The organism is Vibrio sp. Vb0937 (assembly GCF_033338855.1).
In genome coordinates this window covers 120,223-316,364 of record NZ_JAWOTK010000004.1, presented here as the reverse complement: position 1 = coordinate 316,364, position 196,142 = coordinate 120,223, and the positions used below count along the sequence as shown (strand labels likewise).

At 44.8% G+C, this 196,142-nt stretch carries 187 protein-coding genes and 1 riboswitch (1 of these 188 running past the window's edge); of the genes, 77 read left to right on the top strand and 110 right to left on the bottom strand.

Features of this window, described 5'->3' with window-relative positions; genetic code table 11:
- Window positions 1-264: 264 nt before the first annotated feature.
- From R7P67_RS09770 to R7P67_RS09760, 3 genes are all read right to left on the bottom strand, one after another.
- Window positions 265-1,404: a flagellin gene (locus R7P67_RS09770; protein WP_005380443.1), complete on the bottom strand. Its 1,140-nt coding sequence runs from the start codon at window positions 1,402-1,404 to the stop codon at window positions 265-267.
- A gap of 146 nt (window positions 1,405-1,550) precedes the next feature.
- Window positions 1,551-2,453: a Dyp-type peroxidase gene (locus R7P67_RS09765; protein WP_262653484.1), complete on the bottom strand. Its 903-nt coding sequence runs from the start codon at window positions 2,451-2,453 to the stop codon at window positions 1,551-1,553.
- Between the two features lie 46 nt (window positions 2,454-2,499).
- Window positions 2,500-2,985: a DUF2919 domain-containing protein gene (locus R7P67_RS09760; protein WP_025768263.1), complete on the bottom strand. Its 486-nt coding sequence runs from the start codon at window positions 2,983-2,985 to the stop codon at window positions 2,500-2,502.
- 144 nt (window positions 2,986-3,129) lie between these two features.
- On the opposite strand from R7P67_RS09760, the gene R7P67_RS09755 reads away from it, so the two are divergent.
- The gene (locus R7P67_RS09755) at window positions 3,130-3,483 is read left to right on the top strand and encodes a DUF2956 domain-containing protein (protein ID WP_005380437.1); all 354 of its coding nucleotides are present in this window, start codon (window positions 3,130-3,132) and stop codon (window positions 3,481-3,483) included.
- Window positions 3,484-3,486: 3 nt separating this feature from the next.
- On the top strand, window positions 3,487-3,819 hold the full coding sequence (locus R7P67_RS09750) for a DUF4156 domain-containing protein (protein WP_005380435.1): 333 nt from the start codon (window positions 3,487-3,489) through the stop codon (window positions 3,817-3,819).
- 34 nt (window positions 3,820-3,853) lie between these two features.
- Here R7P67_RS09750 and R7P67_RS09745 read toward each other — a convergent pair whose 3' ends face one another.
- Window positions 3,854-4,141, bottom strand: coding sequence for a helix-turn-helix domain-containing protein (locus R7P67_RS09745; RefSeq protein ID WP_005380433.1), 288 nt, complete (start codon window positions 4,139-4,141; stop codon window positions 3,854-3,856).
- 291 nt (window positions 4,142-4,432) lie between these two features.
- On the opposite strand from R7P67_RS09745, the gene R7P67_RS09740 reads away from it, so the two are divergent.
- The 4 genes from R7P67_RS09740 to R7P67_RS09725 are packed head-to-tail and all read left to right on the top strand — an operon-like array spanning window position 4,433 to window position 6,851.
- On the top strand, window positions 4,433-4,783 hold the full coding sequence (locus R7P67_RS09740; RefSeq protein ID WP_005380431.1) for an ArsC family reductase: 351 nt from the start codon (window positions 4,433-4,435) through the stop codon (window positions 4,781-4,783).
- A gap of 18 nt (window positions 4,784-4,801) precedes the next feature.
- Window positions 4,802-5,938, top strand: coding sequence for a succinyl-diaminopimelate desuccinylase (dapE, locus tag R7P67_RS09735; protein ID WP_005380429.1), 1,137 nt, complete (start codon window positions 4,802-4,804; stop codon window positions 5,936-5,938).
- Window positions 5,939-5,952: 14 nt separating this feature from the next.
- A complete protein-coding gene (locus R7P67_RS09730) occupies window positions 5,953-6,651 on the top strand; it encodes a M15 family metallopeptidase (RefSeq protein WP_149191546.1) in 699 nt (232 codons plus the stop codon).
- The gene (locus R7P67_RS09725; protein ID WP_005380425.1) at window positions 6,648-6,851 is read left to right on the top strand and encodes a DUF2897 family protein; all 204 of its coding nucleotides are present in this window, start codon (window positions 6,648-6,650) and stop codon (window positions 6,849-6,851) included. Before R7P67_RS09730 ends, R7P67_RS09725 begins: the two co-directional genes overlap by 4 nt.
- Window positions 6,852-6,957: 106 nt before the next feature.
- Here R7P67_RS09725 and bamC read toward each other — a convergent pair whose 3' ends face one another.
- Together bamC and dapA are read right to left on the bottom strand one after the other, a co-directional pair.
- Complete coding sequence (gene bamC, locus R7P67_RS09720) at window positions 6,958-7,977, bottom strand: outer membrane protein assembly factor BamC (RefSeq protein WP_213912260.1); 1,020 nt, start codon at window positions 7,975-7,977, stop codon at window positions 6,958-6,960.
- Window positions 7,978-8,057: 80 nt separating this feature from the next.
- Entirely contained in the window at window positions 8,058-8,936 is an 879-nt protein-coding gene (gene dapA, locus R7P67_RS09715; protein WP_005380422.1) for a 4-hydroxy-tetrahydrodipicolinate synthase, read from the bottom strand.
- Window positions 8,937-9,412: 476 nt separating this feature from the next.
- On the opposite strand from dapA, the gene R7P67_RS09710 reads away from it, so the two are divergent.
- Together R7P67_RS09710 and bcp are read left to right on the top strand one after the other, a co-directional pair.
- A complete protein-coding gene (locus R7P67_RS09710; protein WP_005380420.1) occupies window positions 9,413-9,955 on the top strand; it encodes a glycine cleavage system protein R in 543 nt (180 codons plus the stop codon).
- 16 nt (window positions 9,956-9,971) lie between these two features.
- Entirely contained in the window at window positions 9,972-10,442 is a 471-nt protein-coding gene (gene bcp, locus R7P67_RS09705) for a thioredoxin-dependent thiol peroxidase (protein ID WP_005380418.1), read from the top strand.
- 77 nt (window positions 10,443-10,519) lie between these two features.
- On the opposite strand, the gene R7P67_RS09700 is transcribed toward bcp, so the two are convergent.
- The gene (locus tag R7P67_RS09700) at window positions 10,520-11,593 is read right to left on the bottom strand and encodes an AI-2E family transporter (RefSeq protein WP_005389843.1); all 1,074 of its coding nucleotides are present in this window, start codon (window positions 11,591-11,593) and stop codon (window positions 10,520-10,522) included.
- A gap of 1 nt (window position 11,594) precedes the next feature.
- Entirely contained in the window at window positions 11,595-11,831 is a 237-nt protein-coding gene (locus R7P67_RS09695) for a sulfurtransferase TusA family protein (RefSeq protein WP_005380414.1), read from the bottom strand.
- A 257-nt stretch (window positions 11,832-12,088) separates the two neighbouring features.
- Between R7P67_RS09695 and R7P67_RS09690 the strand changes: the two genes are divergently transcribed.
- From R7P67_RS09690 to R7P67_RS09675, 4 genes are read left to right on the top strand one after another with little or no spacing between them, the layout of a single operon-like run.
- A complete protein-coding gene (locus tag R7P67_RS09690; protein ID WP_005394337.1) occupies window positions 12,089-13,540 on the top strand; it encodes a tetratricopeptide repeat protein in 1,452 nt (483 codons plus the stop codon).
- A 16-nt stretch (window positions 13,541-13,556) separates the two neighbouring features.
- A complete protein-coding gene (gene arsC / locus R7P67_RS09685; protein ID WP_005380410.1) occupies window positions 13,557-13,907 on the top strand; it encodes an arsenate reductase (glutaredoxin) in 351 nt (116 codons plus the stop codon).
- Entirely contained in the window at window positions 13,908-14,477 is a 570-nt protein-coding gene (gene wrbA / locus R7P67_RS09680; RefSeq protein ID WP_005380409.1) for an NAD(P)H:quinone oxidoreductase, read from the top strand.
- Window positions 14,478-14,499: 22 nt separating this feature from the next.
- On the top strand, window positions 14,500-14,940 hold the full coding sequence (locus R7P67_RS09675; RefSeq protein WP_005380407.1) for a DUF2069 domain-containing protein: 441 nt from the start codon (window positions 14,500-14,502) through the stop codon (window positions 14,938-14,940).
- Between the two features lie 140 nt (window positions 14,941-15,080).
- On the opposite strand, the gene R7P67_RS09670 is transcribed toward R7P67_RS09675, so the two are convergent.
- Window positions 15,081-16,289 (bottom strand): DUF2066 domain-containing protein, encoded by a 1,209-nt coding sequence (locus tag R7P67_RS09670; protein WP_136976117.1) that lies wholly within the window; start codon window positions 16,287-16,289, stop codon window positions 15,081-15,083.
- A 365-nt stretch (window positions 16,290-16,654) separates the two neighbouring features.
- On the opposite strand from R7P67_RS09670, the gene R7P67_RS09665 reads away from it, so the two are divergent.
- The gene (locus R7P67_RS09665; RefSeq protein ID WP_005389855.1) at window positions 16,655-17,908 is read left to right on the top strand and encodes a uracil-xanthine permease family protein; all 1,254 of its coding nucleotides are present in this window, start codon (window positions 16,655-16,657) and stop codon (window positions 17,906-17,908) included.
- Between the two features lie 116 nt (window positions 17,909-18,024).
- Here the strand turns inward: R7P67_RS09665 and upp are convergent, their stop codons facing one another.
- A complete protein-coding gene (gene upp / locus R7P67_RS09660) occupies window positions 18,025-18,651 on the bottom strand; it encodes a uracil phosphoribosyltransferase (RefSeq protein WP_005380401.1) in 627 nt (208 codons plus the stop codon).
- 179 nt (window positions 18,652-18,830) lie between these two features.
- Here upp and purM point away from each other — a divergent pair, with 179 nt between their 5' ends.
- Window positions 18,831-19,871 (top strand): phosphoribosylformylglycinamidine cyclo-ligase, encoded by a 1,041-nt coding sequence (gene purM / locus R7P67_RS09655; protein ID WP_005389861.1) that lies wholly within the window; start codon window positions 18,831-18,833, stop codon window positions 19,869-19,871.
- A 151-nt stretch (window positions 19,872-20,022) separates the two neighbouring features.
- Window positions 20,023-20,679: a phosphoribosylglycinamide formyltransferase gene (gene purN, locus R7P67_RS09650; protein ID WP_025768256.1), complete on the top strand. Its 657-nt coding sequence runs from the start codon at window positions 20,023-20,025 to the stop codon at window positions 20,677-20,679.
- Window positions 20,680-21,068: 389 nt separating this feature from the next.
- Here the strand turns inward: purN and R7P67_RS09645 are convergent, their stop codons facing one another.
- Window positions 21,069-21,914 carry a class II glutamine amidotransferase gene (locus tag R7P67_RS09645; protein ID WP_262653488.1) on the bottom strand — a complete coding sequence of 282 codons (846 nt, stop codon included), beginning with the start codon at window positions 21,912-21,914 and terminating at the stop codon, window positions 21,069-21,071.
- Between the two features lie 50 nt (window positions 21,915-21,964).
- Window positions 21,965-22,540: a D-sedoheptulose 7-phosphate isomerase gene (lpcA, locus tag R7P67_RS09640; protein ID WP_005380392.1), complete on the bottom strand. Its 576-nt coding sequence runs from the start codon at window positions 22,538-22,540 to the stop codon at window positions 21,965-21,967.
- 376 nt (window positions 22,541-22,916) lie between these two features.
- Between lpcA and fadE the strand changes: the two genes are divergently transcribed.
- The gene (gene fadE, locus R7P67_RS09635) at window positions 22,917-25,361 is read left to right on the top strand and encodes an acyl-CoA dehydrogenase FadE (protein ID WP_005385392.1); all 2,445 of its coding nucleotides are present in this window, start codon (window positions 22,917-22,919) and stop codon (window positions 25,359-25,361) included.
- A 199-nt stretch (window positions 25,362-25,560) separates the two neighbouring features.
- Window positions 25,561-27,336 carry a SulP family inorganic anion transporter gene (locus tag R7P67_RS09630; protein ID WP_017820741.1) on the top strand — a complete coding sequence of 592 codons (1,776 nt, stop codon included), beginning with the start codon at window positions 25,561-25,563 and terminating at the stop codon, window positions 27,334-27,336.
- Between the two features lie 73 nt (window positions 27,337-27,409).
- Here the strand turns inward: R7P67_RS09630 and R7P67_RS09625 are convergent, their stop codons facing one another.
- The 5 genes from R7P67_RS09625 to dnaQ all read right to left on the bottom strand — a co-directional run bounded on the left by R7P67_RS09625 (window position 27,410) and on the right by dnaQ (window position 31,223).
- The gene (locus R7P67_RS09625) at window positions 27,410-27,820 is read right to left on the bottom strand and encodes a GNAT family N-acetyltransferase (RefSeq protein WP_005391824.1); all 411 of its coding nucleotides are present in this window, start codon (window positions 27,818-27,820) and stop codon (window positions 27,410-27,412) included.
- An 84-nt stretch (window positions 27,821-27,904) separates the two neighbouring features.
- On the bottom strand, window positions 27,905-28,297 hold the full coding sequence (locus tag R7P67_RS09620; protein WP_262653491.1) for a DUF1353 domain-containing protein: 393 nt from the start codon (window positions 28,295-28,297) through the stop codon (window positions 27,905-27,907).
- Window positions 28,298-28,488: 191 nt separating this feature from the next.
- Complete coding sequence (locus tag R7P67_RS09615) at window positions 28,489-29,061, bottom strand: hypothetical protein (RefSeq protein ID WP_137282305.1); 573 nt, start codon at window positions 29,059-29,061, stop codon at window positions 28,489-28,491.
- A gap of 180 nt (window positions 29,062-29,241) precedes the next feature.
- The gene (locus R7P67_RS09610; protein WP_031779044.1) at window positions 29,242-30,492 is read right to left on the bottom strand and encodes a TIGR03503 family protein; all 1,251 of its coding nucleotides are present in this window, start codon (window positions 30,490-30,492) and stop codon (window positions 29,242-29,244) included.
- Between the two features lie 8 nt (window positions 30,493-30,500).
- Window positions 30,501-31,223 carry a DNA polymerase III subunit epsilon gene (gene dnaQ / locus R7P67_RS09605; RefSeq protein WP_005380385.1) on the bottom strand — a complete coding sequence of 241 codons (723 nt, stop codon included), beginning with the start codon at window positions 31,221-31,223 and terminating at the stop codon, window positions 30,501-30,503.
- 59 nt (window positions 31,224-31,282) lie between these two features.
- On the opposite strand from dnaQ, the gene rnhA reads away from it, so the two are divergent.
- Window positions 31,283-31,747 (top strand): ribonuclease HI, encoded by a 465-nt coding sequence (gene rnhA / locus R7P67_RS09600; protein ID WP_005380384.1) that lies wholly within the window; start codon window positions 31,283-31,285, stop codon window positions 31,745-31,747.
- Here rnhA and R7P67_RS09595 read toward each other — a convergent pair.
- On the bottom strand, window positions 31,744-32,490 hold the full coding sequence (locus R7P67_RS09595) for a class I SAM-dependent methyltransferase (RefSeq protein WP_017636046.1): 747 nt from the start codon (window positions 32,488-32,490) through the stop codon (window positions 31,744-31,746). The genes rnhA and R7P67_RS09595 overlap by 4 nt on opposite strands.
- Before the next feature lie 37 nt (window positions 32,491-32,527).
- On the opposite strand from R7P67_RS09595, the gene gloB reads away from it, so the two are divergent.
- The 3 genes from gloB (at window position 32,528) to R7P67_RS09580 (ending at window position 35,807) form a co-directional block, all read left to right on the top strand.
- Window positions 32,528-33,286 carry a hydroxyacylglutathione hydrolase gene (gene gloB / locus R7P67_RS09590; protein WP_005380380.1) on the top strand — a complete coding sequence of 253 codons (759 nt, stop codon included), beginning with the start codon at window positions 32,528-32,530 and terminating at the stop codon, window positions 33,284-33,286.
- A gap of 254 nt (window positions 33,287-33,540) precedes the next feature.
- A complete protein-coding gene (locus tag R7P67_RS09585) occupies window positions 33,541-35,124 on the top strand; it encodes a LysM peptidoglycan-binding domain-containing protein (protein WP_262653494.1) in 1,584 nt (527 codons plus the stop codon).
- Entirely contained in the window at window positions 35,121-35,807 is a 687-nt protein-coding gene (locus tag R7P67_RS09580; protein ID WP_005380375.1) for a YIP1 family protein, read from the top strand. Before R7P67_RS09585 ends, R7P67_RS09580 begins: the two co-directional genes overlap by 4 nt.
- Window position 35,808: 1 nt before the next feature.
- On the opposite strand, the gene R7P67_RS09575 is transcribed toward R7P67_RS09580, so the two are convergent.
- From R7P67_RS09575 to rpsB, 21 genes are all read right to left on the bottom strand, one after another.
- Entirely contained in the window at window positions 35,809-36,654 is an 846-nt protein-coding gene (locus R7P67_RS09575) for an endonuclease/exonuclease/phosphatase family protein (protein WP_025768251.1), read from the bottom strand.
- Between the two features lie 140 nt (window positions 36,655-36,794).
- Window positions 36,795-37,133, bottom strand: a complete 339-nt coding sequence (gene glnB / locus R7P67_RS09570) for a nitrogen regulatory protein P-II (RefSeq protein WP_005380372.1) — start codon at window positions 37,131-37,133, stop codon at window positions 36,795-36,797.
- 187 nt (window positions 37,134-37,320) lie between these two features.
- The gene (locus R7P67_RS09565; RefSeq protein WP_017636043.1) at window positions 37,321-37,635 is read right to left on the bottom strand and encodes a c-type cytochrome; all 315 of its coding nucleotides are present in this window, start codon (window positions 37,633-37,635) and stop codon (window positions 37,321-37,323) included.
- A 70-nt stretch (window positions 37,636-37,705) separates the two neighbouring features.
- Window positions 37,706-39,016, bottom strand: coding sequence for a tRNA lysidine(34) synthetase TilS (tilS, locus tag R7P67_RS09560; RefSeq protein ID WP_213901515.1), 1,311 nt, complete (start codon window positions 39,014-39,016; stop codon window positions 37,706-37,708).
- A gap of 106 nt (window positions 39,017-39,122) precedes the next feature.
- The gene (accA, locus tag R7P67_RS09555) at window positions 39,123-40,082 is read right to left on the bottom strand and encodes an acetyl-CoA carboxylase carboxyl transferase subunit alpha (RefSeq protein WP_005380365.1); all 960 of its coding nucleotides are present in this window, start codon (window positions 40,080-40,082) and stop codon (window positions 39,123-39,125) included.
- 46 nt (window positions 40,083-40,128) lie between these two features.
- On the bottom strand, window positions 40,129-43,608 hold the full coding sequence (dnaE, locus tag R7P67_RS09550) for a DNA polymerase III subunit alpha (RefSeq protein ID WP_134647184.1): 3,480 nt from the start codon (window positions 43,606-43,608) through the stop codon (window positions 40,129-40,131).
- Window positions 43,609-43,689: 81 nt separating this feature from the next.
- Window positions 43,690-44,325: a ribonuclease HII gene (gene rnhB / locus R7P67_RS09545; protein ID WP_025768249.1), complete on the bottom strand. Its 636-nt coding sequence runs from the start codon at window positions 44,323-44,325 to the stop codon at window positions 43,690-43,692.
- A gap of 9 nt (window positions 44,326-44,334) precedes the next feature.
- Window positions 44,335-45,474 (bottom strand): lipid-A-disaccharide synthase, encoded by a 1,140-nt coding sequence (lpxB, locus tag R7P67_RS09540; protein WP_017636041.1) that lies wholly within the window; start codon window positions 45,472-45,474, stop codon window positions 44,335-44,337.
- Window positions 45,475-45,593: 119 nt separating this feature from the next.
- Window positions 45,594-46,382 carry an acyl-ACP--UDP-N-acetylglucosamine O-acyltransferase gene (lpxA, locus tag R7P67_RS09535; RefSeq protein WP_005380357.1) on the bottom strand — a complete coding sequence of 263 codons (789 nt, stop codon included), beginning with the start codon at window positions 46,380-46,382 and terminating at the stop codon, window positions 45,594-45,596.
- A 1-nt stretch (window position 46,383) separates the two neighbouring features.
- Window positions 46,384-46,836 (bottom strand): 3-hydroxyacyl-ACP dehydratase FabZ, encoded by a 453-nt coding sequence (fabZ, locus tag R7P67_RS09530; RefSeq protein WP_005380349.1) that lies wholly within the window; start codon window positions 46,834-46,836, stop codon window positions 46,384-46,386.
- A gap of 232 nt (window positions 46,837-47,068) precedes the next feature.
- Complete coding sequence (gene lpxD / locus R7P67_RS09525) at window positions 47,069-48,100, bottom strand: UDP-3-O-(3-hydroxymyristoyl)glucosamine N-acyltransferase (protein ID WP_262653497.1); 1,032 nt, start codon at window positions 48,098-48,100, stop codon at window positions 47,069-47,071.
- 6 nt (window positions 48,101-48,106) lie between these two features.
- A complete protein-coding gene (locus tag R7P67_RS09520; protein ID WP_005391804.1) occupies window positions 48,107-48,616 on the bottom strand; it encodes an OmpH family outer membrane protein in 510 nt (169 codons plus the stop codon).
- A gap of 13 nt (window positions 48,617-48,629) precedes the next feature.
- Window positions 48,630-51,044 (bottom strand): outer membrane protein assembly factor BamA, encoded by a 2,415-nt coding sequence (gene bamA, locus R7P67_RS09515; protein ID WP_005391802.1) that lies wholly within the window; start codon window positions 51,042-51,044, stop codon window positions 48,630-48,632.
- Between the two features lie 44 nt (window positions 51,045-51,088).
- Complete coding sequence (gene rseP / locus R7P67_RS09510; protein WP_005380334.1) at window positions 51,089-52,447, bottom strand: sigma E protease regulator RseP; 1,359 nt, start codon at window positions 52,445-52,447, stop codon at window positions 51,089-51,091.
- Window positions 52,447-53,652 (bottom strand): 1-deoxy-D-xylulose-5-phosphate reductoisomerase, encoded by a 1,206-nt coding sequence (gene ispC / locus R7P67_RS09505; RefSeq protein ID WP_005391796.1) that lies wholly within the window; start codon window positions 53,650-53,652, stop codon window positions 52,447-52,449. Before ispC ends, rseP begins: the two co-directional genes overlap by 1 nt.
- Window positions 53,653-53,702: 50 nt before the next feature.
- Window positions 53,703-54,545: a phosphatidate cytidylyltransferase gene (locus tag R7P67_RS09500; protein ID WP_005385351.1), complete on the bottom strand. Its 843-nt coding sequence runs from the start codon at window positions 54,543-54,545 to the stop codon at window positions 53,703-53,705.
- Between the two features lie 12 nt (window positions 54,546-54,557).
- Entirely contained in the window at window positions 54,558-55,313 is a 756-nt protein-coding gene (locus R7P67_RS09495) for an isoprenyl transferase (RefSeq protein ID WP_005380331.1), read from the bottom strand.
- 96 nt (window positions 55,314-55,409) lie between these two features.
- Complete coding sequence (gene frr / locus R7P67_RS09490; protein ID WP_005380330.1) at window positions 55,410-55,967, bottom strand: ribosome recycling factor; 558 nt, start codon at window positions 55,965-55,967, stop codon at window positions 55,410-55,412.
- Window positions 55,968-56,067: 100 nt separating this feature from the next.
- Entirely contained in the window at window positions 56,068-56,793 is a 726-nt protein-coding gene (gene pyrH / locus R7P67_RS09485; protein WP_005380329.1) for a UMP kinase, read from the bottom strand.
- A 147-nt stretch (window positions 56,794-56,940) separates the two neighbouring features.
- Complete coding sequence (gene tsf, locus R7P67_RS09480; protein WP_005380328.1) at window positions 56,941-57,786, bottom strand: translation elongation factor Ts; 846 nt, start codon at window positions 57,784-57,786, stop codon at window positions 56,941-56,943.
- A gap of 132 nt (window positions 57,787-57,918) precedes the next feature.
- Window positions 57,919-58,647: a 30S ribosomal protein S2 gene (rpsB, locus tag R7P67_RS09475; protein ID WP_005380327.1), complete on the bottom strand. Its 729-nt coding sequence runs from the start codon at window positions 58,645-58,647 to the stop codon at window positions 57,919-57,921.
- 384 nt (window positions 58,648-59,031) lie between these two features.
- Here rpsB and map point away from each other — a divergent pair, with 384 nt between their 5' ends.
- The 3 genes from map (at window position 59,032) to R7P67_RS09460 (ending at window position 63,169) form a co-directional block, all read left to right on the top strand.
- Entirely contained in the window at window positions 59,032-59,910 is an 879-nt protein-coding gene (gene map, locus R7P67_RS09470; RefSeq protein ID WP_005380326.1) for a type I methionyl aminopeptidase, read from the top strand.
- Between the two features lie 108 nt (window positions 59,911-60,018).
- Window positions 60,019-62,643 (top strand): bifunctional uridylyltransferase/uridylyl-removing protein GlnD, encoded by a 2,625-nt coding sequence (gene glnD / locus R7P67_RS09465; protein ID WP_262653500.1) that lies wholly within the window; start codon window positions 60,019-60,021, stop codon window positions 62,641-62,643.
- A 142-nt stretch (window positions 62,644-62,785) separates the two neighbouring features.
- The gene (locus R7P67_RS09460) at window positions 62,786-63,169 is read left to right on the top strand and encodes a DUF3461 family protein (protein WP_005380322.1); all 384 of its coding nucleotides are present in this window, start codon (window positions 62,786-62,788) and stop codon (window positions 63,167-63,169) included.
- A 90-nt stretch (window positions 63,170-63,259) separates the two neighbouring features.
- On the opposite strand, the gene truC is transcribed toward R7P67_RS09460, so the two are convergent.
- Complete coding sequence (truC, locus tag R7P67_RS09455; protein WP_132936888.1) at window positions 63,260-64,030, bottom strand: tRNA pseudouridine(65) synthase TruC; 771 nt, start codon at window positions 64,028-64,030, stop codon at window positions 63,260-63,262.
- A gap of 4 nt (window positions 64,031-64,034) precedes the next feature.
- A complete protein-coding gene (locus tag R7P67_RS09450) occupies window positions 64,035-64,349 on the bottom strand; it encodes a YqcC family protein (protein ID WP_042521408.1) in 315 nt (104 codons plus the stop codon).
- Between the two features lie 76 nt (window positions 64,350-64,425).
- Here R7P67_RS09450 and R7P67_RS09445 point away from each other — a divergent pair, with 76 nt between their 5' ends.
- A complete protein-coding gene (locus tag R7P67_RS09445) occupies window positions 64,426-65,463 on the top strand; it encodes a DUF3549 family protein (protein WP_262653502.1) in 1,038 nt (345 codons plus the stop codon).
- Between the two features lie 13 nt (window positions 65,464-65,476).
- On the top strand, window positions 65,477-65,776 hold the full coding sequence (locus R7P67_RS09440) for a DUF3301 domain-containing protein (RefSeq protein WP_005380315.1): 300 nt from the start codon (window positions 65,477-65,479) through the stop codon (window positions 65,774-65,776).
- Here the strand turns inward: R7P67_RS09440 and R7P67_RS09435 are convergent.
- On the bottom strand, window positions 65,736-66,221 hold the full coding sequence (locus R7P67_RS09435) for a GNAT family N-acetyltransferase (RefSeq protein ID WP_005385338.1): 486 nt from the start codon (window positions 66,219-66,221) through the stop codon (window positions 65,736-65,738). The two genes, R7P67_RS09440 and R7P67_RS09435, sit on opposite strands and share 41 nt — an antisense overlap.
- Before the next feature lie 931 nt (window positions 66,222-67,152).
- Here R7P67_RS09435 and R7P67_RS09430 point away from each other — a divergent pair.
- From R7P67_RS09430 to R7P67_RS09395, 8 genes are all read left to right on the top strand, one after another.
- Complete coding sequence (locus R7P67_RS09430; RefSeq protein WP_262653504.1) at window positions 67,153-67,446, top strand: hypothetical protein; 294 nt, start codon at window positions 67,153-67,155, stop codon at window positions 67,444-67,446.
- Window positions 67,443-67,892 (top strand): YaiI/YqxD family protein, encoded by a 450-nt coding sequence (locus tag R7P67_RS09425; RefSeq protein ID WP_005380310.1) that lies wholly within the window; start codon window positions 67,443-67,445, stop codon window positions 67,890-67,892. The genes R7P67_RS09430 and R7P67_RS09425 overlap by 4 nt, the downstream gene beginning before the upstream one ends.
- 194 nt (window positions 67,893-68,086) lie before the next feature.
- Entirely contained in the window at window positions 68,087-69,076 is a 990-nt protein-coding gene (locus R7P67_RS09420) for a ketoacyl-ACP synthase III (RefSeq protein WP_195723076.1), read from the top strand.
- Window positions 69,073-70,059: an NAD-dependent epimerase/dehydratase family protein gene (locus tag R7P67_RS09415; RefSeq protein WP_115386248.1), complete on the top strand. Its 987-nt coding sequence runs from the start codon at window positions 69,073-69,075 to the stop codon at window positions 70,057-70,059. The genes R7P67_RS09420 and R7P67_RS09415 overlap by 4 nt, the downstream gene beginning before the upstream one ends.
- Window positions 70,028-70,891, top strand: coding sequence for an MBL fold metallo-hydrolase (locus tag R7P67_RS09410; RefSeq protein ID WP_115386249.1), 864 nt, complete (start codon window positions 70,028-70,030; stop codon window positions 70,889-70,891). The genes R7P67_RS09415 and R7P67_RS09410 overlap by 32 nt, the downstream gene beginning before the upstream one ends.
- Window positions 70,879-72,147 (top strand): F390 synthetase-related protein, encoded by a 1,269-nt coding sequence (locus tag R7P67_RS09405; protein ID WP_262653507.1) that lies wholly within the window; start codon window positions 70,879-70,881, stop codon window positions 72,145-72,147. Before R7P67_RS09410 ends, R7P67_RS09405 begins: the two co-directional genes overlap by 13 nt.
- Window positions 72,135-73,247, top strand: coding sequence for an ATP-grasp domain-containing protein (locus R7P67_RS09400; RefSeq protein ID WP_262653509.1), 1,113 nt, complete (start codon window positions 72,135-72,137; stop codon window positions 73,245-73,247). Before R7P67_RS09405 ends, R7P67_RS09400 begins: the two co-directional genes overlap by 13 nt.
- Window positions 73,244-74,317, top strand: coding sequence for a hypothetical protein (locus R7P67_RS09395; RefSeq protein WP_318085941.1), 1,074 nt, complete (start codon window positions 73,244-73,246; stop codon window positions 74,315-74,317). Before R7P67_RS09400 ends, R7P67_RS09395 begins: the two co-directional genes overlap by 4 nt.
- Window positions 74,318-74,423: 106 nt before the next feature.
- Here R7P67_RS09395 and R7P67_RS09390 read toward each other — a convergent pair whose 3' ends face one another.
- The 3 genes from R7P67_RS09390 to R7P67_RS09380 form a co-directional block, all read right to left on the bottom strand.
- The gene (locus R7P67_RS09390) at window positions 74,424-76,010 is read right to left on the bottom strand and encodes an AbgT family transporter (protein ID WP_005380301.1); all 1,587 of its coding nucleotides are present in this window, start codon (window positions 76,008-76,010) and stop codon (window positions 74,424-74,426) included.
- Window positions 76,011-76,239: 229 nt separating this feature from the next.
- Complete coding sequence (ykgO, locus tag R7P67_RS09385) at window positions 76,240-76,365, bottom strand: type B 50S ribosomal protein L36 (protein ID WP_005380299.1); 126 nt, start codon at window positions 76,363-76,365, stop codon at window positions 76,240-76,242.
- A gap of 3 nt (window positions 76,366-76,368) precedes the next feature.
- Entirely contained in the window at window positions 76,369-76,629 is a 261-nt protein-coding gene (locus R7P67_RS09380) for a type B 50S ribosomal protein L31 (RefSeq protein ID WP_005380295.1), read from the bottom strand.
- Window positions 76,630-76,752: 123 nt separating this feature from the next.
- On the opposite strand from R7P67_RS09380, the gene tsaA reads away from it, so the two are divergent.
- The 5 genes from tsaA (at window position 76,753) to R7P67_RS09355 (ending at window position 80,632) form a co-directional block, all read left to right on the top strand.
- Entirely contained in the window at window positions 76,753-77,448 is a 696-nt protein-coding gene (tsaA, locus tag R7P67_RS09375) for a tRNA (N6-threonylcarbamoyladenosine(37)-N6)-methyltransferase TrmO (protein ID WP_262653561.1), read from the top strand.
- 111 nt (window positions 77,449-77,559) lie between these two features.
- A complete protein-coding gene (locus tag R7P67_RS09370; RefSeq protein WP_017820763.1) occupies window positions 77,560-79,275 on the top strand; it encodes a proline--tRNA ligase in 1,716 nt (571 codons plus the stop codon).
- Window positions 79,276-79,454: 179 nt separating this feature from the next.
- Window positions 79,455-80,123 (top strand): tellurite resistance TerB family protein, encoded by a 669-nt coding sequence (locus R7P67_RS09365; RefSeq protein ID WP_017820764.1) that lies wholly within the window; start codon window positions 79,455-79,457, stop codon window positions 80,121-80,123.
- A gap of 111 nt (window positions 80,124-80,234) precedes the next feature.
- Window positions 80,235-80,441: a YaeP family protein gene (locus R7P67_RS09360; RefSeq protein WP_005391765.1), complete on the top strand. Its 207-nt coding sequence runs from the start codon at window positions 80,235-80,237 to the stop codon at window positions 80,439-80,441.
- The gene (locus tag R7P67_RS09355; RefSeq protein ID WP_005380289.1) at window positions 80,441-80,632 is read left to right on the top strand and encodes a DUF4250 domain-containing protein; all 192 of its coding nucleotides are present in this window, start codon (window positions 80,441-80,443) and stop codon (window positions 80,630-80,632) included. The genes R7P67_RS09360 and R7P67_RS09355 overlap by 1 nt, the downstream gene beginning before the upstream one ends.
- 104 nt (window positions 80,633-80,736) lie before the next feature.
- Here R7P67_RS09355 and R7P67_RS09350 read toward each other — a convergent pair whose 3' ends face one another.
- The gene (locus R7P67_RS09350) at window positions 80,737-82,101 is read right to left on the bottom strand and encodes a sodium-dependent transporter (protein ID WP_262592478.1); all 1,365 of its coding nucleotides are present in this window, start codon (window positions 82,099-82,101) and stop codon (window positions 80,737-80,739) included.
- A 379-nt stretch (window positions 82,102-82,480) separates the two neighbouring features.
- On the opposite strand from R7P67_RS09350, the gene R7P67_RS09345 reads away from it, so the two are divergent.
- Window positions 82,481-85,027: an Ig-like domain-containing protein gene (locus R7P67_RS09345; protein WP_318085940.1), complete on the top strand. Its 2,547-nt coding sequence runs from the start codon at window positions 82,481-82,483 to the stop codon at window positions 85,025-85,027.
- 90 nt (window positions 85,028-85,117) lie between these two features.
- On the opposite strand, the gene R7P67_RS09340 is transcribed toward R7P67_RS09345, so the two are convergent.
- Window positions 85,118-85,861: a YggN family protein gene (locus R7P67_RS09340; protein WP_005380283.1), complete on the bottom strand. Its 744-nt coding sequence runs from the start codon at window positions 85,859-85,861 to the stop codon at window positions 85,118-85,120.
- 61 nt (window positions 85,862-85,922) lie between these two features.
- Window positions 85,923-86,402, bottom strand: coding sequence for a GreA/GreB family elongation factor (locus R7P67_RS09335; protein WP_005380280.1), 480 nt, complete (start codon window positions 86,400-86,402; stop codon window positions 85,923-85,925).
- Between the two features lie 76 nt (window positions 86,403-86,478).
- Here R7P67_RS09335 and R7P67_RS09330 point away from each other — a divergent pair, with 76 nt between their 5' ends.
- A complete protein-coding gene (locus tag R7P67_RS09330) occupies window positions 86,479-88,404 on the top strand; it encodes an ATP-dependent DNA helicase RecQ (RefSeq protein ID WP_005380279.1) in 1,926 nt (641 codons plus the stop codon).
- On the opposite strand, the gene dinB is transcribed toward R7P67_RS09330, so the two are convergent.
- Window positions 88,401-89,465: a DNA polymerase IV gene (gene dinB, locus R7P67_RS09325; RefSeq protein ID WP_395229712.1), complete on the bottom strand. Its 1,065-nt coding sequence runs from the start codon at window positions 89,463-89,465 to the stop codon at window positions 88,401-88,403. The genes R7P67_RS09330 and dinB overlap by 4 nt on opposite strands.
- A 76-nt stretch (window positions 89,466-89,541) precedes the next feature.
- On the bottom strand, window positions 89,542-89,775 hold the full coding sequence (locus tag R7P67_RS09320; RefSeq protein WP_005380277.1) for a DUF2789 domain-containing protein: 234 nt from the start codon (window positions 89,773-89,775) through the stop codon (window positions 89,542-89,544).
- Between the two features lie 187 nt (window positions 89,776-89,962).
- Here R7P67_RS09320 and R7P67_RS09315 point away from each other — a divergent pair, with 187 nt between their 5' ends.
- Window positions 89,963-91,180, top strand: a complete 1,218-nt coding sequence (locus R7P67_RS09315) for a response regulator (RefSeq protein WP_226083485.1) — start codon at window positions 89,963-89,965, stop codon at window positions 91,178-91,180.
- A 158-nt stretch (window positions 91,181-91,338) separates the two neighbouring features.
- On the opposite strand, the gene nqrM is transcribed toward R7P67_RS09315, so the two are convergent.
- From nqrM to bolA, 9 genes are all read right to left on the bottom strand, one after another.
- Window positions 91,339-91,572, bottom strand: a complete 234-nt coding sequence (nqrM, locus tag R7P67_RS09310) for a (Na+)-NQR maturation NqrM (RefSeq protein WP_005380273.1) — start codon at window positions 91,570-91,572, stop codon at window positions 91,339-91,341.
- Between the two features lie 22 nt (window positions 91,573-91,594).
- Window positions 91,595-92,599, bottom strand: coding sequence for an FAD:protein FMN transferase (locus R7P67_RS09305; protein WP_005380272.1), 1,005 nt, complete (start codon window positions 92,597-92,599; stop codon window positions 91,595-91,597).
- 157 nt (window positions 92,600-92,756) lie between these two features.
- Window positions 92,757-93,980 carry an NADH:ubiquinone reductase (Na(+)-transporting) subunit F gene (gene nqrF, locus R7P67_RS09300; protein WP_005380271.1) on the bottom strand — a complete coding sequence of 408 codons (1,224 nt, stop codon included), beginning with the start codon at window positions 93,978-93,980 and terminating at the stop codon, window positions 92,757-92,759.
- Between the two features lie 33 nt (window positions 93,981-94,013).
- Window positions 94,014-94,610, bottom strand: a complete 597-nt coding sequence (gene nqrE, locus R7P67_RS09295; protein WP_005380270.1) for an NADH:ubiquinone reductase (Na(+)-transporting) subunit E — start codon at window positions 94,608-94,610, stop codon at window positions 94,014-94,016.
- A 7-nt stretch (window positions 94,611-94,617) separates the two neighbouring features.
- Window positions 94,618-95,250 carry an NADH:ubiquinone reductase (Na(+)-transporting) subunit D gene (locus R7P67_RS09290; protein WP_005380269.1) on the bottom strand — a complete coding sequence of 211 codons (633 nt, stop codon included), beginning with the start codon at window positions 95,248-95,250 and terminating at the stop codon, window positions 94,618-94,620.
- Window positions 95,250-96,020 carry a Na(+)-translocating NADH-quinone reductase subunit C gene (locus tag R7P67_RS09285; protein WP_005380267.1) on the bottom strand — a complete coding sequence of 257 codons (771 nt, stop codon included), beginning with the start codon at window positions 96,018-96,020 and terminating at the stop codon, window positions 95,250-95,252. The genes R7P67_RS09290 and R7P67_RS09285 overlap by 1 nt, the downstream gene beginning before the upstream one ends.
- Window positions 96,010-97,254, bottom strand: a complete 1,245-nt coding sequence (locus R7P67_RS09280; RefSeq protein ID WP_005380265.1) for an NADH:ubiquinone reductase (Na(+)-transporting) subunit B — start codon at window positions 97,252-97,254, stop codon at window positions 96,010-96,012. Before R7P67_RS09280 ends, R7P67_RS09285 begins: the two co-directional genes overlap by 11 nt.
- A 5-nt stretch (window positions 97,255-97,259) precedes the next feature.
- Complete coding sequence (locus R7P67_RS09275) at window positions 97,260-98,600, bottom strand: Na(+)-translocating NADH-quinone reductase subunit A (protein ID WP_005380264.1); 1,341 nt, start codon at window positions 98,598-98,600, stop codon at window positions 97,260-97,262.
- A 473-nt stretch (window positions 98,601-99,073) separates the two neighbouring features.
- Window positions 99,074-99,382 (bottom strand): transcriptional regulator BolA, encoded by a 309-nt coding sequence (gene bolA, locus R7P67_RS09270; RefSeq protein ID WP_025768234.1) that lies wholly within the window; start codon window positions 99,380-99,382, stop codon window positions 99,074-99,076.
- Between the two features lie 243 nt (window positions 99,383-99,625).
- On the opposite strand from bolA, the gene R7P67_RS09265 reads away from it, so the two are divergent.
- The 4 genes from R7P67_RS09265 (at window position 99,626) to R7P67_RS09250 (ending at window position 103,351) form a co-directional block, all read left to right on the top strand.
- Complete coding sequence (locus tag R7P67_RS09265) at window positions 99,626-100,780, top strand: methyltransferase (RefSeq protein ID WP_213973331.1); 1,155 nt, start codon at window positions 99,626-99,628, stop codon at window positions 100,778-100,780.
- 32 nt (window positions 100,781-100,812) lie between these two features.
- Window positions 100,813-101,382 carry a YajG family lipoprotein gene (locus R7P67_RS09260; protein WP_005380259.1) on the top strand — a complete coding sequence of 190 codons (570 nt, stop codon included), beginning with the start codon at window positions 100,813-100,815 and terminating at the stop codon, window positions 101,380-101,382.
- Window positions 101,382-101,927: a peptidylprolyl isomerase gene (locus R7P67_RS09255; protein WP_005380258.1), complete on the top strand. Its 546-nt coding sequence runs from the start codon at window positions 101,382-101,384 to the stop codon at window positions 101,925-101,927. The genes R7P67_RS09260 and R7P67_RS09255 overlap by 1 nt, the downstream gene beginning before the upstream one ends.
- Before the next feature lie 71 nt (window positions 101,928-101,998).
- Window positions 101,999-103,351 carry an AmpG family muropeptide MFS transporter gene (locus tag R7P67_RS09250; protein ID WP_005380257.1) on the top strand — a complete coding sequence of 451 codons (1,353 nt, stop codon included), beginning with the start codon at window positions 101,999-102,001 and terminating at the stop codon, window positions 103,349-103,351.
- A gap of 63 nt (window positions 103,352-103,414) precedes the next feature.
- Here the strand turns inward: R7P67_RS09250 and R7P67_RS09245 are convergent, their stop codons facing one another.
- The 4 genes from R7P67_RS09245 to R7P67_RS09230 are packed head-to-tail and all read right to left on the bottom strand — an operon-like array spanning window position 103,415 to window position 106,651.
- Complete coding sequence (locus R7P67_RS09245; protein WP_005380256.1) at window positions 103,415-104,074, bottom strand: ChrR family anti-sigma-E factor; 660 nt, start codon at window positions 104,072-104,074, stop codon at window positions 103,415-103,417.
- On the bottom strand, window positions 104,071-104,655 hold the full coding sequence (locus R7P67_RS09240) for an RNA polymerase sigma factor (protein ID WP_005380255.1): 585 nt from the start codon (window positions 104,653-104,655) through the stop codon (window positions 104,071-104,073). The genes R7P67_RS09245 and R7P67_RS09240 overlap by 4 nt, the downstream gene beginning before the upstream one ends.
- A gap of 44 nt (window positions 104,656-104,699) precedes the next feature.
- Window positions 104,700-106,058 carry a DUF4397 domain-containing protein gene (locus R7P67_RS09235; protein WP_086047003.1) on the bottom strand — a complete coding sequence of 453 codons (1,359 nt, stop codon included), beginning with the start codon at window positions 106,056-106,058 and terminating at the stop codon, window positions 104,700-104,702.
- Window positions 106,055-106,651 carry an LON peptidase substrate-binding domain-containing protein gene (locus tag R7P67_RS09230; protein ID WP_005380253.1) on the bottom strand — a complete coding sequence of 199 codons (597 nt, stop codon included), beginning with the start codon at window positions 106,649-106,651 and terminating at the stop codon, window positions 106,055-106,057. Before R7P67_RS09230 ends, R7P67_RS09235 begins: the two co-directional genes overlap by 4 nt.
- Window positions 106,652-106,974: 323 nt before the next feature.
- Here R7P67_RS09230 and R7P67_RS09225 point away from each other — a divergent pair, with 323 nt between their 5' ends.
- The 4 genes from R7P67_RS09225 (at window position 106,975) to csdA (ending at window position 110,578) form a co-directional block, all read left to right on the top strand.
- Window positions 106,975-107,772 carry an outer membrane protein OmpK gene (locus R7P67_RS09225; protein ID WP_005385292.1) on the top strand — a complete coding sequence of 266 codons (798 nt, stop codon included), beginning with the start codon at window positions 106,975-106,977 and terminating at the stop codon, window positions 107,770-107,772.
- Between the two features lie 108 nt (window positions 107,773-107,880).
- Window positions 107,881-108,771: a 2-dehydropantoate 2-reductase gene (gene panE / locus R7P67_RS09220; protein WP_262653515.1), complete on the top strand. Its 891-nt coding sequence runs from the start codon at window positions 107,881-107,883 to the stop codon at window positions 108,769-108,771.
- Window positions 108,768-109,367, top strand: a complete 600-nt coding sequence (locus tag R7P67_RS09215) for a DJ-1 family glyoxalase III (RefSeq protein ID WP_006742560.1) — start codon at window positions 108,768-108,770, stop codon at window positions 109,365-109,367. The genes panE and R7P67_RS09215 overlap by 4 nt, the downstream gene beginning before the upstream one ends.
- Window positions 109,367-110,578: a cysteine desulfurase CsdA gene (gene csdA, locus R7P67_RS09210; RefSeq protein ID WP_318085939.1), complete on the top strand. Its 1,212-nt coding sequence runs from the start codon at window positions 109,367-109,369 to the stop codon at window positions 110,576-110,578. Before R7P67_RS09215 ends, csdA begins: the two co-directional genes overlap by 1 nt.
- Window positions 110,579-110,611: 33 nt before the next feature.
- On the opposite strand, the gene R7P67_RS09205 is transcribed toward csdA, so the two are convergent.
- The 5 genes from R7P67_RS09205 to R7P67_RS09185 all read right to left on the bottom strand — a co-directional run bounded on the left by R7P67_RS09205 (window position 110,612) and on the right by R7P67_RS09185 (window position 115,031).
- Window positions 110,612-111,532: a sensor domain-containing diguanylate cyclase gene (locus tag R7P67_RS09205; protein WP_054577576.1), complete on the bottom strand. Its 921-nt coding sequence runs from the start codon at window positions 111,530-111,532 to the stop codon at window positions 110,612-110,614.
- A 309-nt stretch (window positions 111,533-111,841) separates the two neighbouring features.
- Window positions 111,842-112,270 carry a cysteine desulfurase sulfur acceptor subunit CsdE gene (csdE, locus tag R7P67_RS09200; protein WP_017636016.1) on the bottom strand — a complete coding sequence of 143 codons (429 nt, stop codon included), beginning with the start codon at window positions 112,268-112,270 and terminating at the stop codon, window positions 111,842-111,844.
- Between the two features lie 19 nt (window positions 112,271-112,289).
- Window positions 112,290-113,099 carry a tRNA cyclic N6-threonylcarbamoyladenosine(37) synthase TcdA gene (tcdA, locus tag R7P67_RS09195; protein WP_005380241.1) on the bottom strand — a complete coding sequence of 270 codons (810 nt, stop codon included), beginning with the start codon at window positions 113,097-113,099 and terminating at the stop codon, window positions 112,290-112,292.
- A gap of 99 nt (window positions 113,100-113,198) precedes the next feature.
- Window positions 113,199-114,302, bottom strand: a complete 1,104-nt coding sequence (mltA, locus tag R7P67_RS09190) for a murein transglycosylase A (protein WP_054577574.1) — start codon at window positions 114,300-114,302, stop codon at window positions 113,199-113,201.
- A gap of 273 nt (window positions 114,303-114,575) precedes the next feature.
- Window positions 114,576-115,031, bottom strand: a complete 456-nt coding sequence (locus tag R7P67_RS09185; protein WP_005380234.1) for a DUF2850 domain-containing protein — start codon at window positions 115,029-115,031, stop codon at window positions 114,576-114,578.
- Between the two features lie 162 nt (window positions 115,032-115,193).
- Between R7P67_RS09185 and argA the strand changes: the two genes are divergently transcribed.
- Together argA and R7P67_RS09175 are read left to right on the top strand one after the other, a co-directional pair.
- A complete protein-coding gene (gene argA / locus R7P67_RS09180; RefSeq protein WP_012841478.1) occupies window positions 115,194-116,531 on the top strand; it encodes an amino-acid N-acetyltransferase in 1,338 nt (445 codons plus the stop codon).
- 417 nt (window positions 116,532-116,948) lie between these two features.
- Window positions 116,949-117,137 carry a hypothetical protein gene (locus tag R7P67_RS09175; protein ID WP_005380230.1) on the top strand — a complete coding sequence of 63 codons (189 nt, stop codon included), beginning with the start codon at window positions 116,949-116,951 and terminating at the stop codon, window positions 117,135-117,137.
- A gap of 34 nt (window positions 117,138-117,171) precedes the next feature.
- On the opposite strand, the gene recD is transcribed toward R7P67_RS09175, so the two are convergent.
- The 3 genes from recD to recC form a co-directional block, all read right to left on the bottom strand.
- The gene (gene recD, locus R7P67_RS09170; RefSeq protein WP_318085938.1) at window positions 117,172-119,319 is read right to left on the bottom strand and encodes an exodeoxyribonuclease V subunit alpha; all 2,148 of its coding nucleotides are present in this window, start codon (window positions 119,317-119,319) and stop codon (window positions 117,172-117,174) included.
- Window positions 119,319-122,993: an exodeoxyribonuclease V subunit beta gene (gene recB, locus R7P67_RS09165; protein WP_318085942.1), complete on the bottom strand. Its 3,675-nt coding sequence runs from the start codon at window positions 122,991-122,993 to the stop codon at window positions 119,319-119,321. Before recB ends, recD begins: the two co-directional genes overlap by 1 nt.
- A 327-nt stretch (window positions 122,994-123,320) precedes the next feature.
- Window positions 123,321-126,812: an exodeoxyribonuclease V subunit gamma gene (recC, locus tag R7P67_RS09160; protein ID WP_318085937.1), complete on the bottom strand. Its 3,492-nt coding sequence runs from the start codon at window positions 126,810-126,812 to the stop codon at window positions 123,321-123,323.
- 252 nt (window positions 126,813-127,064) lie between these two features.
- Here recC and R7P67_RS09155 point away from each other — a divergent pair, with 252 nt between their 5' ends.
- The gene (locus R7P67_RS09155) at window positions 127,065-128,888 is read left to right on the top strand and encodes a DUF3413 domain-containing protein (RefSeq protein ID WP_047102631.1); all 1,824 of its coding nucleotides are present in this window, start codon (window positions 127,065-127,067) and stop codon (window positions 128,886-128,888) included.
- Window positions 128,889-128,963: 75 nt separating this feature from the next.
- Here the strand turns inward: R7P67_RS09155 and R7P67_RS09150 are convergent, their stop codons facing one another.
- Window positions 128,964-129,938, bottom strand: coding sequence for a TDT family transporter (locus R7P67_RS09150; RefSeq protein ID WP_085569832.1), 975 nt, complete (start codon window positions 129,936-129,938; stop codon window positions 128,964-128,966).
- A 109-nt stretch (window positions 129,939-130,047) separates the two neighbouring features.
- On the opposite strand from R7P67_RS09150, the gene R7P67_RS09145 reads away from it, so the two are divergent.
- The 5 genes from R7P67_RS09145 (at window position 130,048) to dapD (ending at window position 134,947) form a co-directional block, all read left to right on the top strand.
- Window positions 130,048-130,974, top strand: coding sequence for a LysR substrate-binding domain-containing protein (locus R7P67_RS09145; protein ID WP_213901505.1), 927 nt, complete (start codon window positions 130,048-130,050; stop codon window positions 130,972-130,974).
- A gap of 128 nt (window positions 130,975-131,102) precedes the next feature.
- Window positions 131,103-131,402 carry a YebG family protein gene (locus R7P67_RS09140; protein WP_005386503.1) on the top strand — a complete coding sequence of 100 codons (300 nt, stop codon included), beginning with the start codon at window positions 131,103-131,105 and terminating at the stop codon, window positions 131,400-131,402.
- Between the two features lie 156 nt (window positions 131,403-131,558).
- A riboswitch (Fluoride riboswitch) is annotated at window positions 131,559-131,633 on the top strand.
- Between the two features lie 259 nt (window positions 131,634-131,892).
- Window positions 131,893-132,585 carry an iron-sulfur cluster assembly scaffold protein gene (locus R7P67_RS09135; protein WP_318085936.1) on the top strand — a complete coding sequence of 231 codons (693 nt, stop codon included), beginning with the start codon at window positions 131,893-131,895 and terminating at the stop codon, window positions 132,583-132,585.
- Window positions 132,586-132,608: 23 nt separating this feature from the next.
- The gene (locus tag R7P67_RS09130; protein ID WP_262653528.1) at window positions 132,609-133,592 is read left to right on the top strand and encodes a GGGtGRT protein; all 984 of its coding nucleotides are present in this window, start codon (window positions 132,609-132,611) and stop codon (window positions 133,590-133,592) included.
- Window positions 133,593-133,915: 323 nt separating this feature from the next.
- Window positions 133,916-134,947 carry a 2,3,4,5-tetrahydropyridine-2,6-dicarboxylate N-succinyltransferase gene (gene dapD, locus R7P67_RS09125; RefSeq protein ID WP_025768219.1) on the top strand — a complete coding sequence of 344 codons (1,032 nt, stop codon included), beginning with the start codon at window positions 133,916-133,918 and terminating at the stop codon, window positions 134,945-134,947.
- 77 nt (window positions 134,948-135,024) lie between these two features.
- Here dapD and glpQ read toward each other — a convergent pair whose 3' ends face one another.
- Together glpQ and glpT are read right to left on the bottom strand one after the other, a co-directional pair.
- Window positions 135,025-136,080 (bottom strand): glycerophosphodiester phosphodiesterase, encoded by a 1,056-nt coding sequence (gene glpQ / locus R7P67_RS09120; protein ID WP_017820787.1) that lies wholly within the window; start codon window positions 136,078-136,080, stop codon window positions 135,025-135,027.
- Window positions 136,081-136,136: 56 nt separating this feature from the next.
- Complete coding sequence (gene glpT / locus R7P67_RS09115) at window positions 136,137-137,501, bottom strand: glycerol-3-phosphate transporter (RefSeq protein WP_005380199.1); 1,365 nt, start codon at window positions 137,499-137,501, stop codon at window positions 136,137-136,139.
- A gap of 896 nt (window positions 137,502-138,397) precedes the next feature.
- Between glpT and R7P67_RS09110 the strand changes: the two genes are divergently transcribed.
- The 5 genes from R7P67_RS09110 (at window position 138,398) to R7P67_RS09090 (ending at window position 144,745) form a co-directional block, all read left to right on the top strand.
- Window positions 138,398-139,252, top strand: a complete 855-nt coding sequence (locus R7P67_RS09110) for an MIP/aquaporin family protein (protein WP_253657448.1) — start codon at window positions 138,398-138,400, stop codon at window positions 139,250-139,252.
- A 59-nt stretch (window positions 139,253-139,311) separates the two neighbouring features.
- The gene (gene glpK, locus R7P67_RS09105) at window positions 139,312-140,829 is read left to right on the top strand and encodes a glycerol kinase GlpK (protein ID WP_262653531.1); all 1,518 of its coding nucleotides are present in this window, start codon (window positions 139,312-139,314) and stop codon (window positions 140,827-140,829) included.
- Between the two features lie 159 nt (window positions 140,830-140,988).
- A complete protein-coding gene (locus tag R7P67_RS09100; RefSeq protein WP_005380192.1) occupies window positions 140,989-141,780 on the top strand; it encodes a DeoR/GlpR family transcriptional regulator in 792 nt (263 codons plus the stop codon).
- Between the two features lie 176 nt (window positions 141,781-141,956).
- Window positions 141,957-143,516 (top strand): glycerol-3-phosphate dehydrogenase, encoded by a 1,560-nt coding sequence (glpD, locus tag R7P67_RS09095; RefSeq protein WP_017636005.1) that lies wholly within the window; start codon window positions 141,957-141,959, stop codon window positions 143,514-143,516.
- A gap of 275 nt (window positions 143,517-143,791) precedes the next feature.
- Window positions 143,792-144,745, top strand: coding sequence for a CorA family divalent cation transporter (locus tag R7P67_RS09090; protein WP_005380188.1), 954 nt, complete (start codon window positions 143,792-143,794; stop codon window positions 144,743-144,745).
- Between the two features lie 73 nt (window positions 144,746-144,818).
- Here the strand turns inward: R7P67_RS09090 and R7P67_RS09085 are convergent, their stop codons facing one another.
- Window positions 144,819-146,003: an NnrS family protein gene (locus R7P67_RS09085; protein WP_253657447.1), complete on the bottom strand. Its 1,185-nt coding sequence runs from the start codon at window positions 146,001-146,003 to the stop codon at window positions 144,819-144,821.
- A gap of 182 nt (window positions 146,004-146,185) precedes the next feature.
- Here R7P67_RS09085 and R7P67_RS09080 point away from each other — a divergent pair, with 182 nt between their 5' ends.
- Window positions 146,186-146,737 carry a gamma-glutamylcyclotransferase family protein gene (locus R7P67_RS09080; protein WP_005391700.1) on the top strand — a complete coding sequence of 184 codons (552 nt, stop codon included), beginning with the start codon at window positions 146,186-146,188 and terminating at the stop codon, window positions 146,735-146,737.
- 39 nt (window positions 146,738-146,776) lie between these two features.
- Here the strand turns inward: R7P67_RS09080 and R7P67_RS09075 are convergent, their stop codons facing one another.
- Entirely contained in the window at window positions 146,777-147,364 is a 588-nt protein-coding gene (locus tag R7P67_RS09075; RefSeq protein WP_005391699.1) for an outer membrane beta-barrel protein, read from the bottom strand.
- A 427-nt stretch (window positions 147,365-147,791) separates the two neighbouring features.
- On the opposite strand from R7P67_RS09075, the gene ebgR reads away from it, so the two are divergent.
- A complete protein-coding gene (ebgR, locus tag R7P67_RS09070; RefSeq protein ID WP_262653534.1) occupies window positions 147,792-148,778 on the top strand; it encodes a transcriptional regulator EbgR in 987 nt (328 codons plus the stop codon).
- Window positions 148,779-148,951: 173 nt separating this feature from the next.
- Here ebgR and R7P67_RS09065 read toward each other — a convergent pair whose 3' ends face one another.
- Entirely contained in the window at window positions 148,952-149,869 is a 918-nt protein-coding gene (locus R7P67_RS09065; RefSeq protein WP_394630758.1) for a LysR family transcriptional regulator, read from the bottom strand.
- Window positions 149,870-149,981: 112 nt separating this feature from the next.
- Here R7P67_RS09065 and chrA point away from each other — a divergent pair, with 112 nt between their 5' ends.
- Window positions 149,982-151,121, top strand: coding sequence for a chromate efflux transporter (chrA, locus tag R7P67_RS09060; RefSeq protein ID WP_154205075.1), 1,140 nt, complete (start codon window positions 149,982-149,984; stop codon window positions 151,119-151,121).
- Between the two features lie 113 nt (window positions 151,122-151,234).
- Entirely contained in the window at window positions 151,235-152,350 is a 1,116-nt protein-coding gene (locus tag R7P67_RS09055; RefSeq protein ID WP_154205074.1) for a phosphatase PAP2 family protein, read from the top strand.
- 99 nt (window positions 152,351-152,449) lie between these two features.
- Here R7P67_RS09055 and R7P67_RS09050 read toward each other — a convergent pair whose 3' ends face one another.
- From R7P67_RS09050 to R7P67_RS08985, 14 genes are all read right to left on the bottom strand, one after another.
- Window positions 152,450-153,463: a tetratricopeptide repeat protein gene (locus R7P67_RS09050; RefSeq protein WP_005386465.1), complete on the bottom strand. Its 1,014-nt coding sequence runs from the start codon at window positions 153,461-153,463 to the stop codon at window positions 152,450-152,452.
- A gap of 20 nt (window positions 153,464-153,483) precedes the next feature.
- Window positions 153,484-154,425: a type II secretion system F family protein gene (locus tag R7P67_RS09045; RefSeq protein WP_005386462.1), complete on the bottom strand. Its 942-nt coding sequence runs from the start codon at window positions 154,423-154,425 to the stop codon at window positions 153,484-153,486.
- A gap of 2 nt (window positions 154,426-154,427) precedes the next feature.
- Window positions 154,428-155,396 (bottom strand): type II secretion system F family protein, encoded by a 969-nt coding sequence (locus R7P67_RS09040; protein ID WP_046875024.1) that lies wholly within the window; start codon window positions 155,394-155,396, stop codon window positions 154,428-154,430.
- Window positions 155,397-155,405: 9 nt separating this feature from the next.
- Entirely contained in the window at window positions 155,406-156,851 is a 1,446-nt protein-coding gene (locus R7P67_RS09035; protein WP_046875025.1) for a CpaF family protein, read from the bottom strand.
- A 12-nt stretch (window positions 156,852-156,863) separates the two neighbouring features.
- Window positions 156,864-158,072 (bottom strand): AAA family ATPase, encoded by a 1,209-nt coding sequence (locus R7P67_RS09030; protein ID WP_005386455.1) that lies wholly within the window; start codon window positions 158,070-158,072, stop codon window positions 156,864-156,866.
- 4 nt (window positions 158,073-158,076) lie between these two features.
- Window positions 158,077-158,610, bottom strand: a complete 534-nt coding sequence (locus tag R7P67_RS09025; RefSeq protein WP_005386454.1) for a TadE/TadG family type IV pilus assembly protein — start codon at window positions 158,608-158,610, stop codon at window positions 158,077-158,079.
- Window positions 158,607-159,071 (bottom strand): TadE/TadG family type IV pilus assembly protein, encoded by a 465-nt coding sequence (locus R7P67_RS09020; protein ID WP_031781046.1) that lies wholly within the window; start codon window positions 159,069-159,071, stop codon window positions 158,607-158,609. Before R7P67_RS09020 ends, R7P67_RS09025 begins: the two co-directional genes overlap by 4 nt.
- Before the next feature lies 1 nt (window position 159,072).
- The gene (locus R7P67_RS09015) at window positions 159,073-160,392 is read right to left on the bottom strand and encodes a pilus assembly protein TadG-related protein (RefSeq protein ID WP_137282334.1); all 1,320 of its coding nucleotides are present in this window, start codon (window positions 160,390-160,392) and stop codon (window positions 159,073-159,075) included.
- Between the two features lie 25 nt (window positions 160,393-160,417).
- On the bottom strand, window positions 160,418-160,642 hold the full coding sequence (locus R7P67_RS09010; protein WP_031781045.1) for a hypothetical protein: 225 nt from the start codon (window positions 160,640-160,642) through the stop codon (window positions 160,418-160,420).
- 13 nt (window positions 160,643-160,655) lie between these two features.
- Window positions 160,656-162,119 carry a type II and III secretion system protein family protein gene (locus R7P67_RS09005; protein WP_005386449.1) on the bottom strand — a complete coding sequence of 488 codons (1,464 nt, stop codon included), beginning with the start codon at window positions 162,117-162,119 and terminating at the stop codon, window positions 160,656-160,658.
- Window positions 162,120-162,126: 7 nt separating this feature from the next.
- Window positions 162,127-162,882: a Flp pilus assembly protein CpaB gene (gene cpaB / locus R7P67_RS09000; RefSeq protein ID WP_005386448.1), complete on the bottom strand. Its 756-nt coding sequence runs from the start codon at window positions 162,880-162,882 to the stop codon at window positions 162,127-162,129.
- Between the two features lie 13 nt (window positions 162,883-162,895).
- Complete coding sequence (locus R7P67_RS08995; protein ID WP_165401630.1) at window positions 162,896-164,209, bottom strand: AAA family ATPase; 1,314 nt, start codon at window positions 164,207-164,209, stop codon at window positions 162,896-162,898.
- 62 nt (window positions 164,210-164,271) lie between these two features.
- The gene (locus tag R7P67_RS08990) at window positions 164,272-164,760 is read right to left on the bottom strand and encodes a prepilin peptidase (RefSeq protein WP_031781044.1); all 489 of its coding nucleotides are present in this window, start codon (window positions 164,758-164,760) and stop codon (window positions 164,272-164,274) included.
- On the bottom strand, window positions 164,760-164,933 hold the full coding sequence (locus tag R7P67_RS08985; protein ID WP_031781043.1) for a Flp family type IVb pilin: 174 nt from the start codon (window positions 164,931-164,933) through the stop codon (window positions 164,760-164,762). The genes R7P67_RS08990 and R7P67_RS08985 overlap by 1 nt, the downstream gene beginning before the upstream one ends.
- Window positions 164,934-165,269: 336 nt before the next feature.
- Here R7P67_RS08985 and R7P67_RS08980 point away from each other — a divergent pair, with 336 nt between their 5' ends.
- The gene (locus tag R7P67_RS08980) at window positions 165,270-165,995 is read left to right on the top strand and encodes a helix-turn-helix domain-containing protein (protein WP_130545037.1); all 726 of its coding nucleotides are present in this window, start codon (window positions 165,270-165,272) and stop codon (window positions 165,993-165,995) included.
- A gap of 148 nt (window positions 165,996-166,143) precedes the next feature.
- Window positions 166,144-167,835 (top strand): AMP-binding protein, encoded by a 1,692-nt coding sequence (locus R7P67_RS08975; protein WP_031779037.1) that lies wholly within the window; start codon window positions 166,144-166,146, stop codon window positions 167,833-167,835.
- 68 nt (window positions 167,836-167,903) lie between these two features.
- Here R7P67_RS08975 and R7P67_RS08970 read toward each other — a convergent pair whose 3' ends face one another.
- Window positions 167,904-168,104, bottom strand: a complete 201-nt coding sequence (locus tag R7P67_RS08970) for a DUF1127 domain-containing protein (RefSeq protein ID WP_224721253.1) — start codon at window positions 168,102-168,104, stop codon at window positions 167,904-167,906.
- A 106-nt stretch (window positions 168,105-168,210) separates the two neighbouring features.
- Between R7P67_RS08970 and R7P67_RS08965 the strand changes: the two genes are divergently transcribed.
- The gene (locus tag R7P67_RS08965) at window positions 168,211-169,158 is read left to right on the top strand and encodes a LysR substrate-binding domain-containing protein (RefSeq protein WP_213871655.1); all 948 of its coding nucleotides are present in this window, start codon (window positions 168,211-168,213) and stop codon (window positions 169,156-169,158) included.
- 96 nt (window positions 169,159-169,254) lie between these two features.
- Here R7P67_RS08965 and fusA read toward each other — a convergent pair whose 3' ends face one another.
- Complete coding sequence (gene fusA, locus R7P67_RS08960; RefSeq protein ID WP_005386444.1) at window positions 169,255-171,345, bottom strand: elongation factor G; 2,091 nt, start codon at window positions 171,343-171,345, stop codon at window positions 169,255-169,257.
- A gap of 215 nt (window positions 171,346-171,560) precedes the next feature.
- Window positions 171,561-172,940 carry a DNA repair protein RadA gene (gene radA / locus R7P67_RS08955; RefSeq protein ID WP_005386443.1) on the bottom strand — a complete coding sequence of 460 codons (1,380 nt, stop codon included), beginning with the start codon at window positions 172,938-172,940 and terminating at the stop codon, window positions 171,561-171,563.
- Between the two features lie 136 nt (window positions 172,941-173,076).
- Here radA and R7P67_RS08950 point away from each other — a divergent pair, with 136 nt between their 5' ends.
- Complete coding sequence (locus R7P67_RS08950) at window positions 173,077-175,425, top strand: PilZ domain-containing protein (RefSeq protein ID WP_238970088.1); 2,349 nt, start codon at window positions 173,077-173,079, stop codon at window positions 175,423-175,425.
- Between the two features lie 63 nt (window positions 175,426-175,488).
- Here R7P67_RS08950 and serB read toward each other — a convergent pair whose 3' ends face one another.
- Entirely contained in the window at window positions 175,489-176,469 is a 981-nt protein-coding gene (gene serB, locus R7P67_RS08945) for a phosphoserine phosphatase (RefSeq protein ID WP_005391681.1), read from the bottom strand.
- A gap of 91 nt (window positions 176,470-176,560) precedes the next feature.
- Here serB and R7P67_RS08940 point away from each other — a divergent pair, with 91 nt between their 5' ends.
- Complete coding sequence (locus R7P67_RS08940; RefSeq protein WP_005391677.1) at window positions 176,561-177,166, top strand: YtjB family periplasmic protein; 606 nt, start codon at window positions 176,561-176,563, stop codon at window positions 177,164-177,166.
- A 95-nt stretch (window positions 177,167-177,261) separates the two neighbouring features.
- Here the strand turns inward: R7P67_RS08940 and deoD are convergent, their stop codons facing one another.
- From deoD to deoC, 4 genes are all read right to left on the bottom strand, one after another.
- Entirely contained in the window at window positions 177,262-177,981 is a 720-nt protein-coding gene (gene deoD / locus R7P67_RS08935; protein WP_005380140.1) for a purine-nucleoside phosphorylase, read from the bottom strand.
- A gap of 143 nt (window positions 177,982-178,124) precedes the next feature.
- Window positions 178,125-179,345: a phosphopentomutase gene (locus tag R7P67_RS08930; protein ID WP_017820430.1), complete on the bottom strand. Its 1,221-nt coding sequence runs from the start codon at window positions 179,343-179,345 to the stop codon at window positions 178,125-178,127.
- 68 nt (window positions 179,346-179,413) lie between these two features.
- Window positions 179,414-180,742, bottom strand: a complete 1,329-nt coding sequence (gene deoA, locus R7P67_RS08925; RefSeq protein ID WP_005380134.1) for a thymidine phosphorylase — start codon at window positions 180,740-180,742, stop codon at window positions 179,414-179,416.
- A gap of 97 nt (window positions 180,743-180,839) precedes the next feature.
- Window positions 180,840-181,616 (bottom strand): deoxyribose-phosphate aldolase, encoded by a 777-nt coding sequence (deoC, locus tag R7P67_RS08920; RefSeq protein WP_005380133.1) that lies wholly within the window; start codon window positions 181,614-181,616, stop codon window positions 180,840-180,842.
- Between the two features lie 90 nt (window positions 181,617-181,706).
- On the opposite strand from deoC, the gene R7P67_RS08915 reads away from it, so the two are divergent.
- Window positions 181,707-181,841 (top strand): hypothetical protein, encoded by a 135-nt coding sequence (locus R7P67_RS08915; protein WP_005391675.1) that lies wholly within the window; start codon window positions 181,707-181,709, stop codon window positions 181,839-181,841.
- A gap of 358 nt (window positions 181,842-182,199) precedes the next feature.
- Here the strand turns inward: R7P67_RS08915 and R7P67_RS08910 are convergent, their stop codons facing one another.
- From R7P67_RS08910 to R7P67_RS08885, 6 genes are all read right to left on the bottom strand, one after another.
- Window positions 182,200-183,483 (bottom strand): NupC/NupG family nucleoside CNT transporter, encoded by a 1,284-nt coding sequence (locus R7P67_RS08910; protein ID WP_005380131.1) that lies wholly within the window; start codon window positions 183,481-183,483, stop codon window positions 182,200-182,202.
- Window positions 183,484-183,687: 204 nt separating this feature from the next.
- Window positions 183,688-184,461 (bottom strand): TatD family hydrolase, encoded by a 774-nt coding sequence (locus R7P67_RS08905; protein ID WP_031781042.1) that lies wholly within the window; start codon window positions 184,459-184,461, stop codon window positions 183,688-183,690.
- Window positions 184,448-184,645, bottom strand: a complete 198-nt coding sequence (locus R7P67_RS08900; protein WP_031781041.1) for a DUF5363 family protein — start codon at window positions 184,643-184,645, stop codon at window positions 184,448-184,450. The genes R7P67_RS08905 and R7P67_RS08900 overlap by 14 nt, the downstream gene beginning before the upstream one ends.
- Window positions 184,646-184,739: 94 nt before the next feature.
- A complete protein-coding gene (prfC, locus tag R7P67_RS08895; protein WP_005380123.1) occupies window positions 184,740-186,329 on the bottom strand; it encodes a peptide chain release factor 3 in 1,590 nt (529 codons plus the stop codon).
- 285 nt (window positions 186,330-186,614) lie between these two features.
- Window positions 186,615-187,070 (bottom strand): ribosomal protein S18-alanine N-acetyltransferase, encoded by a 456-nt coding sequence (gene rimI / locus R7P67_RS08890; protein ID WP_005386430.1) that lies wholly within the window; start codon window positions 187,068-187,070, stop codon window positions 186,615-186,617.
- A 12-nt stretch (window positions 187,071-187,082) separates the two neighbouring features.
- A complete protein-coding gene (locus tag R7P67_RS08885; RefSeq protein ID WP_005386429.1) occupies window positions 187,083-187,481 on the bottom strand; it encodes a DNA polymerase III subunit psi in 399 nt (132 codons plus the stop codon).
- A gap of 159 nt (window positions 187,482-187,640) precedes the next feature.
- On the opposite strand from R7P67_RS08885, the gene R7P67_RS08880 reads away from it, so the two are divergent.
- Window positions 187,641-188,087 carry a hypothetical protein gene (locus R7P67_RS08880; protein ID WP_031781040.1) on the top strand — a complete coding sequence of 149 codons (447 nt, stop codon included), beginning with the start codon at window positions 187,641-187,643 and terminating at the stop codon, window positions 188,085-188,087.
- A 62-nt stretch (window positions 188,088-188,149) separates the two neighbouring features.
- Here R7P67_RS08880 and R7P67_RS08875 read toward each other — a convergent pair whose 3' ends face one another.
- Together R7P67_RS08875 and R7P67_RS08870 are read right to left on the bottom strand one after the other, a co-directional pair.
- Window positions 188,150-188,653 (bottom strand): GNAT family N-acetyltransferase, encoded by a 504-nt coding sequence (locus R7P67_RS08875; RefSeq protein ID WP_005380119.1) that lies wholly within the window; start codon window positions 188,651-188,653, stop codon window positions 188,150-188,152.
- A complete protein-coding gene (locus tag R7P67_RS08870) occupies window positions 188,637-189,164 on the bottom strand; it encodes an SCP2 domain-containing protein (protein ID WP_005394645.1) in 528 nt (175 codons plus the stop codon). The genes R7P67_RS08875 and R7P67_RS08870 overlap by 17 nt, the downstream gene beginning before the upstream one ends.
- Window positions 189,165-189,527: 363 nt before the next feature.
- Here R7P67_RS08870 and R7P67_RS08865 point away from each other — a divergent pair, with 363 nt between their 5' ends.
- The 3 genes from R7P67_RS08865 to R7P67_RS08855 all read left to right on the top strand — a co-directional run bounded on the left by R7P67_RS08865 (window position 189,528) and on the right by R7P67_RS08855 (window position 193,613).
- Window positions 189,528-191,567, top strand: coding sequence for a bifunctional diguanylate cyclase/phosphodiesterase (locus R7P67_RS08865; RefSeq protein WP_005380112.1), 2,040 nt, complete (start codon window positions 189,528-189,530; stop codon window positions 191,565-191,567).
- Window positions 191,568-191,700: 133 nt separating this feature from the next.
- The gene (locus tag R7P67_RS08860) at window positions 191,701-192,714 is read left to right on the top strand and encodes a peptidase U32 family protein (protein WP_005386427.1); all 1,014 of its coding nucleotides are present in this window, start codon (window positions 191,701-191,703) and stop codon (window positions 192,712-192,714) included.
- Between the two features lie 20 nt (window positions 192,715-192,734).
- Window positions 192,735-193,613 carry a U32 family peptidase gene (locus tag R7P67_RS08855; RefSeq protein ID WP_031781039.1) on the top strand — a complete coding sequence of 293 codons (879 nt, stop codon included), beginning with the start codon at window positions 192,735-192,737 and terminating at the stop codon, window positions 193,611-193,613.
- A 51-nt stretch (window positions 193,614-193,664) separates the two neighbouring features.
- On the opposite strand, the gene R7P67_RS08850 is transcribed toward R7P67_RS08855, so the two are convergent.
- From R7P67_RS08850 to nlpI, 3 genes are all read right to left on the bottom strand, one after another.
- Window positions 193,665-195,011 (bottom strand): MATE family efflux transporter, encoded by a 1,347-nt coding sequence (locus tag R7P67_RS08850; RefSeq protein WP_017635889.1) that lies wholly within the window; start codon window positions 195,009-195,011, stop codon window positions 193,665-193,667.
- Window positions 195,012-195,135: 124 nt separating this feature from the next.
- Window positions 195,136-195,558: a MarR family winged helix-turn-helix transcriptional regulator gene (locus R7P67_RS08845; RefSeq protein WP_005394653.1), complete on the bottom strand. Its 423-nt coding sequence runs from the start codon at window positions 195,556-195,558 to the stop codon at window positions 195,136-195,138.
- Window positions 195,559-195,657: 99 nt separating this feature from the next.
- Window positions 195,658-196,142: the 3' portion of a lipoprotein NlpI gene (nlpI, locus tag R7P67_RS08840; RefSeq protein ID WP_005380101.1), read on the bottom strand. 436 nt of this gene lie beyond the right edge of the window; the window shows 485 of its 921 coding nt (coding positions 437-921); the start codon falls outside the window, past its right edge — the gene reads right to left on this strand; it ends in the stop codon at window positions 195,658-195,660.

Genomic DNA, 196,142 nt, shown 5'->3' with positions numbered 1-196,142 from the left:
TGGTGATTTCTCCAATTGATTTTCCGGTGTAGCGGTTTCCGACGTCTCGGAAAACCAAGTAGTTCTCTCAAAGTTACTTTTATTAACGGCGCATGCCCTGTTTTCTTTAGAGAAAATTTTGGATTTTTTTGAAAATAATTCGTTTGGAGGGGTAATCGTGACAAAGCGGATAAAAAAGCAAAAAAACTTTCATTTTTCGCTAAAGCTTCTTTTCGAATTGTCGATACAGGCAGGTTTTACGTTAAATTCGGGCAAGGCCGTTCATCAGCCAAGTAAAGTTAATGCTAGGTTGGGCGCTTGTTTTGCTTGTGCAAGAATAGAAGTACTGACCTGCTGCAAAATCTGCTGCTTCACCATTTGCGTGGTTTCTTTCGCGTAGTCAGTGTCTTGGATACGACTGTTGGAAGCAGCTAAGTTTTCGTGGATGTTATCGAGATTATTGATCGCGTGATTAAAGCGGTTTTGATACGCGCCTAACTCCGCACGACTGCCATCTACCGTTTTCAAAGCATCATCTAAAATGCCGACCGCCATCTGAGCGCCACCGACTGTGCTAATATCAATACTATCTACCGTTCTATTTACGGTGACATACTTGCCAAGTTCTAACTCATCAGCCAGGCCACCACTGAAGGTTGGTCCAGGGTATTTTATGGCGTCCTTGTGGGACATGAGTAACTGCAGTTGCCCCTCCTCATTAACAGACGCTTTCACTTTATCGGTTTGCCCATTAATGTAAGTCGCGAGTTCTTCTATATCGTCGCCAGCTTTAGCTTCAATACGGATCTCCTGCTCTTCAAAATTGTTATCACGGTAGCTGATAACAATTTCATTATTTCCGTTTTGAACCGTCCAATCTGAACTGACTCTTTGATATGAGCTCATTGAAAAGCTACCTAAAGATTCCGGCTGCATGGTCCGCAGGCCAATTTGTACCGCTTCACCAGCCGTTGCTCCGATTTGAAAAGACGATGTACCGAATGTGCCATTCAGCAATTTACGTCCGCCAAAGGAGGTCGTTTCTGCAATACGACTTAACTCATCATTTAAAGCAGAAACTTCTTCTTGCAGTGCAGTGCGCTCCGCTTTGCTGTTTGAACCATTGGCTGACTGTAGCGACAAATCACGCATACGTTGCATGATATTGGTCACCTCATTCATCGCGCCTTCCGCAGTTTGCATGATGGAAATGCCGTCATTCGCGTTACGTACCGCGACATCCAAACCACGCATTTGTGATTGCAAGCGGTTGGATATTTGCAGACCCGCAGCGTCATCCTTTGCGCTATTAATACGCTTCCCTGAAGACAAACGCTCCATGGATTGATTCAGCATATCCGTTGCACTGGTCAAATGACGCTGTGCGACGAGTGCTGCCACATTGGTATTAACGGTGATAGCCACGAGACACAGACTCCAAATAAATTAAGGCTTTGAGTACTTATCGACCAAGTAACAGAAAAGTTTAGTGTTTTTTTGAAAAGAGATTGGAATAGAAATAGAAAACAAAAGCCCTCCATTGGAGGGCTTAAGAAATGAAGTCTGAGAACTTACTTGATGGCTAGCTCCGCGAGCATTTCTTGCGAAGGAGCGAAGAAGTACGCACCAGTTACCGCTGTTGTGAAACGAAGCATTTGGTCTGTTTTACCATCTGTCACGCCGTACATACTTTCTAGCATCACTTTAATGTTATGAAGTGTATTGCAGTAAGAAATAAACAGCAGGCCATGAGGCCCTGTCACCGTCCCGTATGGTAAGCTGTGGCGAACAATCTTCAAACCTTTACCTTCTTCTTTGATATCAACGCGACCAACGTGTGATGCAGCAGGAACGTCTTCTAGCTCGATAGAGTCTGGCTTGGTACGACCAATCACTTTTTCTTGCGCTTTGACATTCAATCGATTCCAAGCGGCAAGGTTATGTTCAAAGCGCTGAGCCATAACATAACTGCCTCCAGCAAATGGGCCCTCTTTTACTAGAGCCACATCAGCGCGAGCCTCCCCTTTCGGGTTTTCTGTGCCATCAATGAAGTCTGTCATATCACGAGCATCAAGGTAACGGTACCCATATGTTTCGTCCACAATGGTGACATCTTGTGCCGTCTCTTCTAGGAACTTACGCAACACGTAAAAATGCAAGTCGTGACGAGTCGAGTGACAGTGAATCAGTACATCTACGTCTGTTGCTGGAGCAACGATGTCACCTTCGCCAAGTTGAGTAAAATCAATAAGCTCTTCTGGCGCGTCTACATTAAGGTGTTCCCAAAACGATTTTGTGAATGCGATAGAAAGCGTCAGCGCTGCACCCGGCTGGGTAATGTTTAACTCTTCCACCAACTTTGGCAGTGCTTTCAGTTTTTCTAATACGCTTTCACGGTTTTGGTTCACTTTGAGTTGAGTGTACAGTGCAAATGGCCCGGCTTCTGGCACGATCGCCGTTTGAGCTTGTGACATTGAGGTTTCCTCTATTACTTTGCCCCAGAGTGGGAAGTTATTGTTTTTAATTCTTTGAATGCTGCTGTTCATCGTGCGCCAATTGTGGCACATGAAAACAGTCTTTTACCCATCTTCCATTTAGAAGATAGATCATAAACCAAGCTAATAAGGTAATGGTAAGGGCGTTTGCCCAATTAAACACTCCATGTTCTAGGTACACATGATACATGGTCTGAGCAAGTTGAATACCGCACAAGATCAAAGTGATCTCGCGACCATAGCGAGTAATTCTGTTTACCCATCCTCTGTCGGGATGACGAAGCCCCATTAACCACATAAGAAGCAAACTTGGAATGCCCATCGCCAAACCTAAATACAACGTACTTGAATCTGGGTAAACAATAGCGAGTAGCTTACTGCCACTATCACGACTTACACCAGCCATGGCAAACACCACCCATGAACGCACAAGAAACATCCATCCCACCCATAAAATGATCGGCGCCTTTAAAAATCCATGGGCGTCATATTGGTCAAACGAATAGCGCACAACATCTTCTTCTTTATGTGATAAAAACGTCACTTTAACCTATCGTTTCAGAGTTGCAAGCCAACAAAGATGAGAACTGAAGTTCATTTCAGCACCTTACACAGGTAAACTAAACAAAGATTTACAGCGACGTTGATGAGAAACATGAAAAAAAGAACTCCTGCCACCCCTGTGCCTTCTCAAGAAACTCAAGCCGAAGCGATGAGAATTGCCAAATCCACGCAGAAACCGGGGCAAACCAAAGAGCAAACCAAGCTCATCGCTCAAGGTATCGAAAAAGGCATCGCGCAATATAAGAAACAACAAAAAGAGCGCAACCGCCAAGCCGATAAAGCGAAGAAAAAACAGCAACGTGAAAAACAACGTCAGCATGAAGAGATTATCGAACAAGACAATATCACCGACGATGCGCCAAACCATTCATCAAGCAAACTGCCTTGGACACTACTTGTCCTGAGCTGGATTGGCTTTGCTGCTTACATAGTATTGGGGAAATAGCTAATGAAACGCCTGTTACTTGGACTTTTTGTCGTGCTTCTAACGGGTTGCACGATGCCTTCTCACCTTACTCATGCTCAAAGTCAAGATGTTCATATTCGCATTGACGCGCAATTCGACCCTGAGCGATGCGAATACAAAGGCGAAGTCACCGGAAGTGAAGGCCATTGGTATAACTACATTTTCATGACTAATGACGCGATGATGCAAGGCGCGATGAACGATTTAAAAAACAATGCAGCGGCTATCGATGCGGACACCGTTTTTATGGTTTCCCCACAAGATTTTATCACTTCATTTAGCGTGCTGGGTTCCGCCTACCGCTGCAATGGATGAGGCCTGAATATGAAAAAAGCCAGCAATTGCTGGCTTATGCACGAAATCCAAGACTGCTAGCGATATCTCTCTCCCGCTCTAGAACCCATTGGCTATCAAAAGGCCCCCAATCTGAAAGTTGATAATAGCCGTCATTATGACGTCGGCCATCTTGAACGAATATGAGTTCAATGCCGATCCCAGGTAACGCCTTGAGTACATCTTGAATAGTACGACGAGGCCACCCCGTTTTTTCGATCAACTTTGGCACATTCGGCCTTTCTAGGTTTTCCACCAACAAGGCCAAATATAGCCGCCTTGCAAAAACAGGACTCAATTCCATTGACACCTCCTAAAATTGTGCTGATTCATTATTTCGTTTTTGCTCAGCGAGGTGTTGCGTTTGATCAATAACTCGACTTTTCCATTTGATTTAGACGAATTTTTATTCGATTTATAGCGCATTCATCGTAAATAAGTTATGTGACATTAGTTATCTCAATCTATCTGAAAATATTTTCCACCGCATTTTGTCAGTTTGATTGCTTCTTGATAGGATGCTTTAACAGCCCAAATCACTTAAGTGCGTCTTAACCGCGCCAGTGAAAAATAGAACAAAGAAAAAGGAAACACTATGTCGATTACCATGTTTGGTATTCCCAACTGCGATACGATCAAAAAAGCCAAGAAATGGTTAGAAGCCGAGGATATTGCTTACGACTTCCATGACTACCGTAAGCAAGGCATTGATGCAGAAATGGTAAGTGAATTTTGTCGCGCTTTAGGTTGGGAACAGGTGCTCAATAAACGTGGCACAACCTACCGCCAATTAGCGCAAGAGCAGAAAGACACACTTAACGAGGAAAACGCCATCGCTCTTTTGGTAGAAAACCCTGCGATGATTAAACGCCCAATTTTAAAAGTGAATGATCAACTTCATATCGGTTTTAAAGCTGATCAATACGCTAGCATTTTCAACTCTTAAATAAAGGAATACTCAAGGATGACAGACAGTCCAGTATTGGCACTTGCTAAAGATCTGATCAGTAGACAGTCCGTAACGCCGGAAGACGCAGGTTGTCAGGATTTGATGATCGAGCGCTTAAAAGCACTCGGGTTTGAAATTGAAGTGATGGTATTTGAAGACACCACGAACTTCTGGGCTCGACGTGGTTCAGAAGCGCCGCTATTTGCGTTTGCTGGCCACACCGATGTGGTACCAGCTGGCAAATTGGAACACTGGAATACACATCCGTTTGAACCGACCATTATTGATGGTTACTTGCATGGCCGCGGCGCAGCTGACATGAAAGGGTCGCTAGCTGCTATGGTCGTTGCTGTCGAACGCTTCATTGAAGAAAACCCAGACCACAAAGGCTCAATTGGCTTTTTGATTACGTCAGATGAAGAAGGGCCATTTATCAATGGTACCGTTCGCGTTGTAGAAACGTTGATGGAACGTGGTGAGAACATCGATATGTGTATTGTTGGTGAACCATCCAGCACCGACGTGGTTGGCGATGTAGTGAAAAATGGACGCCGTGGATCCATCACTGGTGATTTAACGGTAAAAGGAACACAAGGTCACGTGGCCTACCCTCACCTAGCCAGCAATCCAGTGCACGAGTCTCTACTCGCGATTCATGAACTCGCGACGACAGAATGGGACAAAGGGAATGATTACTTCCCACCGACTAGTTTCCAGATCCCGAATGTATCGGCTGGCACTGGTGCGTCTAACGTTATTCCTGGCGAGTTCCATGTTCAGTTCAACCTACGTTTTAGTACCGAGCTTAACAATGACGCAATTGTTCAGCGTGTTACCGAAACATTGGACAAGCATGAGCTGGACTACGACCTAAAATGGACATTCAACGGAGACCCATTCCTGACCGATACGGGCGCACTGCTAGACGCGGTTGTAGCTGCTGTGGCCGAAGTCAATGATACGAAGCCAGCGCTACTTACAACTGGCGGTACGTCTGATGGTCGTTTTATTGCTCGAATGGGAGGTCAAGTCGTAGAGTTAGGCCCTGTTAACGCTACGATTCATAAAGTGAACGAGTGTGTGAAAGTCGACGATCTTGAAAAGTTGACGGACATGTACGAAAACACGTTGAAACACCTATTGGCGAAGTAATCAGCGAGAACACAATGACACCAGAGCAACTCACCGGAATCACTGATTCCCATCTTCAATCCACACTAGTGGGGCAAAAGGCATTTATGCTTCACCCTAAAGTAGTCAATGACTTATTGAAGATGATTAATGCCGCAACCGAAGCAGGTTTCAAAATGGAAATCGCCAGTGGTTTTCGTGACTTTAATCGCCAAAAAGCCATCTGGAACGGGAAGTTTTCTGGTGAGTTGCCAATTCTCGACGTCAACTCCCGCCCTTTGAATAAAGCAGAGTTAAATGACGAAGAGAAATTGATGGCCATTTTGCGCTGGTCGGCATTGCCCGGAGGAAGTCGTCATCATTGGGGTTGTGATTTTGATGTCTATGCGCGCAATTCATTGCCTGCTGACACAAAACTCAAGTTGGAACCTTGGGAGTATCTTGAAGGCCACCAGCAGGCGTTCTACCAATGGTTAAAAGCCAACCTTGGTCGGTTCGGTTTCTTCTTTCCTTATCAGCATGATTTAGGTGGCGTTTCGATTGAGCCTTGGCACATTAGTCACCGCGCTGTCGGGCAGCAATGCCTCGAGCAGTTGACGCTTGATGTACTCAGAAGCCAGTTGATTAAACAAAATCAGACCGACAACATTGCAGGGATTGACGTCATACTGAATAATTTGGATAACGTCGTCGCCAAATTTATTCACAATATCACGCCGCCGGAGGCTCTATGATAGAAATACTAACCAATCCTTGGGTCATTATTATTGTAGTGTTGAGCGTGGTCATTGGTAATATTGCCGCACTCAAATATACCGCAAAAATGAAGTTTGGTCAGATGGATAAAAGCCGTAAGAACGATTTAGATAAGCTGAACACATTGGATAAACAGCGCTACGCTGAAGAAGATAAAAACAAAAACGAGCCTCGTTAGTTACTCACCAGCTTCATCTCGACACATTTAATCTAAACATCAAAAAAGGGACCACTAGGTCCCTTTTCTATCATTAAGTAAACACGCCGCGTTAAGCTCGCTTTGTTTACTGCTTCACTGTTGCAGCCAATACAGGCGCTAGTGATTTCAAAAACTCTTCTTCTACTGGCTTGCCAGAGGAGTCGGTGATATTGATAGACGTACGGTTGCCTAAATCACCAAGTAAGAATGTGTACTTACCAGCGGCTAACTCCACTGGTTTAACGCCGATATCGTTCCAGAATTCATCATCCGGAGATGCATATTTCGCAGTGATTGTGCCCTGAGACTGGCTACGCTCTTCAATCTTAAAGCCCATCTTAGGTAGAATATTAGGCAGACGTTGCCAAAGCATGTTGTATTGCGCACGCGCGATAATCACAGGAAGTCCGCTGCGGTCTTTACCCATTGTGATTGGGATCTGTTTAACCAACTCTTGCGCTTTACGCTGTGCTTCTTCACGCACTTCTTGATCGTAGCGAGCGGTGACCAAGTTCGTCATGAACACATTGTAGCGCTCACGGTTGGTCGCCGTTACTTCTTTCACTTGATTGCCTTCACGCCAGTCAATAAGGCTCACCTTAAAGCCGTGTCGACCATTTGCTTCAGCGCGTACGATTTCATATCGGCTGCCAATTTCTAGCTCTTCATCTGGCGAATCCCAAGTCACCCATCCTGTCTCGATGCGAGAGTCTGTTTGTCTTTCAACTGGAATCTCGTTAGCCGCGACCATGTTTTGTACCGTTTGCCAAACTTTATCTAATTCATCTTTACGAAGTAGCCAAAGTGTCACTTCACCATCACTACTGCGGTCTAGACGTGCACCGGGAATAAGCTCTAGGACTTGTTGAGGTGGACGAATGTCGACATCTTTACCGACACCACCAGCGTAGTTACCCTGAGGGATCTCGTAGTTAGGGTAAAACTGAGGCTGTGCACCCTGTGGGACATTCCACTCACCCAAATTGGGGGAGTTCAAATACTCGAAGTCATCTTTTGCTTGACGACGTTGATTGGCACCACCTGAACAGGCAGTCAATACGAATACAGCTAATGAACTTAACACTAACTGGCTTGAAAGCTTCATCTATACTCCTAAAACACCGAGGGCGCCTTGGCCCCCAGTATGAACTTCAATCCTAGTAACTCAATCTTAATAGCTCAATCTTAATAAATATGGGCGTCTGTTAGCGCCTGCTCGACGATCGGCTGCGATTTTTCAGAAAGCGTAGTTAAAGGAAGACGCAAACCACCTTCTTCAATCAAACCAAGCTTTTGCGCTGCCCATTTTACTGGGATAGGGCTTGCTTCGATGAAAAGGTTTTTGTGTAGAGTCATCAAGCGTTGGTTAATCGCTTCTGCTTCTTCGTACTTACCTTCACTTGCCAAATGGAACATGTCTGCCATGTCTTTAGCCGCAATATTGTTCGTTACCGAGATAACACCATTGCCGCCAAGTTTCACAAAATCCAGCCCTGTCGCATCATCGCCACTTAGTAAGATAAAATCTTCGCCACAAAGTTCACGATGAATTGCAATTCGTTCCAAATCGCCCGTTGCATCTTTTAGAGCCACGATATTATCAAGCTTTGACAAGCGTGCCACTGTTTCTGGCTGCATATCAACAGCAGTACGGCCTGGTACGTTGTACAAAATTAGAGGCACATCACTCGCTTCGGCAATTGCCTTGTAATGTAAAAACAAACCCTCTTGAGTTGGTTTGTTGTAATACGGTGTCACACTCAGGAAGCCAGCAATACCAGAATCAGCCAGTAATTTGCTAAATGTTACTGCCTCATGGGTTGCATTTGCACCCGTGCCAGCAATCACAGGGATGCGACCGTCGGCAAACTCAACAGTTTTATTAACGACCTTTACATGCTCTTCAATGGTCAGTGTCGCTGACTCACCTGTTGTGCCTACTGCCACAATACCGTCTGTACCCGCTTCAACGTGGTACTCTACTAGCTTTTGCAGACCGTCAAAGTCTACTTCGCCATCTGCTTTGAATGGCGTAATCAGCGCTACGATACTTCCTGAAAACATGTTTATCTCCCTCATTTAACTCTTTCTGCATGGTACTGTAATGCGATTGAAAAACACAAGAGCGTAAACTCGCTTACAAAGTACAAATGAATGAATAATTACCAGTTGTTAGAGGTCTAGCAACTTAATTGCTCTATTTGGTTTGATTAACGGCAATATTGATAATCGTGTTGGGCTTTCGAGTGACTTTAGAATCTATCAGTGATTTGGAAAATACTGAAGAGCACAAGCAAGGAAAATATACTCTTTGGTCTTGTTAGCCAAGTCAGATCTAAGTGAATAAAACGGCCAGACAATAGGCAAGCACATCATGCAAACGTTTTGTTTATCCTATAGCCTGCATTTACTGTTTATTTCCCACCACTCCCCTCAAGCTCCGACTGCTTTTTTATGGACTAAAAAAGAACTGGCTCGATATTTCTTCGCAATATCTGTGCTAACATCTCTCTATTGAAGAAAGGACAAGAAGCTCATTTATGAAGCAACATCTGGTACTTACAGCAGTTGGAACGGACCGTCCAGGCATTTGTAACCAAGTCGTACAGCTCGTTACTCAAGCTGGTTGTAACATAGTCGATAGCCGTATCGCTATCTTTGGCAGCGAATTTACGCTGATCATGCTCCTGACTGGGAACGCCAGCAGCGTGACTCGAGTTGAAACACAATTGCCCCTGCTTGGCCAAGAACATGACCTTATTACGATCATGAAACGCACAGCGGCGCACGAACTGCTCGATAACAGCTACACCATGGAAGTGTTTATTGAGTCTGAAGACCGCCCTGGGTTAACTGAAAAATTTACTAAGTTCTTCGCTGATCAGCAGATTGGTTTAGACTCTCTTAGCGCGCAAACCATCAGCAAGTCGAAAATTCAACTCGATTCTGACCAGTTTCACATTGCGATTACTGCATCTGTAAGCGCGGATTTTAATTTGATGCAGTTACAAGAAGACTTCGATGAACTTTGTAAGTCGCTCAACGTACAAGGTTCTCTGAATTTCATTAAAAACACACTATAAAGTAAAGGAAATCAAAATGAATACGCTGACAGCAGGCTCGCCAGCGCCAGCCTTCTCTTTGCTCGACCAAGACGGAAATACCGTTTCTCTTGAAGACTTTAAAGGCAAGAAAGTACTTTTCTACTTTTACCCTAAGGCGATGACGCCGGGTTGTACTACACAAGCAAAAGGCCTTCGTGACATCAAAGCTGAACTCGATGCACATAACGTGGTGGTACTCGGCGTAAGCATCGACCCTGTAAAGCGTCTAGGCAAGTTCATCGAGCGCGATGATTTAAACTTCACTCTGCTTTCTGATGAAGACCATGCCGTTGCTGACCAGTTCGGCGTTTGGGGCGAAAAGAAATTCATGGGCAAAGTATACGACGGTCTTCACCGCATTAGCTTTCTGATCAATGAAGAAGGCGTGATCGAACATGTGTTCAACAAGTTCAAAACCAAAGATCACCACGAAGTCGTATTAAACTACTTAAACGAAAACGCTTAAACATTATTGTTTTTCTACAAACAAAAAGCCCAGCAAACTGCTGGGCTTTCTTTTAACCATTGTACCTTTGGTAACAACTACTCTTGTTCGACAGGTTCGTTTTCTTCCGTGCTTGGTAATGCATGCCATACGGCTTTGACTAATGTCGCTAAAGGAATGGCGAAGAACACCCCCCAAAAACCCCATAGCCCACCAAAGACTAATACAGCCACAATGATAGCAACTGGGTGTAAGTTTACTGCCTCGGAAAAAAGAACAGGAACCAACACATTACCATCCAACGCCTGGATAATACCGTAAGCAAGCAACAACCAATAAAACGGAGGCGTTAAACCCCATTGGAACAAACCAACGATAGCAACAGGTACAGTAACAGCCGCCGCACCGATATAAGGAATCAAAACCGACAGACCAACGGCTACGGCAAGCAACGCCGAGTAACGAAGATCTAAAAGGGCAAAAGTCACGTAGCTCACACCGCCCACGATTAAAATCTCTAACACTTTACCGCGAATGTAATTTGATATCTGCTCGTTCATTTCATGCCAAACTTTATTCGCCAATTTACGGTTTTTCGGCAGAATACCGCTTGCGATTCGCAGCATTTCTTCTTTGTCTTTAAGCAAAAAGAAGATAAGGAGTGGCACTAAGATCAAATATACCGCTAGCGTTGCAATGCTAACTAATGAAGCAAGCGACCCTTTGACGACACTTTCACCCAGCCCCAGTGCTTGGTTTTTGGCGTTCGTCACCACGGTTTCTACTATTTCTAAATTGGCTAGTTCAGGATGGCGCTCTGGCAATGTGACAATAAACTTTTGTAGCCCGTTGTACATGTTCGGAATATCGTTAATTAGATTACCGACCTGAGTCCAAATCGTCGGAACCAAGCCAAACAACGCAATTAACATTAACCCGACAAAGACCAAGATCACGATAATAACCGACAAAGTGCGCGGCACGCCCATACGACACATTTTGACAACTGGCCATTCAAGTAGATAAGCCAAAACGATCGCGACAAGTAATGGCGCAATCAAGTGTCCAAAGAAGTAAATGGTGATAAAGCCAAACAGCAAGATCGCGACGAGACTTACTGCGTGAGGGTCAGAGAAACGTCGTTTATACCAACGACTAACCATTTCAAACATCTTATGCGGATTCCTTATTGAAGACAGTCAATGTGTAGTGCTCTGATGTAGATTGGCAATCAACCGAGTACCCTTGGGCACTAAGATAGTTCACAATGTCTCGTTTAGAGCTGTTGTCCACCACTTGAATGACAAGTTGATGATACTGCTTTGCTTCTCCTTGAAAGACCTCAGCAGCATGACGCTTTGCAAGTAACAGTGCCATAGGACAACGTTGCTCACGCAAATCAAGTAACATGGATTCCATTGTATTGCTCTGCACTTATGATAGGGTTGTATTGTAACGGCTTTTTGAGCTGGTGCTAGCACTTCTGACATGATTTAACCACATGCTGAAATAGCTCGGATGTAAAATAATTTACGAAACCAATTCATTTATTTCCGGTCTTACTGTTAGCTTATATCCTCACGGATAACCAAAACGTATGTGGCGCTGTTAATAGGCTCTCGACCTGTAACCACATGCTTATGTATTTTGGAGAACCTTTTAAACGTATGTTAAAACGCACTCGCTCGCTAGTTTGCTTATGTCTTGCTGCTGCCATCAGTTCGCCGACAACTTATGCCAATAGCATTGACTTGCCAGACATTGGCACAGCTGCTGGTGGCACGCTTTCAATAGACCAAGAGTTGATTTATGGCGACGCCTATATGCGTATGCTCAGAGCCAGTAAACCTATCGTTAATGACCCTGTCATCAATGAATATATTGACTCTCTTGGGCACAAATTAGTGGCCAATGCGAATGATGTAAAAACGCCGTTCCACTTCTTTATGATTCGCGACCGTAATATCAACGCGTTCGCGTTTTTTGGTGGCTATGTAGCGCTGCATTCTGGGTTGTTTCTTCATGCTCGTTCAGAAAGTGAGCTGGCCTCTGTTGTCGCTCACGAGATAGCGCACGTCACACAACGTCATCTTGCTCGGAGTATGGAAGAACAAGCACGCCGCTCTCCGGCCACATTAGCCGCACTTGCGGGGGCACTACTGCTTTCAATTGCCTCACCCGAAGCGGGGATGGCTGCAATTACAGCAGCAACCGCGGGCAACATGCAAAGTCAAATCAACTACACTCGTGCAAACGAAAAAGAAGCGGATCGCTTTGGTATTTCGACACTAGCAAAAGCCGGTTTTGATGTTCAAGCAATGCCAAGGTTTTTTGGCCGTCTTGCTGATGAGTATCGTTATGCGAGTAAACCGCCACCAATGCTCCTGACTCACCCTCTGCCTGAAGATCGAATTACCGATAGCCGTGCGCGAGCAAGAACCTATCCTCCAATGCGTGTTGTGCCTTCAATAGACTATCATCTAGCTCGCGCGCGCATTGTGGCTCGTTACGCTGGCATTGATGGACAAGCCGCCCTGAGCTGGTTTGAGAGAACCCAAAAGAAAGCCTCTGCGGACATTACACCTGCTTTTGATTATGGTCGAGCACTCGTGCATTTAGACAATAAACGCTTATCTCAAGCGGAACCAATTTTGAAAAAGTTACTGGAACAAGACCCAAGTAACCCGTTTTACTTGGACGCTATGACGGATTTATACATCGAGAAGAAGCAGCCAGAAAAAGCAACCGAGATGCTCCGCAAAGCGTTATCTCGTAACCCTCAAAATAAAGTATTGACCATTAACTACGCCAATGCGCTACTTGAGGACAATAAAAACGATCAAGCCACGCGAGTTCTTCAAAGATACACTCATGACTATCCTGAAGATACAAATGGCTGGCACCTAATATCGAAGAGCTACCACGCGCTGGGGCGTAGCGATGAAGAGTTGGCTGCTCGAGCAGAAATTTTGGCATTGCGAGCAAATTGGAATAAAGCGATTCAATATTATAGTGAAGCAAGTAAAATGGCCAAGTTGGGCAGCTTAGAGCAAGCACGATACGATGCCCGTATCGACCAACTCATGATCCAAAGAGATCGATTCATGGCATTACAATAACGAAATGGAGAAAACCATGTCAGTCGTGATTTATCACAACCCTCGTTGCTCAAAGAGCCGTCAAACACTTGAACTGCTTGAGCAAAATGGTGTTACACCGGAAGTCGTCAAATACCTAGACACACCACTTAACGTGGATGAACTAAAAGCGCTGTACGCCCAGCTTGGCTTTTCATCTGTACGTGAAATGATGCGCACTAAAGAAAGTGAATATAAAGAGCTTGGCTTAGGCGAAGACTCCGTCAGCGATGAGCAATTATTCGAAGCAATGGCGAAAAATCCAAAGTTGTTTGAACGTCCGGTAGTCGTTGCTAACGGCAAAGCAAAAATTGGTCGCCCACCAGAGCAAGTGTTGGATATTTTATAAATGGATTGCCAGATCCTTATTTTGTATTTCAGCCGTCATGGCTCGACAAAACAACTGGCAAGACAAATAGCAAGAGGAGTCGAATCGACTCCTCAATGCCAAGCAATTTTGCGTACAGTTGAAGAATTGTCACCTCACTCACACTCCCCTTCTGATCCAATTGTTACTCTAGAGGAACTGAAAACGTGCGACGGTCTAGCGTTTGGCAGTCCCGTCTGGTTTGGCAACATGGCTGCGCCTTTAAAGCACTTCTGGGATCAGACTACATCTTTATGGGTCAGTGGTGACTTAATCGATAAGCCTGCTTGTGTCTTTACCTCTTCGTCCTCGATGCATGGTGGTCAAGAAACAACGTTACAAAGCATGATGACCCCTTTATTGCATCACGGGATGATGGTTTTGGGCATTCCTTATTCCGAGCCAGAGTTACACACTACGCAGTCCGGAGGCACTCCGTATGGCGCCAGCAGTGTAGGCCATGAGGCAACCCTAAGCAGTGAAGAGATTCGCCTGGCACAACAATTAGGCAAAAGGCTGGCAACTGCAGCGTTAAAACTAAAAGTCTGTTAGTAAAATCAAGGATAGTTAATCGATGTCTGACTCTTTAGACCAAACACCACTCGGTACACAGGCTAAAACCTATCGTTACCTGGCTTTATTTGGCAACTTAGCCTTATTAGCCTGGGTCGCTATTTGGCAGCTTGCGTTATCCCCTCACCCTCACCTCAGCAGCACAACACTTGCTATTGCTTGGTGTATTCCGCTACTACTTCCGTTGCCTGGTATTTTAGCTGGTAAGCCTTACACTCATGCTTGGGCTAACTTTGTTCTTATGCTGTATTTCTTGCATGCGCTGACCATCCTTTATGTGGATGGGGGTGAACGCTGGCTTGCGGCAGTGGAACTGATACTGACTTCACTCGGTTTCGCTGGCAATATTTTGTTTGCTAGAGCGAGAGGCAAAGAGCTAGGTCTTAAGTTGAAACGCCTCTCTCAAGTAGAAAAAGAAGAAAAAGCGAAATTCAATAAATAACGCCAATTGCAGTCAATCACTGATCATTGGTTCGAATACGAATTTAGAAAACAAAAAGAGTCGCTATTGCGACTCTTTTTTATGCTTACCACATTGGTCTTTGATCCTTGCGTTTCACGCCTGGAACGCTAACAAGGTGATTACGATGCCGAGCGCCACTCGTAGATCAAGTCATACTGTTCTCGGACAGGCTCCACAATCATCGGCTGAGTTGGCTGTGTTTCGTCACTTGCTTCTGCCACAACATTTACTGGTACTTCAGGCTGCGCTTCTTTTGGCGTCGCGGCGTCTTTTGCTTCATTACTCTGAACCAATGGCTCTTCTTCTTGAGTTGAAGCTGGGGCATCAACTTCACCTAAAGGATCTTCAAAAACCATTAATTGAGAAATAGAAGAAGCTTCTTTCTCAAAAGCTTGTTGTGATGCCAAAAGGTGGATGTTGAGCGTTAACTCGTCCCCTTGAACACGCTTAATCTCTGTACCCGCAACCGAATTAAGTTGTTTTAGCGCATTCTCTAAACGGAAGAAGTCCGTGGCAGAGGTTACATTAAGGACTTTCACTGCTAGCGCTTTTGAAGACTTTCCTGAAACCACAACTGCACTCTTACTTGCATAGTAGTCTGCGATGCCATCCACCATTTCTGCAATAGCATTAGCACCTGATGCAGACCCGCTACGCGGAGAACGTTGCGCCTCTACAATTCTCGTTGGCGACTGGTCGTAGAGTGTCCAACGAATTTGTTCACCTTGAGCGCGTACAACCAAAACGGCGTCAGCTGGGTAACGCTGGCTGGCTTGACCAATTGGCTCAATAAAGCCGCCCCAAAGATCAGAGACATTAACACCGGTCACATCATCAAAATCCCCAACCGGGATAGTGATTGGTAGGCCTCTTAATTTCGCTGCGCTACGAAGTGCTGCAACATTTGAAGATTCAGAATGCTCCCACGCGATGTTACGATCGTAACCCTGTTCTTCAACCATCCAAACTAAAATATTGGCACGATTTGGCGACCAAGATGGCAATTGTGCTTGTGTTAAAAGAGAGCTGATTTGGTCGTTGTTAAACAACATTTTTAGGCTCGCTTTTCCATCAACCTGCCCATAGCTCAGTTGAGAAATGTAACGCGCACTTGAGCTGAGTGCCTTTTTAATCACTGGATTGCTTAAAGAGGATTGAGAACCGGTCGCTCGAACAATCACATCCTGCATACCTTGTTGACGAGCCAAAGACTCACCGTCGTTCTGCTCACTGTCGATAACCACTTCGGCACGATAGATATCCACCTGAGTTAATGCATGTACTGGTAGGGACAACCAACCTATCAGTAAGAGAGCTAAATAGCGCATAGTTTTTATAATCCTCTGAACAAGAACCCGAATAATAAGCAACTATCAAATCTTGAGCAAGGTAAGTACTGAGTAAATTGTCTGTATTATGACCAGCTTTGTTAACTCGGGCCTCAACCAGCGCTTCAGTGCTATTTTTTATAATAAACTCATTGCTTATTAAGCTATCTCAACAAGTTAGGCTGTCTATTTTTCATCTTCACGCAAGACACGTAAAAGAGGAGAATTTGCAAGCAAGCAACTCTCAAAAGTGCTATTTATGAGAAAAATTCAATCGAAAGTTTGATCTATGCAACATTGCAAACGATTGCAGGATGATAGTATTCGCCGGATTTGTCTGCGTATCTTGAAAATAGGGAATTATTATGAAAAACGCGTTACAAGGCGCTCAAATGCTCTTTGTCGCTTTTGGTGCTTTGGTGCTTGTGCCGCTCCTAACTGGCCTTGATCCAAACGTAGCCCTCTTTGGTGCCGGTGTCGGTACTCTCCTCTTCCAATTAATGACTAAACGTTCTGTTCCCATCTTCCTTGCCTCTTCTTTTGCGTTTATTGCTCCTATTATGTTCGGTATCCAAACTTGGGGTATCGGTGCAACGATGGGCGGCTTGATGGCAGCGGGCTTAGTTTATGTGGCTCTAGGGGCGATGATCAAAGTGCGCGGTGTTGGATTTATCCATAAAATTCTCCCGCCTGTTGTCGTTGGCCCTGTGATCATGGTTATCGGCCTTGGCCTTGCCCCAACGGCAGTGAACATGGCGGTAGGTAAAACTGGTGATGGAGCTGCACAGCTAGTTAATGGTGATGCTGCGATCATTATCTCGGCGGTCTCACTGCTCACAACCATTGTACTCAGCGTTTTTGCAAAAGGCTTTTTGAAGCTCGTTCCTATTGTTGGTGGTATTCTTGCTGGTTACTCTGTTTCTCTATTCTACGGTGTGGTTGATTTCACTCCCGTAGAACAAGCGGCTTGGCTAGCCATGCCAAACTTCACCGCGCCAGAGTTCAATATCAACGCAATTTTGTTCATGATTCCTGTCGCTATCGCACCTGCGGTTGAGCACGTAGGTGACATGCTTGCTATCTCAAACGTTACAGGTAAAAACTACCTGAAAAAACCAGGCCTTCACCGCACAATCGCAGGTGACGGGGTGGCAACTATCGCAGCTTCGATGGTGGGTGCTCCACCAAACACCACTTACAGTGAAGTAACAGGAGCGGTAATGCTAACCAAAGCATTTAACCCTGTGATCATGACTTGGGCAGCAATCACCGCAATCGTACTTGCATTGGTAGGTAAGCTAGGTGCGGTTCTTCAAACGATTCCAGTTCCTGTCATGGGCGGCATCATGATTCTGCTGTTCGGCTCCATCGCAACGGTAGGCCTCAACACACTGATCAAGAATAACGTTGATTTACATAAGTCTCGTAACCTAGTGATTGTTGCCGTAACACTTGTGTTTGGCATTGGTGGTATGGCTTTCGGTATTGGTGAGTTCAGTCTACAGGGTGTGAGCCTATGCGGTATCGTGGCAATTATTCTTAACCTTGTGCTACCAAACGATTTAGGTGAAAACCACGTTGTGGATAACGCACAAATGGAAGAAGAAAGCGCGAAATAGTTCGTTTGCGCCGCTTTATTAGGTGGCGCGCCTTACTCTTCTCCTCTTGTAGATACAAAAAAGGCTTGGTTTTCACCAAGCCTTTTTCTGTTCAGTCATAGTAATACATCAAAGAATTACTTAGTACCGAAGATCTTATCACCTGCATCGCCTAGACCCGGAACGATGTAGCCTTTGTCATTAAGCTTCTCATCGATTGCCGCAGTGTATAGCTCAACATCTGGGTGTGCTTTTTCTAGCGCTTCAATACCTTCTGGTGCAGCAACAAGTACCAGCACTTTGATTTGGTTACAACCTTTCTCTTTTAGGAGATCGATCGTAGCAATCATAGAACCACCTGTTGCAAGCATTGGGTCAACAACAAGCGCAATACGCTCCTCGATGTTTGAAGCAAGCTTGTTGAAGTAAGGAACTGGCTCAAGCGTTTCTTCATCACGGTAAATACCCACAACACTGATACGTGCGCTTGGCATGTGCTCAAGAACTCCATCCATCATGCCTAGACCTGCACGTAGGATTGGCACTACGGTTACTTTTTTACCTTTAATCTGGTCTACTTCTACCGGACCGTTCCAACCATCAATGGTCACTTTTTCTGTTTCAAAGTCTGACGTTGCTTCGTAAGTAAGTAGGCTACCGACCTCAGTCGCTAACTCACGAAAACGTTTTGTGCTGATGTCACCTTCTCTCATTAGACCAATTTTATGTTTTACTAGAGGGTGCTTTACTTCAACAACTTTCATGTCCATCTCCGGCTATAGTTGGCAATATTTAAACAAACCTTCAGATTATACATGATTTTCACAGGGATATCAGGATAAATCACTAAAGAAAAAAACAGGCGCAAACGTTTGCTATCTATGTTTAAGCACTGTTAGAATAGCGCCGTTTTCATATCCAACTTAATACCGAGGACTTCCCTGTGAGTGGTAACAACTCTTCTCTTAGCTATAAAGACGCTGGTGTAGATATTGATGCAGGCAACGCGCTTGTGGATCGTATTAAGGGTGCGGTAAAACGTACTCGTCGCCCTGAAGTTATGGGTGGTATCGGTGGTTTTGGCGCGCTATGCGAATTGCCAACTAAATACAAACAACCTGTACTGGTTTCTGGTACTGATGGCGTTGGCACAAAACTTCGCCTAGCACTGGATATGAATAAGCACGACACGATTGGCATCGACCTAGTGGCAATGTGTGTAAATGATCTTATCGTGCAAGGCGCAGAGCCACTGTTTTTCCTAGATTACTACGCAACAGGCAAACTAGACGTTGATACCGCAGCGGATGTTGTTTCAGGTATCGCAGAAGGGTGTGTTCAAGCAGGTTGTGCCCTAATTGGTGGCGAAACTGCGGAGATGCCTGGCATGTATGAAGGCGAAGACTACGACGTAGCTGGTTTCTGTGTTGGCGTAGTAGAAAAAGAAGACGTGATTGACGGCACGAAAGTCGCTGCTGGTGATGCACTTATCGCTGTTGGCTCAAGCGGCCCACACTCAAACGGTTACTCCCTTATCCGTAAGATCCTAGAAGTATCTGGTGCAGATAAGAGCGAAGAGCTAGCAGGCCGCACTATTGGTGAGCACCTACTAGAACCAACAAAAATTTACATCAAGTCAGCACTTAAGATGATTGAGAAACACGACATCCATGCGATTTCTCATATCACTGGTGGTGGTTTCTGGGAAAACATCCCACGCGTACTGCCTGAAGGCACGAAAGCAGTTATCGATGGTAACAGTTGGGAATGGCCAGTTATCTTCAAGTGGCTACAAGAGAAAGGCAACGTCGACACACACGAAATGTACCGCACATTCAACTGTGGTGTAGGTCTAATCGTCGCACTACCGAAAGACCAGGCAGACGCAGCAGTTGCTCTTCTTAAAGAAGAAGGCGAAAACGCGTGGGTGATTGGTCAAATCGCACAAGCAGACGCGAACGAAGAGCAAGTTGAAATCCAATAATTTGCAAATCGAGCTCAAAAGATAAGAAGAATGAGGACACTAGATGACTAGGTCCTCATTTTGCTATCTAGAACACTACAAACCATTCTATTAGTAGGTAGTTTAGAAGCTACATAACTCCAACCTACAATACCAAGGCGCTCTCGACATCATGAAAAACCATACCCTAAAAAACTTTGTGGTCCTCATCTCGGGTAACGGAAGTAACCTGCAAGCTATCTTGGAAGCTTGCGAAGACAGCATGCCAAACGCACGAGTGGCAGCCGTGTTCTCTAACAAAGCAGATGCTTTTGGTTTAGAACGTGCAAAAAAGTTTGATGTAGACGGTCACTTTGTCGACCCTAAAGCATTCAGCTCGCGTGAAAGCTTTGATGCAGAGCTAATGAGTCAAATAGATGAATACCAACCAGACGTGATTATTCTTGCTGGTTACATGCGCATTCTGAGCAGCGCATTTGTTTCTCATTACATGGGTAAGATGATCAATATCCACCCTTCTCTTCTACCAAAATATCCTGGGCTACACACACACCAGAGAGCAATTGATGCTGGCGATAAAGAACATGGTACGAGTGTGCACTTTGTAACGGAAGAGCTTGATGGTGGCCCTGTCATACTGCAAGCAAAAGTTCCTGTGTTCGAAGACGATGATGCTAGTGTACTTGCGGCACGTGTTCAGGCGCAGGAGCACCGAATCTACCCTATGGTGGCTAAGTGGCTGGTAGACGAGCGGTTGATCATGAAGGATGGTAAAGCCTATTTAGATGGCGCAGAGCTTGGCGTACATGGGTACGCCTCAGATGAGTAGCCCTGAATAATAAACTCCAAGCACAAAAGAGCAGCCTGAGGGCTGCTCTTGGTTGTTTTAATACTTATAAACTTGATTCAAGAAAACCATGGTGAGACTAGAAACCTAAAACCCAACATTCTAAAAAATCCCATAACCACTTGAGTAACATAACACTCGGAAAGTAGATTCTGAATCTGGTTCGTTCTTCACCGTTCAGACTGACGAGGTGTTTTATGAGAAATTTCTATCAGTTACGTCTTTACAGCAAGCCTTAGCGAGACTAGGACTCTACTACCAGCACTCTAGAAAGTAAGAATGCTCATCCGTATCCGCCCTCGGTTTAAAACGCATAAAAATAAAGCTCGCGATTAAGCGAGCTTTATTTTTATATTCAGAGTAAGAGACCATCACTCTAACGGTTCGGTTGGCGCTTGATTGCCCGGCTTAGCCGCCGCAAACGGCACATTTACCAGTTCAGAGGCATTATTTTTGACTAGTTCACCTAGGTGAAACAAGCCGTATTCGCCAGGTTTCATACGCTGCCAAGCTTCGTTGCCCGTCAAAGGTTGAGTTGCGATCACAGAAACGATGTCATGTGGCGTGGTTTCTTCTTGGAAGTTAATTTCCACATCTTCATCAAGCAAAGCAGCTTTTCCAAACGGTGCGCGTCTTGTGATCCAATACAAATGATTGGTGCAATACGTCATTACATACTCACCATCACTCAGAAGCATGTTAAATACACCCTTCTCTCTTAGCTCATCACAACATTTAGCAACATATAAGAATACCGACTCCATATCCTTTGGTGGCTCAGGATATCGATCTTCCATTTGCTTCAATAACCAGCAAAATGCCAGTTCACTATCTGTTTCACCGACAGGTCGATGTCGACCTGTATGCAAGTCTTGATAGCCAGAGAGCTGACCGTTATGCGCAAACGTCCAATACCAACCCCACAGCTCACGTGTAAAGGGATGAGTATTTTCTAAATTAACACCACCACGATTCGCCTGTCGGATATGACTAACGACCGCACGACTTTTGATGGGATAATTTTGTACCAACTCTGCTATTTTAGACTCACAACTTGGCTTGGGATCTTTGAAGGTTCTAAAGCCCTTCCCTTCGTAGAAGGTGATCCCCCATCCGTCACGGTGTGGGCCGGTTCGACCTCCACGCTGCATGAGCCCAGTAAAACTGAAACAAATATCCGTTGGAACATTAGCGCTCATACCGAGCAATTCACACATGGTTTAAAAAACTCCCTAACAACACAGCTCGAAACGGTGGCCGTAAACGATTATTCCATCTCTTTTTCGATCAACTGAATGATGATATGAATAATCTTAATATGAATTTCCTGAATGCGGTCTGCATAACCAAAGTGTGGCACGCGGATTTCAATATCTGCAAGGCCTGCCATTTTGCCGCCATCTTTACCTGTTAGCGCAATCGTCTTCATGCCTTTCGCTTGTGCTGCTTCAATCGCTTTCAGGATGTTACCTGAGTTACCTGAAGTCGACAGACCAAACAGTACGTCACCTTTTCGACCAACCGCTTCTACATAACGTGAAAACACGAAGTCATAACCAAAGTCATTACTCACACAAGAAAGGTGGCTTGGATCTGAAATAGCAATACCAGCATAGCCAGGACGATTTTCTCGGTAACGGCCTGTTAGCTCTTCGGCAAAGTGCATTGAATCACAGTGAGAACCACCGTTACCACATGACAATACTTTACCATCTTGCTTGAATGAGTCAGCAATCATTTTCGCCGCTGCTTCGATTTGCGCAATGTTATGGTCATCGCTTAAAAATTTGTTGAGCACTTCAGCAGCTTCGTTTAATTCACTTCTAATCAGATCATGGTACATAAGACGTTCTCTTTATTATTTCGGCTTCAGTCAGCTCTTGACTCACTGAGCAAATTGTTCTGATACCAATTTGGTATCGGACATTTCATAAACCTGAACTCGGGTTTGATTACTCTGAGTTTACCCACAAACGAGAATTAGTGTCGATAGTGAACCAACAGATTTAGATTAGTGATGGTAATAAACTTGTCAACTTGCTCATGAAACCATCACTCAAATCTCAACTTTAGAATTTTAACTCTACTTAGATCACTTTTTATCCAATCTTATGTTTTACATTTCCTTAATATTTTGATTACACTTAAACCAACTGGTTAGACCTCTTACCTAACATACAGACGTACAAAACTTATAAAGTCTGAAAAGGAAAATACATATGGACATCTTGCTCTCAATCATCACGATGGCGATCGTGCTAGGCATTACGCTCTACCACCGCATGTCTCTCGTGAAATCTATTAGCTTACTCACCGCAGCCATGCTGGCTCTTACAGTAGCTGGTACTGTCGGCGTTATTGGTTGGGCTATTTACGTTCTCGCCGCAGCTGTGCTCGCGGTTCCTGGCGTACGTCAGTCTTTAATTAGCCGCAAAGCGTTAGTGCTTTTCAAGAAAGTGCTGCCAGCTATGTCTCAAACCGAAAAAGAAGCGTTAGACGCAGGTACCGTCTGGTGGGAAGCCGAACTATTTAAAGGCAAACCAGAGTGGCAAAAGCTACACGCAATTCAAGCACCTAAGTTAAGTGCGGAAGAACAAGCCTTTTTAGACGGCCCTGTGAATGAAGTGTGCGCCATGGTGAGTGATTTCCAAGTGACCCATGAACTCGCGGACTTACCGCCAGAAGTTTGGCAATACCTGAAAGATCATAAGTTCTTCGCCATGATCATTAAGAAAAAGTACGGTGGTCTGGAATTCTCAGCATACGCGCAATCTTTGGTGCTACAAAAATTAACGGGTGTTTCTGGCGTTCTATCGTCTACCGTTGGTGTTCCTAACTCTTTGGGCCCAGGTGAGCTACTGCAACACTACGGTACTGAAGATCAAAAAAATCATTACTTACCGCGTCTAGCTGAAGGTAAGGAAATCCCTTGTTTCGCCCTAACAAGTCCAGAAGCGGGTTCTGACGCTGGATCTATTCCAGATTACGGTGTGGTCTGTAAAGGCGAATGGGAAGGAAAAGAAGTACTGGGTATGCGCCTGACTTGGAACAAGCGCTACATCACCCTAGCGCCAGTCGCAACGGTACTAGGCTTAGCATTTAAACTTCGCGATCCTGAAGGTTTGCTAGGCGACAAAGAAGATCTTGGCATCACTTGTGCGCTTATCCCAACTGATGTCAAAGGTGTTGAGATTGGTAACCGACACTTCCCACTCAATGTACCATTCCAAAATGGTCCAACGCGCGGTAAAGACATCTTTGTTCCTATCGATTTCATTATCGGTGGCGAAAAAATGGCGGGCCAAGGTTGGCGTATGCTGGTTGAGTGTCTGTCGGTTGGACGTGGTATCACGCTACCTTCAAACTCAACAGGTGGCATCAAAACTGCGGCAATGGCAACCGGTGCTTACTCACGTATTCGTCGTCAGTTCAAACAGCCTATCGGCCATATGGAAGGGGTTGAAGAACCATTAGCACGCTTGGGTGGTAATGCTTACGTGATGGATGCAGCAAGCAACTTAACCGTTGCGGGTATCGACTTAGGTGAAAAGCCTTCAGTAATCTCAGCTATCGTGAAGTATCACTGTACGCACCGCGGCCAGCAAAGCATCATCGATGCAATGGACATCGTAGGCGGTAAAGGTATCTGTATGGGACCTTCTAACTTCCTAGCTCGTGGTTACCAAGGTGCGCCAATCGCAGTAACGGTTGAGGGTGCTAACATTCTAACACGCTCAATGATCATCTTTGGCCAAGGCGCAATCCGTTGCCATCCGTACGTTCTTGAAGAAATGAACGCGGCGTATTCTGAAGCAAGTAATGCTGTCGAGAAGTTTGATAAAGCGCTTGCTGGTCACGTGAGCTTTACAATGAGTAACCTAGTGCGCAGTATCTGGTTTGGTTTGAGCGACGGTCTGGGCTCTTCATCACCAACCAAAGATGCAACCAAGCGTTACTACCAACAATTGAACCGTTACAGTGCAAACCTTGCTCTGCTATCGGATATCTCAATGGCAGTGCTAGGTGGCTCTTTGAAGCGTAAAGAGCGTCTATCAGCACGTCTTGGTGACATTCTAAGCCAGCTATATTTGAGCTCTGCGACGTTGAAACGTTTTGAGCAAGATGGCCGTCCAGTCGAAGATTTACCATTAGTACACTGGGGTCTACAAGACAGTTTGAAACAAGCGGAAGTGGCAGTAGATGAATTCTTAGCAAACTTCCCGAACAAAGTAATTGGCCGTGCGCTACGCGTATTAATCATGCCATTTGGTCGCGTACGCAAAGCACCAAGCGATAAACTAGACAGTAAAGTGGCGCGCATTCTACAAACACCAAGTGCAACGCGCTCACGCATTGGTCGCGGTCAATACCTTGAACCAACCGAGCACAACGCAGCAGGTAAGATTGAGCTTGCACTATCAGTCATTCTTCAAGCTGAGCCTGTGTTTGACAAAGTATGTAAAGCGCAAGGTAAGCGTCGCCCATTCTTACGTTTGGATATGATTGCTCAGGAAGGGTTAGAGCAAGGCTTTATCACGCAAGAAGAAGCCGATCTACTCAGAGAAGCGGAACAGCATCGTCTAGATACAATCAACGTTGATGATTTTGAGCCGGAACTGCTTGCCGCAAAGCCGCTATACCCTCAGATGGATAGTGTCGCGTAACTCTAGAATCTGAGACCACAAACGGGAGTATCAGCTCCCGTTTTTTATTGCTTCCAGAATCGCATTCATAACACCACGAAGCCCCTGCGCAATCGCAATAAAAGCCACGCACTCCAATCTTTCCCCCGATTTCCAGTGATAACTAACTCACAGACGTTCCAACTAAGCGGTGTATACTTTAAGTAACTCACTCACATATATGGTAAATCCGTTGGCTAAAATATTACTCGCACAGTGGTTCCCAGGGCTTGTTCAGCTTAAGCATTATCAAAAAGAATGGTTTGTTAACGACTTTAGAGCCGCCTTTTCTGTTGTCGCGGTTGCACTGCCAGTTGCCATAGCTTATGCACAGTTAACTGGTGTATCCGCAATTGTCGGTCTGTATTCGTGTGTACTGCCAATGTTGGTTTACGCCATGATGGGCACATCTCGGCAACTCATTGTCGGACCCGATGCAGCAACCTGTGCAGTGATCGCTGCTGTTGTGACACCACTTGCCGCAGGTGACCCCACAAAACATTGGCAGTTGGTTATGACCATGACAGCGATGACGGGGATTTGGTGTGTACTGGCAAGTCGTTTCAAGCTAGGGGTGTTTGCAGATTTCCTTTCTCGTCCGATTCTTTTGGGTCTACTCAACGGTGTTGCTCTCACAATTATCGTTGGTCAGTTTGCGAAAGTAGTCGGTTTGAAATACGAGCAACGTTATTTACTGGAACGTTTATGGGAAGCTCCACAACGACTAACCGAGCTTCATTGGCCTACTGTAACTCTGAGTATCGTGACGGTTGTCGTTTATTTGCTCACCAAACGCTACCGACCAACTTGGCCTGCTGCCATGCTGGCGATCCTCGTAACTACTGCGTCAGTTTGGTTTTTCCATTTACAAGAGATGGGCGTATCGGTTGTCGGACTCACTCAAGGTGGCTTCCCTCAGTTTCAAACACCGGAGTTTGAGCTAGGTGAAGTTCGTGAACTAGTGGTCCCGGCTCTCAACCTTGCGATTGTCAGTTTTGTTAGCATGATGCTCACCGCCCGCAGTTTCGCTGCTAAAAACGGTTATGATATTGATGCTAATAAAGAGTTTCAGGCGTTGGGTTTTGCCAACATTGCCTCAGCGTTTTCGCAAGGTTTCGCGATAAGCGGCGCTGACTCACGCACAGCCGTCAATGATGCAAATGGCGGTAAATCTCAATTAGTTTCGATTGTCGCTGCAATCACTATTGCCATTATTGCGGTATTTATTTACGAGCCTTTGCAGTTCATCCCTATCGCTTCACTTGGTGTTGTATTGATCATTGCGTCCCTATCGCTGCTCGATCTTAAAGCAATTTGGAAATTAAAATCTCGTGACAAAGATGCATTTTATCTGGCCATCATTACTTTTATTTCTGTGTTGATCGTGGGTGTAATACCGGGGATCACTTTGGCGGTACTGCTAGGGCTGTTTCAATTTTTACGTATTGTCATGCGGCCGAGTGATCAGCTACTTGGCCTGGATGAAAAAGGTACCATTCGGACCATCGACGACTCAGGAAAAGCATCGCCTATTCCTGGAATGGTGATTTACCGCTTTAACTCACCGCTAACTTACTTCAACGCTCCTTACTTTAAACGTAGAGTGTTAGAGCAGGCAGAGCATCACAAAGACGCAAGTTGCGTTGTCATCGACGCCGTGTCGAGCTTTACTCACTTGGATCTCAGTGTGATGGCAACACTGGCAGATATTCACAATACTTTGAAAAAGAGAGGCGTACGCTTAATCCTAGCAGGAAGGAAACGACGTCTTCGTCAATGGTGTGAGCTTACTGGTATCAGCACCAGTGAAGGAGGCATCTTACTGCGAGCTGATATGTACCTTGCCATTAAACTTAGTGGCTGTTACATCAGTGCTGTGGGTGAGGGACAAATTCCTACTGTTCAAAAAGAGCCTGATTTAGAGCAGCCACCCAAACCAATTCCAGAAGTGGCTTAAATACAAATTTAATATAGAAAACAGGAAATTAAACTCCTGTTTTCTAGTGCTTATCTTCACAGCTGAATACGTGTTATGCCTTTGGCTTAAACTTTTTTGTCATCCCTTGGCTTTTAGGAGCCACCAGCCTATAACCAAGCTTTTCGTAAAAGACCGGTTCATCAGCAATCATAGAAACGTAAGAGCCTTCAAGTGCAACAGAAGAAAGATAACCGTCGATGTATTCCATGACTTTTCTACCTAAACCGTTACCTTGATAATCAGAATCAACGGCAACGTCGACAATTTCGAAGTTACACGCCCCGTCACCAACAACCCGACCCATTGCAATGAGCTTTCCTTCATCCCGAACAGATACGCCATATAACGAATTGGGTAGGCCAATTTCAGCAGCTTTCAACGATTTAGGTGATAGCCCGGCTTTTATACGCATATCACAGTATTCTTTCGGGCTTGGCACATGCTCTTCATATCTTATTGTCATTATGTACTACTCCTTTGTATCACCTTGGAGCTTACATAACTAAACTGTATAAATAAACAGTTATACGTTGGAAAGATGTTCCCATTAAGCACACAAAGTATCGGGTCTAGAAAAGAACCCGCCGACAACTCTGACGCCATAATAGATATAAGTTGCTCTGAAGCTAGACATTCCTTTTTCTAAACATGTTTCTCCCAACAACGTATCCGCATGCTTTCGAGCACTTTGAGGCAACACCTCTTCCCTCATGAGTTGGTAAAGAGCATCATGCACTAAAGAAGCTTTCATAATGTTTTTTGTGTCTAACGCTGGCCCACTCGCTCCATCCCATGCATAGCCCTTTTTAATCGTTAACACGCCTTGTTTGGACAAACTAAGAAAAGGGCTGTCATACGCCTGACTCACTGAAATGTGAGTCTCAATCTTTTCTTCAGAATGGAGAGTGTATTTATACTTCTGACGCTTTTTGTATTTCATCAGAGACCTCGCGTTTACTTATTCTTATTTATCACGCACAGCTGAATATTTATCCAGAAACCCTACAAGATCGGCTCTTGTTATTATGGCGTACTACCTATTACAAAGCCCAAATCAATATGAATAGAACTCCATGCAATCAATAAAGCCAGAACCCCTGACTTTATTGATCAAAATTCAACCAGAAACCCTTATTCTGAAGGAAGTCTACTCAATTTTTTATGGATATCTTCTACAAAATTGGCTTGTTCACTTGGAGAAACCTCTAGAACATAATGAAAAAACGGACTTGTATGCTCAGTAATTTTATACTCTTCACTTAACAGCTTAATTACTTGTTCATGATTAAATCGTGCGGAGACTAAGCCACTCTCGGTTTCTTGAGTTATAACTATATAGTGAGCGGTTGGAAAAACCGTAAACCTTCCTTCGACAGGAAACCAGGGAGCAAAAGAAATAATCTCGTCATCAATTATGTATGCTTGAGGTTTACTGACATAAGTGTAAGGGTACTTTTCATCTAAATAGGGTCTTGCTGTATCAAACAAGCCATCATAATAAGTTGGTATTTCTACTTTTTGGATTTTACTTAAGGGATCGAAAGTGAAGGTATCAAGTGATTTTAAATTATTACTTCCCGAATCTGGATTATTAACACCATTATCAATAGAAGAACAACCTACAATTATCACTGCACAAAAAAAAGCTAAAATTTTATTCATTATTTCTTTTATCTTTAATTGATTGTTTTGAAAGTTAGTCACATTAAAAATGCAACCAATTTAGAAAGTAAAAATGATATATTATTTATATAAAATCCCAAACATATATTTGAATACAGTAAACTTAAATATTCATAATTTATCCATTTTTCTTCTTCCAACTTGGTAACTTGATAAAAAAACGGAGCCGATTGGCTCCGTTTCTCGCTTTATGTGTTACTACTATTTCTTTGGTACTTCTAATTGCATCTCTGGCATGGCATCGCGCTTCGCTTTAATTTTGCGCCAGACTATCCATGCAATGATCACAATCAGCAGCATTATCAAATTACCCACCGCGATAATAATCATGCTGCGCTTACGCTCAGCCTCTCGCTCAGCGATAATTTGCTTTTCCATTTCAATACGGCGCTGTTCGGCTAATTCAGCTTCTTTTGCAATTCGAGCAGCTTCTAGATCAACTTCATCAACAACACTGAAGGTTTGCTCTGGGATAGGAAACACCAACGAGCGCTGGGTTGCAAAATCAGTGGCAAAGATCTCGCCGCGCCATGCGTACTTACCAAGCTCAGCATCGTTATTGAGGTTCAACGTAACTCTCATTCCATCTTTAGAGACCTGTCCTTGGCTGTAACTAATGAAACCATCGGGTGCGTCCTTTTTCACTGTGACTGCTATAGAGCCTGGTGCAATCATACCTTGCTCGCCACTCACCACTAATTGGTGTGGCTTATCGGAATTACGAGCCTGAATAAAAGTACGAGAGATTGGGTTCGGATAAACCAAGATGACTTGTTCTTGCGCTCGTAAGAATACGCCATTGCCAGACGTGATGCGCGCGCGGTACTTACCAGGCTCAACGTCTATCGGGAGCTGAACCGTAAACACACCATCCCCTGCTTTTTCATCCAAGCCGCGGCCGTCATCAGAAAACTCACCCACAACCATCGGCACTGGACGAGCTTCTTTGATCAGCTCATCTTCATTTTCGACAAACTTGGTAAATGTCACGCGCAGATTCACGCGATCAAGGAAGTCGCGCAATACAAGAGGTTTGCCGTCGGAGGTCAGGCGAGCTGTAAACTTAAGCGCTTCCCCATTATATAATCGGTTTGGGAACAGATCCGTACTGAGCTTTAGGTGAGAAATTAAGCGGATGTTATTTTTAGGCGTAACTTTCCCCACAGCCTGCCATGGACCTGGCATAGGGTTATCAACGGAAATAATATCGAGAGAGGCTTCTTGATACCAACGTACATTGTCGTAAGAGCCCCAAGCATAGTATTTTTTACCGTCAGGACGGACTAAAACAACTGGCTGAGAACTTTGCTCACGATAAACCAAAAACGTGATCTGCTCGATGGTTGGATCAACTCGAAAGCGATTGTCTAACAAAGACATTGTAGATTCACTCGCAGCACTCGAGAGACTACTCCATATCGCTAAAAACGCGACCAACAAAGCCCTCAACATAGCTTCTCCTATTGATGCCAAATACAGTCGTTCACCAACTCTAATCTTTTTTGGTGAGCTTCTAGTTCATCGGCACTTGCGCGCAAAACCTTTAGCGCTTTTCTTCCTTCAATACGACGAATGGTTTCTACTCCACCCTCTTGTTTATTCGCGTTAAATTCTAGACTCGTTTGACCACCCGTCATAAAGAGGTAAACGTCGGCTAGAATCTCCGCATCGAGCAAAGCTCCGTGGAGAGTACGGTGCGAGTTATCAATACCGTAACGTTCACATAAGATATCAAGGTTGTTTCGCTTACCAGGGAAGATTTTCTTCGCCATAGCAAGGGTGTCGGTCACCTTGCAGTAGTCGTCCGTTTTGCCGATGTTAGGATCGAGCATGCCAAACTCGTAATCCATAAAGCCGGTATCGAAGGGCGCGTTGTGGGCAACAAGTTCTGCGCCTTTAATAAACTCAAGAAACTCTTGGTGCACGCTCGCGTATTCCGGTTTATCAACCAAGAATTCATCCGTAATACCGTGAACTTCCACCGCTTCTGGTTGGATTTCACGATCGGGTTTTAAATAAACGTGGAAGTGACGACCAGTCAGCTTACGGTTGATGATCTCCACGGCACCGATTTCAATAATGCGGTGTCCCATGTAGTGAGGACCACCCTCTCGGTTCATACCTGTGGTTTCGGTATCGAGAACGACAATGCGGTTATATTCAGAATTGCTGCTGGTATTCATAAGGTTATGTATGTCAGACTATGCTTTATTAAATGTTTCGGCTAATAGTACCAAAAAATATGACCAAACACGTTGAGATTTTCACTGACGGTTCTTGTTTAGGTAACCCAGGACCAGGTGGTTACGGCATAGTATTGCGTTACAAAGACGTAGAAAAGACACTTTCCAAAGGCTATACGTTAACTACCAACAACCGCATGGAAATGTTGGCGGCTGTCGTCGCGCTGCAGACGTTAAAACAACCTTGCAAAGTCACTTTAACGACTGACAGCCAATATGTGCGCCAAGGTATTACTCAGTGGATCCATAACTGGAAGAAGCGTGGTTGGAAAACAGCGGATAAAAAACCCGTGAAGAATGCCGATTTATGGCAAGCTCTAGACAAAGAAACCGCACGCCACCAAGTTGAATGGCATTGGGTAAAAGGCCACGCAGGCCATCGTGAGAACGAAATGTGTGATGAGCTAGCCCGGACTGCTGCAGAAAACCCAACTGAGGAAGATACAGGTTACCAACCCTCTTAGCGAGATTCTTTCCTCATAGTGTTACCCTCTCGATTCATCACCCCAAGTGGTGTGAGCTTTTTCTTCAAGCGCCAATGCGGTTTGATAGGCTTGAGAGGGTATGTCCGTTTCCGCGCGACTATGTAATACAAACTCCCAGCGGGTGATGCCCAATCACCAAGACTATTTTCCAACCATGTCCACATCGTACGGTAACGTTTCATCGGAAACAGCGCATAACGATCACAATGAATCACTTGATAATTAAGTAACCCTAACCAATCTTTGATGCGGTTCGACGTAAACATTCGTCCACTCCAAGGCAAATTATGTTTACGCCATGGAAGCAAACTCGCTAATCCAGTCAAGCTTAATGGGTTGAATCCAGTAATAATTACATAGCCATCATCCATCATCACTCTATCGACTTCACGCAACAAACGGTGTGGATCGCTTGCATAGTCGAGCTGATGAGCGAGTATCACAACATCAAAGCTTTTTTCCAAAAAGGGTAATTCGTAACCATCTGCAATCACATTATGCAACGGGTTCTGGATATCTACGTTGACTTGGTGTTGAATGTTACAATTACAGCTGGTTAGCTCACAGCTCAACCCGCCCAGTTTGAGCATATGGTAGCCGAAGAGTTTCGGGCACCATTCATCAAGTCGGGTCTGGATTGACTCAAGCACCCACGGACCGTTGTTCATTGCTGACCAAGTCGACGGGTGTGGTATAGTTTTGTTGCTGAGTGCTGGTTTCATTAACCACCTGACTAAAATTGGTGACGGAGAACGAATCGTGTTAGAGATCAAAAGCATACCCGCATTTAATGATAATTACATCTGGCTGATACAAAATAGCGATAAGCGCTGCGCAGTCGTTGATCCGGGCGATGCGAAGCCAGTATTAGAATTTCTGCAGGCTAACGAATTAACTTTAGAAGCGATTTTAATTACGCACCACCACAACGATCACATTGGTGGCGTTCCAGACTTAGTGCGTGCATTTCCTAACGTCGCCGTTGTGGGCCCAAAATCAGAGCCAATTCCAACCCTAACGACACCAATGGAAGAAGGCGACAAGCTAGAGTTGTTTGGTGAGATTTTCTTAGTACTTGGGTTACCCGGTCATACTTTGGGCCATATCGGTTACGTTGGGGACGGAAAACTGTTTTGCGGTGATGTGCTCTTTTCTGCTGGCTGCGGTCGTATTTTTGAAGGTACGCCTGAGCAAATGTTTGAATCACTGAGCAAACTAACGTCTCTACCAGAAGAAACTCAAGTCTTCTGCGCACATGAATACACGGCGAGTAACGTGGCGTTTGCTCTAGCGGTTGAACCTGACAATGAGCAACTTCGCCAATATCGCGACGATGTAAACCGACTGCGAGCACTCAACATTCCGACACTTCCAACAACAATACGCAAAGAAAAGTGGATTAATCCGTTCTTGCGAACCTCTAACCCTGACGTGGTTCAATCTGTTGCTAGTCGCATTAAAAATAGCGATCCATGCTCGGTTTTTACTGCTTTACGCGAGTGGAAGAACGAATTTTAACCATTTTCTGCTTGTAAGTTTGCAAGACCCCAGTATTATCAGGGACTGATTTTTCGAGAAGCGCCACTGGCGCTTCTCTTACGTTTGGGGTTGATATAAATCTATTTGAATTTCTCCCCATTGCATAATTAGAAGCTCTTTGCCTCTATAAATTAGTTAGTGTTTAAAAGATGTCTATTATCTTGCGACTGCCACGCACATTACGTTGCGCGACAGGCAGGTGAAGATAAACAGGCCCTAAATAGGCTGAATCCATGCGTTTGAAGTATACTTGGGCGTTGGCGTTGTTATTATCTGGCTGTCAATTGACTCAGTCAGATTCAACGTCTTCTACACCAGAAACCAATAAATCTGAGCAGACTGCAAAGCAAAATGCAGTAAAAGCTCAACCGGGCAATAAATCGTCACTAGCAAAAAAATCCGCTAACGACGCGCCTAAAGTTCTCTCCCCCCAAGAACAAGAAGATGTGTGGCAACGTATCGCCATGCAGCTGGACATGGATATCCCAAACCACAAGAAAGTGGACTACTACCGTACGTGGTATTTAAAGCACCCAAATCACCTTTACACGGTATCTAAGCGTGCTACCCCTTTTCTATACATGATCACAAAACGTATCGAAGAGCGCGGACTCCCAATGGAGCTTGCATTACTTCCTGTAGTGGAAAGTTCATTCGATGCCTTTGCCTACTCACATGGTAGCGCGGCTGGGTTGTGGCAATTTGTCCCTGGCACCGGAAAAATGATGGGACTAGAGCAAAACTACTGGTATGACGGTCGCAGAGATGTGGCAGCAGCAACGGATGCAGCGCTGGACTACCTAGTACAACTAAACGAGCGTTTTGATGGTAACTGGGAGCATGCAATTGCTGCTTACAACAGTGGTGGTGGCCGTGTTTCTAGCGCAATTCGTAAAAATAAAAAGCTCGGTAAACCTATCGATTTCTTCTCATTAGACTTACCAAAAGAGACCAGTAGTTACGTTCCTAAGCTATTGGCCTTGGCTGACGTTATCGCAAACCAAGACAAGTACGGACTTAATATTCCTGCAATTCCAAACAAGCCTGTTCTAACGCTTGTTGATCCAGAAGAGCAGTTAGATCTGGCTATTGCCGCAGATTATGCCGGCATTGGCGTAAAAGAGTTGCAGAGTTACAACCCTGCATACAACCAGTGGTCGACAGCGCCTGAGGGGCCGCACCAACTTTTGATTCCCGTAGAGAAAAAAGAGACTTTTCTCACCAAGGTGGAGAAAAATCGCGGTAAAGGGATGAAGGTCGCTCGCTACAAGGTGAAATCTGGTGACTCTTTAAGCGTGCTAGCTAATAAATACGGCACAACCACGAAAGTCATTCGACGTGCCAACGGCCTATCGAATAACAACATTCGTATTGGTCAATACCTATTGATTCCGACATCAACAAAAGACGATGCAAAATATGCATTAACGGCACAAAACCGATTAAACAAGACTCAATCTCGTGCTCGTGGTCAACTCAAGCTCACCCATGTCGTTCAGTCTGGAGAAAGTTTGTGGTCAATCGCACGTAACAATAAAGTGTCGTATAAATCGTTAGCTAAATGGAATGGTATGGGCCCTAAAGATCCATTGCGTGTGGGTCAAAAGCTAGTGATTTGGAAGGACTCAGACAAAGGTTCTGTGATCCGTACCGTTTTCTACAACGTTCGCTCTGGCGACACCATTAGCGGCATTGCAAGCAAGTTCAAAGTAAAAACGAACGACATCGTGAAATGGAACTCGCTACACAAGAAAAAATACTTACAACCAGGTCAAAAGCTTAAGTTGTACGTTGACGTAACGAAGGTAAGTGTATGAACCCATCAAGCAATCCACTTGTGATGCTGTTGGACATTTTTCGTTCTCCAACATCTTGTTTTCTTGCGCTTTATCAACGCGGTGGATGGGGATGGCAACCGTTCATCTTCCTGATGCTTAGTCCGTTTTTATTCTGGGGTGCTTACTTTTCGAATGTCGATTTCACGTGGCTCAGTGACCAACTTGCTGCGCAATTTCAGCAAATCGACCCGAAGCAGATTGAGCTATTAGAACCAAACACGCTAATGGCAAGCGCGATCATCAATGATGTATTCAACCGCTTTGCCACCTTACTATTGCTCGCGCTTTGGTTCTTTCTTGCAACAAAGGCAAGCAAACAACAATACGGTTACTGGAAATGGTTTGCCGCATCGTGTGCTATCTTATTCCCAGCAGTATTGGGCGATGTAGCAAGCTACGCGAGCTTGCTACTCAAGCATGGTCAGGTAATGACTTACGCTGCCGATTTAAATAGCCTCAATGGTCTATTAAAGCTGCCTCTTACTAACGAATGGTCTCATTTCGCTAGCTCGTTACCTTTGCTTCTGCCTTGGTACATTGTGCTCGGCTACGGCGTTGTACTGACGTGGACGGAGTTTGAACGTGGCCAAGCTTTGGTGATAGCAAGCCTGCCATGGGTATTCTTCTACGTTATTTGGGCACTTTATATTGTGGTAACCTAAGCTAGTTATTTAACGTAAATGACAATAACAATGGGTTATGATCGGAAGCGTCGCTCTGCGGCGCTTTTGCGTACTTAAGCGTCAGACCTCGGTAAAACACATGGTCCAGTGGTAACCCTGTTATAAATTGGACTCGATGATCCGGCAAGAACGTCACCTCTTGTAAGTCCGCAGCCTTTAAGGCCTGCCTCATCGCATTAACGCGAGATTCACTCCAGCTATTGAAGTCTCCAGCAAATAGAATTGGCCCCACATGATGCTTTAAAAGCATTTCAAGCGCCGTTAACTGCGATACATACTCTTTTGTACCTACGGTGAAGTTAATCGCATGTACATTCACCACTGCGAGTTTCTCGCCATTACTCAAGTGATACTGGCTATATAATGCAGACTTAGGTAAGCGAAGCCACGGCTCTTTAGAGGTGTAAGCGCAGGCTTTTTCTGGTTGCCCTTGAGCAATACTAATTACACCGGCACCGCTACCCAGCGCCTTAAAAGCACTCACTTGATTACTAACCCAGCGACCATCCACCAACCACTGTTTAAATGATGGTGTCATGCTGGCTTCTTGCAATAACAGTAACTGCTTATCAGCAGAAAACTCATCGAGTGCACGTTGCCAATTAGCCCGGTTCTGTTTGTAGATATTCCAGACAAGCACATTGATTTTGCCGTCATGATCGAGAGCTTTTGAATCGCTAAATTCGATGCACCTGATATCTTGTGTCAGCTCGGTACCTGTTTGAGTAATAATTTGCGGCTGATCTGGTACGGTGAAAATAACCTGGAAGCCAACCAATACCGCCATTACGAGAAAAGCTAACGCCAGAAAAAAACGCTTAAACATACGACAAACCTGAATGTAGGCACCCGAAATCTAGAACAACAAATCTCGGGTTAAATGATTTCACTAATAAGCAAACAACAAAAAAGGAGCCACTTGGCTCCCTTTTAGCATAATAAATACGAAACAGGTGACAAGAAACCTTAGATCGCGTCTTCGTCTTCTTCACCAGTACGAATACGAACCACACGCTCAATATCAGTGACGAATATTTTACCATCACCAATCTTACCAGTTTGCGCGGTTTCAATGATTGTCTCTACACATTTATCAGCCACATCTTCCGTTACAACGATTTCGAGCTTCACTTTAGGTAGAAAGTCCACCATGTACTCTGCACCACGGTAAAGCTCGGTGTGACCTTTTTGGCGACCAAAGCCTTTCACTTCAGAGACGGTCATCCCTGTAATGCCAACTTCAGCTAGCGCTTCTCGAACATCATCCAGTTTAAATGGCTTGATAATCGCTTCAATTTTTTTCATGTTCATCCCTTAAGCTTCAATCGATTGCGCTTATTATCGTTTAGCGTTTCGCAACATTCAATGTTTGTCTCTGATCCACCAGCGAAAATCCAGATTGAGCAAATTAACATAGCGAATATCGTGAGTTGATAAAACCCCAGTGAGGACTGCTCAATGCCCAATCGTCCAAGCTTTTTCAGACTCACGTTTACTTCAAACTTGCGTAGTAAGCCGCTAGGTTAGCGATATCTTCATCAGACAACAATGAAGCTTGAGCTTGCATCACAGCAGCAAGCCCACCTGTTCGCTCTTTATTTTTATAAGCTTTAATTGAACTGATAATATATTGCTCATTTTGCCCTTTCAGATTTGGGTAACCCGGAATGACAGCAATACCATCAGCGCCATGACACGCCGCGCATACTCCCGACTTTGCTTGACCTGCTGCAGCATCTCCCGCAGCTAGAGCTTGCCCACTGAACATGGTTAACGCCACCATTGCACCCATGATTGTTTTCTTCATTGCTTCACCTAATCAATTATTATTTAAGGATTTTTATATTTTATAATCGACATTGTGGCATGAATTTTCATTACCTGCGCCAAATAAGTTCACAATCTTGACCATTAAACGCCTGATCAACGAACAGATCTGCCACAGCAACGACTCGGTCTTGATACATCAAAATCGGAATTTGACGACGCAGCCAGCTTGGCACATTGTATTCTTGGAACAACTTCTTCAGTTTTCGACTGTGATTACGCGTGGTTGGATGCGCTGATAAGCCTTCCGGATTAAAGGTCACGCGAAGCAATTCTGGCTGACTCGGAAGCGCAATCGTTGCGTTGCTAGAACTCGTCGTTAAGGTCAGCTCCCCTAGCCGCTCTGGAAGCGATAAAACGGTATCGACTTGAATCGTACTTTGCCACTCAGTGACTTCAGCGATTTCCGTTACCCAATAGAGACGATTTCGAAAACGGCGCACTTCACCTTGTTTAAGTTGTAGTTTGGGGTTGGCATCTTGCTGAGCTAATGCGACTTCATTCCAGATAAGATTGAGTTGTACCTGAGTCGGCATACTAGTATTAAGCTTAGCCAGCCACATACGAATCAAGCGCGCACGCGCTAATCCACTGTGCTTAGCCAGTTCTTCAATACTCAAACTTAGATCCGTTTGTAAAGCGCGTTCAAACACCGCGCTCAATAGTTCATCCAATAGCGCTTCTTGTTGAGCACATAAACTTGCACTGCGCTGAACCGCTTGATGGATACTCGGCCAGCGACCAGACAATTCAGGAATAACACAATGACGAAGAAAGTTACGATCATAACGGGTATCTTGATTGCTTTCGTCTTCCACCCACTCCAAGCCTAATTTAGTAGCGGCGTCTTCGATGGTCTTCCGCTTGATAGTAAGCAATGGTCGAACTAGAGATCCGCAAGAAAACGGCATACTCTCCGCCATCGAAGATAACCCTTTAGGCCCGCTGCCGCGCTTAAGCGCAAGGAGAAAAGTCTCTATTTGATCGTCGGCATGTTGACCAGTCAACAGTATATCGCCTTCTTGAATGTACTTAGTTAAGGCTTGGTAGCGAGCTTCACGAGCAAGAAGTTCAATACTTTCACCATTGCTGATGTCTAAGCTCACTCGCTCGATCGAGCACGATATCCCCACTTGTTGTGCCCAAAGTAAGCATTTATCGGCCCAATTATCGGCATTCGAGCTTAAACCATGGTGCACATACACAGCGTGACACTCTATCGAATGCGCTTGTTGGTAGCGACTGAGTAATTCGAGTAAAAGACGTGAATCCACTCCTCCGCTAAACGCCAAGACAACCTTAGTGCCTAATTGATAGTAGCGGCCGAGAACTTGAGCAAAATGCAGGTAAAGCGATTCCATAAACGATCCGATAGATGCAAAAAAGGGCTAGACTCTCATCCAACCCTTTCTATTTTAACTGTTATCAATTGAGATATCAGCTAACGCTTAACAGCAATCACCGAAATTAACAGTAACCGTAGCTCATTAGGCGCTGGTAACGACGTTCACGTAGCGTCTCTTCATCCAGTTGTTCTAGATCTTCTAGCTGACGAAGTAGTGTCGCTTTCATATTCGCTGCCATTTGAACATGATCGCGATGAGCGCCGCCTAGTGGCTCTTCAATGATTTCGTCGATCAGTTCAAGCTCTTTAAGACGCGGAGCAGTTAGACCCATTGCCTCTGCCGCTTGTGGCGCTTTGTCTGAATCACGCCATAAGATTGAAGCACAACCCTCAGGAGAAATTACTGAGTACGTAGAGTACTGAAGCATGTTCACATAGTCGCCCACACCGATTGCTAGTGCACCACCAGAACCGCCTTCACCAACAACGTTACAGATTACTGGCACTTTAAGACCAGACATCACTTTTAGGTTCTTCGCGATCGCTTCAGATTGACCACGCTCTTCTGCGCCCACACCTGGATACGCGCCAGCCGTGTCGATAAATGTGATGATCGGCATGTTGAAACGCTCAGCCATTTCCATCAAACGTAGCGCTTTACGGTAACCTTCTGGTTTTGGCATACCAAAGTTACGTTTCACTTTCTCTTTGGTTTCACGACCTTTTTGATGACCGATGATCATCACTGGACGGCCTTCAAGTCGAGCCATGCCACCCACAATCGCTTTGTCGTCTGCAAACGCGCGGTCACCCGCTAATTCATCAAACTCCTCAAAAGCGTGTTGGATGTAATCCAGCGTGTAAGGACGTAGTGGGTGACGAGCCAGTTGAGCTGTTTCCCATGCGCCTAGGTCGCTGAAGGTTTTTTTCTTCAGCTCTAAGCTTTTCTTCTCAAGCTGTTCGATTTCTTTATCCAGGTCAATCGCAGAATCACCACCGTGACGAGAGACATCACGTAGTGCTTCAATTTTCGCTTCTAGTTCTGCAATTGGCTTTTCAAATTCAAGAAAGTTTAGGCTCATCTATGAATCCTTGTTTACTCAGCGTCTAACATATTGCGCTGAATTTTTAGTTAAATTCGAGTTCTACCTGGCTTTTGCCAAGTAACTGTTTTAAATCGTCGAGTAATGTATCACTTGGCGTTACTCGCCACTCGGTGCCCAATGTTAACCGCGCTCTGGCGTCGGCACGCTGGTAGTATACATTGACGGGTACGGTTCCGGCTTTGTGCGGTTCTAAAATACGGCTGAACTGCTCAAAAAACTGATCGTTGATCTGAGTTGCATCTATCGATACCGACAAACCACGAGCGTATTTCTCGCGCGCACTGCCGAGATCCATAACTTCACGCGCCGACATTTTAAGGCCACCGTTGAAGTCATCAAAGCTGACCTGTCCAGAAACGACCAAAATTCTGTCTTTTTCGAGAAGTTCAGCGTATCGATCCAGTGCATCTGAGAACAACATCACTTCCATGCGACCACTTCGGTCATCCAGTGTCATAATGCCAATTCGTGTACCACGCTTAGTCGTCATTACACGAGCTGCAATAACCAGACCTGCCACCGTGACAGATTGGTCGCGGCGAGTGGGCGTTGCGTCTTTTAGTCGACAACTGGTGTATTTGTTTAGTTCCTTTACGTAGGCGTTAATTGGGTGCCCTGTCAAATATAGGCCTAGGGTATCACGCTCGCCCTCTAACCACACTTTTTCTGGCCAAGGCGGAACCTGCGTATACTTATGCTCTACTTCTTCAGGCGCATCCGTTAGCACACCAAACATATCCGTTTGACCAAACGCCTCAGCTTGGTGATGTTGACTTGCTGCTTTTACCGCATCATTGAGTGACGCCATCATCGCCGCGCGGTGTGGGCCTAGTCGATCCAACGCGCCCGCGTAAATCAGCTTCTCTATCACTCGTTTATTGACACGTTTTAGATCAACTCGAGCACAGAAATCAAATAGGTCTTTAAAGTGACCACCTTTATGTCTCGCCTCAAGAATCGCATCGATAGGGCCCTCACCAACCCCTTTTATCGCACCAATACCGTAAACAATTGCGCCATTTTCATCAACATTAAAGCGATATAGGCCAGAGTTGATGTCTGGTGGCAGCACGGTAAGCTTCATACGGAAACACTCATCGACCAAGCCAACGACTTTTTCCGTGTTATCCATATCGGCTGTCATTACCGCAGCCATAAATTCGGCAGGATAATGTGTTTTCAGCCAAAGAGTTTGATAAGAAACCAATGCATAAGCAGCAGAGTGCGATTTGTTAAAACCATAACCGGCGAACTTTTCTACCAAGTCGAAGATTTTCATCGCCAACTCGCCATCGATACCGTTCTTTATCGCACCTTCTTCAAAGATAGCACGTTGTTTTGCCATCTCTTCTGGCTTTTTCTTACCCATTGCACGACGAAGCATGTCCGCACCACCTAGCGTATAACCCGCTAAGATCTGCGCAATCTGCATTACCTGCTCTTGGTACAGGATGATGCCGTAGGTTGGATCAAGCGTCTCTTTTAGCGACTCGTGTTGCCACTTTTCATCTGGATAAGAGATCGCCTCTCGGCCATGTTTACGGTCGATAAAGTTATCTACCATGCCCGATTGCAAAGGACCCGGACGGAAGAGTGCTACCAATGCGATAATGTCTTCGAAACAGTCTGGCTGAAGTCGTTTGATCAGCTCTTTCATGCCTCGAGATTCAAGCTGGAATACTGCTGTCGTTTCAGAGTTTTGCAACAAACGGAAAGAGGCAGGGTCTTCTAACGGTATGGATTCAATTTGAACCGGTTCTTTCCCTTCTCGCTCTAGGCGTGGGTTAATCAGTCCTAACGCCCAGTCAATAATGGTTAAGGTACGTAAACCCAAGAAGTCAAACTTAACTAGGCCAGCGGTCTCAACATCATTTTTATCAAATTGAGTAACCGGAAAGTGACCTTCAGCGTCTGCATAAATTGGCGCAAAATCGGTAATTGTTGTAGGTGAAATTACAACACCACCAGCGTGTTTACCGGCGTTTCGCGTACAGCCTTCCAAAATATGACACATGTCGATGAGTTCTTTAACTTCCTCATCGGCCTCATACAATTCAGGTAGTGCAGGTTCAGCTTTAAACGCTTTATCTAGCGTCATACCTGGATCGGGCGGGATCAGCTTTGAAATACGATCAACAAAACCAAATGGGTGGCCCAATACGCGGCCAACGTCACGGATTACCGCTTTTGCCGCCATGGTACCAAACGTGATGATCTGAGACACCGCGTCACGACCGTACATTTCCGCAACGTGGTCAATAACCTGGTCACGTTTATCCATACAGAAATCGACGTCGAAATCGGGCATCGAAACACGTTCTGGGTTCAAGAAACGTTCGAACAGCAAGTCGTATTCTAGTGGATCCAGATCGGTGATTTTTAGTGCGTAAGCCACCAAAGAACCAGCACCGGAACCACGTCCAGGACCGACAGGAATTCCATTATCTTTTGACCACTGGATGAACTCCATTACGATCAAGAAGTAACCAGGAAATCCCATTTGGTTGATAACATCTAGCTCTATCTGAAGACGTTCATCATATTCAGGGCGGCGACGTTTTCTCTCTTCCTCATCTGGAAATAGGAACTCTAAACGCTCTTCCAACCCCTCTCGGGATTTCATGACTAGGAACTCAGTCTCTTTCATCCCTTCGGTTGGGAAAGCTGGTAGGAAGTACTCCCCTAAGCGCACAGTCACGTTACAACGCTTCGCTATCTCGACACTGTTTTCTAACGCTTCAGGAATATCAGCAAACAGCTCGCACATTTCTTCTTCTGTACGAAGATATTGCTGCGGACTGTAGTTTTTTGGCCTACGCGGATCTTCTAATGTGTAACCATCGTGAATCGCTACGCGTATTTCATGAGCATCAAATAGGTCTGGACTCAGGAATACAACTTCATTGGTCGCCACTACTGGCAAGTCTTGCTGCTCTGCCAATTCAACCGCAAAGTGAAGATAAGTTTCTTCATCTGGACGACCGGTACGAAGTAGCTCAAGATAAAAGCGATCTGGAAAATGCTGTTTATAGAAATCAACACACCCTTGCACTATTTGACGGTTGCCTTTCAAAAGGCCGCGACCAATTTCTCCGCTTTTACCGCCGGATAATACAATCAGGCCTTCAGACATTTCAGCCAACCAGGCTTTGTCAATCACTGGGTGGTGTTGAACATGTCCACGTAAGTACGCTTTTGATATCAATAACGTCAGGTTCTTATAACCTACATTATCCGCCGCAAGCAAAGTCACTTGTGTCAGCTCTTCACCAAACTCGTCCGACTGCATTTTAAAGTCAGCACCAATGATCGGTTTAACACCACTGCCATGCGCCGTACCGTAAAACTTCACCAAACCACATAGGTTGGTAAAGTCGGTCAACGCCATTGCGGGCATACCGAGCTCAGCAACTTTCTTTACGATTGGCGGAACTTTGTTGAGGCCATCCACCATCGAGAAGTCACTATGAACACGCAGGTGGATGAATTTGGGATCTGACATTAACAGGTACCGTGTAACTCTATTTTGTTGGGGATTCTAACCTAAAGAGGTTGGGTTTATAACACCAATTAGATCGTTTGATTATTCTATGCTTAACGCTTTTTTTACTGGCTTGAAACTCTTGCGGTGTTCACTGATCACTCCGTGTTGCTCAATCGCTTCAAAGTGCGCTTTAGTTGGGTAACCTTTGTGCTTCGCGAAGCCAAATTGTGGATGAAGTTTATCCAACTCTTCCATCTCTTGGTCACGCACGACTTTGGCAATAATGGAAGCCGCACTGATTTCGGCAACACGTAGATCGCCTTTTACTACAGCTTGAGCATCCATTGGCAGCTCCGGACAACGGTTACCATCAATCAACACCAAATCAGGTTGAACCTGTAACCCCGCCACTGCACGCTGCATCGCAACCATAGTCGCCTGTAAAATATTCAGTTGATCAATTTCTTCAGGAGAACAACGCCCGACCGCCCACGCCAATGCTTTTTCTTTGATTTCAGGAAGCAACGCCATGCGTTTCTTTTCGGTCAATTTTTTCGAATCGTTCAACCCTTCAATAGGATTGTGAGGATCAAGGATAACCGCAGCGGTGACGACGTCTCCCACCAAAGGGCCACGTCCGACCTCGTCGACTCCGGCCACAAGCTGATAACCTTGCGGATATTCAAACGGAGGGAGTTCAACTTTGGTTTTGGTCGCTTTTGGTTTAACAGCCATGATAAATCTCTATTTCTCAATCAGTTTTAGAACTGCGTTTGCGGCTTGTTGGTCCGCATCTTTACGAATCCAATGATGCATTTCCGTAAATTTATCTAACATCGGTTTATTGTCGCTTTCCAATAAGCGAGAAACCTCAGTAAACAAATTGTCTGGTGTGCACTCATCTTGTAGATATTCTTTGACGAGCTCATCATCCGCCAAGATATTCGGCAATGACACATACTTCGTTTTCAATAGACGTTTAGCTAAGAAAGCAGTAAATGCATTCACACGATAACCCACCACCATTGGACGCTTGAGAAGCATACACTCCAACGCTACGGTACCGGAGGCCAACATCACGGCATCGGATGCGGTGATAACGTTGCGTGCGGTGTCATCAACTAACTTGAAGTCCAACTCTGGCGCTAGCTCTTTCCATGCTTGTTCAAACTGCTCACGGCGTTTTTGATTAACAAGCGCGACAACAAACCCCAGTTCTGGAAATTTTTTATGGAGTAACTTGCAGGTTTCAATAAATGGCTCTGAGAGCATTTTTAACTCGCTACCACGACTGCCTGGCAGGACAGCAAGCCACTTTTTATCTTGTTCTAAACCAAGCAACTCACGTGCAGGCGCTTGTTCTGATTCTAGTGGGATGGCATCAGCCAAGGTATGACCAATGAACTCGCAAGGTACATTAAATTTGTCGTAGAACGCTTTCTCAAACGGAAGAAATGCTAGCACCAAGTTCGTTGCCGCTTCTATTTTAAAGATGCGCTTCTGACGCCAAGCCCAAACAGACGGACTCACGTAATGAACGGTTTTAATGCCCGCTTGCTTGAGGTCAAGCTCCAGGCGTAAGTTGAAGTCAGGAGCATCGATCCCGATGAAAACATCAGGCGGATTCTGAGTAAAATACTGAACGAGCTCAGCTTTCACTTTAAGAAGTCTCGGTAAGCGGCCTAAAACCTCGACTAATCCCATCACCGCAAGCTCTTCCATATCAAACAGAGACTCGCAACCTTGGGCTATCATTTTCGGACCACCAATGCCTACGAACTCTGCGTCTGGATATTGCTGCTTTACTGCTTTGATAAAGCCTTCACCTAGCGTATCGCCAGACAATTCTCCGGCAATGATGCCAATACGTAATGGTCTTTCCATATCTACTTCGCTATTTTTCCTGTGCGCTATGGATAACGGTTTGCCTTATCCATAAAACACAAAAAGATCGTAACCTCAAATTCGGTCACGATCTTTTTATTTATTGGTTCATTCGCCAATTAACGAATAATGCCACGTTCCGTCGTTTCCAGAATATCTGAGAAACGCTTCACTGCTGGCCACTCTTGAGCCATTTCAGCTAGAATAGGCTTCACTTCTTCTAGCGTCTTACCTGAACGGTAGATTTCTTTATACGCTTTTTGTAGCGCACGAATCTCTGGTTTCTCAAAGCCATTACGCTTCAAGCCAACAAGGTTCAAGCCGAAAGGTGTGGCGTGGTTACCTTGCGCGAGTACGTAAGCTGGGACATCTTGCACCACTGCTGAACAGCCGCCAATGTACGCGTAAGCGCCCACTGTACAAAACGGATGAATCGCAGACAGTGCCATCACACCGGCATAATCATCAACAGTAACGTGACCACCAAGAATCGAGTTATTACCGATATGAGTGTGGTTACCAATAACAACATCATGCGCAACGTGTGCATTCACACACAATAAGTTGTCATCACCAATGATCGTGGTTGCTTTGTCTTGCACTGTGCCGCGGTGAACTTGGACCGCTTCACGAATGACGTTACGATCACCGATAACCACAGTTGTGTCTTCACCACCGTATTTTTTGTCTTGGTTTTCTTCACCAATGACAGCATGTGGGAAAATACGGTTATCTTTGCCAATAGTTGTGTGACCTTTGATCACAACGTGAGACATCACTTCTGTGCCTTCACCAATTTCAACCGTAGAGGTGATGTACGTAAAAGGACCTACTGTTACGTTAGCACCAATTTTGGCGCCCTCTTCTACCACCGCTGCCGGGTGGATTTTAGCGGTTTCATGAATCATATTAAAACTCTCGACGAGCACACTTCAGTTCTGCAGAACATACCACTTCGCCGTCAACTTTTGCTACACCGCTAAATGCAGCAATGCCGCGACGTTCTTTCAGAAATTCTACCTCAATAACCAATTGGTCGCCCGGAACCACTGGTTTACGGAATTTCGCGCCGTCTACGCTTGCAAAGTAGTACAGTTCATTTTCTGTTGGTGCACCAAATGATTTAAATGCAAGTAAGCCTGTTGCCTGAGCCATTGCTTCTAAAATCAAAACACCTGGGAATACTGGTAGTTGAGGAAAGTGACCTGTGAACTGAGGTTCGTTAACCGACACGTTTTTAATCGCGTGAAGGTACTTCTCTTCTTGGAAGTCTATCACTCGGTCGATCAATAAGAATGGGTAGCGATGAGGTAGTAGCTCTTGAATTTCAGAGATGTTCATCGTTTTCTTTTCAGTAGTCAAAGTCGTCTTCCTATATCAATTTTTTGCCGCCAAGATGGCAAACGTGGCAACAGGTCGTAAAGCCGAATCGCTTTGCAATATACTAGCAAAATACGCACCATCTTGGAGTTAAATCTACTTAGAGCGCGTCATTATAGAAGAAAAAGACCCGCATTTCGCGAGTCTTCTTACAGAATATGGAACTAGAACTTGTTAGCTTTCACGTTAAATACAGAGCGAAAGATAACTTGTTCTAAATTTCTTCTTTCTGTTCCAGCTGTTTTTCAACCGCTTTCAGGCGCTTATTCATCTCATCAATACGGTGAACTCGAGTTGCAGTTTTACGCCACTCTCTGTTCGTTTGTAGTGGAATACCTGATGAGTAAAGGCCTTTTTCTTCGATACTGCGCATTACCATGCCCATACCTGTAATCGCCACACCATCTGCGATAGTGATATGGCCATTCAGAACAGACGCGCCGCCAATCTGGCAGTACTTACCAATTTTTGTACTGCCCGCGACAATAGTACCACCAGGCATCACGGTACCATATCCGATCTGCACGTTGTGCGCGATTTGAAGTTGGTTATCCAGAATGACATTGTCTTCAATGATAGTATCTTCGAGTGCACCGCGGTCAATCGTAGTACAAGCACCAATCTCAACGCGGTTACCGATACGCACTGAACCAAGCTGAGGAATTTTAATCCACTCGCCTTTGTCATTCGCATAACCGAAGCCATCAGAGCCAATAACGGTGCCCGATTGAACAAGACAGTCATCACCCAATGACACTTCATGATAGATAGTGACATTAGCCCAAAGCTTGGTGTTATTCCCTAGCTTGGCGTTCTTACCGATAAAACAACCAGCGCCAACGCTTACGTTGTCGCCGAGTTCCACGCCCGTTTCAATCACGGCGTTAGCGCCGATTGTAACGTTCTCACCCATCTTAGCGTCAGCGGCAATCACAGCACTTGGTGCAATATCGTTTGCCGGCTTTGGTGTGGTATCCATCGCTTGAACCACACGAGCAAATGCGACATAAGGGTCTGAAACCACTAACGCATTTCCAACGCATTGATCTTTATGCTCAGCCTTTACCATAACAACGGTAGCTTGGCACTCAGAAAGGTGTTTTGCGTATTTTGGGTTAGACAAGAAGGTTACGTCACCTTCTTGTGCTTTATCCATTGGAGCAACACGGCTTACAACGAAAGACTCGTCACCAAACAGCTCACCCCCGGTAATTGTCGCCAATTCGGCTAATGTTAATGTCTTCATAACTTCTTATTTTAGAGCTTTAATTACGTCTTCAGAGATATTGTATTCTGGCTTGCCGTACTGCAAAGCCGAGATATCAATCACAAGATCGTAACCATTTTTGTCTGCGACTTTCTTAACTGCATCTTGAATCGTTTTGAAAAGCTTCGCTTTTTCTTCAGCTTCACGACGCGCACTTGCTTTTTCAAGTGCTTGTGCTTTCACTTTGTACTCGCTGTCGAGCTTCGCGATATCGATACGTAGCTTTTCAACTTCGTCTTGACCCAAAAGCTCGCCGTCACGTTGTAGCTTCTCAATCTTTGTTTTAGCTTGTGCTTGGATTGACTTCAGTTCATCAGCTTTGCTTTTGAAGTCTTTCTGCATTTTTTGTAGTACAACTTCACGTTGAGGAAGAGCTTGAAAAACTTGAGCTGTATTTACGTAAGCAATTTTCTGTGCAGCTTCTGCCGCATTTGCAAACATTGAAGAGCTCAGTACAAGAAGGCCAATCCCAGCCGCTTTGATCATTTTATTCAAAATATTTTCCTCTTTAGAAAGTTCTACCGATAGTGAATGTGAAGAACTCTTCATCATCGCCATCAAATTTCTTAATTGGTTTCGCTAGTGAGAATACTAGTGGCCCCATTGGAGACATCCACTGCAACGCCGCACCGTAAGAAGAGCGGTAGTTGGTTGGATCTGAGTAATCGTAGTAGTAACGGTCACCATATTCCGCACCTGAATCGCGGTAGTCAAACTCCGTATCCCAAACACTTGCCATATCAAAGAAGATACTGGTACGAATTTGGTTTTGTACTTCTTCTGATGCAAATGGTGTTGGGACAATCAACTCAACACTTGCTAGCGCTACGGCGTTACCACCAACAGAGTCATCTGTTGCTGTATCTGCGCCATTGTTTGAACCAGATGTATCACGGTAAACCGCTTTAGGACCAACAGAGTTTGAGCCAAAGCCACGAAGCGATGTAAAGCCACCTGCGTAGTAGTTTTCGTAGAATGGGAACAAGTTATCGTTGCCATCCGTTTGACCGTAACCATTACCGTAACCTAAGCGGCCACGGAACAAGAGGGTAAACTCATGCTTTTTAGTCAATGGCACATACTGACGAACATCGTACTGCATTTTGAAGTATTGAACGTCAGAGCCAGGTACGGTCATTTTATAGAATGCACGCTGATGGTTACCTGCCGTAGGGAAGTAGCCACGGTTTAAGTTATTACGTGTCCAAGAGATATTGAAGTCGAAGTCGTTTGTGTTCAACGCTCCACTAGAATCAATGTTGTCTGCTTGTGCTCGTAAGAACTGCTCTACCTGCAAGTAAGGCGATAAGTTACCGATCTTGTTGTGCGTATAACCGACACCGAATTCAAAACGGTTCAACTCATCGAATGGGAAGCCCCACGTTAAGCTCGCGCCATAGCTTTCGTTGGTATAGTCAACGATATTGGCTTCTTTCGCTTCAAATTCGTTATAGAAAACCTTACCACCCAAGCTTACACCGTCTAAGTTCCAGTACGGATCACGGTAATCAAGACTGATGTTTTTCTGGTAGTCATTCATCATCGCGTTGATACCAACACGGTTACCGCTACCAATAAAGTTATCTTGTTGCAGGCCAACCTGGAAGCTCACACCCGATTCTGTACCGTAGCCAACACCGAAGTTAACGCTACCAGAGTTCGCTTCTTTGACAGAGTAAACTAGGTCAACTTGATCATCACTACCAGGAACTCGAACCGTCTGTACTTCAACATTTTCAAAGTAGCCCAAACGATTTAGACGAGTTTTACCCGTTTCAATCGATTTCGAGTTCAACCAACTGCCTTCCATCTGACGCATTTCACGACGAAGGACTTCATCTTTGGTTGAGTTATTACCCGTGAAGCGAATATCACGAACATAAATTCGGTTACCCGGGTCTACGTTAACGACCAAAGAAACTTCTTGATTCTCGTCGTCAAACTCTGGAATGGTATTCACTTGAGGATAAGCATAACCGGACTCACCAAGCACACGCTTAATCCCTTCTTCCATTGAAGTCACCAACGAGCCGTTGTATGTCTCATTGTCTTCAAATGGCACAAGTCTTTCGAACGTCGCTTCCTCACCAATCAAATCACCACGGAACTTCACGTCCTTAACGGTGTAAACCTCGCCCTCTTCTAGACCAAGAGTAATGTATACCCCTTTCTTGTCAGGAGAGATTGCAACTTGTGTCGAATCAACGTTAAATTTTAAGTAACCACGATCCAGGTAGAATGATTTGAGTGCTTCAATATCACCTGCAAGAACTTGCTTTTGATACTTTTCATCAGAAAGGAAATTCCACCACGGCACATCAACATTTAAGTTAAAGCGCGAAAGCAGTTCTTCATCACTGAACACTTCATTACCGATAAAGTTGATTTGCTGAATTTTTGCCGACACACCTTCAGTAAAGACAAACTTAAGATCAGAACGATTACGTGGTAGTGGAGTCACCACCGCTTTTACTGTTGCGTTGTATTTACCTACGCTGTAGTAAAAGTCTTCTAAGCCTTTTTCAATGTTGCTTAGCGTGGTGCGGTCAAGCGCTTCACCTTCACGAACGCCAGACGCGTTCAGGTTTTCTTGTAGCTGCTCGTCCTTGATTGCTTTGTTACCTGAAAAAGAGATGCTTGCAATGGTAGGACGCTCTTTGACTTGAACCATCAGAACACCACCGTCACGCAACACTTTCACATCTTCAAAGTTACCAGATGCATACAGGGCGCGGATAATTTCTGCAACATCGCCTTGGCCAATGGTATCACCGACACGTACAGGCATTTTCAACAATGCAGCACCCAGTGCTACACGCTGCAATCCATCGATTTCAATATCTTGAACTACGAAGTTCTCTGCTCCATTTGCAGATACACTGGTCGCCAGTAAACTTGCAAATAGAATTCGCTTAATCGCCATACTTGTTCTAATTATTCCTTGCTACTGCTTTTGTCTCTGAACTATCACAGACGAGTAAAATCATTAAATAGCGCTAACGCCATGAGCGAAAAGATGATCGCACCACCAATTCTAAAGCCCATTTCCTGCACTTTCTCAGGAACAGGACGTCGAATGACTGCTTCAATTGCAAAAAACAACAAATGACCGCCATCCAACATTGGTAAAGGAACGAGATTAATAATACCTAGGTTAACACTAATTAGAGCGAGAAAACCTAAAAAGTAGACCAAACCATAATCTGCTGTCGCGCCTGCGCCTTTGGCTATTGATATTGGTCCACTCAGATTATTCAGACCAACGTCTCCAACAATCAGCTTCTTAAGCATGCTGATTGTCAAACCAATGACTTGGCCAGTTTTGTCTACTGCTTTACCTATTGACTCGAATACACCAAACTGAAGATCGAAGCGATAACTTTCTGGCCATTCTGCGACTTTAGGTGCAATACCTGCAAAACCAACGACTTCTTTGTTAGCTAGCTCACGGCTACCGGGCGTCAGCGTCAATGTTTGCTCATAACCCTGACGCAACACCGTCAATTCAAGCGGTGTATCAGGATTAGAACGAACCGCTTCAACCACTTGCTTCCATTCGGTTACGCGTTGTTGACCAATTGCGACAACCTCATCACCTGGAAGCACACCGGCTTTTTCCGCCGCTCCACCTTGCGAGACCTGCTCGATAACTCGATACACCTCCGGTGTATACGGAGCAAAACCTAACGACTGCATCGCTGACTGAGTTTCTGGGTCGAACTTCCACTCACGTAAATCGAGCGTTTTCGTTACTTCTGAACCAACTTCATTCGCTGACGTTAGTGTTACCGTCATCAAATCATCGCCAATATGAGAAATCAATCCCATATTTACTGATTCCCAATCCGGAGTTTTGATACCAGATATCGATTTAAGTTCCATTCCAGATTCAATTCCAGCTTCCGCAACAATCGAATTGGGCGTAACTTCACCAATTACAGGCTTAACAGCCGGGATACCAATTAGAAATACCAGCCAATAGGCAAAAATTGCGAAAAGAAAATTAAAGATGGGGCCAGCCGCAACAATAGAGGTTCGCTTCCATAACGGCTTCTTATCAAACGCTAGGTGCTTCTCATGTTCTGGCACCTCATCGACACGGCTATCAACCATTTTCACATAGCCGCCGAGAGGGATCATTGAGATGCTGTACTCCGTTCCGTCTTTGCCTACTTTACTCCAAATAGACTTGCCGAAACCGATTGAAAACTTTTCAACTTTAACGCCGCAACGGCGAGCAACCCAAAAATGCCCAAATTCGTGCACGGCAACAAGAATGCCCAGTGCGACGATAAAAGAAATGAGATTCCACAATATACCAGTCATCAGCTACGCTCGCGTATGGTTTCTAGGGCAATAGTTCGTGCCATTCTATCTAGCTCGAGCAAGCTTTCCAAGCTATTCGCATTCTCAGCTTTGCAGCTTGCGTTGATTTTATTCAACACAGACTCATTGATGCGAGCAATATCGGTAAAACCTAGTCTGTTATTTAAAAATGCATCAACAGCGACTTCATTAGCTGCATTCAATGCTGTTGTTGCGTGTTGACCTTCATAACAGGCATCAATTGCGAGCTTTAAACATGGGTAACGAGCAAAATCAGGCTGCAAAAACGTCAGCTCACCAACTTTCGTGAAGTCTAGCGGCTTAACCCCAGCTTCCACTCTTGACGGGTATGACATGGTGAGCGCAATTGGCGTCGCCATATCCGCTTCTCCCATTTGTGCCAAGACCGAACCATCACGATACTGAACCATAGAATGAATTACCGATTGAGGATGAATAACCACCTTCAGTTGTTCGCGAGCAGCATTAAATAGCCACTTAGCTTCGATATACTCAAGGCCTTTATTCATCATCGTGGCAGAATCAACAGAAATTTTTGGCCCCATCGACCAGTTTGGATGAGCAATCGCCTGCGCGGGTGTCACCTGCTCCAGTTCTGCGATGTCAGTGTAACGGAAAGGACCACCAGATCCAGTCAACAAAATATGAGAAATGCCATGTTCTTGTAAATTGCAACGACCTAGATTGGTTTGTACTTGCTGTGGTAAACATTGGAAAATGGCGTTGTGTTCACTGTCGACGGGAAGTAGCTCTGCGCCAAATTCTTCTACAGCATCAATAAATAGCTGGCCTGACATTACAAGTGCTTCTTTATTTGCCAACAAGACTCGCTTACCTGCTTTCACGGCAGCCATGGTAGGCAATAAGCCAGCGGCTCCTACAATAGCAGCCATTACACTGTCGACCTCGTCCAGCGAAGCTATATGACATAGCGCATCAGTACCACCTAGCACTTCGGTACCTGGCGAAACCGAGTGTAGCTCAGCTTGAAGTTGAGACGCCGCAGCTTTATCTGCCATGACCGCATATTTAGGTTGCCACTGACGACATAGACCGATCATCTTTTCAACGTTAGTGCTTGCCGCTAAGGCAACGACAGAAAACAGATCTGGGTTTTGTTCGACCACTTTAAGCGTGCTTGCACCAATTGATCCAGTAGCACCAAGAATCGTTAACTTTTGCATGTTGTAAGACCGTTAGAAAGCTCAGGAGCGACGACGCCGCTCCTGATAAATTAGAATACGTAGTAAAGAAGAGCAAAAACTGGGAATGCTGCGGTTAGGCTGTCGATACGATCTAGCACACCACCGTGCCCTGGGATAATGTTACTGCTGTCTTTAATGCCTGAGACACGTTTGAACATACTTTCAACCAGATCACCAAGCACTGAAATAACGACAGTAACCAGCGTAATCAGCACCATATGGACAGGGCTAGTGAACTGGATGTCGAACCAATCAGCAAATGCCCACGCTACGATTAATGCCGTGATAATGCCACCAATTAGCCCTTCAATAGTTTTATTGGGGCTTACATGAGGAGCCATCTTACGTTTGCCTAAGCTTTTGCCTGCAAAGTAGGCGCCGCTATCTGCAGCCCATACCAAGAAACAAACGTACAACACAAGCTTTGCGCCGTGGTATGGATCTACAGTGATGTCATACGCTCTGAGAATAATCACACTCCAAAGGAATGGGATTAATGTCAGAAAACCAAATACATGACGTAAAACAAAATTACTTTGCCAAGATTTCGTCGTTTTGGGGTAAGTAATCGCCATTAAGCTAGCAATAATCCACCAAACAAAACCAATACCCAAGACGACATAATGAGGTGTCGTTAAGTGATTGAGGCTATATGCATCAGGCGAGATGTATAGAAAACTAAGTCCGGTAATAATGATTGCCGGCACAAGGGCAGCAATGCGAGAGTTGCTTCCTGTAAACTGAGTCCACTCCCAAAAACCTAATAGCGTTATTGCAGTTAAAGCGGCAATAAAGCCCATTAGCGGTAATTTAAAAATGCCTAAAATAACCAGGGGAGCTAAAATTAGTGCTGTTATTATTCTCTGTTTCAAACTAACTAGTCCTTATTGAGCTGCCATCAATGCCTTTATTTGTTCACCTGTACAGCCAAAACGACGTTCTCGGTTGATAAACCAAGTCACAGCTTCTACCAAACTGTCTTCATCGAATTCTGGCCAGTACTCTGGTGTAAAGTACATTTCTGCATAAGCCATTTGCCACAACATAAAGTTGCTGATGCGGCACTCTCCACTGGTGCGAATTAAAAGATCCACTTCCGGTAGGTCTGCCATGGTCAAATGCTCAGTGATTAGCTGCTCATTGATATCCTCTACACGAATTTCACCGTTACGTGCTTTTAGCGCTAACGTTTTAGCAGCTTCTGTGATGTCCCATTTACCGCCATAGTTGGCTGCAATGTTGATCACCATACCCGTGTTATCTGCCGTTAGGTTTTCTGCTTCTACAATTTTCTTTTGTAGACGCTCACTAAATCGACTGGTATCACCGATCACGCGCAAGCGTAAGTTATTTTTGTGTAGTTTTTTTACTTCACTAGACAGGACCGTGATAAACAGTTCCATCAAAAGACCCACTTCTTCCTCCGGACGACGCCAGTTTTCACTACTAAAAGCAAACAGCGTCATGGCTCTAATGCCTAGTTTTGAAGCAGCAGCCACGGTCTTACGAACGGCACTAACGCCTTTTTTATGACCAAATACGCGAGGTTTTCCTTTGGACTTAGCCCAACGGCCATTACCGTCCATAATGATGGCAATATGCTTAGGAAGGGAATCAGAGAAGGCTTGAGAATTTTGCATAGGGAGTTAATTGAGTTCCATCAGTTGGATAGACTAACATAAAAAAACGCTGAGCTGTGAGCACAGCGTTTTCCAACAGTGATGTGTGTGGGAGTATTAAACTTCCATCAACTCTTTTTCTTTTGCAGCAAGAACTTCATCGATCTTCTTAACTGCAACGTCAGTTAGCTTTTGAATTTCGTCTTGTGCTTTACGGTCTTCATCTTCAGAGATTTCTTTATCTTTTAGAAGCGCTTTAAGATCGTTGTTTGCGTCACGACGGATGTTACGAACAGCAACACGACCACCTTCAGCTTCACCACGAACGATCTTAACTAGGTCTTTACGACGTTCTTCCGTTAGCGGTGGAAGTGGAACGCGGATGATAGTGCCAGCTGACATAGGGTTTAGACCAAGGTCAGACGTCATGATCGCTTTTTCTACTTTCGGCGTCAGCTCTTTATCAAAAACCGTGATTGCAAGTGTACGTGCATCTTCAGCAATAACGTTTGCTACTTGGTTTAGAGGTGTTGCTGCACCGTAGTATTCTACAGAAATACCAGATAGTAGGCTTGGGTGTGCACGACCTGTACGAATTTTAGAAAGGTTGTTCTTAAGCGCTTCAACGCTTTTATCCATGCGCTCTTGCGCGTCTTTTTTGATTTCGTTAATCACAGTTTCACCTTAAAAATGTCATCTTTCCTGAAGAAAGCCTAAAACGGTTGAGCAAAGCAAGCACCACCCTAACGCTTTGGAGTGGCACCTTAAGCCAAGCTTATTCGTTGATGAGCGTGCCTTCTGCTTCGCCCATAACCACGCGACGTAGTGCGCCTGGCTTGTTCATATTAAATACGCGGATTGGCATTTTGTGGTCACGAGCTAGCGTAAACGCCGCCAAGTCCATAACTTTCAGCTCTTTATCCAGAACTTCTGCATAAGATAGCTTATCATACAGCTCTGCGTCTGGGTTTGCTACAGGGTCAGCAGTAAATACACCATCAACTTTCGTCGCTTTTAGTACGACATCCGCTTCAATTTCGATACCACGTAAACAAGCAGCAGAATCCGTTGTAAAGAACGGGTTACCAGTACCAGCAGAGAAGATGACAACTCGGCCTTGGCGAAGCTCACGGATCGCATCAGCCCAATTATAGTCGTCACATACGCCTTTTAGAGGGATCGCAGACATAACGCGCGCATTTACGTATGCACGGTGAAGAGCATCACGCATCGCTAGGCCATTCATTACTGTAGCAAGCATACCCATGTGGTCACCAACTACGCGGTTCATACCAGCTTCAGCTAGGCCTGCACCACGGAACAAGTTACCGCCACCGATAACTACACCAACCTGAACACCCAGTTCAACCAGTTCTTTAACTTCTTGTGCCATACGATCAAGGACCGCAGGATCAATACCAAAACCGTCTTCACCTTGAAGAGCTTCACCACTCAGTTTTAATAGAATACGTTGATACGCTGGTTTAGGGTTCGTAGTCATGGAGTTTACCTTCCAAAGAGAGTTGTTGATTAACAGTCATGAATAGACACAACTTCAGTTATGGCTATTCATCACGGCTAATCGTTCACTGCTCATAAAAAGACCGCAGCCTTGGCTACGGTCTAATCTTTATACAGTCTCTAAGGATTAACCTTTTTGAGCTGCTGCAACTTCTTCAGCGAAGCTCATTTCTTCTTTCTTCTCGATACCTTCACCTACTTCTAGGCGAACGAACGTAGAAACTGAAGCGCCTTTTTCTTTCAGCATTTCGCCTACAGTTTTCTTAGGCTCCATGATGAAAGCTTGACCTGTTAGAGAGATCTCGCCAGTGAATTTCTTCATGCGGCCAACAACCATCTTCTCAGCGATTTCAGCAGGCTTGCCTTCGTTCATTGCGATTTCAACTTGAACCGCTTTCTCTTTTTCTACTACGTCAGCTGGTACGTCTTCTGGGTTAACGAACTCTGGCTTAGAAGCAGCAACGTGCATTGCAACGTGCTTAAGAGTTTCTGCGTCGCCTTCACCAGCAACAACAACACCGATTTTCTCACCGTGACGGTAAGAAGCGATTGCAGTGCCTTGAACGTATTCTACGCGACGGATAGTGATGTTTTCACCGATTTTAGCTACTAGAGCTACACGTGCGTCTTCGAATTGTGCTTGTAGTTCTTCAACAGAAGCTTTTGAAGCTAGAGCTGCAGCTGCAACTTCTTCTGCGAATGCAGTGAAGTTACCGTCTTTAGCAACGAAGTCAGTTTGGCAGTTAACTTCAAGAAGAACAGCAACGCCGTTTTCTTCTTTGATGATGATTGCGCCTTCAGCTGCAACGTTACCAGCTTTCTTAGCTGCTTTCGCTGCGCCAGATTTACGCATGTTTTCAATTGCTAGTTCGATGTCAGCGTTTGCTTCTACAAGCGCTTTCTTACATTCCATCATGCCAGCGCCAGTACGCTCGCGAAGTTCTTTAACTAGAGCAGCAGTTACAGTTGCCATTCTGTCTTCCTCGTTTGATTCGAAATAAGGTAAAAAACAGGGGCCTAACATTGTCGGCCCCCATTGCTAACTATAACTTAGTTTATGCTACACAAAGGTTTCACATAGACCAAGTGTGACACAGAGCCGCTATTATTCAGCTTCTACGAAACCGTCTTTTTCAGCAACTGCAGCTACGTCTTTGTTACGACCTTCAGATACTGCTGAAGCAGCAGCGTTCAGGTATAGCTGTACAGCGCGGATCGCGTCGTCGTTACCTGGGATTACGTAGTCAACGCCGTCTGGGTTAGAGTTAGTATCTACCACAGCGTATACTGGAATACCTAGGTTGTTAGCTTCTTTAATTGCAATGTGTTCGTGATCAGCGTCGATTACGAATAGAGCGTCTGGTAGGCCGCCCATGTCTTTGATACCACCAAGAGATTTCTCTAGCTTCTCCATTTCGCGAGTACGCATTAGAGCTTCTTTCTTAGTTAGTTTGTCAAAAGTACCGTCTTGAGATTGAGTCTCTAGTTCTTTTAGACGCTTGATAGACTGACGAACTGTTTTGTAGTTTGTAAGCATACCGCCTAACCAGCGGTTGTTTACGTAAAACTGGTTGCTTGCGATTGCAGCTTCTTTAACAGCTTCAGATGCAGCGCGCTTAGTACCTACGAATAGAACCTTACCTTTCTTCTCGCCAACTTTAGCTAGTTCAGCTAGAGCGTCGTTGAACATTGGTACAGTTTTTTCTAGGTTGATGATATGAACTTTGTTACGAGCGCCAAAGATGAATGGCTTCATTTTTGGGTTCCAGTAACGAGTCTGGTGACCGAAGTGAACACCAGCTTTTAGCATATCGCGCATTGATACAGTTGCCATTTTAAAATCCTCTATGGGGTTAGGCCTCCACATTCCCCATAACTCCGACCAAGCTTCTGCTCAGCACCCCGGAATATGTGACGGAATGTGTGTGATTTAAAGATAAAAGGTTATTCGGATGAAGCTTGCTTCGCCGCTTAACTTTGCTAAACGAAGAGAACAGTCCTCTATTCCGGCGCGCTTTATACCATATTTTAGCTCACTGTGGCTAGTAAAAATTATTTCTTCACCGAGCCACTTTCTCCTATTTATAAGCAAAACTTTAAACATATGATCGAATTAAGAATGATGCATATTCCTATCTAACTTGGGTTAACGCCCCGATGTCTGATAGAATGCAGCCATTCGCACGTTTACGTGCTTAGGAATAAGTAGAGAAAGCCAATGTCAATCAAGATTAAAACTGCTGAAGAAATAGAACGCATGCGCATTGCGGGCAAGCTAGCCGCAGAGATTCTAGAAATGATCGAACCACACATCAAAGTTGGTGTGACGACAGAAGAGTTAAACAAAATCTGTCATGAGTACGCTCTAGAAAAAGGCGCATACTCTGCTCCGCTTGATTACCATGGTTTCCCTAAGTCGATCTGTACTTCAATCAACCATATCGTATGCCACGGTATTCCAGCGGAAAAAGACGAAATCGGTAGCAACGGCCAAATGAAGCCGGCGGTACTAAAAGATGGTGACATCTTAAACGTTGATATTACCGTAATCGTTCCAAATGATGAGAATGCCGATCTGAGCGTGCGTCCTCAGGGTTACCATGGTGACACTTCTAAGATGTTCCTAGTCGGTGATGTTTCGCCTGCAAACAAACGTCTGTGCATGGTAGCTCAAGAAGCACTGTATGTTGGTATGCGCACCGTTAAGCCAGGTTCAACGGTTGGTGACATCGGTACAGCTATCGAGAAGTACATCAAAGAGAACAACAAGAACAATCCTCGCAACAAGTTTTCTATTGTGAAAGACTTCTGTGGTCACGGTATCGGCGATGAGTTCCATGAAGAACCACAAGTGGTTCATTACAAGAACAAAGACCGCCGCGTATTAAAAGAAGGCATGTGCTTTACTATTGAGCCGATGATTAACGCTGGTAAATTTGGTTGCTCTGTTGATGCACAAGATGACTGGACTGTTTACACGGGCGACGGCAAGAACTCTGCGCAATGGGAACATACCATTGTAGTAACAAAAGAAGGTTGTGAAGTACTAACGCTTCGTAGCGACGATACGATTCCTCGCCTAATGAAAAACGCGTAAAGCTGACGACCACTCGTTGTTTACTATATCCCTGCTTCGGCGGGGATATTTTTTATCTGCCGCAAATTTGTTAGATTGTTATTAGATTAGCTTGCACGGATGGCAAATATGACACTTCAGTCCCCTCTTACCTTTTCCGATGAACAAATCAATATCGGTGAACTCAAACGAGAATTAGAGAAGTTTAGCTCTAATCAAAACCAAGAGTTTCTCAATCATCATCCGGTAACAAGCTTGGTTTTAGCCAGAGCTGAATATATGGATCTGCTTCTCAATCGTTTGTGGCAACATTTTGGTTTCAAGGATATTTACAACATTTCCCTGGTTGCCGTTGGTGGCTACGGACGCGGTGAGCTGCATCCACTCTCCGATATCGATATTTTGATTCTGTCGAACAATAAACTGCCAACCGCGTTAGAAGCAAAAATCAGCGAATTCATTACGCTGTTGTGGGATTTAAAACTCGAGGTCGGACACGCTGTTCGCACCGTTACTGAATGTGCTGAAATTGGTAAAGCCGATCTAACGGTCGCGACAAACCTGCAAGAAGCGCGACTGCTGTGTGGAAGCGAGGACACCTTTCAGGCACTGAAGAAAGTCGTGTTATCAGACTCCTTCTGGCCAAGTGAGACGTTTTACCGCGCTAAAATTCAAGAGCAGCGCGAACGCCATGCACGTTACCACGACACGACCTACAACTTAGAACCGGACATTAAATCAACTCCTGGCGGGCTACGCGATATTCATACATTAAGCTGGGTCGCTCGACGTCACTTTGGTGCGACTTCATTGTTGGAAATGAGCCGATACGGATTTTTAACTGACGCAGAATACCGAGAATTGGTTGAGTGTCAGGACTTCCTTTGGCGAGTACGTTTCGCTCTGCACATGGAGCTTCGCCGCTATGACAACCGCTTGACCTTTGCTCATCAAGCACAAGTTGCGGAAAATCTAGGCTACGTCGGAGAAGGCAACCGAGGCGTAGAAATGATGATGAAAGAGTTCTACCGCACGCTTCGTCGTGTGGCAGAGCTCAATAAAATGCTACTCAAACTCTTTGACCAAGCGATCATTAATGGTGGGGCGACAGAAAGTGCCGAGATTCTCGATACAGACTTTCAACGTCGCGGTTCTTTAATTGAAGCGCGGAAACCCGCATTGTTCCAAGCTCGCCCAGAAACTATTCTGGATATGTTCTTACATATTGCTAACGACTCAACTATTGAAGGGGTGAGCCCACCAACGCTGCGTCAACTGCGCACCGCTCGCCGTCGGCTCAACAAGTTTTTGCACACTATTCCTGCTGCACGTGAAAAGTTCATGGCGTTATGTCGTCACCCTAATGCTCTGCAAAAAGCATTCAGTCTCATGCACCGATTAGGGGTTATGGCGGCCTATTTACCGCAATGGAGTCAGATTGTTGGTCAAATGCAGTTTGACTTATTCCATGCCTACACAGTTGATGAACACAGTATTCGCTTACTTAAACACATCAACACTTTTAGTGACCCAGAAAATCATGCGAAGCACCCTATTTGCTGTGACGTCTACCCACGGATGCAAAAGAAAGAGCTGCTGATTATTGCCGCTATTTTCCATGATATCGGGAAAGGTCGTGGCGGCGATCACTCAATTATCGGTGAAGGAGAGGCGTACGACTTCTGTATTGAGCATGGCTTATCGAAGCCCGAAGCGAAACTTGTCGCTTGGTTGGTAAGACATCATCTATTAATGTCTGTCACCGCACAGCGCCGAGACATTTATGATCCCGATGTCATTACCGAGTTTGCCAAAAAAGTCAGAGACGAAGAATCTCTCGATTATCTTGTATGCCTGACAGTTGCAGATATTTGTGCAACCAACCCAGAACTTTGGAATGCTTGGAAACGAACTTTACTTGCGGAGCTGTATTACTCCACACAACGTGCTTTACGTAGAGGCCTAGAGAACCCTGTCGATGTGCGTGAGAGAATTCGCCACAATCAACAAATGGCCTCCGCTATGCTGCGCAAAGAGGGGTTTGCCGCACGCGAAATTGAAGTATTGTGGCAACGCTTCAAAGCTGACTACTTCCTTCGTCATACTCATACGCAAATCGCGTGGCACTGCGAACACTTACTTCGCATGGAAGATCCGACTAAGCCTTTAGTATTGATCAGTAAAAAAGCCACTCGTGGCGGCACTGAGGTGTTTGTATATACGAAAGACCAGCCTGCTTTATTTGCGACGGTCGTGGCGGAGTTAGATAGGCGTAATTTTAATGTACACGACGCGCAAATCATGACCAGCAAAGATGGGCACGTGATTGATACCTTTATGGTACTCGATCAACATGGCGAAGCGATCGATGAGTCTCGTCACGCCGCGGTGATTAAACACCTCACCCATGTACTGGAGGCGGGCCGACCAACCAAGATTAAAACGCGCCGTACTCCGAACAAACTTCAGCACTTTAACGTGAAAACCAAAGTCGACTTCTTACCAACCAAAGGTAAAAAACACACTTTAATGGAGTTTGTCGCGCTAGACACACCGGGGCTGTTGGCCAAAGTAGGCCGTACGTTTGCTGATTTAAACATCAACCTTCACGGTGCTAAAATCACCACCATTGGTGAGCGAGCAGAAGACTTGTTTATTTTAACCAGTGATGCAGGGGGAAGGTTAAGTGAAGAACAGCAAGATGAGCTAAGAGAGAGATTGATCGAAAAGTTATCTGATGAGGTCGCAGCTTAGATCAAACCTTCCAATCTTTTCGGTTCAGGGCGAGAGCGATCTTGCCCACAAGTTAAGCATTTTGGCTAAATATCAGCTATCTAGCTCATACATAGGCTGCTACAGTTATATCAATATCAATTCGATGTAATAGAGGTAGCCTATGTATCCCCACCTCACTGGTTTGGGTATTCACGACCCTAAGCAGATTGAACGTTATTCCCTACGCCAAGAAGCACACAAAGACGTACTCAAGATCTATTTCCACAAGCAAAAAGGCGAACTATTCGCTAAAAGCGTTAAATTCAAATACCCACGCCAAATCAAAAATGTTCTTGTTGATAGTGGCAGTCACAAATATAAAGAAGTAACGGAAATCAACCGTAACCTCACATTAGTCATTGATGAACTGAATAAAATCACTAAGCCAACGAAACAACCTGAGGTTGATGTAAAAGAGAAAATTCTTTCAGACCTTCGTCATTTAGAAAAAGTCGTTTCGAGTAAGATCGCAGAGATCGAAGCGGATCTTGAAAAACTAAAGTAAACGTTAAGTCTTAAATTTTAAAAAAGGGTTAGCATTGATGCTAACCCTTTTTATTTGTACCCAATCATTATCTAGATCTAACTGCACCGATTATCGGTTAATCATCGATTCATCCCACTCAAATCGAGTGAACAATTGCTGCCAAGTTTCATCAAGATTAGCCGTCATGACAATCTCTTGATCGGTAAATGGATGGACGAACCGTAACTCTGAAGCATGCAGTAGCAAACGATGAGAATCAAACTCTGTGCGATACAGCTTGTTGTGCTTTCCATCCCCGTGCGTTGTATCACCCACGATCGGATGGCGTAGATGTGCCATATGACGACGAAGTTGGTGCTTACGCCCCGTTTTAGGTTTCATCTCAACTAAGCAATAACGCGTTGTAGGAAATTTACCCGTCGAATAGGGAACCTCCACTTTAGCCAACGGCTTATATTCCGTCACCGCTTCTTGCGCTTCTTTTTCTTGTGAAGCGAACTTATCCGCAATCTTGTCTAACTCGACTTTGAGCGCGTAATCCAAGACGCCCTCTTCCTCAATCCAACCACGTACTATTGCGTGGTATGTCTTTTCCATTTTATGTTCAGCAAACATCGGCATGACTTGTGATGCGACTTCACTCGACAACGCAAACACGAGCACACCAGATGTTGGACGATCCAGACGATGCAATGGGAACACATGCTGACCAATTTGGTCGCGCAAAGTTTGCATGACAAACTGAGTTTCGTGTTTATCTAACCAACTGCGATGCACTAACATGCCTGCAGGCTTGTTGACCGCTACAAAATATTCATCCTGATAAACGATCTCCAGCTCAAGTGGTTCTGAAGATCGCGTTAGTTCTTGTTCTAGCATTCGTTTACTTACACAGTTCGTCAATGGTTCGGATTGTAACGAGCAGCTCTGCGAACTGCGGTTCCTGCTTCCACGCTTCTGAAAAATAGGGCTCGAGAGAAAACCCTCTTGGCAGTGGTTGGTTATTTTTCACTAGTGCGTGCATTCTGGCTATAAAAATCCACTGCAACCATTCATGAGGATGCAACGTATCAATCGCAAATGGCTCCGCACTCTGTAAGGCTTGCTCTGAAGGCATAGTGTATTGCCACAATTTATGCTCTCTAAGCTGCGTTTCAAGTTGGTGAAGTAAGTCGACCAATTGAGTATTTGTTACCATTAATTCTATCTCGAACCTTGAATTAGCCGAGAATGATACCATTTCTTGTGAAAAGAACGTTAGGACGTCGTATTTAATGGAAAACATTCAAACCCTCACTCAACTGTTGAACAACAGCCACTGTGATTATCAAATCTTCGATCTTGGTCGCCGTATCAAAACCATCGCTAAAAAAGAGTTTACCGATGTAGAAAAAGGTCAAGCACCTTACCCATTTCCAATGCAGCGTAAAGCACACCTTGCCATCGCTTATTGGAATGAACAAAAGCAACCTTGGATTTGGTTTCTAAAGTTTGAATTGGACGAGCGTGGTTTGTTAAAGCAAGCGGATATCGGCAATTTCATTAAATACGTTGTAGAGGCTATGGGAACTCGCCTCAATGATGATATCACTGAAGAGCAACAACAAAAGCTGTCTAACAACCCATACACTTTCAAACCTTCCGAAGATAAAATGGCCGTGTTTCATAGCCAGGTCCGCGCAAACCTCAATCTTCCTACCAGCCAATATTACGAGCATACCCAGCATTACTTCTCTGGAGGTTTAGGCTGGGATAATTGGCAAACTGTAGGTCTGCAAGGTATCACAGACATAGCCGCTCGCCTGGAAAAAGAGCAAAACGGGGTAATGATACGCAAAGCGTTGAACCACCTACCAAATGAGCCACTTTATGCACTATTAGGTGCGCTTGAGCATGTAGAGCTTCAAGAGCGTTTAGCAGAACGTATCGCGGAAAAGGCACAGCAAGAAATCGCAAGTAGCGAACCTGATCTCTTCCTACTTTCAGCACTTATCCGAGCCCTTGCTGGTGCACCAACAGAAGTCGCCTCTCCAGTATTAGATGCGATATTGCATAGCCCTCGTTTAAGCCATCAGGAGGTATTGATTGGTGTGGCGGGTCGCGCTTGGCACTTACTCGCCAATGAAGAGGTAGCAGAACGGTTTTTGCTGCGTTTAGCTCAAACCGGTAATCAAGCCCTATTTAATCAGTTATTTGCCGATTTAGTGATGCTACCTGAGTTAAGAATGGTGCTATTGCCCCTGTTACATTCAAATCCATCTGAAGAACTAGCAAAGGCGCTAGTAAGCTTACAACAAGCAACAAAGGGATAATAAAGGTTCAGGGATGATTGGTGATCTTTTAGCAATTTTAGGGCTATGCTTTTTCTGTTACCTGTTTTGGCAACAGCGTCGCCAAGCCGAACTCGCAAAAGCGGCCATCACGCGTAAATGTGAGCAATTGGATCTCCAATTAATCAGCATCGCCTTTGGTGCCCATAAACTAAAAACGCCAGACGGAGTCTGGCGTTGGCATACGGTGTATCAATTTGAGTTTTCATCTCTTGGTGACGATTGCTACCAAGGAGAGTTAACCATGGTCGGTTTCAGGCCGCAGAACTTTCACCTACCACCGCATCGCTTGTAAATTCCATTTCAAAGTAAGGACCATATATATCCTTACTTTCTTTTGTTTTAACAAATCCCAGCTTTTTCAGTACTGCCATAGAAGCTTGATGATTGCTATTCACGTTAGCTTTCACCTTATTCAAGCCCAACTCACGGCACGCTTTGGGGAAAAATGCTTTTAGTGCTTCTGTTGCCAACCCTTTACCCCAATATGATTTATCAAAAATAAACCCTAATTCAGGTTCGGAATCGAGATTAGCAATGAACACGTGCCCCATATAGTCACGACTGGTGCTCTCTAGCACTGCCATACTATAAATGTTCTCATCATCCAGTATTTTCTCAAACATCTGTTTGGCAGACGCAACTGTATACGGACCATTCAATTCAGCACGGTTTTTCGCACAGCAATTCAGCATGACGAATTCTAGTTGCAACGACTCATTGTAGGGTAGAAGAAGCATTCTTCTGGTTACTATGGCCACATCTGTTCCTTGATTACAACAAACTTAATCTATCCGCAGATCACAAACTCGATGAGCTGAACATGCTCAATGATTGCGGGCATAACACCTTGTAGAGAAGCCGAAAGTTAAACCAACTGGTTGGAAAGGATATTGATCTGAGTTGTTTTTTATTAAGTGTTATTAGGAATTTATATATTTTGTGATATTGATATCCCCAAGTAACATCGAGATGCTTAATTCAATGAGAATACTGGATATCATTTTTATATAAGAAAGACCCCGACACATAAGTATCGGGGTCATGGTCTTACTCGCAGCAGTCCGGCTACTAAAAGTGCTCCATGCATCATCCATAATAGTGGCTGATTCCGTCAGCTTATTCCTTACGTCGCCGTCCTAGCGGTGTCCTTATCATCCTGACTGCTAACATTCCTCGTTAGCACACGTCACTTGTTCCTTGAGCGGTGTCCCTTGCATCTTCCTGATGCTGTCCATAACCTCAATCCTAGAGGGTCCATTGTCTATCCTTAGTCATCAACATCCTATTGATGATCGTATCCTTACAATGTCCTACGCTCCATGCTTGATTAATCATCCTGACCAACCAAATCGTCTTCCTGACGATAACCAAATCCTTGGTGCTTTCCTGTTCCATGTCTGCTTCCTGCTGACAACTCTCAATTTACGCCTTTTCCAAAAATAGACAATCTATCCAAGATAAATATTTGGCTCTCACATTGGTTAACAAGTTGTTAAATCATTATTTATCATAAACTTAAGCTCTTTATCTTCTCTTTTTCCGCTTACGAAATCGTTTTCTCTCACAACCTATGTAAGAGATCTCTCACACTACACTCTCCAAAATGCCATTCGCCAAATTAGCGCACTCAACGTATGATGATAGATATATCGTTGTTAAGGATTAAAAATGTTAACTCAAGACGTTACTAAAGAATTAGAAGCGGTAATGGAACAACTGCAACAACAAGGAAAAGAACCAACCGTAGCGTTAGTGAAAGCACGCTTGAAAACGCCAGTTCCAATGCCAGCGTTAATCACCGCAATAAAAAGTTGGAAGAGTGCTCAACGCGTACCCAAGGTTGAAATCGCAGCACAGCACCACACCGATAATGATCGCCTTGAAGCCCTAGAACACACCGTAAAAATGCTAGCCATTCGTATTGAAGAGTTAGAAGCGAAACTCAGTGAGAAATCATCATGAAGTTATGGGTAGATGCAGACGCGTGTCCAAAAGTTATTCGCGAAACCATTGTGCGTGCCGCCGAGCGTACGGGGATTGAATGTACGTTTGTCGCTAACCACGTTGTCCCTGTGCCGAAAAGAGACAACATCCACTCGCTGCAAGTCCCTGCGGGATTTGACATCGCAGACAACGAAATCGTCAAGCGTGTAGAAGCCAACGATTTGGTGATCACGTCAGATATTCCGCTTGCAGATGAGGTTATCTCTAAAGGCGCTCAAGCCCTCAGTTCTCGTGGCGAGCTCTATACAAAAGACACCATCAAAGCTCGCCTAAATATCCGCGACTTTATGGAAACCATGCGTTCAAGCGGAATTCAGACAGGTGGGCCCGCCGCGCTTTCTCAAACCGATCGACGCGAATTTGCAAACCATTTGGATCGTATTTTGGCGAAATTTAAGAAGTAACCCTCACTCTATTCATATTGAGCCAGCAAATAAAAGCCTGGCTCATTCCTGAAAATTCATTCTCAGCATTGCACCCAAAGCGTGCTCTTACTCCCATTTGTTTTGTTCTGTTTATTTTTCATCTCGCTCACCATAGCTTCAATATGCAACGTGGTTTATTTTGAACGACGTTTTTAATAAGTGTATAGAGAATAATGGGCTTTAACATCGTTTCCAGTGGAAGCTACCTGCCAACGAATCAATGGTCTGATCGAGAGATGGATCACTTCCTAAAATTAGCGCCAGGGACCTGCCGAAATAAATTCGACGTTGAATATCGTCATGTAGCCAATACAAAAGAGACCGCTATTTACATGGCGGTGCAGGCAATAGAGCAGTGTTTAGGAAACACACATACCTTAAGCTCCGTTGATCTCCTTATCTACGCTAGCGGCACACACCACCAGTCTCTACCCTACGACGCCTCAGCGGTTCTCGCCGCGTTAGACGCTCCAACATGGCTAGAAAGCTTTGATTTGAACAGCACCTGCTTATCCTTTCTCTCTGCGCTTGATCTTGCTCAGAGTCTATTCTTAGCAAAACGGTACCGTCGGATTCTTATTGTCACCAGCGAACTCGCCACTGGCATCACACTGAATCGAAATTTTACGCTCAAACCAGAAGTTGCAACCTTATTCGCGGACGGTGCCGCCGCATTTTTGCTCGAAGAACACGACGATGATGGATTGCTCACCAGTCACTTTGAAACGCATCATACCGGGTATTCATTTTGTCAAATTAAGGGCGGAGGTAGTCATATCAATCCGCATACCTCCGAGCATCAAGCCTATTTAAAAAGTTGCCAGTTTGAGATGGAGGGCAAAGCACTCTTTAAACATGTGCGTAAAGCCTTACCAGCGTTTCTAAAAAAAGGGTTTGACGCCTCTCCGGTAACACTCGGCGATATTGATTATTTTCTTCCTCATCAAGCCAGCGCGCATGGATTAAAAAAACTGCCTTCACTCACCGGGCTACCAACAGAGAAAACCGTTAATCACTTTTCGACTTTGGGAAACCAAGTCGCCGCCTCACTCCCAATTAACTTACACTGGCTGCGTAATCAGCCAGAAACCGCAGGAAAACATGTGTTATTAGCTGGCACCGCCGCAGGGTTGTCGCTAGGGATGGGAGTGCTAAAACTATGAAGATATTGGTCACTGGTGGCAGCGGGATGTTGGGTAGCGCAATTCTGAGAATGTTTCACCAGCAGCATGAACTGCATTTTATAGCACGAAATACAGTCATCGCTAAACAACTCGCCGAGCAATTCGATGTTATCCCACATATAGTCGATTTAAGAGACCACTCAGCAGTTCATGCGGTATGCCAAGGTATGGATGCAATCATCCATTGTGCCGCTCTCTCAAGCCCATGGGGAAAGTGGCAGGCGTTTTATCAAGCCAATGTAGATGCCACCAAAAACCTCGTCAATGCGGCTAATACCCATCAAATCTCGCGTTTTATCCATATTTCCTCCACCAGCGTCTACTTTGACCATCAAGACCGTTGGAATATTCGAGAAACCGACGCCATAGCTTCATACTGGTGTAATGATTATGCACACACAAAATACCTATCGGAAATTGAAGCCGTAAAAGGCCAAAGCAAAGCGATCATTTTAAGACCGCGTGGCATTTTTGGACCCAATGATCGCGCGATTGTCCCAAGAGTGCTTAAGGCGATAAAAAACAATACTCTGCTTCTGCCATCGGGTAGAAATCCTGTGGTTGATCTGACTTATGTCGATAACGTTGCCCATGCAGCGATGCTCGCTTGCACTCAGGCAGACCGACTTCAGCATGGTGATGTGTTCAACATTTCCAACAACGAACCAATGCCAATTGAGACTGTTCTGCAAGCTTTATGTGAGGGGTTAAACCTAAAAGTAACGTTACAATCATTACCATATGGCGTTGTATCACCATTATTAAAGCTCAGTGAGCAAATACGAAGGCACCTACCACATCAGCCAGAACCAAGGCTCACCTCATACAGCGCAGGATTGTTTAACTATCATCAAACTCTGGATATCAGCAAGGCTAAACAAACACTGAATTATCAACCGCTTTTTTCAATTCAAGAAGGAATACAGCAGTATGCAAACTGGTCTAAAAATAAAAATCTTTGAGGCTGGACACTGCGTACACCCAGGCTTTGTTGTCAAACCAGGTTCTGGTATCAAGCCTAGAGCATTTCCGGCAGCCGTTGCGTTAATTCAGCACCCAACACAAGGCAACATCCTGTTTGACACGGGATATCACGAGCATTTTTTTAGCGCGACTCGTCCCTTCCCTGAACGTTTTTATGCTTGGACAACACCTTGTCGCTATAACAAAGAACACGGAATTGTTGCGCAGTTAGCAAAAGAAAGTCTCAAACCTCATGATATTGAACACTTAGTACTCTCCCACTTCCATGCTGATCACATTGCTGCCGTGTCTGAGTTTTCCCACTCTCAATTGCATTGCCAACAAAAAGGGGTGGATGCAATTACTAAGAGTGGTCGAATTGGAGGCGTAAGAAAAGGATACCTAAAAGCTCTACTTCCTCCACAACTTGAATCTAACTTATTCATTCATAGTGACTTTTCCGTACCAATCAACCAAATTATTCCTCAGTGCCAAGGTGTTAATTTGCTCTGTAAAGACATGTTCGACGACGGATTCATTTATATGGTTAGCTTGCCAGGCCATGCTGCGGGTCAAGTGGGCTTGCTAGTTAAAAGAGACCAAAGTTGGCTGTTCTTACTCGCCGATGCATGCTGGTTAATCGAGAGCTTGAGTGAAAATATCGATCAACATTGGCTGGCGAACATGCTTTGCGATGATACAAAAGCCTATAAAAACACCCTCTCCGAGTTGAGAAGTTGCTACCAACAAACCCACCACTTTGTTCGCTTCGTGCCTTCACATTGTCAGGAAACTATCCAGCAGCTAATCAAAGAAGGATGGATGAAGTGAGAACGCTTATCTCAGAATTCTGGCGAACCCGCTACCGCCCCTTCGGCTCAAGGGAACAAGTCGAAACATGGCAGCAACAACACTTAACGCAACACTTGGATTGGGTATGCCGTCATTCACCGTATTACCGCTCACTTCAAGGTGCACCACTCAGTGATTTCCCTATCATGAATAAGCAAACCATGATGGAGAACCTCTCGGAGTTGAATACGAAAGGCTTAGATGCTGAACAGCTAATGCAACAAGCACTCGACGCAGAACAGTCACGCAACTTCGCCGCTTCGAAAGTTGGCGATGTTACTGTTGGGCTTTCTTCGGGCACATCAGGCATGCACGGGTTGTTTCTTGCTGACAAACAGGAAACACAACTATGGGCTGGCAATATATTGGCTCGCCTGTTGCCCAACCTATGGCAAAAACACCGAATTGCGCTAGCCTTGCGCGCCAACAGCCCACTGTATAAATCCGTCGCGAAAGGGCCTGTAACATTTTTTTATGCCGATTTAACCAAACCTTACCAAGAATGGATAAAAGAGCTGGATGAGTTCCAACCCACGCTTTTGGTTGGTAGTGCGCAAGCTCTTCAGCTCTGCGCCCAGTTCAGCGGTCAATTTGGTCAACCCGCAATTCAACCACAGCGGATCATTTCTGGTGCAGAAGTCCTAACCGAGAGTGACCGTCACTTTATTTCTCAACGGTTCGACAGCGAACTCCATGAAGTCTATCAATGTACTGAAGGTTTTCTTGCATGTACGGATCAGCATGGACAAATGCGCTGGAATCAAGATGTTGTTTACATCGAAAAACATTGGCTGAATACCGAACGTACTCATTACAGCCCAATCATTACCGATTTTCGTCGTAAAACTCAGCCAATTATTCGTTATCAGCTCGACGATATTATTGAGAATAAACAGGATAATGGCGTATTTGAACCTCTTGGCGCAATTGCCGGACGATGTGGTGATCGTCTCACGCTAAACGCAAACCACGTCCCAGTGACGGTGCTACCAGATCTCATCTACCGCGCTATAACACTATCCGCCCAAGGCCGCGTGGATTACCGAATCACCCAAACAGGGTCACAAGCCATTCAAATTGAAGCGGATGTTCACCACCATCGGGTTATACACCAAGCCTTGATAAAGTTGTTTGACCAATTGCGGCTTGATCCTGTCAGATTTAGTTACCGCCCTGCGCCTATTTGGACGCCAATGAATAAACAACGACGTGTGGTGAACATATGCGGGTCTTAATCACCGGAGCCCGAGCACCAGTTGCACTAGAGTGGGCAACCATGTGTATGCATCATGGACATGACGTAATTCTCACCGATTCGCTAAAAAAACCTCTAGGATCGTTTTTGCGAGGCATCAAGTCTTATATCCCCACCGCTTCGCCTCGATTTGCGTTTCCCAACTATCAACAGCAGATCCTAAAAATCATTACTCAGATGCGTATTGATATGGTGATACCCACTTGTGAAGAAGTGTATTACTTGGCTCATGTTGCCAAACAATGCCCAGAAGTAGATTTTTTTCTGCCCAATGTGGGACTACTCAATGCCCTGCACAACAAGTTGACCGTCTTTGAACAGCTTCAAGGTTTGCCAGAAATCACACTTCCAAAAACTCGTTTGGTCGCTGATAAAAGTGAGATTGAAATTAATAAGAGAACCGTTCTAAAGCCCGTTTACTCTCGGTTTGGCGGGCAAGTCATAAGAGATGTGACGACTCAGTCTATTTCTGCCGCCACGATATCGCCCCTTTTCCCTTGGGTTCAGCAACAAAAAATCCATGGGACTCCGGTGTGTAACTATGCCATTTTTGAACATGGTGACCTTAAAGCACACCAAGCTTATGTGCCGAAATACTGTGTAAACGGCTCGGCCGCCAGTGCTTTTCAGCCGATCTCGTGCGAACGACTAGATAGATTTATCGCAGCTTTTGGTAAACGTCATACTTATCATGGGCAAGTGTCGTTTGACTTCATCAAATCACAAGATCAACTCTACGTGATTGAATGTAACCCAAGAGCCACCAGTGGTTTGCACCTACTCTCGTCTCGATGCAACCAACTGCTTCCTAATATGGAGTTTACCAGTCCTTCCGAGCAGCGATTGCATCATTTAGGTCCAATAACACTCATCGCGGAAGGTGGATTATCCCTATTTAAGGCTCGAACTTGGCAAGATTGGTGGTCTGGAGTGAATGTGATGCAACAGCATAACTTACCGGTCGGGAGCCAAATCCGGAGTATGTTTGAATTACTCCGGTTAGCTAGGCAGAACAAGACGAAGTGGAGCGACGCTTCTACCGTTGATATTGAGTGGAATGGAGAGGCATTGAACCCATGACACTTTCCTCTCAAGAATGGCATCAAACCTTTATCACTCTTATGCAGTCAAATCCTATTGATGAATGCACAGCAAGCTTTGGTTGCTACTATATCGATGATGTTGCCATTCCTTACTCCGTAACACCAAAAATACCAAACAACTGTTATTCAGTCTCCCCTATGACACTGCTTAGTGGCTACGCCGCAGAAGAGCTTCACAAAGTCAAAAATATGGCTGTTCGATGGGTATGTAAGTTACTTATTAATATGACTAAACCAATCTTATCATTGGCTGGATTGGATCAAGTCCAAACGCTCAACAATCAGTGCTTGTCCACCAATATGTATAGCGAACAATGGGCAGCCTTAAATCTCGATGAACTGCGTCGCGTCGCACTCGATAAATATCCCACCTTTCCCTTGGTACTTCGCTCCATTAACCAACGTCAACAATCACGCTTTATTCAGCGATTAGAGCAGCAGCAATGGCAAAGCTTGGTAACACGACAAGTGTATTTACTTGATGATTGGCAAACGTTCAGCTTCAACCGAGATTTAACGAAAGACTTCAAACTGCTTAATGATAAAGATTGGCAGTTTAGACCACTTACCACTGATGAAGAGTTTCAGCGTGCCAAAGAGTTATATGACATGCTTTACCTTGATAAATACAGCATCAATAACATCCAGTTTTCAACCCAATATTTAAAACAGGCGAGCCAGAACAAATTAGTAAAGTTAGTGGGACTGTTTTATCAAGAAGAGATGCTGGCTACGTTAGGCATTGTAGAAATTGATAATGATATGACTTGCCCAATTTTTGGCTACGATACCAATAAGCCACAACGCCTCGCATTGTATCGTCGAATATCGGCCTATACCATCCGCCACGCAATGATATTCCAGCGTCGCTTTAATATGAGCTCAGGTGCTCCGGCTTTTAAACGCAACAGAAAAGCCCAGCCAGAAATTGAATTTAGCTATGTGTATATTGCGCACTTACCCTGGTACAAACGCATAATTTGGAAAAGCTTGTGCTGGCTCACTCAGCACTTTTATCGCCCTTTGTTGATACGTTTTCAGCTATAATCCGACATCTATAATCAGGTAAGCCTGCGTACACAGTCTCAATCGATAAAAAAGCCTGCGACGTTCGCAGGCTTTTTATAATGGAGCTGTGTGAGGTAACCGTTTTCTACGGTGTGTAGTATGTTGCTGCGCCAGGGCCTACTGGTAAACCAAATACGAATACCCATAGGTAGAACAGCACACTCCAACCTACAATGAAGCAGATTGAGTAAGGTAGCATGGTCGCGATCAGCGTACCGATACCTAAGTTCTTCATGTAACGAGTCGCTACGGCAAGAATCAAACCAAAGTAGCTCATCATTGGAGTAATGATGTTTGTCGTCGAGTCACCAATTCGGTAAGCAGCCTGAATCGTTTCCGGTGCATAACCAACAAGCATCAACATAGGAACAAAAATCGGAGCCGTTACTGCCCACTGTGCCGATGCCGAACCAATCATTAGGTTGATAAAGCCACACATCAGGATGAAGGCAAAGAACAACATTGGACCAGTTAAGCCAATTTCTTGCAGGAAGCTAGCGCCAGCAACCGCGAATACCTGACCGAAGTTAGTCCATTTAAAGAAAGCAACGAACTGAGCCGCAAAGAAAACTAATACAATGTACATGCCCATAGAAGACATAGATTTCGCCATTGCATCAATTACATCGCGATCCGTCTTCATCGTGCCAACAACTTTACCAAACACAAAGCCTGGAATAGCAAAGAACACAAAGATGAATGCCACGATACTTTTCAGGAAAGGTGAACCTGCAATTGTACCTGCATCAGAACGTAGAATGCCGTCTTCTGGAACAACCGTCCAAGCAAGCAGCGCTGAAACAACCAGTACAGCAACACCTGCTAGTTTTAGGCCTTTCTTCTCAATGTCTGTTAAGCCACCCATTTTGTCGTTCGACAAATCTTCTGAGGCTTCTTCTTCACTGTATTTGCCAAGCTTTGGCTCAACAATTTTTTCAGTAACAAACGCACCTGTGATTGCAATGAAGAATGTCGACACAAACATGAAGTACCAGTTAACTTCTGGACCAACAGTGTAAGTTGGGTCAATCATTTGCGCCGCCGTTTCAGTAATGCCTGACAACAGCGGGTCAACCGTACCAATAAGTAGGTTTGCTGAGTAACCACCAGATACACCAGCGAACGCCGCAGCAAGACCGGCAAGTGGATGACGACCTAAAGAATGGAACAGCATTGCAGCCAGTGGAATAAGTACCACATAGCCAAGCTCTGATGCCGTATTTGAAATGATACCCGCGAAAACGACCGTCACTGTTACCATGCGTTGAGATGCACCCATGACTAAGCCACGCATTGCTGCAGATAGCAAGCCTGAGTATTCAGCAATAGCAACACCCAACATCGCAACCAATACCGTACCCAAAGGTGCAAAGCCGACAAAGTTTTTCACTAGATTGGTAACGATTAGTTCAAGGCCATCAGCGTTAAGCAAGCTAACGACATGAATCATGCCATCCGCGGCACGACCTTTTGCACCCTCAGGACGAGGATCAACTACGGAAACTTCGAAGTATCCTGCAATACCCGACATCACCAGAATGGCTAAACAGAAAATGGCAAATAGTGTGATCGGGTGGGGTAATAAGTTCCCCAAATATTCGACAGTATCCAAAAAGCGCGTAAACAGCGGCTTCTTAGGCGAGTTTTGTTTAATTGAATCAGATGAACTCATCTGTTCCCTCCTTGTTTTTATTCCTATGCAAATGTGACAAAAATGTCAAAAAGCGTGCGAAGGGTACTTGAGTAGAAGGTCAAATAAAAGCCCTAAATGTTACAAATTGTGACGAACAGAGGCATTTATAACCAACATTGAATAAAAATGTAGATATTTCATCCATGTAAGATAATTAACTCAACATTATCAATTAAACAAAACCATAAGTTAGATATATGCAGGCTGATTACTTTTGCACAGCTTTGAATCTCGGGTTCGTTTTACAAATGACATAAAGACGCCCTCTCCGTTTTACAATCTGACAATCCGGATGACGACTTTTTGCACTTTTTAATGATTTTACTACCTTCATGATTTATTCCTTTTCGCTCTTAAATTGACCAAAACGACGGTTGAAGTTCGCAATGCGACCTTCGGTTTGTACAACGCGCTGTTTACCGGTGTAGTACGGGTGAGAAGCTGACGACACATCTAACGTAAAGTAAGGGTAAGTTTTGCCATCTTTCCATTCGATGGTTCTCTCCGTTTTCAACGTAGAACCAACGACAAAGTACTTATCTACACTCGTGTCGTGGAACACCACAGGACGATATTCAGGGTGGATTCCTGGTTTCATAATACTTTTCCTTTCAATTAAATTGTTATGTTATAACATTTTAATTAATAATCATTATCAACAAGAAAAGCAAGAGAAATTTGTGATACTTTTCATCTCAATGAATTCTTAAAGATGTCCACCATGTATTCCATCGAACCCATCGGCGTCATTGAGACACCGTACAAAGAAAAGTTTGCAGTTCCGCGCCAACCACGCTTAGTACCAGAGGCTAAAGCACGCGTAAAACTGTTAGGTGCAGCAAATAGCCCTGAAGCAGTGCGTGGGCTAGAACAGTTCTCTCACGTTTGGTTGTTGTTTCTATTTGATCAGAATCTGGAAGCTGGTTGGAAACCAACTGTACGTCCGCCACGATTAGGCGGCAATGAACGAATTGGTGTCTTTGCCTCGCGCTCGACTTTCCGTCCAAACGGAATCGGAATGTCAGCCGTTGAAGTGAAAGGAGTCACTAAGCAAGGCGATCAAATCTATCTTGATTTAGGCAGTGTAGATCTCGTGGATGGGACACCGATTGTGGATATTAAGCCTTATATCCCCTATTCGGATTCTATTTCGGAAGCACAAGGCGGATACGCAGACCAAGAGCCAGAAAAGTCACAAGTCACCTTTTCTGCTCAAGCATTAGCAACGATAGAAAATCGATCCGATACTGACTATGTAAGATCAGTCATTGAACAAGTTCTGGCACAAGATCCTCGCCCTGCATATAAGAAAAACAAGCCGGACGACAAAGAATATGCGGTAAATTTGTTCGACTTGAACGTAAAGTTCACAGCAACATGCAACTTAATAACGGTTACCGCTATTGAAAGCTTTTGACAAACGCAATTGGCTGATATTATAGACGGCTAACAAATTTCCCTTTAGGGAACTCCCATACTCCTGCTTATTCAAGCTTGAGTATCTAACTTAAATAAACGGATAAATTTAATGCGTACCAGTAATTATCTTCTTTCTACTCTGAAGGAGACTCCAAACGACGCAGAAGTAGTGAGCCACCAGCTCATGCTACGTGCAGGTATGATCCGTAAGCTGGCTTCAGGTTTATACACCTGGCTACCTACTGGTCTACGTGTACTGCGTAAAGTCGAAAACATCGTTCGTCAAGAAATCGACAATGCAGGCGCAGTCGAAACTTTGATGCCCGTTGTTCAGCCGTTTGAACTATGGGAAGAGACAGGCCGCAGCGAAAAGATGGGTCCTGAGCTACTTCGCTTTACTGACCGTCATGTTCGTCCGTTTGTACTTAGCCCAACCGCTGAAGAAGTGATCACTAGCCTTGTTCGCAATGAAGTGAGCTCTTACAAACAGCTTCCGCTAAACCTGTACCAAATCCAAACTAAATTCCGTGACGAACGACGCCCACGTTTTGGCGTAATGCGTTCACGTGAATTCTCAATGATGGATGCGTACAGCTTTGACATTGACAAAGACGGACTACAAAAGTCATACGACGCAATGCATGATGCTTACTGTAAAGCATTCGATCGCATGGGTCTGGATTACCGTCCTGTACTTGCAGATAGCGGTGCTATCGGTGGTAGCGGCTCTCAAGAGTTCCACGTACTGGCTGAAAGCGGCGAAGATATCATCGCATTTTCTAGCGAGTCAGATTACGCGGCAAACATTGAAAAAGCAGAAGCACTAGCTCCAGCCTCTGAGGCTGCGGCACCAACACAAGAAATGACGTTGGTTGATACGCCAAACGCGAAAACAATCGCTGAATTGGTTGAGCAGTTCGAACTACCAATTGAAAAAACAGTGAAAACACTGTTTGTGAAAGCATCTGACGAAGTTGATACGCCAATCATCGCGCTTATTATTCGTGGTGATCATGAACTGAACGAAGTGAAAGCAGAAAACCTTCCTCAGGTTGCAGCTCCATTGGAAATGGCATCTGAAGAAGAAATTCGTGAGCTTATCGGTGCAGGCCCTGGCTCACTAGGCCCTGTTGGCCTTAAACTGCCGTTCATTGTTGACCGCAGCGTTGCGGTAATGAGCGACTTCGGTGCGGGCGCGAACATCGATGGCAAACACTACTTCGGTATTAACTGGGGTCGTGATGTAGAGCTTGGTCAAGTTGAAGACCTACGTAACGTTGTGGAAGGTGACCCAAGCCCATGTGGCAAGGGCATTATCCAGCTTAAGCGTGGTATCGAAGTTGGCCATATCTTCCAACTAGGTAACGCTTACTCCGCAGCGATGAACTGTGGTGTACTGGGTCCTGATGGTAAGAACGTCATCCTAGAAATGGGTTGTTACGGTATCGGTATCACTCGCGTAGTAGCGGCTGCTATTGAACAAAACCACGACAAATACGGCATCATCTGGCCAGATGCAATCGCACCATTCCAGGTAGCGATCGTTCCAATGAACATGCACAAGTCAGAAGAAGTGAAAGAAGCCGCTGAGAAATTGTACGCTGAGCTAACGGCAATGGGCATCGAAGTGCTATTTGACGACCGTAAAGAACGCCCAGGCGTAATGTTCTCTGACATGGAGCTTATTGGTGTACCGCATACCATTATTATCGGTGACCGCTCAATGAAAGAAGGCAACTTCGAATACAAGAACCGTGCTACTGGTGAGAAAACAGCAGTCGCAATGACTGACATTGTTGAGCACGTAAAAGCTCAACTAAAGTAAGCACTCGACGAGTTCGCATTTGAAGTAGTTTCAAATAGTTAAAAAGGGTTGGCTTCGGTCAGCCCTTTTTTATTACAGCTCAACATCCTCCCTCCTCCTTTTTCGAACTATTCACTTTGTTAATCTTTGGTTCAGCTTCTTGCTATTAAACTGATTTCATCATCTAAAGGAGGTCAGTTATGGATTTAAAAAGTCTTCTAAACCAAGCACTCAAATCAGACTTACTTAAGCAAGGTGCAGATGCATTGGGCAAACAAACCAACAACATCAAATCCTCATCAAATTCAAGTAGCCTAAAAACGCTAGGAGCAGGTGCTGTAGGCGGAGGCCTCATCGGTATGCTGATGGGCTCAAAGAAAAGTAAAAAAATGACTAAAAAAGTAGGGTCAAGCGCATTAAAAGTCGGTGGCGCAGCTGCGCTTGGAGCCTTGGCCTACAAAGTGTATAACGACTGGCAAGCCAAGCAATCCGGTCAAGGTGTTCAAGAAACCTTTGACCCCGATGACAGTAAACACAGTGTCTTAATTTTAAAAGCAATGATTGGAGCTGCAAAAGCTGATGGTCACGTTGATGAAGAGGAAATGGCGCGCATTGAACAAGCTCTCGCGGATATGGGCGCAGATGAGCACGTTCGTCACCTCGTTCAGCAAGAGTTAAACAAACCGCTTGATCCTGCTGAAATTGCTAATCAGGCGACCTCTCCTCAACAAGCGTCAGAAATTTACCTAGCGTCTTTGATCGTCGCTGATGAACAAAACTTTATGGAAAAAGCGTATCTGCAAGAACTAGCAAAACAACTTCAACTTTCACCAGAAGTCACTCAGCAGTTAGAAGCACAAATGCAGTGATTAAATCTCGCTCAAGCAAACCTTCAACTTGAGCCAAAACAACTCTGTACTTTGAGTTTCAAATCCGCTGTGTGTATATTGAGATAAGTTATCATTTAGTGGAAAGAAAACATGCAAGTATACGGCTGTTGTGAACTGGTTCGTGAGCTTTATGCTCAGATTGGTAGTGGCGATCAAGCTTATATTCCCCAAGCAATTTCATGTGCAGTTAAAGCACTGAACGATGTTGCAGCGGATGAGTCCCTGCCTAAAGAAGTGCGTGAAAAAGCGGCATTTGCTGCGGCAAACCTACTGATTTCAGATTTTGAGGATAAGTAATGAATCTAGCGAACTTTGAATCCATGGATCCTGTCATGCTGATGAGCATTGTGAATATGAAGCTACGCGACGACTTCGGTGGTGACTTAGATAAACTGGTGGCTTTCTTCGATATCGAACGCACAGCACTGGAGACAAAACTGGCTTCTGCTGGTTTTGACTTTCTTCCAGAAGCAGGACAATTCCGTTAACCCACACCATTCTTGGCGGATAACCGAAACGAGAATAACCAACATGAAAAAGGGCTTGATGAGTTACCATCAAGCCCTTTTCTTTTATTCGATAGGCGTCTCGGTTAGCCAAATGAAGCCCAGATGACCGTCGCCACAAGAATTGGACATACAAACTTCACATACACTGGCCATAACTTACCAAACCAACCTTGCGTAAACTCCGGGCAACCTTGCTCAAGCTCTTTGATTTTTGAGTTGCGATTCCATACCCAACCACCAAATAAGCAGAATAAGAGCGCAGCGGTTGGTTGTAGATACTGAGTAGCAACCGTCGCGACCATACCAAATAGAGCACCAAAATTATAAACAATCACCACACTGAACAAAGCAATGAGACCACCTAAAACCCAGCTCGTTGCGCTGCGCTTAGTATTGAAGCGCTCACTCACTAAAGCCACTGGACACTCTAACATTGAAATGGAAGACGTTAGCGCCGCAATCGTCAGCAATAAGAAGAACACAATAGAGAATAGTTGACCAAGCAAACCTAAACTATCAAACATTAGTGGCAATACCGTAAACACTAACGTATCTGAGCTTAAGAGAGAGCCATCTTCTGCATAGATTTGAACGCCCTTTTGCATTGCTACAAACATCGCTGGCATCACCACTAACCCTGCAATGAAAGCAACGGCAGTATCTACCATGGTCACGTTCATCGCCATCTTTGGTAGGTTTTCTTTCTTACTCAAGTAAGACCCGTAAATCAGCATTGAGCAGCCACCGATCGTAAGCGAGAAGAAGCCCTGTCCCATTGCAGCAAGAATCAACTTGCGGTCCCATACCTTTTCAAAATCCGGCACTAGGTAATGTTTCAGACCTTCCATCGCACCGTTTTGCGTCATGATGTAAGCAAATAGCAGAGCAAACAGAACAAACAATGCTGGCATCAAACGTGTGGACCACTTTTCAATACCTTGTTTTACGCCACCTTGTACGATGAGAATCGTCAGTACATAAAAAGTAATGGTTCCGAACAAGTTACGTTCAACACTAAAGCCCTTTAGCCATTGAGTTGCAGCTTCTAACCCCATTAGATCTGTGATTGCACCCAGTAAAAAGCAGATCAACCAACCACCAACAATTGAATAAAACGCTAAGACAGCGCTTGGTACGCTTAAACCAATCCAACCCACAATGCCGCCGAGCTTTTTACCGGTAGGGTTATCTGTGATTGCACGCATACTGTCTACAGGGTTGGCTTGACCATGGCGACCAATCGCCATTTCAACCACCAGCATCGGAAATGCGACGATAAGAATCATCACCAAATAAACTAACAGGAAAGCACCGCCACCATTACTGGCTGCTTGAGTTGGGAAGCCCCAAATATTGCCAAGGCCAACCGCGGCACCTGCGGCAGCTAAGATGAACCCGAGACGAGAGCCAAAATGCTCGCGAGGCTGAGAAGAGGTTTGCTGTGTCATACTACTCACACAAAAATATCATTGAACTAGCTAACTAGTACACTATAGCAATATTCACTATTCAACAAGAGTACCTCGGTTAAATCCTCGACAGTTGAAATAATTTATAGTCATTCAGCTTGTAAATTTTAACGTACATCTCATATTCATCGCTCAAAAGCCTCGTGACTGTTACTCGTTTCACGTGGCTGAATTTTACCAATCCTTCTGCCGTGAAGTGAGCCGAAAAATAATGAGCTCTGGTGTAAGGGACGAACTGTTCCTCGTGATACTGTGTCGAAAAGCAGAATATTGTGCTTCGCTTTTTCCCCCTTAATGTCTATTTATCAGCTAGTTATTACTCTGTTCTCATTTATACCCATGATTCAAGGAGAGGAAAATGAAGGTCACCCTACTTCACGGAGCGATGATTGTAGCACTCAGCGCCAGCTACCAAGCTCAAGCCTATAACTGTCAAAGTCTACCCGACTGGGACAGCACTGCGACTTATACATCGGGCGCTTTAGTAAAAACGCAAGGAGCCACTTATGAGGCTGCATATTGGACGCAAGGCAATGATCCCGTGACCAACTCAGGATCTTGGGAAGCATGGAAAGCGTTAGGGCAATGTGATGGTGGAAGCAACAATTTATCACCAACGGTGTCGTTCTCCTCTCCAATAAACAACGCACAAATTCCCGAAGGCAGTGCGATCACTTTGTTAGCCAACGCAACTGACGAAGATGGCCAAATCACACAAATTGAGTTTGTTGCAGGCAACCAAACCGTTGCTGTGGTAACTCAAGCACCATTCGAAGCTTCTTGGACAGCTATTGAAGGGATCTCGCAATTGACCGCAATTGCGACAGATAATGAGGGAGCTGTTAGCACCACGACGATTTCTATCCAAGTTCAACCACAAGTCGAATTACCGCCACCAAGCATTTCATTGACAAGCCCAGTAGGCACAGAAGTGCTTAATGTAGGCGATAACCTAACCGTAGCCGCTCAAGCTGACGATATTGATGGAGTGGTCACACAAGTTGAGTTCTTCGTAAACAATCAATCTGTCGCCATTGATACTAGCGCACCTTACGAATATCAATGGACCGCTAGTCCAGGTACATACTCGTTCAAAGCACAAGCGACTGATGATACAAACCTCGCAACGATGAGCCAAGAAGTAGCGCTGGTTATTAGTAATTCAGAAACCGGAACGGGCGGATGTGCAGATGCAGTACCTTATGTGGCAGGCACAAGTTATCAAGCTGGCGACCTGATTTCTCACTTCAACCAAAAATATCGTTGTGATGTTGCTGGTTGGTGCTCCTCGGATGCGACATGGGCTTACGAGCCTGGTGAAGGGCTATACTGGCAAGATGCTTGGAGTGGCCTAGGTGCTTGTTCGACACCACCGCAAGTTACCATTACGGCACCAACGGATGGACAAGTCGTGCTCGCTGGCAGCAATAACGAAATCACGGCAAACGCAAGCGATGCTGATGGCACAGTCACGCAAGTTGAGTTTTTTGCGAACAACACCAGCTTAGGGGTCACCACTCAAGCGCCATATTCCGTTACTTGGAACGCCACACTTATTGGCGCTAACCAGCTTAAAGCCGTCGCAACCGATAATGATAACAACACGTCAGAGTCCCTGGTTGGTGTGGAAGTCAGCGATAAAGATTTGGTCGTCTCTCTGACTTCACCAAGCAGCGGTCAAACCGTCGGATTAGGCAAAAGTCTCGCATTAAGCGCCGATGCAACGTCTTTAACTTCAGGCATTAAACACGTTGATTTCATGATCAACGGCTCTATTGTTGCAACCGATACCACAGCACCTTACACAGCCAACTGGACACCAACTGCACTTGGTAACTTTACAGTTAGCGCCCAAGCTGTGGATTTGTCAGGAAGCAATGCACTGTCTGACGCCGCAGCAATAACGGTGGTTGAGCAAGTAGAGAAACGCCATAAACTCATCGGTTACTGGCACAATTTTGTAAATGGTGCGGGCTGTCCAATTCGTCTAGCAGATATGGCAGATGCTTGGGATGTGATTGATATTGCCTTTGCTGAAAATGATCGCAACAGTGATGGCACTGTGCACTTTAATCTATATTCAGGCGATATTTACAGCGATTGTCCAGCACTCGATCCAACACAATTCAAGCAGGACATGGCAGCGCTTCAAGCTAAAGGTAAGAAGTTTGTTCTCTCTCTTGGCGGCGCAGAAGGCACGATTACGCTGAATACCGACCAAGATGAAGCCAACTTTGTCTCTAGCCTAACAGGTCTTATCGCTGAGTGGGGCTTTGATGGTCTAGATGTGGATTTAGAGAGTGGTTCTAACTTAGTTCATGGCTCGCAAATTCAAGCTCGCCTTGGTCGTGCTTTGCTTCAAATAGAGCAAAACATGGGTGGAGATATGTACCTAACCATGGCGCCTGAGCACCCTTATGTTCAAGGCGGCTATGTGGCTTACAGCGGTATTTGGGGAGCTTACATTCCTGTGATAAACGAGACACGCAGCACGCTCGACTTGCTTCACGTCCAGTTATATAACAACGGCGGTTTGCCAAACCCATACCTGCCAGGCAGTGCACCAGAAGGCTCTGTGGATATGATGGTAGCGCAATCTAAAATGCTTATCGAAGGTTTTGAGTTGGCCGACGGCACTCAATTTGCACCATTGCGCGATGATCAAGTCGCAATCGGTTTACCTTCAGGTCCTAGCTCGGCAAATTCAGGGCAGGCTCCAACACAGAATATTATCAACGCACTAGATTGTTTAACCAAAGGCACTTCATGTGGCACCGTTAAACCAGCGTACCATTACCCGAATTATGCAGGAGTAATGACATGGTCTATCAACTGGGATCAGCATGATGGCTTTAACTTCTCAAAACCTGTCGGCGATAAACTCACCGAGATGAATGCGCAATAAGCTATCAAAGAATAAGCGAGTAAAACGCAAAGAGAGCACAATAGTGCTCTCTTTCTTTATCTCATCGAGTTTTTGCTTTTTAATGAGTAATTAAATCGTAAATACTCGGTAATCTTTTAGCTCAGGGATTTTCTTCAACAGATCGTTTTCTTGCCCTGCCATGTCATCCAGCGAATCGCACAAGTCTTCTGCTTGTTGTTCTACCTCTTTCGAATGCTCGGCTAAACGCTCTTCTACTTTCGCGCTGAGTTCAGCCATACTCTCTGATAATGCAGTGAGGTTTATCCCTCCCTCTTCCTTCATTTTTTTCGATAAAGCATCCAACGAACTGGCTAAAAACTCTTTATTGAAGATCTCTTGTGCTTTTGCAAAGTCTTCAGTCCACCCTTGTGTCATAGACTCAAAACTCTCCGCAGGCAGGATGAAATCACCATCTTTGTAGTAACGTGATTCAACATCAGCGAAAAAGTCCTTTACTGCGACTTTTACATTATCAAACGCACCAGGTGCATCGAGGCTTTCCGCAACATCATCAATAATATCATTCGCAAGCGCTAAACCATCACTCGCCAATTGCTTTGCTTGTGGAATATACGCGTTCATTTTTTCGCGATAGTCTTCAATTGCCGCTTTTTGGTCGGCATTGAGTTCAATTAGCTCACCTTTGATGAAGAGGTTGTTATCCTCATCCACGACAGCTTTATCACCTGTCGTTTGGCGAATTTCCAAGCTTTGCCCATCCATACGGACTTCATTATTGATGTCCACACGACACTGCGCTGCATAACCAGTAGCACTGACCATCAGCAATGAGAGTGTAAAAAGCTTTTTCATGTCATTCTCTTTTATTTAACATTACTCGTGTTAAACATAACACTGAGTGATACATGAGATGTCAGCAAATCGTCACGACTTCGTAACAAGTTGTTTTATCTCCTATTTTCACGTCAACCTCATCACCCTCTTCTTTCCCGAACAACGCTCGACCCAGAGGAGATTTGGCTGTTAAGACAAAGACTTCCAGAGTCTGATATTGAACAGTCAAACCACCAGAGCAAGGGCCTACAAAGAAGTGCTTTTCGATCAAATTCTCATCTGCGAGAACAACGTAAGCACCAACACCAACAGGCGCATTCTTAAAGTTACGAGTCACTAAAGAACGATATTGACGCAACTCCTCTTCACTATCTTGAATTCGCATGGCTTGTCCATGAGCAAGATACGCGGCTTCAAGTGCCAATGTATCGTACTTGTGCTCGGGAACAGTTTCTTCATCTGTGGCGGCATCGATAGCTCGCTGAGCCGATGAATGGGCAACTTGAAGTTTTTCTTCCAGATGTTGGATGATAATTTGGACTAAGTCAGCTTTGTTCATACTTTTAGGACGCGCGTTTAGTATTCGGGGTGTGTTAATGTAGCCAAGTTTACCATCAAAGAAAGGTTTCCCTATTATGCAAAGTGACTCGCTGCATCAAACACTTCAATCTGTATTTGGTTTTGACTCATTACGCCAAGGTCAGCAACCCGTTATTGAAGCCGTTATGAATGGTTACTCTGCTGCGGCAATCTTTCCTACAGGCTCGGGGAAGTCACTCTGTTATCAACTACCTGCAACCATATTACCCAACCTTACGTTGGTGATCTCTCCGTTGTTGGCGTTAATGAAGGATCAACTGAGCTTTTTACAAAGTAAAGGAATCGCGGCCGCTTCTATCGATAGCAGTCAAAGTAGAGAAGAAGCACAACAGGTCATGGCTGGCGTGAAGAATGGACAAATCAAAATCTTGATGATTTCTGTTGAGCGACTAAAAAATGAGCGTTTTCGTGAATTCATTCGCCAAGTACCGATTTCTTTGATGGTCATTGATGAAGCGCACTGTATTTCCGAATGGGGGCATAACTTTCGTCCAGATTATCTCAAACTACCGCAATATCAACGTGAACTGAACATCCCACAGTCTTTACTTCTCACCGCAACGGCAACGCCTGCAGTTATTGAAGACATGCAAAAAAAGTTCGATATTTCCAGTGAACATATTACCGTTACAGGCTTCTACCGCTCTAATCTGGATATCTCGGTGATCCCGTGTGAGGAAACAAAGAAACAAGAACAGCTCAGTGAGATCATCGCCTCTTCACCTAAGCTTCCGACCATCGTATACGTGACGCAGCAGCAAACAGCAGAACGAGTAGCAAAGTCATTAATCCATATTGGCATTAACGCTCACGCATACCACGCTGGCATGAAAAGCGACGTTCGTGAACAAATCCAACAGCAGTTCATGGATGGCCAAATTGACTGTATTGTTGCAACGATTGCATTTGGTATGGGGGTCGATAAATCTGATATTCGACGCGTCATTCACTTCGACTTACCCAAATCAATCGAGAACTACGCACAAGAGATTGGACGTGCAGGCAGGGACGGGCAACGCTCGGAGTGCATTCTGCTAGGCAATACGTCCGGCCTAACGGTGTTGGAGAATTTTGTCTATGGTGACACACCAGAATTTACGTCAATTAACTATGTAGTCGAGCAAGCGAAAGAACATGCTCCACAATGGGAGGTAGTGCCACTGCGTTTGTCGCGTGAAAGTAATATCCGCCAATTGCCACTCAAAACCTTGTTGGTTTATTTGGAGCTACATAACGTCATTGAAGCAAAGTACAGTTACTTTGCGGAATATCGGTTTAAGTTTTTGCACGATCAGCAATTTATTGTGAATCAATTTCAAGGCGAGCGACGTCAATTTGTGGAGGCTATTTTTTCCTGCTCACAAAAAGCCAAAGTGTGGTGCCAAGTTGATCTAGAAGCGCTATGGATGAACTATCAATCGGAACGCAGCCGAGTTGTCGCAGCGCTCGACTATTTTCACCAGAACGGCTGGATAGAACTAGAGAGCAAACAACTGACGGACGTGTACTCAGTTATGCCAACCAAACAGAGCTCGGATGTTTTAATCCAACAACTGTATGAACTGTTCCAATCCAAAGAAAGCAAAGATATCGAAAGAATCCACACCATGCTGCACTTGTTCCAGTCCGAGCACTGTTTGAGCTCACAATTGGCGAACTACTTTGCGGATCACGATGCACCAAAGCAATGTGGTCACTGCTCCGTGTGTCGTGGTCACGTCGCCACATTCACAGCACCAGAACCTGAAGATATTGAACAATCTCAAGTATCGATATGGGCGCGGGAGTTTATTCAGCTTTCCCCATCGGCCATCAGTAATGATGCCGTTGCTCGCTTCTTGTGCGGAATCAGCACTCCTTTGATTAGCCAGCTAAAAGCCTCAAAGCTAGCAGGTTATGGTGCAATGGCAAATGTAAGTTTTGAGCAGGTATTAACGCAGGTAGAAACGGTAAGGGCCTAAAAAAAGCTCAATTGACGCGCTTGGTATTCGGGCTTGAGCATCACGTTCAAGCCTAAAAGGCGAATTTCCCGTCCATTTTGGCGTTTAAGAATATCTCTTAGCAAGATCTTGAAGTCCTCAAGCTCTAATTGCGGATGGATGTGCTCAATTGTTGTCAGTTGAAAGTCGGCAAATTTGACTTTAATACCTTGTTTAATAATCGACTTATCTGGGCTTGCACGCTCTAAACGTTTCTCGAGTTCAGGATAAAGTTTCTCCTCAATCACTTGCCAACATTCATCATAGGTTGCGATGTTCTGGCTGAATGTCCTTTCCACACCGACGGACTTTCTCTCGCGCTCAACAACGACTTCTCGATTATCAATTCCATGGCTTCGCTGCCATAAGGAGGCACCCTGACGACCAAACTGCCTCAACAACTCTCGATAGTCACTGTTTTTAATGTCCTCACATCGATAAAAACCGGCTTGGTGGAGCTTCTCAAGACTCACCTTCCCCACACCAGGAATGTTCTCTAGCGGAAGACTATCGATAACCTCTTGGACTTTCTCTGGCGGAATCACAAACTGACCGTTGGGCTTGTTCATGTCTGACGCGACCTTGGCAAGAAACTTTATCGGAGCAATGCCCGCCGATGCCGTCAACCCAAGTTCACTCCAGATATCGCGGCGAATTGACTCTGCGATCAACGTAGCGGAGCCACGGCAAGCTGTCGAGTCCGTGACATCGAGGTATGCTTCATCCAATGAGAGAGGTTCAATGATAGGCGTATAACGCTCAAAAATAGCACGAATCTGCTGAGAGACTTGCTTATATACATGCATTCTACCGGGCACAACCAACAAATGAGGACAGAGTTGCAGCGCGCGCGCCGTTGACATTGCACTGCGAACACCATATTTACGCGCATCATAATTACAGGTGCTAATCACTCCACGCTGCTTTTCATGTCCGCCAACAGCGAGTGCAATGCCACGGTAACTGGGGTTATCTCTCATCTCTACGGCAGCATAAAAACAATCCATATCGACATGAATAATTTTTCTAATTCGATCTGACATAGCCATCAAAGCACTGTTCAAAAAAACAGTATAAATCAAATCTACCTGAAGAGAAATGGGCGTGTTTAAACGAACGTCAATCTCGAAGCATTACGTCCAATTGATCGACCAATTCGGCCCAATCTGCATCTTCTTCGATGGCTTGTTTTAGAAAGTTCGCCTGTGACATCGTCCAAAAGCTAGCTTCATGTAAAGGCGCAGAATCTCTTTTGTGTCGATGTTGATTAATAAAATCTTTCATTTCTTGAGGAGAGCTACCGAGGCCCAGTTGTTGAAATAGCTCAGCCATACCATGTTGATGCATTTCCATACTACTTTCTCCCTACGTTAGCTAAACATAATTATATAACTAAGACAGGAATAATGATGTGATGTTAACGGATGCGTGTCAAACATTTGAGTAGTTGTTCTACTTTTGGTTGACATGTGTTTTTTGATGGCGATAAGTTTAATTTTAGTTATCATTGATTTTAAACAATTAATTTTGGGGACTGCGCTTGAGTAATAAGATTCTGGTTGTTGAAGATAGTCGTGCATTTAAAAACTTTCTTTGCCAAACAATAAGCCAAGCTGGTTATGAGGTCATCGCAGCGGAAAGCTACGCGGAGGCAAAGAACTTGTTATCTTCAGCACAGGACCTCTTCTGTGCGGTTTTAGACTATTGTTTACCGGATGCTCAAGATGGCGAGATTATTGATCTCGTTTTGGAACATGGTCATCGTGTCATTGTTTTAACGGCTCGATTTCAAGAAGACACTCGCGAAAAGATGCTTGCAAAAGGTGTCCTCGACTATATTTTGAAAGACAACATGGCGTCCGTTTCCTATCTATTACCACTCCTCAAGCGACTAACCAACAATCAACAACACAAATGCTTAGTCGTTGATGATTCTCACACCGTAAGAAGACACATCGCCCAACTTTTGGAACATCAATATATTCAAACGTTGGAAGCTGACAATGGGCAAAAAGCCCTAGAGCTTGTCGAGCAAAATCCAGATATCACTCTCGTTTTAACCGACCATGACATGCCCGTTAAAGATGGCATTACTATGGTGCGTGAATTACGTCGGAAGTGGGATAAAAATCAATTAGCCATTCTCGGCTTGTCAGGTAGTAACTCTAAGACCATGACGGCTAGGTTTCTAAAAGCAGGGGCCAATGACTTTTTATACAAGCCATTTAATCAAGAAGAATTTTTTTGCCGTATTCACCAACTGTTAGATATCAAAGACGCAACATCTGAACTGTTTAAAATGGCAAATCAAGATGCGCTAACGGGCTTATGGAACCGCCGCTTTCTGTTTGAGCAGCCCCATGTAGAAAACGCTCAAAGAAACATCGCGATGCTTGATATCGATTTCTTTAAGCAAGTAAATGATACACACGGACATGAGGGCGGCGATGCAGTGCTAGTCATGATAGCGAATATTCTAAAAATCTATTTTCCAAATGATATTGTCGCTAGGCTTGGTGGCGAGGAGTTTTGTATTCAAGCCAGTGGCGACTATGACGGCTTTCTAACACGCTTAGAACAAATGCGACAGCGCATAGAAAAAACGCCAATAACTTATTTGGACAAAAACATTCTTGTGACCGCGAGTATTGGTGTAAGCAACATCGTGGGGGAGCTAGAACAACAAATAAAAGCGGCGGATGAGCGACTTTACATGGCCAAAGAGAACGGACGTAACCAAATCATTGCTTCGTCCTAATGATTATCGATGTAGTCTTGCTCTATAACATGAGAGAAAGAAACAACAAAACACGGTATTAGGCTCTTTCTCGGATATCTGAGTTTTGGTTAGCTGCCTAAAAATAAAGCTCAGCAGAACGCTGAGCTTTATCACTTTCTTAGTACGATTAACCAATACTAAGCAATTCTATCTTTTTCCCACGCCGCCAATTTCTCAGCACGCGCAGCCTCGCGCGCTTCACGTTTTTTACGCGCATCGCAGGGTTCTGGACAATTACACACTTTTTCGATGCCAACTGCCCCTAGGCCACCGCAGCTACCTTTCACGACTTTCTTTTGGAAAATGTATCCGACAGCCATTGCAGTGATTACCGCGACAAACACAGCAAAGGTAATTAGAAATGTATTCATAAAAACATGCTCACTTCTGTTGTTATTTCTTCATGAATGGCTTGTATGCTTCCGAAGCCAACTCTTTAAAACCATCTTCCGTTTTCACAATCATGAAAACAGGAATATTATTTTCGTTCGCAATTGCCATGCCTTTGTCTTCACCTAGCACCATAAGACCAGTTGCAAGACCATCAGCAGTCATCGACGATTTATCTAATACCGTTACAGACACCACTTTATGATGAATTGGTTTGCCTGTTCGTGGATTAATAATATGAGAGTATCTCACACCATTACTCTCAAAGTAATTACGATAGTCACCACTTGTTGCAATTGCCATGTCGCCTGGTTCAATAATTTCTTGAATTGAACGTTCATCAACGGTCGGTTTTTCAATTGCGATACGCCAAGGCACACCTTCACGATTGACACCTTTGAGACGCATTTCACCGCCAACTTCGACCATAAAGTTCTGTACCCCTTCAGATTGAAGGTAGTCAGCAACCACGTCAACCCCCCAACCTTTCGCAATCGTCGATAGGTCGACGTACAAGTTAGGAAGATCTTTGGATAGTGTATTACCATCAACAGATAGGTGGTGAATACCGGTATTTGCTTTGCGAGCAGCGAGTTCTTCATCGGTTGGAACTACATCTGGACGAGCTTCTGGACCAAACCCCCACAGATTAACTAGAGGGCCGACCGTCACATCCAACGCGCCTAAAGTAAGACCGTTAAGACGAATTGCTTCTTTCACTACCGTTGCTGTTTGTGTCGAAACTGTAAATGGCTCGCTCGTTTGATGCTGGTTAAAACGACTTAACTCTGAGTCGTCACGATAGGTCGACATTTGGTCATTAACCTCTTCCAATAAGCGATCAATTTCTGTCTGCATCGCTTTTGGCGTTGGAATACCATCTTGCTCGATATACTTGATGTTGTAAGAAGTCCCCATGGTAGGGCCACTTAAATGAATTTGATCGGCAGGCTGCTCACAGCCAGCCAAAATCAATAGAGAAGCGAATGCAACAAGCCACTTTTTCACTTGTTAACTCCCAATGTTGTTGAATTGATATGGGAAATAGGACCAATCCTTTCAATCCGATTACCTATATCAACTGTTGAGTATCAGTTTTATGTCTATAAAAAATAATGGCTAGCTCTCTTGGAGAGCTAGCCATAGATTCAATCACTTGGAGGAATTAACCACCGAAGTCATCTAGTAGGATGTTTTCATCCTCTACACCTAGATCTTTTAGCATGCCGATTACAGCTGCGTTCATCATAGGTGGACCACACATGTAGTATTCGCAGTCTTCTGGCGCTTCGTGATCACGTAGGTAGTTCTCGTAAAGAACGTTGTGAATAAAGCCAGTGTAACCATCCCAGTTATCTTCTGGAAGTGGATCAGACAGTGCACAGTGCCATACGAAGTTGTCATTCTCAGCTTGTAGCATATCGAAGTCTTCTACGTAGAACATTTCACGCTTAGAACGTGCGCCGTACCAGAAAGACATCTTACGCTTAGAGTGCAGACGCTTAAGTTGGTCGAAGATGTGTGAGCGCATTGGAGCCATACCAGCACCACCACCAACGAATACCATCTCTGCATCTGTATCTTTCGCAAAGAACTCACCAAATGGACCAGAAATAGTACACTTGTCGCCTTCTTTTAGAGACCAGATGTATGAAGACATGATGCCTGGTGGTACGTCTGGGTTGTTCGGCGGCGGAGTTGCGATACGAACGTTAAGCATGATGATACCGTGCTCTTCTGGGTAGTTAGCCATAGAGTATGCACGAATGGTCTCTTCATTAACTTTAGACTCGTAACGGAATAGGTTGAACTTCTCCCAGTCTTCACGGTATTCCTCAGGAATATCGTAGTCTGCGTATTTCACGTGGTGAGCAGGAGCTTCAATCTGGATGTAACCACCAGCACGGAAAGGTACTGATTCGCCATCTGGAATTTGCAGCTTAAGCTCTTTGATGAATGTCGCTTTGTTATCGTTAGAGATAACAGTACATTCCCACTTCTTAACGCCGAAGATTTCTTCAGGAAGCTCGATATCCATGTCAGTTTTCATTGCAACCTGACACGCTAGACGCTCACCTTCACGCGCTTCACCTTTAGTAATATGGTCAAGCTCGGTTGGTAGGATGTCGCCACCACCTGATTTAACTTTTACGCGACACTGACCACATGAGCCACCGCCACCACAAGCAGAAGATACGAATACGCCAGCACCTGCTAGAGCACTCAGTAGCTTACCACCTGGTTGTGTAACGATCGCCAGAGAAGGGTCATCGTTCACAGAAATTGTAATGTCACCTGTTGGTACAAGCTTAGACTTAGCGAAAAGAATCACTAGTACTAGTGCAAGTACGATCAGAGTAAACATCACTACACCAAGAATAATGTCCATTGACTATTCCTTAATTGTTGCGGTTTACCCGACTTACAGTTGAACACCAGAGAAAGACATAAAGCCTAACGCCATAAGACCTACAGTGATAAATGTGATACCAAGACCACGTAGACCTGGAGGTACGTCAGAGTACTTCATCTTCTCACGGATACCTGCAAGAGCAACGATTGCTAGCATCCAGCCCACACCAGAGCCGAAACCGTAAACGATCGATTCAGCAAAGTTGTAGTCACGTTGTACCATGAAAGATACACCACCGAAGATTGCACAGTTTACAGTGATCAGCGGTAGGAAGATGCCTAGCGCGTTGTACAAAGGTGGGAAGAAACGGTCTAGGACCATCTCTAGAATCTGTACAAGTGCTGCAATTACACCGATAAAGGTGATGAAGTTTAGGAAGCTAAGGTCCACGCCCTCAACTAACGCGTTCTCTCTCAGAACTAGGTTGTATACCAGGTTGTTCACAGGAACAGCGATAGTCAGTACTACCACAACTGCAACACCTAGGCCGAAAGAGGTCTTAACCTTCTTAGATACGGCAAGGAAAGTACACATACCTAGGAAGAAAGACAGAGCCATGTTTTCGATGAAAATCGATTTAACTAACAGACTAATGTAATGTTCCATGACGTCCTTACTCCTTCGCTTCTACTTGTTCTGGTTTCAGAATACGGATTACCCAGATAAGGAAGCCGATTAGGAAGAATGCTGATGGTGCTAGTAGCATTAGGCCGTTAGGCTGGTACCAACCACCGTTGCTCACTAGAGGTAGAACTTCTAGACCAAATAGTTTGCCTGAGCCAAATAGCTCACGGAAGAAACCTACAGTGATAAGAACGAAGCCGTAACCTAGACCGTTACCAATACCGTCAATAAGAGATGGTACTGGCGCAGACTTCATTGCGAATGCTTCAGCACGACCCATTACGATACAGTTAGTGATAATCAGACCAACGAATACAGATAACTGTTTAGAGATATCGTATAGGTAAGCTTTTAGCACTTGGTCTACCACGATTACTAACGATGCGATGATTGCCATCTGAACGATGATACGCACACTGTTAGGAATGTGGTTACGGATCAATGAAACAGAGAAGTTAGACAACGCAGTTACAAATGTTACCGCTAGTGTCATTACAAAAGCTGTTTCTAGTTTAGTTGTTACTGCAAGAGCAGAACATACACCAAGAACTTGTAGCGCGATTGGGTTGTTATCCAATACTGGCGCTAGAATGCTCTTTTTAACGTTTTGTGCACTAGACATTAGTTAAGTTCTCCGTCACGAACTTTTGCTAGGAAAGGACCAAAGCCCATATCACCTAACCAGAAGTCAAATGTGTGTTGAACACCATTACTAGTGAGCGTTGCTCCTGATAAGCCATCAACACCGTGCTCAGAACCTTGCGGTGCGCCGCCTTTCACGACCTTAATCGCTGGCTGGTGATCTTCATTGTACAATTTCTTGCCAATGAATTGATCGCGCCATGAAGGGTTCTCTACTTCACCACCAAGTCCAGGAGTTTCACCTTGCTCGTAGTAAGTAATAGCAGACACAGTGTTACCATCAGTTTCAACGGCTACAAAGGCATACATCATCGACCATAGTCCTTTACCGTGCATAGGCAGGATAACTTTTTGGACTTCATCTTGATCTTTTACAAGGTACACCACTGCTGTATTCGCGCGACGACGGATATCAGCTACGTCTTCTTCTGGTGTCAATGCGATTGAACGTTCTGCATCTTTTGATGCTTCACGTTGATCGTACGTAGATGCATTACCCTCAGTAAAGTTACCTGTTTCAAGGTCTACTAGACGAGGTTCGATGTACTCAGCAAATAGCTCTGGTACTTTCTTACCGTTTGCGTCAATGCCTGCAACTTCAACGATCTTTGATTGCTTATCTAGGACAGCGTTAGCTTTTTGCTTATCACGCAGACCTACTGCTGCTGTTGATACGATGATTGAACAAACAAGGCTCAACCCGATAACAACACCCAGCGTCTTTTTAATGCTGTCGTTATTACTTGCCATAGCGTGCTAGTCTCCGCTTGATGTTCTTCTCAATCACTACATGGTCGAACAGAGGTGCGAATAGGTTCGCGAATAGAATCGCCAGCATCATACCTTCTGGATACGCTGGGTTAACTACACGGATCATCACACACATTGCACCAATCAGGATGCCGTACCACCATTTACCTTTGCTAGTAAATGACGCTGATACTGGGTCCGTTGCCATGAAGAACATACCGAATGCAAAACCACCTAGAACTAGGTGCCAATGCCATGGCATATTAAACATTGGATTAGTGTCAGAACCGATCACGTTAAACAGAGTCGATACTGCGATCATACCGATCATTACACCCGCAATGATGCGCCATGAAGCGATTCGCATGTAAACGATCATCGCCGCACCGATCATTAGAGCTAGAGTCGATACTTCACCAATAGAGCCAGGGATGTTACCGATGAACGCGTCCATCCAAGTGATAGGAGCGCCAGTTACTGTGTTAACTAGAGCACCGTTACCACCTTGAGCCCATTGGCTAAGAGCAGTTGCACCAGAGAAGCCGTCAGCTGCAGTCCATACTACGTCACCCGAAATTTGCGCTGGGTAAGCGAAGAATAGAAATGCACGACCTGCAAGTGCAGGGTTAAGGAAGTTACGACCTGTACCACCGAAGATCTCTTTTGCTACAACAACACCAAATGTGATACCTAGTGCCGCTTGCCATAGAGGTAGCGTTGGTGGAACGATAAGTGCGAATAAGATAGAAGTTACAAAGAAACCTTCGTTAACTTCGTGTTTACGCACCATACAGAACAACACTTCCCAGAAGCCACCAACAATAAATACTGTTGCGTAGATTGGCAGGAAGTAAGTCGCACCTAGTAGCATCTTACTGCCAACACCCGCTTCCGCACCGATAGTGCCGCCAAGCATTTCTGTTAGCCAGTAGTGCCAGTTACCTGCGATAACTGTCGCTAGTTGGTCACCAGCGTACATGTGGTTAAGTGCTGCAATAGCTTGGCCACCTGCGTTGTACATACCCCAGAACATTGCTGGGAATACCGCAAACCAAACCATGATCATGATACGTTTTAGGTCAACGCTATCACGAACGTGCGAGCTTTTATTTGTTACGATACCTGGCGTGTAAAAAACTGTTGCTACAGCTTCGTACAGGGCAAACCATTTTTCGTGTTTGCCACCAGGCTCAAAATGATGCTCGATGTCTTCAAGAAACTTTTTAAGAGCCATGAAAATTACCCTTCCTTCTCGATAGTATCTAGGCATTCACGAAGTAACGTACCGTACTCGTACTTACCTGGACATACAAAGGTACACAATGCTAGATCTTCTTCATCCAGTTCAAGCGCACCCAGTGCTTGAGCACTGTCTGTGTCGCCGGCACACAGATCACGAAGCAGCAAAGTAGGCTCCATATCTAGAGGCATTACGCGTTCGTAGTTGCCAATTGGAACCATTGAACGATCACTACCATTGGTCGTCGTTGTCATATTGAACAACTGACCTTTGAATACGTGACCAAGGAAAGAGCGAGTTACCGAGAACTTATTCTTACCAGGCATTGCCCAGCCAAATAGTTCTTTTTCACGGCCTTCACGTAATACAGAAACCTGTTGATGGTAACGGCCAAGGTATGCGTGTGGACCAGTTGCATGTGTACCTGTTAGTACTGAACCAGAGATCACACGAACTTCGCCAGGCATCAGCTCGTTATCTGTTAGGTCATCTAAGCTTGCACCCATTACGGTACGAACTAGACGAGGGTTATTCACAACTGGGCCAGCTAGAGACACAACACGATCTGTGCATAGCTCACCAGTTAGGAACAGCTTACCGAACGCGATAACGTCTTGGTAGTTGATGCTCCATGCCACATTCTCTGCATTTACTGGGTATAGGAAATGCATGTGGGTGCCAGCAAGACCTGCTGGGTGAGGGCCATCGAAGACGTGTTCTTCTACGTTAGACTGTGAAGAGCGTGGCAAGCTAGTGCCAGATTTACATACGTAAACCTTGCCTTCTGTCAGGGCTGAAAGAATGTCTAGACCAGCAATGAATGCTTCTTGTTGCTCATTAATGATCAACTCAGGCTTAGCTGCTAGTGGATTAGTATCCATTGCAGTTACGAAAATAGCCTTAGTAGAAGACTCGATTGCAGGAACCTTGCTAAACGGACGAGTACGTAAAGCGGTCCATAAGCCAGAGTCAACCAACTGAGTCTTGATCACTTCACGATCTAGACCTGAAAGTTGAGCGGCTTCGAACTTATCAAATGTCACCTGCTCTTCACCTGCCACTTCAATCACTACAGATTGAAGGACACGTTTAGCGCCACGGTTAACTTCGATCACTTTACCGGCTGCTGGTGCAGTAAATTTCACGCCTGGGTTCTTTTTATCTTCAAAAAGAACTTGCGCTTTTTTCACTTCATCACCAACGCGGACATGCATGGTAGGTCGCATGCCAACGTACTCTTCGCCAAGCAAGGCGACTTTTTTGATGGTCTTACCATCATTAATCACCTGGGATGGAGTTCCTGCGATAGGAAGATCCAAGCCCTTCTTTATTGTAATCATACGCACTTGCACTACTTTTATCGGGAAAAAGATTCTTTTGATTGCGTAACTTTTAGACACGACATCAGTGTCCGGTTTTGATGTTGTTTTAAACATCAAAATCGCAACATCCTATTAAAAATCTCGTCACAAGGAATACGCGAGATTTATCAGGTGCCGTAGTCTAGCATTTTTTAGGAACTTGATGCCATGATCAATCATTAGAATAGAGGGGTTATTTCGGTAGAATCAGGTCTAAAAGGTCAAAGAATAGTCATAACTTTGACCCATCGCACAAATGCCATATTCCATACATATCTTATGGAAAAGTGATATTCATCGCCTGAAATATTCTGCAATTTCCATTCATTTGTTGAAACACTGTTAACACATTTTTTAACCAGAATTTGTGCCACGTTAACGTCCCTAAAGAATGTAAAACGAAAAAAGATGGCCTTAAGCCACCTTTCTCTGCACCTTTATATCTTGCGTTTTTAGTGACCGCCACCCATACACATCGGGCTATCAGGGGCGCCATCTTGTTCACGCTTCCACTCTTCATCAGTGTATGTATGAATAGCTAATGCATGAATCTGGTTATCCAGTTCATCTGCCAAAATTTGATGAACTTGACGATGGCGCCCAATCAAACGCTGTCCCGCGAACGAATCACTCACAACAATCACTTTGAAGTGACTCTCTGAGCCTGGTGGCACATTATGCATGTAGCTCTCATTAATGACTTTGAGATAGCTGGGTTGCAGCTCACTGTGTAGTTTCTTCTCTATGATTTCTTGGATCATATTCGTTCCTCATTGATGCGAATTCCATAAGTATATACCTAAGTAAAGCAGACATGCATCACTCAAACGTCACTCTCATTATTGACGCACTTTGTAGACATATTGTCTCAAGGCGCTCGACTCCATGAACATGCCTAGAGAGCAGCCATCACTGAACTCGTAAAATTTGACAGCTTTTTGTATCTCGACACGTCATCATTTGCGACAATAACACTTAATTTCTAAATCAACTTACATTTAGCTATGAAAACCGAACTGAACCTTCACGAGCGAATCTTAACACTTCATCGTTTCCCAAAACGTAGTAACGAAACGCTACAAGCGTGGGATGCCGGTGATGAGTATCTTATTAATCATGTTGAAGAGCTTGCTTTGCCAGACAATCAAAACATCCTCGTGATTAATGACAGCTTTGGTGCCCTCTCCTGCTGGTTTTCGGAAAAGCACCATGTAACGCTAATGAGTGATTCATTCATCTCACATAAAGGTGCACAGCAAAATCTCGAGCAAAACCAGTGCAATAAAGTAGCGTTTGCCACCACGATGGACCTCGTTCCTGCCAATATTGATCTCGTCTTGCTGCAACTGCCCAAAAGTAACCGCCATCTAGTGTGGATACTAAGCCAATTAAGAAAGGCGCTACCGGCTTCCTGCCCCGTCATTGCAGTCAATAAAGCGAAAGACATTCATACTTCGACGCTAAAACTGTTTGAAAAATACTTAGGCGAAACAAAAACATCTTTGGCCTGGAAAAAGCACAGATTGGTGTTTTCTCAAGCAACAGTTGAGCCTCCGATTGAAGTAATGCCTTTCACGACTTGGCGCGTTGATGGCGAAGATATCGAACTCAAGAACATGCCAAATGTCTATTCAGGAGAAAGTTTAGATTTAGGTGCACGCTTTATGCTGCAGCACCTGCCTCAAGACCCTTCGATAGACAATGTCATCGACCTCGGCTGCGGCAATGGTGTTCTGTCTGTTAAATTTGGTCAGTTGAATCCAAATGCTCGGCTAACATGTGTTGATGAAAGTTTTATGGCGCTTGAATCAGCAAAACAGAACCTACGCGACAACCTTGGTGAAAATAGAGACATACAGTGTATAGCGAACAATTGCTTGGACGGTTTTAAACACAGCAGCAGCTCTATGGTTATGTGTAATCCACCGTTTCATCAACAACAGGCAATCACCGATCATATTGCTTGGCAAATGTTCTGCGATGCTAAACAAGTATTAAGTGAAAATGGCCGTTTACTGGTTATCGGAAATCGTCACCTCGGGTACGACGCAAAACTCAAACGTCTGTTTGGCGATAAAAATGTGAAACTTATCGCTTCCAACAATAAGTTTGTGATTTTACAGGCTACAAAAAATCCTGCTAAATTAAGCGCAATATAAGCTTTAGCAAAATAGTTAAAAGGAATAATAAAATGAGAAAATTGGTACTTGCGGCTTCGGTTGCGTTGCTTGCTGCGTGTTCAGCCCCTCAACAACCTCAGCTGAACCTGATGCCAGAAAGCACATTGAGCACCAATCCAATTGTTCAAGGCAAGACTTACAGTTTGACCAGCAAAGATGTACGTGCAGCGCAGTACGTGGCGTTGGTGGATAACGGCCGTTCGAACATTCTTCCTCTTCATGCTAAACAGAATTTACGTATTGCGTTAGAAGAAGCATTAGAGAAGCAATTCTCATCTCAAGGTTTCCATGCGGATCTAAACAGCAACAACGCGATTGAATTGAGCGTTCAAGAAGCGTTGGTCAACGTGAAGCATTCGGTGATGGAAAATGAGATGGATGCTAAAGTTGTGCTGGAAATCACAGCAGAGACACCTGAGGGCAAGCTAGTCAAAACTTATACAGGTACAGCAAAGCGATCTGGCACATTGAGTGCTTCTGATGCCGATATTGAAGAAACATTGAATGATGTGGTGACATTAACGCTTAAAGAGATTGCCAATGACCCTGAGCTTCGTCAATACATGCAGGAGCGTTTCTAATGTTACGCAAAGCGATTCTGTCTTTAGCATTACTCAGCTGCAGCGTTTGGGCTGGGCCAAAAGTAGCGTTTGAAACGACCCTTGGTTCATTTACGGTTGAGTTAAACGAAGAGAAAGCACCTATCACTGTCGCTAATTTTCTGAAATATGTAGAAGATGGGAGCTACGAAGGTACTATTTTTCATCGTATTATCCCAGGCTTCATGGCACAAGGTGGCGGCTTTAACCAAGATATGCAGATGGTGAAAACATACGCGCCAATCAAAAACGAAGGAAATAATGGTCTAAACAATGACCGTGCTACCATCGCCATGGCACGAACCAATGCACCAAACTCTGCAACTCGTCAGTTTTTCGTCAACTTAGTCGACAATGACTTTCTCAACTATGGCGCTCGACCACCAGGTTATGCTGTATTTGGTGAGGTTACTGAGGGGTTCGACGTTATCCAGAAAATGGCTCAGCAGCCGACCACGACGGTAGGCCGAATGCGTGATGTACCAGAGACGCAAATCGTCATCACCAAAGCTACACTACTTAAATAGCCAAAACGATAAGCCCTTTGAATAATCGAAGGGCTTTCTCTTTCAACGGCTTCATTTTATTGGATTGATTTATGTCTTCATTACCTTCCATCACTTGGTTGGAAACGGTAAAAAGTTACCTCGATAAACGACTCATGTGGGTTTTCATGCTGGGCTGCTCTAGCGGCTTTCCGTGGGTTCTTATCGGTTCAAACATGTCAGGTTGGCTAAAAGATGCCGGCTTGACCCTCTCCGCAATTGGCTATTTTGGTAGCGTTTTTGCGGTCTATGCGATCAACTTTCTGTGGGCACCTCTGGTTGACCGCGTGAAGCTGCCAGTCCTCTTTAGACTGCTGGGGCAAAGACGTAGCTGGATTTTCTTTTGCCAAAGTATCGTACTCGTCGCTACCCTATTTATTGCCGGCGTTAATCCAGCGGAAAACTTGGTGTTTGCGTCACTACTCGCCTTGTGCATTGCAACGGCTTCAGCGACACAAGACATCGCAATTGATGCTTTTCGTATTGATACTTTCCCAAAGTCAGAAGAGTCTAAACTGCCTCAAGCTTCTGCAATGGCGGTCATTGGCTGGTGGACAGGTTATTCACTACCGGGTTATTTAGCGTTTGTTAATGCTGACAGTGTCGGTTGGAATGGTGTGTACTACGGGATGGCGGTGATAGTCGGCATTCTAATGGTCTTTACGATTTTAGTCGGTGAACCGAAGACTCAACGCGAACAACTTCAGTCTGCCGCTGAACAACGCCACAAAGAAGTGGTTGGTTCAAAAGTCGTAGCTTGGTTTACCGTGACTGTTGTAGAACCTTTCCTTGATTTCTTTAATCGCAATGGCGTCCGTGTCGCGATTACTCTGTTGCTGTTCGTTTTCCTATTTAAAATTGGCGAAGCGTTTTTGGGCAGGATGTCGATCGCGTTCTATAAAGATATTGGTTTTAGCAATGAACAAATTGGCTATTACTCCAAACTGATCGGTTGGGGAGCCACCATCTTCTTTACTTTTGTCGGAAGCATGTTCAACGTTAGGTTTGGTATTGTACGTGGATTAATGATCGGCGGTATTGCGATGTCTGCCAGTAACTTGATGTTTGCTTGGATTGCTTCGGTAGGCCCAAACGAGCACTTGTACTTAGCCACGATTATTGTCGATAACTTTACGACTGCTTTCTCAACTGTCGCTTTTGTTTCATTTTTGACGATTCTAACCGGGCAAGCATTTTCGGCAACTCAGTATGCGTTGCTTGCCTCTCTAGGAAACTTCGGACGGACGACTCTTGCTTCTTTCAGTGGCGAGCTAGTGGATTATCTCAATGATTGGAGCACATTCTTCGTGCTTACCGCTGTCATGGTCGTGCCAAGCTTGATTATGTTGTACTCGCTACGACATTACTTTGATGCTCTATTGGAAAAAGCACGTCACAAGCATTAACGAAACATATAAAAAACCACCGAATTCGGTGGTTTTTGTTTTGCGAGATATAAGATAAGAGGTCTATGGGTATAACCCTTTACCAAACATATTAAATATACGTGCCACGCCTTGAGTAAAGATCATCGGCTCAGTCAATACAGTTAAACACAAGCAGTCTTCTCCGGCCTTAGTGTAAGGGCTGTGCTTCACTGATGCGTCTCTAATCATCAAATCGCCCTCTTCATATTGGCCATCCTCGTCACTAAATCCGCCATGTAGGATCAATGTAGACTCCAGGCCTTTGTGCGTATGTTGAGGGATTTGCACATCTTCCCCGATGTACATTAAGCTGACACGAGCGTCTTCCCCTAGATCAATCTGAGCACTGAAAACCTTGCCTCCGTAACTTCTCCATGACCCTACGAGGTCAGAGAAACGCGCTAAGGTTTTAGGAAGAGCGAAGCTTTTTCCTGCCACATTAACAGCAGCAGAGTCGCGGATCACGATGTTATCAGTCGCTGGCTCCGCGTTGATGATGTCATTGAACATGTCGTCAAATTCAGAAACATACTCAGAAGGTATGTCACTTACGATGTTCGCTTGACTTGCTTCGACTTGGTTCACATAAGCTCGGCACTTGGTGCATGTTTCTAAATGGGTTGCGACCACAAGACCAGAAACTGCATCAATGCTTCCCGAAGCGTATGCTTCTAACAAGCTGTTATCTGGGTGTTTGTTCATAGTTGCTCCGTATGCATTGAATGCCTTAGCTTTTCTACTGCAAGCCTCAGCCTGGATTTTACGGTACCGAGGGGTATATCAAATAATTCCGCGACCTGTTGATGAGGTAGCTCTTCAAGATATACCGCTTGTAAAACATCTCTTTGGTTTTTCGGTAATATATCTAAAAACTTAACCACCTGTTCTTTCAACATATCTTGCTCTGGTGAATAGTGATCAACAAGATCTGGTGGATAATACTCTGACGGCCAAATGTCATCAGAATGAATGTGTAATTCCTTACCTTTCTGTTTTCTCAGCAGATCAAAACAAAGGTTTCGGATTATGGTATATATCCAAGTCGATAACGCGCTCTTTTCACCATCATAGAGGTGCGCTTTCTGCCAAACTGTCGCCATGGTCTCTTGCACCATCTCCATAGCAACTTGCTCATTACCAACATGTTTGTAAGCGAATTGCTTCAGCTTGGGTGCGTAAAAACGGAATACAAAAGCGAACGCGTCTTTATCTCGAGCTTTCACTTTGTCCATGTAATCGTTCCAATCACTGCGCCCCAGTTTTTTTGGGCTATCACTCATCATAATCGGCCTTAATTTTAGGGAGGAGTCTCCTCCTCCCATTCGTCCTAATCGGTCACGTCATCGACCAACAAGTTGAAACCACCGTTGTTCCCATCATCAATGGCAACGACTTGGTACACAACACCGTTCATTACATTGACTGGTGCTGAGTCAACCGCAACAATACTTGGGTTACCAGCCACTGTTACCGTTACATAATATGTACCTTCAGCGACATATAATCCTTGTACGCTATTTTTATACGCAAAATTAGCAATAGTTGGATCACTTCCATCTATTCCTGCACTCGTAGTGAGGTAAATATCCACCATTTCCGCTATAGGATTAGCCGCCGCGTGTGTCACATTCAATGTCGCGCTAGTCGCCACAGCGCGTCTCATATCTTCAACAACCAGAGCTTCGATATCAATCGCTGGGCTAACAACACCGACTGCATAAACACTGTAATCCATTCCACCTGCAACCATTAACCCGTCAACATCTATGATCGGATTGGTTGTTGTGCCATCCACGTAAACGTCAATATCGTAAGCGCCAGCAGCAAGATCCAAATAACCACGAATCTCTTTGAACGCTAAGTCGGCAAGAGGAGCGAAGGCCGCCCCGTTAACGTTAACATCGACGACAGGCGCTCCATCGACAAGGTGTCCGACTCTTACTTCAGCTTGGCTGCCCATATCTTCAATTATAGAAGAGCCCGAACCGTCCAACACCAAGAGTTTGACAGGTGACGTGCTATTCGAATCTCCTGTGCCGATAGCGGCAATCGTCAAGTTGGAATTAGCCGCAAGAGGTACTGTGCCGGAGTCAAAAGCAACGCTGTCTCCTACGGCAAGTCGAACTTGATACTCACCATCTGGGATGTTCAATACGTCGGTAGAAGCTTTGTAAGCAAGGTTAGTTATTGGAGTCGCGCTAGCAAGAGCAACACCTGGCTCAGTGACATAAAGATCAACAGCAGGAACGCCTGAAGCTGCATGAACAACTTGAACATCTAGACTATTGGCATCAGCCATTGAATCGGCGCTGCGAGTCACAACTAAAGGCTCAACTGGGTTTGGCGAACCATCGGCATCGCCAACAACGAACACGTTATAATTGAGGTCGGAATCAAGATCTAGTTCTGTTTTAGGTATTACGGTCGCGGTTTCGTTACCTGGGAGCTGAACATCGACCTGAATCGAATTCATCCCCTCTCGCAATTTAACGTAGCCAGATCCCACACCATAATCAACATTCGTTAATGATGGTTTATCGTTGATCCACACATTTGCAAGCGGCGCATCAGAAGACGCGTGCACTGCCTGTAAATTGGAATACTCGATAGTGTCACTGTCGGAGCCACACGCCGCCAGTCCTAATGCCGCCACCATAGATAGCGCAGCTCTGCCAAATCCTTTCATATCCTTGCCTCTTTGTTAGTCGGGGCTTCTATGGCTTCTGTCAGAAATTGCAACGCAGGAATGCAGTTCTCTGCGCCAACGAGCTGTTCGAACAGATTGCAGTCTAAAGGAAGTAATTCAAGCCAGCGCTGGGTCACCCAAGCTGAGTCATCGTAAAAACGATGCTGGTAGAGGTTTCCAAGTTGAGGAAACTCTTCATAAACATGGGATAACTGCTGGCTTAAATAGAAGAAATCTGGTGAGTTGTCTGGATGTTGCCAATTGTCTAACCATTCGACCTCTGCATGGCGTAAGCCGTCCGCATCTGCACGAACTCGTTTGACAACAAAGCGTTTCTCACCAGCGACTGTAATACCAAGAAGACCATCACTGAGTGTTTCAAAATCAACGATCCTGACCAAAGTTCCGATAGATGAAACGTTACCCACGTCTTTAGGGTCACCTTCACTTCCTACTAGGCAAACTCCAAAACCCACATTTTGTAGGCTGCATTCCTTTACCATTCGCTTATATCGTGGCTCAAAAATGCGCAGATTCATTTTACCTTCAGGGAGTACAACTGAAGTGAGTGGGAATAACATGACTTCTTTCATTCAAACGTCCTCTTTGATTCACGGATACATACGAATCCCTTATCACTCCGATCACTAACGATTTATGTTGGTTAATCGACTGGCTTAAAAAGTCATAAAATCGCTCACGCAAACGATCCAAATCACACATTTATTGCAATAAAATGCAACAAACAAAAAGTTCCGTAAATAAAGATAATTTCGTGATGCAACTCACCAAAAACGTTTCATTTTGCACCCTTTATCACTTTCATTTGGGATTTTTATCGCTATTATTCCCGCCAATTGGAAAGCGCAGCACAGATTGCGTGTTCTGAATCATTACAAACATAGAGAGTCCCCTTATGCGTAAATCACTTTTAGCTCTTAGCCTTCTAGCGGCTACTTCAGCTCCAGTTATGGCGGCAGATTACTCTGACGGCGATATTCACAAAAACGATTACAAGTGGATGCAATTTAACCTAATGGGTGCATTTGACGAACTTCCAGGTGAGTCTTCACACGACTACCTAGAAATGGAATTCGGCGGCCGCTCTGGTATCTTCGACCTTTACGGCTACGTTGATGTATTCAACCTAACTTCTGATCCAGGTAGCGACAAAGCTGGCGCAGAGAAGATCTTTATGAAATTCGCTCCACGTATGTCTCTAGATGCCGTAACTGGTAAAGACCTATCTTTCGGTCCAGTTCAAGAGCTATACGTTGCAACTCTAATCGAGTGGGGTGGTAACTCTGGTGTTAACTCTCAAAAAATCGGTCTAGGTTCTGACGTAATGGTTCCTTGGTTTGGTAAAGTTGGTGTTAACCTATACGGCACTTACGACGGCAACAAAAAGGATTGGAACGGTTTCCAAATCTCGACTAACTGGTTCAAACCATTCTACTTCTTCGAGAACGGTTCATTCATTTCTTACCAAGGCTACATCGATTACCAATTCGGTATGGATGATGATGCTGGTAACAAGTTTGGTTCAACCGCGTCAAACGGTGGTGCAATGTTCAACGGTATCTACTGGCACTCAGACCGCTTCGCAGTGGGTTACGGTCTAAAAGGTTACAAAGACGTGTACGGTATCAAAGATACTGATGGGTTCAAGTCAACTGGCTTTGGCCACTACCTTGCTGTAACTTACAAGTTCTAATTGAACCACTAAGTTTGCTCAAAAATGGCGCCTTTCGGCGCCATTTTTATTTGCTTTCCTTTTTTCCCTCATTATCCTTGCAGCAAACCTTTTTAATGAGAGCGTTTGGTGAATATCCTTATCCTCGGTCCAGGTGCGGTGGGCTCACTCTGGGCAACAAAATTTAAGCTTGCCGGGCACAATGTTTCATTGTGGGGAAGAAGTTCTGAAAGCCAACAATCACTTCAGTTGGATGACACACCCGCAATCGTATTCAGTAATCAAGATATTTCCTCCGTAAATAAAGCAGATCTCATTTTGATCACGGTAAAAGCTTGGCAAATGGAAGACGCCATTCAGCCTTTACTGCCTCATATCAACGCAGACACGATTATCATGCTGATGCACAATGGTATGGGTACCGCCTCTGGCGTGGAGAAGGCTCTGCCAAACAATCCTATCGTGCTCGCCACAACGACGCACGGCGCATACAAACCAGATAACCAACACGTACTGCATACCGGTCACGGAACAACGCAAGTGGGTGGTTATAATGACAAAGGAATGCAGTGCGCTTTTCTGCAAGATGTTATGCATCATGCCCTTCCAGAGGCCATTTGGAATCCACACATCCAATCTGCGTTATGGACTAAGTTAGCAATTAACTGCGCGATTAACCCACTGACTGCGATTCACCAGTGTAAGAATGGTGAGCTTGCGCAGCCCGAGTTTAAGGTACAACTTGAAAGCATCACTCAAGAACTGGTTGAAGTAATGAGTAAAGAAGGTATTGCTATCGAGTTTCGCTCTCTTTTCGATACGGTAATGCAAGTGGTGAACGCCACAGCTGAGAACTATTCTTCAATGAGACAAGACGTATTCCATCAGCGTCGAACGGAAATTGATTTTATAACCGGATACTTGTTAAAGGCTGCCGAGAAACATCGCATCAATACGCCTGAGAATTTAAAACTTTACCAACGCATCAAACAAATAGAACAAAGCTGGACAGAACAATGAGTAAGAAAATCTTAGTGCCAATCGCTCCAGGCACCGAAGAAATGGAAGCCGTCACCGTTATCGACATGATGGTTCGCGCGGGTTATGACGTTACGGTAGCGAGTGCTGCTTTTGATGGCTCATTGACGATGAAAGCTTCTCGCGGAGTCACACTAACAGCCGATTGTAAACTGGTCGATATCGCTGATGATGAGTTTGACGCCATAGCGCTTTCTGGTGGTGTTGGTGGTGCAGAAATTTTTCGTGATAGTACGGTGATGATAGAAATCCTTAAGCAGCACATCTATGAGGGAAAATTGGTCGCAGCTATCTGCGCAGCACCGGCGTTGGTATTGCAACACCATGATCTTTTCCCACAATCACTGATGACCTGTCACCCGAGCTTTCAGTCACATATCCCGGAAGAGAAGTGGCGCAGCAAACGCGTGACCTTTGATATCAACCACAACCTGATCACTAGTCAAGGTCCGGGTACAGCTTTAGAGTTCGCGATGGAAGTAATCATTCAACTCTCAGGTAAAAAACACGCATGGTCAGTTGCTGAACCAATGATCCCTCTGCCTACTCTGCACTACCACAAGCTTGGTGAAGAATAATGTTTGACGTAAATGCTGTACGCGAGCAATTTCCTGCTCTAAACCAATCCGTCAACGATACGCCCTTAGTGTATTTAGATAGCGCAGCGACAACGCAAAAACCGCAATGTGTGATTGATGTCATCAGTCATTACTACAGTGCGCAAAATGCCAATGTTCACCGTGGCAGCCATAGTTTAACGGCTAATGCCACCAGCCAATTTGAAGCGGCACGAAAACGAGTGGCAAGCTTTATTGGTGCAAACAGCTCTAAGGAAATCATTTGGACACGGGGCGCAACCGAAGCACTGAACTTAATTTCTCAAACCTACGCCCGTAGCACGTTACAACCAGGTGATGAGATATTAATTAGCGAGATGGAGCACCACGCCAACATCGTGCCCTGGCAAATCGTGGCAGAGCAAACGGGTGCTAAAGTCATTAAAGTTCCGATGACATCAGATTGTCAGTTCGACATCAGTGCATTTGAGGCGCTTCTGTCTGACCGCTGTAAAATTGTTGCTTGCGCACAAATAACCAACGTAACAGGCACACGCCAACCTATCGAAAAAATCACTGAACTGGCGCACAACGTTGGCGCGGTTGTTGTAGTTGATGGCGCGCAAGGCATCGTACATGAGCAACTTGATTTATCGACATCAGATATCGATTTCTACGTTTTCTCAGGTCACAAACTTTATGCACCAGCAGGCATTGGGGTTTTATACGGCAAACTTGAACTTTTGGAAGCCATGCCACCATGGCACGGCGGCGGTAAAATGGTTGAACGCGTTTCTTTCGAAAAAACGACGTTTTCTGCACTTCCTGGAAAGTTTGAAGCGGGCACACCAAACGTTGCGGGCGCGATTGCTCTAGCGAAAGCCATTGAGTGGTACCAAGGTTTTGACCATCACGAAGTAGAGACTCATCTCCATGCGCTTCAGGATAAGGCCTACCAAGCACTAAGCGCTTTGGATGACATTCATATTCTAGGCTATCAACCGAATGCCTCTGTACTGACGTTCGTCATGGACGGCGTTCATCACCAAGATATTGCGACGCTGCTCGATCAACAAGGCATTGCGGTACGAGCAGGACACCACTGCGCTCACCCATTGATGGATGCGCTAAATGTGAAAGGCACGGTTCGCGTTTCTTTTGGTATTTATAACACGGCTGAAGATGTGGATAGACTCATCGCCGCCGTAGAAAAAGCCGTCGACATGCTATAACGCCAACGGTTTGATTTGGAGTAACCAACAAGGTTACTCCATCTGCCTATCCAGAGTCGCCACGCAATTTCTGCCATTTCTTTTCGCAGCATAAAGCGCTTTATCTGCATGCGCATACAAACGTTTGGTGGTTTCATTTCTGCCTATTTCCACCACGCCTACACTCACCGTGACCGGAATTTCAATCTTTTCAAATTCGAACTGACAATTTTGAATGTGGGAACGTACTTCCTCTCCTACCTCTTTCGCCGCCGACAGAGAAGTTTCTGGCAAAATAATCGCAAACTCCTCCCCTCCGACTCTTGCAAAAATTTCGTCTTTGACGAGTAAGTGAGAAACCAAATCAGCTAAGGTCTCTAAGACATAATCCCCCGCATCATGACCACGTTTATCATTGATGACTTTAAAAAAGTCCAAATCAAACAATAACAACGCGGAGTGATAATCTGGAGCTTGGGATTTAATAACTTCTTCTGTGAGCTTTTCGAAAAAAACACGTCGATTGTAGATGTTGGTAAGAGCATCAATTTGGCTTTGATGGCGAAGAAGGGTTTCAACTCGGTGGCGATTGGAGATGTTGCGTGTAAGAATAAGGACAACGCGACGACCCCGGTATTTTATAGCGAGTGGGCAGATCTTGCCTTCGTAGTATAGGTCGCCTCTTGGTCCACTGTTGGCATCTATTCCCTGAATGCTGTCGGCGCACATCTTGTACTCGATCGTCACAATACTGTCTTGTTTCAGTGATCGACTGATCTGCTCGATAAACCAGTCGGCTTTATCTTTTTCAAGTACGCTGTGAAGTGTCTTACCTATCAAATTGCTTCCATCGTGATAGGCTTTTTTATCTGTTCCTCCAAAAACATCAATATAGATACCATCTTCACTCAGAATAAAAGTGGGGTCTGGCATTCCGGATAACACGTCTTGCGCATGTTCCAAGGTGAATTGCATATAGGGAGGTTCCTAGCATTTGTATCTAAGTAACCCAATCGCTTCCAAGTGTGTTTCCACATTGGGGAATAGGAGCGAATGGGGCATATGTCTATTATCTAATATAGACAAATTTTAAATACAATTGAGTTTATAAAAACCAAGTGGGCAATATAATGAACCAGGATCAATAGAATGGTTAATTAACGCTAAAATAGTCGACCATTTGCATATTTTTTATCCATATGCAAAAAATGTCTCAACTCAGATACAAAAAAGCGCCAAACAGCTAGGTTATTCGGCGTTTTTAAGAATTGGGAAAATGACTCGTTACACGGCGGTTTGCTTAATCTGCTCTACAATAGCTTTCAAGCCATTACCACGTGACGGGCTTAAATGGGAGACAAGCCCCAGTTGATCAAAATAAGCATCAATATCAAATGCTTGAATTTGATCGGCCGTTTTTCCGTCATAAGCCGCCATCACCAAGGCAATCAATCCACGGACGATACGCGCATCGGAGTCCGCACAAAAATGCCAAACGCCATCTTGCTCTTGGCTCACTAACCACACCAAGCTTTCACAACCCGAAACGGTAACTTGTTCTGATTTCAGCTCTTCTGGCATTTGTGGCAGCTTTTTACCCCACTGAATAACCTGACGGTAGCGATCTTCCCAGCCTTGAAATTGCTGCATAGTCGCTACAATGTCTTCGCTGGTGATATCTGTACCAAATGGAGAAACGGGAAAATCTGTCATGATGCGCTCTTCTTCTAGTTTACTTCTTATATTTTGAAATCAACTTCTCAACGATTCGCGATACCGCGACAAAGCCAAACGTTGCAGTTACAACAGTCGCCGCACCAAAACCGCTAGCACAATCCATACGTTTTGGGCCTTCCGCTGTCGACTTCACACCACACACTGAACCGTCTGCTTGAGGGTACTTCAGCTGCTCGGTTGAAAACACGCAATCAATACCAAACTTACGAGCCGGATTCTTAGGGAAGTTATGATGACGACGCAAGGTGTCTTTGATTTTCTTCGCTAGAGGATCTTGGATCGTTTTCGTTAAATCAGCGACCATGATCTGCGTTGGGTCAACCTGACCACCAGCGCCCCCCGTAGTGATCACTTTGATCTTGTTGCTGCGGCAATACGCCAACAAAGACGCCTTCGCTTTTACGCTGTCAATCGCATCTAGCACGTAATCAAACTCTTTGCTTAAGTACTCATGTTGATTGTCTGGCGTGATGAAATCATCAATCAGATTGACTTTACACTCTGGGTTGATCAATTTGACACGCTCGGCCATAACTTCAATTTTGCTTTGGCCAACGGTGCCCGTCATCGCATGAATTTGGCGGTTAATATTCGTGACACAAACATCATCCATATCAATCAGAGTCAACTCACCGATCCCAGTACGGGCCAGCGCTTCGACCGCCCATGAACCCACGCCACCAATACCAATAACACAAACGTGTGCAGCGCGAAGAATGTCCACTTCACTGTTGCCATAAAGACGACGAGTGCCGCCAAAGCGTTGATTGTAGCTGTCAGATGCTGGGGTATCGAGTTCACGCATATTGAAGTCCAGATGATCGATAGAAAAACAAAGAGTGCGATTTATACGCACTCTTTGATGAAATGTCTAGATAAGAGGCGGTTCCTCTTTCTTGGGTCGCTATTGTAGCTTTTCTGGCGGCAAAGCCCAAGGCGCTTGAGTTGGTGAGTTTTCCAGCCCAAGTTTCCAAACTCGACCAAAATGCTTGTAGTGCCCTGCTTCCGTTCCTGCTCTCGCACCAATGCCATGATACAGATCCAAATGGTTCTGTTTTACCGCACCACCAGTGTCTAAAACGATCAGCATTCGCAGTTGATGAGCACCGCTCCACGTACCATCCGCATTCAGCAATGGTACTTCCGCCAAGATTGGTGTGCCCATTGGTAAGATAGAACGGTCACCCGCGACCGCGGCCATTGGTAACAAAGGAATACCAGCCGATCCCGTTACTGGCGCTTCCGCTTTTGGCGCAAAGAAGACGTAAGAAGGGTTTTGCTCCAACAACTCGCGTACTGTTGCGTCGTCGTTGTCCATTACCCACTCTTTAATCGCTTTGAGAGACATTTTTTCACGCGGCACTTCACCACGTTCAATCAAAATGCGGCCAATACTAACGTAAGCTTTATTATTTTTCCCTGCGTACGCGAAGTACTCCAACGTATCATCATCTTCAAAATGCACATAGCCACTGCCCTGCACTTCCATCATAAACGGGTCAATACGGTTAGGCGCATAACCTAGCACTAAACCTTGGCCATCTAATGCCCCGTTGTAGATCTCCGCACGAGTCGGACAATCTGATGAGCAGTTTGGCTTGCCATAAACTGGGTACTTAAAAATGTCGTTTGGTGTATGACGCAGCTCCATCACGGGAGAAAAGTATCCGGTAAACAGCACATTACCTTTTTTATCACCACCACCCAATTGCGCGGCTTGAATGCCAAACGCACTCAACGCACTGGTATCTCCGCTCTGTTGCGCCCACTCACTTAATCGTTGATATAGCGGTTGGTATATCTTCGCCATGGATGGTGACTTTATCACCACTTGCTCAGCTTGCTTGTTAAATTCAGTAAAATCGCGTGGTTTGTTAGACTCAACTACGTCCACTTTATTGAGGATCTGAGGAAACTCACCATCAAGATATTGCTGAGCACGATCATTTTGTTGAGCACAGCCAAAGAGTAGGCTCAAAGAGATAATAGGAAGGAGTTTTTTTAACACGTGTCTTTTCCGTAAAAGAGAATAGCAAAAGGATGGCAAACAAATGCATACGGTGCAATTGAAAAGCAACGACAAAATGTTTCAACGCTAAGCCAATCCGTTTACTCGTTGTGAATTCATTCAGTTAATGCAACATGATAGCAGCGGAAGAATTACGGAATTGTCCGGATTATGTTTGAAAGTAAGATTTACTGATTGAGAGATGAAATTGTGATCATCCATGTGACTCACAGACGCAAGAGATCTCTGCTTAACAGACAAAGATAAAAACGACTATCTTACCGCAATCCTTGCACGCCCCTCTAAACGGAATACAGGTAGATAATGTGCATTAGCATCCAGCTTCATTTCTGCATGCTGCTTACCCACAAAATTGAAGTGCCGCTCATTTGAACCCACTCGATACGAAAACGAATCCCCATCGAATTCAAAACTGGTCGCCACTGTAGAACCATTTACGGTAACACCGCGCTCACTCAACACAAATTCTTCACGAGCATAAGGCGCAACATCTTGCTCAACCCAGCGACCATAAATAGTCGATTTGGGAATGGGCGGATTAATGGTTCGAGTAATCAAATCACTATACAGCATGCACACGACAACGGTTCCAACTATCGCTATAAGCATGAGAGAACGCTCTAGCCACTTACGAAGCATTGATTTAGATGACGTTTTTGACAGATTTGAAGCAGTGATCGCAGCATTCTTATTAACAGCAGAAGACATGAGGTTCACGTATTGAGGAAAGACGCCACCATTGTAACCTTCCCTCTTAACGGGACCAAGAACCTACCTCAATATGTTTGTGCTTTATTCCAAAATTTCACCTTGCCACCAAGTGAATAAAAAGGCATTATTTTAACATAATTAAACAAAGGAATGGCTGTAGTGAAAATTCGTAGTACTGCTCTCGTAAAAGGATTCCGTCAATCAACACCTTATGTCAATGCTCACCGCGGAAAAACCATGGTGATCATGCTGGGCGGAGAAGCCGTCGCACACAAAAATTTTGGCAATATTATTAATGATATCGCACTCATGCACAGCCTCGGAATCAAAGTCGTGGTGGTGTATGGTGCACGTCCTCAAATTAATCAGCTGCTAGAAAAACAAGACCTCACTACGCCTTACCACAAAAATATCCGCATTACGGATGAATCGGCTTTATCTGTTGTTATGCAAGCTGCCGGACAACTTCAACTTGCGATTACTGCGCGCCTATCAATGAGCCTCAACAACACTCCGATGGCAGGCACCCAGCTCAATGTCGTTAGCGGAAACTACATCATTGCCCAACCACTCGGCGTTGATGATGGTGTGGACTATTGCCATAGTGGACGTATTCGCCGCATTGACACCGACGCGATTAATCGCACGCTCGACCAAGGCTCTATTGTGCTACTTGGCCCCATTGCGAGCTCTGTGACTGGCGAGTGTTTTAACTTACTTTCTGAAGAAGTCGCGACACAACTGGCGATAAAGCTGGGTGCGGATAAGCTGATTGGTTTTTGCTCCGAACAAGGTGTCATTGATGACAACGGCAATGCTGTCGCCGAGTTACTGCCAATTGAAGCGGAGCATGTCATCAAAACACTCTCTGAAAATACGTCTCCTGACCTAGATTACAACACTGGGACACTGCGCTTTCTTAAAGGCTCTATTGCCGCTTGCCGTGCCGGAGTACCTCGTAGCCACTTGATCAGTTATAAAGTAGATGGCGCCTTAATTCAGGAGTTGTTCTCTTTCGACGGTATCGGTACCCAAGTTGTTATGGCGAGTGCTGAACAAGTGAGGCAAGCTAATATTGACGATATTGGCGGTATCTTAGACCTCATTCGCCCTTTAGAAGAACAAGGTGTACTCGTTAGGCGCTCTCGAGAGCAGCTAGAGCAAGAGATTGGAAAATTTACCATCATCGAAAAAGACGGCTTGATTATTGGCTGTGCTGCCCTTTATCCATACCCAGAAGAGCGCAAAGCTGAGATGGCTTGCGTAGCGATTCACCCTGACTATCGTGATGGAAACCGAGGTTTGTTACTGCTCAACTACATGAAACATCGTTCTAAATCCGAGACCATTGATCAAATTTTTGTCCTCACGACACACAGTTTGCATTGGTTCAGAGAGCAAGGTTTTTACGAAGTCAGTGTCGACTATTTGCCTGGAGCCAAACAAGGGTTATATAACTTCCAGCGTAAGTCCAAAATCTTAGCGTTAGATTTATAGCTTAACCTTAAATCAGGGAGCGAAACTTGACGTTCCACTATACCAACTAACGTCAAAGGGCAGGATTCAGTTCATTCACGCTCAACCCTGCACATCGAGCTTGTTTAGGAACGAGTTTGTTGAGGAGTAAGGCCACACATAAACCCTACTCCGGACTAGCGGGTCATCATGTAAACCCAACTTAGAAATACGCAAACCATTGCTTGATTTTTGTTCCAATTTTATCTTTTAAATATACATTTGGTTGGCTATACTCTGCTCGCTAGTGATTGGTTTTTAACCAATACGAATGGATCTAGGTGATGTAATGTAGCCTTCACCCTAAAATACTGGGCAATTGAAAAACTAGTTAGCTCCGTATTGCACACCAAGGACAGTTGTTAATCTGACTTTAAATAAGCCGAGACGAGCACTGTTATGAGAACAATCATTTGTAATTCGCTTCAAAGCTTCTGGGATATGGCTGACAATCAGTTTTTAGAAGGCCTAGACGTCCACTGTGTTTTCCCCGTAAATGACGCTATCCGAGATTTTATTCTTGCTTATCAACAGCAATACAAAATACGCAGCGTGTCGTTTACCAATGCGTTTGCAAAACATGCATAAAAGAAGACCGAGCCATAAGCTCGGTCTTCTTGTTTTAGTTAGTAAGCCGCTGTACTAACCCACTCGCACGAGTGGTTTTCACCTTAATGCCTCGCTTCAGAACATTAAGTTCGGCGTAAAGAGCTAAACGCTTTTTCGCGCGGGTAATGCCTGTGTAAATCAACTCACGGGTTAATATCGGGCTAAAGTCTGGTGGCAAAATCATCAGGGTGTAATCAAATTCACTGCCTTGCGATTTATGGATGGTCATAGCGTAAGCCGTTTCATGTTCAGGTACTCGGCTTGGCAAGACCCATTTCACACTGCCGTCAGGTAACTCGAAAAAGACTTTCAAACGCGGTTCTTCTTCACTGTCATCTCGCATGCAAATACCAATATCACCGTTATATAAACCTAAACCGTGATCATTACGCGTAACCATGACGGGTCTGCCGTGATACCAAATTTCATCCTGAACTTGAATGAACTTGCGCGCTGCGAGCGCTTTCTCGATACGTTGGTTTAGCCCAGCCACACCGAAGTCACCTTCACGGATCGCGCACAGCAGTCGGCATTGGTTGAAGGTATCTAACACCGCTTTGGCTTTGTGCGTTAGCGACTCTGGCTCTCCGGTTTTAGGATCAGTTTCCTGTTGTCCAATGCGTTTGAGGTAACGACCGTATTCCTGCACCAACGTCTGCATCATTTGGTTATAATGCTGACTACTTAGTGCGAAATGTTCGATATCGGAAAAGTCACGCGCCCAGACGTTATCTACGCTCGCAGCAGAACCTGAGTTAACCGCTTTTGCCAACTGACCAATGCCTGAGCGAGCGTCAAATCGGTAGCTCTTTTGCAGCATACATAAGCTATCGGCAATGCTGGAGGCACTGTTCCCCGTATGGGCTAAAGTATCGAAGCCCGTCAGTTTTGCGATGGCTGACGCCTGCTCTTTGCCATAACCCAATGCATGGAATGAACAGATATCCCCCAACACTGCCCCTGCTTCAACTGAGGCAAGTTGGTCTTTATCACCTAGCAAAATCAGCCGCGCATGTTTCGGTAAGGCATCGACCACTTTGTACATCATTGGTAAATCGACCATCGACGCTTCGTCGATAACTAAAATATCCAAATGCAGTGGATTTTGCTTGTTGTGACGAAATTCTGCGCTATTAGGAATCGCGCCCAGCAACCTATGTAAGGTGCTCGATTCAGTTGGAATTTTGGCTTTTAGCTCCGGAGAAACTGGCAGCTCTTGCACTGCTTTACCAATGGACTCGGTTAATCGCGCCGCCGCTTTCCCCGTCGGGGCCACCAGCTTGATGGTTAGATTTTTCTCTTGCGTCGCCTGTTCAATCAAAGCAGCAAGCAATTTGGTTACTGTCGTCGTTTTACCCGTACCAGGGCCACCAGAAATCACAGCAAATCGACGGGTTAACGCAACTGCCGCCGCGACTTTTTGCCAGTTCACGCAAGCCGAGAGTGGTACGAGTTCATCCAGTATTTGCAAATCTTGAACCTTGCGCGCATTGCTAAGCACGGAATCAATGGCGTGCCAATCCAACGATTCGCTTGCGACCACATCAAGGTGGTCACACACCAATTGCTGACGCAACACTTGGTTGCTGCTTCCCGCTTCTACTACTTTGCCTAACGCGTTAAACAGAAAATGGTATTGACGTGCAAACAAATGGTTGAGTAACTCGGATAATCGCGCAAACTCTTGTGGTTGCAAGTTAACTGCGGCGCCCAACTGATTGAGCTTTTCCGCCAGTGTCACTTCATAATGCCAATAGCGGTGCAGATACAGACGCTCGCCATCGAACATCAGCGGTAAGGCTTCTCCTTGCGCGCCGACCACTGTGGAATTTTTTAATACTTGAATCCAGTCTATGCCTTGCAACTGTGTGTTGAGCGCCAATGCCGACTCACCAAACAGCCCTAGCTTACTGGCTAAATCCGTAGATTGCCCTTGTGCATCGAACAGAGACAGACAGATATGTCCTTTACCAAGCTCACTACTGACAACACCCGCGATAAACGCCAATGCTTGACTGTCCGACTGTTCATCATGCGTTTGAGAATCAATAAAGCAGGCGAATTGGTAGTCGAGCTGACGAATAGCACCTTTGTGCGCCAAGCGTTCCAGCACTACCAATAGACTATCTTGGTCAGAATGAAGATTGTGATTTGTCGTCATTAAAGTAGCTCCATCTGCCCGGCTTGAGTTGAGCGCGTTTCAAGTGCTTGACCATCAATCAAACGATCCATCTCTTGTAAGAAGTCTAAGGTTGGTTTCGCGGCAAAAATGCCGTGGTCACTCTGCCCATCCATGCCGCGCAAGAACAAGTAATACACGCCACCGAAGTGCTGTTCATAATCATAATTGGCCAATCGGCTACGTAGGAAACGATGCAGGGCTAACGCATAAATCTGGTACTGCAAATCGTAGCGGTGATCTGCCATCGCCGATTTCAGAGCCTCACCATGGTAGTGCGTCACATCGTCGCCAAGATGATTCGATTTCCAGTCAAGCACGTAGTATTTACCTTGATGTTCAAACACCAAGTCGATAAAACCTTTGAGCATGCCTTGCACGGTTTGGAAACCTAAATCCCCCGCTTTCGCCGACAACGGATCGTGACGTTGAATAACTCGGTTTAACGCCGGTGCAGACAAAACTTCAATCGGCAACAAGAATTCCATCTCCACCAAACGCTGCGACGGTGCTTTTTGATTCAGCAGTAAAGACTTACCATCCAATGGCGTTGCGAGTACGGTATCAATCAATTGCTGTAAAATGGGCAACCACTCTTCATCGAGCTGTTCGCTTTCCATCAAGCCAAGGATGATTTGTGTATTCTCTTCCGTCGTGGCTAGCTGAGTAAATTCAATTTCCTCAAACAGGCTGTGCAGGAACGTACCCGGACGCGCACCACGAGGGAAGGTAAAAATAGAACGCTCTGGCTCCACCAAATCCGCTTCGTCTTGTTCTTCAGATGAGTCGATATCAAAACCCGTAACCTCAATCGTGGCATCATGCTCGGCGTGATGAGAGCCTTGCTTGACCAAGCTAGAATAACTGGTGATGCGCCAGTTTCTATCGATAGGGTTTTGCAGCTCATTCGCGCTAAGATCGTGTATTTCTTCTTGTGGTGCTACGTACTTCTCTTCGAGTTGCTGCGGCGGATCGGCCACAACGACACAATCAAGCTCGTCTTGTTGCTTTGTTAAACCTTGGTGCAAATCGTTAATGCCACCTTCTTGACCATTCTGAATCAAATAGCCAATCGCACTGCGGTGTACGCCAGTTGGCTCTTTGGTCGAACGACCATTGCGCAAAGGCGAGGCTCCAATAAAACACGCATACACAGCACGCGTTAGTGCCACGTATATCAAGCGTAAGTCTTCCGCCAAACGCTCTTTATCCGCTTGCTTCATGGACGCATCGTTGCCAGTGATATCCAGTACCGTGCGGTCATTGGCTGCATCGTAATATTTGGCTTCGCTGGCTTCTCGATAGCTGAACACAAACGGCAGAAATACGAGGTCATACTCCAAGCCTTTTGATTTGTGAATAGTTACGATCTGCACTAAGTTACGTTCCGATTCTAAACGTTGGATTTGGTCATCACTGCCACCCAAACCATTTTCCGCATCACTGATAGACTGAGCGAGCCAACGCAGCAGACCGTGGTCGCTATCCAGTTCATTACTGGCTTGTTGAAGCAGTTCACCGATGTGCATTAAATCGGTAAGTACTCGCTCACCATTCTCACCCTGTGAACTCGCGCCTTCTTCTAGTAATCGCTCGGCAATATGGCGTTTGCTGATCACCGCGCGCAACATCGGCAGCACACCACGTTGAACCCAAAGTTTGCGATATTCTTTGAATTCGTTTACGGCGTTTTCCCACACAATTTCATCGTTATTAAGTGCATCCAAACTTGCTGCGTCGAGGGCAAACAGCTCAGAAGCAAGACTTGCACGCAGCGCACGGTCATTTTCTGGAGTCAGCACCGCTTGCAGCAAACGCTGTAAATCCTGCGCCACCGAACTGGTAAACACACTGTCTCGGTTAGACAGGTACACGCTGGCAATGCCTTGGTCTGCCAGCGCTTGTTTGATCATTCGACCTTCACTACCTGTTCGAACCAACACCGCAATATCGCCCGCTTGAACCGCTTTCTGTTTTTCGCCATTCACCAGACACGCTTTCCCCTGTTGAGCCTGCGTCAAAATAGTTTGGATTTGGCTTGCAGTCGCCTCTGCCATTCGAGTCAAATACTCGCCTTTTGGTAGCGGTTTATCGTCCGCTTCTTGCAACCAATAGGTCAGCGCGGGTTGCTTTTGGCCACCCATAGTCCAAATGCGTTTTTCGGCATTGGGACTGTACTTAACGGGTAAGAACGGAATATCCGAATCATAGATAAATGGACTGTCTGGTAAAGCAAATACTTGGTTTACCGCCTGCACCATATCTGCGCTAGAACGCCAGTTGGTTCCTAACGTGTAGTGGGCACTTACTTGGTTACGCGCTTTGATATAAGTGAAAATGTCTGCGCCACGAAAGCCATAAATCGCCTGCTTGGGGTCTCCGATCATAAACAAACCACATTCCGGGTTGTTCAGATAAATACGGCTGAAAATACTGTATTGAATCGGGTCGGTATCTTGGAACTCGTCAATCATTGCGACAGGATACAAAGTACGAATACGCGCCGCTAAAAGCTCGCTTTCGTCCGTATCGATAGAAGCAAAAAGTTGTGTCAGCAAATCATCGAAAGAGAGCCACTGTTTTTGATTTTTCGCGTTGGCCAGCATCACACGACAATGCTCAATCGCATGAGCAAGCAGTGGCGCTTTTAAGCTGATTGGGTTAGCAAGAAATGTTTCAATGGCTTCAAATACCGCGTGCTGCGGCGCACTGCCTTTCGGTGTTTTTTCCAACAAGACGTTTTGCGCGAATTTCTCCAGCTTGTCTGGATAATCGTAACCTGTGGTTTCCGTTGCTGCCCAAGCGTTTACCGCCTCCAACGACGTCGGCAGAGACTTTTTGGTGTAGCTGCGTTTGCTAATATCTGAATCTGAAATCAGCGTCAAGAAGTCATCTTGGCTTTCTCGCCACTGTGCTTTTAATTCATCAATTTTTTTCAAATTTTCAGTATGAAGATCAGCCAAACTGCCTTTCATTGCTGGAACAGAAAGGCTTAACGGCGCGCCGGTTAAGTAATTGCTGATGTCAGACAACAACGCAGATGGAGAGCTCCATAGCTGGCGAATTTCCCCAGCCAAGGTAAATGGCAACGGGTAGAAATTGCGGCGCCAGTAATCGGCTACAACTTGCGCTTTTAGGTGACTTTCATCGGTCACAAACTCGTTATTAAATCGGCTGCCAGATTCAAACGCATTTTGCGTTAGCATACGTTGGCAAAAACCGTGAATGGTGTAGACCGCCGCCTCGTCCATCTGACGCTCTGCCTGCAATAAAATTTCTGCGGCTTGCTTGTGATCGTCAAACTCATTAAGCAAAGGTTGGATCACCGGGTCGGAACTCTGTCCACGCGCAAACGCGATTCGCGCATCATGGATTCTTGCCCTGATACGATCGCGTAATTCCGCAGTTGCCGCTTCGGTAAAGGTTACAACCAGAATTTGGTCGACCGTAAGCGGTACGCGATGTCGAGTTTCCGCGCTGCCATGACCAAGCAAAAGACGCAGATATAAACCTGCAATAGTGAAGGTTTTACCTGTACCTGCTGATGCCTCGATTAACCTCGCACCGTGCAGAGGAAACGTCATCGGTTCTAGTGGCGTTGGTTGAGGTTGCTCTGTGCGGTCTAACGTATGTAGAGGACACTCTGCACCTGACATTTGATCCATAACGCTGAATCTCTCCGGATTATTTACTAGGACGTATCACCTAATAAATGTGATCTATAGTTAAAAATTCTATTAATATGTTTAACAAGTTGGATAATTTAGAGCTTTGTGAGATCTTTCTCACGGTTATCCATAAGACGTACCGTTAGTATGCGCCCCACGAGATAAGCCAAACCTTTTTGGCGGCACAACTCAAATGAATTAAACAAAAGTATCATGGTCCCTCTGACCTTGTGGCCGTACAGCGAACGCCCTACAAAAAATAATGATTTTCTGGCGGCCACCCTACTCTTCCTTCTCTTTATCCAGCTGTCTTTATTACGCTTTTACATCATCAGCGTCTTGAACCGCTAAGCGCGCACCTTGCAGTACTAATGCTGTCAGCAAACGAACTTCTGAGGCCAACTCATCATTCCAAGCAGGCCAAATTCGAGAGATGTACGCATTACTGCCTTCGCCCGGGCTCATGAAGCCATCATTGAATGCGTCAGCCATTTTCTTCAAAGATTTCTCTTCGTCATCGACCCACTGACCGCGGCTAAAGCCCGCTTCAACACAAGCCAACGCCGTTTTCGGGAAATAAGGCAAAGGCTTAGTCATGCCTTCGAAAAATAAGCGAACTAATTCAGTCAGTAGCTGTTTGGCATACTGCACATCGGCAATTTCTGGGTAGATCAAATGCAGCGCGCCTTCTTTACGATCGTAACCAATGATGTGAGTTTTCTTAGCATGACCCGACGCCGACATGGCAAGGTGATCGATCCACGCAGCAAGGTAATCCTGCGAGCGAATCTTACCGCTTCTATAGCGAATCAAACCGGATTGGTAGCATTGAGTCAGCCAACCTGTTAGGCGAACGTTTTTCTCTTCGCCTTCATTTCGCTCAAACAAGGAATCAAACGTCAGGTCGATTTCCAAATCGTCTTGAGGCGCACCAGATAAAAACGCCAGTTTATCCACCAGCTCTTCCGCCTGAACTCGGTTAGTTTCAAATTCGATATCACCAAACGCCCCCACCGGCAGTTTGCCTTGCGCGCGCTGTTGACTCATAAAGTGTTTAAGTACCTCTGTTTTTTTCTCTGGCTGCATCAATGTCGTTTCAAGCAAGGTTTCTAACAGCTCATCACGCATTTGATAGCTCTCCAAACCACCTAAAACAAAGGGTTCGTCGTCCTCCATCACCGGTAGTGGCGGTTCAAAGATTACTTTTAAACGACGATTGAAAAAATACTGCACAGGTAAGCGCCAGAAACGTTGCAACTCGACTAAGTCGAGCTCAAGTGGGAACGTCGCTCCTAACAGATAGTCGTCTAATGCCCGATTAAAATCACGACGAACATAGCCTTGCGATTGACTACTTTGAGTTAATGCCGCTGGAATCCACTCTTTCGCGTAGCTGGCGTGCATGCCTTGGAACGCACTTGGGCTAAACGGCACCATGGCGTGGGTATTCACCAACGCATTTAATAAGTTGTCGCCAGACTCATCAACGGGCAACGCTTCATCACCACTTAAACAATAGTTTTGGTGGCAGTATTCCATCAGCTCAGAAACCAGAACCGAAGGCACTCGCTCGGTATTGTCTTGGATTGAACGGCCAACATAACTGATGTAGAGCGTTTGCTGTGCCGATAGCATTGCTTCGAGGAATAGGTAACGGTCATCATCTCGGCGCGAACGGTCGCCCGGTTTGGTTCTTCCTGTCATCAAGTCAAAGCCTTCTGGCGGCATGGAGCGTGGGTACACGCCGTCATTCATCCCCAGTAGACAAACGGTTCTAAACGGAATAGAGCGCATCGGCATCAGGGTACAAAAGTTCACTTGACCAGCAAGGAAGCGCTGGCTGACTCGTGTGCCAGATAATTTGTTTTGAAGGTATTGGCTGATGATCGACGGCGATAACGCATCATCAAATGCGGCATCAGCTAATTGCTCTTTGAGTTGGCTGAGCGTATCGCGAATGGATTTGAGCGCCATTTCGCCTTCTAACTCAACTGAGAAGAAGTCATCCAGCAGTAAAACTAAAGTCTCTCGCCAACCATCAATAGTCTGAACATGAGAAAGTTTGCTTCGATAAGTGCTAATTTGTTGGATAAAGTGTGCCAACTTGCCCGCCAGCTCTGCGCCCATGCCTTGTACTTCGTTGTACGGAGACAAACTGCCTTGCTCGGTTTCAAACAAACCTGCGGATTCTGGCATCGCGTAGCCAAGCAACATTCGTTGAATACCAAATTGCCATGTGTTTTGACGGGTTTCCGGCAGTTCAAATTCGCGTCCGGTATTGGCATCCAATCCCCAGCGAATCCCCGATTCCTCAACCCATTGTTTGGCTTGTAAAAAATCATCTTCGCTGAGTTCAAAACGCTTTAATATCGCTGGAGTTTCCAGAAGTTTGAGTAGTTCTGATGCCAAACAGCGCGTATTGGGTAAGTTCACCAACTGCATAAATGCGGCCAGAATTGGGCTCTCTTGATCGGCGGTTCGGTCAGAAATCGAATATGGAATAAAACGCTCACCCGGCGCGTTACCAAAGACCGCCTGAATCGCAGGGCTGTAAGCGTTGATGTCCGCGACCATCACGATAATATCGCGCGGTTTTAAGGTTGGGTCAGCATCGAACATCGCCAATAGTTGATCATGCAGCACTTCCACTTCGCGCATCGGGCTGTGACAAGCGTGTAGGCTCAGTGATTTATCACCCAAGCTAACCACTTGTTTGTGATGACTGTTTTCAATCTGTTGGTCATCTTGATGTTCTTCAAGATTGAGAATATCCGCTTGCAATTGATGGAGCAGACTGTCGCGCTCAACATCAACAAAGGCTTCAATTTCATGAGATTCCAGCTGAGACAACAGATACATATTGTCGCGCCCGAGTTTACCCATGGATGCCAACAGACTGTTTCCGACCACATCGGTGTGCAGCTCATCGATCACATTATCTTCCAATGAGCCTTTCAGTTGCTCAGTTTCACCTTGCACTTCCGAGTGATCGTCCTGCCACACAACGTGCTGACGATGTTTCGCCGCCAAACGAGCCAGATACTTGCGATCTCGAACTTCACCCCAGTAATAGCGACACGGGTTGGTGAACATCAGATGCACGTCGATGTGTTCACCAATTGCTTTTAGCGCATCCATATAGCGAGGCGGCAACGAAGAAATGCCAAAAACAAACAAACGCTTGGGTAAATGGTCAAAATTGCCGTTAAAACTCTCTAACGTGTCGATAAAGTGCTCATAAAGGTTGGCACGGTGATATGGAGACTGCCCTAACGACACAGTGTGATCATACAACGCTTGCCATAAGATCGGCTGCCACGGATGCTCATCTTCCAGCTCTGGCACACTCTGCCCTGCTTCCCAACTTGCGATCCACTCCGGACGATACACCAAGTAACCATCGAAAATATCGGCAATTTTCTCAGCCAGTTGATACAGCTTAGAGTGATCACTGTCATCTTTGAGGTACTGCGCTAACGGCGAAAACACCTCTTGGTTGAGAAGCCCCGGTAGCAGATGCATCAACTTCCAAGTCATCGCTTCTTTGTTAAACGCACTGCGTTTTGGCACGTCTGGCAACACCTGCGTAAACATTTCCCAAATGAAGGTAGCAGGAAGCGGAAAATCAATGTTCGCGGCAACACCAAACTCTTTGGCCAATTCCATTTTTAGCCACTGGGACATGCCCGGACTTTGAACCAGAATTTGTTCTTTTTCGAACGGGTTTTCCAGCGGACTGATTCGAATCAGTTCGACAAGGAGTGATTTAAGAACGTCAACTTGGTTGGAGTGATAAACAGTAAACAAATTGGGAATACCGAGCGCCGATTGAAACTGTTAGCTAGCTTAGCACAGCCCCATTTAAACCCGCAGTGATCTCGCGTTCGGAAAAAACAAAAGGTTATATATCACTCAAATAGAGTATGAATCTTCTGAATTTTCACATGTCAATCAAGTCTGACACTTCCATACAAAATGTGACATTCGTCGCAACTATTCCATAATAAAAAACACTGTTTTATACTCCCTCTACCCATAATTTATAAACAAACAAAAAGTATGTTTCGCAAACTGTCTTCCAACAGCGCTTGGCTGATTGCTTTTTTTGCTTGCTTTGCAGTGTACCTGTCGATCGCTTGTTATCCTTTTGTGTTGTCTAACAATCAGAATGAACCGCTAACCTTGTTGCAAGGTTACTATTTGGTTTCGACTCAATATGGCTGGCTGGGCTTGATCGCTCTTCCATTTATGTTGTTGAGTTTATTGCTCTCTTTTCTACCGACTCGAGCATTCAAAGGTATCGTGATCGCTATCGCGATCTGTCTATTGATCATGTTTAAAGTCGATATCCTCGTTTTTCAGCAATACAAACTTCACATCAACGCTCTATTAATCCGTATGTTTTTCGAAGGTGGTGGTGATGTCTTCGATATTTCGTGGATGAGTTGGCTAATCTTCATCAGTGAAATTGCCGTTCTGGTGATCGGGCTCGCTTGTACCGTTTGGGTAAGTAATCAACTGGCACAAAGCCGAGCTAAGTTCGTTTTGATCAGCGTCTGGTTTGCTGTATTGCTTAGCACGCAGATGATTCATGCGTACAAAAACGCACTTTACGACGATGAAGTCAGTCAGTTTTCGAATAACTGGCCACTTTACTACCCGCTGACGGCTCGTAAATTTATTTACAAACACGACCTAGTGGATGAGAACATTGCATCGAAGAACCGCGTAGAGTTAACCAACATTGAACGTAGCTCACTCAACTACCCGCTTGCGCCGATTCAAGTGCAAAGCAAAGAGAAACAGCCCAATGTTTTGTTTATCTTGGTTGACGCGTGGCGCTACAGTGATGCGACGCCGGAAGTCATGCCAAATGTCAGCAAGTTCGCCGAAAAAACGGTGAATTTCACACAACATATGAGCGGTGGCAACTCAACTCAAGCGGGTATTTTCAGCCTGTTTTACAGCTTGCCAGCGACCTACTGGGAAAGCTTTTACGCAAGTCAACGCTCTCCTGTGTTTATGGATACGCTGCAAGCAGAAGGCTACCGCATGGGCATTTTTGGCTCGGCACCGCTCACCAGCCCGCCACTTTCTCGCACGGTATTCAAAAAAGTGTCGGACTTGACCCTGAAACAAACTGGGGAAACAGCTGTCGAGCGCGATCAGCAGATAACAGACAAGTTCATCGAGTTCCAAAAGCAGGATAGCGACAAGCCGTACTTTGGTTTTCTGTTCTACGATGCCGCCCACGGCACAGTATTTCCCGAACCTGAATTTGCGAAATTCAAACCATACTGGGAACGCGTTGACCACATTTTGCTCAACAACGATTTTGACGCTTCGCTTTACCACAATCGATACAAGAACTCGTTGTACTACATCGACAGCTTGATTGGTGATGTGCTGAAAAATGTCGACTTAGACAATACCATTGTGGTGATTTCATCAGATCATGGTGAAGAGTTTAATGACCATAAGATGAACTATTGGGGCCACACGGGTAACTACAGTGACGTTCAAGTACATGTGCCTCTTTACGTGTACATGCCAAATCGTCAGCCAGAGCAAGTTGATTACCGCACGACCCATTTTGACGTCGTGCCAACCATGATGAATACGCTGTTTGACGTTCAAGGCACAACGAGTTCATACAGCGTTGGTCATAACTTGTTTGATAGCTCTGCCTCTCGCGATTGGTATATTGCAGGCAGCTACTACAACTATGCATTGGTCGGCAAAGAACTGATGCTTGTGGTCAACCCTGGCGGGCACTCTCAGCAACTGAATCGCCAGTTAAAAGTCGAGAAAGAACAGAAAGTTCCTGTCGATATCATTCGTCATTCTCTGGATGAGATGTCGCGATTTTACAAAAAAGGCTAGCGTCCAACATCGACGCCGATTGAAATAAAAAAGCCTCTTGGTTGTAAGACCAAGAGGCTTTTTCCTCTCTGCTATTTAAGCGTGATGAGCGTGCATCAAGCGTGGCTGAATCAATAAGTTGTTGATGTATTGTAAAGCCACATAAGAGACAACAAATGTTGCCACAATCAACTCAAGACCAGCTAAGCCTCGTACTTGTTGAACATAGTGCGCAGCCAATCCTTGCAACTCCATCCAATTCGCCATTTTAAACAGCGCCGTCGCACCGATCACCATCGGGAAGGTAAACGCTGCATAGCCAGGGCTGAATGGCAGTCTTAGCAATTTAAAGAAGGCTAAGTAGATGATGGCTGTCATCAATACCGCGATACCAAATAGCATAGCGATGATCACTGGTGATGGTGTCGCAGTGACCGTTAAGTACCCTGCCAATGATAGACTTGCTGGCGCTGCCATGATTGCCATTGTTGGTTTCGCTGCATCCGGAATTTCATGGGTGAACATGAAACGGTAGATCATCATTGGCAACATCACCGCGTAAGCCACCATACCGAAGATCAACGCACCGTGTGCAATAGGTGCAAGCACTGGGTTACCTGAGAAAGACACGTCTGCAACGATAATACCCACTGGTGGTACGAACCAGCTTGGCACCATGTGGTGTAGTTCAAAATCTTTGGCGCGATGGTAAACAAAGCTCACCAAGAACACGATGTGCAAAACCACCGCAATCAGCCAAAGCGCATCGCCAGCTAATGGGTAAAAATGGCCGAGAGAGTTCGATACCACCATAGTGCCCATCGCAAATGTCGGAACCACGCTGCCCACAACCGGATGAGCAAGATCTTGCCTCAATAGATGATTATGTAGCAAAAACTTGGTTGCCAATATAGCCAATAATACGCTCGCGATACCCGCACTAATCCACTGTCCGTAGCCATGTAATTCGGCGAAGTTCTCCCAACTCCAGCCCAAGCTTGCAATACCAAGAGCCAAACCCGCCATTGGAGTTGGCGCTCCCATTACTTTTGCTTTTGTTCTTTGAATCATGATGACCTCAACCAGACTCACTCTTGATGGGACGTATAATACGCTTGCACTTCGTTCCGATATATCTAATTATTTAAAACAAACGTTCAGAATTACTTAACGGTGGGGTATGGCAAGTCACATTTCTCTTAAACAACTGAAAGTGTTTACGACGATCACGCAGCACAAAACGCTCACAGCAGCTTCTGATAGTCTCTTTTTATCGAAAGCCGCAGTGAGCATGGCACTCTCAGAATTAGAAAAACAGATCGGCCATCACTTGTTTGATCGTGTTAATAACCGACTGATTTTGAACCAAGAAGGTCAAAAACTGCTACCACTGGCGGATGAGTTACTCAACCGAGCCAAAGACATCGAGAGCATTTTCGATGGTGACCAAGCGCTATCGGGCCAACTTCGCATTGGTGCCAGCGACACCATTGGCAACCAAGTCGCGCCCTATTTGCTTAGCGAATTTCGTCAGCAAACGAACCATCGATCTCAAAGCCTGTTCATTTCTAACTCCGCACAAATCTGCGACATGCTGACCGATTACGAGTTAGACATAGCCCTCATTGAAGGCAAAACACTTCACCCTGAATTGCAGTCCACCCAGTTTAGCGAAGATGAAATGTGCGTGATTTGCGCGCCCGATTCCCCAGCCGCGCACGAAGGGCCAGTAAACTTAACCGAGCTAGAAAACAGTGAATGGATATTGCGAGAGGCGGGATCTGGTTCACGCGAATTTTTTATGCGCGTTGTCGCGCCGCGCTTGGAACATTGGCATGAAGCTTTTCAGCTCAATACCACCGAAGCGCTGATCAACTCAGTATCGGCAGGGTTAGGCTTAGGTTGCTTGTCACGTTTGTCTGCAGAACCTGCTATTCGTGACGGCCGCGTAAAACTGCTCGACATGCCTTTAGATATGAAACGTCGCTTCTGGTTACTGGTTCATAAAGAGAAATATCAAAGCCCATTGCTCAGAACGTTTATCGAATTTTGCCAAGATTGGGAGCGACCAACAAACCTTCCTTTGGGGAATAAATCCGCAAAGTGAAACCAAGATAGTTTAAATGCTAGTCAGTTAGTTGTACGTGTCTCTCATTCTGAGGCTTGTCGCTAGACTTGATTGGTCAAAAACTGTATAAAAAGCCAGTATCAATACACCAAATTAGGGGACCAACCATGGCTGTAATCGTCAAGTACGTGGTAGAACGCAATGGAGAAGAGAAAATGACTTTTACCTCTAAAGCGGAAGCTGACGCATACGACAAAATGCTGGATATGGCAGACGAGTTATTCTCACTGCTGGGTAAAAGTGAACTTCTAGAAGACGAAGGTAAGCAAGAAGATCTTGCAATGTACCTTGCGCAAAACAAAGAAGAAGTGCTTTACGCTCTGGGTGCAAAACGTAAACCTGCACCAAAAAAAGCAAAGAAGCTTGAAGCTGTTGAAGAAGATAGCGAGCAAGAAGACGCTGCATAAACCTCTCATTTGTTTAGAAAAAACGTCGCATTATGCGGCGTTTTTTTATTCCTTCCGTTTATCTCCATATATCTCTGAGAATATAAAGAACCGATTTAATATCCCAAATTGCTCTAAATTTCATGTTGCAGATTAGTGTGACTTAGATCTAGTCTAAATGGGTTCGGTGATGGGGTACCACCGGAATCGAAAGATTCGAACCGCTTTAAAGCTAATGACTCCTACAGAAACGAAAACAGGTCAGCCCTGTTGGAAATGCTTTCGCCTGTGTTGTGAAAGCAAGAGTTCTGTAGTGAGCAATTCAACTCTTCTCCAACCCCGCTCCTGTTTTCTCAAAAATTAAAAAGATATCCAAAATAGTTGTTAACTCAACAAGGCGACAAACGCATGAACCTCCTGAACATAGTTTTCTATTTGATGGAGCGAATAAGAGCAGTCAACGCCGTTGAGTCTGACAAATAGGCTGGATATCGTACACTGGGAAAACACTATGCAATACTCACACGAAATCCAATCAATGTGCCCGATTCAACGCGGCGATCTTCATGCATCTGCACCGATCCCTGTTGAAGGCGCAATGATCAATCCAAAAGACGTTATCGCGATTTCTGGTCTTAGCCACGGCGTTGGCGCTTGTGCTCCTCAACAAGGCGCAGCAAAACTGACTCTTAACGTCAAAAACGGCATCATCGAAGAAGCTTTGATCGAAACGAGCGGCTGTTCAGGCATGACTCAATCAGCAGCGATGGCCGCAGAAATCCTAACAGGCAAAACCATTCTTGAAGCACTGAATACCGACTTGGTATGTGATGCTATTAACGTCGCGATGCGCGAAATCTTCCTTCAATTTGTTTACGGTCGTACTCAATCTGCTTTCTCTGAAGGCGGCTTGGAAATTGGTGCGGCACTGGAAGACCTTGGTCAAACTCAACGTAGCCAAGTGGGTACTAGCTACTCAACTAAATCGAAAGGCGTACGTTACATGGAGTTGGCTGAAGGCTATGTAACAAAACTCGCGCTAGACGAAAACAAAGAAGTGATTGGTTACCAATATCTCAACCTAGGCAAGATGATGAAAGCCATCAACGAAGGCGTACCTGCAGCAGAAGCTGCAGACCAAGCAACGGGGACTTACGGTCGTTTTGACGAAGCCGTATCTACCATCAACCCACGCCAACAATAATTGCCACCAAGAGGAAAGAGATTATGAACACTCCAATTACTGAATCTGTACGTCGCACTTTAGACGAAATGCAACTTTCTTCTCTGGAAGAGGCTTACCAATACTGTATGGATCGTGGTATCGACCCTAAAGCGCTAGTGATGGACACTCAACCTATCGCGTTTGAAAGCGCTGCCGATGCCTATACACTGGGCACTACTTTGGCGATTTTCCGCGGTGCAAAAACAGCAGAAGAAGCTGCAAACATCATCGGTGAAGGTCTTCAGGCGTGCACAAAACCAGGCAGCGTCGCAGAGCAACGCCAAGTGGGTATCGGTCACGGTGCATTGGCGGCTCGTCTATTGAATGAAGAAAGTGGCTGTTTCGCTTTCCTTGCGGGCCATGAGTCATTCGCAGCGGCAGAAGGCGCAATTAAAATCGCATTGAACGTGAACAAATCACGTAAAAATCCGTTGAAAGTTATCCTAAATGGTTTGGGTAAAGACGCCGCTTACCTAATCTCACGCATCAATGGTTTCACTTACGTACGCACTCAATACAACTACCAAACTGGTGAGTTAGTGGAAGTAGAACGTCGCCGTTTCTCCCAAGGTCCACGTGGTGAGATCCTTTGCTACGGTGCAGACGATGTGCGTGAAGGCGTGGCTATCATGCATAAAGAACAAGTGGATGTGAGCATCACAGGTAACTCAACCAACCCGACTCGCTTCCAACACCCTGTAGCAGGTATCTACAAAGCGGAACGTAACCGTGAAGGCATGCCTTACTTCTCTGTGGCATCAGGCGGTGGTACTGGTCGTACTCTACACCCAGATAACGTGGCGGCAGGCCCTGCCTCTTACGGCATGACAGACACTATGGGTCGCATGCACGCCGATGCACAATTCGCGGGTAGCTCTTCAGTACCAGCACACGTAGCGATGATGGGCTTTATCGGTATGGGCAATAATCCAATGGTAGGGGCAACGGTTGCACTTGCAGTAGAGGTCGGTGAGCTAAGCCTCTAAGTCGATTTATCGCTTTACTATCCAAAGCCAGTAAATCCAACAAACCCAGTGTAGGGGGAGTGACTTCGGTCCTCCCCTTATTTTTGCTATGCCCCCTTCTCCAACTTCACTGTGTCTTTACCCCAAACCGGTCTGAGAAGGCTTTTGCGACACATTTCTCATCAGACAAACATATCTCTAAAAAGACAAAAGGTATCCATCTACAGACTTTCTCCATTTCCCCTCTTTAAACTCCCCAATACTCTCTTTATGATGGCTGACAACGTAATTATTTCTTGTCAGTGAACAGACGAGACACAAGACTCAACACATGGAGATCAACTATGGCTTTCTTCTCTCTAGCCTTTGGTACGGCAACTAAAAACCGCGACGGCAAAATCATCGAAGCGTTTTTCCCAAACCCAGTTCTTAACCCAAGCGAAGCGCTTGTTAACGCACTAGCAGCAGTAGCAGGTTATGAGCAAGGCAACCAAGCTATCGAGATCTCTGCAGCACAAAGCGCAGAACTGGCAGCAGCATTTGAAGCAAACGGCGATGCGGCAAACGCTTCTTTCGCAGCAAAAGCAGCAGAATCAGCACAACCACTTGTACTGGTAATCCTTGCCACTGACGAGCAGCCACAAAGCGTTGCTGAAGGTTTCCTAAAACTTCAACTTATCTCTAACCGCCTAGTTCAACCGCACGGCACGGTACTAGACGGCATCTTCGGTCTACTACACAACATCGCATGGACTAACGAAGGTCCAATCGACCTACCTGAACTAGCAGAGCGTCAAATCGAAGCTCGCCTAGCGGGTCGTGCACTAAGCGTAGATTGCGTAGACAAGTTCCCTAAAATGGTGGACTACGTGGTACCAACTGGCGTTCGTATCGCTGACACTTCTCGCGTACGTCTTGGCGCACACGTTGGCGAAGGCACAACGGTAATGCACGAAGGCTTCATCAACTTCAACGCGGGTACAACAGGCGTGAGCATGGTTGAAGGTCGTATCTCTGCTGGCGTAGTGGTTGGTAACGGCTCTGACATCGGCGGCGGCGCATCTATCATGGGTACGCTATCTGGCGGCGGTAAAGTTGTGGTTTCTATCGGTGAAAACTCTCTACTAGGCGCGAACGCAGGTCTTGGCTTCCCAATGGGTGACCGTTGTACTATCGAATCAGGTCTGTACGTAACTGCTGGTTCTAAAGTACGCATGCTAGATTCTGACGGTCAAGAAGTCGAAGTGGTGAAAGCACGCGATCTTGCTGGTGTTTCTGACCTACTGTTCCGTCGTAACTCTGTAACAGGTCAAATCGAGTGTCTTGCAAACAAGAGCGCGGTTGAACTGAACAGCGAACTGCATAAAAACAACTAATAAATAGTTAAGAAAAATCCCCCAGCAGGAAACTGTTGGGGGACTTTTTAGCTTAAAGCAAAATGCGTGAGTGCTGATTACTGATTTAAAAAGCTGACCGCTTTATCTGGGAAATCTGTAAACAAACCATCCACTTTTACTTGGTTGTAGTACACATCCATCATGCCTTCAAAGCTGTCAGTGTACGCTGGAATGCGTCCTGGATCGGCGCGGAACGTGTATGGATGCACTTGCAAGCCAGCGTCTTTTGCAGCCTTCATCAACGGCTTGATGATGATATTGTCTTTGGTTGACTTATCATCTACCAGCATCGGCTTCCAAGGTCCAATTCCTTCCGCGTAACTCGCTACTTTCTTCATTCCGTCGGCTTCGAACATCCAGTCATAACTGTATGGTGTTGCCTTGTCGCCTTTGTACACCATAGTTTCGTTCCAGTCCGTGTAAGCCATAAGCTGAACGAGCTTTAAGTCCATGTCCATTGTAGGCATGAGTTCACTGTTGATGCGTTGAAGTTCATTCGCATCAAAACACTGAAGGTAGACTTTGTCGTCTTGAGAGCCATAACCGTACTGCTTCAAGACTTTAAGTACTGCTTTAGAAATGTCCTTACCTTCATGACGATGGAACCAAGGCGCTTTAATTTCTGGGTAAATACCTATGTCATAACCCAGCGTTTTGTTTAAGCCTTGGATCAGCTCAATCTCTTCAGCAAATGTCGGCACGGTGAAATCAGATTTCCACATAGGGAATCGGGTTGGATAGCCCGCTACTTTGTTGCCTTTCTCATCGATATTAAAGCCTTCAGTTACTCGCAAGGATTTGATTTCCGCCAGAGTAAAATCAATCGCGTAATAACGACCATCTTTACGTGCACGATCAGGAAAACGCTCCGCAACATCCGTTACGCGATCGAGATAATGGTCATGCAACACGACCAACTGGTCATCTTTCGTCATTACCACATCTTGCTCTATGTAGTCAGGTTTCATTGCGTAAGCAAGTGCTTTGGCTTCTAGCGTGTGCTCAGGCAAGTAGCCCGATGCACCACGATGCGCAATGACAAGCGGCTTCGCAATCGCACCAGCAGAGAGGCTAAGTGCTAAAAAAGTAAGACATACTGACTTTGTTTTCATTGTTATTTCCTTGATAAAGCGAAGAGGCAGTATTCCACTGCCTCTTTAAATAAATATTACGCTAGCGCTTCCTTCTCGCGCTCTTTTTGCTCGTGGTGCGCACGTTCACCTAAGAAGGCGTACATCAAACACACGATAGAAGTAATACAAGAACCCACTAAGATGATAAAGCCACCATCCCAGCCAAAGTGGTCTACGGTGTAGCCCAAAATCGCGTTTGCGGCAACTGCCCCACCTAGGTATCCAAACAAACCAGTAAGACCAGCGGCAGTACCTGCCGCTTTCTTCGGAGCGAGTTCAAGTGCGTACAAACCGATCAGCATAACCGGACCATAGATTAGGAAGCCAATTGCAATAAGCGCCATCATATCTACTGTTGGGTTGCCCGCAGGGTTAAACCAATAAACCATCACTGCAACTGTCACTAACACCATAAATAAGATACCAGCAGGTGCACGACGACCTTTGAACAATTTGTCAGAGATCCAACCACACAATAGTGTTCCTGGAATGCCAGCCCATTCGTATAAGAAATAAGCCCATGACGATTTATCTACCGAGAAATCCTTCGCTTCTTTTAGGTAAACAGGTGCCCAGTCCAGTACGCCGTAACGAATTAGGTAAACAAATGCGTTTGCAATTGCAATCGACCAAAGAAGTTTGTTATTGAAGACGTATTTGAAGAAGATTTCCTTCGCTGTCATTTCTTGTTCATGGGACTTGTCATAGTCATCTGGGTAATCGTCTTTGTATTCTTCAATAGGAGGCAGACCACAAGACTGAGGGGTATCGCGAACCGTCATCCAAACAAACACAGCAACCAACGTGGCGAAAAATGCAGGAACATAAAATGCAGTGCGCCAATCATCGTTAAATGCCCACAGGCCAAGAATAAATAGTGGACCAATCAAGCCGCCACCCACGTTGTGCGCCACGTTCCAAACCGAAACGATCTCACCACGCTCTTTACGTGACCACCAGTGCACCATGGTTCGGCCACAAGCAGGCCACCCCATCCCTTGGAACCAACCGTTCAAGAAAAGCAAAATGAACATCGCAGTGACGCTACCAGTCGCCCATGGCATAAAGCCAAAGCAAAACATCACTAATGCAGACATCAATAGGCCGCCACTAAGGAAATAGCGAGGGTTGGAGCGGTCTGAAACGCTGCCCATTAGAAACTTAGAGAGACCATATGCAATGGAAACAGCTGCCAAGGCGACACCTAAGTCTCCGCGGCTAAAGCCTTGCTCGATAAGATAAGGCATCGCCAAACTGAAGTTTTTACGAACTAGATAGTAACCGGCGTAGCCAACAAAGATACCGATAAAGAGTTGCCAACGGAGGCGAGAGTAGGTGCTATCGATGCTGCCAGGGGACAGACGATCAATGTGCGCCTTAGGTTTGAATATTCCAAACATAGGAACCTCATTATTTTGTATGCGATGGTAAAAACACAAAAGGAGCGAACGAAACAAAATAAATCTTCGTTCGAAAGTTCATAAATTGTATGGAGTCAGGATTTTATTTCTGTGACAAATGTTGCACATGAATTAAATATAAGTAAATACAGTAAATTATATGAGCATTAATTAGATCATCGTTCAACTTTACTCAAGATTCGTTAATATTAAACTGATGTTCAAACCCCTCACTTTAGCATTCCAATTCGAAACCTTTGAAACAAAGGCTCGAATTAGAACATAAACTAACCGTAAAAAGGGCGATTTACGCCTGCCCTACTCGCTCCGAACCAACTAATAACTAAAAAGCTGAAAAACGATCACGTTTAGCATCAAACGAAATAAAAAAAACAATTTTTTATTTGAATACAAGCCGAAGCAATGATTCACAAACACAAGACATTAACAGCGTTTATTCTCTTCTCAACTCATCCTATTGGTATCAATGGGATGACGATTTTTTCTAAAAGTCCAAACATGACTGCGTATTTTTATATCACTGCTAGCCCTTGATACATTTGACATCCTCCTACTCCTTTAGGGTTAACTGCTACACAAGTTCTGTGTAATAAATCTCCAAGCACGTAGCAGCTTCACAAAACTCCTCTTACCAGTTGTGCATTCTTTTTCACATCGGTAATTTGAGCGCTCTCAACACTGGCCTCGTGACAAATAAATTATTTTCGTTGTGTTCTTTTCCGGTTAAAAGATGCGCCATTTAACAAAAACGAAGACTTTGATTAACAAATTTATGCTCAAACGCTCATTTTTAGCGCTCGTTTGTTTTCGCAAACGTTTATATATGCACAATAGTATCGTGCTAGACAGGCAAAAATGATCAAAGGACTTTTAACATGACAACGAACAAACACCCCTCTCTGCTCGGAGAATGTTTGGCCGAGTTTATCGGTACAGGACTACTTATTTTCTTCGGCGTAGGCTGTGTTGCAGCCTTAGTTCTAACAGGCGCATCATTTGGACAATGGGAAATCAGTATTGTATGGGGCTTCGGTGTCGCCATCGCTATTTACTGTACGGCTGGCGTCTCTGGTGCACACATCAACCCTGCCGTTACCATCGCACTTGCTATGTTCCATGGTTTTGATAAGGCGAAAGTGGTGCCATACATTATCGCTCAAATGCTTGGGGCATTCTGTTCTGCTGCATTGGTATACAGCTTATACAGCAACCTTTTCACCGACTACGAAATCGCTCATAACTTCGTTCGCAGCAGCCAAGATGCACTAGCAACTGCTGGTATCTTCTCAACCTATCCGCATGCCTCCCTCTCTTTCTTTGGTGCTTTTGCTGTGGAATTCGTTATCACTGCTGTGCTGATGTTTGCGATTCTGGCTCTGGGCGATGAAAATAACGGCGCAGCACGTGGCGCAATGAACCCTCTATTGATCGGTATTTTGATTGCCGTCATCGGTGGTTCACTTGGCCCACTAACAGGCTTTGCGATGAACCCTGCTCGTGACTTTGGACCGAAGCTGTTCGCTTACTTCGCAGGTTGGGATTGCGCTCTGACAGGTGCTAAAGACATTCCTTACTTTATCGTGCCTTTACTTGCTCCGATTGCAGGTGCGTGTTTTGGTGGTTGGTTGTATCCAAAAGCGATTGCCGCTTACCTTCCACAACAAGGCCACGGTTGTACGATTCCAAACCAATGTGAGACGGAAGAAGAAACAGAAGAAGCTAGAGCTTAAAACTGACGTAACTCGAACATTTACTAAAATATAAATAACGAAACAAAAGGATTCTTACCATGACTGAGCAAAAATACATTGTTGCCCTGGACCAAGGTACAACAAGCTCTCGCGCAGTGATTCTTGATCACGATGCGAACATCGTAAGCGTCGCGCAACGCGAATTTACTCAGATTTATCCAGAAGCTGGTTGGGTTGAACATGATCCAATGGAGATCTGGGCAACACAAAGCTCTACTTTAGTAGAAGCTCTAGCTAAGTCTGGCATCCGTAGCGACCAATTAGCGGCTATCGGTATTACTAACCAGCGTGAAACGACCATCGTCTGGAACAAAGAAACAGGTAAACCCGTTTACAATGCGATCGTATGGCAATGTCGCCGTACTGCTGATATCTGTGAAGATTTAAAAGCACGCGGTCTCGAAAACTATGTACGTGACAACACTGGTTTGGTGCTTGACCCTTACTTCTCAGGTACCAAAGTTAAATGGATTCTGGACAATGTTGAAGGCGCACGAGAAGACGCAGAAGCAGGCAAGCTGTTGTTTGGTACTGTCGATACTTGGTTAGTTTGGAAGATGACTCAAGGTCGCGTTCACGTAACCGACTACACTAATGCATCGCGTACCATGCTGTTTAACATCAACGATCTATGTTGGGATCAAAAAATGTTAGATGAGCTTGGCATTCCAGCATCTATGATGCCAGAAGTGAAGCGCTCATCGGAAATTTACGGTAAAACCAACATCGGTGGTAAAGGCGGTACTCGTATTCCTATTTCTGGAATCGCAGGTGACCAACAAGCGGCGCTTTACGGCCAAATGTGTGTTGAAGCGGGTCAAGCGAAAAACACTTACGGTACGGGTTGTTTCTTGCTAATGAATACGGGCCAAGAAAAAGTCACTTCGACACATGGTCTTCTAACAACTTTGGCTTGTGGTCCTGCAGGCGAACCAGCTTATGCACTTGAAGGTGCCGTATTCATGGGTGGAGCTTCTATCCAATGGCTACGCGATGAATTGAAAATCCTAAACGGTGCAGAAGACTCTGAATACTTCGCGACAAAAGTGGATACATCAAACGGCGTTTATGTCGTGCCTGCATTTACTGGTTTAGGCGCTCCATACTGGGATGCCTACGCACGTGGCACGATTGTCGGCCTTACTCGCGGTGTGAATTCAAACCATATCATCCGTGCAACATTGGAAGGCATCGCTTATCAAACTCGTGACGTACTGGATGCGATGCAAGCTGACTCAAGCATTAAGCTTGCGAACCTTCGAGTCGATGGTGGTGCAGTAGCGAACAACTTCCTAATGCAATTCCAATCCGATGTATTGAACACAGAAGTACACCGCCCTCAAGTAACTGAGGTTACCGCTCTTGGTGCAGCCTACCTTGCCGGCCTTGCAGTTGGTTACTGGGATAGCATTGATGAGTTGCAGAATAAAGCGGTACTTGATCGCACCTTTGAGCCACACGATGATGAAGAAAAACGCAATCGTCGTTACAAGGGCTGGAAACGTGCAGTGAAATGTGCACAAACCTGGTCTGAACTTCACGACGAAGAAGATTAATCTCATCTCCATAAGAAAAAAAGAGCGCCATTTGTGCGCTCTTTTTGCGCTTTATCCCCGATTCCTGAACTCGCTTACTTCTCACAACGAGCAAATTCGAGCACAATAGAGCTTCGAATTTGAAGCATTGGCCGTTACCAATGCACAAGGGAGTGGTAAGTGAAGCAAATACCTCGACACCAGCAGATTGTTGAGCTGGTGAAAAAACAAGGCTATGTCAGCACGGATGAGTTGGTAGAAAGATTCAATGTCAGCCCACAAACCATCCGACGCGATCTCAATGAACTCGCCGATGACAACAAAATTCGTCGTTATCACGGTGGAGCCACTATTCCTCTCAGTTCTGAAAACACATCTTACAACACGCGTAAAGCGCTCAACTTCAATGAAAAAGATGTCATTGCAGACGAGGTAGTCAAACACATTCCAGATGGTGCCACACTATTCATTGATATCGGCACCACACCAGAAGCAGTTGCGCGAGCGCTCAATAAAAACCATAAACAGTTGCGTGTTGTCACCAACAACATCAATGTTGCGACCATTCTTTTCCCTAACCCTGAAATCAAAGTCATTTTGGCGGGTGGAGAAGTCCGCAGCAGAGACGGCGGTATTGTTGGCGAGGCTACCCTCGATTTCGTTAAACAGTTCCGTCTCGACTTTGGTATTCTCGGCATTAGCGGTATCGACTTCGATGGCTCGCTATTAGACTTTGATTACCACGAAGTCCGGGTAAAACAAGCGATCATTGACAATAGCCGTAGTGTATTTCTTGCCGTAGACCACACCAAGTTCGGGCGCAATGCTATGGTGAAACTAGGCAATATTGCACAGCTCAACATGATCTTTACCAATAAGCAGCCACCAGAAGAAATCTTGTCAATTTTGAAGGAAGCTTCTATCCCACTTGAAGTGGTTGAAGCTAACGAATCAAACTCCGAAAACGAGTAACGTCAATCGTATAATTCCCCCTCAAATGACCTCTGTCTTAATTAGACAGAGGTTTTTTTGTGTCTAAATCACACAAAACGCTCACAAACGAAAATAATAGATGATCACAAACGAAACCTGAGCTAGGATTACATTATGTTCTAAAATGCTCGTTCGCTCACCAAGAGGTCAAATTTATGAGTATACAAAATAATGCTTCCACTACTAGCTCATCCACTACCTTAGACTTGATCGTAATCGGTGGCGGCATTAACGGAGCTGGTATTGCGGCAGACGCAGCAGGCCGAGGTTTGAGTGTTGGCTTATATGAAGCAAATGACTTCGCATCTGCGACTTCTTCAGCAAGTTCTAAACTGATACACGGCGGTTTACGCTACCTTGAACACTACGAGTTTCGTTTAGTTTCGGAAGCGCTCGCAGAGCGTGAGGTTATTCTTCGTAAAGCACCACACGTCGCACTACCAATGCGTTTCCGTTTACCGCATCGCCCATTCCTACGCCCAGCTTGGATGATTCGTTGTGGCCTTTTCCTTTACGATAACTTGGGTAAACGTACGACGCTGCAAGGCAGTAAAACCGTCAACCTTGCGAAATCTGGCTTGCTAAAACCAGAAATGAAAACGGGTTTCGAATACTCTGACTGTTGGGTTGATGATGCGCGTTTAGTATTACTGAACGTTCTTGCGGCTCGCGAAAACCATGCTGAAGTGCGTAACTACTGCCGCGTGGAAAAAGCACACCGTGAAGGTGGTATCTGGCACGTTACTATTCACGATGTGATGACAGACCAACGTTTCGAACGTAAAGCGAAAGCGTTAGTCAATGCAGCGGGGCCTTGGGTAAAACAGTTCTTTGATGATGGATTAGAGCAAGCCTCTCCTCGTAACATTCGCTTAATCAAAGGCTCGCACATCGTTGTTCCTCGTATCCACAACGAACCGCAAGCCTACATCCTTCAAAACAAAGACAATCGCATCGTATTTATGATTCCTTACTTAGATAAGTTCTCAATCATTGGTACAACAGATGTGGAATACAAAGGTGACCCTCGCGAAGTGTCGATCTCAGATGACGAAGTCGATTACCTCATTGATATCGTAAACCAACACTTTGTCCACCAGTTGACTCGCGAAGATGTAGTTTGGACATACAGTGGTGTTCGTCCTTTATGTGACGATGAATCTGACTCTCCGCAAGCAATCACACGAGACTACACGCTAGAGCTCGATGCGGAATACGACCATGCACCTCTGCTTTCTGTTTTTGGTGGTAAGTTAACGACCTACCGTAAGTTAGGTGAAGCAGCAATGAAAAAGCTAGCTCCGTTCCTACCTGAAATGGGTAAAGACTGGACTGCCAACCAAACCCTTCCTGGTGGTAACTTCAGCTGTAGTCGTGAACAATTAGCTAAACAAATTCACGCTAAATACACCTGGGCGCCAGAAGCATTGATTCTTCGTTATGTCACACAGTTTGGTACCCAAACGTGGAACTTAATGGAAGGTACAACAAGTGAAGCTGACTTAGGACAAACGTTCTCGGCACAAGCAGGTGGTGTTTACCAACGTGAGATCGATTACTTAATGAACCATGAAATGGCAATGACCGATGAAGACATTTTATGGCGCCGTACTAAGCTTGGTCTTTACATGAACGAGGAAGAAAAACAGGCCTTAACGGACTATTTAAAGAAAAAGCTACAACAGAAAGTGGTTAATCTTTCTCAAGTTGGCTAACAGCTCCCCTCCCTCCCCCACAATAAAGCCTGCTTAGTTGCAGGCTTTTTGTTTTGTTGTTTAAGCACAACACCTTGGTGCGCTCCACTCGATTGCAAATAAGAACAACTATTCATAGACATTTGGCGTTAAATACAATCATACTCATTTGAAAAATAATGCATCAATGACTTCAGAGTACCGTACTCAGAGTATTGCCTCTGTATGGCAATGCAATTCTCGCGAAAGAAGTATCTTGAGGTTATTTTGGTATCGGCTCAAACAAGGAAAAGAAAATGGGTTTTATGATTGAACATTGGGACTTCTCAACCCCAGAAGCAACTCAACAATCCACCACGGCAGAGCAAATTCAAGCTAAGCATTGGTACCATTGCGAACGGCTGCATCCTGATATTCGTGGTTGGCTGGAGCAGAACCAAGTACCTCGAGCTACGGTTGATCATCTATTAGCCGACGAAAGCCGACCATCTTTCCATCCTTTGGATGACGAGAACTTCATGTTGATTTTACGAGGCGTCAATATGAACGGCAATGCATCACCAGAAGATATGCTTAGTATTCGAATTCTCTACTTTCAAGGCGCACTCATTTCAACTCGTAAAATTCCATCACGCGCGATCATGGAGATTCGCCAAGCATTAGCGGAACACAAAGGCCCAAAAAGTCTTGCCAGTTTACTTCATCAGATCATTGAAGGATTAAACAGTAAAATAGACATTTACCTTGATACGATTGAAGAAACACTAAACCAGTTCGATGTGAATGATGAGTCGACGTACAAACATATGGCTACTCAAAAAGCACTGATTTCTATCAAGCGTTTTATTCGTCCTCAGCAGTACGCTATCCGTGATCTTGTGGAGTCAGAATCAGAATTGATTGCTTTGAGACCTCATCAATATCGCTTCGCACACAATAATATTACGCGCATAAATGAAACACTTGAGTTTTATCTTGGAGAAGTGGCGCTTTTCCAAGAAGAGATCAAACATCATCGTGATGAGAAAACCAATAAAAACAGTTACCTGTTTACTTTGGTAGCAACGATTTTTCTACCAACCAGCTTCTTAACAGGTTTACTCGGTATCAATGTTGGTGGAATGCCAGGCGTGGATTCCACCATGGCATTCACCTGGTTCTGCATCGCCTTAATTGTCATTTTTGGTCTAGAGTGGTGGCTATTTAAACGCTTGGGGCTCACGAATAAAGCGGACGACGAAGACGAATAAACACTAAACCTATAAAGAACAAAAACCAAAAGAGGAGCACGCGGCTCCTCTTTTCTCTACTCACATTAGAATCTTATCCGGGGTGACCATCCACACGAGGGGTCACAAGCATCACACCAAAGCGCCACACAAATAGCCCAAACGCAACAATCCATAATCCACCGCTGATATCAATCCACAGTATCATGTTCGCTGGATCAAAGATCACGGCGAAACTGCGAACCAAAGCTGCCGCGGTAATCGCTGCAAACGCAAGGCTCATGTTTGGCCCTTTGTAGATCATGCGACCAGTATGTCCCATCGTCACCCGTGTAATCATCGCTAAAATCAAACCGCCTAACGCACCTATCGCAAACAGGTGAATGAGGTTATGGCTGGCAAATGCATCTCCCCAGACGCCTCGCAAAATTAAGCTTAGTGGTAAACACAAATACGCAGCATGCAGCGACCACACTAAAGGCTCGCTCAGGGTTAACCAAGGTTTCCAGCGAACAAAACGCACCAACTGAGCAACACCTGCAAACAGCATCAAAGGACTACCTAGTTCTGCAAACGTCACAGGGAAAAAGCTCAGCACAAATAGCATTACCAACGGCAAGTTCGCAAACCACTCTAACCAAGCCAATGGTTGCGCTTTTTCGAAATTAAATCGACGCGCAGTAAAAAATGGAATCACACGTCCGCCCATCACTGACAACAGCAAGGTAAACCACCACAGCATTGCTTGCCACACCGCTGAAGAGCTAAAGGGCGGCATACCTTTTATCGTTGCGTAGCTTGCAAAGTTCGCAAAGATGGCTAAAAGAAACAGTGGAACGAAAAACAAATTACGCCAACCTTTGGCTCTATACACACGAATGCCCACCTCATAGGCGACAAACAGTAAAAATACCGCTTCGATACTGCTGGTTAACCATAACGGTGCAGGTGTCCAAAGCAAGATGCGGGGCACTAACCACAAGCCAAATAAAGCCAGAAGCATGTAATGCTTGGTACCATTAATGCCAGTCCAGTTTTGTACCGCGGTCAGTACAAAGCCAACTACAATGGCCATCGAAAAACCGAACAACATTTCATGTACATGCCACCACAATGCAGGCACAGCTAATGCGTTTGGCTGTCCGTCTTGGAACATCCACACCCACAACGCAATCGCAACAATGGCGTAAATCGCCCCAAACAGAAAAAACGGCCGAAAGCCTAATCGCAGCCATGCGGGGATTTTTTCTTCTACTTTTTTATCGGTGATATTCAGCATTATCTTGCCCTCAAGCGTCTCTCGATGCTGGTTAACTCAACTACATATTGATGCTACCACAAACATGTATAAAAAATACATGTTTATAGTTGAGATTATACTTAAGAGGTAAAGTTGTGCTTCAGATGCGGGTTAGGTATAAACATGAGAGGCACAACTATCAGTTAAGGGATGCAACGGCAATGTACATATTTGGCTATGGCAGTTTGATTAATTCTGCGTCGCGTAAGTTAACCGGACAAACGGGAGAAGCCATTCCCGTCATTGCTCATGGACTGGTGCGCTACTGGGGAAAGATTGATGACAGCTATACTCTGTCTCCTCTGGTTGTGAACCAAGGCGATGGGCAGGTTAATGGCGTTTTACTCGAAGTAAATGAAGAAGCGCTCGCAGAATTCGACCGCCGTGAGCGAGGTTATCATCGTATTCAACTTCAGCCAGATCAAATCGAAACAGATGCGAGTTTTAACCAAGAACATGACATTTGGGTTTACGTAAAAGACGAGCCACTACCACCATGCGCAAAGAGCCCAATCATGCAAAGTTATGTTGATACCGTGCTGGCAGGTTGCTTGGAAGTTTCCCACGCGTTTGCAGAGCATTTTGTGCGTCACACCATTGGCTGGCAACACGCGAAAGAAAATGACCGCCACCAACCCAAATATGGCAACCTTGCAGGCGTACAAGAGCACCATTATGAGTTGATTGATAATCTGATCAAAAAAGGAGCCTAGCGGCTCCTTTTTAGTATCTATATTTTTGCTTACGCGATCTTAAAACTTGTAATCAACGCCAACGTACAGGCTGTCAAAATCAAAATCTTCGCTGCCACCGTTTTCGGCATCAATACTTACCGAAGAAGCACGGTAGCCACCAGATACAACCAAACCTGAAGAAAACTCATAACCAGCCTCAACACCGTAGTTAAAGCCTACATCACGACCATCATCGGTAACAGTGCTAGATGATTTCACTTCATAAGAAACACTCATTACACCAAGGCCAGCAATCGCACCAACATAGAAGCCTGTACCTGCAAATTGGTATTTAGGCTTCGCATTGAAATTGAACGCAGAAGCATCAACACTAAATTTAACCGGCCACCCCATGTAAGAAAATGTTTCTTCAAAGTCGCCAAAGTATATGTACTCACCTTCAAAAGCTAGTTTGAAGTTTTCTGAATATTGAAGCTCTTTACCTACAGCCAGGCTAAGACCTGTCGCAGAAAAATCTTTTGACAAGCTTTTAACTTTAAGATCTGAATTTACCAAATCAGCACCAACATACCAGTCACCTTTTGCTTGAACTGATGCTGAAGCAACCACTGCACCTAAAGCCAATAATGGCAATACTTTTTTCATTATAATTTCCTAATTTTTCATACTGTTAGACAGCTTTTAAAAGCGCGGAGATTATAAATAGAGTTGAATACTTTCCTATTGATTTGTTTATAAAATGAGACACAAAACATAAACATGAACAATAAAACGTTTGCTTGATTAAACTCTAAACGGCTCGAGTCCTATTAAGTACTAGAGTTACCACAAGTAGCAAGTTTCCAAACCAGTCGCATTTTTCAGTATTTTTACAGCAATATAATCCTTACGTTTACGGCTTTATTTATTACTCAATAGAGTCTATTTCATGAAAACAAGTTGGCTTGATATGATGATTTAAAGTGTTTAGGACTGTCTTACTAAAGGTTTGTGCATCTCTAAGTAGCTGTTTAAAATAGTCAGATTATTGAGCTCACACTTGGGCAGTGAGCAGTGCCGACGGGAAATTTACATGGCAAAGCTAAAAGATATCGCCATTGAAGCGGGCGTCTCACTTGCAACCGTATCGCGGGTTTTGAACAAGGACCCAACGTTGAGCGTTAAAGAAGAAACCAAATACCGCATTTTGGAAATTGCAGAAAAACTGGAGTACCGCACCAGTAGCTCGAAGAAAGGCATCAAAGAAGTTAAGCAAAAACATCACTTTTTAGCCTTATATAACTACAAACAAGAAACAGAGGTGAATGACCCTTACTACTTATCAATTCGTCATGGGATTGAAACGCAATGCGACAAACTAGGTATTACGCTAACCAATTGCTATAACAGTGAAATTGATGTTGAAACGAAAAAGATAACAGGTGTCCTTTTAGTCGGAAATGTCGACCAAAAGATAGTAGATAAATTACCTAAACGTCTAGCCGATAGCATCTGCTACATAAACTTTTCAGATCCAACCTGCCCTTATGATTGCGTTGATGTCGACCTTATTCGAATCAGTAGGCAAGTAGTTGATTTCTTTGTACAACGAGGCCACCGCCGCATCGGTTATATTGGCGGTCAAAACAAGCCCGACGCAGCTGACATTCGTGAAAATGTGTTTTTGGACTATGGCTATCTAAAAGGCGTGGTCGCAGAACAAGATATACACTATTGTTCCTGCTCTAGTTTGTCCGGTTATAACTTAGCGAAAGAGATGCTAGCCAAAGGTGACTTCCCGAAAGCAGTATTCATTGATTCAGACTCCATCGCGATTGGCATAGTACGTGCAATCCATGAATTTGGCTTAAAGATACCAGAGGATATTACGTTGATTAGTATGAATGATATTCCTACTGCTCGCTTTACCTTTCCGCCGTTGTCTACAATTCGTATTCACTCTGAGTTGATGGGAACTCAGGGAGTGAACTTACTGGTGGAAAAATACCGAGATGGACGCTTACAACCTCTTCATGTATACGTGCAAACAGAGCTTAAACTACGTGGTACAACTCAATGATACCTTTTCCATTAATCTCTTTTATGAATTAAATCTGGAACATCCCCCCCCCCCAACCAAAGACATTCATTTTGCTCAATCAGTACTGTTTCGGTATAACGCCGATAACTCAGCGGGTAGTAAGAAGTTCAACAACAAATCACTCTAAGCACCATGAGTGCCCCAAATGTTTATCATTTAGAGGTGATGGTCGAAGAAACCAACTCGCGTAGCCAAATGCCTTTGTCTTCATTGTTTCGGCTGGAATGCCACAGCATAGCAATATCAAAATCCGCAACGGCGATCGGCGGCTTAACGGTAACGAGATCGTCCGAAAAGCCCTCCGCCAACGCCATTTTTTCTGGCACGATGGCAATGAGATCGCGCTTTTTCAATAGATGCCGAATAGTGAGAAAGTTGCGCGACGCCACGGTGACTTTGCGGCTCAAGCCATGTTCTGCGAGCTTTTGGTCTACTTGTGTCTTTAAGCTCCCATCGGGACTTACCAGAGCTTGCTCGATGTTCGCGAACGCTTCCAGAGACAGCTGTGTTTCCCCTTTCAACACCTGTTTATCACACATGCACACGTGTTTTTCGGTGTACAAGTACAAGCTCTCAAAGTTGTCATCCAACACCGGCATGCTGCCAATAATGACATCGAGCTTTTCATGCTCAGTTAGTGCCACGTAGTTGCTACGATTGACGTTAATAAAACTGATCTGCGCCTCTGGGGCGCGCTGGCGTATTTCGTCATAAAGCCGAGGAGCAAAGATAAACTCGGCATAATCCGTTAACCCGATGCGACATACACCCGCGTAATTTTCAGGTTGGAAGGCAGACTTAGTGAGCAAGTCTTTGGCGATAGAATCCAACAAGTGATGCACAGTTGGCGCGATGTGGTGAGCGTGCTCGGTGGGCTCCATCTTGTGCCCTTTTCGCTCAAAAAGCGGGTCGTCAAACAACAACCTTAAACGAGACAAACTATGACTCATCGCCGACTGGCTAACGTAACTTTTCTCTGCCGCGACGCTAACGCTTCGATAGCGATACAAGTAGGAAAACGTCACCAATAAGTTCAAGTCAATGTTGCGCCACTGAATGTCCTCTTTCACTCCAACATCCTCATCCCATTTCATTCATAGATGAAATTAAAATCATCAATTTGAGTCATTTTAGAGCATTCGATAAATTAGCAACAATGCTTTTTAGATAAACAGGCTCGACATGTTCACCATATTCAAAACTTTTTTCTGGCTGGGTTGGTTCAGCTTCGGCGGTCCTGCGGCTCATATTGGTTATTTTCGCCAAACATTTGTTGAGAAACTGAAATGGCTTGATGACAGCGAGTACGCGCAAATTGTCGCGCTCAGTCAGTTTTTGCCGGGACCGGGCTCAAGCCAAGTTGGCTTTGCTTTAGGCTATAAACGTGGCGGTTTAGGTGGCGCATGCGCAGCATTTGTCGGATTCACGCTTCCTTCAGTGGTCATCATGTTGGCGCTGGCAATGGTGAGCAGCCAAATCACCGACACCGCAGTGTTCCAAAACATCGTTCACGGCCTAAAACTGCTCGCAGTCGTCGTCGTGGCGGATGCGACTTGGGGCATGTACAAAAACTTCTGCCAAAGCAAACTGACCGCGGGTTTGTGCATCGCGACTACGATTGCGTTGCTGGTGGCACCAAGCATCATGACGCAAATGTTCGTGTTGATCGCAGCAGGTTTTGTCGGAATGCGATATCTAAAGAAAGACTCCGCGCCATCAGCAGAGCCGTTTAAACCGTCTATCGCGCCATTGGCTCTATTTGCGGTGCTTTTACTCGGCTTACCGTTAGTGGCTCATACGTTACCTTTGCTTGGGCTGTTTAGTGATTTTTTCCAAGCTGGTAGCTTAGTGTTTGGTGGCGGTCATGTGGTTCTGCCGCTTCTGCAAAACATTGTTGGCGACCAGCTCAGCCAAGATGCATTTTTAACAGGCTACGCCGCTGCACAAGCTGTACCAGGGCCAATGTTCACCTTTGCGACTTTTATCGGTTATGAGCTTTCGGATACGCCAATTTTAGGCGCTCTGATCGCAACGCTTGGCGTATTCCTCCCAGGGTTTCTTTTACTGCTTGGCGTTCTTAAAAACTGGCAAGCACTGGCAGGCAAACCGCTGGTTTCCGGCGCCATCAACGGTGTAAATGCCTCGGTAGTAGGGTTACTACTCGCGGCACTTTACCAGCCAGTATTTAGCAGCGCAGTTGTTGCTCCCATCGACATGGCGTTAGTGGTTGCAGGTTTTTATCTACACAAAAAGCTCAACCTATCGGTTCTGTGGATGATCGTGTTTTTTGTGGCGGCAGGCCTTGTCACGGGCATGATTTAGCCTGCTGATACGCCAACGATTGAATCCAGATAAACCACGGGCACTCAAATACGAGTGCCCGTTTTCTCAACTAAGCTTAATGATATTGGAAGGATAGAGATGACGGATCATCAATGGAACAAGACAACAATTACGAGCTCAACCTTAGCTGGCAGCAAAAAGCATCGGCTTTACTCACATCAGTAAAGAATGAGTTATTGAACGATAGGATTTTCTACACCTATTGCTTTATCTCGACTGCTGTCATTTATCTTTGTTCTTTGTATCTCGATTTCCCTATCGATTACTCTTTTACCACTTACCTTGAAACACTCATACAAGCTTTGTATGTCACAGGTTTAAGCTGGTGTATCTACTATTATTTCTATCTCATACTGCGCAAAGAAAAACAGCCAGCAAAGCGCTTCATACGAAAACTGAAGCATCTTATTTTTCCGCTGTACCGACCTGTATCAGTGTTTGTTTCGATGATGGCACTCAACCTGATTTTCTCTAACCACACGTTTTTGAAATCGCTGATTCCAATCATCAATCCATTCAAGTGGGATCTGACCTTTGCGAATATTGATTCGTTGCTACACTTCGGGTTTGCTCCGTGGGAGTTGACCCATGCATTATTCTCCAATGCTTGGGCCTCATTAGGGCTAAATGTAGCCTACAACGCATGGTTTTTTTGTATGTGGGGCATACTCATCTTTTTCCTTATCTACAAAAAATACCCGTTGGTAAGGCAACAGTTTTTACTCACGTTCGCATTGTCTTGGATGATTCTTGGTGTCTTCTTCGCCACGTTGCTTTCTTCAGCAGGCCCATGTTATGTGGAGCTTATCACTGGAGATGAACAGTTTGTTCCTCTGATGAAAACGCTCGAAGTCCAAAGCCAATATCTTACCAATGTAGACGCTGGGCAATTGTGGGCATTGCCTACACAGCAATATCTTTGGGATGAGTACATCGCGAATGCCAATGGTATTGGCTCTGGCATTTCGGCAATGCCGAGTTTGCACGTTTCCATTGCTGTTTTGATGGCGCTATCAATTTATAGACTCAACAAAACCATCGGCTACTTTGCTTACGCTTTCGCAGTCATCATTCAAATCGGTTCGGTACATTTAGCCTGGCATTATGCGATTGATGGCTACCTCGCAACACTCTTGACGGTGATGTTATGGAAGATAGTTGGCTGGGCTTTACGGCGCTATGCTTCTTACCCTGAAAGAAGCGAATGACGGCTAATTGAACAAACACCTTTGCAACGGACTACTCCCCATAAATGAAAAAGCCACTCTATCTTGCAGAGTGGCTTTCTTTTAAAAGGGTCTTCAAATTTATTGGAGAAGCGCGGTAGAGGTATCCCCTCGCTCTCTCACCATTGCCAATGCTCGTTCTAGGTTTTTATTTGCCAGTTCATAGTAGGCAGGGTTCTTATCAATAGCCTGTTGTAAATAAGGAATCGCCTCTCCTGGTTTGCCTTGAAGGATCAAGAAATAGCCAACATTGTTGAGCGCTTCGGGTTCTGTCATGTGTCGACTAAAAATACTCAGAGCTTGTCGTGGCTGATCTTTAGCTAAAGCAATGAGACCTAAATTATTGATTCCTCTCTCATCTCCTGGCTTGATACTTAGTGCGGCTTGAGTAAAGTGCGCCGCTTTTGAGTAAGCTTTTTCCATGTAGTAGGAGTAGCCAAGGCTGACCAAAGCGTTTACGTTTCTTGAGTCAATATCCAACGCTTTTCGAATTAACGCCTGCGCAATATCGTGGTCGCCACGAATGTCGTAAAGCACACCTAGACCGGAGTAAGCAGAGACTGGTGATTTATCATCATAGCGATATGTTGCAACGCTCTCTGCAGTAATGTTGTCTTTAGTGATGGTAGGATCGCCATCCATGCGAATTTGGTCAGCATTCAAAGCGCGTATGTAGTAGCTTTTCCCGACGTCCTTTTCTCCACGCTTCGTGTATAAAGTACCAAGCTCAGTCAGGGAGCCAATATGATCGGGGTTCTCAGCCAAAGATGCTCGAAATGATTTATCGGCGAGTTCTGAATTCTCCCTAGCTAAATGGATGCGCCCCACGGTGTACAAGGTTTTATCTTTATGGACCGCATTCGGGAAAGAGAGCGAGCGAATATATTCATACAAGGCTAAGTCGACATTTTTGTTGCTTAATGCAATATCCCCTCGTGAGATTGCCTCTTCCTCTGTTTTGGGAGGTTCATCATTAGTGAGAGACTCAACGGGCTTACCTGAGTACAGCGTTGAATCGAAATCTGATGACTGTTCAGTTGTTGAACATGCGGTAAGCACCAACAACGAGATGATGACGTATTTCTTAATCCACATAACGATCCCTATTTTGCTTTTTAATTAGAAAATGCCTCAGCCAATGAAATTAACGCAGGTCCGATAGCCACTATAAAAAAGCAAGGCCAAATAAATAGCACCATTGGAAACATCATTTTGACTGGGATTTTTGCAGCAATTTCTTCTGCTGCTTGTTGACGCTTATCCCTGTAGTCTTCGGTATATTCACGCAAGGAGTTGACTAAACTCCCCCCTATTCGAGAGGCATGGCTAAGCATACTTACCAGCCCCATTAATTCTTCTAACCCTGTTCTTAATACTAGCTCCCTCAGCGCTTCTGGCATTGGTTTGCCCGCTTTAATTTTGTTGCACACCGTATCGATTTCATCGGCAAGCTCTGGGTGAGAGATAACCAGTTCATCAGCAACCCGACGCAACGCTGCATTAAAGCCAAGCCCTGATTCGGTACAAACCACCAGCAAATCAAGCATGTCGGGCACACCTGCACGAATCGCTTGCTGACGCTTGTTCACCATTCGACGCAAAATAAAATCAGGAAATAAAAGCCCAATAAATACGGATAACGCCATATACGTGTACAGGTATTTAGATTCCGGAACCGAGAAATACACCAGTGCCGCCACCATCACACCTAAGATCGTCGTGACCGATTTAATGGCATAAAACATCGATAATGCATTGCTTTCATGAAACCCAGCATGCATCAGCTTATTGCGTGTCGTTTGGCGCTCTTTTTCACTGGTTGGGGAAGTTAAAGGCGCTAACGACTCCAAGGTGTCTGACATTTTTTTGTTGTGATGAGAGACTTCTTTCTTATCACCAGACAATTCGGCTAACTTTCGTTTAATTGGCGAGTTAACCCCGATAATTATCGAGCCTAACGTCATCACAACCAACACTGTAGTGATGAGGATCAACCCCATAAGCAGTGTTTCTTGGCCGACAGCAAAATCGTTTAACCATCCTTGAATACTTTCCATGGCTACACCTCAATATTGACGATTTTACGAATCCAAAGCGTACCGATAAACAACGCTACCATCCCACCAATGACCATTTTGATCCCCATTGGATGCGTGTGGAGTAACTCAATATACTCAGGTCGAACAAGGGAAATGATGACGTATAAACCAAAAGGCGCTAATACTAATACCCATGCCGACATTCGAGATTCCGCCGAAATGGTTTTTATTTTTCGAGCAAGTTTGAAACGAGCACGTAGGATATGGGAGAGCTTCTCAATGTTTTCGACTAAGTTACCACCCGTTTCCTTTTGCAGTAACACAGCACTGGAAAAAGCAAGCATAGATACGGTAGGAGTTCTCTCCGACATTTGCATAATCGCCAAACGGAGGTCATAACCATAGTTGAGTAAGTTAAAGGTATTCATGAACTCAGGACCAAGCGGAGCACTAACCTCTCTGCCTACTTCTCCAAACCCCTGCGTAATTGGCTGCCCTGCCTGCAAAACTCGCTTGATGATATCGAGAGCCTCTGGCAGTTGCTCTTCAAATTTCATTAAACGATCAGCAATCCTTTTCTGTATGTAGAAGTAAACAGACACCCAGCAAGCAAAAGCAACACCAGCACAGAGGTACCAAACTTGCCCGAACAAGAACAGAAATAGACCAACCGCAGTCCCTCCGAGGAATGTGAGGAAAATAAACCGACTGAACCCCATGTGTATCCCAGCCAGTTCCAACTTCTTCTTAAAGTTATCGAACAGGCTAAACCTCACAAGCCATCGCTCTAATGGCGATAGATTCTTGAGCGAGTTTTCCCTTAATAAAGAAATACTCTCTTGATCAATATGTTTATGGCTTTCGTGTATCCGCTTGATTAATTGCTTATGCTTAACCTTTTTACCCGCAGAAGGCAGAATTAACGCTTGGCTAATAAAGAATACGGACAAAAACAGCAGTACAAGAAAAAGGGGGAATTGACTATCCATAGCAATCTCCTAACGGGCTTTTTCATTGAATATTTCAAATGGTACGTCTAAGCCTCGTTTTACTAATTGGTCATGGCAGCTTGGTACAATCCCTGTAGCCATGTAATCACCTAACACATTGCCTTCTTGATCGACCCCTCTTCTTTGGAAGGTGAAGATCTCCGACATGGTAATAACGTCACCTTCCATGCCATTAATTTCTTGTACGCTAACCATGCGACGTTTACCGTCTTCCTGACGATCCATTTGCACAACAATATTGATGGCAGACGCGATCTGCGCTCTCAAGTTTTTTGTCGACACATTCCACCCTGCCATCGAGAACATATTCTCAATCCGGCTCAGCGCATCTCTTGGTGTATTCGCGTGGATAGTAGCCAAAGACCCATCATGACCCGTGTTCATTGCGGATAGCATATCCACCGCTTCTGAGCCACGAACCTCACCAACAACTATCCGATCGGGACGCATACGTAGTGAGTTTTTTACTAAATCACGCTGAGAAATTTCACCCTTACCCTCGATATTGGAAGGACGTGTTTCCAAACGGATAATATGTGGCTGTTGGAGTTGTAACTCTGCCGAGTCCTCAATGGTTACAATGCGTTGGTCGCTAGGAATAAAGCTCGACAAAATATTTAGCGTGGTTGTTTTACCAGAACCTGTACCACCAGAAATCAGGATATTCATTTCCCCCACAACCGCCGCATTAAGAAACTTCGCCATTTCAGGAGACAACGATCCAAGTTCTAATAAGTTATCCATGTTCAAACGTTCAACCGCAAAACGTCGAATAGAAACTGAAGGCCCATCAATAGCAAGAGGAGGTATAATCGCATTAAAACGTGAGCCATCTTTGAGTCGAGCATCCACCATGGGTGAAGCCTCATCGATCCTTCGACCCACTTGGCTTACAATACGGTCGATAATGTTGCGCAAATGGCGTTCGTCTAAAAAGGTGTGCGGTGTTTTCTCCAACTTACCAAAACGTTCGACGAAAATATTTTTCGGGCCATTTACTAAGATATCTGAGATTGTTTGATCTTCAAGAAGTGGCTCAAGAGGCCCCAGGCCGAACACTTCATCTTCAATTTGATGTATTACGCGGTTTCGCGCTTCTGAACTCAATGGGTGTGTTTGATCTTCCGCAATGAGCTGAACAACCGCTTCGCGCAACTCCTCTTTCGCGCGATCTTCTTGCAAATGCGATAGAAGCCCGAGATCCAAGGTATCCAGTAGTTTCTTGTGGTAGTAGTGTTTTATCGAGAGATCTTGTTCTAATTGCTTTTTCTGCTCCTCGATCGCTTTCATCTTGGCTTCTACCGGCGACAAAGACTTTTGCTCATCTGACGTGTCTTCATCAGATTTTGCCAACTCGACATTCACAACCTTGGATTCTTTTGTTTCATCTACGGAATTGAAAGAACTCCCGACGCCTTTCCGTTTGAAAAACATAACTCCCCCTTACTAAGAAAATAGTTTTTTTATCCAACTTTGATTCTCTTTGGTCGGACTTTCTAATAAGTGCGATATTTCAGCCAAAGACGCTTTCAGCGCACTATTTTTCTTAGATTGAACAATTGGGTTGCCCAAATTAGCGCTCTCGATAGCAATAGCAAAGTTATTAGGTACTAAGTGTATTGCATGTCCACTAACCGCATTTTCAATGTCTTTCAACGATATTGTCGATTTCTTTTCAAAACGATTAACAATTAGTTCAACCTGATGACTACTTAAACCATAGTCTAATTCTAAAGAACGTATATAACTAACAGCATGCTTCACCGAGGTAACATTCTGTTGCAGAATCAAAAAAACATGTGTTGCCGGAGAAACAATTTGTTGATAAACGTGCTCAACGCCATGAGATAAATCCACAATAATATGTGAGTAAAACTGCCTCAAAATAGGTAATAATTTACTAACTTGAACCGCATGCTTGTAATTACCTTTAGGATCATTTTGGTTAAAACACAAATAATTCAAACCTGAAGGATGCTGGTAGACTAGTCCTTCTAGTGATAATTCATCTAAATCATTAACAGAATCAATCACATCATTAATATTGTATTTAGGCTTACAGTTTAAATAATCAGCGGCATCACTAAACTGCATATCCAAGTCAACGAGCAACACTTTACTCTTAGCATAGCTTGATAATTCTATTGCTGTATTAATAGCCAAAGTGGTTGCTCCAGAGCCACCTTTTGTATTAATAAACAATGTTAGATCGCCCATTTTCTTATTAGCAATCTTTTCATCCGCGGTAGATTTTAATAAAGGATATAGCTCGCCAAAATCAACCGAACGAGACAAATAATCTGTTGCCCCAAGCCTTAATGCCATTTTAAGGGATGCAGTATCGTTCTCGTCGCCAAATACAATCAAAGCGGTATGATTATGCTGTAAACTGCTGTCACTAGAATAAACATGAGCCACTTTCTGAGCCCAGCTTTCACCGGTTTCAATATAAATGAGATCAGGAACTTGCTTATTTTTCACAAAGTCCAAGTTAAAGGTATCTAGCTCTATCCAATCAATATTTAGATTTACACACCTTGATAGTTCATCAGCAATGTGAATTTTAAAATTTGATGTAGAATAAACTATCCAAATAATCAAGTTAGTTTTTAAACTTTTATGTGTTTCATTATCCATTTTGACTGGTTTCAACATAAAGCTACTCCGCGGAACAATCCGAATAAACAGCAGGGTTATCAGCTTCAGGCTTTAATACACCTAAGCTTTCTGCCGGCAATACAGTTTCAAAAGCAGGCGTTTTTCCTACTGCACTAATAAGCGCAGCTAACACAAAAAACTTAAATTCATAATCAACTGCTCTTGCTTGAACATATTTTATTTTTGAAAACTGAGCATCTAACACTGTAGATGCTGCAGGTGGAGTACTCAAAAAATCCGACACATCAACAGTTGCACCTGTATCGTCTAAATATTCGATTTGTAAATTATTAGCGGTAAAACCTGAAGGATATAGACTCTCCAAAGCTTGATGATTAGGTATTTCATCACGTTCAGAAATAAAACAAACCGTGGCAAGTCGTGCCGCTCGCCTGGTAATTTCGTTGACCATTTGCACTGAATAAAAGTAGATTGCAAACTCAATAATCATGAACAGTACTAACATTACCGCAAGTGCAATTAACGAAAACTCAACTTGGGTCAGTCCTTTCTGTTTCCTTATCCATTGTTTCATGGGCTAGTCCTCATTGACGCAGAAGAGCCAATACTGAAAGCCAAAGAGGTTCCGGTAAAAGGTAAGGTTGAGAAAATAGGCTCATAATTATAAGTAGCCGATATGGTGACAACCTTATTGGTGTCCGTTGGTTGAGTCACAATAATGTCAGCAGCTTCAATATAGTCGATTACCGGCGTACCAACGCCACTCGGCGTGCCATAGATCACCACATTTTTAATATCAGATTCTTCAGCTATACCTTCAAAATCTAACGTGCCATAAGTATCAACCACGGCATACCGTGCGCCATTTTGCAACGCTTTGTTGACCTCTGTGTATTGAATAAAAGCTCGGCTCACGTCGATAACTAATACGGTCAGCATCAGTAGCACTGGCAATGCAAGAATAAACTCTATAATTGCCAGTCCTTTCTGGTTAGCCATCTTTTTCATCTGATGCTTTCTATTGGAGTACATCATATTAAGACCCTCCACTTGACGGGTCTTTGTATAGAACGATTTTGTATGGCCCAACTCCATCTTCATCCGGATCTACCCCAGACGACGCATTTTTTACCGTACAATCCTCTAGAAACTGACCGAATATTTCCGATTCATTCCCCTTGTTTTGCACTTCCTGAGTAACAAAAAAGCATCCTAGGCCCAGTACTTCTAAATCCATCTTGCCGCCTTTTTTTGGAGCTTCATCACAACGAACGATCGGCACTCGTAATACCCTTCGATCGGTTTTCCCATCCGCTCGGTAATATTGCGACTTGCACGCGCCAGGCCCCCCCGTACAAGCGGCTAACCCTTCGACATAATCGGCATAATAAAACGCATCGTTATCAACGGCCGGATCTTCCGCATCCTGATATTGTTGTTGGTAATTGTCGTATGTTACGTTGGACTCTTCGATGTACTTATCTGAAGTAATGCCTTCATCTGGCTTACCCCCATCAAATCTCGTATTTAGACCTTGAGCTACTGGTCCCGTACCTTTACCAGTCTCTGTTGTGACTAAATCACCGACTGTTATGCACTCCTCAGTATCCCCTGCCAGCATTTCTCTTACTGTATTTTTACCGGAACCAAAGTCTAAAAGGTGGTAGTTACCCGAACCAATGCCACCATCCGTGTGCCCTGATGGTTTCAATACATGAATAGTGTCAGCATCTCGATCTTGTGCGCCATTGTAGTTTGGGTTTGAAGAAGGAATGTATCCCCACGCCAGATCAGCTGAGCCTACATCGCCACACATAGCAATAGGCGACACGTTACATGTAGTAATGCTTGGCGCACTTGGTCCTGCAACAGCACTTGCTGACACCCCTTTGTCGAGCCCAAACATGCCACTTAAATACTGTGTCAAAAGAACATTACTAACGGCAACACGAACATAGATGTCGCTGTCACTGCCCAAAGAGAACTCTCCAGCTTCAACAAATGAGCCTTTAGCGTTCGAATTTGAGAAAGTTACATCTATGTTTTCCCCCGTGTAAACTAATTCTTGGTTACCATCAGACGCAGCAGAATGAGTCAGAGCATCATTCGCCGCTTGCGTCGCTAAACTAAGCCGCTCAGCCAAATCTGCCGCGTCGGTCCTTTCATCGACGACAACCGCAGCCGCTAATGCAGCGGAGTCGACCGCGTTTTGTAGTCTTGTTTTATTGAGTACTTGGTGATTCAAATCAATACCAAAGGCTGCAACACCAAGTAAAAATAATAAAACTAAACTAATTAATACCAAGGTAATCCCTTTCTGAGCTCTCCTTGGCGCTATATGCATATTCCTTCGCATAGCCCCTCCTAAGTGAACGTATCACTTAATCATCTTTGGCTACCCCATTGTTGTTATATACCTCTAAGCTAACTTGTGTGCGCTCACCACTACCTTCCGGTAAGTAGCCCAAATTCTCATACCAGGCTTCTGGATTCAGAGTTTGTTCAGCGCGCAGCTGGCTAACCGAGATACCAAGCTCGGGGTCATTCGCACAGCCAAACAAGCCGAATGATGTGAAACAAATGGTCATTATCATTATGCTTTTCATCTTGTTCTCCCACTTATAGACTGTGCCCAAACTTGCCCTCAGAGCCACCTTCTGACGAACCGTATTGAATAAAATTGTTGTTAGTATCTTCTTCACTAATGTCGTTTAGCTGGTACCTATCGAAATCCAACTCAGCACCTTTACCAAGCAAATAGAACTCCACATCGTTTGGAGCAACAAAACCATCTGTTGGTAGAGTGATTCGACGTCGATCAATTGGGGTTGCTAATCGAGGAGTAACCAGAATGACTAGTTCTGTTTCCCCAGAGGTAAATTCTTCACTCTTAAACAAGCGGCCTAACACAGGTAGATCACTCGCACCAGGTATACCATTCGCAACGTTACGCGCGTTTTCACTCAATAGCCCCGCAATACCAATGGTTTGACCATCTGCTAGCTCAATCGTTGTACCAGCACTTCGTTTTGTGATTGGTGGAATAAAGAAAGTGGCATTCACTTCGTTTGGATTAAACGTCAACACACCAGAATTGGAAATTTCACTCACATTGACGTTCAGTTTGAGATTGATTCTCTTATCGCTCAAAATAAACGGAACAAAGTCGAGTTGAACACCGTACTCTTTGTAGTCGATGGTAATGCCATCTTCATTTGGTACTGGAATTGGGAATTCACCACCAGCGACAAACTCGGCTTGCGTACCACTTAATGCGGTAAGGCTAGGCTCTGCCAGCACTTTCGCTACGCCATTTTGCTTCGCCACATCAAGCGCAAAGGTAAACAAGGTATTACTGTCGATAAACGATCCGAGAAAACCGAAATCTTCGACTGTTGGGACGTTCAAAATCGGTCCAATGCCATCAATACCGCCACCAGCAGTCGTACCACCCCAAGTAAAATCCCCACTTCTTTGGAAAAAGTGGAAGTTTGAGTCGAAGCGTCTTACAAGTGTGCGCTGTACTTCGGCAACGGTAACTTCTAGCGTCACCTGCTGAGCACCACCAATAGAAAGTAGATTGATGACCATACTTTCATCATCTTTAGAGCTATCATCTTCTTCATCTGCCGCTTCACCCAAAGCAAAGGTTTCAGCAATTTTGACCGCAGTGTCCATGTTTTGCTGACTGCTGACCAAGCCTCTAAGTACCACTTTTTCTTGCGCACTGTGCACTTCGATATTTTCATCCGGCAAGAACTGATAAAGCTTCGACTTAAGCGTATTTAGATCATGCGTGACTTCCACGTTAAACTGCTCAATTAACCGGCCTCTGCGATCCCACACCGACACATTCGTGGTACCTAACTTCTTACCAATAAGAAACAGCTCGTTCGATCTGAGCACTAAAATATCCAAGACTTCTGGATCCCCTAACGTCACTTTCTTTGCTTGGCCTGATATCATCAATTGAGTTGATTGGTGATGTGCAACGGTTACGACTTTTCCTGACTGCGCCGTAGCTGCGTTAACAGACAAGCTGACGAAAAGTAACTGGCTAACAAGTAATATTATTGTTTTCATAATTCACCTAATTGCTGACTCGGACACTGGATGCCTGAGATCCCTTAATAATGGTCACACTAGGTCGTGGCGTGTATTTTCTTGCTACAACAGGTTTATCCACTTCATGAGGGTTGCGCAGAGCAAGCTGTATATCGCCTTTGCTGTTCGCCGATAAGAGCTTTTCTGCCTCTTTCGGTGTTACTTCTAAAGTCACAGCGCGTACAATCACGGGTTTGTTATCATTCGTTTTGGCTGTTTGGTCCACCGCAAGAACATTGATATTTTTAAGCACTGTTTTTGTTGTGGCGTTTTTACCTTGTCCATAACTCACTGTATTCAGGACATCGACCTTGTTGCCTGGTAACAAAAAACCTGCCACACCGATAACGTCATTTACGCGAATAGTGATTGCTCGCTTGTTTTCTGGAATTAATGCAGCAAGTGTTGCGCCTTCACCAGGTAGGGCAAGGCGATGAGGGTTAACAAGTTCACCCGCGTAAATAGTATTGGCAACGATTCTTCCCAATGCCTGTTCTTTTACTTTCAATGTTTCATCATCTATCCAGTCCACTTCCATGAGCTTAGTAGACAAATGTTTCTCAGAGAGAATAGTTCCTGGTTCTAGCTCCATGGCGGCAACTAAAACGGGATGCCTTTCGACCTCTTCTAACTCGACTGTTGGTTGGTTTCTGCCATCCATCCATTGTTTAGCTATCAACACGGCAGCAAGGCCGAAAACAATGGAGAGTAGCAATAGCATGATGACTTGAGTCCGACTCATAATTTAGATCTCCCTATTCATCCACTGTGAAATACAGTCCCCAGGCACGAGTTAAAATGTCTGATGAGACGACTTTTCGTTTTCCTTCAAAAACGAGAACGTCTCTGCTAATGCCCAAAAGATCTTTAGGTAAGCATGGATAATTAGGCATTTTATTTTCACGGTGCAATTGATTTAATGTGTCAAAAAATTCAGGCGACAACGCGAGTTGCAAGTCTTTGGACAGCGATAACCAAAGCGCTTTATAGTCATCATCACCAAGTGGCTTAAACTCAATTTTGTACCCCAGACGGCGTAAAAAAGCAGGGTCAGCAATTTTGCTTGGTGCAAAATTGGATGAGAATGCCAAAGTAAGCATAAATGGCACCGTTACTTGTTGACCATTTGGCAGCGCCAGATGGTCAAATAAGTATTCCATTGGAACGATCCATCTATTTAGCAAGGCATCAACAGGCATTGACTGACGACCGAGATCATCAATCACTAAGATTCCGTTGTTAGCCATCATTTGAAGTGGCGCAATCCATACACGATTATGCTCGCTGTGGTTTACCTCAAGCATCTCCAATGTCAGCTCACCGCCCACTTGAATGTTTGGTCTTTCACAAAGAACCCAGCGTTTGTCGTAATGGGTTTCCAACTTAACGAAAACCTGAGAATGGGAGTTGTCTAAACGACGGTGATGATGCTCTGAGAACACTTTGATGATGTTGCCATCGGCATATACGGCGTAAGGAATAAACACCGAAGTGTTCATTGCATTGAGCACTCTTGATGCAACGTAACTTTTACCAGTACCCGCGTGGCCGTAAAGCAACAAAGCTCGTCCAGAGTTGATAGCAGGTCCGAGAACAGGAACTAAGTGATCCGAGCCAAAAACATCAGATAATGCACGCTCTACATCGATACGGGTAACAGGGTTTTTGCGTAGATCTTGTCCTTCAACAACGGTCCAATACTCTTCCAAAGAAACTGGAACAGGACCGATATATGGATCTTTTCTATATGCAATGTCTGCTTCCGCAAGTCCTAATTCCGTTAGACTATAACGAATGTTCGAGTACGAATGGTTTAGCTTCTCAGATGTAGGCTGATATACCTCAACCCAGCTTCGTTTCCTCAACTGCGCCAAAGCAAGTTCAACAATATTTGAAACCACACATAACCGCTGTGTTAACTCGATCAAATCACATTTCGGATAAGCTGACAGGTGTTTCAACACTAAGTTTTCAACGACTGAAGCCGGTATGCCAAGACCTTCTACCGATGAAGGTACTTTTGGTGGATTTATTTGTGGCACGAGTTTTTCCCAATACACAGAGCCCATCACACTTCCCCTCCTTGAAGTTGCTTAGCCAACTGATGCTGCATGCCATTTATTATTTTTATTTAGTGGGTATAGGAAAAATAAGCTAATCCAATTACGATTATCGGCGCGAATGGAATGACTAACGGCTTACTGGACCTAAAACCTGGTGTTACTTTTTCTAAGCAATACCCTTTAATCTGATGTGATAGAGCAACACTAGTCGATGACACATGTAGCATTAGATAAAAAATGCCGACAATGCCTCCAGCGAGTATTATCCCGGTAGACGCTTCCCCAAGGTTACTCAATCCCAACCATGCCCCTATGACGGCGAGTAACTTAACGTCTCCTCCAGCCATTACTTTGAAAAGATACAGCGCGAAACACACCGCAAACGCAACCAACCCACCATATAAATGATCCAAACCAGTTGTGGCTGGGTTGTAAATTACGTTTGCAGTTACTGCAACCAAAAGCATAAGCACCGCTTTATTCGGTATTCTGTGTTTCTGTGCGTCTGAAACTCCAATCGCAATAAGTAATGACCAAATAATTAACTCGCTAACCATTACGAAGAGCTAATACGACCAGCTACTGAAGTGAACTTGTTAGACAAGGTTGTCCAGAAGCCTGAAGTCAAGAATGCAGTAACAATTAGTGCCGCACCTAGGATGTACTCCAAAAGTGTTAGCCCCTCTTCGTCTTCCATGAAGTCCTTGATTAGATTGCGAAAGTTATCCATAAGATTATCCCCTTTATTTAACCAAATCTCGCTTGTCCATGACGCAGGTATCATATACACCCGAATCATGCTTAAACATTAGTCATCAAGAATTAGGGGGGTTAGGACTTTTTTGCCAAAGGTTAGTACTTTCTTGCCTGTCTGCGCTTCAGAGGCGAAATGTATCATAAATAAGACACATCACTGTAAGCTATGTGACACATTTCACACTTGCAGTATGACTATATAAGCCTAAGCTTAATAAACGAAAGGGTGAGGTCTGAAGCTCAAGGAATGAGGCTCGACTGACCTCAATGCATACTAACATTGGTGTAGTACGTACTGAGCAGGATTCATATGGATAAACAGACCAAAGCTTACTGGATAGGAGAGACCCTTTGCTCGCTGCCGGAACAATTTCGTTGTGAGTTTGATGGGTGCTTTGACATTATGGACTGCAGTAAAGATATCTCAGTCCTCAGTGATAAAGAACATAGCTATTTCTTTTACTACATAACCTGTGATCATCAAGAGCACTTGAAAGGTGTTATAACGCTCTGTAAAAACCTCGACAAAAAACTAATCGTCGTATCTCCAAAAGATACGGCTCCTCACTTGCCGCCCAAGCATATTTGTGCGGAATATTATAAGTTGAACGAGCTCACTCTTCCTATCTGGCTTTCACAAATAAAATTGAAATACTTTTTGCATAGTAAAGTAGACGAAGAACAAATCTCGGTAGATAAACTTTTCTCTCGAAGCGGCAAGTCAAACTTTTCAGACGTAGTCCATTACATCGCCAATAACGTTCATAAGGACCTAAGAGAAGAGGAAGCAGCCGCTCTTTGTCATTACTCGCCGAACTACTTTTCCAAAGTTTTCCACCGTAAAGTGGGTATGTGCTTTCGTGATTATGTCACGGCGAAACGCATTTCATTAGCTAAGAAAATGCTAATTGAAAATGAATCGATGAAAATTGCTTACATTGCTTATCAGTGCGGGTATCGAGACGTTTCTTACTTTTCTCGAATTTTTAAGAAAAAAACAGGTCTGTCTCCAGCAAATTATCGACAGCAGTTTTAGGCTTTATTTGTAGCAACTGTCAGAACAACTAACGCTATCTTCCCCACATATTTCATCAAAATGCATTCCCGTGTCGCGATTTAACATGCTAAAGTTAACAATGCGTTAACAATTATAAATACAATGAGAAGACATGGAGTCACTTAAAATGAATCAGCCGAATCTAAATAGCGCTGCTGGTTGCGCTCTCCCACCACCAAATGAAATGATCCTCAAATGGGCTCAAGAGCGTCCAAATGAGGTCTACCTAAAACAAATTATTAACCGACAGTTTGTTGAGTACACATTCTCTGATGTTGCAGATCAAGCCTTAAAACTTGTCAGCGCACTACGCTCGCTTGGTGTAAAGCCTGGCGACAAAGTCGCGTTAGTATCTAAAAACTGTGCAGAATGGTTTATTTGCGATCTTGCTATGATGCTTGGTGACTATGTCAGTGTGCCAATCTTTCCTACCGCCGGTGCAGACACCATCGAATACTGTGTGACTCATAGTGAAAGTAAAGCGATCATTGGCGGAAAACTCGATGATCCCAAAGCAACTCAGCAAGTCATTGATGCTATGCCTGAACTCATTAGCATCGCTCTACCTTATGACACGGCACCTAAGTGTAAGCACGAATACCAAGCGCTCATTGCTGATGCAGTGCCAAGTGAAGAGCGTCCGCAGCATTACGATGACAAGCTAATGTCGTTGGTGTATACCTCAGGCACATCAGGGTTACCGAAAGGCGCGATGCTAACTTACGGCGCATTCAGTTGGTCTGTTCAGCAACTTATCAATCATATTGGTATCCAAGAAAACGACCGATTGTTCTCTTATTTACCGCTCGCTCATATTACAGAGCGTGTTTATATCTTCGGTTCATCGATTATGGGTGGCGTGCCAACAGCATTTCCAGAATCACTGGACACTTTTATCGAAGATGTGAAGATGCACCGACCAACTCTGTTTATCTCCGTCCCACGATTATGGACGCTATTCCAGCAACGTATTCAAGACAAACTTCCACAGAAGAAGCTCAATATTCTGTTGAAAATCCCATTCGTCAATTCTTTGATCAAGAAAAAGCTAGCAGATGGTCTAGGTTTAGATCAGGCTCGAGTATTAGGCTGTGGCTCCGCACCTGTATCGCCAGCGCTGTTGGAATGGTACCACTCAGTGGGCCTTGATATCACAGAGGCTTGGGGGATGACGGAATCATTTGCCTACAGCACGCTCAACTACCCATTTAGAGCTGACAAAATCGGTAGTGTCGGTAATGCAGGGCCAGGCATTGAGTTAAAAATCGCAGCTGATGATGAAATCATGGTGCGTGGCAAAGGGCTATTTTCTGGCTACTACAAAAATGACATTGCCACCCAAGAGTCTTTTGATTCAGAGGGCTGGCTACACACAGGCGATATCGGCGCTATCGACTCAGATGGTTATCTAACGATTCAAGGCCGTAAAAAAGATAACTTCAAAACCGCCAAAGGTAAATTTGTCTCTCCGGTTCCTATCGAGAAAAAGCTTTTCGAGTACAGTCGCGTAGAGATGATGTGTCTCATCGGTTTAGGGCTACCCGCTCCGATTCTTTTGGTTGTGCCACATGACTTCCCTAACTTTGATCGAGAGCGATACGCACGTACCACACGTAAAGTTATTGCCAGGATGAATCAAGAACTCGCCTCTCATGAGCAAATCAAAGGTGTGTTAATGATTAAAGAACCTTGGAGTATAGAAAATGGCGTACTGACGCCAACGCTTAAAATTAAACGTCATGTGCTCGAACAAAAGTATCATGAGATAGGCCACAATTGGCCAAAAGATGAATTGGTCGTGTGGGAAGAAGACTTGTAATTTTGCTTGCACTCCTCAACACCATTGGGGAGTGCAACTTAACTTTGAGCTTGAATCAAACTCATAGACTACTCTCTCCAGAATGGCTTACTCACTTCACAACTAATCTCCCTTTCACCTAATCCAATATCGTCCCAAAGGTGCTTTGGTAACTCTCTCAAGTGACGACGTGTCTTATAGTTCCTTCTCCAAGCCGCCAGTTTAGAATAAATTAACTGTAACCCGCTCTGATGGGCAGTAGGTATAGTACGCTCACAAGTGTGTGTCATGTTTTCCATTTCAAAGATCCCTATACAATGTTGACCACTTAATAATCAGCGACTACGCTGATATCCTCAAACGATAGAATCTGCCATAGAGTTAAGGAAAACTAATGTGAAAGATCGAATGCCTCCCTTACAGGGCTTGTATTACTTTTTCGTTGCAGCAAAGGAAGGAAGCTTTAAAACGGCAGCAAAAGAACTGTTTGTTACGCCAGCGGCCATTAGTCAGCAAATTCGTCATTTAGAAGAGTTCTTAGGCACGGACCTATTTGTTCGTCAGCACAGAAAAATCGTGCTCACACCTGAGGGAGAGCTACTGTTTACTCAGGCAGAAAGAGGGTTTGCTCATTTGCAGCAAGGGGTTAGATTAGTCAATCAAGATCCAAACCCGAACCACCTTTCGATATCAACACTCCCCTCTTTCGCTCATCATTGGTTGGTCCCGAAAATTACGGCTTTTCGCCAGCGTCACCCTGATATCGCCTTGCTATTAGAACCAACCAATGATTTGGTGTCTTTTCAAGATAGCCAGATAGATTTATGTGTTCGTTACGGTTTAGGAAAATATCCCAATTTAGAATCACAATGGCTGATGGACGAAGCTTTTTATCCTGCTTGTCATCCGGTGTATCAGAAAGAGCACGGGATCTATAACATCGAGGATTTAAGCAAAGCTGAGCTGATTGAAGATGTTTGGCCTGATCTTGATTGGAATATGTGGTTAGCAGCCTTGGGTCACAGCGCAGCAAAGCCTACCTTAAAATACAGTGGATCACATCTCGTGCTTGAGGCTGCACTATCACTTCAAGGCGTCGCATTGGTAAAACACAGTTTAGCTCATCAATATTTTCGTTCTGGCAAATTGGTCCGAATTGGAGATATCGCTATCAAGCCCAACTTTGCGTATTACTTGTGTGCGCCAAAAGGCTACTTAAAAAGACCTAAAGCTCAATTGTTTGCGCAATGGTTGAAGGAAGAAATAGAAATATTTGAAAAGTCAGTGGTACCAGACTTTAAGACCATTGACCTAAAAGGCAACAGTACTAGAACGGCATCATAACAATCATCAAAACAAACACGCTCTGCGTATAAGACTGCTAGATACAAAAAGCCCCGCACTAAGCGGGGCTTTCAAGTTATAGAGTTAACTTAAGAATTACTTCTTAGCGTTACGCTCTTTAACGTCAGCAATTACTTGCTCTGCAACGTTTGTTGGACATGGTGCGTAGTGTGAGAACTCCATAGAGAACTGACCACGACCAGAAGTCATAGTACGTAGAGTACCGATGTAACCAAACATTTCTGATAGAGGTACATCACCCTTGATACGTACGCCAGTAGACGCTGCTTGTTGGTCTTTGATCATACCACGACGACGGTTAAGGTCACCGATTACGTCACCAACGTGATCTTCTGGAGTGAACACGTCAACTTTCATGATTGGCTCAAGAAGTTGCGCGCCAGCTTTAGGCATAGACTGACGGAATGCACCTTTCGCTGCGATTTCGTAAGCGATAGCTGAAGAGTCAACTGCGTGGAAACCACCGTCGAATAGTTCAACTTCAACGTCTAGAGTAGGGAAGCCAGCTAGAACACCGTGCTCCATCATTGACGCAAAGCCTTTCTCAACTGCAGGCCAGAATTCTTTAGGTACGTTACCACCAACAACTGTAGATTTGAACGTGAAGCCAGAGTTTGGCTCACCTGGTTTGATGCGGTAGTCGATCTTACCGAACTGACCAGAACCACCAGACTGTTTCTTGTGCGTGTAGCTATCTTCGATTGCTTGAGTGATAGTTTCACGGTAAGCAACCTGTGGAGCACCAACTTCTAGCTCAACGCCGTAAGTACGCTTAAGGATATCTACCTTGATGTCTAGGTGAAGTTCACCCATACCTTTCAGGATAGTTTCGCCTGAATCTTCATCAGTCTCAACTTGGAATGATGGATCTTCTGCAACCATTTTACCGATCGCGATACCCATCTTCTCAGAACCGCCTTTATCTTTAGGCTTAACTGCGATAGAGATTACTGGATCTGGGAAGATCATTGGCTCAAGAGTACATTCGTGCTTAGGATCACATAGAGTGTGACCAGTTTGAACGTTCTTCATACCAACTACAGCGATGATGTCACCAGCTTGTGCTGAATCGATCTCGTTACGCTCGTCCGCGTGCATCTCAACCATACGGCCGATACGCTCTGTTTTACCAGTTGCAGAGTTAAGGATTGTGTCACCTTTCTTCATCTTACCAGAGTAGATGCGGATAAAGGTTAGAGCACCGAAGCGGTCATCCATAATCTTAAATGCAAGAGCACGTAGTGGCTCGTCTGCAGATACAGTCGCAACTTCACCAGTTGGCTCACCAGTCTCTGAATCAGTTAGAGGCTGTGGATCAACTTCTGTTGGAGATGGTAGGTAATCAATTACCGCGTCAAGAATAAGTTGGATACCTTTGTTCTTGTACGCTGAACCACAGTAAGTTGGGAAGAATGCTAGATCACGAGTACCTTTACGGATACAACGTTTGATGTCTTCTAGAGATGGCTCTTCGCCTTCTTCTAGGTAAGCCATCATTAGATCTTCGTCTTGCTCTAGAGCAGTTTCGATTAGCATTTCACGGTATTCAGCAGCTTTCTCTACCATGTCTGCTGGAATATCTTGAACTTCGTAGTTCTCTGGTTGGCCAGACTCATCCCATACGTAAGCTTGTTGGCTTAGTACGTCTACAACACCTACGAAATCTTCTTCGATACCGATAGGTAGAGTCATAACTAGAGGTGTAGCACCTAGTACGTTCTGTACTTGATCTACAACTTTGTAGAAATCTGCGCCCATACGGTCTAGTTTGTTAACGAAGATCAGACGTGATACGTGTGATTCGTCAGCGTAACGCCAGTTAGTTTCTGACTGAGGCTCAACACCACCAGAACCACAGAATACACCGATACCACCGTCAAGTACTTTTAGAGAACGGTAAACTTCGATAGTGAAGTCAACGTGTCCAGGAGTATCGATGATGTTTAGACGGTGATCGTTCCAGAAACAAGTTGTTGCTGCAGACTGGATTGTGATACCACGCTCAGCTTCCTGCTCCATGAAGTCAGTAGTAGTTGAACCGTCGTGAGTGTCACCGATCTTATGGATCTTACCAGTTAGCTTTAGGATACGCTCTGTAGAGGTAGTTTTACCCGCGTCTACGTGAGCAAAAATACCAATGTTTCTGTATTTTGATAAATCAGTCATTGTCTTACTCTGTTAATAAGGTATAAAGTGCGCGCAGAGTATATCACATTCTGTCAATACTGATACCCTTGCGTGCGGATGGAAGAAAAAAAATTTTAACGTGAAATTTCCGTCCCCAAAGCATAGTCAAACACAGCAATTTATGTACTTTATTCGCATTTTATTGAGGACGGATAGAACGGTTTGTGATTGCACAAATACCATTCTTATGAGCATTACAGCTCGTCAAAAGCCTCTATAGCTTCCGACAATTTCTTAACGCCGTGAATTTGCATGCCAGGGATGCCACCTTTCGGCATGTTGGCTGCTGGCACAATGGCTTTCTTGAAACCATGTTTGAACGCTTCATTCAAACGCTCTTGCCCACTTGGCACTGGACGGATTTCGCCCGCAAGCCCTACCTCACCAAAAATCACCACATCTTTAGGGAGTGGACGGTCACGAAAACTCGATAAAAGCGCCATAACTAAAGCAAGATCAGCGCTCGTCTCCGTCACCTTAACACCGCCAACCACATTAACAAAGACATCTTGGTCTGCCATTTGTAAGCCACCATGCTTATGCAACACAGCGAGCAAAAGTGATAGGCGGTTCTGCTCCAAGCCGACCGCAACACGACGAGGGTTGGCTAACTGCGAGTAATCCACCAGCGCTTGAATCTCTACTAGCAGAGGGCGCGTACCTTCCCAAACCACCATGACGGAAGAGCCTGATGTTTCTTCTTCACCACGAGAAAGGAAGATCGCTGATGGGTTACTCACTTCCTTCAATCCTTGGCCTGTCATTGCAAATACACCAAGCTCATTCACAGCGCCAAAACGGTTTTTATGACTACGCAAAGTGCGGAATCGGCTATCCGTTCCACCATCGAGTAGTACCGAACAGTCGATAATGTGTTCAAGAACTTTGGGGCCCGCAAGGGTACCATCTTTTGTTACGTGACCAACAATAAATACCGCAACATTATTCTGTTTTGCGTATCGTGTCAGAGCCGTCGCAGATTCACGTACCTGAGCAACACTGCCAGGCGACGATTGAACATCAGAAACGTGCATCACCTGAATCGAGTCTATTACCATTATACGAGGCTGCTCTTTTTCGGCGATTTGGCAAATTTTGTCGACGTTCGTTTCCGATAGCATTTTTAAATGATCTTTCGGCAAGCCCAATCGGGAAGCACGCATTGCCACCTGCTGTAATGACTCTTCACCGGTTACGTAAAGCGTTGGCATTTGCGCAGATAAACTACACATGGTTTGCAACAGAAGGGTTGATTTACCTGCGCCAGGGTTACCGCCAATCAAAATTGCGGCACCTGGCACAACACCACCACCCAACACGCGGTCAAGCTCTTTAAACCCACTGGTGAAGCGAGGTACTTCTTGCAGATCAATTTCGGATAGCGTTTGAACCGTAGCTTCTGTTGCGGAACCAGCGTAGCCGCTTAAGCGTTCATTGCGAGCAACGGTTGGCGATGCAGCGATACGTACTTCTGTTATCGTATTCCATGCACCACATGCGTTACACTGCCCCTGCCAACGGGGAAAGTCCGCGCCACAATCATTACAAACATACGCTCGTTTTGCTTTCGCCATGATGCCTCAATTTTTTCTACAAATGTGACTAAGCACAGCCAAGTCAGACCTGAACTGAAATGAACTATTGATATACTTAAGTATTACTTCGCTTAGCCGATACAATTTAAAGTAACGACATACTCTAACAGAAATAATGCAGCAATCTGAAATTCTCTCGCTCGCAGAACGACTCATTCCCGTTTACGGTACGAATGACTTTGACTTTGTCCTTGGCCAACTGACCGAGGAAGAGCCGCCTTCGGCCAAAATTTTGGTTAAAATGGAACTTAACCGCTTAATGGCTCCATGCAAAAAAAGCATTGATTTGCGAGGTCGCGTTCAAGGCGAATGTCGCGAGTATATTTTGGATGGTATTCCACATTGGTTGGATGATGTTGCTTTCAACGCTTACCATAAAAACATCAAAAAGTTTGGCTGCTACACGGAAGGAATGTGGGAAGCATTGGTCAACACGCGAAATAACTTTCGCGTAATGAGCAAGCGCCTTACTCAGCAAAAAACGCAATCGTTAACGGATCCTAAAAGCCCGTTCTTAGCAGAACCCGTTCACCTAGGCTACGATTTAAAGCGCCAAGAAAAACGCTTGAAAGTCCAATCTCAAGTTGAAATTTGCCGTTCTAAAGGACAGCTTCTTCATGGATTAAGCATTGATTTATCTAGCTCTGGCGCAAAGTTCAAAGTCCCGAGCGCATTTAAATATAACCTTGGGGAAATTATTCAGGTCACGTTTACTGAATTTGCCAGCAAATCTAACGTTGCAGGTATAGAGAAACCGCTTGCATACCGCATACTCGCGGTTGATGACTGTTACGAAAATGACTCAGTTCGATACCTCAGAACCATACGCTTAACTGATACCAATGTCGTCACCAGAGTGATAGATGAAGCGCTCAACAGTGCTGCTAAAAGGGCTCGTCACGACAATCAAGACAAGATTATTCGAGCTCGAACTCGCGGTTATGAGCACATCGCACTAAAGCACACTAGCAGCTTGCCTCTATTCTTTGATGGTAGTGACCTAAAATTAGCAATGTTAACGCCAAACAATCAAAAGCTTTGGCAATACTGGCACGATGAGAGAAACCAGCAAATGTTTGGTTCCTTATTCAACGAGCAACGCATCGCGTCACTCATTAAGCCTGGTGTTAAAGGAACAACCAATGTCCTTTATTCATTTACTCACGAGCACGAGAATCGAACCTATTTCTATTCGATGTTTCGCCCAGAAGCAACTCGCGAACAGCGCCAGCTATTTTGGCATTTAGGTGGCAAACGAGAGAGTTGGCGCGCCTTTAGAATTTCAATCTTTGAACTATCAGAGCAAGAACAGGAAGACCTAGCAGCATTCTCTCCAGAGTTGGCAGAAACGTCTCAATCACTGACTCATATTGGTATTTTGCAAGAAATTGCTGACGAAAAGTCAGGGCAGGATTACCTGCTAACTGAAAAGCCGCGCTTACCCGCTAATACATTAAACGCGTTTCGCCATCCGAGAAGAGTTATCGGCAATCCAAAGGGCATTTATTTTGATGCAAAGTCTCGTCGAAAAGAGCCTCGTTATCGTTTTAAAACACCTTTAGAGTTGTACTCAGGACAGACTAAAACAGGCGGCAGTACTGTTGACCTTTCCAAACGAGGACTCGGAATTAGGCTAAGTGAGCCCACAATGTTACGTTCTGGGCAAGAGGTAAGAATCAACTTTCGAGAATTACAACTCTACGATAAAAAATTGCCGTTAATGTCGGTGCCATACCGAGTAATTCGTGTAAGCCCAGACGGTTGTAGCGTGCAGCTAGTTATTGATGAAAGCAGCCAAACCATGAAGGTAATCGCTTTTTTCAACAGCATTATCGAGCACAATCAAGACAAGCTAATCCCGCAAAAAGAGACGCTACCAAGTAATGCTCTACTTGAAAGGCTACACTGCATGTTGCTCTCGCGTACGCTGAGCACGCCCATTTTTATCAGTAAGAGTACGTCATCTTCAATCAAAACCCCCGTTATCGGGGTGAACTTGCCGCTACCTAAACACATTGAGCTTTTTGCCCGTCTTGGGCATGACCAACTGTTGTCACTTGAACCTATCTTTAAAGGCCGGACAAGCACATTAATCGCAGAGCCAATAAAACGTGTAGAAGGTGCTCAAGCCAGACATCAGGATATCTACATAAGCGCCGCAAAAGTAGGCAATAAAATTACAGGCATTGAGTCAAAGCTTCATCAAGAGTTCAACAGCGTAAAAGAGCGGATTCAATTTATAAAGAAAGCCCGAATGATGGGTGACTTTTACGTGATTCGCCTTTCTACTGCGCCAATTTTCGATCCGATGACATCATTACTGCAACAAGATTTAAGTGACTTAACCCAATTTGGCGTACATCAAGCGAGCAAGTTAGAAAAAGAGTTAACAGCGCTCGTTGGTTACAGTGAATTTGAAGACATTACTGAAGAGGTTGTAATTAGATTGGAGTTAACCGAGTAAATTCAAAGTCATACCAAATTGAAAAAAAACACCGCCTTTCTGGCGGTGTTTTTGAATGGATGGTTAAGGTTTAGCTTTCCAGCTGACCTTTTGCTGCTTCACCAATGCGCCAGATAAAATACAGAGCACACCGCCCAACCCTGCAAAGCGAATCGCTGATTGCGCTTGAGCTTCCACTTTTGGTTTTGCGTGATACGCAATCCCTAATCCTGCCACCGACATCATCACAAGATCATTAGCGCCATCACCGACAGCAACCGTGTTGTGCTGCTCAATTTCATATTCATCCGCCAGTTCCACTAGAATGTCAGACTTCATCTGCGCCGTTACCACATCGCCAAGTACTTTACCCGTGAGTTTGCCGTCAATAATTTCTAATTGATTGGAGCGAGCAAAGTCTAAGTCGACTTTATCTTTGATGTAATCAGAGAAGTAAGTAAAACCACCGGAGGCAATCGCTGTTTTCCAGCCCAAGGCTTTCAACGTCGCAATTAGCGCTTCAAAGTCCGGCATGAATGGTAACTGGGCACGAACTTGTTCAAGAATTGATTCATCGGCACCTTTGAGCTTACCAACTCGCTGACGTAAACTTTGCTCAAAATCCAGCTCACCTTGCATGGCACGTTCAGTGACTTCAGCGACCTCATCCCCTACTCCTGCCAGTTTCGCGATTTCATCAATACACTCTATCTGGATCGCCGTTGAATCCATATCAAATACAATCAACCCTTGGGTTGATAGATCGGGCACTTCATTAAGCGAGGCGTAATCTAGGTTGAGACTTTGTAAGATCGTTTCATGTTGAGGAGTCAACTCTCCGGCCATCAGGGCTACTTCATATTGGCCAACTTTCCACGTTTCTAGTATTGGGTTGTAAAAGCCGGTGAAGAAATCAATGTCTTCGAAGTGACTTGGCGAAAGGTACTCAGCAAATACGATCCAGTTTGCTTTTGCTTTATCTAATTGGGAGGCAAATCGAGTCTCGGGTAATCGTTTTAAAAGTGTCGTATGTTTTCTGATAGGCAAGCTTTTTGACGCGTCCATGTATATAATCCCTTATGACTTTGCTAAAACGTTACCTCAACAAACTAAAAAGGCAAGTCTTTGTTTTATTTTAAATGGATGAGTAAAGAGCATGAGTGAATCTTTGTTCTCAGTAAGGAATGCCCTAAGAATTCTGGCACTAATCCTACTGTGTGTGATGTTGTTTATCACAATAAAAAACAGTGTTGTGATCAGTAAGGGTAATGAGAAAATTCAAGCACAACAGCTTGAAACACTCACCAAAGTTTTGATTTCACAGGCGTCTCTTTCTGCCAGTGAGATGATTTTAACTAAAGATCAAGAACGATTACTTCAGCTAACAAACCAACTAGCACAAGACCGTTTAGTGTTTGATGCAACAATCTACGATGCACAGGGTGTACGTTTAGCGTCTAGTGAAGAGGCATTATCGGTACGCGAAGTTCTTGGCCTGGATACGCCTTTGGCAACAGCTTCCATTGGTCGCCAGCAGTTGGTTGAACCAGTTTTTGCAGATGGTGCGCTTATCGGTTTTGTTCGCGTGACTTTTGAGACGGGCCGGGTGACGGCTATTTCTGACCACCACTATCGCAAGAGCGATCGTTATATGTACATGATGGTCTTAATGAGCTTTGTCTGTGGTATGTTGTTCATCTTGATTTTACGTCGACAACCGATACGTCGTAAAAAAGCGCCAAACCTGCTGCTAACCAAGTAACTAGGTAGCGCTAACAACTCATATAAAAACAGCCCGCAATGTGTGGGCTGTTTTTTTAGCTCTTGAGAGCGAAAAATAGAATGACTCTTCGTCGCTTACTCTTCGTCACCAAGCAATACTGAATCTAGTGCGATTAGCATCATGTCGTTGAATGTCGTTTGACGCTCGTCAGATGTAGTCTGTTCGCCAGTCTTGATATGATCAGAAACCGTACAGATTGTCAGAGCTTTTGCACCGTATTCTGCCGCAACACCGTAAATACCAGCCGCTTCCATTTCAACACCAACAATGCCGTACTTGTCCATTACATCGAACATTTCTGGATCTGGCGTGTAGAAAAGCTCTGCTGAGAATAGGTTACCAACTTTAACGTCAATACCGCGAGCTTTTGCAGCGTCTTCTGCCGCACGAACCATGTTGTAGTCTGCGATTGCCGCGAAGTCATGACCTTTAAAGCGGATACGGTTCACTTTAGAGTCAGTACATGCACCCATGCCGATCACAACATCACGCACTTTGATGTCTTCATTCACTGCGCCACAGCTGCCAACACGGATGATTTTCTTCACGCCGAAGTCTTTGATTAGTTCAGTCGCGTAAATCGAGCATGATGGGATACCCATACCGTGGCCCATTACCGAGATCTTACGGCCTTTGTATGTGCCTGTGTAACCAAACATATTACGAACGTCACACACTTGAACGACATCTTCAAGGAAAGTCTCTGCGATGTATTTTGCACGTAGTGGATCACCAGGCATCAGTACGACGTCTGCAAATGCACCCATTTCAGCATTGATATGTGGAGTTGCCATTTTCTTTTCCTTAACCTTTCTCTAGCGCTCCGCGCTTAAGGCGATATAAGCCAGAGTATTCTCATTTCCGACAAGCAGCATTTACATACTGCAAACATAAAACTAGGAGCAATCAAGCTCCTAGTTTTCAAAAACCTAACTAATTATAGGAAGTTCTTACCGTAATCCATTGGAGAAGTACCGAAGTAACTTGCCAATGTTTGACCGATATCTGCGAATGTTTCGCGGCGGCCAAGAGAACCAGCTGGTACTTTTTGACCATAAACCAATACTGGGATGTGCTCACGAGTATGGTCAGTGCCTGGCCATGTTGGGTCACAGCCGTGGTCTGCCGTTAGGATAAGCACATCGTCTTCTTCCATAATCTCTAGCACTTCGTTGATACGACCATCGAAGTACTCAAGTGCCGCTGCGTAACCCGCTACGTCACGACGGTGACCGTAAGCTGAGTCGAAGTCTACAAAGTTAGTGAATACGATCGTGTTGTCGCCCGCTTCTTTGATTTGCTCTAGCGTTGCTTCGAACAATGCAGGGATACCTGTCGCTTTCACTTTCTTAGTGATGCCGCAGTTTGCGTAGATATCAGCAATCTTACCAATAGAAACCACGTTGCCTTGCTTCTCATCAACGAGCTTCTGAAGAACCGTTGCTGATGGTGGCTCTACAGAAAGATCACGACGGTTACCTGTACGCTCAAATTGACCTTTACCAGCACCAACGAATGGGCGCGCGATAACACGACCAATGTTGTAATCTTCTAGCTCTTCACGTGCGATTTGGCAAAGCTCTAGTAGACGGTCTAGACCGAAAGTCTCTTCGTGACATGCGATTTGGAATACAGAGTCAGCAGACGTGTAGAAGATTGGTTTGCCAGTCTTCATGTGCTCTTCACCAAGATCGTCAAGAACTTGAGTACCAGACGCGTGACAGTTACCTAGGAAACCGTCAAGACCTGCACGCTCAAGAATGCGGTCAGTCAATTCTTTCGGGAAGCTGTTTGCTTTGTCAGTGAAGTAACCCCAGTCAAACAGAACAGGAACACCTGCGATTTCCCAGTGACCAGACGGCGTGTCTTTACCTGAAGAAAGCTCTGCTGCATGACCGTATGCACCAATGATTTCAGCGTCTGCGTCTAGTCCAGGTGCGAAGCGACCTGTCGATTCTTTATGCGCCATTGCCAAACCAAGTTTCGATAGATTTGGAAGGCGAAGTGCACCTTGGCGATTGTCGTTATCTGCTAAGCCTTTTTCACATTGGTCAGCGATGTGACCTAGTGTGTCTGAACCTACATCACCAAATTCTTTAGCATCGGCAGTTGCACCGATACCGAATGAGTCTAGTACTAAAATAAATGCTCTTTTCATTGCTCGTTCCTTAGGCCCACTCGGCTTTTTATTATGGTTGAGTAGGCCTTGTGTAATTACTTGTTCTATTAGATATCTTCTGCACGAATTTGGCGGTAAACCTCTGGAGTTGGTGTGTATTCACCACCTACTTTGATTGCACTGCGCAGTGCTTTTGCCGCTTCTTCCCATTGCTCTTCAGTGCGAGCGTGGATGACCGCAAGAGGTTTATCACTGTCTGCGACCTCACCTAGGCGGATGAACTCGTCGAAACCAACTGCGTAGTCGATTTCATCAGTAGCAACTCGACGACCACCACCCATAGCAACCACAGCCATGCCGATAGCACGTGTATCCATTGCAGAGACAATGCCCGTTTCTGTTGCGTAAACTGGCTTGATGATTTCTGCTTTTTCTAAGTAGTTGTCGTAGTTTTCTACGAAGTCTGCTGGGCCGCCTAAGCCGGCAACCATCTTGCCGAAGCACTCAGCCGCTTTGCCGTTATCCAGCACTTCCATCAGTTTTGCGCGTGCGTCTTCTGTGTTCTCAGCAAGCTTGCCAAGTACTAACATTTCAGCACATGAAGCCATGGTCACTTCAAGTAGACGAGGGTTACGGTATTCACCCGTTAAGAAACGAACCGCTTCACGAACTTCCACTGCGTTACCCGCTGAAGACGCCAATACTTGGTTCATGTCCGTAAGAATTGCCGTAGTCTTAGTGCCAGCACCGTTTGCTACCGCAACGATTGATTTTGCTAGCTCTTCAGACGCTTCGTAAGTTGGCATAAATGCACCTGAACCCACTTTTACGTCCATCACTAGCGATTCCAGACCCGCCGCCAGTTTCTTAGAAAGGATCGACGCCGTAATCAGGGAGATATTGTCTACCGTTGCGGTAATATCACGAGTCGCGTAAACACGCTTATCCGCAGGAGCAAGGTCACCAGTTTGACCGATGATCGCCACACCAGCGTCTTTGGTTACTTGACCAAAAACATCGTTGCTCGGCGTAATGTTGTAACCAGGGATAGATTCAAGTTTATCCAGCGTACCGCCTGTATGACCAAGACCGCGGCCAGAGATCATAGGTACGAAACCGCCACACGCTGCCACCATTGGGCCAAGCATTAAAGAAGTTACGTCACCCACACCACCGGTTGAGTGTTTGTCGACAATTGGACCACCGAAGTTCATGTGGCTCCAGTCGATAACCATGCCCGAATCACGCATTGCACACGTTAAGGCGATGCGCTCATCCATGGTCATTTCATTAAAGAAAATCGTCATAGCAAACGCCGCAATCTGACCTTCAGATACCGTGTTGTTCGCTACGCCTTGAATAAAGAAGTTGATTTCGTCGGCGGTTAGGACTTCGCCGTCACGTTTTTTACGAATGATTTCTTGTGGTAAATACATTAGTGCCTCCCAAGCTCTTTTGAGCCATGGTTGTAGTAGGATAGAAGAGGTTTGGTAGCACCCGTTTAGGTGCTACCGTTCAGACGCATTATTGGAATTAGTACGCTGTTGGATCAGCGACGTCGTCCGATACTTCTAATGTATTTAGTAGGTTGGTTAGCAGGCTAGACGCACCAAAACGGTAGTGACGAGCATCAACCCAGTTGTCACCTAGGATTTCGTCAGCCATTGCTAGGTATGCTGCTGCGTCTTCAGCAGTGCGCACACCACCTGCTGGTTTGAAACCAACAGTTTCTGCAACACCCATGTCGCGAATAACTTCAAGCATCATGCGAGCGTATTCTGGTGTTGCGTTTACTGGCACTTTACCAGTTGAAGTTTTAATGAAGTCAGCACCTGCTTCAATACAGATTTGAGATGCTTTCTTGATTAGTGCTTCTTCTTTTAGTTCACCTGTTTCGATGATCACTTTAAGAAGAATGTCACCACAAGCTTCTTTACATTGCTTAACTAGTTCGAAGCCTACTTTCTCATCACCCGCCATTAGCGCGCGGTAAGGAAAAACTACGTCAACTTCGTCTGCACCGTAAGCAACCGCCGCTTTTGTTTCAGCAACTGCGATTTCAATGTCGTCGTTACCATGTGGGAAGTTCGTTACTGTTGCAATACGAACCTCTGGCGTACCTTGCTCACGAAGTGTCTTCTTAGCAATAGGAATAAAGCGAGGGTAAATACAAATTGCAGCTGTGTTGCCTACTGCTGTTTTCGCGTCATGACATAGTGAGATCACTTTTGCATCAGTGTCATCATCATTCAACGTAGTTAGGTCCATAAGTTTAAGTGCACGTAGCGCTGCTGCTTTTAAATCGCTCATTTCTATCTCCGATCAATATTCAAAAAATTCACTACTCAGCCTTACATCACGTCTTTAACTATAATCAACAAGTCGAGACAATGTGAGTAAATGGCTAAACAGTCTATTAATGAACGGACTTGGTTCCCTGAAGACTCGGCATATACAGCGAAAATTTATCATATGCCAATTGCTATCCTTGTCACCGCACAGTACCAGTTTGGCCTATGGCACAACAATCTATGATTGCGGTGTCTTTAATATCACATCACAAAGCAAAACGCCTATTAGATCTGATATTGCAGGGCAATTCATTTGCCCATCGATTATGTAATATTCATTACGTGATTAAGAATCAAGCTTAACCACTATCCTGTGATTAATACATTATAGAGTTTCACCGCAAAACTGTAGCACCAAATGGAGCGCAAACGGTTTGTATCTCAAAATTTCCTAGCCCCTATTCCATTGACTGCGTAATACCTCGACTAAGGCAAACACCCGATGAAATTTTGGAGCCCGAAAAACGAAAAATGCCCCGCAGCAATCTCTTGCTACAGGGCATGATGTAAAACGGCGTCTATATATTAAGAACCGATTCTAATTATAGTGCTGCAAGGCTTAAGCAGAAGCCTGCAATTGTCGCTGCCATAAGGTTAGACAACGTACCTGCAAGAACTGCTTTAACACCCATGCGAGCGATGTCACTACGACGGTTTGGTGCAAGGCTACCTAGACCACCAAGTAGAATCGCAATAGAAGAAAGGTTCGCGAAACCACATAGTGCGAATGAGATGATAGCTGTTGTCTTCTCAGACATTACTTCACCAGTTGCCGCGATTACTTGAGCGTTTTCACCTAGGTATGGTGTGAAGTTCAAGTAAGCAACGAATTCGTTCACTACGATTTTCTGACCAATGAATGAACCAGCTGTTACAGCTTCTGCCCATGGAACACCGATTAGGAATGCTAGTGGAGAGAACGCGTAACCTAGAATTAGCTCTAGTGTTAGTTCTGGCATGCCGAACCAACCACCGATGCCACCTAGCATACCGTTGATTAGCGCGATTAGACCAACGAATGCGATTAGCATTGCACCTACGTTAAGCGCAAGTTGTAGACCAGAAGCCGCACCGCCCGCAGCTGCGTCGATTACGTTAACTGGTTTGTCGTCACCGCCGTCCATCGCTTCTTCGATACTTTCGTGAGGCTGGTCAGTCTCAGGGTGAAGGATTTTAGCGAACAGTAGACCACCTGGTGCTGCCATGAATGATGCCGCAACTAGGTACTCTAGTGGAACACCCATAGATGCGTAACCAGCTAGTACACCACCAGCAACAGAAGCTAGACCACCACACATTACCGCGAATAGCTCTGATTGAGTCATTTTTGGAACGAATGGACGAACAACTAGAGGTGCCTCAGTTTGACCTACGAAGATGTTAGCTGCAGCTGACATTGATTCCGCACGCGAAGTGCCTAGCGCTTTTTGTAGTGCGCCACCAAGAATCTTGATAACCCATTGCATAACGCCAATGTAGTAAAGAACTGAAATCAGTGCAGAGAAGAAGATCAGTGTAGGAAGAACACGGAATGCGAAGATGAAACCGCCGCCGCCGAATACTTCGAACATCTTGTCAGAAACAAGACCACCGAACAGGAATGATGAACCATCGTTACCGTAGTTGATAACGTTAGAAACACCTGAAGAGAAACCGTTTAGTAGATCACGGCCCCAAGGTACATACAGAACAAATGCACCTAATGCGAATTGGATAGCGAATGCGCCACCCACAGTTCTAAAGTTGATAGCTTTTCGGTTGTTAGAAAATGCCACTGCAATCGCAAGAAGCACTACCATACCGATTAGGCTCATAAACAGGCTCATAGTTTATGACTTCCTTATAAGTTATTTATTGGCGTGTTACAAAATGGAGCTATAAAGCGGGGGCAATTATACTCATGCAGAATCAATTAAAGTAATGCCAGCCTCACACTTTCCTATAAGATTCATGATTGATTCAACCAGCTTTGTGAGTTAATTCACAATAAGCAGGAAAACGTTTTCGATTTCAAACCACATCTTTAGATTTTATTCACATATCGAGAAAGCAAAATTGCTATTTTTCCACAGTTGAGAGGCAATCGATTGCTTTCGGCCGTTATGCAACTCTACGAGCTCATTAAAGACGTGAATGAGTTTGGCTGGGTGATTTGACTCCCCTTGATATCCAAGTATAGGCATATCTGGTGCGTCTGTTTCGATTACTAGGTTTTCGAGTGGTAATTTTTGAATTGCGTCGCGTGTTTTCTTGGCTCTTGGGTAGGTAATCGTTCCTCCTACACCGATAAAAAAACCTAATTTGACCCACTCCATGGCTTGCTGATAACTCCCAGAAAAAGCGTGTAGCACACCACCTCTAGGAAGATTCGCCGCTTTCACCATTTGAATGAGGCGATTGTGCGCTTTTCGGCTATGTAAAATAACTGGGAGTTCGAAGCGTCTAGCCAGCTCAAATTGAACTTCAAGTATCTTTTCTTGCAACTGTGGATCAACATCAATGGCAAAATCTAAACCACACTCTCCTATTGCCACGCACTGTGGCCCTTTTTGATTTAGATAGCCTTCTAGCTCTGTAAGGTGCTGCTCAACGTTATCTTCAAGAAAATACGGATGAAAGCCGAGCGCATAATACAAATTGGCATGTTGCTCTGCCAAAGTTTGAATACGAGCCCAGTTTTGCGGACCGACGGAAGGAATCAAAATTCTTGCGACGCCTTGCGTTTGAGCAAGCTCAAGTTGATGCGCAAAGTCATCTTGAAACACATCAAAATCAAAGTGGCAGTGCGTATCAAAGAGCTTCATCTTGACGCTTTTTATCTGTATCTGCGGGCAGAAAATCAGAGGATGGTTGGGCTTCACTCTTCTCTTCAGTTTGATGGGCAGGGTCTTTTCGATATGGGACACAACTGCGTTTCTGATCGGGAGTTAACCCCATATCTTTACACCAGTTGTCGTAACGCTTTAGCCCACGTTTAAACCAATTCATATCTTATCCTTATATAAAAACGCCCTTGGCTAAGTTTATAGCCAAGGGCGTTTTAAAATCTAGTTTGCGTTAAGGCTTACCCTAACCGCGCAAATTAGTGCTCGCGCGTCGCACGGAAATCAACGTCAGGGAAACGCTCTTTCGCTAAGTTTAAGTTAACCATTGTTGGAGCGATATACGTTAGGTTATCACCACCATCCAATGCTAAGTTCGCTTGATTCTTGCGTTGGAACTCATCCAGTTTCTTCGCATCACCACACTCAACCCAACGCGCAGTTGCAACGTTAATGCCTTCATAAATCGCTTCAACGTTATACTCAGACTTCAAACGAGCCACAACAACATCAAACTGAAGTACACCAACGGCACCAACGATCAGATCGTTGTTCTGTAGAGGACGGAATACCTGTACCGCACCTTCTTCTGATAGCTGAACCAAACCTTTGAGAAGCTGCTTCTGCTTTAGTGGATCTTTCAGGCGAATACGACGGAATAGTTCCGGAGCGAAGTTCGGAATACCAGAGAACTTCAGTGATTCACCTTGAGTAAAGGTATCACCAATCTGAATAGTGCCGTGGTTATGTAGACCAATGATGTCACCGGCGTAAGCGTGTTCTGCACGTGCACGGTCACCAGCCATAAAGGTTACTGCATCAGAGATACTCACTTGCTTGCCAAGACGAACGTGGTTCATCTTCATACCTTGCGTGTAAGTGCCAGATACAATACGCATGAATGCGATACGGTCGCGGTGTTTTGGGTCCATGTTCGCTTGGATCTTAAATACGAAACCAGAGAACTTCTCTTCAGTCGCTTCAACTTCACGTTCAACCGCTTGACGAGTTTTCGGCGCTGGAGCCCATTCAGTTAGACCGTCTAGCATATGATCCACACCAAAGTTACCTAATGCAGTACCGAAGTAAACTGGCGTCAGATCACCTGTTAGGAACATTTCCAAATCAAACTCAGGGCAAGCACCCATAACAAGCTCAAGCTCTTCTCGAACACTTTCCGCAAGGCCTGCACCAACTTTTTCATCAAGCTCTGGGTTATCGAGACCTTTGATGATTCGAACTTCTTGAATCTCATGACCGTGACCTGATTCGTATAAAATCGTTTCATCACGGTGAATGTGGTACACACCTTTAAATTCTTTACCACAGCCGATTGGCCATGTAATTGGCGCACACATCATGCCCAACTCGTTTTCTACCTCGTCCAATACTTCCATTGGATCACGAACGTCACGGTCAAGTTTGTTCATGAAGGTTACGATTGGCGTGTCACGCAGACGCGTTACTTCCATCAGCTTACGTGTACGATCCTCGACACCTTTCGCCGCATCGATAACCATCAAACACGAGTCTACTGCCGTTAACGTACGGTATGTATCTTCCGAGAAGTCTTCGTGTCCAGGCGTATCAAGTAGGTTTACCAGACAGTCATTGTAAGGGAACTGCATTACAGAAGTGGTTACCGAGATACCACGTTCTTTTTCCATTTCCATCCAGTCTGATTTTGCGTGCTGTGCGTTACCACGACCTTTAACCGTACCTGCTTTTTGGATCGCGTTTCCGAATAAAAGGACTTTTTCAGTAATGGTGGTTTTACCCGCATCCGGGTGAGAAATAATAGCGAACGTTCTGCGCTTAGACACTTCGCCTAAAAAAAGGGGATTTGACATTAGTTAATCTTCTAAATTACTTTCATGCTCACAAAATAGGCAAGCATATCTACTATTCGATATTGTGCGGTATTCTCGCTTATTATCGCTGTGCTAGCAAACTGGAAAGACATGAACTGAATTTACTCGGCTCACCAGCCTTTACCTGCAACTAACAAGGGAAAGCCAGCTCCACACAAAGAGATGTAAAAATTCAAAAAATTATTATTACATATTCAAAAGCCTCGAATCCGGATACGCATTTAAAGCATAAGTGTTGATGAGGTAATTAGTAACGGCCTAAAACTAACTCAAAAATAAGTAACTCATGATAATGGCGTCTTCCTTACCATTTCCCGATTTAGCTGGGTAATAGTTGTAACGACGGTCCACTTCATTAAAACCTGCTTGCTCATAAATATGGATAGCTGGGTGATTACTTTCACGCACTTCTAACCAAGCACTCTCTGCTTTGGCTTGTTCACAGTGTTCAATAAACGCGTCCAGCAATTTTTGCCCTAGCCCTCTGCCCTGTTGAGAAGGCGCTACTGCAATATTTAATAGTGTCACTTCTCCAACAATATTCTGTCCATAGAAGTAACCAACCACTTGAGAGCCTTCCAGCATCACATGATGGCAAGCACCGCGACTGGATAAGTCACGAACCAAAGATTCGGCCCAAGGGTGAGAATGTGCTTGCTGCTCGATTTGCCAAACTTGGTCGAGGTGCTCTGCACGCATCGGCGTAATTTCAATTGTCACGCATTAGCTCCGTTAAGAGTACGAACAGATTTGTTGCCACAATGCGCGGCGCTGTTCGTTATTACCATCAATATCTTGTAATAGTGGCGAGGTCAGGTGCTTTGCCTTGATGCTTTGATCAGCCTCACAGCCTGCAAACCACACCCACTCTAGCTGATGTTCACCCAGCATGGATAAGCGCTCAGGCTCTAGGTGTAGCGCATCATCAAGCGTGAGCTTAATGCTTTTTAATACGCGCTCAAACATCAATGCCGTCTCGTTTTCTGGACATATTGGCGATACCAATAGGAGTTTACATGAACTTTGCAAATCCAATAATGGCGATTGATAGCCTTCCAGTCTTTCAGGGTGCACCAGCTCCCATGTGCTGATCCCCATTTCACGTAAATACTGTTTCTCGTTAATTGACATTTTCCGTCACCTATTTGAACGAGGGCAATCCTATCAAATTATCGCGATTATACCTAAAGGACTTCAAGGAACACCTGAACACAATGAGATGATTTGGATATTCCTGAACATAGCGTTTTGCCAACAGCCACACATTGGGTATGACATATGAGGTACATTATGAAATTCTTAAATACGCTACTACTTTGCACACTGGTAGCCGCCACCAGCATGAGTGTTTTTGCTAATAACAGCGATGAGTGGGAGCTGATTGCAACGAAAACCGTTAACTTTCATACAGAAACAGATACCGTGACACCAAATAGCCTATTCCGAAACCGAAGCTTCAGTAAAATAAAACTAAAATGTGTGCAAGGAACGGTAGACATTAATGGTTTAAAAGTCGTCATGACAGATGGTAGTGAGAAAAAACTTTCCTCTATGGGCGTACTAACAAGCGGATTGTCGACTCGTGCCTGGAGCCTTCCAGGTACAAAAGAAGCCAAGCTAAAACAGATTGAAATGACTTACAGTAGCTGGGGAAGCACAAAACTCAGCCTGCTAGGGGTAAGTAAAAAAGCGAAAATAGAGGTCTGGGGCAAAAAGAAAAGTAACCAGTCATCCTAACCTCCCTATCTCAGTTTTCAGTGAATAAGAAAGAAGCCCACTTAGTCGTGGGCTTCTTTCATTTACAGTTCAGAGAACTCTGGCGCATAGTCTATGCGTCCGGAGCGTCCAGCACATTGACCTTCGACCAACTCTGCGACTCGAAATGCACCTTTAGGGACATCCCAAGCACATTCAAAGCCCATCTCGTCGCATGATTGAAAACCCTGGCGCGCGTAATAATCAGGATCGCCCAACACCACACACACTGGGTAGCCAAAATCACGCAGTGAATCAAAACCTTCTTTGATCAACTCTGCAGCGATGCCTTGGCGACGGTAATCTTCATGAACAGCTAATGGCGCTAGCCCTTGCCATGACAAATCTTCACCATTTAAGGTCACAGGGCTAAATAAAGCATGGCCTATCACCTCTCCCTCATCTGTACACGCGACTAAGGAAAGCGTGAATTTGCTGTTTTCGCGCAAACGCATCACAAGCTCAGCTTCAGCTTCCGTCGGGAAGGCGTGTTTCAATAAGCGGTCAATGGTAAGAATGTCCGCTGGGGCTTCAGTTCGAATAAGCATTCGCTACTCCGGTTGGTTGTGCAGGCGCTTGAACTCCTTTCTGAACAAAATCAGCCAATTGATTCAAAGCGACTTGCATTGCTTTCGGTAACTGCTCTAAGTCGACACTGTCCATTAAGTTTTTCACTTCTAAGCCAAGCTCAGTATCACCTTCAATTGAAAGGCGACGTTGGAAGAACAGTGTGTCAGGGTCTTCTTTACGACCAGCAATCAGTACTAGGTCGTTTAGATTACCACTAAAACTCACATCTTCCTGAACTGGTTTTTCAGCTACCACCAATTTTTCGTCTTGATAGCTGATGTACCATGCTAAGTTCAAGTCTTTAATCGCAACTTTTAACCACTTGTCTTCAAGGAACTCAAAGTCACCATCTTCCAAGGCTTCTTTAAACACCATTTTTAGCCCTTCCAGCAACGCTTTTTGCTGAATTGGCTGTGGTAATAACTGGACTGGAGAACGCAAAATATTAGCTGCGTTCTTTACTAGTTGACTGCGAATCTTGTTTAACACGTTCATTATCCGTTACTTTGTCATTAGGTTGCTTATATTAAGCAATCGTGGCGATGAGATTACTGTTATGTATCAATAAAGTGCCTATTTTAGATTGGTGGTTTATTGCTCACTAACGCTTCTTTTTTTGAACTTACGTGTATTATTGATGCGAACAGGTGGATAAACACTTTTACAACCGTATTTTCAAAGTTATAGTTATCTGAGCGTATCCATGTGATTGTCGACTGCACAGCTAAAACCGCGAGCCCTTTAATGGCAAGTAACACTTTGGCTTGGTGGTAGATCGCCGCAGGCTTATCAGGGTGTCGCTTTTTATACACGGACGAATAATCTGGCTCATTGGAGATCGGTAATACCCTAATGCCTTCCCAGCAATTAAAACATTGGTTTGCCACGCTAACCTCAAATAGCCCTTTCTTCTTTGCCATTCTTGATAAAAAACACAATTATCGAATGGTAAGTGACCGTTACTGCGATATCGCAGGTTTAAGTCATGAGGAAATCGTCGGCTTAAACGATTGCCAAGTGCTGGGTGAACAGTTTTATAAGAAGCTTGCACCATACTATCAGCGCGCGTTCAAAGGGGCACATGTCGAAGCCGAAATCACGCTCGATGAAACCGACCTTGAAACCAGTCTTCACTTTAGTCTTTCGCCAGTTTTTGAAGGTAACGACATTCGCTTTGTTGTTTTTCACGCTGTCGATACTTCAGAAAAGCAGATACTCGTTCGCTCCTTAGAAGAGTCCGAAAGTAAGTTTGCGAAGTTAACACAACTGCTACCAGACGGCTTACTGCTTATCGAAGATGATATTGTCATCTCTGCGAACCCCGCATCAGCGCGCCTTCTCGGACTTAACTCTCCTCATGAATTGTTGGGCGAAGAGCTAAGTCGTTTATTCATCGATGAAAACAGTAAAAAGGTATTTAGTCATCGATTGAGTACATTAATTTCTGACAAACCTTTTGTCTGCTTAACCAGCGCAAGATGCGGCTTTGAACGGAAAGTTCAGCTACACGCGGATTCCACGGCGATATTAGGTAGCGAATCTCAAATTATCCTAATCCAAGATGCTGATGATGCGCCCAAAAACCTGTCTTCTGCATCGAATGAAGACATACACATTGACTCGCTCACCAAACTCTACAACCGCTTTGGCTTCACCAAACGTTTGGAACAGCTGATCAAAAAGCAAACACCGCTTCTGGTGTTCTATTTGGATATCGATAACTTCAAAAACATTAATGACTCACTTGGTCACCATATTGGCGATAAAGTGATTCAAGAGGTATCGGCCCGTCTTAAACGGTTACTACCAAACCAAGCGATTATTGGTCATTTGGGTGGCGATGAGTTTGGCGTCATTCTGCCGGAGCCAGAAAATACCCGCATGGCTGAAATTTTGTCCGATCGCATTATCTCGTTGATCAACCAACCTTTCGACTTGCACCACTTCAGTAAACGCCTTGCCTGTTCAATTGGTAGCGTTCGATACCCTGAAGACGGACAAGATGCGCGAATCCTACTCCAAAATGCCGATACTGCGATGTATGAAGCCAAAGATCGTGGTAGAAATCGTCTGATCAAATTTAACGATCAAATGAACAAAGAAGCGCGTATGCGTTTGTGGCTCGAAATCGAACTGCAAAAAGCATTGCAGCAGAACGGTTTGGAAGTGTGGTATCAACCTAAGGTTAACGCGCGAGACTTCAGTATCAACGGCGCAGAAGCGCTCGTTCGTTGGAAGCATCCAGTCGAAGGGTACATTAGTCCTGGCTCATTCATTCCTGTCGCCGAGCGCGCTGGGTTAATCGAACACCTTGGACGTGTCGTGATGCGTGATGTTTTCAATACGGTAAAACGTTGGAAGCAACAAGGCATACTGCCAGGCCGTGTCGCCATCAACCTCTCTCCCGAGCAATTTGGCAACCCACAGCTGATCGACTTTATGGAAAAGCTGCTTCGCACTACCGAGCTTGATCCAAGCTGCATTACCTTCGAGCTAACCGAAAGTGCCGTGATGAGTGATAGCGAACATACACTGCAAATGTTGAATGCGATTAAAAAGCTTGGCTTCGCTCTCTCTATCGATGACTTTGGTACCGGCTACTCTTCTCTTTCCTACTTAGCGCGTTTCCCTATTGACGAGCTAAAAATCGACCGCGCTTTTATTAATGATATCGACACACTACCGAAACAAGTCACTGTGATTGAAAACATCATTAATCTGGGTAAGTCGCTCGACTTAACTGTCGTTGCCGAGGGGGTGGAAACCCACCAGCAAGCTACTTTGCTCTCTAACCTTCAATGTAATGCGATTCAAGGATTCCATTTTTATCGCCCGCAGCCAAAACATGAAATTGAAGAGCTGTTTGTACAGAATCGTCGTCACAAGAACTAACCCCGACCCGATCCCCTTACTCGCAAGGGGTAAATATCGACTTTATTGAGCTAAACCTAACTTAGGTCAATTTCGCTATTCATAATTCTTCATAAAATGCGGACACCTTTTTATTCTCAATGATTGTGAGCATATGGAACTCTTGTGTCCCGCGGGTAACCTGCCTGCGTTAAAAACTGCGATTGATTGCGGTGCCGATGCCGTCTACATTGGTTTCAAAGATGATACCAACGCCCGTCACTTTGCTGGCCTCAACTTTAACGGCAAGAAATTAGAAAAAGCGGTGCAATACGTTCATGACCGCAATAAAAAAATTCATGTCGCGTTGAATACCTTCGCTCATCCCAATGGCTTCGAGCGCTGGACGAACGCAGTAGACAATGCAGCGGCACTGGGTGTAGACGCGCTGATTGTTGCAGACATTGCAGTGCTGGAGTACGCGGCTCGCAAATATCCCGATCTGGAACTACACCTTTCAGTGCAAGCATCAGCGACCAACGTCGCAGCCATTGATTTTTACAAACAAAACTTCAACGTAAAACGGGTAGTATTACCTCGCGTTTTATCGATTCATCAGGTCAAACAGCTTTCACGCAACATCACTAGCGATGTCGAGTTAGAAGTCTTTGCTTTTGGTAGCCTTTGCATCATGTCTGAAGGTCGCTGCTACCTATCGTCATATATGACAGGCGAGTCTCCAAACACTGTGGGAGCATGCTCTCCAGCTAAGTACGTTCGCTGGCAAGAAACAGAAAATGGTCTGGAATCCCGCCTTAACGACATTTTGATCGATCGCTACAGCGCCGGTGAAAATGCGGGCTACCCTACCTTGTGTAAAGGTCGTTTCGAAGCTGAAATCGAAGGCGAGAAAAAACGCTACCACGCACTGGAAGAACCAACCAGTTTGAACACCCTCTCTATGCTACCAGAACTATTTGCTGCAAATGTGGCGTCTGTAAAAATTGAAGGTCGCCAACGTAGCCCTGCTTACGTAGAACAAGTCACTCGAACATGGCGAGCCGCGATTGACCGTTACCAAGCAAACCCAGAAGCTTACCAAGTCGAAGCGGCTTGGGATGCCGCATTGGCAAACGTGTCTGAAGGTACGCAGACCACACTTGGTGCTTATCACCGCAAATGGCAGTAGAGGTTAAGATGGATAATTCAATGAAATACGCGCTTGGCCCGCTGTTGTACTTCTGGCCAAAACAAGACATCGAAGCGTTTTATGAACAAGCGAAATCAAGCTCCGCGGACATCATCTATCTTGGGGAAACCGTATGTTCAAAACGTCGAGAAATGAAGCCTTCGCATTGGCTTGAAATCGCAAAAGAGCTGTCCGCATCTGGCAAGCAAGTGGTGCTATCAACAATGGCACTACTGGAAGCTCCGAGTGAAGTAAACATAATGAGGAAGTACATCGACAACGGTGACTTCGCGATTGAAGCAAATGACGTATCTGCTGTTCAATTGGCATCAGAGCATAAAGTGCCTTTCGTCGTTGGCCCTGCAATCAATACTTATAACGCACACACGCTCAACTTATTTTTGAAGCAAGGTATGATGCGTTGGTGCATGCCTGTCGAGCTCTCTCGCGAATGGTTAAACGATACTTTGGTTCAGTGTGACGAGCTTGGTATTCGTAACAAGTTTGAAGTTGAGGTATTTAGCCACGGTTATTTGCCTTTAGCGTATTCCGCTCGCTGTTTCACAGCCCGAGCTGAAAACCGAGCGAAAGACGATTGCGAAACCTGCTGTATCAAATACCCTACGGGTATCCAGGTCAGCAGCCAAGAAGGACAAGAAGTCTTTAACCTTAACGGCATTCAGACACAATCAGGGTATTGCTACAACCTCATCAATGACTTACCAAGTATGAAAGGACTGGTTGATGTGATCCGATTAAGCCCTCTTGGTATCGATACTTTTTCAGAGTTAGAGCGTTTTCGCTCAAACGAATACGGCGATAATCCTGAAAAGCTCGAAAGCCGCCAATGCAATGGCTATTGGCATCAACTAGCGGGCTTAGAAGTAAAAAACATTTAATCCTTAAAGAAAAAAGCGAGGTCTACCCTCGCTTTTATCTGTTAGCTTTTGTTAGCAGGCTTGCACCCTTGGTTCGACAGAACTCTCATTAAGCAGCTTTTTCACATCTCGCCACAACATACTGATCACGACCAAACTCAATGCAATGTTAGACAATGGGAAAGCTAACCAAATACCTGTCACGCCGAAAAGTTTCGGCATAATGAATAAGAATGGCAACTGGACCAGCATGTTGCCTAGTGTTACAAACATAGCTTTGCTGCCTTTGTTTACTGATTGATAGTACGCGGCCGCAACAACTAAAAAACCATCTAAGAACAACGCAAACATGTGTAAACGAATCCCGATCACGGTGCTATCAATCAACTGTTGGTCAGCATTATTAAACACCGCAACCAGTTCGTACGGGAAAAGGTTCATCAAAACAACGAACGCCACCCCACCAAGCACAGATGTCCCCATCGCGACCTTTAATAACTTTCTGATGTTCTCCTGATTACGTGCACCGTGGTTGAAGCTCACTAAAGGCTGCATACCATTCGCAATTCCTTCTGCTATCAGATAGTAAACCGTCACGATGTACCCCAAAATGGCGTACGCTCCGATCAACATTGCACTTCCGTATTGAGCAAATAACGCGTTGTGCAGTGCCACCATCACAGAGCCGTAGGCGTACATAAAGAAACTTGATGTACCTATCATGATAATCTTTGGTGCAGCATCAACCTGAACTTTGAAGTCGCGGATACGAAGGCGTAATGTTGCTTTTGAAGTAAAGAAGTAACCAATACCGAGCACAGTGACCACTAATTGTGCAAGTGCAGTGGCAATAGCGGCTCCGGTTAACTCCCACTCCAACCAAGCAATAAATACGTAGTCTAATACAATGTTAATAACGGCACCGATGACCATCAAAATCGTTGCTAAGTTCGGGCTGTCGTCATTGCGTAATAAAAACGGAACTGCGATAGAACCCAACGTGAATACGCACGCGACAATCAGAATATGCAAATATTGCAGCGCAAGTTCAAACACTCGCCCTTCCGCACCTTGCCAGCGAATAAATTCATCCGAAAACAAAAACAATATTGTAGCAACGATCGGCATCAATGCCGCTAACAACGTCAATCCGGTCGTTAGGATTCGCTTAGCGCCTTCATGATCGTTCTCTCCTTGCTTGATCGAAGTCAGTGCACCAGTCCCCACCCCAATCATCATTCCTATACCGAGGATCGAACCGATAATAGGCCACGCAACATTGATCCCAGCTAATCCGTCAGCGCCAACATAACGGCCAATAAAAATGCCATCAACTATTTGATACAAACCGTTCACGAGCATTGCTGCGACGGTTGGAATCGTATATTTCCAAAACTGTCTATAAATTGAGTTTTGCATGACTGTCACCAGTAGTTAGCAAAGCTAACCATTTAATTAGCAAGGCTAACTAAATGGTTAAATTAAATAAAAGAAAGATGAAACAACAAAAACTAAACCATACAGCTGAGGCCTTTGCTTTAGTTTAAAATGACTTATTACTCAATGCTTTATTCAGTAAAGCTTGTAACTGCTCAGCTTCTTGCTGATTTAATTGTTGCATCATTTGTTCAGAGATATCTTTGTACACTACCTGCTCCAAAGACATTTTTTCTGCGACTTCTTCTGTAAGCAACACACGCTTAGCGCGAGCATCCTCATTACATGCGATGCGTTTCACCAAACCCTTTTTTTCCAAACGCACAACCATTGTCGATGCGGAAGGCTTAGTCACTTGCAGCTCTTCTGCAAGATCGGTTATTCGCACACCCTCAGGGTAAACCTGAATCACACGCAAATAATCGAACTCATTAAAGCTTAGATGTGATAATGGATCTTCTTTGGCATAGACACGCCAAGCTTTGGCGCAAAAACGCTCTAAATCAATCAAGCTTTCTTCTAATGCCATAAAAGCCACCACCACTTAGTTAGCAAGACTAACTATTTTAAATGAGTCACTCATCAAGTTCAATCATAAAAAAAGCCGCTCTCATCGAGCGGCTCTAAATCATTCAATTTCCAGCTTCTTGGCAGCCTTTAACTTGGCCAATCTATCTTGCTGTAATTGATCGTAAATTTGCGCCAACTCCAAGAAAGAATAGCGATGCTCAACATAATCGTAAACGTTGAACGAAATCGCGAGCTTATAAAGTGAGATGGCACTTGCGATATCGCCTTCAAGCTGATTACGCTTTCCAAGGTAGAAATACGTTTCCGTCAATCGTTCAGCTAGGCGATAGTTCTCTCTCGTTCCATCCATAATTGCTTTAAGCGCGTCTTCGTCCGAGACGTCTCGTAGCATGATGGCAACAAGAACCCATCCCCACTCTTCACTACGATCTCGTAAATAACGCTGTTGAAGATTGGCTTTTGCTTGCTCTGGATTTTGCTCAGCTTCGATGATGTACAGCCATAATGAACGAAAAGGATCCGTTGGCATTTCTTGATAATGCTTGGTCATATCTTCTAAAGCGAGATCGATTCGGCCACCAT

Bases quoted from the DNA above. Each gene is read 5' to 3' on its own strand.
- R7P67_RS09765 (WP_262653484.1), bottom strand. From the start codon at position 2,453: ATGTCACAAGCTCAAACGGCGATCGTGCCAGAAGCCGGGCCATTTGCA.
- R7P67_RS09755 (WP_005380437.1), top strand. From the start codon at position 3,130: ATGAAAAAAAGAACTCCTGCCACCCCTGTGCCTTCTCAAGAAACTCAA.
- R7P67_RS09750 (WP_005380435.1), top strand. From the start codon at position 3,487: ATGAAACGCCTGTTACTTGGACTTTTTGTCGTGCTTCTAACGGGTTGC.
- R7P67_RS09745 (WP_005380433.1), bottom strand. From the start codon at position 4,141: ATGGAATTGAGTCCTGTTTTTGCAAGGCGGCTATATTTGGCCTTGTTG.
- R7P67_RS09740 (WP_005380431.1), top strand. From the start codon at position 4,433: ATGTCGATTACCATGTTTGGTATTCCCAACTGCGATACGATCAAAAAA.
- dapE (WP_005380429.1), top strand. From the start codon at position 4,802: ATGACAGACAGTCCAGTATTGGCACTTGCTAAAGATCTGATCAGTAGA.
- R7P67_RS09730 (WP_149191546.1), top strand. From the start codon at position 5,953: ATGACACCAGAGCAACTCACCGGAATCACTGATTCCCATCTTCAATCC.
- R7P67_RS09725 (WP_005380425.1), top strand. From the start codon at position 6,648: ATGATAGAAATACTAACCAATCCTTGGGTCATTATTATTGTAGTGTTG.
- bamC (WP_213912260.1), bottom strand. From the start codon at position 7,977: ATGAAGCTTTCAAGCCAGTTAGTGTTAAGTTCATTAGCTGTATTCGTA.
- dapA (WP_005380422.1), bottom strand. From the start codon at position 8,936: ATGTTTTCAGGAAGTATCGTAGCGCTGATTACGCCATTCAAAGCAGAT.
- R7P67_RS09710 (WP_005380420.1), top strand. From the start codon at position 9,413: ATGAAGCAACATCTGGTACTTACAGCAGTTGGAACGGACCGTCCAGGC.
- bcp (WP_005380418.1), top strand. From the start codon at position 9,972: ATGAATACGCTGACAGCAGGCTCGCCAGCGCCAGCCTTCTCTTTGCTC.
- R7P67_RS09700 (WP_005389843.1), bottom strand. From the start codon at position 11,593: ATGTTTGAAATGGTTAGTCGTTGGTATAAACGACGTTTCTCTGACCCT.
- R7P67_RS09695 (WP_005380414.1), bottom strand. From the start codon at position 11,831: ATGTTACTTGATTTGCGTGAGCAACGTTGTCCTATGGCACTGTTACTT.
- R7P67_RS09690 (WP_005394337.1), top strand. From the start codon at position 12,089: ATGTTAAAACGCACTCGCTCGCTAGTTTGCTTATGTCTTGCTGCTGCC.
- arsC (WP_005380410.1), top strand. From the start codon at position 13,557: ATGTCAGTCGTGATTTATCACAACCCTCGTTGCTCAAAGAGCCGTCAA.
- wrbA (WP_005380409.1), top strand. From the start codon at position 13,908: ATGGATTGCCAGATCCTTATTTTGTATTTCAGCCGTCATGGCTCGACA.
- R7P67_RS09675 (WP_005380407.1), top strand. From the start codon at position 14,500: ATGTCTGACTCTTTAGACCAAACACCACTCGGTACACAGGCTAAAACC.
- R7P67_RS09670 (WP_136976117.1), bottom strand. From the start codon at position 16,289: ATGCGCTATTTAGCTCTCTTACTGATAGGTTGGTTGTCCCTACCAGTA.
- R7P67_RS09665 (WP_005389855.1), top strand. From the start codon at position 16,655: ATGAAAAACGCGTTACAAGGCGCTCAAATGCTCTTTGTCGCTTTTGGT.
- upp (WP_005380401.1), bottom strand. From the start codon at position 18,651: ATGAAAGTTGTTGAAGTAAAGCACCCTCTAGTAAAACATAAAATTGGT.
- purN (WP_025768256.1), top strand. From the start codon at position 20,023: ATGAAAAACCATACCCTAAAAAACTTTGTGGTCCTCATCTCGGGTAAC.
- R7P67_RS09645 (WP_262653488.1), bottom strand. From the start codon at position 21,914: ATGTGTGAATTGCTCGGTATGAGCGCTAATGTTCCAACGGATATTTGT.
- lpcA (WP_005380392.1), bottom strand. From the start codon at position 22,540: ATGTACCATGATCTGATTAGAAGTGAATTAAACGAAGCTGCTGAAGTG.
- fadE (WP_005385392.1), top strand. From the start codon at position 22,917: ATGGACATCTTGCTCTCAATCATCACGATGGCGATCGTGCTAGGCATT.
- R7P67_RS09630 (WP_017820741.1), top strand. From the start codon at position 25,561: ATGGTAAATCCGTTGGCTAAAATATTACTCGCACAGTGGTTCCCAGGG.
- R7P67_RS09625 (WP_005391824.1), bottom strand. From the start codon at position 27,820: ATGACAATAAGATATGAAGAGCATGTGCCAAGCCCGAAAGAATACTGT.
- R7P67_RS09620 (WP_262653491.1), bottom strand. From the start codon at position 28,297: ATGAAATACAAAAAGCGTCAGAAGTATAAATACACTCTCCATTCTGAA.
- R7P67_RS09610 (WP_031779044.1), bottom strand. From the start codon at position 30,492: ATGTTGAGGGCTTTGTTGGTCGCGTTTTTAGCGATATGGAGTAGTCTC.
- dnaQ (WP_005380385.1), bottom strand. From the start codon at position 31,223: ATGAATACCAGCAGCAATTCTGAATATAACCGCATTGTCGTTCTCGAT.
- rnhA (WP_005380384.1), top strand. From the start codon at position 31,283: ATGACCAAACACGTTGAGATTTTCACTGACGGTTCTTGTTTAGGTAAC.
- R7P67_RS09595 (WP_017636046.1), bottom strand. From the start codon at position 32,490: ATGAAACCAGCACTCAGCAACAAAACTATACCACACCCGTCGACTTGG.
- R7P67_RS09585 (WP_262653494.1), top strand. From the start codon at position 33,541: ATGCGTTTGAAGTATACTTGGGCGTTGGCGTTGTTATTATCTGGCTGT.
- R7P67_RS09580 (WP_005380375.1), top strand. From the start codon at position 35,121: ATGAACCCATCAAGCAATCCACTTGTGATGCTGTTGGACATTTTTCGT.
- R7P67_RS09575 (WP_025768251.1), bottom strand. From the start codon at position 36,654: ATGTTTAAGCGTTTTTTTCTGGCGTTAGCTTTTCTCGTAATGGCGGTA.
- glnB (WP_005380372.1), bottom strand. From the start codon at position 37,133: ATGAAAAAAATTGAAGCGATTATCAAGCCATTTAAACTGGATGATGTT.
- R7P67_RS09565 (WP_017636043.1), bottom strand. From the start codon at position 37,635: ATGAAGAAAACAATCATGGGTGCAATGGTGGCGTTAACCATGTTCAGT.
- tilS (WP_213901515.1), bottom strand. From the start codon at position 39,016: ATGGAATCGCTTTACCTGCATTTTGCTCAAGTTCTCGGCCGCTACTAT.
- accA (WP_005380365.1), bottom strand. From the start codon at position 40,082: ATGAGCCTAAACTTTCTTGAATTTGAAAAGCCAATTGCAGAACTAGAA.
- dnaE (WP_134647184.1), bottom strand. From the start codon at position 43,608: ATGTCAGATCCCAAATTCATCCACCTGCGTGTTCATAGTGACTTCTCG.
- rnhB (WP_025768249.1), bottom strand. From the start codon at position 44,325: ATGGCTGTTAAACCAAAAGCGACCAAAACCAAAGTTGAACTCCCTCCG.
- lpxB (WP_017636041.1), bottom strand. From the start codon at position 45,474: ATGGAAAGACCATTACGTATTGGCATCATTGCCGGAGAATTGTCTGGC.
- lpxA (WP_005380357.1), bottom strand. From the start codon at position 46,382: ATGATTCATGAAACCGCTAAAATCCACCCGGCAGCGGTGGTAGAAGAG.
- lpxD (WP_262653497.1), bottom strand. From the start codon at position 48,100: ATGAAGACATTAACATTAGCCGAATTGGCGACAATTACCGGGGGTGAG.
- bamA (WP_005391802.1), bottom strand. From the start codon at position 51,044: ATGGCGATTAAGCGAATTCTATTTGCAAGTTTACTGGCGACCAGTGTA.
- rseP (WP_005380334.1), bottom strand. From the start codon at position 52,447: ATGACTGGTATATTGTGGAATCTCATTTCTTTTATCGTCGCACTGGGC.
- ispC (WP_005391796.1), bottom strand. From the start codon at position 53,652: ATGCAAAAGTTAACGATTCTTGGTGCTACTGGATCAATTGGTGCAAGC.
- R7P67_RS09495 (WP_005380331.1), bottom strand. From the start codon at position 55,313: ATGCAAAATTCTCAAGCCTTCTCTGATTCCCTTCCTAAGCATATTGCC.
- pyrH (WP_005380329.1), bottom strand. From the start codon at position 56,793: ATGACTACGAACCCTAAACCAGCGTATCAACGTATTCTATTAAAACTG.
- tsf (WP_005380328.1), bottom strand. From the start codon at position 57,786: ATGGCAACTGTAACTGCTGCTCTAGTTAAAGAACTTCGCGAGCGTACT.
- rpsB (WP_005380327.1), bottom strand. From the start codon at position 58,647: ATGGCAACTGTATCAATGCGCGATATGCTAAAAGCTGGTGTTCACTTC.
- map (WP_005380326.1), top strand. From the start codon at position 59,032: ATGTCAATCAAGATTAAAACTGCTGAAGAAATAGAACGCATGCGCATT.
- glnD (WP_262653500.1), top strand. From the start codon at position 60,019: ATGACACTTCAGTCCCCTCTTACCTTTTCCGATGAACAAATCAATATC.
- R7P67_RS09460 (WP_005380322.1), top strand. From the start codon at position 62,786: ATGTATCCCCACCTCACTGGTTTGGGTATTCACGACCCTAAGCAGATT.
- truC (WP_132936888.1), bottom strand. From the start codon at position 64,030: ATGCTAGAACAAGAACTAACGCGATCTTCAGAACCACTTGAGCTGGAG.
- R7P67_RS09450 (WP_042521408.1), bottom strand. From the start codon at position 64,349: ATGGTAACAAATACTCAATTGGTCGACTTACTTCACCAACTTGAAACG.
- R7P67_RS09445 (WP_262653502.1), top strand. From the start codon at position 64,426: ATGGAAAACATTCAAACCCTCACTCAACTGTTGAACAACAGCCACTGT.
- R7P67_RS09440 (WP_005380315.1), top strand. From the start codon at position 65,477: ATGATTGGTGATCTTTTAGCAATTTTAGGGCTATGCTTTTTCTGTTAC.
- R7P67_RS09435 (WP_005385338.1), bottom strand. From the start codon at position 66,221: ATGCTTCTTCTACCCTACAATGAGTCGTTGCAACTAGAATTCGTCATG.
- R7P67_RS09430 (WP_262653504.1), top strand. From the start codon at position 67,153: ATGTTAACTCAAGACGTTACTAAAGAATTAGAAGCGGTAATGGAACAA.
- R7P67_RS09425 (WP_005380310.1), top strand. From the start codon at position 67,443: ATGAAGTTATGGGTAGATGCAGACGCGTGTCCAAAAGTTATTCGCGAA.
- R7P67_RS09420 (WP_195723076.1), top strand. From the start codon at position 68,087: ATGGGCTTTAACATCGTTTCCAGTGGAAGCTACCTGCCAACGAATCAA.
- R7P67_RS09415 (WP_115386248.1), top strand. From the start codon at position 69,073: ATGAAGATATTGGTCACTGGTGGCAGCGGGATGTTGGGTAGCGCAATT.
- R7P67_RS09410 (WP_115386249.1), top strand. From the start codon at position 70,028: ATGCAAACTGGTCTAAAAATAAAAATCTTTGAGGCTGGACACTGCGTA.
- R7P67_RS09405 (WP_262653507.1), top strand. From the start codon at position 70,879: ATGGATGAAGTGAGAACGCTTATCTCAGAATTCTGGCGAACCCGCTAC.
- R7P67_RS09400 (WP_262653509.1), top strand. From the start codon at position 72,135: ATGCGGGTCTTAATCACCGGAGCCCGAGCACCAGTTGCACTAGAGTGG.
- R7P67_RS09395 (WP_318085941.1), top strand. From the start codon at position 73,244: ATGACACTTTCCTCTCAAGAATGGCATCAAACCTTTATCACTCTTATG.
- R7P67_RS09390 (WP_005380301.1), bottom strand. From the start codon at position 76,010: ATGAGTTCATCTGATTCAATTAAACAAAACTCGCCTAAGAAGCCGCTG.
- ykgO (WP_005380299.1), bottom strand. From the start codon at position 76,365: ATGAAGGTAGTAAAATCATTAAAAAGTGCAAAAAGTCGTCATCCGGAT.
- R7P67_RS09380 (WP_005380295.1), bottom strand. From the start codon at position 76,629: ATGAAACCAGGAATCCACCCTGAATATCGTCCTGTGGTGTTCCACGAC.
- tsaA (WP_262653561.1), top strand. From the start codon at position 76,753: ATGTATTCCATCGAACCCATCGGCGTCATTGAGACACCGTACAAAGAA.
- R7P67_RS09370 (WP_017820763.1), top strand. From the start codon at position 77,560: ATGCGTACCAGTAATTATCTTCTTTCTACTCTGAAGGAGACTCCAAAC.
- R7P67_RS09365 (WP_017820764.1), top strand. From the start codon at position 79,455: ATGGATTTAAAAAGTCTTCTAAACCAAGCACTCAAATCAGACTTACTT.
- R7P67_RS09360 (WP_005391765.1), top strand. From the start codon at position 80,235: ATGCAAGTATACGGCTGTTGTGAACTGGTTCGTGAGCTTTATGCTCAG.
- R7P67_RS09355 (WP_005380289.1), top strand. From the start codon at position 80,441: ATGAATCTAGCGAACTTTGAATCCATGGATCCTGTCATGCTGATGAGC.
- R7P67_RS09350 (WP_262592478.1), bottom strand. From the start codon at position 82,101: ATGACACAGCAAACCTCTTCTCAGCCTCGCGAGCATTTTGGCTCTCGT.
- R7P67_RS09345 (WP_318085940.1), top strand. From the start codon at position 82,481: ATGAAGGTCACCCTACTTCACGGAGCGATGATTGTAGCACTCAGCGCC.
- R7P67_RS09340 (WP_005380283.1), bottom strand. From the start codon at position 85,861: ATGAAAAAGCTTTTTACACTCTCATTGCTGATGGTCAGTGCTACTGGT.
- R7P67_RS09335 (WP_005380280.1), bottom strand. From the start codon at position 86,402: ATGAACAAAGCTGACTTAGTCCAAATTATCATCCAACATCTGGAAGAA.
- R7P67_RS09330 (WP_005380279.1), top strand. From the start codon at position 86,479: ATGCAAAGTGACTCGCTGCATCAAACACTTCAATCTGTATTTGGTTTT.
- dinB (WP_395229712.1), bottom strand. From the start codon at position 89,465: ATGTCAGATCGAATTAGAAAAATTATTCATGTCGATATGGATTGTTTT.
- R7P67_RS09320 (WP_005380277.1), bottom strand. From the start codon at position 89,775: ATGGAAATGCATCAACATGGTATGGCTGAGCTATTTCAACAACTGGGC.
- nqrM (WP_005380273.1), bottom strand. From the start codon at position 91,572: ATGAATACATTTCTAATTACCTTTGCTGTGTTTGTCGCGGTAATCACT.
- nqrF (WP_005380271.1), bottom strand. From the start codon at position 93,980: ATGGACATTATTCTTGGTGTAGTGATGTTTACTCTGATCGTACTTGCA.
- nqrE (WP_005380270.1), bottom strand. From the start codon at position 94,610: ATGGAACATTACATTAGTCTGTTAGTTAAATCGATTTTCATCGAAAAC.
- R7P67_RS09290 (WP_005380269.1), bottom strand. From the start codon at position 95,250: ATGTCTAGTGCACAAAACGTTAAAAAGAGCATTCTAGCGCCAGTATTG.
- R7P67_RS09285 (WP_005380267.1), bottom strand. From the start codon at position 96,020: ATGGCAAGTAATAACGACAGCATTAAAAAGACGCTGGGTGTTGTTATC.
- R7P67_RS09280 (WP_005380265.1), bottom strand. From the start codon at position 97,254: ATGGCTCTTAAAAAGTTTCTTGAAGACATCGAGCATCATTTTGAGCCT.
- R7P67_RS09275 (WP_005380264.1), bottom strand. From the start codon at position 98,600: ATGATTACAATAAAGAAGGGCTTGGATCTTCCTATCGCAGGAACTCCA.
- bolA (WP_025768234.1), bottom strand. From the start codon at position 99,382: ATGATCCAAGAAATCATAGAGAAGAAACTACACAGTGAGCTGCAACCC.
- R7P67_RS09265 (WP_213973331.1), top strand. From the start codon at position 99,626: ATGAAAACCGAACTGAACCTTCACGAGCGAATCTTAACACTTCATCGT.
- R7P67_RS09260 (WP_005380259.1), top strand. From the start codon at position 100,813: ATGAGAAAATTGGTACTTGCGGCTTCGGTTGCGTTGCTTGCTGCGTGT.
- R7P67_RS09255 (WP_005380258.1), top strand. From the start codon at position 101,382: ATGTTACGCAAAGCGATTCTGTCTTTAGCATTACTCAGCTGCAGCGTT.
- R7P67_RS09250 (WP_005380257.1), top strand. From the start codon at position 101,999: ATGTCTTCATTACCTTCCATCACTTGGTTGGAAACGGTAAAAAGTTAC.
- R7P67_RS09245 (WP_005380256.1), bottom strand. From the start codon at position 104,074: ATGAACAAACACCCAGATAACAGCTTGTTAGAAGCATACGCTTCGGGA.
- R7P67_RS09240 (WP_005380255.1), bottom strand. From the start codon at position 104,655: ATGATGAGTGATAGCCCAAAAAAACTGGGGCGCAGTGATTGGAACGAT.
- R7P67_RS09235 (WP_086047003.1), bottom strand. From the start codon at position 106,058: ATGAAAGGATTTGGCAGAGCTGCGCTATCTATGGTGGCGGCATTAGGA.
- R7P67_RS09230 (WP_005380253.1), bottom strand. From the start codon at position 106,651: ATGAAAGAAGTCATGTTATTCCCACTCACTTCAGTTGTACTCCCTGAA.
- R7P67_RS09225 (WP_005385292.1), top strand. From the start codon at position 106,975: ATGCGTAAATCACTTTTAGCTCTTAGCCTTCTAGCGGCTACTTCAGCT.
- R7P67_RS09215 (WP_006742560.1), top strand. From the start codon at position 108,768: ATGAGTAAGAAAATCTTAGTGCCAATCGCTCCAGGCACCGAAGAAATG.
- csdA (WP_318085939.1), top strand. From the start codon at position 109,367: ATGTTTGACGTAAATGCTGTACGCGAGCAATTTCCTGCTCTAAACCAA.
- R7P67_RS09205 (WP_054577576.1), bottom strand. From the start codon at position 111,532: ATGCAATTCACCTTGGAACATGCGCAAGACGTGTTATCCGGAATGCCA.
- csdE (WP_017636016.1), bottom strand. From the start codon at position 112,270: ATGACAGATTTTCCCGTTTCTCCATTTGGTACAGATATCACCAGCGAA.
- tcdA (WP_005380241.1), bottom strand. From the start codon at position 113,099: ATGCGTGAACTCGATACCCCAGCATCTGACAGCTACAATCAACGCTTT.
- R7P67_RS09185 (WP_005380234.1), bottom strand. From the start codon at position 115,031: ATGTCTTCTGCTGTTAATAAGAATGCTGCGATCACTGCTTCAAATCTG.
- R7P67_RS09175 (WP_005380230.1), top strand. From the start codon at position 116,949: ATGAGAACAATCATTTGTAATTCGCTTCAAAGCTTCTGGGATATGGCT.
- recD (WP_318085938.1), bottom strand. From the start codon at position 119,319: ATGACGACAAATCACAATCTTCATTCTGACCAAGATAGTCTATTGGTA.
- recB (WP_318085942.1), bottom strand. From the start codon at position 122,993: ATGTCAGGTGCAGAGTGTCCTCTACATACGTTAGACCGCACAGAGCAA.
- R7P67_RS09155 (WP_047102631.1), top strand. From the start codon at position 127,065: ATGTTTCGCAAACTGTCTTCCAACAGCGCTTGGCTGATTGCTTTTTTT.
- R7P67_RS09150 (WP_085569832.1), bottom strand. From the start codon at position 129,938: ATGATTCAAAGAACAAAAGCAAAAGTAATGGGAGCGCCAACTCCAATG.
- R7P67_RS09145 (WP_213901505.1), top strand. From the start codon at position 130,048: ATGGCAAGTCACATTTCTCTTAAACAACTGAAAGTGTTTACGACGATC.
- R7P67_RS09140 (WP_005386503.1), top strand. From the start codon at position 131,103: ATGGCTGTAATCGTCAAGTACGTGGTAGAACGCAATGGAGAAGAGAAA.
- R7P67_RS09135 (WP_318085936.1), top strand. From the start codon at position 131,893: ATGCAATACTCACACGAAATCCAATCAATGTGCCCGATTCAACGCGGC.
- R7P67_RS09130 (WP_262653528.1), top strand. From the start codon at position 132,609: ATGAACACTCCAATTACTGAATCTGTACGTCGCACTTTAGACGAAATG.
- dapD (WP_025768219.1), top strand. From the start codon at position 133,916: ATGGCTTTCTTCTCTCTAGCCTTTGGTACGGCAACTAAAAACCGCGAC.
- glpQ (WP_017820787.1), bottom strand. From the start codon at position 136,080: ATGAAAACAAAGTCAGTATGTCTTACTTTTTTAGCACTTAGCCTCTCT.
- glpT (WP_005380199.1), bottom strand. From the start codon at position 137,501: ATGTTTGGAATATTCAAACCTAAGGCGCACATTGATCGTCTGTCCCCT.
- R7P67_RS09110 (WP_253657448.1), top strand. From the start codon at position 138,398: ATGACAACGAACAAACACCCCTCTCTGCTCGGAGAATGTTTGGCCGAG.
- glpK (WP_262653531.1), top strand. From the start codon at position 139,312: ATGACTGAGCAAAAATACATTGTTGCCCTGGACCAAGGTACAACAAGC.
- glpD (WP_017636005.1), top strand. From the start codon at position 141,957: ATGAGTATACAAAATAATGCTTCCACTACTAGCTCATCCACTACCTTA.
- R7P67_RS09090 (WP_005380188.1), top strand. From the start codon at position 143,792: ATGGGTTTTATGATTGAACATTGGGACTTCTCAACCCCAGAAGCAACT.
- R7P67_RS09085 (WP_253657447.1), bottom strand. From the start codon at position 146,003: ATGCTGAATATCACCGATAAAAAAGTAGAAGAAAAAATCCCCGCATGG.
- R7P67_RS09080 (WP_005391700.1), top strand. From the start codon at position 146,186: ATGTACATATTTGGCTATGGCAGTTTGATTAATTCTGCGTCGCGTAAG.
- R7P67_RS09075 (WP_005391699.1), bottom strand. From the start codon at position 147,364: ATGAAAAAAGTATTGCCATTATTGGCTTTAGGTGCAGTGGTTGCTTCA.
- ebgR (WP_262653534.1), top strand. From the start codon at position 147,792: ATGGCAAAGCTAAAAGATATCGCCATTGAAGCGGGCGTCTCACTTGCA.
- chrA (WP_154205075.1), top strand. From the start codon at position 149,982: ATGTTCACCATATTCAAAACTTTTTTCTGGCTGGGTTGGTTCAGCTTC.
- R7P67_RS09055 (WP_154205074.1), top strand. From the start codon at position 151,235: ATGGAACAAGACAACAATTACGAGCTCAACCTTAGCTGGCAGCAAAAA.
- R7P67_RS09050 (WP_005386465.1), bottom strand. From the start codon at position 153,463: ATGTGGATTAAGAAATACGTCATCATCTCGTTGTTGGTGCTTACCGCA.
- R7P67_RS09045 (WP_005386462.1), bottom strand. From the start codon at position 154,425: ATGGAAAGTATTCAAGGATGGTTAAACGATTTTGCTGTCGGCCAAGAA.
- R7P67_RS09040 (WP_046875024.1), bottom strand. From the start codon at position 155,396: ATGGATAGTCAATTCCCCCTTTTTCTTGTACTGCTGTTTTTGTCCGTA.
- R7P67_RS09035 (WP_046875025.1), bottom strand. From the start codon at position 156,851: ATGTTTTTCAAACGGAAAGGCGTCGGGAGTTCTTTCAATTCCGTAGAT.
- R7P67_RS09030 (WP_005386455.1), bottom strand. From the start codon at position 158,072: ATGTTGAAACCAGTCAAAATGGATAATGAAACACATAAAAGTTTAAAA.
- R7P67_RS09025 (WP_005386454.1), bottom strand. From the start codon at position 158,610: ATGAAACAATGGATAAGGAAACAGAAAGGACTGACCCAAGTTGAGTTT.
- R7P67_RS09020 (WP_031781046.1), bottom strand. From the start codon at position 159,071: ATGATGTACTCCAATAGAAAGCATCAGATGAAAAAGATGGCTAACCAG.
- R7P67_RS09015 (WP_137282334.1), bottom strand. From the start codon at position 160,392: ATGCGAAGGAATATGCATATAGCGCCAAGGAGAGCTCAGAAAGGGATT.
- R7P67_RS09010 (WP_031781045.1), bottom strand. From the start codon at position 160,642: ATGAAAAGCATAATGATAATGACCATTTGTTTCACATCATTCGGCTTG.
- R7P67_RS09005 (WP_005386449.1), bottom strand. From the start codon at position 162,119: ATGAAAACAATAATATTACTTGTTAGCCAGTTACTTTTCGTCAGCTTG.
- cpaB (WP_005386448.1), bottom strand. From the start codon at position 162,882: ATGAGTCGGACTCAAGTCATCATGCTATTGCTACTCTCCATTGTTTTC.
- R7P67_RS08995 (WP_165401630.1), bottom strand. From the start codon at position 164,209: ATGGGCTCTGTGTATTGGGAAAAACTCGTGCCACAAATAAATCCACCA.
- R7P67_RS08990 (WP_031781044.1), bottom strand. From the start codon at position 164,760: ATGGTTAGCGAGTTAATTATTTGGTCATTACTTATTGCGATTGGAGTT.
- R7P67_RS08985 (WP_031781043.1), bottom strand. From the start codon at position 164,933: ATGGATAACTTTCGCAATCTAATCAAGGACTTCATGGAAGACGAAGAG.
- R7P67_RS08980 (WP_130545037.1), top strand. From the start codon at position 165,270: ATGGATAAACAGACCAAAGCTTACTGGATAGGAGAGACCCTTTGCTCG.
- R7P67_RS08975 (WP_031779037.1), top strand. From the start codon at position 166,144: ATGAATCAGCCGAATCTAAATAGCGCTGCTGGTTGCGCTCTCCCACCA.
- R7P67_RS08970 (WP_224721253.1), bottom strand. From the start codon at position 168,104: ATGACACACACTTGTGAGCGTACTATACCTACTGCCCATCAGAGCGGG.
- fusA (WP_005386444.1), bottom strand. From the start codon at position 171,345: ATGACTGATTTATCAAAATACAGAAACATTGGTATTTTTGCTCACGTA.
- radA (WP_005386443.1), bottom strand. From the start codon at position 172,940: ATGGCGAAAGCAAAACGAGCGTATGTTTGTAATGATTGTGGCGCGGAC.
- R7P67_RS08950 (WP_238970088.1), top strand. From the start codon at position 173,077: ATGCAGCAATCTGAAATTCTCTCGCTCGCAGAACGACTCATTCCCGTT.
- serB (WP_005391681.1), bottom strand. From the start codon at position 176,469: ATGGACGCGTCAAAAAGCTTGCCTATCAGAAAACATACGACACTTTTA.
- R7P67_RS08940 (WP_005391677.1), top strand. From the start codon at position 176,561: ATGAGTGAATCTTTGTTCTCAGTAAGGAATGCCCTAAGAATTCTGGCA.
- deoD (WP_005380140.1), bottom strand. From the start codon at position 177,981: ATGGCAACTCCACATATCAATGCTGAAATGGGTGCATTTGCAGACGTC.
- R7P67_RS08930 (WP_017820430.1), bottom strand. From the start codon at position 179,345: ATGAAAAGAGCATTTATTTTAGTACTAGACTCATTCGGTATCGGTGCA.
- deoA (WP_005380134.1), bottom strand. From the start codon at position 180,742: ATGTATTTACCACAAGAAATCATTCGTAAAAAACGTGACGGCGAAGTC.
- deoC (WP_005380133.1), bottom strand. From the start codon at position 181,616: ATGAGCGATTTAAAAGCAGCAGCGCTACGTGCACTTAAACTTATGGAC.
- R7P67_RS08915 (WP_005391675.1), top strand. From the start codon at position 181,707: ATGGCTAAACAGTCTATTAATGAACGGACTTGGTTCCCTGAAGACTCG.
- R7P67_RS08910 (WP_005380131.1), bottom strand. From the start codon at position 183,483: ATGAGCCTGTTTATGAGCCTAATCGGTATGGTAGTGCTTCTTGCGATT.
- R7P67_RS08905 (WP_031781042.1), bottom strand. From the start codon at position 184,461: ATGAAGCTCTTTGATACGCACTGCCACTTTGATTTTGATGTGTTTCAA.
- R7P67_RS08900 (WP_031781041.1), bottom strand. From the start codon at position 184,645: ATGAATTGGTTTAAACGTGGGCTAAAGCGTTACGACAACTGGTGTAAA.
- prfC (WP_005380123.1), bottom strand. From the start codon at position 186,329: ATGTCAAATCCCCTTTTTTTAGGCGAAGTGTCTAAGCGCAGAACGTTC.
- R7P67_RS08885 (WP_005386429.1), bottom strand. From the start codon at position 187,481: ATGTCAATTAACGAGAAACAGTATTTACGTGAAATGGGGATCAGCACA.
- R7P67_RS08880 (WP_031781040.1), top strand. From the start codon at position 187,641: ATGAAATTCTTAAATACGCTACTACTTTGCACACTGGTAGCCGCCACC.
- R7P67_RS08875 (WP_005380119.1), bottom strand. From the start codon at position 188,653: ATGCTTATTCGAACTGAAGCCCCAGCGGACATTCTTACCATTGACCGC.
- R7P67_RS08865 (WP_005380112.1), top strand. From the start codon at position 189,528: ATGCCTTCCCAGCAATTAAAACATTGGTTTGCCACGCTAACCTCAAAT.
- R7P67_RS08860 (WP_005386427.1), top strand. From the start codon at position 191,701: ATGGAACTCTTGTGTCCCGCGGGTAACCTGCCTGCGTTAAAAACTGCG.
- R7P67_RS08855 (WP_031781039.1), top strand. From the start codon at position 192,735: ATGAAATACGCGCTTGGCCCGCTGTTGTACTTCTGGCCAAAACAAGAC.
- R7P67_RS08850 (WP_017635889.1), bottom strand. From the start codon at position 195,011: ATGCAAAACTCAATTTATAGACAGTTTTGGAAATATACGATTCCAACC.
- R7P67_RS08845 (WP_005394653.1), bottom strand. From the start codon at position 195,558: ATGGCATTAGAAGAAAGCTTGATTGATTTAGAGCGTTTTTGCGCCAAA.